This window comes from Pseudomonas sp. BNK-30 (assembly GCF_047456185.1).
Lineage (GTDB): Bacteria > Pseudomonadota > Gammaproteobacteria > Pseudomonadales > Pseudomonadaceae > Aquipseudomonas > Aquipseudomonas putida_E.
This window is the reverse complement of the sequence record NZ_CP179904.1, coordinates 3,005,531-3,232,792: the sequence shown is the minus strand read 5'-3', so window position 1 is coordinate 3,232,792 and position 227,262 is coordinate 3,005,531. Positions and strand designations below refer to the sequence as shown.

Sequence of the window (227,262 nt, the reverse complement as noted above, 5' to 3'; positions counted from 1 at the left end):
GGCGCACGCTTTTCCGTCGCCATAGGGATTGTGGGCAAAGCTCATGTCACGGTAGGTCACTTCGTCGCTCAGCAGCTGTGCCAGATGCTCGGTGATCGAGGCCACATCGGTACCGACCAGCTTGACGGTGCCGGCCGCAACGGCCTCAGGGCGCTCGGTGGTGTCACGCATGACCAGCACCGGTTTGCCTAGGGCAGGGGCTTCTTCCTGGATGCCACCGGAATCGGTGAGGATCAGGTAGGAGCGGCTCATCAAGTACACGAACGGCAGGTAGTCCAACGGTTCGATCAAGTGGATGTTGACGACGTCGGCCAGAAGGCGGTTGACCGGTTCGCGCACGTTCGGGTTCAGGTGCACGGGGTAGACGATGTCCACGTCGGGAAACTCGCGTGCGGTCTGAACCAGGGCCTGGCAAATGCGCTCGAAGCCATCGCCGAAGTTCTCGCGGCGGTGGCCGGTGACCAGCACCATGCGGCGCTCGTTAGCGAGGAAGTCGAACTGCTGTTCGAACGAACGCTTGAGTGCTGGGCTCTCCAGCTTGCGTACCACTTCCAGCAACGCGTCGATCACGGTGTTGCCGGTGATGTAGATCTGCGCGGCATTGGTGCCTTCCTTCAGCAGGTTGTCACTGGAGGTCGAGGTGGGCGCGAAGTGTAGCGCGGCGAGGGTGCCGGTCAGGCGGCGGTTGCCTTCTTCAGGCCACGGCGAATAGAGATTGTTGGTGCGCAGCCCGGCTTCGACGTGGGCGATAGGAATCTGCTGATAGTAGGCCGCCAGGCTGGTCGCCAAGGTAGTCGCCGTGTCGCCATGTACAAGCACCACGTCCGGTTTGAACTCTGCCAGCACGGGCTTGAGTCCCTGTAGGATCGCCGTGGTGACATCGGTAAGGTCCTGCCCGGGCTTCATGATGTTCAGGTCGTAGTCCGGTGTGATTTCGAACAGGTCAAGCACCTGGTCGAGCATCTGGCGGTGCTGTCCCGTCACGCACACGCGGGACTCGAAGCGGTTGTCCTGGGCAAGGTTGAGGGCCAGCGGCGCCATCTTGATGGCTTCTGGGCGGGTGCCAAACACGGTTAGGGTCTTGAGCGACACGGGAACGTCTTCTATGCGATGAGTTAAGGCAGATGCGGCAGTTGCAGCGGGATAAAGGTTCAGGTGTGGCGAGGGGCCACCTTGCGCTGCGGCCATGCTAGAACCAGTCGATCAACCGACCGCTCCAGTGGTGGGGTGTAAAAAAATTCATTTGCCTCGGATCCTTCCTACAAAGCGGGTCTCCTAAGGCTAGTAAATTTATCATTTGGTCATGATAAAGACACCACTGATGGCACGTTTATTTCCACCCAAAACCCATCTGGCAAGCTTGTATCATTTTATTGGATCGTTTTTTGGATATTTTAATCGATATTATCGATTTTTTATGTGATCCAGGCATCATGCCAAAGTCGTCACTGGTGAGGCTGGATACGACGAACGGGCGCAGTACCGGACAGTCGAAGCGTGTAGGAAATGCAACATCACTTTGTCTGAATGAAATCTTATTTAGCACCGATTTCAGATGAAATCGTCAGCCTCCCCGTTGTGTTTCACGATGCTTTGTAGAAACGCGCGGTTGGCTATGGGTTGAGGGTAAGGGGAGGCTACGAGCCGCCTGTTCGATCCAGTTACGTTTAACAGGCACGATGTGAGCATATGGGCACTAGGATTTGTTGCGCAGCTAAAGGAAAGCTGCCTTTTTATTGCAACCCAAGGAGTGCTAAATATGCGCAATATCGTTCTGTCCTACCTGGTGCTTTCTCTATTCGGGGCCCTGCCGCTCACCCTCAACGCTGCCCCGGCGTCGGCCACTCCGCCAGCGGCGATCAGTGCTTCAAAGGCCGACGATCTTCAGGGTCCCTCTGGCAAGATCGATTTAAACAACGCCGATGCCCTCGCTCTGCAAAAGCTTAACGGCATCGGCAAAGCCAAGGCCGAGGCGATCGTCGCCTACCGTGAGGCCAACGGCCCATTCGAGTCGGTGGATGAGTTGCTGGAAATCAAGGGCATCGGCAATGCTCTGCTTGAGCGCAACCGGGACAAGCTGGTCGTGGAGTAGGCTTGAATGGCAACCGGTTGGTATTGCGCCAACCGGTTTCAGTTCAGCAGTGTGGGTTCAGCGATCTTGCGCATCCTTAGCGTCCGCCTCGGCATTTCGCTCGTGCACTTTCCTCAATTGTTCCTCGGTCAGTGGCAGTTTCTTCGCCGTATCGCGCAGCATCATCAGTCCGCCGACGATCGAGCCGAGGGCTATGATGAGGATCAGCCAAGCATACCAAGGCATCGTCGTTCTCCTGTGAACATTGTGGGCTTCGCTTATATGATTTTTTGAGCGATCAGCTTCACCATTCGTTCAATTATAGGTCCCGTGCTTGCCCGGGCCAATTCTCATGACCTGGGGCCCCCAAAGCCTGGGCCACTTCGTTTACAATGCGCGCCATTTATGAATTACCAAGAGACCCCGACCATGTCCGCCTGCCAGACGCCCCTGATCGTCGCCCTGGATTTCCCCACCCGTGACGCCGCCCTGAAGCTGGCTGACCAGCTCGACCCCGCATTGTGCCGGGTGAAGGTTGGCAAGGAGCTGTTCACCAGCAGCGCTTCGGGCATTGTCGAAACCCTCTGCGCGAAAGGTTTCGAGGTGTTCCTCGACCTTAAATTCCATGACATCCCCAACACCACCGCCATGGCTGTGAAGGCTGCGGCCGAAATGGGTGTTTGGATGGTCAACGTGCACTGCTCCGGTGGTCTGCGCATGATGTCGGCCTGCCGCGAAGTGCTGGCCAAGCGCAGCGGCCCCCAGCCATTGCTGATTGGCGTGACCGTGCTGACCAGCATGGAGCGTGAGGACCTGGCCGGTATCGGCCTGGATGTAGACCCGCAAGAGCAGGTGCTGCGCCTGGCTGCGTTGGCCGAGAAGGCTGGTATGGACGGTTTGGTGTGCTCGGCCTTGGAAGCGCCGGCGTTGAAAGCCGCGCACCCATCGTTGCAACTGGTGACGCCTGGCATTCGCCCAGCCGGCAGTGCTCAGGATGACCAGCGCCGCATTCTTACCCCTCGTCAAGCGTTGGACGCAGGCTCAGATTACTTGGTGATCGGGCGTCCGATCAGCCAGGCGGCAGATCCTGCGGCAGCGTTAGCTGCTGTCGTCTCCGAAATTCGTGGTTAAGCTGGGAGCGCGAACTGCACTTTAGCTTTTGCGTCTAGTTGCGCGATTCTGGCCTTTGGGATCGTGTAAGAAAAGGAAGACCTATCCACATGAGTAAGCTAGATGTCGATTGATACTTCAATAGAGGCACCGGTAAAGCGTTGTGGAACTCTGATCGATAAATACGTACTGCCAGTAGGCTGGTTCATCATCTTGACGGGGATGTTCTGGGCTTGGGATCGTACTGTCTACCACAAGCTTTTCTATATTTTTCTAGCGGCTCCTACGCTTGTGATGTTGATCAAGCACCGGGATTTGCTGAAGCCTTTGGTTTCCAATCCACTGTTCTTGGCCTTCTTGGCTTTCAGTGTCTATACGCTTTTGAGTATCGCTTGGTCGGACACCGATAACTCCACCAGCAGCTTGCTCAAACGTCCGCTATACATCGCCATGTTGCTGATGGCGGCCGGTATCATCTGTCTACGTTCTCCCGGGCAGCTTGAGCAATGGACTCGCCTTTCGGCTTTGCTCGTTGCGATGGCCGCAGCGCTGTCATTGGTATTTTTTATATATAACAACCCCGCATTCTCGGGTAGACGTTTTGCAGGCTATGGGGCGCTGTACAACCCATTGCTCACCGCGCACGTATTCGGAGCATTCGCAGCTTTCTGGTTGGCGACATGGTTTCAAGCGCGCAGCGCATTCAGCCCCGTACCGGTAATCTGTTTGGCGATTTTGTGCGCTGCGATCCTAGCAACCGGTTCACGCACGCCATTGATTGGCCTATTGGGTGCATTGGGCTGGCTGGTGGTTGTCGGTGATCGTCGGCGGGCATGGCTGGCTGCGGGAGCGTTGGTCCTTGCATTGATAGGTGTAGCGCTGCTTTATCCTGAAGCGATTACTCAGCGTGGCGTGTCATGGCGACCCGCGATATGGATGGACGCGCTACGACAAATCAGTGAGCATCCTTGGCTTGGGCACGGTTTTGATTCGCCTATGACGGTGATAATTCCAGGCCGCGCCGGTACCCTTGCCGACCCTCATAACATCGAGCTGGGAGTTCTATATGCCGGCGGAATAGTTGGTTTGGCCTTGTGGTTGATACTCTACGGTCTGGCGTTCTATTTCAGTTGGGTCTATCGCAAGCACCCCGCTGTCACTATTGCGGCAACCTGGTTGATTTTCGGCTTTTGTTCGGGCCTGACCGAAGGAAGTGCCTTCATGTCACGCCCGAAGGAGCATTGGTTCCTGATCTGGATCCCAATGGCCTTGGTCTACGGTCAATCACTGATTCACTGGAAGCGCAGCCTGCCTGCCTAAGAGCAGACCATCCGCCAAATACCGCGCAAGGTTTTTCTGTTCCAATACTTGAGCGGGATTTCCGAAAGGATTTCCCGGCTCAATGCCTTGTCACGGTTGGCGTACTTCAGCACCATGGAATTACGGAATTTCATGCACACCTGCTCGTACTGCGGGTGGTCGCTGAACACGGCAAAGGTGCGCAGTACGTTATCCACCATGAAACGGCCATTCTTAAAAGTGTTGGTCGGGTGGTCACGGTACTGTGCTAACACTTCGCCCAGCACGTCAATGTAGTAGCCCGCGCGGGCTATTGCGAGCTCAATGTATACGTCTTCCAGGCGGATATCAGCATTGAAGCCTCCCACTTCCTCCAAAGCTTCGCGGCGCAACATCAGCGTGGCTGCCATTGGGCCCGGCTTGCGGTCCAGAAACAGATCGTCGAAGTCGAGGCGGCGGAAGGGCAGATTGCGCTTGCGCTGTTCGCGCGCGCCCATCACCTTGCCATCCTGATCGATGGTTTCGATGTTGGCCGAGCAGATGCCCACTTCAGGCTTGCCGTTCATGTACGCCACCTGGGTGGCGATACGGTGGGGCAGCATGATGTCGTCTGAACCGAAAGGCACGATCAAGTTCCCTTGGGCGCGTGCAATCGCGTCATTGAGGGTGCGCGCCAAGCCCTGGTTGGGTTGGAAGTGCAGGTCGAAGCCGTGCTGCTCTTGCAGACGCTTCAGTACTACTGGGCTGTCGTCCTTTGATCCATCGTCAATCACCAAAAGTTCAATGTTGCTGTAGGTCTGGTTGAGGACGCTGTTGATGCTGGCCTCAATGTAGCGCGCGTGGTTGTAGGACGCGATGATCACTGTCACCAACGGTGTGTCAGTAACGCCGTGACTCTCAGAGCACATGTGAACCCCTAGCTTTGATCCGTTTCGTTTTTAGCCTATACCGAGGCTGCCCGCAGGGTTTTCCAAAATGATGGCAATTCAGTGTCTTATGCAGGTATAGACCATTCTAAAGGAAGGGTCTCCTTTGGGATACGGTGGGCATGTTGCGGGCTTATTCGGTGGGTGTTTCTGGCGAAGGATTCAGACGTTTCCTACGACGCATAGGTGGTGATGCCCAGCCTGAGGAAATACCCTACACGTTCTGTCGACACGCGTCTGATTGTTCCTGAATCCGCTGCCCATTAGCCTCTCTGGGTCGCTGTCGGTTCAGCGATCGGGTGTGGAAACCCGCCTAAAGCATTTCGGGTTTGTCGTGTAATGGCGGCTGTACCCGGAAGGCCTCGTGCCTACCGAGTTTTCCTGAATGCACTCGGGTTTCCACTCCGTGTACAGCTGCCACCCTTCCTGTGGAAACGGAAGAGGCAGGCTCAAGCGTTCAGGAGTTGCTTATGAAAAAGATCGTCCCGGATCCACCCCATAATTTCGACCTTCCCTCCGACAAGACCCTCTCCAGCGCCATCAGCGAGCGCATCGTGCCGATCGATCACGTGGTCATGAACGTCACCCATTACCTGATGCTGGCCTATAACCACTGCCACATGGCCCTCTACGCGATCGAGGATGAAGCCACCCGTGAGTTGATGGTAAACGGGCTTCGGGCCATGCAGATTGCCTGGGGGCAGTCGGATGCGCTGTCGCTGGCCTTGGAACGTACTAACGGCCTGCATTGAGGGGAATACGGCAATGACTACAGACGCTACCCATGTCACAGCAGGTGTGACCACGTTTTTTCAGGGTGAGCACCAGAGCCATCCCTTGTTCCGCATCGAGCCGGGTATACCTTGCCAGGACGCCCGCGAGCAGGCTTCGGAGTTGATGGGGTATGTGCGCGAGCTGACCATCGTTGGGCTGATGGATGAGAAGCCGATGATGATCTGGGCTTCGCATTACCTGAGCGCGATGGCCAAGGCGCTGATGGATGATGCTGAGTTGGGGATGAAAGGCTGAGGCTGCCTGTCACAGAATCTTCGGGCACTCGGTTTCCGTCACGCGGCAACACCCAAGGCAAGCCGCAAAAAGCCAACAAAAAGGGCCGGTACGCGCGCGTCCCAGCCCTTTCAAATCACTCAGCGACTCAACCAATAACCAGCGGCGGGAACGATTTCACCAGGTCATCCAGCGCCTTGATCTGCGCCAAGAACGGCTCCAGCTTGTCCAGCGGCAGGGCGCTTGGGCCGTCGCACTTGGCCTGGTCCGGGTTCGGGTGGGCTTCCAGGAACAGGCCAGCCAGGCCAACGCCCATACCGGCACGGGCCAGGTCAACCACCTGCTCACGGCGGCCACCAGAAGCAGCACCCGAAGGGTCACGGTTCTGCAGGGCGTGGGTCACGTCGAAAATGATCGGCAGGTCATCGCAGGTGCGCTTCATCACACCAAAGCCCAGCATGTCCACAACCAGGTTGTCGTAGCCCATGCAGGTGCCGCGGTCGCACAGGATCAACTGGTCGTTACCCGCTTCCTTGAACTTCTGCACGATGTTCTGCATCTGCGAAGGGCTCAGGAACTGAGGCTTCTTGATGTTCACCGGTTTGCCAGTCTTGGCCAGCGCCACCACCAGGTCGGTCTGGCGGGCCAGGAAGGCAGGCAGCTGCAGCACGTCGACCACTTCGGCCACTGGCGCGCACTGGTAGATCTCGTGCACGTCGGTGATGATCGGTACGCCGAACTCGGCCTTGACCTTCTCGAAGATGCGCAGGCCTTCTTCCATGCCCGGGCCACGGTAGGAGTGGATCGAGGAACGGTTGGCTTTGTCGAAGCTGGCCTTGAACACGTAAGGAATGCCCAGCTTCTCGGTTACCCGCACGTATTCGGCGCAGGCGGTAAGGGCCAGGTCCTCGGACTCAAGGACGTTGATGCCGCCGAACAGCACGAACGGGGCGGCATTGGAACATTCGATGTTCTGGGTGATCTTGATCATTTTCTACTCTATGAAGTCTGGGGTAGCCATGGCGCTCTACCAACGACTTTCGAGTACACCGCTGGTGAAGATTTCGCGGCGCTCCAGGCGCCCGATTTCCTCATGTTTGGCAAGCGCGTACACCCGGTTGAAGGCGGCGCGTTGCACATCAGGGAAGTACTCGGCCAGTGCGTATTCTACCGCAGCATCATAGTCCGCTTCGGTTATATAGCGGTAAATTTCTCGGTAGTAGAAAAAGCCGAACTGAAAGCCCAAGGTTTCGCTCGGGTAGGCCGTGGGCCCGGAGAAGCTGTTCTCCAGGTCGATGGCCTGCGCTTGTCCTTCTTCCGGGAGCATGACGTTGGCCGCCCACAGGTCCATGTGCGTGACGCCTTGGCAGTGCAGGGCATGCAGCAGTTCGAACGCTGCCGCGATCACCCCGTGCACGGCCTCTGGCTTTTTGCGCACCTTTGCCAGCCCGTCCTCGTGCCCGCTCAGTAATTCTGTGATGAGGAAAAAGTCCTGCATCAGGCCCAACCGGGAGCGGCTGTAGCCGTAGCCGACCAGCTTGGGCACCCGCGCACCCCGCCGGGCTGCTTCGCGGGTGTTGATCAGTTCTTCGAGGGACCAGTCGTACATGCCGTTGCGCTTGGGCCGGCCACGCTGCATGCGCAGCTTCTTTTTCAGCGAATCGAGCTTTTCACGTTTGGTGAACAGCAGGCTTCGGGAGCATTCAAGAGGGGCGCTGACCCGTTTGGCACTGGCGCTCTGCTCGATCAGTCGTTCGAAGGCTTGCCGGGTATGCTGGGCAATAGGGGCTTGAAGGTGCAAGGTGGTGTCGCGATGGCGCAGAGTGTGGGGGTATTCGTTTTGCCAGATCTGTGAATCGCCAACCACACCTTCATTCCTTGTAGTATCAAATAGCCATGAATAATGGATCCAATACTACAGTTTTTTCACATTTTTCGTACAGGTTCTTAACGATACTTAACATTGAAATGTGCTAAGGGGCCGCGTGAGCGGCCCCTGTATTTCAAACCTTCAACACCAGCTTGCCGAAGTTTTCCCCGCTGAACAGCTTGAGCAGGGTTTCTGGGAACGTCTCCAGCCCCTCCACTACATCCTCCTTGCTCTTGACCTTGCCACTGGCCAGCCAGCCGGCGATTTCCTGCGCGGCCTTGCCGTACTCCTTGGCGTGGTCCATCACCACGAACCCTTCCATGCGCGCACGGTTCACCAGCAGCGCCAGGTAGTTGGCCGGGCCTTTGACTGCTTCCTTGTTGTTGTACTGGCTGATCGCGCCGCAGATGACGATGCGGGCCTTGAAGTTGATGCGGGTGAGCACAGCGTCGAGGATCTCGCCACCGACGTTGTCGAAGTACACGTCAACGCCCTTGGGGCATTCGCGCTTCAGGCCGGCAAGTACGTCCTCGGCTTTGTAGTCGATGACGCCATCGAACCCCAGTTCATCCTTGAGGTACTGGCATTTCTGCGCGCCGCCGGCAATGCCGACGACGCGGCAGCCTTTGATCTTGGCAATCTGGCCGACGATGCTGCCCACGGCGCCGGCAGCACCGGAGATGACCACGGTGTCACCTTCTTTTGGCTGGCCGACATCGAGCAGGGCGAAGTAGGCGGTCATGCCGGTCATGCCCAGGGCTGAGAGGTAGCGGGGCAGGGGGGCAAGGTTGGGGTCGATCTTGTGCAGGCCCTGGGGTTCGCCGGTGAAGTAGTCCTGCACGCCGAGGGCGCCGCTGACATGGTCGCCGGGTTTGAAGTCGGGGTGGTTGGAGGCCACCACTTCGCCTACGCCCAGCGCGCGCATTACCTGGCCGAGTGCCACGGGCGGGATGTACGACTTGCCTTCATTCATCCAGCCGCGCATGGCCGGGTCCAGCGACAGGTACAGGTTGCGTACCTGGATCTGGCCTTCGGCGGGGGCATCGGCAGGCACTGTCTCGAAGGTGAAGTCGTCGCGGCGTACGGCGCCGGTCGGGCGTTTGGCCAGCAGGAAGCGGCGGTTGGTCTGGGTCATGGCGGGGTCCTTGTGGGCAGGAGCAGAAGGGTCAATTTAACGTGGTGATGACAACAGGTCTGCAAAATCACTGGTAGGCATGATAGCCCAACCGCTGGCTTGATGATGCTGCACAGTGGGTTGGCAGGCTGACTAGACTCTGAGCGCAGAAGCCAAAGGCTGCTGCAACCATTTGTGGGAGCCGCGCTTGCGGGCGATGGGCTGTGGAGTAGCCCCTTGTTTCGGGCGTTGAGAAATGCCTGCAGGCCTGGGCGAGCGCTGCGCGCTCGATCGCCGGCAAGCGCGGCTCCCACATTAAAAAATTGCGCTTTGTTGCACCCATGATTGGAGCATTCGATGAGCATGACCTTTTCCGGCCAGGTAGCACTGGTCACTGGCGGTGCGGCGGGTATCGGCCGGGCAACGGCTCTGGCGTTTGCCCGTGAGGGGCTCAAGGTGGTGGTGGCCGACCTTGATCCGGTCGGTGGTGAGGGCACCGTGGCGTTGATCAACGAGGCCGGTGGCCAGGCGCTGTTCGTGGCCTGTGACGTGACCCGTGACGCTGATGTGCGCCGGCTGCATGAGCAGGTCATTCAGGCCTACGGTCGCCTGGACTATGCCTACAACAATGCCGGTATCGAAATCGAGCAGGGCCGCCTGGCCGAGGGCAGCGAGGCAGAGTTCGACGCCATCATGGGCGTCAACGTCAAAGGGGTGTGGCTGTGCATGAAGTACCAGCTGCCGCTGTTGTTGGCCCAGGGCGGCGGGGCAATCGTCAATACTGCCTCGGTGGCAGGCTTGGGCGCGGCGCCTAAGATGAGCATCTACAGCGCGTCCAAGCACGCGGTGATTGGCCTGACCAAATCGGCGGCCATCGAATATGCCAAGAAGCGCATCCGGGTGAATGCGGTGTGCCCGGCGGTGATCGATACCGACATGTTCCGCCGCGCCTACGAGGCCGACCCGCGCAAGGCCGAGTTCGCCGCCGCAATGCACCCGGTCGGGCGCATCGGCAAGGTCGAGGAAGTCGCCAGTGCGGTGCTGTACCTGTGCAGTGATGGGGCAGCGTTCACTACCGGGCATAGCCTGACGGTGGATGGTGGGGCTACGGCTATCTGACCTGCATTTGGCGCATCGATGTCGCTCATGGGCAGGGTTCCCGTGCTCTGGCCTTTCTTTCACATGCAGGGCGACCTTCAGCAAGCTGATTACGACACGATCATAGCTATTTGACACTATTGCGCACTCAAGCCCTTGTGAGTTCAGCGCAATCGTTGCCACGCTTGGCCTTTGCAAACTCTGAGAGCAAGGGGGCGGGGTATGGAGGCTAGCAGGCAGGGTTTTCTGGCCAACCTGGGCATGGCCCGCAAGCTGGGCCTGGGCTTTGCCCTGGTATTGCTGCTGACCCTGGCGGTGGCAGCCATCGGCATTGCCGCGCTGTACAGCGTCGGTCAGCATTTCGGTGGCCTGCGCCAGCTGGGCCAGTTCAATACCGACCTGCTCAAACTGCGCCAGCACGAACAGGCCTTTGCCCTGCGCTCCGATATCAAGGAGGCCGAGGCCCTGCGCAGCGGCCTGCACAACCTCAGCGAACGCGCCCGTAGCCTGCCGGCACTGGCGGCGGCCGAAGCGGACCTGGCGGCGTATGGCCAGGCCTTCGAAGCCTTTGTCGAAGCGGTGCAGGCCAAGGAGCTGGCGCTGGACATGGCCAGTTGGTCGGTCTCCAGCGTGGCCAACAACCTGGATGTACTGCAGGCCGGCCTGGCCGATGACGGCACCTACACGCTCAAGCAGTCACAAGGCCAGCAAGGCGGGGCGTTTTTGGAGCAGGCTGCGCAGGTGAGCCAGGTATCCCGCTTGATGCTGCAGGCCATGGACGAGGCGCGCGTGCGCCTGGACCAGAGCCGCAAAGGCGAGGAGGGCGCAGCCGCAGGCCGCATCGCCCAGACAGTTGAGGCGGCAGGGCTGGTCGAGCAGCTCAAGGCGGGGGTCGGCGATGCGGGCTACCAGAGCGTGCTGGGCGAGGTGCAGGGGCATATCACCAGCTTCTCCGACAAACTCAACGAATACACCGACCTGCTCGGCAAAGAGCACGGTATCAAGGCGCAACTGCAGGCGCGTGCCGAGCAGGCCACGCAGCGGGTCGATCAGGCCTATGCGGCGGACGAGCAAGCGATGCAGGCTGAGCTGACGCGCAATGCCGTGGCCATCGCCCTGGCTACCGGCCTGGCGCTGCTGGTGGGCGTGCTGGCGGGGTGGTTGATCACGCGGGCGGTGGTCGGCCCGCTCAAACGGGTGATTGGCCGTGCCCAGCGTATCGCTGCCGGGGAGTTGAGCCTGGACGCGGAAGCTGCGCGCAACGATGAGGTGGGCCAGTTGATGCAGGCCATGCAGCAGATGGCTGCCGGGCTGTCGGGCATCGTCAGCGGCCTGCAGCAGGGCATCGAGCAGCTGGCTGGCAGTGCCCAGGCGCTGTCAGCGGTAACCGAGCAGACCAACCGCGAAGTGGGCAGCCAGAAGGAGGAGACCGAGCAGGTGGCGACCGCCATGCAGCAGATGACCGCCACCGTGCACGATGTGGCGCGCAATGCCGAAGAGGCGGCACTGGCGGCCCAGGCCGCTGACGAGAAGGTCGATTCGGGCCAGGTGGTGGTGCGCCAGAGCATGCAGCGTATCGAGCAACTGGCGGCGGCGGCGGATGCGGCCAGCGCCGGTATCGACAGCCTGAGCGCCGAGATCCACACCATTGGCGATGTGCTGGAAGTGATCAAGAGCGTTGCCGAGCAGACCAACCTGCTGGCGCTCAATGCCGCCATCGAAGCGGCGCGGGCGGGTGAGCAGGGGCGTGGTTTTGCCGTGGTGGCCGATGAGGTGCGGGCGCTGGCCCGGCGTACCCGCCAGTCTACCGAGGAGATCGAGCGGTTGGTTGCCAGCCTGCGCGGCAATGCCCAGCAGTCGGTGGCGCAGATCCGTGGCAGTACCGACCTGGTGCGCCTGGCAGTGGCCGATGCGCTGCAAACCGAAAGTGCCCTGGGCAGTATTGCGGCGGCGGTGTCGTTGATTCAGCAGATGAACCAGCAGATTGCCGCGGCGGCAGAGCAGCAGAGTTCGGTGGCTGAAGAGATCAGCCGCAGTGTCACGCAGATTCGGGGCAGTGCCGATCAGGCGGCGTTGGCAATGCAGGGTAATGCGCAGTCAAGTATCGAGCTGGCGCAGTTGGGCAGTGACCTTAAGGGGATGGTGGGGCATTTCCGTTTGTGAACGTCTGTACCGGCCCCATCGCCGGCAAGCCGGCTCCCACAGGAACCCCACTGATTTCAAGGCATGTGGTGTAACTGTAGGAGCCGGCTTGCCGGCGATGGGGCCGGTACGGCACCCCTTCGGTCAGGCCCTGCGCGGGTTGAGAATCAACAGGGTCACCACCCCCGCCACAATCCCCCAGAATGCAGACCCGATTGAAAACAGGGTCAGCCCCGACGCCGTCACCATGAAGGTAATCAGCGCTGCCTCCCGCTCGCGCGCCTCGCTCATGGCCACCGTCAGGCCATTCATGATCGAGCCGAACAGCGCCAATGCCGCAATGGACAACACCAGCTCCTTGGGCAACGCAGCGAACAACGCCGCCAGCGTGGCGCCGAACACCCCGGCAATGCCGTAGAAAATCCCGCACCACACCGCCGCTGTATAGCGCTTGCTTGGGTCTTCATGGGCATGCGGCCCGGTGCAGATCGCTGCGCTGATGGCCGCCAGGTTGACGCCGTGCGAGCCGAACGGGGCCAGCAGCAGTGAGGCAAAGCCGGTGGTTGAGATCAATGGCGAAGCCGGTACCTGATAACCGTCGGCGCGCAACACGGCAACGCCCGGCATGTTTTGCGAGGTCATGGCCACCACGAACAGTGGAATGCCGATGCTGATGGTCGCGGCCAGCGAGAAGCTGGGCGTAGTCCACACCGGTGTGGCCACTTCCAGCCTGAAGCTGCTGAAGTCCAGCAAACCCAGTGCGCCGGACAGCGCCGTGCCCACCAGTAACGCTGCCAGCACGCAGTAGCGCGGCGACAGGCGTTTGACCAGCAGGTAACTGAAGAACATGCCCAGCACCAGCAGCGTGCGGTGCTGCGCTGCGACGAAGATTTCGCTGCCGATCTTGAACAGGATGCCAGCCAGCAATGCCGAGGCCAGTGATGCCGGGATGCGTTTGACCAGGCGTTCGAAGCTGCCGGTCAGGCCGCAGATGAGCACCAGCACGGCACAGGTGATGTAGGCACCGATCGCTTCGCCGTAGCTGACCCCGCCCAGGCTGGTGATCAACAGCGCAGCCCCGGGCGTCGACCAGGCCACGGTGATCGGCGTGCGGTAGCGCAGCGACAGGCCGATGCTGCAGACCGCCATGCCGATGGACAGGGCCCAGATCCACGACGAGATCTGCGCCGTGGAAAGGCCCGCAGCCTGGCCAGCCTGGAACATCAGCACCAGCGAGCTGGTGTAGCCGGTGAGCATGGCGATGAAACCGGCGACGACGGCCGACGTTGAGCTGTCTGCCAGGGGCCGCAGGCGTGCGGAGGTGGCATCGGTCATGGGGTAAGTCCTTGTCCATGTGTAAGCAGTTTTTTCAGACTAACGCGCGTCGGGTTGATCCTTGCCATACAGCGGGCATTGCTTTTAGCCGTACAGTCGCCAACTATTGGGCACGAATGCGCAACTGCATGGGAGGGAGGGGCGATGTACAAAGTCTATGGCGACTACCAGTCGGGCAACTGTTACAAGGTCAAGCTGATGCTCAGCCTGCTGGACCGCCCTTATGAATGGCATCCGGTGGATATCCTCAAGGGGGGGACCGAAACGCCGGAATTTCTGGCGATGAACCCCAATGGCAAGGTGCCGGTGCTAAAGCTTGAGGACGGCACCTGCCTGTGGGAGTCCAACGCCATTCTCAATTTCCTGGCCGATGGCAGCGAATACCTGCCCAGCGAGCCGCGTTTGCGTACCCAGGTGCTGCAGTGGCAGTTCTTCGAGCAGTACAGCCATGAGCCGTACATCGCCGTGGCGCGGTTCATCCAGTTTTACCTGGGTTTGCCTGACGAGCGCGTGGACGAATACCGCAAGCTGCACAAGGGCGGCTACAAGGCATTGAGGGTGATGGAGCGGCAGTTGCAGATGACGCCGTACCTGGTGGGCGAGCAATATTCGATTGCCGATGTGGCGTTGTATGCCTACACCCATGTGGCGCATCAGGGTGGGTTCGACCTGGCCGAGTACCCGGGTGTGCGAGCCTGGCTGGCCCGGGTGGCCGCGCATCCTCGGCATGTGCCGATGGTGGGCTGAGCAGGCCTCACAGGTTCCGTATGAGCGGCCTTGTGTCGCGAAAGGGCTGCGAAGCGGCCCCAGGATATCGGTGGCGCCGCTGATATCCTGGGGCCGCTTCGCAGCCCTTCGCGACACAAGGCCGCTCCTACAGGCGTGAACAGCGACCTTGAGGGCTTCCAGTGCCATCACCCCCCGCTTTGTTCAGCGCGGCCACTTGCACCTTGCTGCGGGTAGGAGCGGCCTCGTGTCGCGAAAGGGCTGCGCAGCAGCCCCAGGATATCTGTGGCGCCGCTGATATCCTGGGGCCGCTTCGCAGCCCTTCGCGACACGAGGCCGCTCCTACAGGCGTGAACAGCGACCTTGAGGGCTTCCAGTGCCATCACCCCCCGCTTTGTTCAGCGCGGCCACTTGCACCTTGCTGCGGGTAGGAGCGGCCTCGTGTCGCGAAAGGGCTGCGCAGCAGCCCCAGGATATCGGTGGCGCCGCTGATATCCTGGGGCCGCTTTGCGGCCCTTCGCGACACAAGGCCGCTCCTACAGGCGTGAACAGCGACCTTGAGCGCTTCCAGTGTCATCACCCCCCGCTTTGTTCAGCGCGGCCACTTGCACCTTGCTGCGGGTAGGAGCGGCCTCGTGTCGCGAAAGGGCTGCGCAGCAGCCCCAGGATATCGGTGGCGCCGCTGATATCCTGGGGCCGCTTTGCGGCCCTTCGCGACACAAGGCCGCTCCTACAGGCGTGAACAGCGACCTTGAGCGCTTCCAGTGTCATCACCACCTGGCTTTGTTCAGCGCGGCCACTTGCACCTTGCTGCGGGTAGGAGCGGCCTCGTGTCGCGAAAGGGCTGCGCAGCAGCCCCAGGATATCGGTTGCGCCGCTGATATCCTGGGGCCGCTTTGCGGCCCTTCGCGACACAAGGCCGCTCCTACAGGCGTGAACAGCGACCTTGAGCGCTTCCAGTGTCATCACCACCTGGCTTTGTTCAGCGCGGCCACTTGCACCTTGCTGCGGGTAGGAGCGGCCTCGTGTCGCGAAAGGGCTGCGCAGCAGACCCAGGATATCTGTGGCGCCGCTGATATCCTGGGGCCGCTTTGCGGCCCTTCGCGACACAAGGCCGCTCCTACAGGCGTGAACAGCGACCTTGAGGGCTTCCAGTGTCATCACCACCTGGCTTTGTTCGGCGCGGCCATTTGCACCTTGCAGCGGGTAGGAGCGGCCTTGTGTCGCGAAAGGGCTGCGCAGCAGCCCCAGGATATCGGTGGCGCCGCTGATATCCTGGGGCCGCTTTGCGGCCCTTCGCGACACAAGGCCGCTCCTACAGGCGTGAATAGCGACCTTGAGCGCTTCCAGTGTCATCACCACCTGGCTTTGTTCAGCGCGGCCACTTGCACCTTGCTGGGGGTAGGAGCGGCCTTGTGTCGCGAAAGGGCTGCGCAGCAGCCCCAGGATATCGGTTGCGCCGCTGATCTCCTGGGGCCGCTTTGCGGCCCTTCGCGACACAAGGCCGCTCCTACAAAGAACCGCCTCAGATACTCGCGAAGCGTTTGTCCAGGTAGGCAATGATTGCCTTGGACTCATACATCCAGGTCACGTTGCCTTGCTCTTCGATGCGCAAGCACGGCACTTTCACCCGGCCGCCACCTTCGAGCAGCGCCTGGCGGTGCTCTGGGTCGTTCTTGGCGTCGCGCAATGCCACTGGCACGTTGAGGCGGTGCAGGGTGCGGCGGGTTTTCACGCAGAACGGGCACGCATGGAACTGGTACAGCGCAAGGCCCTTGGCCTGCTGCTCGACATGCGCCTGGGCCGCGGCATCGCGCTTGCGCTTGGCCGGGCGGCTGATCAGGTCGCCGATCACGATGAGCTGGCCGAGGCCGACCCGCAAGGCTTTGACGATCATCTGCAACTCCTGAAAATAAAAAGCCGACCCTCAGGGCCGGCTCGGGTCACGCGCCGATCATTTGATCAGGCCGAGGAACTCCATGCGCGTGGCCGGGTTGTCGCGGAATTCACCGAGCATCACCGAGGTGAGCATGGTCGAGTTCTGCTTCTCCACACCGCGCATCATCATGCACATGTGCTTGGCTTCGATAACCACCGCCACACCCGCAGCGCCGGTCACCTGTTGCACGGCCTCGGCGATCTGGCGGCTGAGGTTTTCCTGGATCTGCAGGCGGCGGGCGAACATGTCGACGATCCGCGCGACCTTGGACAGGCCCAGTACCTTGCCCTTGGGCAGGTAGGCCACGTGCGCCTTGCCGATGAACGGCAGCATGTGGTGTTCGCACATCGAATACAGCTCGATGTCCCGGACCAGCACCATTTCGCTGTTGTCGGAGGTGAACAGCGCGCCGTTGGTCACTTCTTCCAGCGTCTGCTCGTAACCGCGGCAAAGGTATTTCATGGCCTTTGCAGCCCGCTTGGGCGTGTCGAGCAGGCCCTCACGGGAGACGTCCTCGCCGATCTGGCTGAGGATCTCGGTGTAGTTCTGTTCCAGGGACATGTATCTACCTGTGGGAAAAAATCGCAAAAACGAAGGTTACGGCGGCAAAGCCTGCGCTGCAAGCGCGGCGTTACTCGTCGCGGCCTTCCATCATGGTTCGTTTGAGCATTACGTACACGGCACCGGTACCGCCGTGGCGGGCCTGGCAGGAGGCGAAACCGAGCACCTGCGGGTGCTGGCGCAGCCAGGTGTTGACGTGGCTCTTGATCATTGGCCGCTTGCCATCCAGGCGTGCGGCCTTGCCGTGGGTCACGCGCACGCAGCGTACTTCCAGCTTGGTGGCCTCGGCAATGAAGGCCCACAGGGTTTCGCGGGCCTTCTCGACAGTCATGCCGTGCAGGTCGAGGCTGCCCTCGAAGGCGATCTGGCCGAGCTTGAGCTTGCGCAGCTGGGTTTCCTGCACGCCGTCGCGGCGCCACATCAACTCGTCTTCGGCACCCACGTCGATGACGAACTGGTCGGACAGGCCGTCGATCACCAACGTCTGGTCACTGCGCACGGTCGCCGCCTGGCGCAGGCCGGCCAGCTGCTTGCGGTCAGCCTTGGGTTTGCCGACCTCGGCACGGTCGTGCTTGATCGGCTTGACGCCGCGCACCTCGGCGCTGAACAGGGAAAAATCGTCGTCTTGCATGGTGCCTCCACGTGGGCGGCGTAGTTTACGCGATCAACCCTGTGGCGTCAGCAATGGCCCTGCCGCCGGCAGGGCCAAGGGGCTTCAGCACAGCCTTCAGTCGTGCTTTTTCATCAGGTGCGGCGACATGTTCAGCTCCCGACCGCGGCGCAGGCGAATGCGGCTGCGCCGCCAGAAGCGCACGCCCAGGTACAGGAGCACCAGCCCGACCACGCTCAGGGTAATCGAAAGCGGGCGGTTGGCATTGAGCTCGGCAAAGGCCGGGTAATTACCGAGCAGCCCGGCGACGCCGGCCATGGCCAGCAGCACACCGAACGTGGCCAGCAGCGCCGACAGGCCGGCGGCCAGGCGGGCGCCCCAGTTGCGTGGCTCGCGCTGGCGCAGGCGTTTGGCGTCGAAACTGCCTTTGAGCTTCATTCCGATTTCCTCTGTGGGCATCAGAAATTCGACCGGCAACCGGCCCCCGGGTTCCGCCCGGCTGCCGGGCGGTGGTCAGCTCGCCAGGCTCAGATCAGGCTGGCGGTGGGGGCGACGCAGGCGAAGTTGTCGGCCATTACGGCCATTTCGCACTCGTGAATCTGCGCAGCGGGAATCACGCGGTCTTTCAAGGCCAGGTCGCGGGTCGCCGAAGCGTCTTGCACCAGGGTGCAACGATAACCATAGTCCTTGGCCCGGCGCACGGTGGTGCTGACGCTGGAATGGCTCATGAAACCGCAGACGATCAGGTCCAGGTGCCCCAGCTCCTGCAGGGTTTCGTGCAGCTTGGTGTTCTTGAACGCGTTGGGCATGCGTTTTTCGATGATTATTTCACCGTCGTGTGGCTCCAGCCCCGGGATGAATTCACCGGCAGGGCCTTGTGGGTCGAAGCGACCGCCGACGGTACCGAGGTGGCGGACGTGGATGATCGGACGGCCGGCCTTGCGGGCGGCGTCGAGCAACCTGGCGATGTTGGCCACGGCCTCGTCCATGCCCGACAGCGCGAGCGGACCGCTGAGGTACTCTTTTTGCGCATCGATGACGATCAGGCTGGCTTGGCTCAGCTTGGCCGGCGGGTAATCGCGGCCAGTGAGGCGGAACATCGTGGTTGGAACGGACATCAAGGGCTCCTTGGAAGGGCTTTTGTATACCTATTCTCCCTTGCCTTGGCGCCAATGGGAATGGTTGACATCGAAACCGGCGCAGTTACTGGCCTGTGGCTACCCGCTGGGCGATCCGCAGGAACATTTGTGCGGTGCGGGCTGTTAGACTTTTGTCCAGATCTGAATAGGAGTACCCCGTGATCACATCTCGTCTGCGCACCTTGCGCGACCACATCCGCTGGGCGGTCAGCCGCTTCCATGAGCACGAGCTGTTTTTCGGCCACGGTGCCGACAACGCTTGGGATGAAGCCCGCCTGCTGGTGCTGGGCGCCGTGCACCTGCCGTGGGAAATCGCCGACAGCTACCTGGATTGCCAGCTCGAGGACGACGAGCGTGTACGCCTGCAGCACCTGCTCAAGCGCCGTATCGAAGACCGTGTACCCACTGCCTACCTGCTGGGTGAGGCGTGGTTCTGCGGCATGTCGTTCATCGTTGACGAGCGTGTGCTGGTACCGCGTTCGCCGATCGGCGAGCTGATCGAAAAACGCTTCGAGCCGTGGCTGGCCAACGAGCCTGCGCGCATTCTCGACCTGTGCACGGGCTCCGGTTGCATCGGTATCGTGGCGGCCGAGGTGTTCCCCGAGGCCGAGGTGGTATTGGCCGACCTGTCCTTCGAAGCGCTTGAAGTGGCCAACCAGAACATCGAGCGCCATGGCCTGGACGAGCGTGTGTACACGGTGCAGGGCGACGGTTTCGCGGGCCTGCCGGGGCAGCGCTTCGACCTGATCCTGTCCAACCCGCCGTATGTCGATGCCGAGGACTTCGGCGACATGCCGGCCGAGTATCACCATGAGCCGGAGATGGGCCTGGCCTGCGGCAACGATGGCCTGGACCTGGTGCGGCGCATGCTGGCCGAGGCAGCCGAGCACCTGACCGAGAAGGGCCTGCTGATTGTCGAGGTGGGCAATAGCCAGGTGCATGTCGAGGCGCTGTACCCGGAGGTCGACTTCGCCTGGCTGGACTTCGAGCGCGGTGGGCATGGGGTGTTCATGCTGACGGCTGAGCAGTGCCGGCAACATCAGGAGCTGTTCAAGGCCCGCGTTTGATCGGGGCTTGATGGGGTGGGGCATGCCTTGCGTTGCACGGTCTCAAAGCCGCTGTAGCACCCATGGCATGCGCCCACTTGCTCTAGCGGGTGGCAATCCAGATCAACAACCCAGCCTGGAACACCGCAAACGCCACCAGGCAGGTAATGGTAAAGCGCAGCCCGCTGTCCTCGCGCTGGTACTTGGCCACCCGCTCATCGCGCTCGCGCAGTTGCGCCTCCTTCTCCAGAAGGTTCTGCTCGGCCTGCTGCAGCATCCCGGCCGCCTCTAGCATAGCCACCCGCTGCACCTTCTCACTGTTCCAGCCGCCCTTGAGCTGGCCCACCGTGGCTTCGACCGTGCGGCCTTTGAGGTGCTGCCCGTCGGCGTACTCCACCTCGATGCCGGTCGCGCTCAGGAAGCGGTCGCGGCGCAGGCGCGTGTCTTCGTTCAGGGCATCCTTGTTCGGCAGCGCCATGCCTTCGATGTGGTAGTGCGACCACCTGCGCTGCAGCCACTGCACGGCCTGGGCCAGCATGAAACGCCCCAGGCCGCGGTTCAGTGGCTCCAGCTGCAGGCCGCTGTCGCTGCCGATGCTCACCCGCCGCTCAAGGTGGTCAACCCGCACATCCAACTGGTTCTGCTCTTTGCGCACCTTCTGCCCGGGCAGGCGGATTTCCATGCGCAGCAGGCTGTGCGCCTTGTCGTGGCGCTCGGCATGGCCGAATTCGACGAAACGCAGCGGCCGCGCGCCGCTGTTGCGGGCGGTGGGCAGCGGCGCCAGGCGCAGCAACTCAAAGTGTTCTACTGCCAGGTCAGCCCAGGGCAGCGCTGGGCTGTCCGGGGCTTGCGGCTCTTCGGCCGGCTCTACGGCGGCGGGGGCGTCGGTCATCAGGGCGTTCTCACATACAAGCCAATACCGAGCTTATCGGCCGTATCGCCCAGGACCTGAGGCCATTGTGCGGCGATCTCCTCAGGCTGAGGGCAATTGATGAATGAACGTCACCACCCGCTCACCCAGCTCACGGGCCAGCGGCAGTTCAGGGTTCAGGTAGCTGTCGCGCTGCTCGCTCATGGCCTTGGGGCTGATGCGCAGCATGTGGTTCATGCCGTCGATCAGTACCAGTTGGGCATCGGGTTTGGCCGCCTTCAGGCGCTGGGCATCGGCCACATCCACCTGCACGTCGTTGCGGCCCTGGATGATCAGCGCAGGCATCGGCAGGCGGGCGAAGGCCTTGGCCGGGTCCTGACGGAACAGTGAGATCAGGTAGGGCTGCACGCTGGGGCGGAAGACCTGGCGCAGGGGGGCGGGGACATCCAGGCTGGTCTGCCCGGCCTGCAGGCGGTCGAGCAGGGCGCTGCTGCGGGCCAGTTGCGCGGGCGGCATGCGTTGCGCCAGTTGTTCGCGCAGCACATCGGCGATGGGCCGGCCGCTGCCGGCGAGGGTGATGACGGCGCTGGCGCCGGCCTGCTCGGCGGCCAGGCTGGCAATCAGTGCCCCTTCGCTGTGGCCGACCAGTATCAGCGGGCCGAAGCGCGGGTCGGCCTTGAGCTTGCGGCTCCAGGCCACCACGTCGGCGACGTAGCGCTCGACACTGAGGTCGCGCTCATCGGGTGTGGCCGGCAGGCTGGCGGCCACGCCGCGCTTGTCGTAGCGCACGCTGGCAATGCGCTCATTGGCCAGCAGCAGCGCCAGGCGTTTGAGGTTGTCGATACGCCCCGAGGCCGGGTTGTTGCCATCGCGGTCGGTAGGGCCGGAGCCGGCGATGATCAACACCACAGGGGGCGGGGTGGCCTGTTGCGGCAACAGCAGGCTGCCATGCAGCACACCCTGGCCGGTGTCCAGGTCGATAGGGCGTTGCAGGACGGTGGGTGAGGCTGCCTGGGCAAGGCCGGTGCACAGCAGGAGGAAGAAAGCGACGAAGCGCGGCATCAGGCGGTACTACATGGGGAGATGAGCGTTTGACCCAATGTTCATGGGAAGGTTCTGCAGCCCCCCGGAGCGGGCAAGCATTCCTTGTGAAATTTTCCGTATACTGCTCCCCTCGTTCACTTCAGGCAGACTCGCGGAGCGTCCATGTCCGGCAATACCTACGGCAAGCTGTTCACTGTCACCACCGCTGGCGAAAGCCATGGCCCGGCGTTGGTCGCCATTGTCGATGGCTGCCCTCCGGGCCTGGAAATCTCCCTCGCCGACCTGCAGCACGACCTCGACCGGCGCAAGCCCGGCACCAGCCGGCACACCACCCAGCGCCAGGAACCGGACGAGGTGGAAATCCTCTCCGGTGTGTTCGAAGGCCGTACCACCGGCTGCTCGATCGGCCTGCTGATCCGCAACACCGACCAGAAGTCCAAGGACTACTCGGCGATCAAGGACCTGTTCCGCCCGGCCCACGCCGACTACACCTACCACCACAAGTACGGCATCCGCGACTACCGCGGCGGTGGCCGCAGCTCGGCCCGCGAAACCGCCATGCGCGTGGCGGCCGGCGCCATCGCCAAGAAGTACCTGGCCACCCAGGGCATCCAGGTGCGCGGCTACATGAGCCAGCTGGGGCCGATCGAAATCCCCTTCAAAACCTGGGATTCGGTGCAGGACAACGCCTTCTTCAGCCCCGACCCGGCCAAGGTGCCGGAGCTGGAGGCCTACATGGACCAGCTGCGCCGCGACCAGGACTCGGTCGGGGCGAAGATCACCGTGGTGGCCGAGGGCGTGATGCCAGGGTTGGGTGAGCCGATCTTCGACCGCCTGGACGCGGAACTGGCCCATGCGCTGATGAGCATCAACGCGGTCAAGGGCGTTGAAATCGGTGCGGGTTTCGCCAGCATCGCCCAGCGCGGTACCGAGCACCGCGACGAGCTGACCCCCGAAGGCTTCCTCAGCAATAACGCGGGCGGGATCCTGGGCGGTATCAGCTCTGGCCAGCCGATCGTCGCCCACCTGGCGCTCAAGCCGACCTCCAGCATCACCGTGCCGGGCCGCTCCATCGACGTGGACGGCAACCCGGTCGACGTCATCACCAAGGGCCGTCATGACCCGTGCGTTGGCATTCGCGCCACGCCGATCGCTGAAGCGATGATGGCTATCGTGCTGATGGATCACCTGTTGCGTCACCGGGCGCAGAATGCCGAGGTGAAGGTCGCAACGCCGGTTCTGGGCCAGCTCTGATTCGCAAGTACCGGCCCTATCGCCGGCAAGCCGGCTCCTACACTGCACCTGTGGAGCCGGTTCAAGCCGGCGCCCATGCTGCCCGTGTGGGAGCCGGCTTGCCGGCGATAGGGCCGGTACTGGCAATACCCCATTCTGGCTGAGCCCTGATGAACCCAATCCCCTACTGGCGCCTGTCCAGCTTCTACCTTTTCTACTTCGCTCTGCTGGGTTCGACAGCCCCGTTCCTGGCCCTTTACTTCGACCACCTCGGCTTCCCCCCGGCGCGTATTGGCGAGCTGGTGGCCATCCCCATGCTGATGCGCTGCATCGCCCCCAACCTGTGGGGCTGGCTGGGTGACCGCAGCGGCCAGCGGCTGCTGATCGTGCGCCTCGGCGCGCTGTGTACCCTGGCCACCTTTTCGCTGATCTTCTTCGGCAAGAGCTACGCCTGGCTGGCGCTGGTAATGGCCCTGCACGCGTTCTTCTGGCATGCGGTACTGCCGCAGTTCGAGGTCATCACCCTGGCCCACCTGCACGGGCAGACGGCGCGCTACAGCCAGGTGCGCCTGTGGGGCTCGATCGGTTTCATCCTCACCGTGGTCGGCCTTGGGCGGTTGTTCGAATGGCTGAGCCTGGATATCTACCCGGTCGCCCTGGTGACCATCATGGCGGGCATCGTCGCGGCCAGCCTGTGGGTGCCCAATGCCCAGCCGGTGGAGCAGGGCGAGCGGCGCGACGCGGGCGGCTTCCTGCGCCAGTTGCGGGCGCCCGGGGTGGTTGCCTTCTACCTGTGCGTGGCCTTGATGCAGCTCAGCCACGGGCCTTACTACACCTTCCTCACGTTGCACCTGGAGCACCTGGGCTACAGCCGCGGCGCCATCGGCCTGCTGTGGGCGCTGGGGGTGGTGGCCGAAGTGCTGATCTTCATGGCCATGAGCCGCATCTTCACGCGCTTCAGCGTGCAGCAGGTGCTGCTGGCCAGCTTCCTGCTGGCCGCCCTGCGCTGGCTGCTGCTGGGCAACCTGGCGGGCGAGCCGGGCGTGCTGATCTTCGCCCAGGTGCTGCACGCCGCCACGTTCGGCTGCTTCCATGCTGCCTCCATCGCGTTCGTCCAGGCCAGTTTCGGCGCCCGTCAGCAAGGCCAGGGCCAGGCATTGTATGCGGCGCTGTCGGGCACCGGCGGTGCGCTGGGGGCGTTGTATTCGGGCTACAGCTGGAAGCTGCTGGGCCCCACCTTCACCTTTGGTATGGCCAGCGCCGCAGCGCTCGCGGCAGCCGTTATCATTGCCACTCGTTTGAAATCGACCAGGACCTGCCGCTGATGAGCATCCTCTGTGTATTCCACCCGTCCAGCCCGGCCTTGCCGAACAAGGTACTGACCCACCACGACGACATCGCCGCAACGCTGGCAGAGCAGGGCGTGCGTTTTGACCACGCTGCGCTGGCGCTGCGCATACGGCCAGGCAGCAGCCAGGATGAGGTCATGAGCGCCTGCCGCGAACACCTTGACCGGTTGATGACTGCCCAAGGCTGCGCAGCGTTCAGTGTGCTCAACCGCGACGGTGCCGACCCGGCACAAGTCGACCTGCGTGATGAGCATGTGCATGACGTTGATGAAGTGTTTGCCGTGGTCACAGGTCGCGCCCAGGTCGGGCTTCGCCTGGGTGACTATGTGTATGCGCTGGTGTGTGAAAAAGGCGACCAGCTGGTGATCCCGGCAGGGTGCCGGCGCTGGGTGGAGCTGGGGGACAACCCGTTCTGCCTGGCGCTGCGACTCTATGCCAGTGAGCAGGGTATGCAGCCGCGCTTTACCGGGGACGATACGGCGCGTGCGTACGCTGGGATCGACGAGTTCTAGTGTCCGCTCCGGCCCCTCGCGGGCAAGCCTGAGCCTACAGGTACCCCGCCATCCCTAAGGGCAATGCAGTACCTGTGGGCGCAGGTTTACCCGCGAAGCGGCCGGTGCAGACAAAACTCAACGGTAGGTCGGCAGCGCGAATCGTTGCTGGCTCTGCAGCATCGAGATCACCGGCAGTTCACTGGCTTGCTCGGCCAGGTCGCGGCGAATGGCGCTGATCGCCCAGGACAGCTGTTCGGCGCTGTGCAGTTGCCCGTAGGTCAGCACACGGCGGGTAACCCTGCCATCGGTGGCACGCAGCGTCAGCAGGATGCCGCCATCGGGGCGAGGCTGGGTGGTGACCTGGTAGGCCGAGAACACCGAGACGAACTTTTCCTGAATGAGGTCCATATCAACTCCTGACTGATTTGGTGGGCAGACGTGAGTTGATAGGTGCAGTGAACGTGCCAAAACTTGATTCTGATAAAAATCCTTTAATTTCAAGGCCTTGAGGTTGCTTCGGGGAGGGTGGTGCCGTGCAGGCTGCATGGTCGTGCATTTTGCACAGTGCATTTTGCACGAGCCGGCCGGTGGCTATCGGCGCTATAGATTCTGAACCTTTGACCTGCCGGGCTTGCCTGACAAACACTTGGGCAATCTTTTCTGCCAGGAGGTTCCAGATGTCTGAACAACAAGCACCCGCCGCCATGACCGATGATGAGACCGCGGCATTTGCCGAGCAGGTCTTCGAGTGCGCCCGCCAGGGGGATGCCAAGATGCTCGAGCGTCTTTTGGCCAGTGGCTTGCCAGCCAATCTGCGCAACCACAAAGGCGACACGCTGCTGATGCTGGCCAGCTACCACGGCCACCATGATGCGGTCCGCGTATTGCTGAGCCAGGGGGCTGACCCGCTGGTTGCCAACGACAACGGCCAACTGCCGATCGCCGGTGCGGCGTTCAAGGGTGACCTGGCGATGATCCGGCTGTTGCTGGAAAACGGCGTGCCGGTCGACGCTGCTGCGCAGGACGGGCGTACTGCACTGATGCTGGCGGCGATGTTCAACCGTGTAGAGATTCTCGACTACCTGCTGGCCCAAGGCGCCGACCCGGCGCGCCAGGATGCGCGCGGCGCCACCGCGCTGATGGCGGCGCACACCATGGGCGCAGCCGATACCGCAGCGCGCCTGCAGGCGCTGGCCGGCTAACTGCCTGGGGGCATTTGCGGCTATCCTTGGCGACTTTTCACCCGTCGCAGGCCCCCTTCATGAAAAACCAGTTGCTCGAATTCATCAGCCTCATCGGCGCCGGCTGCATGCGCGATGAAGACATCGAGCGCATCGCCGACGAGGCCGCGCAGGCCTACGCCGACCCCGCCGCCTTCCTCGCCGCCAACCCGGACATCAACTACGACGACAGCTTCCCGATCCCGCTGGGCGAGTGGGTGGTGCTTGGCAGCCTGCCGGACACCGTGGTGTTCCAGGCCGACAGCTATCAGGAGTTGTTCCAGCACATCAGCGATTCGTTCGACAAGAGCGTGCCGTTCACCCTCAAGCCCAAGCAGCTGGCGCGTACCGAGCCGTTGACGGCGCTCAACCGCATCCAGGTGCAGATGGACGCGCTGAACAAAGAGGCCGGTGGTTATGTGCTGCTCAACTTCAGCCAGTTGCTCGATGATGAGTTGCAAGTGGTGATGGTTGGCAAAAACGACCTGGCGCGTGTGCTGGAGCTGGGTGTTGAACTGGGTATCAAGGTAGAGCCGGCCTTAGAGGCGCTCAAGGTGGCCGTTCACAGCTGAATCGCCTGTAGGAGCGGCCTTGTGTCGCGAAGGGCCGCAAAGCGGCCCCAAGATTCAGCAGCGCAACACAAATTGCTGGGTCTGCTGCGCAGCCCTTTCGCGACACGAGGCCGCTCCTACCTGCAGCAAGGTGCAGCTGGCCGCATTGAACAAAGCCAGGTGGTAATGGCACTGAAAGCGCTCAAGGCAGCTCACACGCCTGTAGGAGCGGCCTTGTGTCGCGAAGGGCCGAAAAGCGGCCCCAAGATTCAGCAGCGCAACACAAATTGCTGGGTCTGCTGCGCAGCCCTTTCGCGACACGAGGCCGCTCCTACCTGCAGCAAGGTGCAGATGGCCGCATTGAACAAAGCCAGGTGGTAATGGCACTGAAAGCGCTCAAGGCAGCTCACACGCCCGTAGGAGCGGCCTTGTGTCGCGAAAGGGCCGCAAAGCGGCCCCAAGATTCAGCAGCGCAACACAAATTGCTGGGTCTGCTGCGCAGCCCCTTCGCGACACGAGGCCGCTCCTACAACAGCGGCGTCGGTAAGTCGTTTCAACCCAGTGCCGTATCCAGAAACATCATCACCGCAAACCCGCCCATCACCCCCAGCGTCGCTGCCGTCTGGTGCCCATTGCGGTGGGTTTCGGGTATCACCTCGTGGGACACCACGAACAGCATCGCCCCCGCCGCCAGCCCCATGCTGATGGGGTAGGCGAGGGCGAAACCAGTGGAAATCCCCAACCCGATCACCGCGCCCAACGGCTCCATCAGGCCCGAGCCAATCGCCACCAGCGCGGCCTTGAAGTTGGACAACCCGGTTGCGCGCAAGGCCAGTGCCACGGCCAGGCCCTCGGGGATGTCCTGAATGGCGATGGCGCTGGTCAGCGGCAGGCCGACATTCATGTCGCCATTGGCAAAGCTCACGCCAATAGCCATGCCCTCGGGCAGGTTGTGCAGGGTGATCGCCAGCACGAACAGCCATACCCGGCTGATGCGCTCGGCCTCAGGGCCGCAGGGGCCGGTGCTTTCGTGTTCGTGCGGGGTGAAGCGGTCAAGCCCGAGCATCAGCAGCACACCCAGGCCCATGCCCAGCACCACAGTAAAAGCGGCGGCCGGGCCGTTGCCGGTAATTTCGCGGGCAGCCTCAAGGCCGGGCAATATCAATGAAAACGAACTGGCGGCCAGCATCATGCCGGCCGCAAAGCCCAGCATCACATCCTGGCTGCGGGCACTGACATCGCGCAGCACAACGGCCAGTACCGCGCCCAAGGCCGTGGCGCCGAAACCGGACAGCCCGCCGAGCAGCGCCAGGTGCAGGCTGTCGGCATGCTCGCCGTTGACGGCGTTCCAGAAACTCGCCGCCAGCAGCACGATGACCGCCAGCAAGCTCACGCCCAGCCCCGCGCTGAGCCACGGGGTATTGACTGCCTGCTGGCGCCAGGCACTCAACAACGAGGGCGAGGCGGGGGTTTGAGTCTGGGCTGGGGGCATGCGAACCTCGGATCTGTGAATGCTTGCAGTCTACCCAGTGACCAGCAGGGCAGGCCAAGGATTCCCTTCTATCGACCTGATAGCTGATTATGCTCAGCCACACTGACTGTCAACGGGGGTTTTGCCATGGGTTCGACGTTCAACGGGCTGGTTGGCCTGATCATTCTGGCGCTGGATATCTGGGCAATCCTCAATGTGATCAAGAGTGGCCGGGAGGTGGGGGTCAAGGTGCTGTGGATACTGCTGATCGCCCTGCTGCCGGTGATCGGCCTGGTGATCTGGGCCGTTGCCGGTCCCAGGGGCAATGTGCGGCTTGGATAGGGGCATTTTGCTGGCGCAGACAAAACCAGCAACAGCCCCGTGACAAAATTTTCACATTGGTTTAAACAGAATCCGCACCCGCACAATGCTGCGTTGGTCTAGCGCCGGCGCCATCCCGCAAACACGCAATCCTAGGACCTTCCCATTCATGGCTAACACGGATGCCTTGAAGCAACAGGGCGCGCGAGCCTTCTCGCCGACCTTGAAATCGCACTTGGCCTATACGCTGCTCAGTGCCCTGGTGATCATGCTGATGCTCAGCCTGGTGCGCCTCGCGCTGCTGGTCTACAACAGTGACATGATCGGCGACACCCCTTATTCCACCGTTGCCGAAGGCTTGTTCAACGGTTTGCGCTTCGACCTGCGCGTGGTGGTGTACCTGAGCATCCCGTTGCTGCTGGCAACGCTGAGCCCATGGGCCATGGCCCGGCGCGGCCTGTTCCGCTTCTGGCTGACCATCACCGCGAGCGTGGTGATGTTCCTCGGCCTGATGGAGCTGGACTTCTACCGCGAGTTCCACCAGCGCCTCAACGGCCTGGTCTTCCAGTACATCAAGGAAGACCCGAAGACCGTGATGAGCATGCTCTGGTACGGCTTCCCGGTGGTCCGCTACCTGCTGGCCTGGCTGTTCGGCACCTGGCTGCTGAGCCTGCTGTTCAAGGGCATCGACCGCCTGACCCGTGGTGTAGGTGGCAATGGCGTTACCGTGCAGCGCAGTGTTGCGCCGTGGTATCACCGCCTGGCCGTGTTCATGGTGATCCTGCTGGTGGCTGTGGTTGCCGCCCGTGGCACCCTGCGCCAGGGCCCGCCCATGCGCTGGGGCGATGCCTTCACCACTGATTCCAACTTCGTCAACCAGCTGGGCCTCAACGGTACCCTGACACTGATCGACGCTGCCAAGAGCCGTTTCGGCGAGGACCGTGCCAACATCTGGAAGCCGGTGCTGGAGCAGAACCTGGCCACGCAGACCGTGCGTGAACATCTCCTGACCCCTTACGACACGCTGGTCGATGCCGATGAGGCCGCCGTGCGCCGTGACTTCGTGCCGCCGGCCGAAGGTACCTTGCCGGTCAAGAACGTCGTTGTGATCCTCATGGAGAGCTTCGCGGGCCATTCGGTAGGCGCCCTGGGCAGCCCGAACAACATCACCCCGTACTTCGACAAGCTGGCCAAGGAGGGGCTGTTGTTCGACCGCTTCTTCTCCAACGGTACCCATACCCACCAGGGCATGTTCGCTACCATGGCCTGCTTCCCGAACCTGCCGGGCTTCGAATACCTGATGCAGACCCCGGAAGGCGGCCACAAGCTGTCGGGCTTGCCGGCGCTGTTGAGCGCCCGTGACTACGACGACGTGTACGTCTACAACGGTGATTTCGCCTGGGACAACCAGTCCGGTTTCTTCGGCAACCAGGGCATGACCACCTTCATCGGCCGCAACGACTTCGTCGACCCGGTGTTCTCCGACCCAACCTGGGGCGTTTCCGACCAGGACATGTTCGACCGTGGCAACGAGGAGCTGGCCAAGCACGATGGCAAGAAGCCGATCTACGCGCTGCTGCAGACGCTGTCCAACCACACCCCGTATGCCTTGCCCAAGGACCTGCCGGTCGAGAAGGTCACAGGCCAGGGCCGCCTGGACGAGCACCTGACCGCCATGCGCTACTCCGACTGGGCGCTGGGCCAGTTCTTCGAGAAGGCGCGCAAGGAGCCGTACTTCAAGGACACCCTGTTCGTCATCGTTGGCGACCATGGTTTTGGCAACCACCAGCAGGTCACCGAACTGGACCTGGGCCGCTTCAACGTGCCGCTGCTGCTGATCGCGCCGGGCATCCAGGAGAAGTTCGGTGCGCTCAACCACACCGTGGGCACCCAGGTCGACATCGTGCCGACCATCATGGGCCGCCTGGGTGGCCAGGCACGGCACCAGTGCTGGGGCCGCGACCTGCTCAACCTGCCTGAGGGCGACCAGGGCATCGGTATGATCAAGCCGTCGGGCAGCGAGCAGATCGTTGGCCTGGTGCAGGGTGACCGCATCCTCATCGAGTCCAAGGACATGACCCCGCGCCTGTACCGCTACCAGCTGGGCAGCGAGTTCAAGGCCGAGCTGATCGAAAGCCCCGACCAGCCGCAAATGCTCAAGCAGCTCGAAGCGTATATCCAGACCGCGACCAAGAGCCTGCTCGACAACACGGCCGGTGTGGTGCACGGTACACCGAAGTAACTGGCAAACAGGGCCGCTTTGCGGCCCATCGCCGGCAAGCCGGCTCCCACAAGATGGCGCCGGCCTGCGGTCACCAGTGGCTGCAACTGACTGAACAAATCGCCCGGCCCACGGTCAAGCATTAACAGGCATCACCCCCGGTGTTCTCTGCTTGAGAGGGCTATTCAATGAAAGAGTGGGAAGTCATCTTTGCCGACCAGAAAGGCGAGCCAACCACGCTGCTGATGCACGGTGAACTGTGCCCCAGCGAGGAAGAGGCGGCCAAGGCCATTCGTTCGCATCTTTTCCCGGTCATGGATGAGCTGGACCTCAACGACTTCCAGGACCGTGCCCTATCCCCCACGGCACGTTGGCTCAAGGAGCAGAACGGCGTAGTCATCACCCGTATCCAGGAATCTTCCTGACCCGCACGGTTGGCGTGGTGCCGCGCAAGGCACTACGCTAGTGGGAGGTGTTGGCCTGTTCTGCGGGGCTGCACCTGTCAATTCGCGTCTTGCATCAGCTCGAACTGCACGGCAATGCCGGCAGGTGCGTAGTGCACGGAAAGTCTATCCATTGCTTTATTCAGGAGGACGATTCATGAGCAGCCAGAACGACGATATCAGCAGCAATGTCCTGCGTCAGATGAAAGCTGGCGGTTTCGACTTCACCCGTATCCACCCCATCGAGTTCTACGCGGTATTTCCAGATGAAGCCGGCGCGCGACGCGCGGCCGGGCAGTTTCGCGGTGAGTCTCTCAATGCTCAGGTGCGAGAACGGGATGATGGTGTGTGGCACCTGGAACTGAGCAAGATCATGTATGCCACCTATGGTGGTATCGGGGACTTCGAAGAGGCCTTCGAGCAGGTCGTGTCACCCTATGGCGGCGAGGTAGAGGGGTGGGGCGTCAAGCAGGAACGGCCGACAGCCTGAACCCCCCTGGGGTTGCCTTGCAGCCCGATCCAATCGCCGGCCACCCGGCGATTGGCCTTCAAGGCCTACGCTTGGCCATATGCCCCAGGTAAGCCAGCAAGGCATCCAGTTCTTCTTCACTCAAAACACTTTCGGCAAACCCCGGCATGCGCGCCTGTGGCCACTGCCTCAGGCTTTGCGGGTCACGAATGTACTGGCGCAGGAACCCCGGCTGGAAATACTCGGTCGGGTTGTGCGGCATGTTCAGGTCCGGGCCGAACTGGGCATCCCCCGCACCGTTGAGCCGGTGACAGGCCAGGCAGTTCTGCTGGAACAGGGCAAAGCCCTGGCGCACCGGGCCTTCGGCCGGCAGCTTCGGGTCAGGGAGCAGCGCCGGGAAGCGTTGTTCCACCGCCGCCAGGCGGCGGATCGTGGCAATCTGGAACGGCCATTGCTCGGGGCGGATGCCGCTTGCCTGGGGGGCGGTCCACACCAGGTAGAACGGCCCGGCGCTTGGCTTGCCGTTGCCCAGTGCCGGCCACGGTGCGGCGGGGTCCTCGATGGCCAGCCAGGCGCGCGCCGGGCCCTCCTGCAGCAACGGCGCAGCCGGCATTTCGGCAGCGAAACCGTCCAGCGCCACGGCCTGCAGGTGGTCATCTGCCTTTATGCCTTGTAACAGCGTGGCCAAGGGCACCGCGCGGTAACGCATGGGCCGTTTATAGGACACGTCCTGCTCGATGTTTATTTCGCGTGCTTGCGGCATGCGCAGCAAATCGGCGCTGTCCAGAGTGCGCGACGAGCCGTCGAGTTCCAGGTGCAGTTGGGCCGCCGAAAGGGGCAGGCTCAGAAGAAGGGCTAGCAGGGCAAAACCTAGGCGCATGAGCATTCTCCGACCGTCATGGCCGGCAGGTTACCTGTGCGTTGCCCCTTGAGGCCACTGCCATCGTCATCCGAACAAACGTGTCAGGTTCGGCAAGATCAACAGCAACGTCGTGGCGAATAAAATGAGCCCAGCTTGGCGAAGTTTCGATTGTCTGAACATGGCGGACCGCCTTCTTGTTGTTATTCCTGAATACCCGTTGGCTTCCCTGTCGCACTTCGGGTCGATCACCGCAGCGTGCCTGCACGCCCTACCACTTACCTCTTTGTATCGATATACAACCAACAGTAGGGTGAACGTCATCCATGTTTAAGAACCCTTTGTTCTATTAAAGCTGAGAATCGGTGGCTTGATGATATGAGGCAAAAAGCCAGCCATCTGGCACGCTCTGGCTAGACAGTGGCGCAACACCCAGCGCCTACTCGACAAAATGTGACCGTTCGTCAGTGCAGCCTACTTGCTTGTACGTGCCTTTCACGGCAGTCTCTACAGCTGATTCCCACCCACGTCGTTCAGGACTATCCCTATGTCGTTACGCATCTGCATCCTTGAGACCGATGTCCTGCGACCGGAGTTGACCGCGCAGTACCAGGGCTACGGCAGGATGTTCGAGCAGCTCTTCTCGCGGCAGCCGATCGCCGCCGAATTTCGTGTGTACAACGTGATGAACGGCGATTACCCCGCCGACGACGAACGTTTCGATGCCTACCTTGTGACAGGCAGCAAGGCGGACTCGTTCGGTGCCGATCCATGGATCCAGACCCTCAAGGCGTATTTGCTCAAGCTATACCAGCGCGGCGAAAAGCTGCTGGGTGTGTGCTTCGGCCATCAGTTGCTGGCGTTGACCCTGGGTGGCAAGGCCGAGCGGGCCGACAAGGGGTGGGGCGTGGGTATCCATCGCTACTCGCTGGCGGCGCATGCGCCGTGGATGGACCCTGAGGTTTCCGAGCTGACCCTGCTGATCAGCCACCAGGACCAGGTGACCGAGCTGCCTGAAGGCGCCACGGTGATCGCGTCGAGTGATTTCTGCCCGAATGCGGCGTATCACATTCGCGATCAGGTGCTGTGCTTCCAGGGGCATCCGGAGTTTGTCCACGACTATTCGCGGGCCTTGCTCGATGCGCGTCAGGAATACCTTGGGGACGAGGTTTACCACAAGGCGGTGGCGAGCCTTGCCACTGAACACCAGGGCGACCTGGTCGGCGAGTGGATGATGCGCTTCATCCAGCAGCCAGCCAAAGCCAGCGACAGCGCTGCCTGAACCACAGGGGCTGCAAAAGCAGCCCCGACACGCTAAAGCCAGCCGGAGCGCTTGAAACTGGCGAACAGGCCGGTGCATCCCAGCCCGATCACCGCCAGTACCCCGAAATATCCGTAATGCCAGCCAAGCTCCGGCATGTTCTGGAAGTTCATCCCGTAGATCCCGGCAATCGCCGTGGGGAAAGCCAGAATCGCCGCCCACGCTGCGAACTTGCGCTGCACGATGCTTTGCCGCCGTGACTCCAGCAGCATGCCAATCTCGATGGTCTGGCTGGCGATGTCGCGGATCCCGACCAAGTCTTCCATCTGCCGCGTCACGTGGATCTGCACGTCGCGAAAGTAGGGGCGCATGTTCTTGTCGATGAACGGGAAACTCAGGCGCTGCAGCTCCTCGCTTATCTCCACCATCGGTGCCACATAGCGGCGCAGGCGCAGTATGTCGCGGCGCAGGCTGTGCAGGCGGCGAATGTCGTCTTCGAGCAACGAGCCGGTAAGCACGCTTTGCTCCAGCTCTTCGATCTCGCCATGGATGGCTTCGCTGACCGGTTGGTAGTTTTCGGTGACGAAGTCCAGCAGTGCGTAAAGCACGAAATCTTCGCCGTGCTCCAACAGCAAGGGGCGCGCCTCGCAGCGTTGGCGCACCAGGGCATAGGATTTGGAGTGGCCATTGCGGCAGGTAATGATGTAGCCGTTGCCGGCGAAGATGTGGGTTTCGATGAACTCCAGCTTGCCCTCATGGCGCACGGGCGAATAGGTGACGATGAACAGCGCGTCGCCGAAGGTCTCGAGCTTGGGCCGGCTGTGTTTCTCCAGTGCGTCTTCAATGGCCAGCTCGTGCAGGTTGAACTGGCACTGCAGGTTGGCCAGTTCTTCGGCATTGGGCTCTTCCAGGCCGATCCAGACGAAATGCCCAGGCTTGCGCGCCCACTCGCTGCCCTCGTCGATGCTGATGTTGGTGACTTTTCTGCCGGCGCTGTATACCGCCGATGCCACGACTCGACCCATGGTTATCCACTTGTCCGGTTGCACACGGGTTACAGCTTGGGCCGTATGGGCCTTGAGGGCAACCTAGCGTTTGGCCAGCTCGCCTTCCATGTGGTCGATGCACTGCTGCATCTGCCCGCGGCACTGCTCGATCAACGTTGGAATGTCTTGCTGGGTCAACCCTTCAGTGTTGATCGGCGGCAGTGAGCGCACGATCACTGTGCGGCGTCGCCAGCTGTTCAGGCCCAGGCGCCGCGCATAGCGGCTTACGCACACCGGCACGATTGGCACGCCCGCTTCGAGGGCCATGTGGAAGGCGCCTTTCTTGAACGCCAGCAATTGGTCTTCGGGGTTGCGCGTGCCTTCCGGGAAAATCCAGATCGAGGTGTCGTCACGCAGGATGCGCGTGGTCACCTGCATGGCCTTGCGGGCCTGGTAAGCGTTCTTGCGGTCAACCAGTACATTGCCGCCCAGCCAGAACAACTGCCCGAACAGCGGGATCCAGCCGAGGCTTTTCTTGCCGATGGCGACCGTGCGCCGGGGCACCACGTGGCCGAGGATGAACAGGTCGAAGTTGGACTGGTGGTTGGCAATGATCACGCAGCCGGGTGGCTGGTCCCACAGCGGGCCGACTTCGGCCTTGACCTTGATGCGCAGCAGCCAGGTGGCCGGCAGGCTGTAAAGGCGGGCGAAGATGCGGCTGTTGTCGCGGTTGAAGGGGCGCAGCAGGCCGATCAGCAGGCCTAAAACCCCGACCAGCAGGAAGTGCAGCGCCAGCAGGAGCATGCGAAGGCAGTAAAGCATGGTACGACTCACACCAGACAGTCGCGGTGCAGTGTACGGCTGTGCACTGGGTTGGGCAAACCTTGGGTTCGCCGTAATGGCCCTCCGGGCGGCGTACCGGCCAGAGGGCCTGCAGGGTCAACCGATCGGGTTCTGGTCCAGCGCGATTGCCTCATCCAGGGCATCGAGCAGGCCCTTGCGCACCTTCAGCTTGGTGTTCTTGTGCGCCAGCATGTTCAGCTTCTTCAATTCACGCGCAGCGGCCAGCGCGGTGTCGAGCAGCTGCTCGGCCGGCACCACCTTGTCGAGGAAGCCCGCTTGCATCGCGCCATGTGGGTCGAAGATTTCGGCATTGTTCACCGAGCGCTGGAATGCTGCGCGGCTCAGGCGGTCGCGGGCCAGCTCGATGCCGGCGTGGTGCATGGTCATGCCGATCTGCACTTCGTTCAGGCAGATCTTGTAAGGCCCCTCGACACCGATGCGGTAGTCGGCGGACAACAACAGGAAGGCGCCCTTGGCCACGGCGTTGCCGGGGCAGGCGACAATCACCGGGAACGGGTGAGAGAGCAGGCGCCGGGCCAGGGTGGAGCCGGCGGTGACCAGGCTGATGGCTTCCTTGGGGCCTGCGGTCATCACTTTAAGGTCATAGCCGCCGGACAGGATGCCCGGCTGGCCGGTGATGATGACCACGGCGCGGTCTTCCTTGGCGCGGTCCAGGGCGGCGTTGAAGGCAGTGATGACATCCGGCGAGATGGCGTTGACCTTGCCGTTGTTCAGGGTCAGGGTGGCGATGCCGTCTTCGGCGTGGTAGGTAATCAGCTCGCTCATGACAGAGTCCTTTAGGTGGCGTGGCGATGACGTTACCCAGCGCCGCGGGCCAGGTAAAGCAGCAAGGCTGACCAGCCAGTCAGCGACTGGCCCTCATGCCTTGCGCAATCAGGGCAGGGCGGCCGGGTGCGGTAAAAGCGCTGGCGAGATTGGCGGCTTTGCCTTGGCAGCCTCGGCTTTTCGGTGGTTTGGCTTAAATGCATGAAAAAACTGAAAAAAATGCTTGCCAAAGAAAAGGTCTTCTACTAAATTAGCGCGCCTCGACAGGCTGAATGGCTTGAAGAGAAACGGTGAAGTGTCCGAGTGGTCGAAGGAGCACGCCTGGAAAGTGTGTATACGAGAAATCGTATCAAGGGTTCAAATCCCTTCTTCACCGCCACATTCTACGAAGAGCCCCCAAGCTGAAAGGTTTGGGGGCTTTTTGTTTTTTACGGGCGCTTGGTGGGCGTGGCCTGTAATTGATCGACTACCTGAGCCCAGTCAAAAGGCAGAAGGTCGGCATATACAAGCCCTGCGTTACGGATCGCTTGTGCAAATGCGCGCTGTGTTGCGGCAGTCGCCAAGCTCATATGCGCATCCACGCCAACGTCAGATACCGTTCGCGCTACTTCCTCCATCTCTTCTGCGCGTCTGAAGCCATGTTCGGCGACCCGGCTGATGAGATAGTGCGCAAGTGTTCCGTCCCAGCCTGAGCCAGGAAAGCTTTCATGCAGTGAAGCGAGTACGAAATCCTCGGCGCCATATTGCCGCGCAGTGGCCATGCATTCTGTTGTCAACGCTTCAAGCCCTTTGATCATTATGCTGCGGCACATCTTGATGGAAGACGCCACACCAATGGTGTTTGCTACGGTTTGAACCTTCAAGCCGAGCCCCTTTAGCGCAGTTTCGAGTTCAAGTGCCCGAGGGCCGCCCAATAGCATGGGAGTTTTCAAGCGCTGTGGCGGCAGCGGTGCCATGACTGCCGCATCGACATAGTCCACACCATGGTGCGTTGCGGCTTGGTGCGCTGCTTTTTTTGTTGCTGGCGCCACAGAATTCAGATCCATGAAAACTTGCCCGGACCTGAGCTGTGGCATGAGGTGCAGGGCGACCTCAAGGGCGGCACCGGCGGTCACTGCAGACATGACCAGGTCGGCGCCGTCACTGGCATCGATAGCCGAAGCACAAAGCCTGACGCCACACGCCTGTGCCTTGGTCAACAGGGCGCCGCGACACGCTTCATCTTGCTGAAGCTTGTCATATACCTGCACATGGACACCCTGGCGGGCGATATCTTGGGCGAGTATCGCACCGGCCTCGCCAAAACCAATCAGCCCCAGCGTTTTGATGTACATCACGGGCTCCTCGTAATCGGTTGCCTGAAAAACGGCAACGTTCTGTTCGCAACGTTTCAGGAGAGAAAGAGGCTGTTTACTTGAATGCAAGCGAGTAGTTGAGGATCAAGCGGTTCTCGTCGATGCCACGGTTGATATCGCTTCGGTAAAGGGCGTTACGCCAGCGAATCGAAAGGCCTTTGAAGTGTGGAATCTCGTAGGTCACATCCACGTCGCGCTCCCACTCGCCGCCGCCGCCTCGCTTGTCCAGATGTGCCCCCTGGATGTAGCTGGTATAAAAGCTCAGCCCGTGCACACCCAGGTGACTGAAGTCATAGCCGTAGCGCAACTGCCAACTGCGCTCACCTGCTTCTGCGAAGTCGTGGTATTGAACGTAGTTGGGCAAATACGGGTTATTGATGTAGGGGAAGCCAGTGTCACCTTCCATATGCTGATAGGTGGCAAGCATGCTGTGGCCATTGTCGAGTGTGTAACTGACCAGGGCGGTGTAAGCCTCGTTGTCAACACGACCGGCCTTGGCATTGCCTGCTTCATGGCTGAAGAAAGCCCGCAGGTCCAACTCGAGCCACCCACGGCCAAGCTTTCGGCGCTGGGTCGCGCCGAGAAAGTGCTGCGCGTAAACGTCCTCGAGGCCACCGTGGTAGTAACTGAACGTCAGTGTTGGGTCGGGTTTGTAGCTCGCGCCAGCGTACCGGAAGTGATCACCCACGCCGGCGGTTGAGTAACGGCCGTTTTTTGCCGCCAGCATGATGTGTTGTTGGTCGGTGGAGTCGGGGCTGGTTGTGCGGTTGAATTGGGCCAGGTTGACGGTCAGCCCGTCAATTTCGCTGGAACTGATCTGCGTCCCTTGGAAGGACTGCGGGAAAAGCCGGCTACCATTGAATTGCAAAACCGGTACCTTGGGGAGCGCGATGCCGTAGCGCAGTTCAGTCCTCGATACTTTGACTTTCGCTGCTAAACCGCCCTTGGAGTACTCTTCAACCGCCTCTCCCGATGCAGTAGTTGGCAGAAGCCCGCTTCCCGTCCGATCTGCACTGGAGTCGAGACGGACGCCGAGATAGCCCAATGCATCCAGGCCAACGCCGATATCTCCTTGGGTAAATCCAGATTCATAGTTGAGCAGAAATCCCTGAGCCCATTCTTCCCGCTTTGATACACCCGTACCGTCGCGAAAGTCTGCGTTGTAATAGAAATTGCGGATATCCAGGCGTACCTTGCTGTCTTCGATAAAGCTGGCGGCCAGCAGGGGTGTGACACACGTCATCCCCGCCAGCGTTACGGCGTAGCGCAGTTTGGAATTCATTATTGTTTTCTCCAGGGCGCAGCAATCCACGGCCCTGTCGGCAGGGCCGTGGAGGTCAAGCAGTGGGGATCAGTGTTTGGTGGGGTGCAGTTGCTGGTTCAGCTTGCCGCGATCCAGTTCTTTTTCCCAGGCGGATACCACCAGTGCTGCGACACCATTCCCGACGAGGTTGGTCATCGCCAAGCCAGTGCCCATAAAGCGGTGGATGCCCAGGATCAGCACCATTCCCGCAACGGGCACAACGGGCACGACGAGCAAGGTACTGGTCAACATCACGAACGCAGCCCCCGAAACCCCGCTGGCACCTTTTGAACTCAGCATGGCAACAATGATCAAGGTCAGTTGCTGCCCCCACGTAAGTTCAATGTCGAGCGCTTGAGCAATGAACAGAACAGCCATGGTCAAATAGATGTTGGTGCCGTCCAGGTTGAAGGAATAGCCGGTGGGTATCACCAGGCCGACGACCGATTTCGAACAACCGAGTCGTTCCATCTTCTCCATGATTTGGGGGAGCACAACTTCAGATGAGCTGGTGCCCAGTACAATCAGTAGTTCATCCTTGATATACGAGACGAACCGCAGGATGCTGAACCCGCAAAGCCTTGCAACGAAGCCCAACACCAGCACGATGAAGAATATGCAAAGCACGTAGAAGCTTGCGATCAATTTGAGCAGCGGCAGCAGCGATGCGGCGCCATATGTGCCAACGGTAAACGCGATTGCACCAAAGGCGCCGACTGCTGAAAACTTGGCGATGATATGGACAATACCGAAGAACACGCCCGAAACGCCTTCGATCATGGTGTACACCGGCTTACCTTTATCCCCCATCGCGGACAAGGCACAGCCAAAAAGTACTGAAATCAGCAGAATGCACAGGATGTTGCCATCTGCCAGCGCTGAGACGAACGTATTCGGGATGATACTCATCAGGAATTCGACGATACCCAGGTGCTGCGCTTTCTCAGCAAAACCTGTCACTGCAGAGGCATCCAGTGAATCAGGGTTTACGTGAAACCCGGCGCCTGGGTTGAACAGGTGGCCGCCGAGTAACCCTATGACCAGCGAGACGGTGGAAATTATCTCGAAGTAAAGCAGTGCCTTGCCTCCCACACGACCGACCTTTTTCAGGTCTTGCATGCCCGCGATGCCGGTCACTACGGTACAGAACACCACAGGGCCGATGATCATCTTGATAAGCTTGATGAACGCATCACCCAATGGTTTTAGTGAGGCGGCGAAATCTGGCCAGAAATGTCCGACGAGCCCACCCAAGACAATCCCCAGCAAAACCTGGAAATACATCGCTTTATAGAAGGGCTGTCGTGTGCGGGCCGCGGGCTTCAGTTGCGCGGCAGGGTGCGTCGCTTCGGTCGAAGTGTTCATATCGATTCCACTACCTGATTGTTTTTGGAGTTGGTGTGGTCGAGCGCTGAAATCAGCGTCCGTAAAGCTTCAGGGGGTTGTCGATCAGTAGCTTCTGACGTGTCGCTGGGTCCGGGCAGAAGCGGTACATCAGATCGACAAGCCCCCCGTCATTGGGCATGTCCTTGCTGATGTTTGGATGAGGCCAGTCAGTACCCCAGAGCACACGCTCCGGCGCCGTCTCGATAAGCGACATGGCGAAGGGGATAGCATCATCAAAGGGTTTGCGCCCCGCTGAGACCCTTTCGGCGCCACAGACCTTCACCCATGCCAGCGGATTGTCCATCAGCTCAAGCAACGTCCGAAACGGCGCTTGATCGAGGCCGTCCTGAGCCTTGATGCGGCCCATGTGGTCTATTACGAACGGCACCTGGATACGTGCCAAGCGATCGGCATAGGTGACGATGTCCTGAGCATCCAGGTGAAGTACCACATGCCAGCCCAAGGGTTGGATACGTTCCAGTGCCTGGTCGAAAATGGCAAGGTCGGGCGCACCGCCCAGGTGAGCGACGAAATTGAACCGTACTCCCCGAACCCCGCAGGCGTCCATCCGCGCCAACGCCTCGTCAGTCTCGCTGCCGTCGATGATTGCTACGCCTCGATAGCGCCCGGCACTGCGGCCAATTGCATCTAGCATCGCGCGGTTGTCTGAGCCGTGGCAGCTGGCCTGAACAATAACGCCGCGTTCGAAGCCAAGGTGGTCATGAAGTTCGACAAGCTGCGCGAATGCGGCGTCTGGTGGGGTGTAGCTGCGGTCTTCGGCGTAGGGGAATTGCGCCGCTGGCCCAAATACATGGCAGTGAGCATCCCACGAACCAACAGGCAGGGCCTCAACAGGCTTGGTGGGGAATAGGTCGGGTGGCAGGCAGCTTTTCATGGCACGTCTCTATTGGCTGTCGTGGGTAAGTTCTCAGCCATCTTGACGCTCAAGGAGCCATGCAACAATCGACAAGCCCCACTAGCAGTTATGTGGTTTTTGCATGGCTTGATCGCGCATTTGATGTTTGACCACGGCCAAGGTCATCGAAGCCAGGCGTGTCAATGGTCTCTGATTGGTTGTGGCGACGAACAGGTGGGTATTGATAGTGGGCTCGACGATTGGGGCCGCTTGCAAGCCTGGGGGCACATAGGAGCCACTGAGTGCCATTCGTGACAGAACGGCAAAGCCGGCGCCCGCGGCGACCAGGTCTATCAAAGAGGGAATGCCGTCTATTTCCATGTGTACGTTGAGTTCTACATGATGCCGTGCAGCTTCCGATTCGAGCAGCCGCCTGAGGGAGTGCGGCTGGCTGGGTATGATCAGTGGGTAGTCACCGAGGGTGGCTAGCGGCACCTCTGGCGCGAGGCTTGCCCCGGCAGCACCAATCAACCAAAGGGGTTCGGATTGAAGGGGCTCAAAATGGAGTTGCGCGTTTTGCGCGGGGTTGTACAGCAGCGCAAAATCCAGGCGGCCCAACAGCAGCCACTCCCTCATGGAGTGGGACAAGCCTTCCTTGATGCCCAGCGAGCACCCGGGAAACGCCTTTTGAAACGCTGTGACAATACCAACGGTATGGCGCCGCGCAATACTAGGGGGGAGGCCGATCACCACCTTGCCAGTCAATGAGTCACGCTGTTCTTGCAAATCCTCGCGGGCGACTTGTACTTGACGCAAGATGCCCTGGCCATGCTCGAAAAGCCGGGTGCCAGCAGGGGTAAGGGTGACGCCTCTACCGTTGCGCAGTAACAGGTGTTGCCCAAGCTCCAGCTCCAACTGGCGCACTTGACGGCTTACGACCGACTGGGACAGGTTCAGTGTCGCCGCCGCCCTGGTGAAGCCACCAAATTCAGCGACGCGTACAAAGCACTCCAGTTGCTTGAGATCCACCCGATACGCCCCCGCATCCAAAACATTATTCTGTTGGATTCATCTTGATTTGCGAAGGGCGAATCTGTTGATCACAGCCATGGGCGGGTGAGTAATGCGTGCTCACCAAGCGGAAGATCCCGCTTTCTGACATACGCCGCCAACGGTGTCTAGAAACTCACCGAAGCCGACACCCGTGCCGTCCGCGGCGCGCCCTGGAACAGGTAGTTGTCCCCCAGGTAATCCCCCACATCCCGCCAGTAGCGTTTGTCGAACACGTTATCCACGGTCAGGCGCAGCACCGTGTCATAGCCGCCGATACGCGTGCGATAGCGGCTACCCACGTCAAACACGGTATAGCCGCCCACCTGCACATTCCCCGCCTGGCTCGCATACTTGCTGGCGCTGTAACGTGCCCCGCCCAGCAGGGCCAGGCCCGGCACCGGCAGGCTGTAGTCGGCTTGCAGGGCTGCGCGCAGGCGCGGCACGTTGATCGCCTGATGGTCTTCGTAGGCATCGGTACCGCTGTTCTTCACGCGCGCGCGAATCGCTGCGGCGCTGGCCTGGATTTGCAGGTTCGAGGTCACCCAGCCGCTGGCGCCCAGTTCCAGGCCGATGTTCTTCTGCTGGCCCTGCTGCACGTAGGTGAAGGTGGCGTCGCCTTCAGGGCGGGCGTATTGATAGGCCTGGCGGATCTGGAACAGCGCGGCGCTGAAACTCATGCCCTGCCAGTCGCGTTTGATGCCCAGCTCAAGCTGATGCGACAGGGTAGGGGCGAGGATTTCTGCCGCGTTGCTGGCGTACCATGGCGCGGTACCCCCTGCGGACAGGCCCTTGGAGTAGCTGGCATACACGGTGGTGTCCTGGCGCGGCTTGTAGATCAGCGCGGCATTGGGCAGCAACTGGTATTGCCGGGTATGGCGCCCGGCCAGGCCGGTTTCGTCCCAGGTCTTTTCGTCCAGGCGTACTTCGCGGGCGCCGAGCACGGCCTGCCACTGCTCGCTGAAGGTGATGCGGTCGTTGACGAACAGGCCGTACTGGCGGCTGTCCAGGCGCCGCTCGCTGGCACCGACCGGCAGGTCGGAGGGCGCTACGGCGGGTGCGCCGGTGTAGATGTTGCCGCTACCGACCAGTTGGTTGTAGTAGGGGCGCTGATCCAGCGTGCGGCGTTGTGCGCTGGCACCCACCGTCAGCTCATGGCTCACGCCGAGCACGTCGAAGTGGCCGTCGAGCATCGCTTGCGCTTCATCGGTGCGGCGGGTGTCGTCAGGGCTGCGGAAGTCGTAGATGTCGTAGTCGCCCTCTGGGCTGAAGTGCGACTGCCAGCCGCCTTCGCTGCCCCAGGCGAACGAGCTGTAGTCATCGATCACCACTTTGCTGCGCGAGGCGCTGAGGGTGCCGCTCCAGGTATCGTTGAAGCGGTACTGGAAACGCCCGCCCAGGTTCAGTGAATCGGTCTGTACCGGCTTGGCCCAGTGCTGGTAGGCCAGGCGGTCATCCGGGTCGATGCCGTGCGGTACTTCGCTGCCGCCAAGCAGTTGATAGCCCGGTACCGAGCGCTGTTCGCGGTGCTGGTACTCGGCATCGAGCTGCAAGGTGGCATCGGGGTTTATCTGCCAGTCGAACGCCAGCGAGGCAAAGTCGCGCTTGCCATCGGCATGGTCGACGTACGAGCGGATATCTTCGTGGGCGAGGTTGGCGCGCAGGCCGAACTGCCGCTCACTGCCAAACCAGCCGCCCAGGTCGGTGGCCAGGTAGCGCTCGCCTTGTTCGTTGGTCGATACCGTTACGCTGCGCACATCCTCGGCGCGCTTGGTCACGTAATTGATCAGCCCGCCAGGCGCCGACACGCCACTGTGCAGGCCCGACAGGCCCTTGAGCAGTTCGACTTGCTGCTTGTTCTCCAGCGCCACGTTCTGCTCGCCGGCGATGGTCTGGCCATTGATGCGGTAGCTGCTGGCGGCATTGAGTTCGAAGCCGCGCACGTTGAAGTTTTCGTAATAGCCGATCGGGGCGTAGCTTTCGCCGACCGAGGCATCGCTTTGCAGCACTTCGCTGAGCTTGCGTACCTGGCGGTCTTCGATCAGTTGCTGGTTGAAAACACTGACTGATGCCGGGGTATCGAGCAGGGGGGCTGCCTGAAACCCGCCTGCCGCGGCTTCGGTTACCTGATAGCCGTCGTTGCCGTAGGTGTCGGAAACCTGCACCGGGGCGAGGGTGACACTGTCTTGAGCCAAACCGTGGGGGCTGTGCAGGGCCAGGCCCAGGCTGAGCAGGCTCAGGGGCAGGCGGGGGTGTGGCAGGGGCATGCTGGGGTCCTTGAGCGGTGAGCACACGCGGGCCCATTCGCGGGTAAGCCCGCGAATGGGCCCGTGCAGTCAAAAAACGCTCATGTTATCAGGCGCGTATCACCCCGTACGCCTGAAGTTGTTCATTCCCCTGCAGGCGGGTGCCGATGCTGGCGCCAGCTGTCGTCGATCTTGGACCAGGTCTTGCCATCGGTACTGGCCATCAGCTTGCGGCCGTCCTTGAACGTCGCAAGGAAGGTGGCTTCTTCCTCCTTGCCGCCGAGCCATAGCCCGGCCAGCAAGCCCACCGGGCCGGCCACCAGGGCGCCGGCCATGCCCCAGCCGAGCGCGGTACCCAGGCTGCGATTGGATTCCAGGCTGGCCAGGCGCAGGTCGCTGATGCGGGCAAGGGAAATCCGCTCGCCAGGCGAGGGGCTGCGCGGGGTCTTGAGTGTGAGCGATCCATTGCGATACTCGCCTTCACCTTGCAAGAAATCGCCGGATTGCACCGTGAGCCTTGTCATTGAGTCGTCCTGTCAGTAAAGGGGCTTTGATCAATCCCTACTGAAGCGCTGGCGCGACGGGCAAGTCAACGAGCAGGCGACGGAGGGTTGCGGTGTCATGCCGCACAGGCCTTCACGGCGCGCTTGCGCTTATGCTCGGCCCAACCCCACACCAGCAGCGCCAGCGCCCCTATCAACAGGCCGGCCGTCACGATGCCCATCCAGCCCTGGTACTGGAACAACTGTGTGCCCAGCAAGGAGCCTAGTGCCCCGCCGATGAAATAACAGGTGATGTAACCGGCATTGAGGCGGGTACGGGCTTCGGGCCGCAAGGCGATGACCGCATTCTGGTTGCTCACGTGCACCAGTTGCACGGCCAGGTCCAGCACCAGCACCCCGAGCAGCAAGGCCGGCAGGGAGCTTTCGGCGAAACCTAGCGGTACCCACGACAGCAACAGCGCAACAAGGCCCACTGTGGTGCCCAGCGAGCCTCTGCCGCGGTCAGCCAGGCGGCCGGCCCAGTTGGCCGAAAGTGCACCTGCCGCGCCGGCAAGGCCGAACAGGCCGATAACCGCGTCGGAGTAGTGGTAGGGCTCACGCGCCAGCAGAAACGCCAGCGGTGTCCAGAACAGCCCGAACAGGCTGAACGCCAGCAACCCCAGCAGCGAGCGCAGGCGCAGCACTGGCTCCTCGATGAACAGGCGGAATACAGAGCCGATCAGTGCGGGGTATTTCAGCCCGGCATGGCTGTGGTGCTGTGGCAGGCTGCGGTACAGGGCAAAGGCGGTGACAGCCATCAGCACCGCGGCCAACACATAGATGCTGCGCCAGCCACCCAGCTCGGCCATGAAGCCGGCAGCGGTGCGCGCCAGCAGTATGCCCAGCAGCAAGCCGCTCATCAGCGTACCCACCGCGCGCCCGCGCTGATGCGGCTCGCTCAGGGTGGCGGCCATGGGCACGAGGATCTGCGCCACCACCGAGAACAGCCCGGTGAGCGCGGTCCCCAGGATCAGCCAAGGCAAGCTGGGGGCGCAGGCGCTGATCACCAGGCCCAAGGTGGAAATGACCGACATGATCACGATCAGGCGGCGCTGCTCGAACAGGTCGCCCAAAGGCGCCAGCAGCAGAAGGCCCGCGCCGTAGCTGAGTTGCGCGGCGATGACGATGCTGCCGGCGCTGGCGGTGCTCAGGCCGAACTGTTCGGCGATGCTGTGCAGCAGTGGCTGCGCGTAGTAGTTGCTGGCCACGGCCAGGCCGGTGGCGGTGGCCATCAGCAGGATCAGGGCGCGGCTCAAGGTTGGGGTGTTCATCAATATCTCGGTGCGGGCAAGGTCAGTGGCGTTCAGTATCTGGGCGGCTCAGGCTGGACGCCAGCGTGCAAACATTTCGATCAGGCTGCAAAGCCGCCGTCGGCGGTAAGGCTCGCTCCGGTGATGTAACCCGCCTCCGGCCCCGCCAGGTACGCCACGAAGCTGGCAATTTCATCTACCTGCCCATAGCGCCCGATTGCCATCAAGGGGATCAGGCTTTCGGCAAACTCACCGCTGGCCGGGTTCATGTCGGTATCCACCGGCCCTGGCTGCACGTTGTTCACGGTGATGCCCTGTGGCCCCAAATCGCGTGCCATGCCTTTGGTAAGGCCGACCAATGCCGACTTGCTCATGGCATACGGTGCGCCGCCAGCAAACGGCATGCGCTCGGCATTGGTGCTGCCGATGTTGATGATGCGCCCGCCCTGGCCCATGTAGCGGGCGGCGGCCTGGCTGGCGACGAACACGCTGCGCACGTTGATGGCCAAGGTGCGGTCGAAGTCTGCCAGGTCGAATTCGGTTAGCGGCGCCACGGCCAGTACGCCTGCATTGTTGACCAGGATATCGAGGCGGCCGAAGGCTTTTACGGTGTCGTCCACTGCCAGTTGCACCGCGGCGGCGTCGGCGCTGTCTGCGCGCAGGGCCAATGCCTGGCCGCCGGCGGCTATGACCTGTGCCACCAGGTCGTTGGCCGGGCCTTCGGAGTTTGCGTAGGTGAAGGCAACCTGGGCGCCATCACGGGCCAGGCGGCGGACGATGGCGGCACCGATGCCGCGTGAACCGCCCTGGACCAGGGCCACTTTGCCTTCGAGGGTAAGTTGCTGGGACATGCTGATCTCCTGCTGCAAGCAAGGCCGAATGCCTTGGATGGGCGTAGTATCGACCGATGATTACCTGCTGATAAGATGGCAATCACTATTGGCAGAGTAAACCTTTGGTTGGTAATCATGGCCATGGAGTCGTTCAACGCCCTTGAATGTTTTATCCGCAGCGCCGAAGTGGGCAGCTTCGCCGAAGCGGCCCGCCGTTTGAGCATTACCCCTGCGGCGGTGGGCAAGCATGTCGCCCAGCTTGAAGCGCGCCTGGGTGTGCGGCTGTTCCAGCGTAGTACCCGCAAGCTGACCTTGACCGAAGCCGGGCAGCGTTTTTTAGGCGAAGTCAGTGACAGCTTTCGTACCATCCAGTACGCCGTGGCCAACCTGGCCAGCGCCGAAGGCCAGCCGGCCGGGCTGTTGCGGGTGAGCATGGGGACGGTATTCGGCAGGCTGTACGTATTGCCGCTGCTGGGTGAATTCTTGCGGCGCTACCCGGCGATCACCCCGGACTGGCATTTCGACAACCGTCAGGTAGACCTGATCGGCCAAGGTTTCGATGCGGCGATTGGCGGCGGGTTCGAGCTACCGCTGGGGGTGGTGGCGCGCCGGCTGACCCCTGCGCATCGGGTGTTGGTGGCAGCTCCTGGGTACTTGAGCCAGCACCCGGTCATTGAAGACCCGCAGGTGCTGGGCCACCATGCCGGCATCTTGATTCGCTCACCGCAGACCGGCCGTGTGCGGTCGTGGCCGTTGACCAGCCGTTGGCAGGCGCAGCAGCCACTGCTATTGCGCCAGGCGATGACCATGAGCGACTCCGATGCAGCGTGCGCCGTAGCCCAGCAGGGGCTAGGCATTGCATTGGTCAGCCTGCCGTTTGCCGTGCCTTACCTGCAGGCGGGCCAACTGCAAAGGGTGTTGCCGGACTGGTATGTGGATGATGGGCATATCAGCCTGTATTACGCCGAGCACAAGCTTCTGCCGGGCAAGACCCGGGCGTTCATCGAGTTCGTGCAGGAGCAGTTCGCTCATGGCGGGTTGGCGCGCAAATTCGATGCGCTTGCCGGTTAGTCGGTCGCTGGCAGGGCCGGCCTCATCGCCGGCAAGCCGGCTCCCACTGGTTTGCGCTGAGCTTGAGAGCAGCGGGGTACCTGTGGGAGATTCTATGGTTATCAGCAAGCCATTTTCGCGCCTTTGGTGACCTATTCGTCCTGATTTTTCATCAGGGCGAATGCCGCTCGTGCGAACTTTCTAGCCAGGATTACCTTTGCGGGGCTTTCCTTTGAGTCTTGCATCGGATTTACCGGCCCTATCGCCGGCAAGCCGGCTCCCACAGGGAACGCGCAGTTCTTGAGGTCTGCACTGTACTTGTGAGCCGGCTTGCCGGCGATGGGGCCGGTTCAGGCAACCTCGATAATGAAGAACAGCTGGGCCCCAAGGCTAACCTCATCATCGACCTTTTTACCGATCAGTTGCTGGCCTAGCGGTGAGCGCGGGGTAATGACCGTCACCAGTGCGTTTCCCTCGCCAATCTTCAACCCGGCCGCTTCCGGCCCCAGGAACACCTGCCGCTGAGCCCCCGCTTCATCTTCCAGAATCACCAGGCTGCCGATCTGTATCCCCCGCACGGGGTCATAGTGGCGCAGCACCAGTTGCTGGTAGATCAGCAGTGCCTGGCGAATCTCGGCCGTGCGCCGTGCCTGGCCGGTGGCCAGGTACGAGGCCTCCAGGCCAAGGGTGTCGTACTTGTTTTCGGCGATGTTTTCTTCGGCGGTGGCGGTTTCGTAGGCGGTTTGCGCGGCGCGGCGCAATACTTCCATGTCGGTTTCCAGGGCTTCAACGATACGCGTGAGCAGGGCGGCCTTGTTCATGATCAGTAACAGAACTCCAGCACGTTGGCCTGGCTCTTTTCGGTCGGCGCAGTGCGGTTCTGCGACAGCCAGAACTGGCACTTGGGGCTGTTGAGGTTGCGTGGGTTGCCTTGCGCGGCCTCGGCCGCCTGCTGCAGCTCCTGCTTGTGCAGGATGGCCTTGTAGCGCTCGAACATCTCGTTTTGCGCATCAACCGGTTGCGCCGGCGGGGCCGCGGGCCGGGCAAGGGCGGGGGCGACGGCCTGGGCCACCGGCTGTACCTGCTCGGGCCACAGGTGTACGGCCAGCCACAGGCTCAGCGCGATGGCCACGGCACCGAGCCACAGGCCCAATGCCACACAAAGGGTCAGTTGCACAGGCTTGAGGGTTATTTGCAGTTCACGGTGGCGGGGCATGGTGGCCTCCTGGCAGGCGTTTTGAGGGCCATTGTCGCATGGCATCAGGCGGTTTTTCAGCGTTGGTGCTTTTGTCGGCGACAATTTAACCGCAGAATTCGTGATTTTGCGCAGGGCGAGGGCAGGGCACATGAACGTCACCTGGGACATTTTCTGCAGTGTCGTGGACAACTACGGTGATATCGGCGTGACCTGGCGCCTGGCCCGGCAGCTGGTGGCCGAGCACGGGCTGGCGGTGCGGCTGTGGGTGGACGACCTGGAGGCTTTCGTGCCCCTGTGCCCAGGCGCCGACGCCGGCGCCGCGCGGCAATGGCAGCAGGGCGTCGAAGTGCGCGCCTGGCCTGGCCAGTGGCAGCCGGTCGAGCCCGCCGATGTGGTGATTGGTGCCTTTGCCTGCCAGTTGCCCGCACAGTACGTCGAAGCGATGCGTGCCCGTTCCACGCCGATCCTTTGGCTCAACCTCGACTACCTCAGTGCCGAAGACTGGGTGGAGGGCTGCCACGGCTTGCCGTCGCCGCAGCCCAATGGCCTGCGCAAGGTGTTTTTCTTCCCGGGCTTTACCGAGAAGACTGGCGGGTTGCTGCGCGAGGCTTCGTTGCTGGCGCAGCGGCAGGCTTTCGAGCAATCTGCACAGGCGCGAGCCGCCTTCCTGCAAGGGCTGGGTGTAGACGTGCAGGCCGAGGCGCAACTGGTCTCGCTGTTCGCCTATGAAAACCCGCAACTGGGCAGCTGGCTCGATGCATTGGCCACCGACACCTGCGCCACCCATCTGCTGGTGCCGCAAGGCCGTATTCTCCCGGACCTGGCCAATTGGCTGGGCGAGCCGGGGCTCAAGGTCGGCGACGTGTTCCAGCGGGGGGCGCTGAGGGTGCAGATCTTGCCGTTCGTCAGCCAGGACGACTATGACCGCCTGCTGTGGAGCTGCGATTTCAATGCCGTGCGCGGCGAAGACTCGTTCGTGCGTGCGCAGTGGGCCGGCCGGCCGATGCTCTGGCACATCTACGTGCAAGAGGAAAACGCCCACTGGGAAAAGCTCGACGCGTTCCTGCACCTTTATCGACAGGGCCTGTCGGACGCTGCCGGCGAGGCAATGGTGGCATTGTGGCGCGCCTGGAACATGAACCACGATATGCACCAAGCCTGGCGAGGGGCCCGTAAACACTGGCCGGAACTGCAGCGGCATGCCCGTGAGTGGGCGGCGCGCCAAGCCGCTCGGCCGGACCTCGCCAAGGCGCTGGTACAGTTTTACCGAAATTGGCTATGATATGCGGCCTCGATTTTTATAAATCCATCCAGATTCGGATACTTCGTAATGAAAACTGGTAAAGAACTGAAACCCGGTACCGTACTGCGGATCGACAACGACCCGTGGCTGGTTCAGAAAGCCGAGTTCACCAAATCGGGTCGCAACAGCGCGATCATGAAGACCAAGCTGAAAAACCTGCTGACCGGCTACAAGACCGAAACCGTTTACGGTGCGGACGACAAGCTGGACGACGTGATCCTGGATCGCAAAGAAGCGACCCTGTCGTTCATCAGCGGTGACTCGTACACCTTCATGGACACCACCGACTACACCATGTACGAACTGAACGCCGAAGACATCGACGCCGTTCTGCCGTACATCGAAGAAGGCATGGAAGACATCTGCGAAGCCGTCTTCTTCGAAGGCCGTCTGGTATCGGTCGAGCTGCCGACCACCATCAGCCGTCAGGTTGTCTACACCGAGAACGCTGCGCGTGGCGACACCTCGGGCAAGGTCATGAAGCCTGCCAAGCTGAAGAACGGTACCGAGATCCAGGTTGCCGACTTCATCCAGATCGACGAGTGGATCGACATCGACACTCGCGACAACAGCTTCAAGGGCCGTTCCAAGAAGTAATTCTTCTTGTGATGTGCACAAAAAACCCGGCCTCGGCCGGGTTTTTTTGTGCCTGTGTTCAGACCGTTACATGCAGCCTTACATCCACATTGCCGCGGGTAGCGTTGGAATAAGGGCACACCTGGTGCGCCTTCTCCACCAGCCCTTCGGCTTCGGCCTGGGCAAGGCCCGGCAGGTTGATGTGCAGGTCGATATCCAGGCCGAAGCCACCGGGGATCTGGCCAATGCCCACCTTGGCGGTGATCGAAGCGTCGCCAGGCAGTTGCTTTTTCTCCTGGCCGGCGACGAATTTCAGTGCGCCGATGAAGCAGGCCGAATAGCCAGCCGCGAACATCTGCTCAGGGTTGGTGCCGTCACCGCCCGCGCCGCCCAGCTCCTTGGGGGTGCTCAGCTTGACTTCCAGCTTGCCGTCGCTGGAGCGGGATTTACCGTCGCGACCGCCAGTGGAGGTGGCTTCTGCGATGTACAGCGGAGTGACCTTGTGCATATTGAGCCTCGCTAGTGTGCTGTGCGCCCCGTGTGTGCCGGGTGCATCGGGTGGGTACGGGGTTTAAATTAGCGCGCAATTAGTTAGTGCGCAAGATAAATCTTCACCGCTCGTCCGAACGGGCATTGCACAGCATAGCCGTCAGAGGTTCTTTTGCAGGCTGTCGCGCAACTCCAGCAGGTCTGCCTGTAGTTGTTGCAGGCGCTCCAGGCTGCGGCCGCTGGCCTTGAGAATGCACTGTGGCACCTCTTTGGCCTGCTGCTGAAGGGCGCGCCCCTTGTCGGTCAGTTGCACCAGCACCACCCGTTCATCCTCACGGCTACGGGTTCGCTTGAGCAGGCCTTCGCTTTCCAGCCGCTTGAGCAAGGGAGTGAGGGAGCCTGGGTCGGTGAGCAGGTGCTGGCTGATCTCGCCCACGGTCAGGCCGTCCTGTTCCCACAGTACGAGCATGGCCAGGTACTGCGGGTAGGTAAGGCCCAATGCCTGAAGCAGGGGCTTGTAGACCTTGGTCATCAGCAACGAGGTGGAGTGCAGGGCAAAGCAGACCTGGTTGTCCAGCAGCAGCTCGTCGCAAGAAGCTTGGGTGTCGGCGTTCATGCAGGTCCTTGAATGTGATCAATGGAGAAATCTAGCACGCTGAAGGTTTGCGCGCTCATTGCCATCGCAGCTCACTTCGCAGTGCCATGTCCCAAGGAGGGATCGGGCTGAAGCGGCTCTTGAGGAATTCGAGCAGCAAGCGGCTGCGAGAGTTCGTTTCATGTGCCAGGCGTAGCGCATAAATACCGCTGGTCTCTGCAGCGGGCAGGCCGTTGTCGCAAAAAAGTGGTACCAGTTCGCCACGCAGCAGGTAGTCGCTGATCAGCCAGGTAGGCAGGTGCGCAACGCCCAGGCCGGCAAGCGCGCCGAACAGCAGGGTTTCAGCATTGTTGGCGGCCATGCGCATCCGCGAGGGCCGGTACAGCCGTGATTGCCCATCGACGTTGAAGCGCCAGGCGAACGGCGGTGCCAGGCCGTCCCAGTCCAGCCCGTCGTGATCGGGCAGTTCGCTGGGGCAGGCGGGTATGCCGCGGCTGGCCAGGTAGGCGGGGCTGGCGCAAGCGACGCGGACCATGTAGGCCAGCGGTGTGGCGACCAGGCGGGTATCGGCCAGAGGGCCCGCACGCAGCACCAGGTCGACCTCGCCCAGGTGGCTGCCGTGCAGGTCGACGAAGCTGTCGATCAGCCGCAGGTGCACATCAAGGCCTGGGTAGGCCACCAGGAAGTCGGCAATGGCCGGGGCCAGGTGGCGGCGGCCGAAGGCGGCAGGGGCGTCGATACGGATCAAGCCCTCCGGAGCACTGCTCAGTGATACGGCCTCGGCGCGGGCCAGGCGCAGTTCCTCGATGATGCGCCGGGCGCGCTCGGCGAAGGCGTTGCCTGCAGGCGTGGCACGCACCGCATGGGTGCTGCGGGTGAACAGGCGGCTGCCCACGGCGCTCTCGAGGCTGTCGATGCGCCGGGCGACGGCGGAGGGGGTGAGTGGATGGCGCCGGGCGGCAGCGGAAAAACTGCCAGTCTCCAGCACATCGAGGAACAGGCTCAGTTGGTCGGTCAGGGTGTCAGGGCTCATGGCTGCCTTGCTTTTGCATTAAACGCACAGCCATTGTGCGTTGCTGTGCGTTTCCCCGCCAGAGGGTAATCGTTAGCATGCTCGCATTGTTAACGCAGGCGGATGAGGCCCTGATGATCGAGTGGTTGTTGTATATCATGCTGGGCGCAGCCTTGGGCACCATGGGTGGGTTGTTCGGCATTGGCGGCGGGTTGATCGCCATCCCGGCGCTGGGTGTGCTGTTCGGGCTCGATCAGCAATTGGCCCAAGGCACGGCCTTGGTGATGGTGGTGCCGAACGTGCTGCTGGCGCTGTGGCGTTATCACCAGCGCAACCGCATCGAGTTGCGCCATGCCTTGCCGTTGTCGGTGTGCAGCTTGGTGTTCGCCTGGTTGGGCTCGATCTGGGCAGTGGGTGTCGATGCGCAGGCCATGCGCCTGGGCTTCGTCGGCTTTCTGGTGGCGCTGGCCCTGTGGAACGTGGCGCGTCTGTTTATCAAGGCAGCTCCGGCAAGCCCGGAGCTGCGCCATCCCTGGCCCTGGCTGGGAGTGTTGGGCTGCTTCAGTGGAACCATGGGCGGTTTGTTCGGGGTGGGCGGCGCGGTGGTGGCCACGCCGATCCTGACCAGCGTGTTCGGCGCCACGCAGGTGGTGGCGCAAGGGCTGTCGCTGGCGCTGGCGGCGCCGAGCACCATGGTGACCTTGCTGACCTATGGCGTGCACCACAGTGTCGACTGGGGTGTGGGGATACCGTTGGCGGTAGGCGGCCTGCTGAGTATCAGCTGGGGAGTGCGGCTGGCCCATGCGCTGCCGGAAAAGGTGCTGCGCGGCATGTTTTGTGTGTTTTTGGTGGTGTGCGCGGTGATGCTGGGCTTTGAGCTTTAGGGTGTGGCGTATGGCACAGCCATTACTGGAAGCCTTCGATGATGTAGTCAGCCATGCAATCGGTGATCGGTGACTGGCTTTGTGCATTGCGCAGCAGCATCACATTGGCCACCGGCAGCTCTGGCAAGCCGTCCTGCTCGCCCAGGATGCGGATATTGCCGCCAATCAGGCTCTGCAACTGCGCCGTCACTGCCAGCCCCGCCGTGACGATGGCGAAGATCGCCGCCAGGCTCGGGCTGGTGTAGGCGATGCGGTAGTCGATGCCTTGGGCCTCCAGGGCATTGCAGGTCCAGGCGCGGCAGAAGCAGTCGGTGTTGAACAGTGCGAGCGGCATGGGCCGTTGCTCCTGTGGGCAAAAGCTTTCGGCGGCGGCCCACACCAGGCGTTCCTGGCGCAGCAACTGGCCAACCTCGTTGCCGGGCTCGCGGGTGACGATGGTCAGGTCCAGGTCCTGGCGCAGCATCAGGTGTTTCGACGAATCACAGTGCACCTCCACCTGCACCAGCGGGTAGGCCTGGGCGAAACTCGACAGGATGGTCGGCAAGAACCGCATGGCGTAGTCGTCCGGTGTGCCGATGCGCACCAGGCCGACCATGTGCGGCATGCGCAAGGTGTTGAACACTTCGCCATGCAGCTTGAGGATGCGCCGTGCGTAGCCCAGCAGTACCTGGCCCTCGGCGGTCAGGCGCACCTGGCGGCCGTCGCGCTCGAACAGTTGGCGCTGCAGGACGTCTTCCTCCAGGCGTTTCATCTGCATGCTGACGGCCGACTGGGTGCGGTTGACCACTTCGCCGGCGCGGGTGAAGCCACCTTGCTCGGCAATGGCGACAAAGGTGCGCAGCACGTCGGCATCGAGGCTTTGGTAGTGGGACATTGCATCAATCTCCTAGATGCATGGCATAAGAAACATTCGTTGGATTGATCTTAAGGCCGGCGCGAGACTGAAGCCATCAACACGGAGGGCTTCACGATGAAAGGTCATGTCAGCAGCATTCAGCACCCAGCCTTTTCCCTTAGCCACCTGTGGCATGCGGCCTTGCAGCGCCCGGCTCGCTGGTTGGAGCTGTACCGCCAGCGTCGGGACCTGGCCAGTCTCAGCGATGCGACGTTGCAGGATCTGGGGTTGAGCCGGGCAGATATCCAGCAGGAGGCAGAGCGGCCATTCTGGGATGATCCGCTGCGTAAATGAGGGGGGCCGTGATGCGCCGCGGGGGCGGCGCTCGGTCTTGAGAACGCTGAAGGGCTGCGACAGGCAGTTACCTCAACGCCGCACCTGCTTGAGCGTTTCGGCAATCAAAAACGCCAGCTCCAGCGACTGGTCGGCGTTCATGCGGGGGTCGCAGTGAGTATGGTAGCGATCCGACAGCCCATCTTCGGTGATCGGCCGTGCGCCACCGATGCACTCGGTAACGTTCTGCCCGGTCATCTCGATGTGAATGCCGCCCGCATGGCTGCCTTCGGCCTGGTGCACCTGGAAGAACTGCTTCACCTCATCGAGAATCTGCGCGAAGTCACGGGTCTTGTAGCCGCTGCTGGCCTTGATGGTATTGCCGTGCATCGGGTCCGAGCTCCACAGCACCTTGCGCCCCTCGCGCTCGACGGTGCGGATCAGCCCTGGCAGGTGCTCACCGACCTTGCCGGCGCCCATGCGCACGATGAGGTTGAGGCGCCCGGGGTCGTTGGCCGGGTTGAGCGTATCGATCAGGCGGATCAGCTCTTCAGGGTTCATGCTCGGGCCGACCTTGACCCCGATCGGGTTGTGCACCCCGCGCAGGAACTCCACATGTGCGCCATCGAGCTGGCGGGTGCGGTCGCCGATCCACAGCATGTGTGCCGAGCAGTCGTAGTAGTCGCCGGTCAGGCTGTCCTGGCGCACGAAGGCTTCTTCGTAGTTCAGCAGCAGTGCCTCGTGGGCGGTGAAAAAGCTGGTTTCGCGCAATTGCGGGGCGCTGTCCAGGCCGCAGGCGCGCATGAAGGCCAGGGTCTCGTCGATGCGGTTGGCCAACTGGTGGTATTTGTCGGCCAGCGCCGAATTGGCGATGAAGTCCAGGTTCCACTTGTGCACCTGGTGCAGGTCGGCGAAACCGCCCTGGGCGAAGGCGCGCAGCAGGTTGAGGCTGGCGGTGGCCTGGTGGTAGGCCTGCAGCAGGCGGTCCGGGTCCGGTACGCGGCTTTTTTCGTCGAAGCCGATCCCGTTGACGATGTCGCCGCGGTAGGCCGGCAACGTGACGTTGCCGATGGTTTCGTCACCCGATGAGCGTGGCTTGGCGAACTGGCCGGCCATGCGCCCGACCTTGACTACCGGGCAGCCGGCGGCGAAGGTCATGACGATGGCCATCTGCAGCAACACCTTGAAGGTGTCGCGGATCTTCGCCGCCGAGAACTCGGCGAAGCTTTCGGCGCAGTCGCCGCCCTGCAGCAGGAAGGCGCGGCCTTCGGTGACCTCGGCGAACTGCCGGCGCAGCTCGCGCGCTTCCCCGGCGAACACCAGCGGCGGGTAGCTGGCCAAGGTCTGCTCGACCTTGAGCAGATGCGCGGCATCGGGGTAGGTCGGTTGCTGCTGGATCGGCAGGGCACGCCAGCTGTCAGGGCTCCACGGTTGGTTCATCACAGGCTCGGTCTTGTCGGTTATAGGCTGTCTGCCATGGTAACAGTTGGCGCTGAGCTTGTTGCATCGGGGACGTTGGCGGACAATGCGCGTTTTTGCGCGGGCGGGTGGCAGGTTCATGGCGACGGAGCGGGAAGAACGGCTGTTGGCTCGGGTCGAGGATGCCTTTGGGGTCATCAGCGTGTATGAAGTGGATGATTACCGCTTCCTCGAATTTGGCGATGCCATCGAGCAGAGCTGCGTGTTCACGGCCGACCCCAGCTGGCTGGAGTACGACTATACCCGCGCCATGCTGGTCGGTGCGCTGTGCCACGAACAGCCTGAAAGCGCACTGTTTCTTGGCTTGGGCGCCGGCACCCTGACCCAGGCCTGCATGAAGTTCCTGGCGCTGGAAGACATCGAGGCTATCGAGCTGCGCCCGGATGTACCGCGCCTGGCCATGGAGTACCTGGGCCTGGACGACGACCCGCGCCTGTATGTGCGGGTTGGCGATGCCCTTGAGCTGCTGCCCACGGCGGAGAAAACCGACCTGTTGTTCGTCGACCTGTATACCGACCACGGCCCGGGTGTCGGGCATCTGGCCTGGACCTTTCTGGAAAATTGCCAGAAGCAGCTCAACCCCGGTGGCTGGCTGGTGATCAACCAGTGGGCCGGTGATGACGGCAGGCCGCTGGGCGCGGCGCTGTTGCGCGGGTTGTACCACCGGCATTACTGGGAGCTGCCGGTGAAGGAGGGCAATGTGATCCTGCTGGTGCCGGCGGACCTGGAGCAAACGCTGGACCTGGGTGGGCTCAAGTGCAGGGCTGAAGCCTTGGCGCCACAGCTGGGGTACAGCCTGGAGGGGTTGATCAAGGAAATCCGCCCCGCAACGTGAAGGCCTGGCGCGGTCCCCCCCGTAGGAGCGGCCTTGTGTCGCGAAAGGGTGCGAAGCGCCCTCGGGATTTTAGCGTCGCCGCATACATTGCCGGGGCCGCTTTGCGGCCCTTTCGCGACGCAAGGCCGCTCCTACCGGGGCCGCTTTGCGGCCCTTTCGCGACGCAAGGCCGCTCCTACCGGGGCCGTGCCAGGCTTTGAGAGATAATCGTTTCAGCTATCGGCCATTGATGGCCTCGTACTGGCCCCATGCCCGTGAAAATTTTCCACACTTCCCTCTATTAATTCGGGTATAGTACGCGCCGGTCTTTTAGCGGGCCTCAAAATCAGGTGGTGCAAATCCTCCGAGTCCAGCTTCGGCTGCACGTCCGCTAGGCGGACCTTCCCAAGTTTTTCTTTTTCAATCGTTTTCGCAAATCCCCGCCGCCAGAGCTGCCTGGGTGACCATTTGGTCTTTCAAGGCATGTGCAGCTTTGGAGCATGGGTCTTTGCGGATGCACATAGAGGCAGACCCATGACCCAGGAAACCGGCGGATTCGCCGCTCTCGATCTCAATCCGAATATCGTTGCTGCTGTTCTGGCCACCGGCTACGAAGAGCCTTCGGCTATTCAGCATCAATCGATCCCGATCATCCTCGCCGGTCACGACATGATCGGCCAGGCGCAGACTGGCACCGGCAAGACCGCTGCCTTCGCCCTGCCGATCCTCAACAAGATCGACGTGAGCAAGCGCGAACCGCAAGCCCTGATCCTGGCGCCAACCCGTGAGTTGGCGCTGCAAGTAGCCACCGCTTTCGAAACCTACGCCAAGCAGATGCCGGGCGTTAACGTGGTGGCTGTATACGGTGGTGCCCCGATGGGCCCACAGCTGCGTGCCATTCGCAACGGCGCGCAAATCGTCGTGGCCACCCCGGGCCGTCTGTGCGACCACCTGCGTCGCGACGAGAAAGTCCTGTCCACCGTGCAGTACCTGGTGCTGGACGAAGCCGACGAAATGCTGAAGCTGGGCTTCATGGATGACCTCGAAGTGATCTTCGATGCCATCCCGGCCAGCCGTCAGACCGTACTGTTCTCCGCTACCCTGCCGTCGTCGATCCGCTCGATCGCCGAACGTCACCTGCGTGAACCCAAGCACGTCAAGATCCAGAGCAAGACCCAGACCGTCACCGCGATCGACCAGGCTCACCTGATGGTGCACGCCGACCAGAAGATCCCGGCTGTTCTGCGTTTGCTGGAAGTGGAAGAGTTCGACGCGCTGATCGCCTTCGTGCGTACCAAGCAAGCCACCCTGGACCTGGCCGCCGCCCTGGAAGCCAAAGGCTACAAGGCTGCTGCGCTGAACGGCGACATCGCCCAGAACCAGCGTGAGCGCGTCATCGACTCGCTCAAGGATGGCCGCCTGGACATCGTCGTCGCCACTGACGTCGCTGCCCGTGGTCTGGACGTACCGCGCATCACCCACGTGTTCAACGTGGACATGCCGTACGACCCGGAGTCCTACGTGCACCGTATCGGCCGTACCGGCCGTGCCGGTCGCGAAGGCCGTGCACTGCTGCTGGTCACCCCGCGTGAGCGCCGCATGCTGCAGGTCATCGAGCGCGTTACCGGGCAGAAGGTTGCCGAAGCGCGCCTGCCGAACGCTCAGGCCGTGCTGGATGCGCGCATCAAGAAGCTGACCTCGAGCCTGGCGCCGCTGGTGGCCGAAGCAGAAGCCACCCACGGTGAACTGTTCGACCGCCTGACCGACGCCCTGGGTTGCAGCCCGCGTGCCCTGTCTGCAGCACTGCTGCGCAAGGCCACCAATGGCCAGGCGCTGGACCTGGCAGCGGTAGAGCGCGAGCAGCCGCTGGTACCAAGCTTCGCACCGCGCGGTGAGCGCCCGGAGCGTGGTGACCGTGCCGAGCGTAGCGACCGTGGTGAGCGCGAGCGTCGTGCGCCACTGCCGCTGGCCGAAGGCCGCGTGCGTTGCCGTACCGCGCTGGGTGCCCGTGATGGTATCGCCGCCAAGAACCTGCTGGGTGCGATCCTCAACGAAGGTGGCCTGGCCCGTGATGCGATCGGTCGCATCCAGGTGCGTGACAGCTTCAGCCTGGTCGAGCTGCCGGAAGACGGCCTCGAGCGCCTGCTGACCAAGCTCAAGGACACCCGCGTGGCTGGCAAGCAGCTGAAGCTGCGTCGCTACCGCGAAGATTGATCCTGGTGTAATGAAAAAATCCCCGGCTTAGGTCGGGGATTTTTTTTGCCTGCAGTTTTTGGGGCTGCCATGCAGCCCTTCGCGACGCAAGGCCGCTCCTACGGGCGATTCTTCAGTCGAAGCGATAGATGTCCATACCCAGCGCCCCCAGGGTAAACCCTTGGTGCACGATGCCAAATCTGCCCCCGGCCCCAAGGGCAAAGAACAACGGCAAGAAATGCTCATCACTGGGATGGTTACGCAGCGCAAACGGCGCTTGTTGCTTGAAGTCCAGCAGCGCGGCCTGGTCGTCCTCGCTCAGCTTCTCCACCACCCAGTCACGAAACGCCAGTGCCCAGGGCTCGATCACGTCCGGCCCGGCATGCCAGTCCAGCTCGCCCAGGTTATGGGTGATGCTCCCGGACCCTACCAGCAGCACACCCTCGCTGCGCAGCCCGGCCAATGCCTGGCCGACCTTGATTTGCAGCGCCGGCCCCATGTGGCTCGGTAGCGACACCTGAATCAGCGCAATGTTTGCGTCGGGATACATCAACGACATCGGCACCCAGGCCCCATGGTCGAATGGCCGCTGGGCATCCAGGCGAGCCGGCAGGCCGGCGGCGTTCAGCCGCTCGCTGACGTTCGCGGCCAGTTGCGCATGGCCAGGCGCAGGGTACTGGACGGCATACAGCGCTGCAGGAAAGCCGTAGAAGTCATGCCAGGTTTCTGGGTGCGGGTTGCCGGTAACCCGCAGCTCTTGGCTTTCCCAGTGCGCCGAAACCACCACGACCGCCTTCGGGCGTGGCAGGCCATTGGCCAGCCGGGCCAGTGCCGGTCCGCTGGCGCCGGGTTGCAGGGCGAGCATGGGGGAGCCGTGGGAAATGAACAGGCTGGGCAGCATGGTAGGGTCCTGAGGGGTAAGATGCAGTCATCTTCGATCAGTCACCGATCGATATCCAATATAAGATTTTTGCGCAACCGATCTAAAAACCAGGAGGAACTATGGAGCCGGCGTTCTGGCATCGAAAGTGGGCCGATAACCAGATCGGTTTTCACCAGGCTCAAGCCAACCCCTATCTGCAACGCTATTGGCCGGGGCTCGGCCTGGCTGCCGGTAGCCGGGTGCTGGTGCCGCTGTGTGGCAAGAGCCTGGACCTGGCCTGGCTGGCGGGGCAGGGCTATCGCGTGCGGGGTATCGAACTGTCGCGCCGGGCGGTGGAGGATTTTTTCCAGGAGCAGGGGCTGCAGGCGCAGGTCCGGCAACAGGGGGCGTTCGAGGTCTGGTGCAGTGGTGAGGTGGAGCTGTGGTGTGGCGATTTCTTCGCCTTGCGCGCCGAGGATGTGGCCGATTGCGTGGGGCTGTATGACCGGGCTGCCTTGATTGCCCTGCCACCGCAAATGCGTGAGCGTTACATGGGCTTGCTTTCGCGAATGCTGCCTGGGGGTAGTGGGCTTCTGGTGACTTTGGACTACGAGCAGAAACTGTTGGAGGGGCCGCCGTTTTCGGTCGCCGACGAGGAAGTGCGGCGTGGTTTTGCCGGGTGGCAGGTGGAGGAGGTGGAGACGCGAGACGTGATAGGGGAAAGCCCTAAGTTCTTGCAGGCGGGGGTCAAACGCCTGATGGAGCGGGTGTATCGCGTACGGTTCTGATGTGGGTTTGCCGGTGCCGGCCCTATCGCCGGCAAGCCGGCCCACAGATACCCCCGCAGTTCTGAGGATTTGTGGCTTACATGTGCGGGCCGGCTGCATGAGAAAGGGCGACCGAAGTCGCCCTTGCTTGTTGGCAGAGAATCAGCCGCGGCGGCGCAGCGCCTCGATGCGCTCTTCCAGCGGCGGGTGGCTCATCAGCAGGCCGGCCAGGCCGTGCTTGAGGCCGCCATTGATGCCGAAAGCCTTCATGGTGTCGGGCATGTGCACCGGCAGGCCTTGCTCGACGCGCAGGCGCTGCAGGGCGCCGATCATCGCGGCGGTGCCGGCCAGTTGCGCTCCGGCTTCGTCGGCGCGGTATTCGCGGCGGCGCGAGAACCACATGACGATCATGCTGGCGAGGATGCCCAGGACCAGCTCGGCGACGATGGTCGCCACGTAGTAGGCAATACCCTGGCCTTCTTCGTTCTTGAAGATCACCTTGTCGACGAAGTTGCCGATGATGCGGGCGAAGAACATCACGAAGGTGTTCACCACGCCCTGCACCAGCGCCAGGGTGACCATGTCACCGTTGGCCACGTGGCCGATCTCGTGGGCCAGCACGGCGCGCACTTCATCAGGCGAGAAGCGCTCCAGCAGGCCCTGGGACACAGCTACCAAAGCGTCGTTGCGGTTCCAGCCGGTGGCGAAGGCGTTGGCCTCGTAGGCCGGGAAGATACCCACTTCGGGCATCTTGATGCCGGCTTCGCGGGACAGCTCTTCGACCGTCTGCAGCAGCCACTGCTCGTGGCGGGTACGCGGCTGGGAGATGATCTGGGTGCCGGTGCTCATCTTCGCCATCCACTTGGAGATGAACAGCGAAACGAGGGAGCCGGCGAAGCCGAACACGGCGCAGAAGACCAGCAGGCTGCTGAGGTTGAGGTCAACCCCGTTGGCGGCCATGAACCCGTCGAAGCCGAACAGGCTCAGGGTAATGCTTGCAACCAGCACCACCGCAAGGTTGGTGGCTACAAACAACAGAATGCGCATCATGGTTGTTACGTTCTCCTGACGGATGAGTGTGTTGCGTATGCGGGGTATATAAGGGGCCGGACGCGCTGATTCAATCGGGGGACTATTTCAAACTGTGTACGGCGGAGTATGGCAGAGGATCTGGCGGGGGCTGTGAGCTAGAGCGTTGCAGGATGTAAGAAAGGTTATGTGGGGTTGTAGGGGGCTGCTTTGCAGCCCAATCGCCGGCAAGCCCCCCACAGGTACACCACAGTTCTGAGGACCTGTGCTGTTTTTGTGGGAGCCGGCTTGCCGGCGATGAGGCCGGTACTTACTGCGAATACGTGCGCAGGAAGTTGCCAATCCGGCCAATCGCCGCTTCCAGGTCATCCACCCGCGGCAAGGTCACCACGCGGAAGTGGTCCGGCCACGGCCAGTTGAACGCCGTGCCCTGGACGATCAGCAGTTTTTCCGACAGCAGCAGGTCCAGCGCGAACTTCTCGTCGTTGAGGATCGGGCAGACTTTAGGGTCGATCCGCGGGAAGGCATACAGCGCACCCATCGGCTTGACGCAGCTCACCCCAGGGATGTCATTGAGCAGCTCATAGGTGCGGTTGCGCTGCTCCAGCAGCCGGCCTGGGGGCAGCACCAGGTCATTGATGCTCTGATAGCCGCCCAGCGCAGTCTGGATGGCGTGCTGGGCCGGCACGTTGGCGCACAGGCGCATGTTGGCCAGCATGTCGATGCCTTCGATGTAGCTCTGGGCGTGGTGCTTGGGCCCGGAGATGATCAGCCAGCCGGAGCGGAAGCCCGCCACCCGGTACGACTTGGACAGGCCGTTGAAGGTCAGGCACAGCAGGTCCGGGGCCAGCGACGCGGTGCTGATGTGCACGGCCTCGTCATAGAGGATCTTGTCGTAGATCTCGTCGGAGAACACCACCAGGTTGTGCTGGCGTGCCAGCTCCAGCATGCCCAGCAGCAACGCTTTGGAGTAGACGGCGCCGGTCGGGTTGTTCGGGTTGATGATGACCAGGGCCTTGGTGTTCGGGGTGATCTTGGCCTTGATGTCTTCAAGGTCAGGGAACCAGTCGGCCTGCTCGTCGCACAGGTAATGCACCGGCTTGCCGCCTGCCAGGCTCACCGCGGCGGTCCACAGCGGGTAGTCGGGGGCCGGGATCAGCACTTCGTCGCCGTTGTTGAGCAGTGCCTGCATCGACATGACGATCAGCTCGGACACACCATTGCCCAGGTAGATGTCCTCGATGGTGACGCCTTCGATTTCCTTCTGCTGGCAGTACTGCATCACCGCCTTGCGCGCGCTGAACAGGCCTTTGGAGTCGCTGTAGCCTTGGGCGGTGGGCAGGTTGCGGATCACATCCTGGAGGATTTCGTCCGGCGCTTCGAAGCCAAACGGCGCCGGGTTGCCGATGTTCAGCTTGAGGATGCGGTGGCCTTCCTCTTCCAGGCGTTTGGCGTGCTTGAGCACCGGGCCGCGAATGTCGTAGCAGACATTGGCGAGCTTGTTCGATTTGCTGAACTGCATGATGTGATCCCGATTGAGAATACGCGGTGCGCCGCCGTCGAAAGGTTTGAAAGGGCGGGGCGCGGGTGCCAGACTTGAGGCCTTGCACACGAAGCCAACTAATATACGTGCCACCCGCGCTACGGAAAAGACGGCGCGAGGTGAAATTCAGCCTGCCGAGGTCCCTACATGCAAAAGATCGACAAAACCCTTGAACAATGGCGTGCGATGCTCGACCCGGAGCAGTACCAGGTGTGCCGCCTCAAAGGTACCGAGCGGCCGTTTACCGGCAAGTACAACAGCGAAAAGCGTGCGGGTACCTACCATTGCATCTGCTGCGACCTGCCGCTGTTCGATTCGAACACGAAATTCGACTCTGGCTGTGGCTGGCCGAGTTTTTACGCGCCGATCGAAGGCAGCGCGATGATCGAGACGCGCGACACCTCCCACGGCATGATCCGCACCGAGGTGACCTGCGCGCAATGTGACGCCCACCTGGGCCATGTGTTCCCCGACGGCCCGCCACCGACCGGCCTGCGTTACTGCATCAACTCGGTGTGCCTGGACTTCAAACCGCGTGACGGAGCCTGACCATGGCTGAATCGATGCTGGACATCCCCTGCGTGACCTTGGCCGGTGAGCGCAAGGTGCTGGGCGACTTTGCAGGCAAGGCGCTGCTGGTGGTCAATACCGCCAGCCAGTGCGGCTTCACCCCGCAGTACAAGGGGCTGGAGCACCTGTGGCAGCTTTACCGCGAGCGTGGCCTGGTGGTGCTGGGTTTCCCGTGCAACCAGTTCGGCAAGCAGGAGCCGGGGGAGGCGCGGGAGATCGCGCAGTTCTGCGAGCGTAATTTCGGCGTCAGTTTCCCGCTGTTTCGCAAGGTGGAGGTCAACGGCCCTGGGGCCCACCCGCTGTTCGTCGAGCTCAAACAGCGTGCCCCGGGCCTGCTCGGGTCGCAGAAGATCAAGTGGAACTTCACCAAGTTTCTGCTCGACCCGGCCAGCGGCAAGGTCACGCGTTACGCGCCAACCACCAAGCCGCAGGCACTGGAGGCCGATATCGAGCGCATGCTCAGCCGCTGAGCGGCACCCAGTGGTCGATCAGCGCCAGTAGTTCTTCACGCCGGAACGGCTTGGCCAGGTAGTCGTTCATGCCCGCCGCCCGGCAGCGCTCGCGCTCTTCGGGCATGGCGTTGGCGGTCAGGGCAACGATCGGCAGTGCTGGCCAGCGGCCGCTCTGGCGGATGCGTCGGCTGGCCTCGTAGCCGTCCATCACCGGCATGTTGCAGTCCATCAACACCAGGTCGAAGTCTTCCTGCTCGAGCCATTCCAGCGCCTCGACGCCCTGGGTGGCCACTTGCACCAGGCAGCCGAGCTTGGCCAGCATGCCCTTGGCCACCAGTTGGTTCACCGGGTTGTCCTCCACCAGCAGAATGCGCGCCCGGCCGTCGGTGGCGGTGAGTGCGGGGATGGCCAGCGGGTGTTCGGGTGCATGGCCCTGCAGGGTGCGGCGCAGTGTCTGATACAAGGCATTGCGTGCCAATGGGCGGGCCAGCTGATGCAACGGGGCCAGTTGCGCTGCCTGTTCTGGCGACAGGAAATTGCCGTAGGCCGTCACCAGCAGGATCGGTGCTGTCAGCGCAGGGCGCAGCTGGAACAAGTGGTCCAGGTCGTCGGTGATCAACAGGTCGATGGTCCCACCCGCCAGTGCCAGGGCACTGTCATGCCTTGAGTAGCTCAGGCCCCAGCGCGGCAGCACGTCCTGCAGCAGTTCGCCAAGGCCGCTGGCGGCGTTGCTCAGCGCCACCACGCGGCCCTCCAGGGGCGCAGGTGCAATGGCCTCGGTGTGGGTGGTCAGCGGTAATTCGGCGCTGAAGCAGCTGCCCAAACCTGGTTCGGAGCGGATGTGCAGGTGGCCCTGCATGGCTTTGCACAGGTTGCGGGTCAGTGCCAGGCCCAGGCCCGTGCCGCCGTATTGGCGGGTAATGCCGGCGCCGGCCTGTGTGAACGGCTGGAAGATGCGTGCCTGTGCATCTTCGGCAATGCCGATGCCGGTGTCGCGCACTGCCAGGCGCACGCCGCCGACGATGGTGGTCAGGCACACGTCGACGCGGCCGAACCGGGTGAACTTGAGGGCATTGGACAGCAAATTGCTCACTACCTGGCGTACCCGGGTCGGGTCGCCCAGTACCGAACTTGGAAAGTCACTGGCGATCAGGCAAGTCAGCTCGACGCTTTGCGCGGCGTTCTGCGATAACAGGTTGGCGGTGTCCTCCACCATCGCGCCCAGGTCGAAGGGGATGCGTTCGAGTTCAAGCTGCCCGGCATCGAACTTGGACAGGTCGAGAATATCGTTAAGCAGTTCCACCAGCACCTTGCCCGAGTCGTGGGCAATCGACAGCTGCTGGCGCTGCTCACTCTCCAGCGGGCTGTCCAGGGCCAGGGCGATCATGCCGAGCATGCCGTTGAGCGGGGTGCGAATTTCATGGCTCATGTTGGCCAGGAACGCCGCTCGGGCCTGGGCCATGTCCAGGGCGCGCTGACGGGCTTGCTCCAGCTCCTGGTTGGACTGGCTGAGGCGGCTGTTGCTGGCCTTGAGCTCTTCGGTGCGGGCCGAAACGATGTCTTCCAGCTCGTTGAGGTACTGGGTCAGGCGGTTTTCGGCGGTGCGCCGTTGCTGGATTTCTGTAGCCATGCTGACCAGTTGCTGGTTGGCGACCTTTACCAGCACGCCGATTTCATCGAGTTCGTGGCCGGGAGGGCAATCAAGGCGGGTTTGCCCGGGGTGGCGGGGGTCGCGGCCGCTGAGTGCGCCGATCACTTTCACCAAGGGTTTGGTCAGCATCATGTAGAACAGTGCCAGGAGGATGCCGGTGAGCACCAGGCTGCGGGCAAAGCCGTTGAGCAGCGTGACCCCGGCGCGGTCCAGGAAGCGGCTGCCGAAGGCGAAGGTGTCGACGTCCAGGTACAGCGTGCCGAGGTACTCTTCGGGCATATGGGTAAGGAACAGGCGCTCCTGGAACTGGCGCTGTTCGCCGAACAGAAAATCGCTCAACGGCCGGTAGCTGTCCTGCAGCCGGACGCGTTGTACATCGGCCAGTACGGTTTCGTTGTTGTCGATCAAGCGCGCGCGGAACACGGCCGGTGACTGCAGCAGGCCCCGGGTCAGTTCCAGGGCCAGTTCCGAGTCGATGTTATAGGCGATGCGCGAGGCCGGGTTGTGGCTGATTTGCAGCAATGCTTGCACTTCACGGTTGATGGATGCGTCTTCGCTGGCATAATCGATGCCGATCTGGATGAGACTGAGCAATGTTCCCAGGATGAAGCCGACCAGGACTGTCAACCGGGCTTGCTTGTATGACAGGCGATTGGTGAACTTGATATCCATGAGCCCCGAGCCGGTTTCACGTCCCTTGCGCTGCGCAAGCATAGCCGATCAGCCACGGCTGCTGGTGGGCCTGTCGCACATTCAGCTTCAAATCTCACCTGTCTTGCTAGGAGTCGTCATGGACGCCCGCTTGAATGCTTTTCTGGAACGCGCAGAGTCCGTGCTGGCGCGCCTTGAGCCGCTGTTGCCGGCACCGCGTGCGGACATCGACTGGAACACTACGCTGGCCGCCCGCTGGCAGCGCGATGGCCGTACCGGCTATTTGATGCCGCTGCAAGTGAGCCTGGACATCCGGCTGACCGACCTGATCGGCGTCGACAAGCAACGTGACCAGCTGGGCCGCAATACCCATCAGTTCATCAATGGCCTGCCGGCCAACCATGCGCTGCTGTGGGGATCGCGTGGTACGGGCAAATCGTCGCTGGTGCGCGCGCTGCTGGCCGAGCACGCCGCAGCCGGCCTGCGCCTGATCGAGATCGAGCGTGACCATCTGGCTGATTTGCCGCGTGTGGTCGAGCAACTGCAGAAGCTGCCGCAACGTTTTGTCCTGTTCTGCGACGACCTGTCGTTCGAAGCCGGGGAGGGCGACTACCGGGTGCTCAAGAGCGTGCTCGACGGCTCGCTGGAGCAGGCGCCGGACAACGTGTTGTTGTACGCCACCTCCAACCGCCGCCACCTGGTGCCGGAAAAAGAGAGTGACAACGAAAACTGGAAGCGCGTCGACGGCGAACTGCACCCCAGCGAGGCGGTGGAAGACAAGATCGCCTTGTCCGACCGTTTTGGCCTGTGGCTGTCGTTTTACCCCTTCACCCAGGAGCATTTCCTCGATGTGGTCGAGCACTGGATAGGCCAGCTGGCGCGCTCTGCCGGCCTGGCCTGGCAGCGTGACGAAGCACTCGACATCCTCGCCGTGCGCTGGGCCACCGGCCGCGGCAACCGTAATGGCCGTTGTGCCTACCAGTTCGCCCGTTATTGGGTGGGGCTGCAATTGTTGGAGCAGAAATAAATGATCGACCTCAATGCCAGTGGCGCCGGCCTCGACGGCTATGACCTGCTGGCTGCGCAAGTGCAGGCGCTGTTCGCCGACGAGCGTGACTTCATCGCCAATGCCGCGCAGTTTTCGGCGTTTTTGTACAACCAGGTGGACGACCTGAACTGGGCCGGGTTCTACCTCAACCGTAATGAAGAGCTGGTGCTGGGCCCGTTCCAGGGCCAGGTGGCTTGTGTGCGCATTCCGTTCAGCCGCGGCGTGTGCGGTGCGGCGGCGGCCACTCGGCAGACCCAGCGGGTGGAAGACGTGCACGCCTTCCCGGGGCATATTGCCTGTGACAGCGCATCCAATAGTGAATTGGTGATTCCGCTGGTGAAGGAGGGCAGGCTGATTGGTGTGCTCGATTTGGACAGCCCGAAGCTGGCGCGCTTCAGTGAGGCGGACCAGCGGGGGCTGGAGCGGTTGGCGGCGGTCTTCCTGGAGTTGACCGACTGCTAGCCTGCGTTATCAGGGCTGCTGCGCAGCCCCTCGCCGGCAAGCCGGCTCCTACATGGGCTGCGCAGCCCCTCGCCGGCAAGCCGGCTCCTACATGGGCTGCGCAGCCCCTCGCCGGCAAGCCGGCTCCTACAGGGGCTGCGCTGTATCTGTGGCTTGCCGGCGTTGTTCACATCAATCGTAGATGACCCGCTTTTTCCAGGTTTCTTCCTGGTCTGTCTTGAGCCCTTGGGTCAGTGCGTTTTCGTCATTCTCGGCCGGCTCCATCTGGTCCAGCACCTGGGCATTGGCCCGGGCCAGCAGTTTCTCCAGGTAGGTCAGCTGCTCTTCATACACCTTGGGTTCAGGCTGTTTGCGCAAATACTGCACACCGCGCTCGAACGCCAGGCGCGCCTGGCCTGGCTGCTCTTGCTGCAATGCCTGCTGGCCCAGGTTGTTGAAGAACTCGATGTGCAGCAGCACCAGCAGGTGGCGAATCTCCTTTACCCAATGCTTGCCCTCGGTCGTTTGCAGGACGTTCTCCTGGGTGGCCTTGACGATCTGCGTGTGTAAAGCCTCCAGCAAGAAGCGCACATCCTTGGCTTTGGCCTCGGTCAGGATCGGGGTGGGCGGGTTGTTCACCGGGATTCGCTCGCCTTGGGCAACCAGGCCTTCCAGTTCGGCGATGCGTGCTTTGAGTTCGGCATTGTTCTTGTCCAGCGCCAGTTGCCGCTGATCGAGGTTGAGCTCCAGGCGCGTGAGCAACAGCTTGAGCGCCGGGGTCATGAACTGGCCGGGGAAGGTCTCGGTGATTTCGCCACAGCGGCGTACGCGGTCGGCGAGTTCGATCTTCAGCCGCGCGCGCTCCAGTTTGTTGTTCTCGACCACGTTGTTGAGGTAGCCGATCACGATCAGCAACGCGATACCCGCAACGATGAGCAGTGTGATCAGAAGTGGTGTCACCGTTAACGCCTCATCAGGAAGTTTTACATTGAGAGTGTAGCGAACAGGCCAGCCAGGGCGCCACGTGACTCTGTGTCGGCTCGTCGCCGGATTTCTCCAGTGATGGCACTTTGCGTTCAGCCCGCCAGAAAATCAACGCCAATCCTTGGGCACGCCTTTCGAGCACCCTATATAGAGAGCGAAGTCATTGATTTAAATAAATTTCTAGAAAAGGGTTGACGACCTTTCAAGGCATCCATAGAATGCGCGCCACTTGCAGCGTAAAGCACAAAGCGAAACGCGGCAGGAAGTGAAAGCAGGCAGTAATGCTTGTAGCGTGTCCCCTTCGTCTAGTGGCCTAGGACACCGCCCTTTCACGGCGGTAACAGGGGTTCGAGTCCCCTAGGGGACGCCATTGCGGGAATAGCTCAGTTGGTAGAGCACGACCTTGCCAAGGTCGGGGTCGCGAGTTCGAGTCTCGTTTCCCGCTCCAGTTTCTCCTGCAGCGCCTCACGGCGGGGCAGGAAAAGAAAACCCAGGGTGAATCGTGAGGTTCAAATCTGGTGCACTGAAAAGTGTTGTGTGTCCCCTTCGTCTAGTGGCCTAGGACACCGCCCTTTCACGGCGGTAACAGGGGTTCGAGTCCCCTAGGGGACGCCATTTGCGGGAATAGCTCAGTTGGTAGAGCACGACCTTGCCAAGGTCGGGGTCGCGAGTTCGAGTCTCGTTTCCCGCTCCAGTTTAAATACTGTGGCGTCTATGCGGTGCAGTGGTGGTGAAGGTCGTCAAGACGCTTCGCGCCGACAGCGGTAAAGCTTCACAATGCGGGAATAGCTCAGTTGGTAGAGCACGACCTTGCCAAGGTCGGGGTCGCGAGTTCGAGTCTCGTTTCCCGCTCCAAATGTAAGACGAAAAAAGGGACCTCTGGTCCCTTTTTTTGCGTCTGGATTTTTTGCCATGGACGGCGTGAGTACGCCGATGCCCCTGGAGCAGGGGCGATGCCGTGCTCAGCGGTAAGTGATGGTGAAATTCAAGGCGCCTTCGGCCACACCAGGTTTAACCGTTGGGGCGGTCTGAACGTAGCGTGCCTGAAAGTCCAGGCGGGTCAGGCCGACGTCAAGCTCTTTGACCAATTGGTCGGCCTCCAAGGGCATCGGTGAGCCGTCGCCGCGTAGAATCTGGATACCGATGCCTGCAGCATCCGAGGTGGTGGTCAGGCTGAACAGACCTTGGTCGGGGTCAATGGCGCTGGATCCTCGGACACCGTCGAGTTGCAGGTAGATATCTGCGCGTTTGGCGCCCGGCGTACTGTTGTCCTGGCAATCGTTGAGGGTGATATGGAAGGGGGTGGCCGGCGTGTGCGTGCCGACGCCCTTGAAGTCATCTACCTTGTGATCGCCCAGCAGGACAGGGTCGGCACTGACCGCATCGGCTTTGAGGGTGCACTGTGCGCGATTGACCGTCGCTGTTAGCCGATAATCCAGCACCTTGCCCAGGTCGTGGACAAAGCCATGGAACATCTCTCCACTGACCCGCTGCGGGCCTGGGTCAATATCTCCGGTCTTGATGAACAGCGCTTGGCCGTTGACCGCGCTCAGTTGCGCTGCGAACACAGTATCTTGGGTCATGGCCCCGGAGTAGGGAATGGCAGTGCCGTCGTCCGGTGTGAAGCTGTTGCTACTAGCGCCATTGTACGGGATGCCCATATCGATGTAGACACCCACGCCCGGGATGTTGGTTTGCAGCACATGGCCATCGACGTTTTTGCCGTCGACCGGTGGCAGGCTGCCGCTGAACAACGGTGCAGTGTTGAGAAGCCTGGCGGTCACCGGGGTGACGGGATTATAGAAGCATTGCAGCGTAGTGCCCTGTTCATTGCGGGCGAACAGGTTGGCTTTGCCGATGAGTGCTCCGACCGGGGCGTCGCGCGGGACCCAGAACGTGCCCAGGTCTTTTTGAAAGGTCAGGTAGGTGGGGCCGCCAGCGGCAAATGCGCAGCTGCCGTGGGCGCTGGTGGAAGCCAGGCTGAGCGCCAGGTTGCACAGGATCAAAGCGAGTGGGCGCAGGTGGCTGCGGCAAGATGAGGTCATGAGGTGTGTCCCTGTGGGGCGTTGGCGGAAGCCGGGTCGGTGTCGTCAGCTGAGTGCGGTAGGCAATCGATCGTTTGCATGCGATAGCCGTCGCTGACCGGCATCGCGCGTGCATCCAGCGTCACATGGCATTTCTGGATTTCGATGTCGCCCCAGTGCACCTGCAATTGCTGCTGGCCGGGTTCGGTGGTGGCCAGCAGTGTTTGTCCGGCTTGGCCGACCACACCCAGTGCCTGGCCCTGGGTATCGCTGACCTGAGCGCCGAACGGCAGCGGCCGGCCGTCGGGCTGCTGCAGGGTAAGGACCATGCGCACCACTTTGCGTGCATCGAAACGGGCTTTGATCACTGCGCCCCGGCGCGGCACCACTTGTTGGCTGGCATTGTCGATGACCACTTCGGGTGATAGCTGGTCGGTGTCCAGCACCAGTGAATTGATCCGGTAGGGGTTCAGGTGTGAGACCAGCAGATAGCCCTGCTCATCGGTGCGTGCCGAGGACGCATTCTGCACACCGACGTTGGCGACGTTGGGAACATGGACCAGGGCAGGGTTCTCGCCCAGGTAGCTGCCCAAGGCGATGCCGTCGGCATGTACCAGCAGCGCACCGCTGGCGTTCAGCGACAGGCTGCGTTGGTCGTTTGCTTCGCTGTAACCCACGCCAAAGCTGCCTTGGCTGCCTTGATACGCGAGCGCCACAGCGCCGCTCTGGCGGTTGTTCTGGTCGCTGGCGAGCGAAGCATGGTAGCTGAGACGATCATCCAGCAGGCCGCCCTGCAGGCTCGCCCGCTCGCTGTGCTTGCCGTCGGAATGTTGCAGGCTGAACGAGGCGGTGTGCGGGCGGCGGCCGAAATCAAGCGGCAGGCTCAGGCTTACCCCGAACAAGCGGCTGTTGGTATTGCGCGCGCTAAGCGATTGAGAGGCGAACAGGTTGATCGCCAGTTTGTCCACGCGTGTGTTGTACTGCAGCTGGTACTGGCGGCGCTGATAGTCGCTGCGCCAGTAGTCTTCCTGGGACAGCGTCAGGCTCAGTGAGCTGCTGCGCCCAAGGTTCTGGTACATCGAGGCTTCGACCCGGCTGCGCCGGCTGCCTGCAAACTGAGCATCGGCATAGCGCTGCTGAACGGACTCGTCAAAGTCGCGATAGCCCTCGGTGGAATAGCGGTAGCCTGCAAAGCGCAAGCTGGTGCGGGTCTGGAAGCTCTTGCCATAGCGCAGGCTATAACTTTGCCCCTGGACGCGGCCAAGCGTGCTTCCCAAGTCTGTATTGGCTTGGGTGGCATCCAGTGACAGCGCGCCCAGCTCGCCAAAGTCACGGGCCATGCCCAGTGCTGTGGCGCGGTAATGGTCGCTGGCGAGCACGCCGCCGTAGAGGGTGGTGTTCCAGGCGCCGCCGCGGGCCAGCGTGCCCTGCCAGAAGCGCGGGTTGTCGAGGTGCTTCGCGCCATTGTAGTTGCCGGCTGTGGCGGTGTAGTGCCAGACGCCTTCACGCAACAGGCTGCCCAGCGATGAATAGGGCTGGATGAAACGGCTGACCTGGCCATCGCTTTCCGTGACCACGACTTCCAGCTCACCGTTGCCGGAGCCGACACTCAGGTCATCGATTTCATAGGGCCCGGGCGCGACGTAGGTCGAGTAGATTGCAAACCCGCTGCGCAGCACTTCGACCTTGGCCCGGCTCTGTGCGACACCGCGGATTACCGGAGCGTATTGGCGCATGGTGTCGGACAGCATGCCCTGGTCCGAGGCCAGGCGTGCACCGGAGAAGGCAAAGGTGCGAAATACCTCGCCGCTGGTAAAAGTCTCACCCAGCGTGAGGTTGGCATACAGGCCGGGCAGGTCGCGCTGTGCGTAGGTGTCGGTGCGTGTCCAGCGGCGCAGGCCTTCTTCATTCTCGCGCAAGGCCTGCTGGCTGCGTAGGCGCCAGGGCCCCAGGTTGAGCCCGCTGCTCAGGTAAAGGTCCTGGCTGCTGGAGTTGCGCCCGTCGCGTCTGGTGCTGTGCTGGGCAGACGCCTGGTAGTTGACGAAGGCAGCATTGATCCCAGTATCCCAACGCTCCTGCGGCACGTTGCCCGAGCGGTCCTGGCGCAGGGCGATCTGTGGAATGGACAGCGACAAGCGCAGTTGCGACGGGTCGAAATCGACGCTCGCTTGCGGGATCAGCGCAGGCAGGTCGACACAGCGATCGTCGTCGGGCAGGGGCGTTTCCAGTGCCTGTTCACGCAGGTTCAGAGTGCGCAACAGTTCGCTGGTCAGGCAGGCTTGCAGGCCTGTACCTTGGGTGGCCTCATGGAATTCGATCTCGCGTTCTTCGACGGGCGTGAGGTTGACCAGCAGTGCCACGCGATAGCGCCCTGCTGTCAGCGGCGTCTGGGCCGCCAGTGTCTGCAGCGCGAGCGCACCGGCTTCTGCCGCCTGGCCAGGGGGTTGGCGCATGAAGCCTGCCTGGAACTGTGCAGGAAGGTCGGCGGCAAGAGAGGGGGCGCTCAGCACCAGGGTCAGGCAACCGCCCATCAATGGCGGTTGCAGGGCGAAGCGCAGGCGCGACGGCAGAGGCCTGCGCCGGTCAAATTGGAGCATGGGAGGGTCCTGAACTGCGCTACCGATCAATGCCTGGGCGCGGTCGGTGAGCGATGTGTGGTGCGTGGGTTGAGCAGCGGCGTACCGGCCGCATCAGGGCCTGGGTACAGCGTGTTCGAGGGCGCTAGGTTAGGCTGGCGCGGGGAGGTGGGATGTAGGAAAGGTCTTTGCTTTGCGGTGGAGTCGTCCACGTAATGCAATGAACTCCCGCCGCAATGCGCAGCGGGAGTTCATATCAGTTAACGCTTTTGTTAACTCTATTCGATCCTCCACTCCGTGCCGTTATTTCTCCAGGCTATTTTTTGACCTAGACCTACTAAGGTAAGGTCAGCCGGAATCGGTCTCCATGGACTGGGCGGCACTGATTCGAGAACGGTATTGGAACCGCCACCCTTTTGAGAGTTGTTCGACTGCGGATTCCTGCGAGAGCTTGGAGGGGTATGTGGGGGCGACTGATGGTTTTCATTGGCCTGCGGACCCGGCCCTTCAAAGTTGTCTGGCGAACTTGACGAATTGCGGTGCTGGGGCCCCTGGCTGGACTGCTGGGGCCCCTGGCGGGACATGGGCGGTGGATTTCGCGGCGACTGCTGCGAATTTGTGTTCTTGGGGGGTTGGAAGTCGTCGACATTCTTGAAGAAGGCCTTTTTCGCCGCCTGATAACCGGCCATCGCCTTCGCGGATTGGGCGGCCCTGGCTGTGCGCAGTGCAGCGCGGACGCTATTGATCCCCACACCCCCGACGAAGCCGCCCAGAAAGCTGAGCCCATAGGCGATGTAGCCCAAGTTGGCATTATCGTCGTTGGTCGCCGTCAAGTAGGCTTGAATGCCTAGCGCCGCTGCGTTGGCAGCTACTCCGCCTATTCCTGCAATATAACCGAGGGTGATACCGATGCTCGCCGGTGCCGTCCAAGGCATCGTGATTACTGATACGCCCAGCATCAAAGCGGCGATGCCCACCCCCAACCATGCGCTCCACGGCGTCTTCGGCTTCTCGGGCGGGTCGACATACGAGGGGGGATCGCGATGCGGCGAAACGCCCTCAGAGCGGTGCCCGGTTGGGTCGCGCCAGTTGACTGGGTTGCCCAGGGCATACAGGTAGGGGTTGACTCCCGACTCTTCGGGGCTAAACGAGTCCGGGCTGTGGAAACGCATCAGCGCGGGGTTGTAGGCGCGATAGCCGCTGCCTAACAGGTACCAGCCAAGTACCTCCTCGCGGGCTTCGCCATTGAATGCCAGGAGGCTGCGCATGCCGTTGTCTTCAGGCCGTTCGCCGTAGGCGCTATAGTCTGCATGGCGGGTGCCGTCAGCATCGCATTCGCCGATGACGCTGCCGGGCAGGTCGCTTAGCAGCAGTTGCGTGGCGGCGGGATCTGTAGGGTAGCGCTGTACCCCCAAGGGTTGGTTTGCGCCATACAGGTACTGTGTGAGCACACCGTCTTGCGAGGTGCACTGCAGTTGTTGGCCCAGGAAGCGGCGGGCGTCCTGCCGGGTGCCACGGTGCAGCGAGCCCACCAGCACATTATGGCCATCGTACTGGTATTCGACCAGAGGCGTCAGCCCGTCGGCATCCAGCACTCGTTGCAGGCGGCCGAGGGCGTCGTACTCCAGCTTGCGTCCTTGCTCGTCATTGAGCATGTTGCCGAGTTCGTCGTAGTCGAAGGCTTGCTCTTCGGGGTAATCCTCAAGCAGCCGATGCTTGACTCCTGACAGTTTGAAACTGCCATCGGAGGCATAAGTAAAGTCAGCCCTGTCGGTGTTGCCATCGGCAAATACGGTTTGGCAGCGGGTGAGGTTGTCCAGCTCATCGAAGCGGAACAGCTGGCTGCTGATCGGCCGCCCCTTGGCATTGCACGGCAGTGCCTCCCCTTCACAGTAGTGCGCGACCAGGCGGTCGAGCTCATCGTATTCGAAGGTTTCCTTACGTACCTCTTTACCACCGCGTTCCAGGGTGCGGTTTTGCAGCATGTCGTTGTCCAGCCAGGTCAGGGTGATGACCTGTATTTCACTGCCGGTTGCGCTCAGGGTTCGTTTTACCTCGCGTCCCAGCGAGTCATAGTCCTGCGTGCACTGCACATGGCGCTCGGCATTGGCGCTGTCGCGGGTGGTGGTACAGGCGAGCAAACCTTGGCTATTGTATTCGAACGCCGCTTGCAGGGTGCCCTGCTCGATGCTGGTGACCCGGCCCAATGCGTCATGGCCATAGATGCTGTCGTGGACATCGGAGTGCTCGAGGGCCCTGATTTGGCCTTGCAGCGAGTAGCGGTAGTCGCTGTGATGCTTGAGCTGGCCGGCGACCTTCCAGGATTCTGCTGCCAGGTAGCCCTGATCGGAATACTGGTATTCGCGGCTCCCATTGCTGTTGCCAGCAGTGGAAATGTCTGCGCTCAGCGGTTCGTATGCAAAATTGGCTTGCAGAGTGCTGTTGGTCAGTACCTGCTCATCCATTTCGATACTGGCGTTCACGTGAGTGGGTTGCGCGGTCAACTGCGGTAAGTACTGATAGCCGATCACCCGCTTGCGCATGCCCTTGGCGGTGCTCTGGAGGGTGTAGGCGGTGCGTTTTTCCACCAGCTGGGTTGTGCCGTGGTAGGTGTATTCTTCTACCCGCGGGCCTACTTTGAGTTTGGCCAAGCGATCCAGGCCGTCGAACGCTCGCTCGCAAACCGTCTGGCTGTCGCTGGCGCCCGCCTTGCGCACCTGCAGCGAGGTGGTCAGCTCGCCGGTGCTCTGCGGGGCAAAATGACGGATCAGTGCGGTGCCGTCCGGGCGCACGGTCTCCGCCATACGCCCCCAAACGTCGTAGACGTATTCGGTGACGCGTCGTGCTGCCTGGGTGCTGCTCTCAGTGAAACTGAACGTGTCTTTGATACAGCGGCCAAGCCCGTCATACACGAAGTCCGTGCGGCCCGCCTGAATGGCTGGCTGGTCGCCCCGCTCGAGCTGGCGATACTCGAAGACCGGTTTATTGAAGGCATTGAGTTGGCTGACTTGTAGCTGTTGCTTGACCCCCGGTGCATCCGGGCTCTCGCGCCAGCGAGTGACAAGATCGCCACCGTCACCGAAAGGAGTTGCGTGCGTCACCTCCTTGATGCCATCTGGGCGAAGCACCTCGCTGCGCGCGCCCCAGCCGTCGTAACCATAGCTGTAGTTGCGGGTCACATCTGGCGCTAGCGCCTGAGTACCGACGATGTCAGGCGGGTAGTCGTAGAAGGTTTCGCCGATCAGGCGGCCCACCGAGTCATAGCGCTGTTGTGACACAGTGTACTGGAGGCGCTGTTGCGGGTTGCCCGGGGCACTGACCTCACGCTCTTCCCTGATCTGCCGGTTCTGGCCGTCGTAGACGATGCGCGTGAGCACTCCTTTGGCATCGATGACTTCTTCGCAGGTGCGTGTGCGGCCGTCTTCGCTCAGACGCGGATAGGCAAAGCGGCGGGTCGCCTTGTATGCCGGTTCGTCTGGCGCTGTGGTGTGCTCCACGACGCGATTGAGCACATCGTATTGATAGCGGTTGACCACGCCCAGGGTGTCTTGCTCTTCGACCAGTTGGCCACTGAGGATCGACTGTGCCGAACGAGTGGTGGCCTCCAGGGTGCCGCACGGCGCACTGTAGGTCTCCCGGGTCTGCATCCAGGTAGGTTGCCCTGCAGGGTCATTGATCAACTCATAGCGCCAGCGGCGGCCCGCCGAAACACCATTCATGCTGAACTGATGCTGATCGATTCGGCCGTGCAGAAGTGGCTTTTCAGGCATGTTCAAGTAAGTACGATGATTGCTGTGCAACAGCGTCTCATGTTCCTCGCCCTGCTCGGGGGTGACCGCGAAGGTGTCTTCCTGCTCGAGCGCGAGCCAGCCATCAGGCAGCGCGTTGTAAGTGCTCTGGCGCAGGCCGGGCAGCTGCACATAGCGGTAACGATTACGTTTGATCGGGGCTGCTGGCAGCGTGTCATCATCAACCGGGGCCGGGTAGACAGTCTCGCACTTGAGGTTACGCACGAAACCTTCCGGGTCTGCCGGGCAGCCGTCGCTTTGCTCCTTGGGATAGTACTCGCGCACGGTGCGCATGCCATTGGCCTGAATTTCTTCAACCAGATTGCCGCTGGCGTCATAGCGGGTTAGCTGGGTTTCATCGCGACGGTCTTGCGAGTTGCCTTCCAGGGTGAAGGTCTTGGTGACCTTGTGCGGCAACTGGAAATAATTCGGCTGGTCTGCGAATTGCCGATTGGCCAGTTCGTGATAGGTGGTGCTGACGGTTTCGATGCAGCCTTGCTGGGTGGTGACCTGTTCGGTCATCAGATGGAAACGGTTGAAACTGCGCTTGACGGTGCGCAGTACCTGGCCATCAAGGTAGTGGCTTGCCGTGGATTCGTAGCTGAAGCCGGCCTGTGTCGATTTGTAGAGGTTGTCTTCGCCGCCTTCGGTCCAGGTGACGCCCGCGCCGTTGCCCAGAAAGTTGTTGCTGCTGAAGGTGTAGGTGTTTTTCATGTGGGTTGTTTCATCCAGCGGATCGGGCTGGAGAACATGTTCGGCGGCATAGGGCAGTGTTTGTGCAACCCCGGGAAGCGCGTGGCCGTCTTCCTTGTAAGTCACTGTCTCGACACCACCTACCGGGTTGCTCAAGCGGGTCAGGTAGTACGACCCGCCGATGGCTCGATAGCTGAACTCCCATCTGGCCTGATCGGCACCGGGCAAAGTCATACTGATCAGTTGGTCGCCTTGCAGGCCCAGGCTGAACCGGGCTCGGGCGTCAGTCTCTGGTTGCAGGTCCAGCAATACCTGGTCGTTGCGGCCGTAGTCGATGTTCAGCAGGGTGCGCTGGCTGTCGTCTCGAATCGTCGCCAGGCAAGGCTGGCCATTGACCGGGGTGTAAAGCAGGTCGATACCATGCCCCGAAGGCGCCAGCACTCGAACCGGCAGGGCCACTTCAAAGTTGGGGGCCTGTGGCTCAAGGATCTCGGTGAGCCCAGACTTGTGCGCGATGCGAAAGCGTTTTTTTTCCCCCTCGCTGATATTGCGGAACTGGAAGCTTTCCAGCTTGCGCTCCGTGATAACGGCGGTTTCTCCCGGGCCATTGTCGGCGACATGGAAGCTCTCGCCGGTGTGCAAGTCAAGCATGCCGTTGGGCACGCTGAACCTGGTCAGTTTCAAGCTCCAGCCGATGCCAAAGCCGGTGTTGCGTTCGTTCAGGGGGTTGAAACCCAGTTGCAGGGGCAGGTTGGGGCCGCACAGCGCGTTGGCGTTGAGCTCCGGCAAATCGATACCGAGCGTATATTGGCCGGTGCGTGGATCGACGCTGCCTTGAACGAAACTCATGAAGTTGAACGCATTGGAATGCAAAGACATACCGTGTTCCTCGTGAAACCACTCAGCTCAGCGGGTGGGGGGGGTAGGTGAAGTTACAACGACCACTTTGCCGAGGGTGTCGCGCTTGACTGTACCCGTGCTTTTGCCCTCTACGACGATACCCAAACCCTCTTTGATAAAGTCGTTGGCAATATAGGTGTTGAAGAAATAATCAACATCCTGATTGTTCAAGCGTGCCGTATGGTGCGTGGTTTTCAAGCGCAAACTCCATTCGGGTTCACCCGCCTTCATATTTCTGGAATACAAGGTGATCAGTGATGCAGACGGTATGTCGTCCATTTGAATTTTGCGCGGTGTGCCAAGTCGAGTGTCGCCGCTTGTCAGGTCAAGTGTGAAGGTGCCGCCCTTGGTAATTACAGGGATGTTGAGTGCCCGGGAATCCTGGTCGGGATCGGTAACGATAATGACCCCTGATTGAAGCGGAGTATTTTCATGTGTCATGACAGAAACCTCATTGGTTAAGCGCTTCACTCATCTGGGTGTGAGTCGCCAATGTCAGCGCAGGTTCGCGCGCAGGGCCTGTAAAGCCTGATCAAAGGCTAGGAGAGTTGGCCTTAAGGCGCACCTAGTAGTTTTGCCAGTTGTCCGGCTTATTCAGGGCGGTTTATAACTGAGTTCAGATCAGTCGCAGGCGGTACACGGTGGGCAGGGGGTAACGCCTTCATTATTTATCAACCGTCAACGGCGTTATTCAGCCATTACCACGGTTGGGTATCCACCGTCTTTAATCCGAGGTCGTTAAACATGAGTGCGCAGCACAGAGCATTGCTCGAGGAACCAGAAGTTCCTGATTTGAATGAATATGATGAAGTTGATCTGACGGCATTGGGTGGCCGGAACCTGATGACCTACATTAAATATACCGGTATGCAAGATGGAGACTTTGTTCGGCCCCGTTGGGTGGGTGCCAGCCCGTCCGGCGAGGCGTTTGATGATGTTACAGCGCAGCTTCAAGTTGGCCCGGAGGATGTGGCCAATGGGCTTGAGGTCACTATCCGCAACGACAGGCTCCGTGCCGCCGAAGGGGGTTGGGCGTTCTACTCTTATCAGGTCAACGATGGGCAGGAGTCCCTGCGTAAGTTCTGTTACGTAGGGCTGCGCGCACGGACCGAACCGGAAACCCTTTCGGTGCTGCATGCCTTGCCGTCACATGGCTTGACACTTCAGCCAGGTGCCTTGCCCGCCGGTGGGGCAATTACGATGCTGGTTGCACCGTATCAGGCCATGCAGGTAGATGACACGATCACGCTGCAACTGGTGGGGTATGACGAGGACGGAGTGGAGGATAGCGTTTGGTCGCGTACGCTGACCGTGACAAAAGACCATTTCGACAAGATTCCATTGTCTGCCGATGTGCCCAAAAACTGGTTCGGTTTCTTGGAAAAAGGCTACATGGAAGGCTTCTACCGCATTGACCTGGTGGACGGTGGTAGTGTCGATTCGCCTCTGCAGCGCTGGGAAATCGACTCGAAGGCAACGTTGCCCGACCTGCTCGCTGCCCCGCGCATCGAGGGCCACAGCGAAGGTGACCCTCTGGACCCGACACAGTTTCGCAATGGTTTGGCCATTGCGGTGCCGGCGTATCCAGGTATGCAGGTGTCTGACCATGTTGTCCTGCATTGGCGCAGCCCGGCGGGTGATTTGGTCCAGGCGGCGCGGGTCGATCCCAGCAGCCTGGCTGCCGGCTCGCTTTTTTTTCGAGTGCCCGTCGAGAATGTGATGCAAAACGCCGGTAGCAGTGTGCGATTGAGTTACCTGTATGGACGTAAGGGAGGCAACTTGAGCTCGAGTGAGCTTCAGGTGACTGTGGCATTGATACGGTCGCTGCCTGCCGCCGATGTAAGGGGTGCCATTCCAGAAGGCCCGGCTGATGCTGGCCGCATCCCCGGCCTTGAAGCCAAGGACGGGGTTTACGTCGTAGTGCCTGCAGACACGCTGGCCCCAGGGGAGCTTGCCGAGGTGCACTGGATGGGCCAGTCAGCGCTAGGCCAGTACATAGCCAAGGAGCCGGTCAGCCCGGCCAACCCGCTTCGCTTCTTCATTCCCCAAGACTATGTGCCAGCCAATTTTGGGCGCGGCGAAAAGGACGAGTCCAGGCGCTTTCAGGTGTTTTACCGGCTGATCGGTGCTACCGGCCAAGTCGACTCGGCGCCCTACAACCTTCGGATTACGCCGGTGCCCAGCACCAGCTACCCACAGATTACCTGCACGCAGGCCGATGCAGGTGGGCTCTCTCTGGCGAAGGTACCGGCAGCGGGGGCCGACCTGGCGTTGGGCACTTGGCTGTTCGGTAAGCAGGGCCAATTGCTGACAGTTGTGGTCAGTGGCGTGACCGCGACGGGCGAGGTCGAAGAGGTGATTCTGGACAGCGCTCCTGTCACTGCCGAGCAAGCCGAGAACGGCGTAAGGGCGAAGTTGCCCAAGGCATTTCTGGAAGGGTTGACAATGGGCGAAAGTTTTACCATTTCGCCACGGCTCAGCTTTGACGGCGGCGTTTATTTCACGCCGTTTAGAAGTATCACACTGACGTTGAACCGCTAGAAACAACTGACCGACCGCCCTGTGGCCAACGCATTGCTACTGCGCCATTAAGGGCGTCTGCGGATACCCAACAACGTGCGTCGTACCTGTTTTCTTTAGGCATTTACATGGCCTGAGGACAGGTGTCGCTCGCCTGTTAATGAAGACTCGATTGTCTGGAGATACATTAAATGGCCAAGCCCACACTCGAAGAGTATTTGTCTTACCTGAGCGTCGAACCCCGCACGAAAGGGTGGGGCGCCTTGCTGGTTTATGACCGGTTTAAAACCAACATGCTGTTGGCGCAAGAACATATCGAACGGTTTGATGGCAGTCACTGGTTGAAACCGATCAGCCTGCGGGTGGAAACGGAGGGCGGCAGCTGGACGGATATTTCTGAGTTGACGCTGGACAAGCCCAGCCTGTCGTTCGTCAATTCCAGCATCAGTAGTTCGGCTGCCCGTTTAAGCATGCACGTGTCGGGGGGCAAGTTCAAACAACTGCGCAGAACGCCCGGCAGTGGTCAAACAGAACTGGTAGGGCTTTCGCGGCTCGATCCGTTGAGCGCCCCGGCTGTACGCATGAACATCAACCTCAATCAAAGTAATAACGGTACGATCACGGATGAAGGGCGAGTGACCTTGGACCTCTCCCAGGGTTCGGCTTACACCTTCGAAGTGTCGAGTTGGAAAGACTTGAACGAAAAGGTCGGCAGCGCCATTCAGCGCGCCTTCGCAGCGCTACCGGCCGAGGAGCGGGTGTGGGAGCTGAACACTCTCAAGCCTGTCGAGGGCGAACTCAAACCCACGTCTTTTGCGGTGCGTACCCATTCGTTGGCCAAGGCTGGGCAATCGATCGTCAGCAGTGATCCGGCTGAGCTGGACGAGGGCGCAGTGGTGGTCGGCGTCGCGTTCAATGGTGCACGGGGGGGCGACTTCCCAACCCGGGACGAGGACATGCCGTACTTGTTGCCGGAGTCGGGTTCCTCGGATCCGTTCACGATGAACCTGCTGGTGGGCAACGATGTCTGGAGCAAACAGGTGCTTGCCCAGATGTTCAAGAAAGTCCCGGGTTATGAAAACGAGCAACCGGAGTATGAGTCGCAGGCAGGTTTCATCACCCAGCTGACTTGGCCGGGGCTCACCGTTACAAGCCCCGAGCAGACACACCGTTTTTCAACGCCTCCTTTGTATGAAGGGTTGGACGGTGCAATTACCGCCAGGCGCATCGATGGCTTCAAAGCATGGCGGTTTGATTTGCTGAGGACCTCGGTGAACATGACGCTTGCTTCAAAGGGCGGCGTTATTGTGCTGGAGTGGAAAGGCCAATGGCCGCCGTCTGAAGATGGCCACCCGGTTCTGGAGTCTGACGAATTTGTCTGGAGAGCCAATGGGGGCAATGGCAGTCTGGCAGTCAAATATCCGGTGGTGATTGACTATACGTGTCGGCAAAACTTTGCACTTGAACTCGAGACCGCTGGCGAGCACAAAGGCCGTGTCAAAGTGGTGAAAAAAGAACAACAGATCGATGTTGCTCTGGCTCAATACGACGGTCGGCAATTCGTGTGGTTGGAAGAAGTATTCAAAACAGCCCAAGACCTTTTCAAAACTTCTTTCAAAAACGCGTTCGATCAGGTGGTTACGGCGGTTGCGTCGGCAGGCGCGTCTATCGATGTGCTGCGGTTGAACGGTTTGCTGTTCCGTAGCGAACAAATCGCTGAGCCTCGGAACCTGCAGGTACCTGGCGACCTGTCATTGCTGGGTACTTTGGCACCGAAGCTCACCGCATTCGCCGTCGAACCGCTGGAAGCCACGCTTTCTGCGGGCACCACACAGACCTTTAGGCTGGCGCCACTTCCTGGTGCAGCTGTGGCCTGGAGCCTCGATCACCTGCCAGGTGAGTCAGGGGACAAGGGCACCATTGCCAACGGTGTTTACACCGCGCCGGCAAGCGACGCGATCACGGGGACGTCCAAGCGGGTCATCGTTACCGCAACGGCCGGTGATCAGGTCAGCCGGGCGTTGGTGACCGTCGTGCCGCAGGGCGTTTCGGTTTTCCCCTTCATGCTCAGCGGCCAATTCTCTGACCAGTCGCCTGCCAAACCATCCCGTTACGTTGTGGTCGGCGGCAGCCTGGGCGCTCCGTTGAGCTGGGCGATGAAGCCGGGCTCCAAAGGCACCCTGCGGTTACCGGGCGCTGAAGATTCGGACCTGGACATTCCGGTGGACAAGGAAACGCGTATCTACGTCGCCCCAACCAGACAGCCGGGGGCTTCCGGTACAGTCGATTTTCTGATGCAGCTGGACACGGTCACCGTGAGCTCGGGGGCACACACAGAGGCCATGGATGTGGTTATTCCGTGGACAACCACCACTGCCGAGATAAGGGTCACTGCGCAAACGGACAATACCCTCAAACTGGCCTTGTGGGTACAAAGTTGGGACGAGGGCGATGTGGAGATACCGCCTGCGGACACGCAGTGGTTTCTGGTCAAGGGCGAGGGCGATCTGTCAACGACAGGGATCTACACGCCGGGTGCGGAAGGTGACTACATCATCGTTGCCGCGTTTGACAAGACTTCCACGCGGCTCCCTCTATGGGACTACGCAGTGCTGCCCATGCCCTACGAGCAGACCCACATCGAACTGGTCGAACATGTCCAGGTGCACAGCACTCAAAGGAGGAGCTGATCATGGCTGCCAACTCCAAACAAAACCTGCTCGATGAACTGGAAAAAGGGAGTGTGTTGCATGGCTGGGGCGCAATCCTGGCCATCGGGCGTGAGCGCTTCAATCAGTTGCTCCAGACACAATTTGTCGATGCTTTCGCGACGCAGGATTTTACCTTGCCGATCAGCGGCGAGTACTTCATGGAGAATCGTACCGAGAAGGTCGTGTTCGACAACCTCATGCTCGGCCCCCCGCAACTGTCGTTCAAGCATGCCAGCGGTAGAACGGCGCACGTCACCGTCAGCATGGAGTTGATCGCCGGTACCTGCCATGCGATCGCTCAGCATTCCGGGGTGCCAGCCTGGCTGCGTCGAAGTCATGTATTGATGCAGGGCATGGGTTACCAGTTGCAGATGCAGGCGGTGTTGAGGGTGATTCCCATACCCTTTTCCAGCCAGAGCCAGTTGATCCTGGACCTGAGCACTGTCACCGAGCCTACCTGTAATCTGGCCTCGTCCGAGATCGCCAGCCGTGCGATGGGAGACTTCATCAAGCAGCAACTTGATCAGCAACGCACTGAGTGGGTACTGCCTGTGCTGACACTCGACTTGCTGGGTTATGACGCGACGGCGATAGAGAGCTTCGATGTCGTGACCCAGAAAGCACCTGAGGGCGGCGGCAGTGGCGCCTCACCCGAAGACGATGGTGCAGTGCTGCTGTTGATGCAACTGCGCGGCAGTGCTGCCCGGGGGGACGTTCCTTCTGCGCTGCCCTACCTGTTGCCCGCGCTGGATGACGGGGGCGGCAACTACAACGCTGCCTTGCTGGTAGACCGCATGCGGGCGTCACTGTTGAGCCGGCGTGCCGAAAACACGCTGGCGCGGATAATGCTGGTGCAGGCTTATCAGGTGAGCATGGCCGAAGAGCATGTTGCGCATGATGCAATTCTGTTCGGTGACATCGGGGCCACTGCGCAAAGCGCAGACCTGCAACCTGCCCTGAGCAGTGTCGCGGCCTCGCGCCAGGTCAATTACCAACTCAAGGGAACACCCGCCGGTGCATGGTCGGCGCGCAACCTGCTTCATCCGCGAGCCTGCGGTGAGGTCGTCGAAGGCCGCTATACCGCCTCAGCGCTGAACGAGTTCGTCAGCCATCAACAAGTGGTGGTGGTCACTGCACACGTTGCCGGCGAAACGGGCAACAAGACCAGTACGGCCTTGGTGGTCGAGTCCAGCGACCCCTTGGCCATATCACCCAGGGTGGTGCTTTGGGGCGAGGGAGACGCTGCGATCAAGCTGAATGCGTCCCAGAGTGAAGGGGTGCAATGGTCGCTCGAGGGGGGGAGCATGGCATCTTGCGGCCCGACCCTGCCGACCCGCGCATCGCCCACTTTGTGCCCAAGGACCAGGCGGGGGCGGCCCAGGTCGTGCTGCAGCGTATCAAGGTCAGCTGCGGCGCCGAGAGTGGTTATGCCACTGTGGTGATACTCAACCGTGCCCCAGTGCTGAAGGTTGAACCGTTTCATGTGAGCACGATGCCACCGAGCGGGATGCAGACGTTCACTTTGGCCGACTACCCCGCTGACCGGTGGGTACTGTTCGGTGCCGGCGAGATCGACTCGGCCACCGGCGCGTACACGGCGCCTGAAAGCGACGCGGGCGAAGTCAGCGTGGTCGCCGGTATCGCTGGCATACATTCCGGTTTTGCCGTTATCGAGCACCAGCCTAACAGGCCACAACAAGTGGCCAGCCTGCGGGCGCGCTGGAAGACGCTCAACAGGTTCGAAATTTCGCTCAACAACGCCAACCGCAACCGGGTGCTGGCCAATGGGCTGCAGCAGGTCGGTATCGACATTCTGATCGAAACCAACTCGTTCGAGGGCGATGAGGGTGTGGTCTGGGACCCAGTGAGTGATCTGGAACTCTCGACGCTGGTGATCCTGCATGAGGATGGCACTGAAGTCGATTATCTGAGTCCCGGGTGCGAAGGGCTTGACCCGGACGAAACCGGTTCCCCGAGGAAATGGGCGGTCAGCAAGGTTCGCAATCGCTTCGACTACTTGCCCACCGGCAGCACCCCGGCTGCGCAGGTGCCATTGCGCACGCCCGCTGATGCCAGGCGCACGGTGACTGTCTATGTACATTGCCTGGAGGCGGAAGTCAGTAAGTTCAAGGCCAAGTTCCAGGACCATTCCAATGGCTGGCACTACTCGCAGGAAAAGGACGAAACCAAGGGGGTCGTGCAACTTGAAGGGGTGCGTGTACCGGCACCGAGCATCAGCAACTACTCGATGGTGGCAAAACGTGTGGCCAGCCGAATGGGTTCGGATCACGGCCAGCCGCTGGATACCTTCAACTATTGGCACTACACCACCGATTACTGGGTGATCAGCGCCAGGGACGTGCAGTTTGCCAGCGCTCGTTTCGATCACGCCTCGATGATCAGGTGGGAAAGCGAACTGCTCAAGGAGTCGTATTGCACGTACACCGGCTTCGCCTTCAAGCCACGCCGTTACCCGGGTGCGGTACCTGCGTCTACGGGCATCGAGTATCAGGCTGAGTTGCAGTTGTTGGCGAAAGAGTCCTTGGTGAATTTCAAGGAACTGGATTACGGCTTCAAGGGGCAGGAAGACGTCGCCGAAGGCAGCCTGCTGTTAAGCCTGGATCGGGCGCCCAACCTGAACTACTGGTACGACACAGGCGGCAAGAAATACCGTGAAGTGCTGGACAAGCCATTGTTGTTCACCCTGATCGACAACTTTGGCATTGCGCACCGGCTCAAGGCCACTTTTGGCGGCGGAGCCGATGGCCGAAACACACTGACGCTTGAACTTCAGTAAGTGTTTGTCGCCCCTTGGCGGGGCGACTTTTTTCCGCTATCAGAACGAGTGTGTTCCTATGACGACGCAATCCCTTATTCATTCCAACGCTTTCAATTTTCTCAGCTTCGTGCAGGGGAGTGTCGACCCGCGAACCGGGTTGTATTCACTACTGATAGAGCTGCCCGAGTTGCCTGCCAACCACCTCAGCGGCCCCACGCTGCCACTGCGCCTGGGCTACAACCCGCTGAACAGCCAGGACACCGGATTCGGTGTCGGCTGGAGCCTTAACCTCAGCCAGTTTGTCGTCAGTAGCGGCATGCTCAGCTTGCATACGGGTGAGAGTTTCAAGGTGGCAGACAATGGCCCTGGCGAAAAGGCCGTGATACCTGAACGCAAGATCGACAGTTTTCATTTCGACAACGTCAGCGAGGGAGGGAACAAGTGTTTTCGGATCGCCCACAAGTCCGGCTTGATCGAGCTGCTTGAGCCGCAGGCACCCACATTTGCGGTGGCTTTGCCTGTACGCGTGCTGGCAGCGAGCGGGCACGGCATCAATCTGACCTACCAGGTGGTAAACGGCGAGCCGTGCCTGGCATCCATTACCGATGACACCCAGGTCAACGGTCGCCCGCGCACCTTGCTCAAGATCGATTACAGTAGCCATTCACGGGTGCTGATCGACCTGAACCCTGATTCCGAAGCGTTCGCACGCTACACCCTGGAGCGCACGGGTGATGAGCTGGTCAAGATTGTTTTGCCAACTGCGGACCAGGCACGCTGGGCATTCACTTATCGCCGGGTGGGCGAGTTGCGCTGCCTGACTGATCTGCACACTCCCGTCGGTGCACGCGAAGTCATTGAGTACAAGGATGACGGCCATGCCTTGCCCGGCGGCCAAGGGCGAACGGTGCCGTACGTGCAGCGGCATGTCCTGAGCCCGGGCGGGGGGCAGCCGGATATCGAAACGCGGTATGCCTTCAGTAGCAACAACTTCCTTGGTAATGGCACGGGGGTGGCCTGGGAGGACAACGGGCTGGACAACCTGTACAAGTTCACCGGTTCCAGCTTTGTCTACAGTTCGACTGCGAGTCAGTATCAGGACGGCACCGCGCTGCGTATGACTGAGCGCACATTCAATCGCTTTCACTTGCTGACCTCGCAGGTCACCACCCAGCAAGGCTGCATCGAAACCGTCACAACGACCTATCACGAACGAAGTGACACTGGGTTCGCAGACCAGCCGAACAACTTCCAGTTGCCAAACACGGTGACCTCTGCCTGGTCGTTACAAGGCAACTCCAGGGATCGCCGTACTGAAGTGTCCGCCACGCAATACGACAGTCACGGCAACCTCACCCTGGAGGTGCAGGCCAATGGTGTACAGACACGCTATAGCTATTACCCGGCCGAGGCCAGCGAGGGTTGTCCGAGCGACCCGGAAGGTTTCGTGCGCACCCTTAAATCACAGGTGCTGGTGCCCGCAGCCGACGGTGAGGGGAGGGCAGAGGCGCTGAGCCGAAATTTCACCTATATCGCCTTGGGCGCACTCGATGCTCAGGCCAAGGGCCAGCTTTTGCCAGACAGCGAAACCCAGGTGCGTGTGATTGACGGCACCATCCTCTGCCATACCGGGATTGAGTACGCCGAGGCGCTGGCCGATCCGCTGCTGCATGGCCGGCGCCTGAGCGAGGTGCGGAGCATGGGCGGCAAGCCTACCCGTACCGACTACCGCTATGCCCTACGGGTGGTGAATCAGCACCCGGTAGTGGAGACACAAGCTACGGTGACCGGCTTCGACGGGGCGCAAAAGGTCAATACGCTGCAGTACTCGGAGCTGATCGGCGAGCCCCTGCTCAACTATGATGAAAACCAAGTGCAGATTGCCTACGAGTACGACCAGCTCAGGCGTGTAGTGCTGGAAACGGTGGCTCCGAACATGGAGGAGTTCAAAGCCGCGCGCGCATACAGCTACCAGTTGTCCTCCACGGGAAATCAGGCTGTGCAGGTCATGAAAGATGTCAAAGGGGTTACCACCTGGAGCTACGTAGACGGCCTCAATCGTGTGGTTCGCCAGTTGCGCCAGGACCCTGACTTCGCGCAGACAATGGCCGCCCAGGAGGCGCCACGGTTGAGCTACAGCGCTGCCTACGATGCCTTGGGCAATCTGCTTGAAGAAACCGAATATGAATGGCTGGCGCTGGACGATCTGCCGCTGCGCACCCGCTTCGAATACGACGCCTGGGGGCAGCGCAGCTGTGAAATCGGCCCCGACGGCGTGCGCACCCATGAGCAGATCGACCCGATCGGTACGCCAGAATCGAAAGGGCCGATCCTCACCCAGTGGCGCGAGTCGGCGGACGGCCTGTTGCGCACTGGCAAGACCGTCACCTGGCAGAATCTTTTCGAAAAGCCGGTACGGGTCGAACGTTTGCGCCTGGATGGTACGCGCGAGAGCTTGCACCAGTACTTTTATGACGGCCTTGGGCGCACGGCGCGAGAAATCGACGGCCGCGCCGCCCAGACTGCTTTCGCCTTTGATGAGTTCGACCGCTTGCACACGCATACCCTGGCCGATGGCTCGCAGGTGGTGCGTGAGTATGCTGGTCACAGCGATGAAGACTTGCCGGTGCTGATCAAGGTGCTGCACCCCGATGGCGCTACCCAGAGCGTGCTGGGTGAGCAGGTGTTCGACGGCCTGGGTCGCATGGTCGAATCAATTACCGGCGGTCGCCGGCGCGTGCTGCAGTATGCCGATGGCATGCGTCAGCCTGAATCGGTCATCACACCCAGTGGCCAGAAAATCCGTTACCAATATCTGCCTCAGTTGGGTGAAGAGCCTTTGCAACGGACGGTGATTGACTCGGGGGTCGAGGCTCAATACCAGTATGACAAGCAGAATGCGCGGTTGCTGTACTGCAAGGAGCAGGGCGAGGAGCTTTCGCGTACTTATTTCAGTACCGGCCAGGTACGGTCGGAGACGCGAGTTCAGCAGGGGGCTCGCTACGAGATGGCCTATGTACACAGCCTGGGCGGACGCCTGTTGAGTTACACCGATGTACTCGGGCAGGTTCAGTCTTATACCTACAATTCGCTGGGCCAACTCGAACAAACCAGCCTGGGTACGCTGACCAGTACGTTCACCTATGACTCGCTGGGGCGTAACAGGTCGATCATGACCCAGGCGCGTGATGCCGATGGCAGCGTTCGCAGTTTGCAGACCACCCTTGAGTACGATGAGTTTGAGCGTGAAACGTCGCGCCGCTTTGATTTTGACGATGCGCAACAAGTGCTGGCGCAGGCTTATGATGCGCTCGATGCGATCGTGAGCAAGACGCTCACCGAGGACGGGCGAGTGCTGCGAGAGGAGGCTTACACCTACGACGAGCGTGGCAGATTGACCGATTACATGTGTGAGGGCGAAGACGCATACCTGCCGGTCGACCCCTACGGCAAGAAAATCCAGGCCCAGCGCTTCGATTTCGATGCCTTGGACAATATCTCCCGAGTGCGCACGCGTTTTGACGGTGGCACCCTCGATGCCCGCTATCAGTTCGACAATGAACTGGATCCTGCACAGCTGACTGGTTTCGAAATTCGCGGGCTTGAGGATTCGCCGCTTATTGTCGCGCTCGAGTATGACCTGGACGGCAACCTGGTGCTTGACGAGCAAGGGCGCACGCTTGCGTACGATGCGCTGGGGCGTTTGCAAAGCGTCAACGGGGCGGCCGGTACAGCCAGCGCGAACTATGCGTATGACCCGCTGGATCGCCTGGCGATGCAGGAAACCCTTTGAGCGGTGCGCACGGTGTAACCGGTGTTTCTGGGCTTTGGCGATGCGGTTAGGCGCATATCCGGAGTGATCTGGTGCCCTTGAGATCGAGCGCCGCCCGCGCGGCGCTCGATCTTGTTGATAACTCGATAATTACTCGGCGGTTTAAAAGGCTGATGCAAGAAGTCAACTGTCAGTTCTGCCAGTTGTTCGTGTTGAACAGGGGCCTTTAAATAACGGTATGCAACTCGCTTAGTTTCGGCGTCCTTAACCCTCCAGCGCGACAGGATAAACGTAATGAGCACGTATGAAAAAAGGACCATGACGGCCGAGCAAACCCGCCAGGCCGTGCGTCAGCAGCGGGCGCAGGCTTCTGTGTCCACTGCATTGGAAGCCCCGTTGATCGACCCGAGCCTATTGGCCGATCCCGCTGATAACACGCTGAAAAGCCAAGTGTTGCTCAGCGCTGATGGGGAACTGACAGTCAGCATCCCGGCATGGGACACGTTTGCGCCGCCCGGCTTCGGCGTTTACGACACTTTATATATTTATCATTTAAGTGAGAACGGGGGGCGGGAAGAACTAATCAATAGGGAACTTGACGAAAGTAATAGAGACGAGTTCCCCCTGCCGTATACCGTGCCCAGGGAAAGAGTTGAGGCGTGGGGTGAAGGTACACAGACATTCACTTATGAGGTTTTACCTTACAGTGGGGGCACGAGGCTTCAGGGCGGAAGGCTCGCGCTGATCTTTGACCGCATTGCGCCCAACCGAGGTAACGTCCCGCCCGCTTTTGCGCCGATTGCAGATGTCACCGACGCCAACGTGGCAGATGTTGAGCTGACGTTGGGTTCGTACCCTGATCATGCCGCCGGCGACAAGGTTGCCGTCTACTGGTTGAAGGATGTACCCGAGGACCTCACCGCGGTATTACCTGCCGTGACTGTAGATGTCGGAACGTTACCACAGCAATTGAAGGTGCCCCGAACTGCCATCGAAGCCGCAGGCGATGGTGGCCTTTACGCCCTCTATCTGCTGGTTGACAAGGCCGGCAACATCAGCCGAATCGCCCCTCCTACCGCGGTGGGTGTTGCGCTTGGGCCATTGCCTTCGGGTTTGAAGGCTCCTGAAGTGCCGCTGGCTGGCGATGGAGTGATCGACCAGGAGGATGTGTTCACGGGTGTGTCGGTGCATATCCCGGCATTCGAGCACTTCAAGCCCACAGATGAGTTACAGGTGACCTGGGGCTCCCTCGAACTGGGTTGGCAGCCGATTGGCAACGCGCCATCTTTCCCACTGGCAATCAACCTGTTGCCGCTGCAAGTGTGGGGCGAGTATGCGGCCGCAGGCAGCGGGGCGATGTCGACACCTGTCAGCTATGCACTGCGACGGGGGGCGGTGCCAGCGGGCACCGAGCGGACGGCTGTGGACGTTAACCTTGAACGTATCGGGCCGGTCGATCCAGGCCCAGACCCAACCTGGCCAGACCCGGTCAACCCGAAGTTGGACAACGTCACGGTCAAAGGTGAGGTTTCGGGCAAAAACAATGAACTGACGCCCGACGATCAGTTCAAGCCTGCGACCCTGACGTTCGTGCTCGATAGCACCTTTATCGAGGGCGATAAAATTACCTTCCATTGGGGTGGAACCCATATCACTGAAGCGGATCATGAGGTGCTGGACACCGATCCCGGTGAGCAAGTCACGGCAACGATCCCTTGGGCTTACATCGAAGCCCACAAAAACGGCGTAGTGCCGGTGCATTACAGGATCACTCGGGACGGTGTTCCCAATGCCTCAGTGTCGCCATCGACCGATGTAACCGTAACGGCCATTGTCTTGGTCCCGGACGCCCCTGAGTTTCTTGGTGGCAATACCGAGGCTCCCGTGGGCTGGCTGACCTGCCGATCATTGTATGACCCGGATGACGATAGCGGTGCCGCAGCGGCCATTCGTGTTCAGGTGCCGGACCTCGCGGCATACGGTTTAGTGACGGGTGCCAAAGTTACGATGCATTGGACGGCAGTGCATGGCTTTACCGGTGAAACGCCAATACCGGACATTGACAAGGTCGAGGAAATTACCCTGACAGCGGAAAGTTTGAATGGGTTTGTATGGCGTGTGGAGCCCTATGACACACACATACTGCCCATACCTAACTTCAATGCTGCCCTTAAAGACGGGCGCGCCCGTGTTTGGTACACCTTCGAACTGGACGGTACGACGTACACGTCCGGTACTGAGGAACGCATCATTTCAATGCATCAACTGGGAGCAGCTTGCCCACTCAAACCGTAAGCAGGCAACGCATGAAGATGGCGTCAGCCATCTTCATCTCCCGTCAGATGTCTTTTGCTCAATTGACGAATATTCCTACAGAGGTTTCGGGTAGTGCCACGTAACTTGTACGAAATTTACCCCCTAATCCGTGGGTGATTTCAGTTAATACGACGGAGACCTTTGATTCAATGGCGACTGTGCTTAAAGAACGCTCGTACCCTTCAATGCAGGCGGTGCTCATGTTACCTGTACTCTTGCTGGCTAGCCCGGTTACCGAGGCGTTGACCGTCGTGGAGGGCAAGCGAGCGATCGACGCCACCACGCCGGTCGACAGCTATCAGCTCAACCCTGGCGCCTGGCTTGAGGCGGTCGATGCATCGACCCTGCAGTTGGATATCGGTAGCGGTGCGCAGTTGCAGATGCAACGCAGTAACGTGGATGCGCAAGGCGCTGATGGCATCGCCCTGCGTGGTGGGGCGAGGGTGACCATAGCGGACAACTCGCGTGTGGTCAGTGACCGCTATGGCCTGCGTTTGGAGTCTGACGGCACTGCGGGGGCTTCGGCCACGATCAGCGACAGTCATGTTGAAGGTGCCCGCGGCGGCGCATTGGTGTCATCAGCTGCCACCTTGAGCCTGCAACGCAGCGAGTTGATCGGTACCGGGACCGCTGCGGCAGCGAACATGTTTGGCGGTGCGACACTGACGGCTCAAGACAGCCGCTTGGTAGGTGCGCAAGCTGGGGTGCGTATCTTCTCCGATGCTGCTTTGCCGGGTACAGCCACGCTGAACCTGGTGGGCTCTGATGTGCAAGGGCTGGACGGCTCGGCCATCATTGTCGGCAATCCGTTGCTCGGCCCTGCCAATGGGGTAATAAACGTGGCAGGCGGCTCCACGTTGCGCGGTAGCAACGGTACCCTGCTGGAAGTGGTGGGCCGGTCGACGGCGAGCATGACTGTCGACAACAGCCAACTTGTGGGAGATGTACGCGTCGAAGCCGGCTCCAGTGCCTCGTTGACGCTGGACAACCAGGCCAGCCTGACAGGCCGCCTGGAGAATGTGTCCGGCCTGTCCATTAACGACCAAGCGCGTTGGAACATGGTCGAAGATAGCCAGGTCGGCAGCCTGGCTCTCAATGGCGGCAGTATCAGGTTCGGTGAACCCGACCAGTATCAACGTTTGGCCTTGGGGACTCTGGCAGGCAGCGGAACGTTCATCATGGACAGTGACTTCAGTACTGGCCAGACCGACTTCCTTGATATCACCGGAACTGCCACCGGTAGCCATAGCTTGCTGGTGGGCAGCAGCGGCGCTGATCCCTCGGTTGAAAACCAGCTGCATCTGGTGCACGCCGCGGCGGGTGATGCGCAGTTTTCATTACTCAACGGGCCAGTCGACCTGGGGGCTTTTTCCTATGACCTGGTGCAGCGAGGCAACGACTGGTTCCTCGATGGCTCGCGCAAGGTCATCAGCCCTGGCACTGCTTCTGTGCTGGCTCTGTTCAACACGGCGCCGACTGTGTGGTACGGCGAGCTGACGACGTTGCGTAGCCGCATGGGCGAGTTACGCCTGGATGAGGCAAGTGCCGGTGGCTGGGTTAGAGCCTATGGCAACAAATTCAACGTGTCCGATGCATCGGGTAGCCCTTACCGGCAAGTTCAGCAGGGTTTCTCGTTGGGTGCCGATGCGCCGCTTCCGGTAGGCGATGGCCAATGGTTGATCGGGGTGATGGCGGGCCACAGCGGTTCTGATCTGGACTTGGTCCGGGGCGCCTCGGCAGAGGTCAAGAGCTACTACCTGGGGCTTTATGCAACCTGGCTCGATGCCCAGAGTGGGTACTACCTGGACGGTGTGGTGAAGCTAAACCGTTTTGACAACTCATCAAAAATCGCCTTGAGCGATGGCACGCGGACCAAGGGCGACTACGACAACCTTGGCGTGGGGGCATCCGTGGAGTTTGGTCGGCACCTGGAGCTGGGGGCTGGTTACTTCATCGAGCCCTACACGCAATGGTCGGTGGTCAATATCCAGGGCAAGGACTACCAGCTGGACAATGGCTTGCAAGCCCAAGGTGATGATACCCGTTCGCTGCTCGGCAAGGCCGGTGCCACCGTTGGGCGGACCTTCGAACTGGGCGAGGGGCGATTGCTGCAGCCGTATCTGCGCGCAGCCTATGCGCATGAGTTCGTTCAGAACAATCAGGTGAAGGTCAACAATAATCGATTCGACAACGATCTGTCGGGTTCGCGAGGCGAGCTTGGGCTAGGGGTTGCCGCGACCCTTAATGATCGCTTGCAGCTGCATGCAGACTTTGATTATGCCAATGGTGAAAAGATTGAGCAGCCTTGGGGGGCTAACGTCGGGCTGCGTTACAGCTGGTAGGTCGGTCGCAACAGGGAAGGTTCAGCCTTCCCGTTTTTGTGCACGGTAACAAACGTAAGGGGAAGCATGATGCAACGATCAGCGAGAGGCCTGCCCACCGATACGCTCCTCGAACCGCCTGTTTCGCCAGATGTTCTGCCCAATATCCCAGGAGGGCAGGACAACTTGCTGCCCGTATCGGCGCTTGCACGTCCATTGCGGATTGAAGTGCCTATGTGGGACTACTCGAACCCTTCACCCGACTACCCGGAAAAGCTTTTCCTGTATTGGGGCGCGCAGTTGGTCGAGGAGAAAACCTGGTTCGACACCATACCGCCGCAAGACCTGTACGCCGATGTCCCGGTAGCGCTATTGGCTCACGGCCAGGTGCTTGTGACCTACCGCGTCCATGGTTACAACGGAAGTCAGGTGGTGTCTGAGCCGCTGACACTGACGATCGACAAGATCGCGCCGTTGCTGGGGGGCGAGGACGGTGCCTTGATTGTTGAGGAGCAGGTCCTGGACGAGGGCGTTACGGTGAGCTACCTGGAGTCTCATGGTGATCGTTTGTTGGCCACTGTGCCGGGGTACGACAGCCCGGCAGTGGGCGATATGCTGACGTATTACTGGGACCGAGCGCCCTTTGCCAACGAGCAGGTTGCCGAGCTTGAGGTGACAGATCAGAACGTCGGGCAGCCGTTGGTACTCGAATTTCCCGGAGACATGATTCGCGAGCGTGAGGATGGTGCGCGTTATATCCATTATCGGGTACGTGATCGCGCGGGTAATGTCAGTGCACGATCGCAGCCCGTCACACTGGCGGTAACGGCCACGCCGGTGCCCAGGAGCTTGAGCCCGGTGCTGATCGCCCAGGCTGAGGGTTCAGGGCCACAACTGACGCTTGCGCTTGACGACTTTGACGCTCCCTTGTTGATCGAGGTTCCGGCCGAGGTGATGGTGTATCCCGGTGAAACGATCACTGTCGTGTGGGGGGAGCCGGGAAGCGTGGGGCACTATTCAACCCGGACCCCGTACGAGGGGCGCGACCGGCACTTTGAAATTCCGGTGCAGAAGGTTTTGGCGCAAAGCAAGCGGACCCTGCCGGTCATCTACCAAGTCGATGGTGGTGACAGTGCTCTGGACTCTGATCCGGTCAGGTTGGAGGTGAGGGCGATGACGCAAAGGCTGCCTCAGGTAAACCTGGTGGGTGCCGACAGTACAGGCTTTCACTTGGCTTCTGCGCCTGCCCATGTACCGATCAAGCTGGACACGTGGCGGATGATCGCCGAAGGGCAGCGAGTCAGCATCCAGGTGACGGGCGTATTGCAAAGTGGCAATGAGGCGCCCGCCCATGATGCACTTGTCGCACATCCGGTATCGGCTACGCAAGCCAGGCAGGGGATTGGCATGGATAACGCTGTGACGGTGCCAAAAACCTATCTGGCAAGCCTCAGGCTCAATGAACGGTTTACTGTCAGCGTTCAGGTGAGTTTCGATGAGGGCGGCAACTGGGTCCGTTTCCCCTCCATCAACCTTACGTTGCGCGCCTGAGGGTATAGGTTGGCTCACTCTGGTTTCACCGGGCTGGAGCGTTCGGCTGTAATGCCGCTGTAGTCATTGATCGTGGTGAAGTTGACCTGAAGGCCCTGGGTTGTCGGTAACCGCTTCAGCGCATACGTCTGACGGCTCAATGGCAGGGCCATGTCGTGGGCCGTAATGGTTTCACTAAACCCAGCGCCGCTGATGACCAGTCGGTTGAAAGTGAAGTGGTAGGGCGAAGGGTTGTCGACAACCAGGTGCGGTTTGCCGTCTATCAGTTGTACCGACCATGCCAGGTCCTTGAGCCGGTCTTGCGGGCGGTCTTTCAGATGGCTGGGGCGATAGAACAGCTTGATGCGCGTACGCAGGGCAATGTTCAGAATATTTTGCCGGGTATCGGCCGTCGCCTGCGGAATTTCCTGCAAGTTGAAATAGAACAGCGACTCACGGTCTTGCGGCAGGTCATTGGGTAGTGCGTTGATCTGCACTGTCTGCTCATTGCCGGGGTCCAGACGGAACAGCCCAGGCGAGGTTATGAGGGGGACAGCAGTGGTTGCATCGTCGGCTTCGGTATTGACCCAAGCCTGAGCGGCGAACGACGTTTTCGAAGGGTTTGCGACAATCACTGAGGCGCTGCGTTTGGCGCTCTCATGGACGATACGGGTATGGCTGATGGTAAGTGCCGCATAGGCAATTGGCGTGTTGGCGCCGAGCAGCAGCAGGCAACTGCACACAACAGCCAGGGGGTGACGGAAAAACAGCATGGCGTTGGACCGGGTGTAGTTGGAATCGACTCCAGGTGCAGGCACCTGGAGTGCGTGTCAAGGCAGGTTCACCACGAAAGAAACTTCCGCCTCGGCCAAGCCTTCGCTAACGGTGGCGGCAAAGGATTCATACGCCGCGTAGAACATCAAGTCTGTCGGGCGGGTTTCATACAGGTCGTATTCTTTGGATTCGGCATTGGGGTTGATCTTGGTGCGAGCCTGGTCCTTGATCACAAGACCCAGGCCCGTGGCGCCGCCGCCGCGAATACCGTAGAGGTTTGTGCCCACTACACCGTGCAATGGAGTAAAGGTGATCTTGGTTTTTGCGCCGGGTGCGATGGTGCAAGTAGCGCTAGGCGTTACGCGCAACGCAAATGCCACGTCTGGGGTAACGGTGCCGCTGGCGCTGAAGTACTTGGTGGTGAAGTTGCCGAGCGATACACGAGGGATAACGCTTCCGCCGGGGTTGACCACTTCGATCGGGCAGGTGCCGCCGCCATAGACCGTACCGTAGAAGTTGATCTGGCCGGTTTCGGGGGCTGCGAATACGTTGCTGCTGGCCATTCCCAAGGCAAGCATGAGTAAAGTCTTTTTCATTGGCAGTTCCTTGAATCCTGTTCGTATGTGGGGCAGTCCCGGAATGCTCCCAGACGGCTAAGCGCCTGTTGGGGGGAGCGGCGAACAGGTTAAAGGGGGGGGGATAAGCGGGATGTAGGAATAATTAGCAAGCCTGCATGGATTGCGGGATGGCAGCCGCCGCAAGGCGCGGCGCGTCGGCCTGTCGCGCCCCCCCCTGATGCGGCAGGGCGTATCGCTTAGTGCGCTGATCGTCGATTCGACAGGCTGAGCATTTCTTTGTGTTGATGCCAATCGAATGTTTCGCCCTGTTGTTCGGCTTCGTAGCGCATTTCTTCCAGCTGTTGATACAACTCGAGTTCTTCATCCGGCATGAAGTGCAGGCAATCGCCGCCAAAGAACCAGAGCAGGTCACGGGGTACCAGGTGGGCAATCTGCGGATAGCGCTGGATGACCTGGCAGATCAGATCCTGGCCCAGGTACTGGCTTTGCAGCGGATCGGTTGGCAGATGGGTAAGCAGCTCGTCGAAGCGTTCCAGGAACAGCACGTGGCTTTCTTCGGGAACCTGCTCGCTTTCTCCGAGCGCCACCAGAATGGTACGCAGGTGGTGCAGCAATTGCAGGTGGTGTGCCAGGTAGGATTGGGCCATGAACGTAACTCGATTGCGTAGACAGTGCTGAATCATACGCTCCCGGCCACTTCGTGTCGCGACCGAGCGCACACAGGCTATCTCCTGGCTGGAGGCTGGTTCGGCTCAAACCAGCTTCTGCAAGCGAGTGCACTGTCAACTGCAATTACTGCCAGTTGCCGCTGTACGTTCGGGATGTTCACATGAACCCATTGAAACAGGAGATATTGCAATGGCTGATGGTATACCCGACAGCGCGCAACCCCCGACCCGCGGCGATACGCTGAATACTGTTTTGGTCGACCCGCTCACACTGGTGGTCGGTGTCTTGAGTCGCCAGATCGTCAATGCGTCATGGGTTGACTACGCCCGGCGTAATTCGCGCCGCGTGAGTGAGCAGGTGCAGTACGACCGGATGGTCGAGGGCGCTATATGGCGCGTGGGCACCCTGAGCTTGGGTGCACCATGCGTTACCTACAACGAACAGCACATCACGATAACGAACACCATCGTAAAAGATTCACAGTTTGCTTTGCGCGCGGTGTTGGGGCGTGTTGGGCGACGAGTTCATGAAATGCTGGAAACATTACCGGCTTCGAGAACGGCATTCACAGTCAAGGTGCCACTTGCCAACGGCTACCTGCGTTACAAGTTGCTAGAGGGGTCGTTCCTTCGGCTGCAGTGGTCCGGTGAGGCACTGTTCGAACATACGGACGGTGACTTTAGTTGGGCAGCGCTTACCGAGCACTATAAAGAAACGGCGCGTGTCAACCTGTATGGAGTGTTGCCGCCTATCAGCCCGTTACTGCACGATGTGAAAGGCTCTTTCAAGCTTCGAGAAGCGTCATTGGACCTGACGTTGTCCAGTGGGTCGAGTGAACTTGCGCTGGGGGGGACCAACTCGCTGAGTGCCCCGGAAACGGCGGGGGATGCGGGCGTATTGTCTTTTTTGAGCGTTCTCTTTCCCGAGGTTTTACTGGGGTTGCCTCCGGTTGACAACGCTTGGCTCGCCGGTTTTTGCACACCGCCAGGATCGCTGCGTTTTACCGCCGGGCAATTGATTCCGGAGTTGCTACTGTATTGGGCAATGTACGACGCTAACAGCGTGGCTGACCAATACCGCCATCAGGCACACGTCGAACAACCGCTCGCCATTACCCCACGGCTTCGATTGGTTGGAGTCAGTGATGAGAAACAGGCATTGACGTTGGCGCCAGCCGCGGCAAATGTGCAATGGGCGTTCGAGGGTGCAGCATCAGGGCGCCTGATGAGCGAGAGGGATGAGATGTTTTATTATCCAGCCAGTGCACCTACGCCAGCATTCGCGCTTGACTCCAACAACAAGACCAAACGTGAGGTGGCACTACAATCTGGCCCGCGTACGCTTATCAGTGCAGATGTGATCAAGGCCACGGCAGGTAGTGAAACAGCCATATCCACCTTCGTTACGTTGCACACCATAGAATCCCACTACCTGAAAGCAGAACTGGTAAACAACAAAGTCAGGCTGCTGCTTTTTTATGACAGTTGGGAAGGTGAGGTGGAGGTGCGAGCCGCTGACACTCGATGGACTGTCATTAGTGGCAACGGCACAGTGTCCGCAACGGGTGTTTTTACGCCACATCCGACGGCGCCTTCACCGTTCACGGTGCTATTGGCTGAAGATACTCAAGACCAAGCCCGGTTTCATTATTGGGCCTCGATTGTAATACCCGTGCCAACACTGACTGCCGCCCGCTTCGTTGAGCTGACCAACGGTTGAATGTGGAGTATCGAAGAGCAACCCGAGGCCGGCGGCAGGCCCCGGGCGCTGACATTGACGTTAGCGAATATGCCCTTCAGCGCGCGTAAGCTGCGCTTTTTCAAAGGCATCCACATCGATGACCTGGCGGCGAGCGTGCTGCGCATCGAGCAAACGCTGGCCTTCATGCGGCTGCAGTACGCCAGCATCCACAGCCGCATCGATGGGCGACTCCCCGGGTGCTGGTCGTACGGTACCGTCCTTCACTGACTGGTGCAGCGTTCGTTGCAGTGGCGCGACCTCATCGAGCAGGTCGCTGGCGCGTTGCAACGCAGCCACAGGGTCGCCTTCGGCCTGGGGCCGGAAGCACCCTGCCAGCAATTCTTCCAGCGCTGGGTCGCCTTTGCTTCTGCCAATCAGTTCGGCCACCTGCGCATCCAGTTCGTCGCTCGGCCCGGTATGCCTGCGACCGAACGGGAATACCAGCACCCGCAGGGCGCAGCCGACGAAGCGGTTGGGGAAGTTGTCCAACAGCCGGTCCAGGGCGTTTTCAGCCTGGCCAAGGCTTTCTTCCATGGCCCAGCGCAGCAGGGGGCGCATGTGCTCGGGCGAGCCAAGGTCATGGTAGCGCTTGAGTGCAGCCGAAGACAGGTACAGGTAGCTGAGCACATCGCCGAGCCTTGCACTGAGGCGTTCGCGGCGCTTGAGTGCGCCACCGAGCAGCATCATCGACAGGTCAGCCAGCAAGGCAAAGGCCGCAGCCTGGCGGTTCAGGCTGCGAAAATATCCCTGGCTCAGGGCGTCGCCTGGCACCTTCTCCAGATGACCCAGCCCCAACCCGTGCACCAGTGTGCTCGCCGCGTTACCTGCGGCGAACATGATGTGCTTCATCAGCAGTTCGTCGAACTCCTTCAGGGCCTGGCCGTGGTCCTCGCGGCCTGCCAGGGCCATTTCCTCGAGCACGAACGGGTGACAGCGGATGGCACCCTGCCCAAAGATCATCAGGTTGCGCGAGAGAATGTTCGCGCCTTCGACCGTGATGAAAATCGGCGCCCCTTGCCAGTTGCGCCCCAGGTAGTTGTTCGGGCCCATGATGATGCCCTTGCCGCCATGCACGTCCATGGCGTGCTGAATGCATTCGCGGCCCCGTTCGGTCAGGTGGTACTTGAGGATCGCCGACAGCACCGAAGGCTTTTCGCCCAGGTCCACGGCCTTGGCGGTCAGCAGGCGGGCGCTGTCCATCAGCCAGGCGTTGCCGCCGATGCGCGCCAATGATTCCTGGATGCCTTCGAAAGCCGCCAGTGGCACGTTGAACTGCTCGCGGATGTTGGCGTACTGGCCGGTGACCAGGCTGGTGTATTTGGCAGCACCTGTGCCCACAGCAGGGAGGGAGATGGAGCGGCCCACCGACAGGCAGTTCATCAGCATCATCCAGCCCTTGCCAAGCATGGCCTGGCCGCCGATGAGAAATTCAAGCGGGATGAACACGTCCTTGCCGCTGTTGGGGCCGTTCATGAAGGCCGCGCCCAGTGGCAGGTGGCGTTTGCCGATTTCCACACCGGGGGTGTCGGTGGGTATCAGCGCCAGGCTGATGCCCAGCTCTTCTTCTTCGCCCAGCAGGTGATCCGGGTCGTAGGCCTTGAAGGCCAGGCCGAGCAGGGTGGCGACCGGGCCGAGGGTGATGTAGCGCTTTTCCCAGTTCAGGCGCAGGCCGATGACCTCCTCACCTTGCCATTGGCCTTTGCAGATGACACCGGTATCCGGCATTGCGCCTGCATCGGAGCCGGCCAGGGGGCCAGTGAGCGCGAAGCACGGAATGTCGTCGCCCCGGGCCAGGCGTGGCAGGTAGTGGTTGCGTTGCTCGTCGGTGCCGTAGTGCAGCAACAGCTCAGCCGGGCCGAGGGAATTGGGTACCATCACCGTGGAGGCTAGGTCACCACTGCGCGTGGCGAGCTTCATGGCGACCTGAGAATGAGCGTAAGCGGAGAAACCTTTGCCGCCGTATTCCTTGGGAATGATCAGGGCAAAGAAACCCTGCGATTTGATATGGGCCCAAGCCTCGGGCGGCAGGTCGAGATCCTGACCGATTTGCCAGTCGCTGACCATCGCGCACAGCGCCTCGGTCGGGCCATCGATGAAGGCCTGTTCTTCTTCGGTAAGTGTTGGCGCAGGGTAGTCGAGCAGCGTGCGCCAGTCGGGGCGGCCGCTGAACAACTCGCCGTCCCACCATACGGTGCCGGCGTCGATGGCTTCGCGTTCGGTCTGCGACATGGGCGGCAGGGTGCGCTGGAACCACTTGAACACAGGGCCGGTGAATACCTTGCGCCTCCACTCGGGTAGTAACAGCAGGGCAGCCTTGGCGGCCAGAACCAGCCAGATCAACGCCAGCAGCCAGCCGGGCGCCGAGCTGAAGATGCCCATCAGCAAGGTATAGCCGGCAACGATGGCGAGTATCTGCAGCGGTGGCAGACGCCGGTGGGTGAGGTACGCCGTGCCGATCACCAGGACCAGCAACCACAACAGCAACATAATCCTTCCTCCTTGGAACCAGGGGCTTGGGCCGTCTCACAGAGCTTAGACGCAACACAGTGAACGGCAGTATCAGAACAGTGACAGGGTGTGGCTGTGGGAGTTTCAGCTCATTGTTCGTCTATATCGACCCACTCGCCGATGCAGGCGACAGAGGCCTGGAGTAGACTCACCCCTTCGCATTCATAAGGACGTCGTCATGCTGAAGATCTGGGGTCGCAAGAATTCGAGCAATGTGCGCAAGGCGCTGTGGATCGCCCACGAGCTGGGCCTGGATTTCGAATCCATCGACGCCGGCGGCGCCTTCGGGGTCGTCAACGAGCCGCACTACCGCACCCGCAACCCCAATGGCCTGGTGCCCATGCTCGAAGACGGCGACCTTACCCTGTGGGAGTCCAACACCATCGTGCGCTACCTGTGCGCCGAGTACGGCGCAGAGCAGGGCTGGTACCTGAAAGACCCGCGCCAGCGCGCCTTGGCGGACAAGTGGATGGACTGGACCACCTCGTCCTTTGCAGGGGCGTTCCGCCCGTTGTTCTGGGGCCTGCTGCGCACCCCCGAAGACCAGCGCGACTGGGTCGCGATCAATGCCGCGCACAAACAGTGCGCGCAGTTGCTGTCGATCGCCGATGAAACCCTGGCGCACCAACCGTACCTTTCCGGTGACCAGATCGGCATGGGCGACATCCCACTGGGGAGCTTCGTGTACGCCTGGTTCGAAATGCCCATCGAGCGCCCGGCCATGCCCCACCTGCAAGCCTGGTACGAGCGGCTGAAGCAACGCCCGGCCTACCAGGCGGCGGTGATGACGGCACTGACCTGAACCTGCTTCGATAGTCACTATCAATACACATGACTGTACTTGTGCGGCCAGGCCTTGCACCATGGCCGCACTCACTGCGCCAGTGACTTGCCCTGGCGTGTCCTGACCTTTTCACTCGGTACGTGACCCGCTATGAGTTCTGCCCTGTCCATCCGACAGCTGACCAAAACCTACGGCAACGGCTTCCAGGCCCTCAAAGGCATCGATCTGGACGTCGCCGAAGGTGACTTCTTCGCCCTGCTGGGCCCCAATGGCGCCGGCAAATCCACCACCATCGGCATCCTCTCGACCCTGGTCAACAAGACCAGCGGCACGGTGAACGTGTTTGGCCATGACCTGGATCGCGAACCCTCGGCGCTCAAGCGCTGCCTGGGCGTGGTGCCCCAGGAGTTCAACTTCAACCAGTTCGAGAAAACCTTCGACATCGTCGTGACCCAGGCCGGCTATTACGGCATCCCGCCGAAACTGGCCAAGGAGCGCGCCGAGCAATACCTGACCCAGCTGGGGCTGTGGGACAAGCGTGACGTGCAGTCGCGTTCGTTGTCCGGTGGCATGAAGCGCCGCTTGATGATCGCCCGGGCGTTGATCCACGAACCGCGCCTGCTGATCCTCGATGAGCCGACAGCGGGGGTGGACATCGAGCTGCGCCGTTCGATGTGGAGCTTTCTCACCGAGCTCAACCAGAAGGGCATCACCATCATCCTGACCACGCATTACCTGGAGGAGGCCGAGCAGTTGTGCCGCAACATCGGCATCATCGACCACGGCACGATTGTCGAGAACACCAGCATGCGCAAGCTGCTGGGCAAGCTGCATGTCGAGACCTTCGTCCTCGACCTCAGGCAGGACCTGGCCCAGGCGCCCACGCTGCAGGGCTACCCATGCCGCCTGCTGACACCCCACACCCTTGAGGTGCAAGTGGACAAGGACATCGGCATTACCGCGCTGTTCGGCCAGTTGGCCCTGCAGAACATCGAAGTGCAGAGCCTGCGCAACAAAACCAACCGTCTCGAGGAGCTGTTCGTGTCCCTGGTTGAAAAGAACCTGTCGAAGGTGGCCGTATGAGTGTGGAACTGCGCACCAACTGGGTCGCCCTGAACACCATCGTCTACCGCGAAGTGCGGCGCTTCCTGCGTATCTGGCCGCAGACCTTGCTGCCGCCGGCCATCACCATGGTCCTGTACTTCGTCATCTTCGGTAACCTGATCGGCCGGCAGATCGGCGACATGGGCGGCTTCACCTACATGGAGTACATCGTTCCCGGGCTGATCATGATGTCGGTGATCACCAACTCCTACGGCAACGTGGTGTCGAGCTTTTTCGGCAGCAAGTTCCAGCGCTCGATCGAAGAGTTGATGGTGTCGCCGGTATCGCCACACATCATTCTGGTCGGCTACGTGCTGGGCGGGGTGCTGCGAGGCCTGGCAGTGGGGGTGATCGTGACCATCCTGTCGCTGTTCTTCACCCACCTGCAGGTCCATCACCTGGGCGTGACGGTGGTCGTGGTGTTGCTGACGGCGACCATTTTTTCGCTGCTTGGCTTCGTCAACGCCGTGTTTGCACGCAACTTTGACGATATCTCGATCATCCCGACGTTCGTGCTGACGCCGCTGACCTACCTGGGTGGGGTGTTCTATTCGATCAACCTGCTGCCGCCGTTCTGGCAGACCGTGTCGCTGGCCAACCCGGTGCTGCACATGGTCAACTCGTTCCGCTACGGCATCCTAGGGGTGTCGGATATCAGCATTGGTACGGCGATCACCTTCATGCTGGTCGCCACCGCAGTGCTCTACGCGCTGTGCGTCCGCCTGCTGGTCAGTGGCCGCGGCATGCGCGCCTGAGACCCTGTGCTTGCGCCGGCGCCATTGCCGGCCAATCCACCAGCGCCAGTACAGAAGGGTGGTGAACCAGGCGATGATGCCCAGCACCACACCGCACACTACCGAGCCCAGCAGGAACGGCTGCCAGAGCGTTGCCAGCTGGCCGGTGATCCATTCGAAGGTAAGGTCTTCGGGCAGGCTGCGCGGCGGCGTGCCCAGCAACCAGGCGCCGGTCATGTAGGTGACGAAGAACACGGGCGGCATGGTCAGCGGGTTGGTCAGCCACACCAGGCTGACGGCGATCGGCAGGTTGCCACGCACCGGTATCGCCAGCGCTGCCGCCAGCAGCATCTGCATGGGGACGGGAATCAACGCCGCGAACAGGCCCACACCCATGGCCCGGGCCACCGAGTGGCGGTTCAGGTGCCAGAGATTCGGGTCGTGCAGCAACTTGCCGAAAAAGCGTAAGGACTTGTGTTCCCGAATGCTGGTCGGGTCCGGCATGTAGCGTTTGAAAAGGCGGCGCGGCATGTAGGCTCCCCGAGCGGTCATCGGGGAAGTATGCCTTGATTCCATCTCAGCCTCGTTCAGAGTTTGTGACAATTGTTGAGCGAGCCTTGGCGTCATTTCGTCTATGCCTGAGGGGTAACTGCGTTTCTGGAGCTCTAACTCATGCGCACAGGGATGTTTGCGCTGGCGCTCGGGCTGTTGTGCCTGGGCGTTCTCCCCGAGTTGCCATCGGTCGGGTGGCTGTGGCTGCTGTTCGGCGGCGGCCTGGTTTGCCTGGGCACACGGCTGTGGCCGCTGGGCTGCTGCGTGCTGGGTATGTGCTGGGCTTGCTGGTCGGCGCAGCAGGCACTGGATGATCGCCTGGCCCCAGGCCTGGATGGCCGAACGCTGTGGCTGGAGGGCAGGGTGGTCGGCTTGCCGGCCCATACGCTGAGTGGTGTGCGCTTTGAGTTGGAGCAACCTCGCTCGCGCCGCGCTGCGTTGCCCCAGCGCCTGCAATTGCACTGGTTTGATGGCCCGCCGGTGCGGGCTGGCGAGCGCTGGCGCCTGGCCGCTACCTTGCAGCGCCCGGCCGGGCTGCTCAACCCGCATGGTCCGGACCGGGAGGCGCAGTTGTTGGCCAGGCGTATCGGCGCCACTGGCACGGTCAAGGCGGGCCATGTGCTGGACGCCGCGCAGCCGGGTTGGCGTGACGCACTGCGCCAGCGCTTGTTGAGCGTCGCCGCGCATGGCCGGGAAGCGGCCCTTGTCGCGTTGGTGCTCGGCGATGGCGCCGGCCTGGCCCGCGAGGACTGGCAAGCGCTGCAGGCCACGGGCACGGTACACCTGTTGGTGATTTCGGGTCAGCACATCGGCCTGGTCGCCGGCCTGCTCTACGCCTTGGTCGCGGGCCTGGCGCGCTGGGGCCTGTGGCCTCGGGCGCTACCCTGGTTGCCGTGTGCGTGTGGCCTGGCACTGGGTGCGGCGCTGGCCTATGGCTGGCTGGCCGGTGCGGGGGTGCCGGTGCAGCGCGCCTGCCTGATGCTGGCGGTGGTTCTGCTCTGGCGCCTGCGCTTTCGCCATCTTGGGGCGCTGTTCCCTTTGCTGCTGGCCCTCATCGGGGTGCTGGTCGCCGAGCCGCTGGCGCCGCTGCTGCCAGGGTTCTGGCTGTCGTTTGCGGCGGTGGCGACCCTGGTCTACTGCTTCAGCTCACGTCTGGGCCGCTGGCGGCCCTGGCAAGGATGGACCCGCGCCCAGTGGGTGATCGCCATCGGCTTGCTGCCGGTACTGATCGCCACCGGTTTGCCAGTCAGCCTGAGTGCGCCACTGGCCAACTTGCTGGCAGTGCCCTGGGTCAGCCTTGCGGTATTGCCCTTGGCGCTGCTTGGAACGTTGCTGCTGCCCTTGGCAGGGGTTGGTGAAGGCCTGTTGTGGTTGGCGGGTGGGCTGCTGGATGTCTTGTTCCGGTTGCTGGCTTGGGTGGCGGACTGGCGCCCGGCGTGGATACCGCCTGCTTTGCCGGTCTGGGCCTGGCTGATGGTCTGTTTGGGGGCGTTGCTGGTGCTGCTGCCGTCCGGTGTGCCCCTGCGCAGCCTGGGCGGGGCGATGCTGCTGGCGTTGTGGGTGCCCAGGGAGGCTGTGCCGCAGGGGCAGGTGGAGGTCTGGCAGCTGGATGTCGGGCAGGGCTTGGCGGTACTGCTGCGCACGCAAAACCATAGCCTGCTTTACGACGCCGGCCCGGCGCGGGGCGATAGTGATCTGGGTGAGCGGGTGGTGTTGCCGACCCTGCACAAGTTGGGCGTAAAGCGCCTGGACATCATGCTGATCAGCCATGCCCATGCCGACCATGCAGGTGGCGCGCCGGCTGTCTACCGTGGGTTGCCGGTGTTGCGTGTGCTGGGCGGCGAAGTGTTGGAGGACCTTGCACTGCAGCCTTGTGCCAGTGATGAGCAGTGGGAATGGGATGGCGTGCGCTTTTCGCTGTGGCATTGGGCCCAAGGGCAGAGCAGCAACGACCGCTCTTGCGTGTTGCTGGTCGAGGCGCAGGGGGAGCGGCTGCTGTTGGCAGGCGATATGGAGGCGGGCGCCGAGCGCGCGTGGTTGGCGGCCCACGCGACGCCACGTATCGATTGGTTGCAATCACCGCACCATGGCAGCCGCAGTTCCTCGACAGAGGCATTCATCCGCGCTACGGCGCCGCGCGGCGTGCTGATTTCACGGGGGCGCAACAACGGTTTTGGGCATCCGCATGTGCAGGTGGTCGAGCGCTATCGGCGGCATGGGATGGCCATTCACGATACGGCGGTGGAGGGGGCGTTGCGGTTGCTGCTGGGCAACCATGGCGAAGTGGAAGGGGTGCGGGCGCAAAAGCGCTTTTGGCGGGGCAGCGCGCCGTGATGGTTGATGAGCCTGCCCTGGGTATAGCCACACAATTCCCTGACCTTCGGCAGATGAGCCCCCCGCGCGCCTATGTTAGAGTGGCGGCCTTTTTCCGAGGGGGCGTTTACTGTGTGGGAATTGGTCAAGTCCGGTGGTTGGATGATGCTGCCGATCATTCTGAGCTCCATCGCTGCCATGGCTATCGTCGTCGAGCGCCTGTGGACCCTGCGCGCCAGCCGCGTTACCCCGCCGCACCTGCTGGGCCAGGTGTGGATGTGGATCAAGGACAAGCAGCTCACCAGTGACAAGCTCAAGGCCCTGCGCGCCGATTCGCCGCTGGGTGAAATCCTCGCTGCGGGCCTGGCCAACTCGCGCCATGGCCGTGAAATCATGAAAGAGTGCATCGAGGAGTCTGCCTCGCGGGTCATTCATGAACTGGAGCGCTACATCAGCACCCTCGGTACCATCGCCGCGATGGCCCCGCTGCTCGGCCTGCTGGGTACCGTGCTGGGCATGATCGATATCTTCAGCGCCTTCATGGGGTCGCAGATGACCGCCAATGCGGCGGTGCTGGCCAGTGGTATCTCCAAGGCCCTTGTCACTACGGCAGCCGGCCTGATGGTCGGCATCCCGGCAGTGTTCTTCCACCGCTTCCTGTTGCGCCGCATCGACGAACTGGTGGTGGGCATGGAGCAGGAGGCGATCAAGCTGGTGGAGGTCATCCAGGGCGACCGCGAAGTCGAAGTGGCCGGAGGCAAGGCGTGAAGTTCCGGCGCAATCGCCAGCGGGAGAACGTCGACATCAACCTGGCGTCGTTGATCGACGTGGTGTTTGTCCTGCTGCTGTTCTTCGTGGTCACCACCACCTTTACCCGTGAGACCCAGCTGCGTGTGGAGCTGCCCGAGGCCGTCAGCGCCGAACAGCCCGTCGCAGACCCGGAAAAGCTGGTGGAGGTCACCATCAGTGCAGACGGCGTGTATTCGGTGAACAATCACCTGTTGCCCAAGAGCGACCTGGCGACCCTGACCGAGGCGATCCAGCGCGAATCGGGCGGTGACAACACGCTGCCGCTGGCCATCAGTGCCGACGGCAAGACCCCGCACCAGGCCGTGATCACTGCGATGGATGCCGCCGGCAAGCTCGGTTTCAGCCAGCTGCGCATGACCACCGTCGAGGCCGCCCAGGGGACACCTTGATGGCGCTCGCTGACCGTCTGCTAGCCGCCTGGTACGCCGGGCACCCGGCCCTTGCCCTGCTGCGCCCGCTCGAGGCGCTTTACCGGCGGGTAGTGACGCGCAAGCGCGCACGGTTTCTCAGTGGCGAAAGCGCCAGCTACCGCGCCCCGGTACCGGTCATCGTGGTGGGCAACATCACCATTGGTGGCACCGGCAAGACGCCGATGATCCTCTGGTTGATCGAGCATTGCCGGCGCCAAGGGCTGAAGGTGGGGGTGGTCAGCCGCGGCTACGGTGCAGAACCGCCTCGCTTGCCCTGGCGTGTCGAAGCCTCGCAGAGTGCCGAGCAGGCCGGCGATGAACCGTTGCTGATCGTTCAGCGCACGGGTGTGCCGCTGATGATCGACCCCGACCGCTCCCGCGCCGTGCAGGCATTGCTGGCCAGCGAGCCGTTGGACCTGATCCTGTGTGACGACGGTATGCAGCACTACCGCCTGGCACGCGACCTGGAACTGGTGCTGATCGACGCTGCGCGTGGCCTGGGCAATGGCCGCTGCTTGCCGGCCGGGCCCCTGCGCGAGCCTGCCGAGCGCCTGCAAGAGGCTGATGCGGTGCTGTTCAACGGCGCCAGCGCCGACCGCCCGGAGGGCTTCGCCTTTCGTCTGCAACCCAGTGCGCTGGTCAACCTGCGCAGTGGCGAGCGCCGCGCGCTCGACTTCTTCCCGGCGGGCCAGCGCCTGCATGCGGTAGCCGGTATCGGCAACCCGCAACGTTTCTTCAATACCCTGCTGGGGCTAAACTGGCAGCCGGTGCCGCATCCGTTCGCCGACCACGCCCAGTTCAGCGCTCAGAGCCTGGCTTTCAGCCCGCAGCTGCCGTTGGTGATGACCGAGAAGGATGCGGTGAAGTGCCGCGCCTTCGCTGCCGATGACTGGTGGTACCTGGCCGTGGAGGCCCTGCCTACGCCGGCCTTCTGCGACTGGTTCGACAGCCAGCTGCAACGCTTGCTGCCTGGGCATCGAACGCCCTGAGCCCGTTTTTCAATTTCCGGCCATCTGGCCTCAAGGACGCTTCCATGGACACCAAACTGCTCGACATCCTGGCCTGCCCGATCACCAAGGGCCCGCTCAAGCTCAGCGCTGACAAGACCGAGCTGATCAGCAAGGGCGCAGGCCTGGCCTATCCGATTCGCGATGGCATCCCGGTGATGCTGGAAAGCGAGGCGCGTACCCTGACCGACGACGAGCGTCTGGACAAATGAGCTTGAACTTCACCGTGGTCATTCCCGCCCGTCTGCGCTCGACGCGCCTGCCGGGCAAGCCGTTGCTGCTGATCGCCGGCAAGCCGATGGTTCAGCATGTCTGGGAGCAGGCGCGCAAGAGCGGTGCCGGCCGTGTGGTCATCGCCACCGACGACGCCGGTATCGTCGAGGCTTGTCAGGCCTTTGGCGCTGAAGTGCTGATGACCCGCGCCGACCATGAGTCGGGTACCGACCGCCTGGCTGAAGTGGCCGCGCAGCTTGGCCTGCCTGCCGACGCCATCGTGGTCAACGTCCAGGGTGACGAGCCGCTTATTCCGCCGGTGATCATCGATCAGGTCGCAGCCAACCTGGCGGCGCATCCGGAGGCAGGTATCGCGACCCTGGCCGAGCCGATCCACGACCCTGAAACCGTGTTCAACCCCAATGCGGTCAAGGTGGTCAGCGACAAGAACGGCCTGGCCTTGAGCTTCAGCCGTGCGCCGCTGCCGTGGGCGCGTGACGCTTTCGCCAAGGACCGCGATCAACTGCCGCAGGGCGTGCCCTACCGTCGCCATATCGGCATGTACGCCTACCGCGTCGGTTTCCTTCAGGACTTCGTCAGCTGGGGCCCGTGCTGGCTCGAGCAGACCGAGGCGCTTGAGCAGCTGCGTGCGCTGTGGCATGGCGTGCGTATTCACGTGGCGGACGCCATCGAGGCGCCAGCAGTGGGTGTCGATACTGCACAAGACCTCGAGCGCGTGCGGCGCTTGCTGGAGGCCTGATGCGCGTCCTGTTCGTTTGCCTGGGCAATATCTGCCGGTCGCCCACCGCCGAAGGTGTGCTGCGTCATCAGTTGCAGGCCGCAGGCCTGGCTGGGCAGGTTCACGTGGCCTCTGCCGGTACCGGTGACTGGCACGTGGGCAAGGGGCCTGACAGCCGCACCTGCAAGGCCGCCCTGGCGCGGGGCTATGACCTGTCGCGACAGCGTGCCCAGCAAGTCAAGGCTGAGCACTTTGCCGAGTACGACCTGATTCTGGCCATGGATGAAAGCAACCTGGGCCACCTGCGCGCCATGCGTCCGTACAATGCGACTGGCGAGCTGGACCTGTTCCTGCGCCGCTATGAGGCGGCTGTGGATGAAGTGCCGGACCCTTACTACGGCGGTGCAGAGGGCTTCGAGCAGGTGCTGGACCTGATCGAGGCGGCCTGCCGTGAGCTGGTTGTCGAAATCAAGGGGCGGTTATGACGGCGCACTGGCAGGAGCAGGTTTCGCTCAAGCCTTACAACACCTTCGGCATCGATGTTAAAGCCCGCTACTTCGCCCAGGTACATACCGACGATGAGGTGCGCGAGGCCCTGGCGCAAGCGCGCCAGCGAGGGCTTGCGGTGATGGTGATCGGCGGCGGCAGCAACGTGCTGCTGACCCGTGATGTCGACGCGCTGGTGCTGCACATGGCCAGCCGTGGCCGCCACGTCCTTGGCGATGACGCGGGGTGTGTGCTGGTGGAGGCCGAGGCGGGTGAGCCCTGGCATCCCTTCGTGCAATGGTCGTTGCAGCAAGGCCTTTGTGGCCTTGAAAACCTCAGCCTTATCCCGGGCACGGTGGGCGCGGCGCCAATGCAGAATGTGGGTGCCTATGGGGTGGAGATCAAGGATGTGTTCGCTGGCTTGACGGCACTGGACCGGCAGACGGGCGAGCTGCGTGACTTCGGGCTTGAGGAATGCGCCTTCGGTTACCGCGACAGCCTGTTCAAGCGTAACCCTGGGCGTTGGTTGATCCTGCGGGTGCGTTTTGCCCTGAGCCACCAGCTGCAGGCCCATCTGGATTACGGCCCGGTGCGTCAGCGTCTGGCCGAGCAGGGCGTGCAGGAGCCGACGGCGCAGGCGATCAGCGACGCTATTTGCAGCATTCGCCGCGAGAAGCTGCCCGATCCGGCCGAGTTGGGCAATGCCGGCAGCTTTTTCAAGAACCCGGTCGTTGCCGTCGAACAGGTGGCGCGCATCCGCGCTGAGTTTCCAGGTGTGGTGGCTTATCCCCAGGCTGACGGGCAGGTGAAGCTGGCCGCAGGCTGGTTGATCGAGCAGGCCGGCTGGAAGGGTTATCGGGATGGCGATGCCGGCGTACACCGCTTGCAGTCGCTGGTGCTGGTCAATTATGGCCAGGCGAGCGGGGCGCAGTTGCATGGCCTGGCGCAGCGCATCCAGGCGGATATCCTGGCGCGGTTCGGGGTTGAGCTGGAGATGGAGCCCAACCTGTACTGAGGCCGGTGCAGGCACGACAAACGGCCAAGAAAAAGCCCCGCCAGTTCACACTGGCGGGGCTTTTTCATTCAGCCGTGGCTATCAACCGTGATGAGGCTTGTGCTCGTCGGCGGTCTCCAGCGCTGGCGTGCCAGCAGCGGCCGCTTCCTGCGCAGCCTTGGCTGCCGCTTCGGCCTCACGCTTGCGACGACGCACTTCGCGTGGGTCGTTAGGGGCGCGGCCGTTAGGCAGCATGACGGTGGCCGCTTCGACCGCTGCCGGTGCTTCTACCGGGGCAGGCTCGGCGACTACAGGTGCTGCTTCAACTACGGTTGCTACAGGCTCGGCAGCCACTTCTGGCTGGGTTTCGACGACAGCAGAAGGCAGCTCGGCAGCCGGCGCTTGTTCAGCGGCGACCTGGGCTTTCTCTGCTTCACCTGCTTCGATGGCCGGTGCTTCGACAGGTGCCTCTACAGGCGCCTCGGCAACCACTACCGGCTCGACCGCAGGGGCCTGTTCGACTACCGGCTCAGGCGCAACTTCAACCACAGGCTCGGCACTGGCTTGGACCGCGGCGACCGGCTCGCTGAGCGGCTGCTCGACCACAGGTGCAATGGCGACTTCCTCGGCCTTGGCGACGGCTTCGACCTGCTCGGCCGGCTGAGCGACTTCGCTGTTGTCGGTGGTCGCGGCTTCGGCACTGGCGCGTTCAGCCTGCTGGTTGGCTTGCGCTTCGGCGCCAGCACTGATGTTGCTGCTGGCGACAGCGGCGGTGACGGCCAGGCCGGCAGCCAGTTCGGCACCCAGCTCGGTGGCCTGGTGCTGTTGCGGTTGCTCGTCGCTGCCTTCTTCCTCGCTGCCTTCGATCAGCTCGCCATTGGCGTTGCGCTGGCGCTCACGACGGTTGCTGCGGCGACGCTGGCCGCGGGAGCGGCGGCGCGGACGCTCGTCATCGGAACCTTCCTGCTCGTCCTGTTGCAGCTCCTCGTTCGGCAGTTGCTCATCGGCGAGCTCTGCAGCCTTCTCGGCAGCCTGCTCAGCTTCACGTGGCTGGCGCTCTTCGCGTGGCGGGCGAGGCTGACGTTCTTCGCGCGGTGCGCGTTCTTCGCGAGGTGCACGCTCTTCACGTGGAGCGCGTTCTTCGCGTGGGGCACGCTCTTCACGAGGCGCACGTTCTTCGCGAGGTGCGCGTTCTTCGCGAGGCGCACGTTCTTCGCGAGGCGCACGTTCTTCGCGTGGAGCACGCTCTTCACGTGGCTGGCGCTCTTCACGAGCGGCCGGTGCTGCATCCAGAGGCTCACGCAGTTCGCGGACGCGCTCTTCGCGGTTGCCGCGGCGGTCTTCGCGTGGCTGGCGAGGTGCGCGCTCTTCACGAGGTGCGCGCTCTTCACGAGGGGCACGTTCTTCACGAGGGGCGCGCTCTTCACGCGGCTGGCGCTCTTCACGCGGCGCACGCTCGGCGCGCTCTTCACGAGGTTTGCGCTCTTCGTCACGGCGGCCGTTGCGGTTGCGGCTCTGCTGGCGGCCGTTGCGACGCTCCTCGTTACGCTGAGTGCGCTCGGTGGCAGGCTTCTCGGCGGCGACCACCGGGGCGGCGGCAGGCTCTTCCTTGCCGGCGAACAGGCTGACCAGCGACTTCACCAGGCCTTTGAACAGGCTTGGCTCCGGTACGCTGGGTGCCGGGGCTGCCGGTGCGGCAGGCTGCTGTTCTTCGACAGCGCTCGGTACCGGAGCGTTGGCGCGGGCCGGTGCAGTCTTGACCGCTGCTTCCTGGCGCACCAGGGTGCGCGTGGCGGTCGGCTGCGGCGCTTCTTCGGTTTCGGTGGCGGCGATTTCGTAGCTGGACTGGTTGTTCAGCACTTCCGGGTTGTCGTCGCGCAGGCGCTGGACTTCGAAGTGCGGGGTTTCCAGGTGGTCGTTCGGCAGAATGATGATGCGGGCACGGGTGCGCAGTTCGATCTTGGTGATCGAGTTGCGCTTCTCGTTGAGCAGGAAGGCGGCCACCGGAATCGGTACCTGGGCGCGTACTTCGGCAGTACGGTCCTTCAGGGCTTCTTCTTCGATCAGGCGCAGGATGGCCAGGGACAGCGACTCGACATCACGGATGATGCCGGTGCCGGAGCAGCGCGGGCAGACGATGCCGCTGCTTTCGCCCAGCGACGGGCGCAGGCGCTGACGGGACATTTCCAGCAGGCCGAAGCGCGAGATGCGGCCGACCTGCACGCGGGCGCGGTCTGCCTCGAGGGCTTCGCGTACACGCTCTTCGACGGCGCGCTGGTTTTTCGCCGGCGTCATGTCGATGAAGTCGATGACGATCAGGCCGCCGATGTCACGCAGGCGCAGCTGGCGGGCGATTTCCTCGGCCGCTTCCAGGTTGGTCTGCAGGGCGGTTTCCTCGATGTCGCTGCCCTTGGTGGCGCGCGCCGAGTTGATGTCGATGGAAACCAGGGCCTCGGTCGGGTCGATCACGATCGAGCCGCCCGATGGCAGGTCGACGACGCGCTGGAAGGCGGTTTCGATCTGGCTTTCGATCTGGAAGCGGTTGAACAGCGGCACGCTGTCTTCGTACAGCTTGACCTTGCTGGAGTACTGCGGCATCACCTGGCGGATGAAGGTCAGGGCTTCTTCCTGGGCATCGATGCTGTCGATCAGCACTTCGCCGATGTCCTGGCGCAGGTAGTCGCGGATGGCGCGGATGATGACGTTGCTTTCCTGGTAGATCAGGAAGGGTGCAGCGCGATCCAGGGATGCTTCCTTGATGGCGGTCCACAGCTGCAGCAGGTAATCGAGGTCCCACTGCATTTCTTCGCTGCTGCGGCCAAGGCCAGCGGTGCGCACGATCAGGCCCATGTCGCCTGGCACGGTCAGGCCGTTGAGGGCTTCACGCAGTTCGTTGCGCTCTTCGCCTTCGATGCGGCGGGAGATGCCGCCAGCGCGTGGGTTGTTGGGCATCAGCACCAGGTAGCGACCTGCCAGACTGATGAAGGTGGTCAGGGCGGCGCCTTTGTTGCCGCGCTCTTCCTTCTCGACCTGGACGATGACTTCCTGGCCTTCGCTCAGGACATCCTTGATGTTGACGCGGCCTTCAGGGGCTTTCTTGAAGTACTCGCGGGAGATTTCCTTCAGCGGCAGGAAGCCGTGACGTTCGGAGCCGAAGTCGACGAAGGCGGCTTCGAGGCTGGGCTCGATCCGGGTGATCTTGCCTTTGTAGATGTTGGCCTTTTTCTGCTCACGCGCGCCGGACTCGATGTCCAGGTCGTAGAGACGTTGGCCGTCCACCAGGGCTACACGCAACTCTTCGGGTTGAGTTGCGTTAATCAGCATTCTTTTCATGTTGTACCGTCGGTTTCCGGGCTGCCGGAAACGGCGTTCGGCACACACGACTTCTCATGGTCGGTGCCAAGGTGCGCAAAGGGTGGCCGGGCCACCCCCGTGTCGAGCAACGTTCGGCACCAGCCGGTTTCCCAGCCTGCCGTTGTCGCGACGACGCGTCCTGTTTGCTGCGGTGCCAAGAGGCCCCTGCGGTATCTGCAGAGATATCCGAATCGATATCCGAATCAACCCAGCAGGCCTCGTGCACTCAGTCAGGAGGAGGAATCAACCGTCAGCCGTGGACGCCCATGGGGCATCTGTTCAGGACCTTATCCGCTCGCCGGCCATTCACTGGGCCGGTGGCCGGACGCGGTGCTACACGGTCCGAGGGCTGTGCATCTCCACCCTGCACGTATCCCTGATAATTCGGGTGCTGCCGCGCGCTGAATCCGCAACGGGTTGCATTTTTCGCCAGCGCAGTTTCCGCGCTGACGCCATTCATGTCCAAGGCAGGTATTTCCGAAGCATTCGCCGTGCGTTGCGTGCAAGCGTCGGGGCGGGCAGAGGTGCAGCGAAAAGAAGCGGGTAAGCAGGTGAAACACCGCACTTGTCGTTTTTTTTCGGTCTTCTCTACACAGCGCTGGTGGCGATTCCAGGCAATTCGGTAAACTGGCGAAAACCCCGTAGGACGGCCTCGCGTCCTGCAGAATTGCGTTGGTCAGGGACCGGCCAAGGGCCTGGTTCCGCTGGCCTGCCGCTTTTGGCGGCGTTCGCGACTATAGCAGTAATGATTAAGTGCTTCAATTCCATAAAAAATTGTTATGATCCCTTGATGACGACCAATACCCCTCCGACTTCCGGCGTTCAGCTGATCGAAGTCGCGCCGGAGCTTGCCGGCCAACGCATCGACAATTTCCTCATCACGGCGCTCAAGGGTGTACCCAGAACGCTGGTCTACCGCATCCTGCGCAAAGGCGAGGTTCGGGTCAACAAGGGCCGTGTCAAGCCTGAGTACAAGATCCAGGCGGGTGACATCGTCCGTGTGCCCCCTGTGCGCCTCCCCGAGCGTGACGAGCCGGCCCCGGTTGCCCAGGGGCTGCTGCAGCGCCTGGAAGCTGCCATCGTCTACGAGGACAAGGCGCTGATCGTGATGAACAAGCCGGCCGGTATCGCCGTGCATGGCGGCAGTGGCCTGAGCTTCGGTGTGATCGAGGCGCTGCGCCAGTTGCGCCCCGATGCCAAGGAGCTGGAGCTGGTGCACCGCCTGGACCGCGACACCTCGGGCCTGCTGATGATTGCCAAGAAGCGCAGCATGCTGCGCCACCTGCATGCCGCGCTGCGTGGCGATGGGGTCGACAAGCGCTACATGGCGCTGGTGCGTGGCCACTGGCCTACCTCGAAGAAGCAGGTCAATGCTCCGTTGCTCAAGAGCAACCTGCGTTCGGGCGAGCGTATGGTCGAGGTGAACGAGGAGGGCAAGGAGGCGCTCACCCTGTTCCGTGTGCTTCGCCGTTTCGGCGAGTTCGCCACCATTGTCGAGGCGCGCCCCATCACGGGGCGTACCCATCAGATTCGCGTACATACTCTGCACGCTGGCCACATGATCGCTGGTGACAGCAAGTACGGCGACGAGGATTTCAGCCGCGAAATTCGTGACTTGGGAGGCAAGCGCCTGTTCCTGCACGCCTATGCGCTCACGGTGCCGCTGCCTGATGGTGGTGAGCTCAAGCTCGAAGCGCCTGTGGACGAAGTCTGGGCGAAAACCGTGGAGCGTCTGGGGGCGTCCTGATTCATGAAAAAGTCTTACGAGTTGCTGATCTTCGACTGGGACGGCACCTTGGCCGACTCGATCGGGCGGATCGTCGAGGCGATGAATGCCGCCGCCGAGCGCGCCGGTGAGGCGCCAAGCCCGGAGGAGGCGGTCAAGGGCATCATCGGCCTGGCGCTTGGTGAAGCCATTTCAACCCTCTATCCGCACCTCGATCCTGTGCAGGTCGAAACCTTCCGTCAGCACTATGCCGACATCTATACGGCGCTTGATCAGCAGCCTTCTCCGTTGTTCGAGGGGGTGGTCGAGTCGCTGGATGCCTTCCGGGTCGAGGGTTATCGCCTGGCTGTGGCGACCGGCAAGGCGCGTCGTGGTCTGGATCGGGTGCTCAAGGCCAATGGCTGGGAGCGGTTTTTCGACATCACCCGCGCCGCTGATGAGACCCGTGGCAAGCCGCACCCGCTGATGCTCGAGGAGATTCTAGGGCATTGCGGTGTCGAACCTGGGCGGGCGCTGATGGTCGGAGATTCGGCATTCGATCTGCTGATGGCCAATAACGCCGGTATGCATTCTGCGGCCGTGGGCTATGGTGCCATGTCGCTGCAGGCGTTGGCCGAGTTCGGTCCGCAAGTGTGCATCGATCACTTTTCCCAGCTGCGCGAGTGGCTGGCAGGTTCTGCGCAAATCCAATTCCAAGGTAGGTGAGCATGGTTGACGAGTGGAAAGCACCCGGTTCCGAGACTGAAGAAGAGCGCCTGGCGCGCGAAGACCGTCAAGAGGATGAGCGTGTAGAGCGCAAAAGCTGGAAGCTGCTGGAGAAGACCCTGCTGGCCGGTGTCCAGGAGCAGCGCCGGGCGCGTCGCTGGGGGATCTTCTTCAAGCTGCTGACCTTCGTCTACCTCTTCGGCGTATTGGCCCTGTTCCTGCCTTGGACGGATATGGACAAGGCCGCTTCGCGCAGCACCAGCCATACCGCATTGGTGGAAGTGCGCGGGGTGATCGCCGATCAGGAAGCTGCCAGTGCCGACAATCTGGTCAAGAGCCTGCGCGAGGCGTTCAAGGATCCAAAGACCAAGGCCGTGGTCATGCGTATCAATAGCCCCGGAGGCAGCCCGGTGCAGGCAGGTTATGTCTATGACGAGATTCGCCGGCTGCGCGGTGAGTATCCGGACATCAAGCTGTACGCGGTAATCGCTGACCTGGGTGCGTCGGGTGCCTATTACATTGCCAGTGCGGCGGACGAGATCTATGCCGACAAGGCTAGCCTGGTGGGGTCCATTGGTGTGACGGCGGCCGGGTATGGCTTTGTGGGGTCGATGGAGAAGCTTGGTGTGGAACGGCGCACGTATACCGCCGGTGAGCACAAGGCCTTCCTGGATCCGTTCTCGCCGGAGAAGCCTGAAGAGCGGGCGTTCTGGCAGGGCGTGCTGAATACCACCCATCAGCAGTTCATTGCCATGGTCAAGCAGGGCAGGGGTGATCGCCTGAAAGACAAGGAGCACCCTGAGCTGTTCAGTGGCCTGGTGTGGTCGGGTGAGCAGGCCAAGGCGCTGGGGCTTGTCGATGGCCTGGGCAGTGCGAGCTATGTGGCGCGTGAGATCGTGGGGGAGAAGGAGCTGGTCGACTTCACGGTCGAGGAGTCACCGTTCGATCGCTTCTCCAAGCGCATTGGTGCCAGCGTGGCGGAGAAGTTGGCCATGTACATGGGCTTCCAGGGGCCTGCCTTGCGCTGAGTGCTTGCCTGGCCCCATCGCCGGCAATTGCTGCATAAGGCTTGCGGGTGATGGGGCGCAAGACCGCCTCTGGTGGTCTCAGGGCACTGTCACGCCTTCCGTGCTCAGCATATCCACCAGCCGGATCAACGGCAGCCCGATCAGGCTGGTGGCATCGCACCCGTGGGTGCTCTTGAACAAGCTCACACCCAGCCCCTCGGCCTTGAAGCTGCCTGCGCAATCGAGCGGCTGCTCGGCCGTCACGTAGCGCTCCACGCGCTCCCGGTCCAGTTCCCGCATCGTTACGGTAAACGGCACGCAATCGACCTGGCATTGCCCTGTGGCGGTGTTCAGCAGTGCCACCCCGGTCAGGAAGGTGACGTGCTGTCCGCTGGCCTCCAGCAATTGCTCGCAGGCGCGCTCGAAACTGTGCGGCTTGCCCAGGATCTGCTCGCCCAGTACCGCGACCTGGTCGGAGCCGATGATCAGGTGCTGCGGGTGGCTGCCGGCCAGTGCCTCGGCCTTCTGCCTGGCCAGGCGTCGCACCAGCTCTGTGGCGGGCTCGTCAGCGAGCCGCCGCTCGTCAAGGTCGGGGCTTGCCCAGGTGAAGGGCAGGCGCAGGCGCGCGAGCAGTTCGCGCCGGTAAGGGGAGCTGGAAGCCAGCAACAAAGGCAGCATGGTAGACTCCTGATCAGTTGATCCCGATTCTAACATGCAACATACCGCCGAATTTCCTTTGACAGGTGCAGGGGGCATCCCTAGAATGCTGCGCCTATGTTGAATGACCCGATTCCACCTCACGTTGACCCGCGCAAATTAGCCGATCGTGGCGTAACCCTTAACGGTTCGCTGCAACTCGCTGATTTGGAAAGACTCTGCGACCCGCTTTCCGACAATGTCGGTACGGTGCAGGCGAAGTTCGATTTTGAACGAGATGAACAGCACGTGGTGGTTATCCACAGCGAGCTGGATGTCGAAGTCAAAATGGTTTGCCAGCGTTGTCTTGAGCTGGTCACCCTGCCGATTCACAGCGAATGCACTTACGCTGTGGTGAAGGAGGGTGCGAATACCCAGTCGTTGCCGAAAGGCTATGACGTGCTGGAACTGGGCGAAGATCCTTTGGATCTGCAGGCCTTGATCGAGGAGGAGCTTCTGCTCGCCTTGCCCATCGTGCCTGCTCATCATCCGGAAGAATGCCAGCAGCCGGCGGGCGCAGACGAGCCCGAATCGAGCAAGGACGAGGTATCGCGGTCCAACCCGTTCAGTGTTTTGGCGCAGTTAAAGCGTGACCCAAACGTTTAGGAGTTAATCAATTATGGCTGTTCAGCAGAACAAAAAATCCCGCTCTGCCCGTGACATGCGCCGTTCGCACGACGCTCTGTCGGAAAACGCGCTGTCGGTAGAAAAGACCACCGGTGAAGTACACCTGCGTCACCACGTATCGCCAGAAGGCGTATACCGTGGTCGTAAAGTGATCGACAAGGGCGCTGACGAGTAATCCTTGTCTGCTCAGATCATCGCGATCGACGCAATGGGCGGGGACTTCGGTCCCCGCAGCATTGTCCAGGCTAGCATAGCCTGCCTTTCGGCTACCCCCTCGCTGCACCTGACCCTCGTCGGTCAACCATCCCTCCTAGAAGATCTTGTCAGTGGCCTTGCGGCTGCGGATCGTGCGCGCCTGCAGATTGTCGCTGCCAGTGAGGTGATCGGTATGGACGAGCGGCCATCCCAGGCGCTGCGCGGCAAGCCGGACTCGTCGATGCGCATCGCCCTTGAACTGGTGCGTGATGGCAAGGCCCAGGCCTGCGTCAGTGCCGGCAATACCGGCGCGCTGATGGCGTTGTCGCGCTTGGTGCTCAAGACGCTGCCGGGTATCGATCGGCCTGCCATGGTCGCGGCTATCCCGACTCAGGCGGGGTACTGCCAGTTGCTCGACCTGGGTGCCAATGTCGACTGCAGTGCCGAAAACCTCTACCAGTTCGCTGTAATGGGCTCGGTGGCCGCACAGGCCTTGGGTGTCCAGCGCCCGCGGGTGGCACTGTTGAATATCGGCACCGAGGACATCAAGGGCAATCAGCAGGTCAAGCTGGCTGCCACGCTGTTGCAGAACGCTCGCGGCCTCAATTATGTCGGCTTCGTCGAGGGTGATGGCCTTTATCGGGGGGAGGCGGACGTGGTGGTGTGCGACGGCTTTGTCGGCAATATCCTGCTCAAGTCCAGCGAGGGCCTGGCGACGATGATCGCTGCGCGTATCGAAAAACTGTTCAAGGGTGGCCCGCTGTCACGTGTTGCCGGGGCTGTCGCGATGCCGTTGCTCAAGCGTCTGCAGGCCGACCTAGCGCCGGCGCGGCACAATGGGGCAAGTTTTCTGGGGCTGCAGGGTATCGTCATCAAGAGCCATGGCTCGGCAGGCGTGCAGGGCTTTCAAAGCGCCATCCAGCGTGCGCTGATCGAGATCCAGGAAAACCTCCCGCAGCGCTTGCACGGGCGCCTTGAAGACCTGTTGCCTTAGGCATTTCGCCGATGAAGTGCTTAAATGTGACCGCTTGGTCCGCGTTTCCATCCAAGTTTTCAGTTTCCGCGTCTAGTCTTTGGCTCGGCGCACCCTATCCGACGACAAGATCATAAGGGCTTGTTCAATGTCTGCATCCCTCGCATTCGTCTTCCCCGGTCAAGGTTCCCAGTCGCTGGGCATGCTCAAAGAACTGGGCGCTGAAAAGCCGGTGATCGTTGAGACCTTCAAGGAAGCCTCCGAGGCTCTGGGTTACGACCTGTGGGAGCTGGTCCAGGAAGGCCCGGAAGAGCAACTCAATCAAACCGACAAGACCCAACCGGCCATCCTCACTGCCTCCATCGCTCTGTGGCGCCTGTGGCTGGAGGAGGGTGGCGCGCAGCCGGCCTTCGTGTCGGGCCACAGCCTGGGCGAGTACAGCGCTCTGGTCGCTGCTGGCAGCCTGTCGCTCAAAGACGCCGTCAAGCTGGTCAAGCGCCGTGGCGAACTGATGCAGGAAGCCGTGCCGGCCGGTCATGGCGCCATGGCCGCCATCCTCGGCCTGGGCGACGATGATGTGAAGGCCATTTGCGCCGAAGCGGCCGAAGATGAAGTGGTCAGCGCAGTCAACTTCAACTCGCCGGGCCAGGTGGTCATCGCCGGCAACGTCGCGGCGGTCAATCGTGCCATCGAGCTGTGCAAGGCCAAGGGCGCCAAGCGCGCCTTGCCGCTGCCGGTCAGCGTGCCGTCGCACTGCGCCCTGATGAAGCCGGCTGCCGATCGTTTCGCCGAGCACGTCAATGCCGTCGAATGGAAGGCGCCGCAGATTCCGGTAGTGCAGAACGTTACTGCCGCCGTCGCCGCCGACCTCGACACCCTCAAGCAGGATCTGCTGGCGCAGCTGTATCAGCCGGTTCGCTGGGTTGAATGCGTGCAGACCCTCGCCGCGAACGGCGCGGTCAACCTGGTCGAATGTGGCCCGGGCAAGGTGCTGGCCGGCCTGAACAAGCGTTGCGCCGACGGTGTGACCACCTACAACCTCAACACCCCCGACGCCGTCGCCGCCACCCGTGCGGCGCTGGCCTGAATTTGGAGAAGCTTGCATGAGCCTGCAAGGTAAAGTTGCACTGGTTACCGGCGCCAGCCGGGGTATCGGCCAGGCCATCGCCCTCGAGCTGGGCCGCCAGGGCGCTACCGTGATCGGTACCGCCACCTCGGCTTCCGGTGCCGAGCGCATCGCTGCCACCCTGAAAGAGCACGGTATCACCGGTACCGGCATGGAGCTGAACGTCACCAGCGCCGAGTCGGTGGAGGCGGTACTGGGTGCCATCGGCGAGCAGTTCGGTGCCCCGGCCATTCTGGTCAACAACGCTGGCATCACCCGCGACAACCTCATGCTGCGCATGAAGGACGACGAGTGGTTCGACGTGATCGACACCAACCTGAACAGCCTCTACCGTTTGTCCAAGGGCGTGCTGCGTGGCATGACCAAGGCGCGTTGGGGTCGTATCATCAGCATCGGCTCGGTCGTCGGTGCCATGGGTAACGCTGGCCAGGCCAACTATGCGGCCGCCAAGGCCGGCCTGGAAGGCTTCAGCCGCGCCCTGGCGCGTGAAGTCGGCTCGCGCGGCATCACCGTCAATTCGGTGACCCCAGGCTTCATCGATACCGACATGACCCGCGAATTGCCAGAAGCGCAGCGCGAAGCCCTGCAGACCCAGATTCCGCTGGGCCGCCTGGGTCAGGCCGAAGAAATCGCCAAGGTGGTTTCCTTCCTGGCATCCGACGGCGCAGCCTATGTCACCGGCGCTACCGTGCCGGTGAACGGCGGGATGTACATGTAACACTGCAACTCAATGTGACGGATTGCTTAAAAAAAGAGTCATACTCCCAGCCTAAAATCCGTTATAAAGCTGCAACCAGATTCCAGGCAGGGGGCAGGGTGACTGAAGCGAAGGTGCGTTCCGCTTGAAAAGCGAACGTCTTTCTATAAAATTGGTCACCGGCCAGCTGCCTGACATATATCCATTAGGAGTGAAAACTAGGTATGAGCACCATCGAAGAACGCGTCAAGAAAATCGTCGCCGAGCAACTGGGCGTCAAGGAAGAGGAAATCAAGAACGAATCTTCTTTCGTTGATGATCTGGGTGCCGACTCGCTTGACACCGTTGAGCTGGTGATGGCTCTGGAAGAGGAATTCGAGACCGAAATCCCTGACGAAGAAGCCGAGAAGATCACTACCGTTCAAGCTGCCATCGACTACGTCAACGCCCACCAGGCTTAAGACGCTGTAGTCGACGCTTCTTGTCGAGAAGAACCGCACTGCCTTTGCCGGCGTGCGGTTTTTTCTTTGCGAAGGTCCTGCAATGATCCGCGGGCTTCGAGAGCCTGTTGCCATTTCATTCCATTGCCTTGAATGCAATGGCAAGAGACTCTGTTATTAGAAAAGGAGAGTACTGTGTCGCGTAGACGCGTCGTGGTCACTGGTATGGGTATGCTGTCGCCACTGGGTACGGATGTACCGAGCACCTGGCAGGGCATTCTGGCTGGCCGCAGTGGCATCGGTCCGATCGAGCATACGGACCTTTCTGCCTACTCCACCCGTTTTGGCGGCTCGGTGAAGGGCTTTGAGGTCGAGCAGTACCTGTCGGCCAAGGAAGCTCGCAAGCTTGACTTGTTCATCCAGTACGGCCTGGCGGCCGGTTTCCAGGCGGTACGCAATGCCGGCCTGGAAGTCACCGACGCCAACCGCGAGCGCATTGGCGTGGCCATGGGCTCTGGGATCGGCGGCCTGACCAATATCGAAGAAACCAGCCGCACCTTGCACGATCAAGGCCCGCGCCGCATTTCGCCGTTCTTCGTGCCAGGCTCGATCATCAACATGATCTCCGGCTTCCTGTCGATCCATCTGGGGTTGCAGGGCCCCAATTATGCCATTGCCACTGCCTGCACCACTGGCACCCACTGCATCGGCATGGCTGCTCGCAACATCGCCTACGGTGAAGCCGACGTGATGATCGCCGGTGGCGCCGAAATGGCCGCTTGCGGCTTGGGCATGGGTGGCTTCGGTGCTTCTCGCGCACTGTCGACCCGCAACGATGAGCCGGCCCGTGCCAGCCGCCCGTGGGACAAGGGGCGTGACGGTTTTGTACTCTCCGACGGCGCCGGTGCGCTGGTGCTCGAAGAGCTGGAGCATGCCCAGGCCCGTGGTGCGACCATCTATGCCGAGCTGGTTGGTTTCGGCATGAGCGGCGACGCTTACCACATGACTTCGCCACCCGACAGTGGCGAAGGCGCTGCGCGCTGCATGGCCAACGCCTTGCGTGATGCTGGCATCCAGCCGGCTGAGGTCAGCTACATCAACGCCCACGGTACCTCGACTCCGGCTGGCGATATCGCTGAAGTCGCGGCGATCAAGCGCGTGTTTGGCGAGCACGCCTACAAGCTGGCTGTCAGCTCGACCAAGTCGATGACCGGTCACCTGCTGGGGGCTGCGGGCGCTGTAGAGGCGATCTTCAGCGTGCTGGCGATCAACAGCCAGATGGCACCGCCAACCATCAACCTCGATGAGCCGGACGAAGGCTGCGACCTCGACTTCGTGCCCCATCAGGCGCGCAGCATGCCGATCGACGTAGTGCTGTCCAACTCGTTCGGCTTTGGTGGCACCAACGGCTCGCTGGTGTTCCGCCGGTTCGCCGGCTGATGCACAGCTGGATCGACGGCCAGCCCGCGACTGCGGTCAACCTGCAGAACCGTGGCCTGGCCTACGGCGATGGTCTGTTCGAGACCATCGCCGTACGCAGTGGCCGCCCCAGCATGCTGGACGGTCACCTGGCGCGTCTGGCCCTGGGCTGCCAGCGCCTGGCAATCGATGCCGACCTGGCGTTGGTGCGCGATGAAATCCTGCGTTATGCCAGCCAGCTGGGTGACGGTGTCGCCAAGCTGATCCTCACCCGGGGCGACAGCCAGCGTGGCTATGCGCCGTTGGCAGGTGCCGCGCCGCGGCGCATCCTGCTGGGCAGCCCGCTGCCCGGCTACCCTGCCGAACATGCCGAACACGGTGTGCGTCTTTTCCCTTGCCAGACCCGGCTTGGGGAACAACCGTTGCTGGCAGGCCTCAAACACCTCAACCGCCTGGAGCAGGTGCTGGCCCGTGCCGAATGGCAGGACAGCGAACATGCCGAAGGCTTGATGTGTGATGGGCAAGGCAGGCTGGTCGAAGGTGTTTACAGCAATCTTTTCCTGGTGCGCGGCGGCGTGTTGCTTACTGCCGAGCTCAGCCGTTGCGGCGTGGCAGGGGTGATGCGCGGTGCGTTGCTGGAACAGGCGCAGGCACTGGCCATTCCGGTGCAGGTGCGTGACCTGCCGTTCGACGAGCTTGCGCTGGCCGATGAGGTATTCATCTGCAACAGCGTTTATGGGGTCTGGCCGGTGCGGGCTTTTGCTGCACTGAACTGGTCGCCGGGCCCGCTCACCCGTAAACTGCAGGCCTTTGCCCGTACGTTACTGGATACCTGAATTCGTGAGACGCAAAATCCTGCTGCTGCTGGAAATGGGCTTGATCCTGGCCGGCCTGGCATTGGGCTGGTCTGCCTGGAAGGTCAACTCGGTGCTGGAGCAGCCCTTGCGCGTGACGCAGGAGCAACTGCTCGACGTGCCCAGTGGCACCAACCCCAATCGCATGTTCTACCGCATGGAGGGCGAGGGGTTGCTCGATGACGCCTTCTGGTTGCGCCTGTACTGGCGCTTCAACATGGCCGGCACACCCCTGAAAACCGGCGAATATCGCATCACGCCGGGCATGACCGTCGAAGCGTTGTTCGACGCCTGGCGCCGTGCCGATGTGGTGCAGTACAACCTGACCCTGGTGGAGGGTTGGACGTTCCGCCAGGTGCGTTCGGCGATCGCCAGGCACGAGAAGATCAAGCACACCCTCGATGGCCTTACCGACTCCGAAGTCATGGACAAGCTTGGCCACACCGGCGTGTTTCCGGAGGGCCGGTTCTTCCCTGATACCTACCGTTTCGTGCGGGGCATGAGTGACGTCGAGCTGCTGCAGCAGGCCTATATGCGGCTGGACGAAGTGCTGGCCAAAGAGTGGGCCGAGCGCGCCACCGACCTGCCTTATCGTGACCCGTACCAGGCGTTGATCATGGCCTCGTTGGTGGAGAAGGAAACCGGCATCCCTCAGGAGCGCGGGCAGATTGCCGGGGTGTTCGTTCGTCGCCTGCGGCTGGGCATGATGCTGCAGACAGACCCTACGGTCATCTACGGCATGGGCGAACGCTACAACGGCAGAATCACCCGTGCCGACCTGCGTGAGCCAACGCCATACAACACCTATACCATCTCTGGCCTGCCGCCCACGCCGATCGCCATGGTCGGGCGAGAGGCGATCCACGCTGCGCTCCATCCAGCCGATGGCACCAGCCTGTACTTCGTCGCCCGGGGTGATGGCAGCCATGTGTTCTCCGATGACTTGGACGATCACAATTCTGCAGTGCGCGAGTATCAGCTCAAGCGCCGTGCAGACTACCGGTCAAGCCCCGCTCCCCAAGCGTCGCCAGAGTCTGGCGAACCCTCTGCCCAGGACCCGGCACCGGCCAGCGACCCCGCGCCGGCCGACGCGCCTGCGGCTGACGAACAACATTAAGGACTGCCTGTGAGCGGCTTGTTTATTACCCTGGAAGGCCCCGAAGGCGCGGGCAAAAGTACCAACCGTGATTACCTGGCGGCACGCCTGCGAGAGCAGGGGCTGGATGTGGTGCTCACCCGCGAGCCTGGCGGTACTCCGCTGGCTGAAAAGGTCCGCGAACTGCTGTTGGCACCGAGTGATGAAGTGATGTCTGCCGACACCGAGCTGTTGTTGGTGTTCGCCGCGCGCGCTCAGCATCTGGCGCAGGTGATCCGCCCGGCGCTGGAGCGTGGGGCCGTGGTGCTATGTGATCGTTTCACGGACGCTACCTACGCCTACCAAGGCGGTGGCCGCGGCCTTTCGGTAGAGCGGATCGCCGTGCTCGAGCAGTTTGTCCAAGGCGAGCTGCGCCCCGACCTGACGCTGGTTTTCGACCTGCCGGTGGAAGTAGGGTTGGCCCGTGCTGCTGCCCGTGGGCGGCTGGATCGTTTCGAGCAGGAGGGCCAGGCCTTCTTCGAGGCCGTGCGCCAGGCTTACCTGCAGCGCGCCCGGCGCGAGCCGCAGCGCTACGACCTGCTGGACGCGGCGCAGCCGCTGGAAGCCGTGCAGCGCGCCATTGACGCGCTGTTGCCGGGCATCCTGGAGCGTTGCCGTGGCTGAAGCCTACCCTTGGCAGCAGGCGCTGTGGCAGCAGTTGGCGGGCCGTGCGCAGCATGCCCACGCCTACCTGCTGCACGGGCCGCAGGGTATCGGCAAGCGCGCCTTGGCCGAGCGCCTGATGGCCCGCTTGTTGTGCCAGCAGCCACAGGGGCTTGATGCCTGCGGGCAGTGCAAGTCCTGCTTGCTGCTCAAGGCGGGCAGCCATCCGGACAACTTTGTGCTGGAGCCTGAAGAGGCTGACAAGCCGATCAAGGTCGATCAGGTGCGCGAACTGGTGTCCTTCGTCGTGCAGACGGCGCAGTTGGGCGGGCGCAAGGTCATCCTGATCGAGCCGGTCGAGGCGATGAACGTCAATGCGTCCAACGCCCTGCTCAAAAGCCTGGAAGAGCCTTCCGGCGACACCGTGCTGCTGCTGGTCAGCCACCAGCCCAGCCGCCTGTTGCCGACCATCAAGAGCCGCTGCCAGCAGGTCAGCTGCCCGCAGCCGAGCCTTGCCCAGAGCCAGGCCTGGCTGGCCACTGCGCTGGCCGGCAGTGACGAGGCCGAGCGTGACGAGCTGCTGACCCTCGCTGCCGGCTCGCCGTTGATGGCGGTGAACCTGCAGGCCCAAGGTGTGCGCGAGCAACGTGCGCTGGTGACCGATGGGGTGAAAAAGCTGCTCAAGCAACAGCAATCACCCAGTCAGCTGGCCGAGGCGTGGAGTGGTGTGCCCTTGTTGCTGCTGTTTGACTGGTTCTTCGACTGGTCGCACCTGATCCTGCGTTATCAATTGACCCAGGACGAGGAGGGGCTAGGCTTGGCCGATATGCGCAAGGTGGTGCAATACCTTGCGCAGAAGAGCCGGCAGGCCAAGGTGCTCGAGGTGCAGGCGTGGATCCTCGAGCAGCGCCAGAAGGTGCTGGGCAAGGCCAACCTCAACCGCGTGCTGCTGCTGGAAGCCTTGTTGGCCCATTGGGTGCAGTTGCCCGGCTCCCGCTGATTTTTCATTTTTTCATGTGTGACGTCTCCCATGCTCGTAGATTCTCATTGCCACCTCGACCGTCTTGACCTCAGTGCCCATCAGGGCTCCCTCGATGCCGCCCTGCAGGCGGCCCGCGAGCGCGGGGTCGGGCATTTTCTGTGTATCGGTGTCAGCGCCGAAAATGCCGGGGCAGTGAAGGCGCTGAGCGAGCAGTACGCCGATGTCGATTGCTCGGTGGGCGTGCACCCGCTTGACCTGGCCCCCGGCGAGACCCCAGCGCTGGAATGGCTCCTGCGCGAACTGGCGCACCCGCATGTCGTCGCGATCGGTGAAACCGGGTTGGACTACCACTACGAGCCGGAGGCGGCCGAGCTGCAGCAGGCGTCGTTCCGCCTGCACCTGGAGGCGTCGCGCCAGACCGGCAAGCCGGTGATCGTGCATACGCGAGCAGCCAAAGCCGACACCTTGGCGCTGCTGCGTGAGGCCAGCCTGCCGCAGGCTGGCGTGCTGCATTGCTTCACCGAGGACTGGGAGATGGCCAAGGCGGCCCTGGACCTGGGTTACTACATTTCGCTGTCCGGTATTGTCACCTTCCGCAATGCCGATGCCTTGCGCGAGGTGGCGCGACTGGTGCCGGTCGATCGCTTGCTGGTGGAGACCGACTCGCCGTACCTGGCTCCGATTCCTTACCGTGGCAAGCCGAACCTGCCGCAGTATGTGCGTGAGGTGGCCGAGTACGTGGCTTCCTTGCGCGGCGTCAGCTATGAGCAGTTGGCCGGGCAGACCACCGACAACTTCAAGCGGTTGTTCCCTTTGGCCCGGGTGGCCTGAGCCGGGCGCTGACTCTCAAGGGCGCTGCAAATCTGCCCGTGGCCCCAGCTGCGCCATTGAGGCAAAAAAAACCCGGGTTCTGGGGGAGGAATCCGGGTTAAGACCATTAGGAGTAAAACAAAGGTACGCGGTCCGTGAGCACCTTTATCGACGCGCCACTGGGGGGGATGCGCCGCGCCAACACTTCAAGTATTGGTCAGGTTTGGCGCAGTGCCAGTGCCAATTGTTCGTTTTTTAAACAGATTTGGAATACGCCCGGGCCCGCTTCCTTCCTCAGCGCATGGCCAGGCGCCGTACTTGCTGCACAGCTTCGTCGATAAGCCGCTCACTGGTATAGAAGTGCGGCGAAAAGCGCACACCTGGGCCTCGTAGGGCACAGATTGTCCGCTCTGCGGTCAGGCTGCGATGAATGTCTGCGCTGTTCTGGCCGCAAATACTGAATGTGACGATTCCACCCCGTCGCGCCGGGCTATCCGGGCTGTGCAACTGGACCCCGGAAATACCCGCCAGCCCTTGGTGCAACTGCTCGACACGTTGCTGCAATTGCCGGGCAACTTCGTCCATGCCGACTTCCTCGAGCAGCGACAGGCTGGCCTCCAGCGCGCAGGCGCCGAGCATGTTCGGGCTGCCGCATTCGAACCGCCGTGCGCTGCGGGCGGGCTGCCACTGGCGGCGTTCGAAGTCACCCATATTATCCAGCATGTGCCAGCCATAGGCGTTGAGCCTTAGCTGCGGGCGCAGCGCGGCCCTGCAGTAAAATACCCCCAGGCCTTCAGGGCCCAGCATCCATTTGTGCCCGTCAGCCATGGCGAAATCACACTCATAGCGCTGCACGTCGAAAGGCAGGGCGCCAATTTGCTGAATGGCATCGACGCAGAACAGTACCTTGCGTGCCCGGCACCCCTGGCCCAGGCGCGTCAGGTCCAGGCGCAGGCCGCTGCCGAACTGCACGGCGCTGACCGCCAGCAGGCGTGTGCGCCGGTTGCAGGCCGCCAGTAGCGAAGCCTCCGGATCGGCCCCGGCGAGGCTTGCCTGAACCACCTCGACGCCGCGATCGGTCAGCGCCTCCCAGACAACCCGGTTGGAGGGGAACTCCTCGTCGCTGATCACCACCTGGTCGCCGGGCTGCCAGTCCAGGCCGAAAGCTACCAGTGACAGCGCCTCGGAAGTGTTCTTGACCAGCGCGATATCGCCGCGTGAGGGTGCGTTGAGCAGGCGCGCGAGCCGCTCACGCAGGCGTCGCTCGGTGGCCAACCATGCCGGGTAGTCACTGGCGCCCAGGTTCACGTTTTCCCGCGCAAAGCGCGCCACGGCTTCGCTGGCCCTGCGTGGCCAGGGGGCGATGGCCGCATGGTTCAGGTAGCGCAGCCCCGGAGCCTGGTCAAACTCATCGTGAAACATAGACATGGTTGGATGATCCGTGCAATTTGCTGCAAGTTAGGCATAATAAACCGCTTCAATGTCATCCAGTCCTTCCCATGCAGAAAGAACCTCGTAAGGTCCGTGAGTTTCGCCGTCGCGAACAGGAAATCCTCGATACTGCGCTCAAGCTGTTTCTCGAACAGGGTGAAGACAGTGTCACCGTCGAGATGATCGCTGACGCTGTAGGTATCGGCAAAGGTACGATCTACAAGCACTTCAAGTCCAAGGCGGAGATCTACCTGCGCCTGATGCTCGACTACGAGCGTGACCTGAATGCGCTGTTGCATTCGGCCGATGTCGACCGCGACAAGGAGGCGCTGTCGCGCGCCTATTTCGAGTTCCGCATGCGCGACCCGCAGCGTTACCGGTTGTTCGATCGCCTGGAAGAAAAGGTGGTCAAGGGCAACCAGGTGCCGGAGATGGTCGAGGAGCTGCACAGCATCCGTGCCTCCAACTTCGACCGGCTGACCCAGCTGATCAAGGGCCGCATCAGCGAAGGCAAGCTCGAAGACGTGCCGCCATACTTCCATTACTGCGCCGCCTGGGCCTTGGTGCACGGTGCCGTGGCGCTCTACCACTCGCCATTCTGGAGCAATGTGCTCGAGGACCAGGAAGGTTTCTTCCAGTTCCTCATGGACATCGGCGTGCGCATGGGCAACAAGCGCAAGCGTGACCCGGAACCCGCGAACTGAAGCGCTCCGTCCCGGGCGGTTGAATCCGGTGTGGAACGGGGGCTTGCAAAAACCTGAATTTTGAGTCAGGTTTTGCCGGCCCCGTTTCATCCATGCCGGAGTCATTCATGATTGTCGATCGTCAAGGCAGGCGTTTTCGCAACCTGCGCGTCAGCCTGACGGCTGCCTGCAACTATGCCTGCAGCTACTGCGTGCCCAACGGCAAACGCCTGGTTGCGGCGCAGGATGAGCTGTCCGCCGAGGCGCTGGCCCGCGGGGTGGCCTATCTGATCGAGGCAGCCGGTATAGAGCGCCTGCGTATTACCGGCGGTGAGCCACTGGTCAGCCCCAGGCTGGATGCTTTTTTGGCTGCAGTGGCCAAGCTCGAGCTCCAGGACATCACCCTGACTACCAATGGTCAGTTGCTCGGGCGCAAGTTGCCGCAGTTGCAGGCGGCCGGCATCCGTCGTCTGAATGTGTCCCTCGATACGCTCGACCCCCAGGCATTTCGGCGCATCGCCCGTGGTGGCGACCTGGCCAGCGTTCTCGCGGGCATGCAGCAGGCCAGTGCCAGGGGCATGCAGATCAAGGTCAACATGGTACCCATGCGTGGGCAGAACCTGGACCAGGTTGTACCCATGCTCGACTACTGCCTGGCCCGAGGTTTCGAACTGCGTTTCATCGAACTGATGCGCATGGGCCATCTGGCCCGTGATCACAACGCATTCCTGCAGCAGTTCGTGGGGCTCGACCAACTGCTGGATCTGATTGGCCACGCGCATGCTTTTGAGAGGGCCGATGCGCCGCTGGATGCCACTGCGCTGCGTTACCAGGTGCCGGGCAGGGGCCATTTCGGCGTGATCGCCAACGAGAGCGTACCGTTCTGTCGGAGCTGCTCGCGCCTGCGCCTGTCATCTACCGGCTGGCTGCACGGGTGCCTGTCGTCGAGCAACCGTCACTTTGTCGGCGATCTGCTGGAGCAGCCCCGTCATCAGGCGCTCCCAGCCCTGCAGCGGTTGCTGGTCAAGGCGTTGGCCGACAAACAGGCGCTGGCGTTTTCCGGTGACGTGATGGTGATGAAGGTGATTGGCGGCTGATCTGGCGCAAAAGCTGCATCCGCCGGCTATTCGCCGGTTTTTCGTCGCCGGTCACTGGAGGAAAGATGCGTAGCCTGGTCTTGCTGCTGGCGCTTATGGCGCTGGGCGGCTGCATGAATGTCAGCGATATGGGCGAGGGCGTCCGTTACCACATGAGCGATGCCGGCCTGCTGGATCACAGCGACACACGCCGCACGCTGTCGATTCGCCTGCAGCCCGATTCGTTCATCTTCATCGGCCAGGGCGCCTTCATGCCGCCAAGCAAAGGGCCAGTACCGAAGCAGAACGTGGTTGCCGAGGAGGCCTTCAAGAGCTTCGTCGAGTATTTCCCGCTGGTACGGCGCGCCCAGGGCCCGCTGGGCCTCGAAGAGGCCATCGCCGAGGCCCGCTCGGTCGGCGCCGACTATGTGCTGTATACCCGTTTTGCCCGCACCGACGACCGTATCGGCAATGGCGATGAGTGGTATGACGAGCAGGCTGTCGACCGCCTGGGCTGGGACACCGGTGTGGTGCAGATGATGCTGATCGAAACCAGTACCCGCTACCTCATCGACACTGCGCGAATCAAAAGCCGTGGCGGTTTGTTGACGTTCCACGACAATGCTCCGCAGGATTTGCTCGCAGCGCCGATGCGCGAGTACGCTCGTAGCCTTCTGGGCATGAGTGAGTGAGGGCAGGGTGATGACAGATTCCGGCAAGGCCAATGATCTTCTGGCGCAGTTACCCAAGCACAAGGGCCTGCCGCCGGTGCATCTGTGGAATCCGGACTTCTGTGGCGATATCGATATGCGTATTGCCCGTGATGGTACCTGGTACTACCTGGGTACGCCGATCGGGCGCAAGCCGATGGTGCGCTTGTTTTCTACCATCATCCGCCGGGATGGCGACGACTACTTCCTGGTCACGCCGGTAGAGAAAGTGGGTATTCGGGTCGACGATGCGCCGTTCGTTGCCGTTGCGCTGGATGTGCGGGGCACGGGCGAGCAGCAGGTGCTGAGTTTTACCAGCAACGTCGAGGATCAGGTAGAGGCCGGGCCGCGCAATCCGCTGCGGGTAGAGGTTGACCCTGTCACTCAGGAGCCTTCGCCTTATGTGCTGATGCGCAACAATCTAGAGGCGTTGATCCATCGCAATGTGTTCTACCAGTTGGTCGAGCTGGCGGTGCCTCGTGAGATCGATGGCGAGCAATGGCTGGGCGTCTGGAGCCATGGGCAGTTCTATCCCATCGGGCGCAACTGCTGAATACCTCGGCGTAGCAATAAAAAAACCTCCAGTGCTTGCGCATCTGGAGGTTTTTGGTATTTGGCTCCGCGACCTGGACTCGAACCAGGGACCCAATGATTAACAGTCATTTGCTCTACCGACTGAGCTATCGCGGAATCTGCGCATATCTTACCGATTGCCAGGGGCAAGTCAACCCGCCCCCTGCGAATCAGCCAGCCAAATCAAGCAGTTACAGCACTTCTACGATGGCCTTGGTGACCACGTGGATGTTGCTCTGGTTGAGTGCGGCCACGGCGATACGGCCTGTGTCCAGTGCATAGATGCCGAACTCGTTCTTCAGGCGTGCCACTTGCTCTACCGTCAGGCCCGAATAGGAGAACATGCCCGCTTGGCGGCCAACGAAGCTGAAGTCGCGCTTGGCGCCGTATTCGGCCAGCAGTTCGACCATCTGCTTGCGCATGCCGTGGATGCGCTGGCGCATTTCACCCAGCTCGGCTTCCCACATCTGGCGCAGTTCGGCGCTGTTGAGTACGGTGGCAACGATGGTTGCGCCGTGGGTCGGCGGGTTGGAGTAGGTGGTGCGGATCACGCGCTTGACCTGCGACAGCACGCGGGTGCTTTCGTCTTTGTTGCCGGTCACGATCGACAGTGCGCCAACGCGCTCGCCGTACAGCGAGAACGACTTGGAGAACGAACTGGAAACGAAGAAGTCCAGGCCCGACTCGGCGAACAGGCGCACGGCGAAGGCGTCTTCGCCGATGCCCTCGCCAAAGCCCTGGTAGGCCATGTCGAGGAACGGTACGTGGCCCTTGGCCTTGACCACTTCCAGAACGTTTTTCCAGTCGTCCAGGCCCAGGTCGACGCCTGTCGGGTTGTGGCAGCAGGCGTGCAGGACAATGATCGAGCCAGGCGGCAGGTTGTTCAGGTCTTCGAGCATGCCGGCGCGGTTGACGTCGTTGCTCGGGGCGTCGTAGTAGCGGTAGTTCTGTACCGGGAAGCCGGCCGTTTCAAACAGGGCGCGGTGGTTTTCCCAGCTCGGGTCGCTGATGGCGACCACGGCATTGGGCGACAGGCGCTTGAGGAAGTCGGCGCCGATCTTCAGTGCACCGGTACCGCCAACGGCCTGCACGGTAACCACGCGGCCAGCGGCCAGCAGTGGCGACTCGGCGCCGAAGATCAGTTTCTGCACGGCCTGGTCGTAGGTGGCGATGCCGTCGATCGGCAGGTAGCCACGCGAAGCGTGCTGGGCGGCACGCTGGGTTTCGGCTTCGATCACGGCGCGCAGCAGCGGAATGCGGCCTTCCTCATTGCAGTACACGCCCACACCCAGGTTGACCTTGTCGGTACGGGGATCGGCGTTGAATGCTTCGTTGAGGCCCAGAATGGGGTCGCGGGGTGCCAGCTCGACAGCGGAAAACAGGCTCATTGTTACCTTGGCTCTGAATGGAGAGTGATAGGGCGTACACGCTCCAGCCGAATGCACTGAAGCGGTGCACAAACGGGGAGTCAGTATAGTGATACCGACCGGTCACTGCGACAGTGTGGCGCAGCTTTTCCGGCTATTTGCGCAAATTTTTTTCAACCATTGGTCGAATTGCCCGGTCCACCGCAGTGAGCGTTCACACCGCCGCCTTGAATGCGGCCCCAGGCGGGCGCATTTGGGTATAGACTACTGGCTAAATTTACAGTTGCTGCGTTACCGCGAGGTCCGACATGTCCGAGTTCCAGCTCGTCACCCGTTTTCAGCCGGCCGGCGACCAGCCCGAGGCTATCCGCCAGATGGTAGAGGGCATCGAGGCAGGCCTGTCGCACCAGACCCTGCTCGGTGTGACCGGCTCGGGCAAGACCTTCAGCGTTGCCAACGTCATTGCGCAGGTGCAGCGCCCGACCTTGGTGCTGGCGCCCAACAAGACGCTCGCCGCGCAGTTGTATGGCGAGTTCAAGGCGTTCTTCCCGAACAACGCCGTCGAGTATTTCGTTTCCTATTACGACTATTATCAGCCCGAAGCCTACGTGCCTTCCTCGGACACCTTCATCGAGAAGGACGCTTCGATCAACGATCATATCGAGCAGATGCGGCTGTCTGCGACCAAGGCGCTGCTGGAGCGTCGCGATGCGATCATCGTCACCACGGTTTCGTGCATCTACGGCCTGGGCAGCCCCGAGACCTACCTGAAGATGGTCCTGCACGTCGACCGCGGCGACAAGCTTGACCAGCGTGCACTGTTGCGCCGCCTGGCCGATCTGCAGTACACGCGCAACGAGATGGACTTTGCCCGTGCCACCTTCCGGGTACGCGGCGACGTCATCGATATCTTCCCGGCTGAATCGGACCTCGAAGCCATCCGCATCGAGCTGTTCGACGACGAGGTGGAGAACATCGCTGCGTTCGACCCGCTCACCGGGGAAGTCTTCCGTAAGTTGCCGCGTTTCACCTTCTACCCCAAGAGCCATTACGTTACCCCGCGGGAAACCCTGCTGGAGGCGGTGGAAGGGATCAAGGATGAACTCAAGGACCGCCTCGAGTACCTGCACAAGGCCAACAAACTGGTCGAAGCCCAGCGCCTGGAGCAGCGTACCCGGTTCGACCTGGAGATGATTCTCGAACTGGGTTACTGCAACGGCATCGAGAACTACTCGCGCTACCTGTCCGGGCGCCCGGCCGGTGCACCGCCGCCCACCCTCTACGACTACCTGCCGGACGATGCGCTGCTGGTGATCGACGAATCCCACGTCAGCGTTCCGCAGGTCGGGGCGATGTACAAGGGCGACCGCTCGCGCAAGGAAACGCTGGTCGAGTACGGCTTTCGCCTGCCATCGGCGCTGGACAACCGGCCGATGCGCTTCGATGAGTGGGAGTCGGTCAGCCCGCAGACCATCTTTGTCTCGGCAACGCCCGGGCCTTACGAAGCCGAGCACGCCGGGCGGGTGGTCGAGCAGGTGGTGCGCCCGACCGGGTTGGTCGACCCGCAGGTCGAGGTGCGTCCGGCGCTGACCCAGGTCGACGACCTGCTGTCGGAAATCCACAAGCGCGTGGCGCTGGGCGAGCGGGTGCTGGCCACCACGTTGACCAAGCGCATGGCTGAGGATCTCTCCGACTACCTGGCCGATCACGATGTGCGGGTGCGCTACCTGCACTCGGACATCGATACCGTGGAACGGGTCGAAATCATCCGTGACCTGCGCCTGGGCACTTTTGATGTATTGGTGGGCATCAACCTGCTGCGCGAGGGCCTGGACATGCCCGAGGTGTCACTGGTGGCGATCCTGGACGCCGACAAGGAAGGGTTCCTGCGCTCCGAGCGCTCGCTCATCCAGACCATCGGGCGTGCCGCGCGCAACCTCAATGGCCGCGCGATTCTCTATGCCGATCAGATAACCGGCTCCATGCAGCGTGCTATCGATGAAACCGAGCGCCGCCGCGAGAAGCAGATCGCTTTCAACCAGGCCAATGGCATCGTGCCCAAGGGCGTGGTCAAGGACATCACCGATATCATGGAAGGCGCCACCGTGCCGGGGTCGCGTAGCAAGAAGCGCAAGGGCATGGCCAAGGCCGCCGAGGAGAGCGCCCGTTACGAGGCCGAACTGCGCACGCCGGGCGAGATCACCAAGCGCATCAAGCAACTGGAAGAGAAAATGATGCAGTTTGCCCGCGACCTGGAATTCGAGGCGGCGGCGCAGTTGCGCGACGAGATTACCAAGCTGCGCGAGCGGTTGATTACCAGTTGAAGCCTGGTTCGGTCCTTGGGGAGCGGCATGATGTTTGGCGGTCTCCAGGCGTCCGATAGCCCAATAACCCACCTCCCGCGCTGGAGCGCGGTGCCCGCACCCTGCTAACATCGTGCCTTTGTTTCATCTTTCGTTCGAGACCCTCCATGACCACCGTACGCACGCGTATCGCGCCATCGCCCACGGGCGACCCCCATGTCGGCACCGCCTACATCGCCCTGTTCAACTACTGCTTCGCCAAGCAGCATGGCGGTGAGTTCATCCTGCGCATCGAGGACACCGACCAGTTGCGCTCGACCCGCGAGTCGGAGCAGCAGATCTTCGACGCCCTGCGCTGGCTTGGCATCGAATGGAACGAAGGCCCGGATGTGGGCGGCCCGCACGGCCCGTACCGGCAGAGCGAGCGCGGCGAGATCTACGCCCAGTACGCCAAGCAACTGGTCGATGCCGGCCATGCGTTCTACTGCTTCTGCACCGCCGAAGAGCTGGAGCAGATGCGCGCCGAGCAGATGGCCCGTGGCGAAACCCCGCGCTACGATGGCCGCGCGTTGCTGCTGAGCGACGAGCAAGTGCAGCGCCGCCTGGCCGCTGGCGAGCCCCATGTGATCCGCATGAAGGTACCGAGCGAAGGTATCTGCGTGGTTCCGGACATGCTCCGTGGCGATGTCGAGATCCCATGGGACCGCATGGACATGCAGGTGCTGATGAAGAACGACGGCCTGCCGACCTACTTCCTGGCCAACGTGGTCGACGACCACCTGATGGGCATCACCCACGTACTGCGCGGTGAAGAGTGGCTGCCATCGGCACCCAAGCTGATCAAGCTGTACGAATACTTCGGTTGGGAGCAGCCCAAGCTGTGCTACATGCCGCTGCTGCGCAACCCGGACAAGAGCAAGCTCTCCAAGCGCAAGAACCCGACCTCGGTGACCTTCTACGAGCGCATGGGCTTCATGCCTGAGGCCATGCTCAACTACCTCGGCCGCATGGGCTGGTCGATGCCGGACGAGCGCGAGAAGTTCTCCCTGGCCGAAATGGTCGAGCACTTCGACCTGTCGCGTATCTCTCTGGGCGGCCCGATCTTCGACATCGAGAAGCTGTCGTGGCTCAACGGCCAGTGGCTGCGCGAACTGCCGGTGGAAGAATTCGCCGCGCGCGTGCAGAAGTGGGCGTTCAACAGCGACTACATGATGAAAATCGCCCCGCACGTGCAGGGGCGGGTCGAAACCTTCAGCCAGGTTGCTCCGCTGGGTGGTTTCTTCTTCGAGGGCGCGCTCAAGCTCGACGCCAAACTGTTCGAAAGCAAGAAACTCTCCGCCGACCAGGTGCGCCAGGTGATGCAGTTGATCCTGTGGAAACTGGAAAGCCTTCGCCAGTGGGAAAAAGAGCGTATCACCGGCTGCATCCAGGCAGTGGTCGAAGCGCTGGAGCTGAAGCTGCGTGACGCCATGCCGCTGATGTTCGCCGCCATCACCGGCCAGGCCAGCTCGGTGTCGGTGCTCGATGCCATGGAGATCCTCGGCCCTGACCTTACCCGCTATCGCCTGCGCCAAGCCCTGGACCTGCTCGGTGGTGTGTCGAAGAAAGAAAACAAAGAGTGGGAAAAGCTGCTGGCCAACATCGCTTGATGCGGCTTTGACGCGGGGCCATTGCCAGCGGGCTATGCCGCTGGCAATGGTTCAAGTGCTCAAAAGCAGAGTGCGCAAATCAGGGCAGGGTGGTAAGTGGTTGTTATCTGTGAAAAAACTTTTGGATATTTTCAAAATTTCGTTTGACAGCCCTGCAATCCGAACTTAATATGCGCCCCGTCCACAGCGATGAACGAAACGAAGCGCCAGGCACCCAGCCGGTGATTCAGTTCAAAGCGACATTGTGGGGCTATAGCTCAGCTGGGAGAGCGCCTGCATGGCATGCAGGAGGTCAGCGGTTCGATCCCGCTTAGCTCCACCAAATTCCGCTTAACAGCTTCGGCTGATAAGCAAGACCGGGTCCAGCAACCGGGTCTTGAAGGTAAGAAGGTTCGTCCCCTTCGTCTAGTGGCCTAGGACACCGCCCTTTCACGGCGGTAACAGGGGTTCGAGTCCCCTAGGGGACGCCAGTTTTGCACAAGCGATGTTCAATGCGTCGCTGGGCCGAGAGGCTAGAAATCCGGGGCTATAGCTCAGCTGGGAGAGCGCCTGCATGGCATGCAGGAGGTCAGCGGTTCGATCCCGCTTAGCTCCACCAATTTAGCCAGGGTTCGCAGCAGCGAATCTTCGCGAAGGTTACGTCCCCTTCGTCTAGTGGCCTAGGACACCGCCCTTTCACGGCGGTAACAGGGGTTCGAGTCCCCTAGGGGACGCCACTTTACCCGCGTTTTGCGGGACTTAAAGAGGCTCATTCGCATATTGGATGAGCCTTTTGTTTTCGGGGCTATAGCTCAGCTGGGAGAGCGCCTGCATGGCATGCAGGAGGTCAGCGGTTCGATCCCGCTTAGCTCCACCAATTTAGCCAGGGTTCGCAGCAGCGGATCTTCGCGAAGGTTATGTCCCCTTCGTCTAGTGGCCTAGGACACCGCCCTTTCACGGCGGTAACAGGGGTTCGAGTCCCCTAGGGGACGCCATTTTTACCCGCGTTTTGCGGGACTTTAAAGGCTCATTCGATTATTGAATGGGCCTTTTGTTTTTTCCCTCCCTGAAAAATGTGCACCGACAGGCGGTGGTCGATTCTGCTTGCCAAAAAATATTATGAGAATAATATTTCGATCATCATATTCTGATCGTGAGCCGGCCATGAGCGACAAGAAGACCAAGACCCGCGAGCGGATCCTTGAGGCTGCGCGAAGCGCGTTGATCCAGCACGGCCCCGCCGAGCCAAGCGTCAGCCAGGTCATGGGTGCTGCAGGGCTTACTGTGGGAGGCTTCTATGCGCACTTCGACAGCAAGGACCAGCTCATGCTCGAGGCATTTCGCCAATTGCTCAGCGAGCGCAGGGCCCTGCTGGCTCACGTTGACCCGAGCCTGGACGGGGAAGGGCGGCGGGCGCTGGTGAGCGCGTTCTACCTGTCGCGCAAGCACCGCGATGCGCAGGTGCATGCCTGCCCGCTGCCCAATTCGATCGGCGAGATGCAGCGCCTGCCAGACGTGTTTCGCGAGGTACTGGCCGAGCACATCGAATTGATGACGGCGGCGATGGTTGACCGCCCTGAAGATGCCGACAAGGCCCTGGCTGATCTGGCCCTGATGATAGGCGGCCTGGCCCTGGCGCGTGCCTTGGGCACGGGCGAGCTTTCTGACCGCATCCTGCGTGCCGCCAAATCGGCGGTTATCTAAGCTTCTGACCCTGGAGCAAGGCGATGACTACCCTGAGCTGGATTCGCGGCGTGAATGGCACCCTGGGGCGTCTGGCCCCCGAGCATGTGGCCGGCAAGATGCGCCGGGCCTTCATGACCCCGCGCAACCTGCCGCCAAGGCAGTGGGAGTTGCCATTGCTGGCGAGCGCCGAGCGCATCACCCTGCGCTTCGGGCTGTCGGCATTGCGTTGGGGGCAAGGCCCGACCGTGTTGCTGATGCACGGCTGGGAAGGGCGTGCGACCCAGTTTGCCGCGTTGATCGAAACCCTGGTAAAGGCCGGGCATACCGTGGTCTCTCTGGAGGGGCCGGCCCATGGCTGTTCGCCTGGGCAGCAAGCGCACGTGGTGCTGTTTGCCCGTGCGCTGCTGGAGGCTGCCGCCGAACTGCCGCCGTTGCGTGCCGTGATAGGCCATTCCATGGGCGGTGCCAGTGTCTTGCTGGCACTGCAGATGGGGCTTCGGGCCGAGGCTGCGGTGAGTATTGCAGCGCCGGCCCAGCTGCTTGGTGTGCTGCGCGGCTTCGCCCGCCACCTTGGCCTGCCGGCGCGAGCCAGGGCCGCGTTCATCCGCAAGGTCGAACAGGACGTCGGCATGCAGATCAACCGCCTGGATGTCAGTGGTTACCAGTTGGAGCTGCCAGGGCTGGTCGTGCATGCCGCCGATGATGCCTTGGTGCCCGCCGGTGAGGCCGAGATCATCCACAAGGCCTGGTTCGACAGCCGCCTGCTGCGGCTGGAGGAGGGTGGCCACCAGCGCGTGCTCGCCGACCCGCGCGTGAGCGAGGCGGTGCTCGAATTACTGGCGCGTGTCAGTGCGCCCGCCCGGCAAAGCGCTTGAACATCCGATACACTCTGCCCGTTCACTGACATTGGGAGCGGGCATGAGTTGGGACCTGGCAACGCCATTCATCATCGACCTGCGCGTCGGCAGCGAGGACATCGACGGCCTCGGGCACGCCAATAACGCGGTCTACGTCACGTGGCTGGAGCGTTGCGCCTGGCGCCACTCCCAGCGCCTGGGGCTGGACCTGGCCGAATACCGGCGCCTGGACCGGGCCATGGCGGTGGTGCGCCATGAAATCGACTACCTCGCTGCAGCCTACGAAGATGACGAGTTGCAACTGGCAACCTGGATCATCGATTGGGATCAGCGCCTGCGCATGTCCCGGCGCTTCCAGCTCAAGCGCCCGCGTGACGGTGTGACGCTGCTGCGCGCGCAGACCACCTTTGCCTGCATCGAGTTGTCCAGTGGCAAACCCAGGCGCATGCCGGCGGAGTTCATCGACGGGTACGGTCCTGCGCTGATCGGCGCCTGAATACCCGGCATTTTTTGGTAGACTGCCGGCTTTTCCCGCCGAGACCTCGAAATGCAAATTGCCCTGGCCCCTATGGAGGGGCTGGTCGACAACATCCTGCGCGACGTTCTGACCCGAGTGGGCGGCATCGATTGGTGCGTCACCGAGTTCATCCGCGTGTGCGACCGCCTGTTGCCTGCTTCTTCCTTCGACAAGCTCGCACCTGAACTGCGTCAGGGCGCGCGCACGGCTGCCGGTGTACCCATGCGTGTGCAGTTGCTGGGCTCGGACCCCGTCTGCCTGGCCGAAAACGCTGCGCTGGCCTGTGAGCTGGGGGCGCCGGTGATTGACCTTAATTTCGGTTGCCCGGCCAAGACCGTGAACAAGTCACGCGGCGGCGCAGTGCTGCTCAAGGAGCCCGAACTGCTGCACGCCATCGTGCGTGAAGTGCGGCGCGCAGTGCCGGCGCACATCCCGGTCACCTCCAAGATGCGCCTTGGCTTCGATACCCCGGACGGTGCGCTCGATTGTGCGACCGCGCTGGCTGAGGGCGGCTCGGCGCACCTGGTGGTACATGCACGCACCAAAGTCGAGGGCTATAAGCCGCCAGCGCACTGGGAGTGGGTGGCGCGGGTGCAGGATGTGGTGAAGGTGCCGGTGTTCGCCAACGGTGAGATCTGGACCGTGGACGACTGGCGGCGTTGCCGCGAGGTGAGCGGCGCCGAGGACATCATGCTCGGGCGGGGGCTGGTGTCGCGGCCGGACCTGGCCTTGCAGATTGCGGCTGCGCGGGACGGGCGTGAGTACCAGCCGATGAGTTGGGAGGCGTTGTTGCCTTTGCTGCGCGAGTTCTGGCGCCAGGCCCAGGCCAAGCTGTCGCCGCGCTACGCACCGGGGCGGATGAAGCAGTGGTTGGCGATGCTGACGCGTAGCTACCCCGAGGCGGTGCTGCTGTTTGCCGAGCTGCGCAGGGAAGATGATTGCCAGCGGATCAGCCGGTTACTGGGCGTTGAAGTGCAGGCATTCGAGGAATGTGTCGCGTGATCAGTTCTGCCTGGGGCCGGTAAAGCCACCGCAAAATTTTTTGTTTTTGCCCCTTGAAAGCCATCTCCTGAGCCCTATTTATTCAGTACGCGATGCCGAAGCCGGGTCGCGTAGTGACTTTACTTGCTGAATCTCAGGAGTTTATGACCATGACTACCGCTTTCTCTCTTGCACCTCTGTTCCGCCATTCCGTTGGCTTCGACCGTTTCAACGACCTGTTCGAGTCTGCGGCACGTAACGAGGCGGGTAGCAGCTACCCTCCCTACAACGTTGAAAAGCATGGCGATGACCACTATCGCATCGTCGTTGCCGCAGCCGGTTTCCAGGAGCAGGACCTCGACCTTCAGGTCGAGAAAGGCGTCCTGACCGTGATCGGCGGCAAACGCGAAAACGGCGCCGCAGAAGTGACTTACCTGCACCAGGGCATCGCCCAGCGCGCGTTCAAGCTGTCGTTCCGCCTGGCGGACCATATCGAGGTCAAATCGGCAGGCCTCGCCAATGGGCTGCTCAGCATTGACTTGCTGCGCATTGTGCCGGAAGAAGCCAAGGCCAAGCGCATCCCGATCAATGGTGACAAACCAGCACTCAACTGAGGCTGGCGGCGTTATCAGGGCTGCTACGCAGCCCATCGCCGGCAAGCCGGCTCCTACCCTGTGGGAGCCGGCTTTCCTGCATTGGGCCGCCTGGCGGCCCCAAATCCTTTTTTCCTTGCTCAGAAATCGGCGGGGGCCTCCAGCAGCATCTGCCGGAACTCCGGTAGCGGCAGCGGCCGGCTGTGCAGGTAACCCTGGTACAGGTGGCACCCCAGCCGCTCCAGAAATTCCAGTTGCTCTGTCAGCTCCACGCCTTCGGCGATCACCGCCAGGTCAAGGCTGCGCGCCATGGCGACGATGGCGCGGACAATCTCGGCGTCGTTGGAGTCTTGCGGGGCGTCGCGCACGAAGGTCTGGTCGATCTTCAGCGCGTCCACCGGCAAGCGCTTGAGGTAGGTCAGCGAGGAATAGCCCGTACCGAAATCATCCATGGCGAAGCTCACCCCATAGCGTTTGAGCTCGCGCATCTTGCTGATGGTGTCTTCCAGGTTCTGGATCACGATGCCCTCGGTGATTTCCAGCTTGAGCATGTGCCGCGGCAGACGGTAGTCGTCCAGGCTGCGCAGCACCCGTTGGACGAAGTCGTTCTGGCGGAACTGCCGGGGGCTGATGTTCACGCACAGGCTGAAATCATCGGCATCGATCAACCCGTCTGCGAGCATGCGCGAACAAGCGTCGCAGGCTTCGTCGAGTATCCAGCTGCCAACTTCCAGGATCAGGCCGCTTTCCTCCAGCACCTGGATGAACTGAGCCGGCGGTTGCTGGCCCAATTGCGGGTGATGCCAGCGCAACAGTACCTCGGCCCCGACAATGCGGTTGTCGCGGGCATCCACCTGGGGCTGAAAGTGCAAGGCCAGCTCGCCCCGTGCCAGGGCCAGGCGCAGGTCGCTTTCCATGCGCAGGCGCTCGCTGGCGGCCTTCTGCATGGTGGTATGGAACAGCTGGGTGGTGTTGCGCCCTGAGTCCTTGGCGCGGTACAGGGCGATATCGGCGCGTTTGAGCAGGTCGGCGGGGGTGGTGCCGTGGTCGGGGATCAGTGCCACGCCAATGCTTGGGGTTACCTGCAGACGCTGGCCGTCCAGCGACATGGGTTCGGCCAGCAGTTCGCGCAGGGTATCGGCCAGCTCCCGAACCTTGTTCTCCACCGCTTCGCGGCTGCCTTCCAGGCCACTGAGCAGTACCACGAATTCATCACCACCCAGGCGTGCCACCGTGTCTTCCAGGCGCACACTGGCTTCCAGGCGGGCGGTGATGATCTTCAGCACCGTGTCGCCCACCGGGTGGCCGAGGGAGTCGTTGATGTGCTTGAAATGGTCGAGGTCGAGGAACAGCAGGGCGCCGCGCAGGTTGTGCCGGCGCAGCAGGGCGATCTGTTGGCTCAGGCGGTCCATCAGCAAGGCGCGGTTGGGCAGGTTGGTCAGCGGGTCGTGGTAGGCCAGGTGGCGGATCTGTGCCTGGGCATTCTTCAACTGGCTGACATCGCGTGCGGTGAGTAACAGGCAATCGGCCTCGTTGAGGCTGATCGGCTCAACCGATACTTCTACAGTGAGAATGTCGCCACGCTTGTTGCGCCCGAGCATCTCCCGGTGGTGTACCCGGCCACGCTCCTTCAGCTCCACCAGCAACGCGTTGCGCTGCTTGTCGTCGGCCCAGATACCCAGCTCATAGACGCTGCGGCCGATCACTTCGGCGGTGCTGTAGCCGGTCAGCCGGCAGAAGCCATCGTTGACTTCCACATAGCGACCGCTGTGGCGCTCGGTGATGGTGATGGCGTCCGGGCTGGAGTGAAATGCCTTGGCGAACTTCTCTTCACTGGACTTGAGCGCCGCTTCGGCCCGTTGCTGCTGGGTTATATCGCGCAGGGTCGTGACGCTGCAGGGCTGGTTGTCGACGCTGACCAGCCGGCTGGAAATCACACAGGTCAGTGGTGAGCCGTTGCGGTGGTTGACCACCACGGCGACATTGCTCAGGGCCTGTTCGCGGATAACCCGTTCGATGCGGTGGGCGCGTTCGATCGACTCGGCCCACAGGCCGATCTGTTCGGCGGTGCGGCCGATCACCTGTTCGGCGCTCCAGCCAAAGGTTTGGGTGAAGGCCGGGTTGATCTCGATGAACTGGCCAGTGTCCTGGCGGGTTACGCAGATCGGGTCGGGGCTGACCTGGAAAAGGCTGGCGAACTTCTCTTCCGAGGCGCTAAGGCGCAGTTCGCGCTCGACCTGCTCGGTGATGTCCAGAAGGGTGCCAGCCATGCGCAACGGGTTGCCGTGCTCGTCGCGGTACAGGCGAGCGCGGCTTTCGATGTAGCGTGAAGCGCCGTTTTCCAGTTGCACCCGGTAGGTTATCTGGTAGTTGCCTTCTGGGCCTTCACGCAGGCTGCGGTAAGCCTGGCGCATGCCATCGCGTTCGTCCTGGGGCACGCCTTCGAAAAATGCGTCGAACGATTCGTGAAAGGGTATCGGGTCCAGCCCGTGCAATTGTGCGGCACGGGCCGAGCCATAGAGCATGCCGCTGGGTATGTGCCAGTCCCAGGTGCCCAGTTGCGCCGAGTCCAGGGCCAGGTCAAGGCGTTCCTGGCTATCCTTGAGCGCTTGCTCGGCGCGTTTGCGCTCGGACGTGTCGACGAAGGTGCTGAGCAGGAACGTCACCCCTTCCAGTTCGATGCCCTGGGCGCACAGGATGCCGTCGTGGATCTTGCCGCTGCTGGCGCGCAACTGCACTTCCAAGATGGCCGGGCCGCCGCTGGCACGGGTCGCATCCAGTACCAGGTGGCGCTGCTCCGGGGTTGCCCAGAGGCCCAGCTCCAGGGTGGTCTTGCCGATCACTTGGTCACCGGGCCAGCCGAACATGTCTTCGAAATGCTGGTTGACTTCAAAAATCATGCCGTCGTGGTGGCGGGTGAGCAGAATTGCGTTGGGGCTCAGGTGGAACAGGGTGGCAAAGCGTTTCTCCGAGTTGATCAGGGCGGTTTCCCGCTCGCGCTGGCGGGTTATCTCGCGGATTACCCCGATCATCTGAGGCCGGCCCTGGCGATCATGGGTCAGGCTGCCGTTGATTTCCAGCCAGTGCAGGCTGCCATCCGGCCAGCGGATGCGGTGGCGCATGGCTTTCTCGGCCGGTTCACCGTTGACCACTGCCTGGAACAGTTGGCGTGTGCGGGCGCGATCTTCTTCCGGCAACAGGTCCAGGTAGTCGATGTCGTTGGGCAAGGGGCGCTGCGGATCGAAACCGAACAGTGCCTGGGTGCCGCGCGACCAGCTGACCCTGCCACTGTCGATGTCCCACAGCCAGGCGCCCAGGCGGGCACCATTGAGCGCAGCCAGCAATTGCGGAGCGTTCTGCCAGGCCAGTTCCGACTCCTGGGGGTCGGCCGCAGGGATGCGCGGCAGGCGCGGAAAGCGGTTTGCTGATTTGGGCATGGATACCAGACCTTTGGCGTTTGACGCGTCCCTGGGTTGGAAGTGCAGGCCTGACGACCGGTCAGGCGGCCCCTGCGTGACTGTCGAGCAGGGCCATGAAGGCCCTGGCGGCGTTCGATAGCGTTCGCTCGGTATGCAATATGTAGCCTAGCTGGCGTGACAGCTGTATGCCGGGTAAAGCGATGGGTGCAACCTGATCGTCGAGCATGGTGCGCGGGAGCACGCTCCAGGCCAGGCCGATCGAGACCATCATCTTGATGGTTTCCAGGTAGTTGGTGCTCATGGCGATGTTCGGGGCCAGGCCCTGGCTTTCGAACAGGCGCTGGACGATGTGGTGGGTGAAGGTATTGCCGCCGGGGAATACCGCCGGATGGCGGGCAACGTCAGCCAGGCTGACCTGGGTATTGCTGGCCAGCGGGTGCTCGGGGGCGGCGACGAAGTCCAGTGCGTCGTCCCAGACGGGGATGGCCTTGATCAGGTGATGGGGCTCTGGCGCCAGGGTGATGACCGCTATCTCGGCGCGCCCGTGCAGAACCTCGTCATAGGCCGCTTCTGAATCGAGGAACTGGATATCCAGCGCAACGGCCGGGTGCTGGCGGGTGAATGCCCGCAGCAGCGGGGGCAGGCGGTGCAGGCCAATGTGATGGCTGGTGGCGAGGGTCAGGCGACCACTCACCTGCCCGGTCAGGTTGGTCAGCGCACGTCGGGTATCATCGAGGACGTTGAGGATCTGATAGGCGCGTGGCAGCAGGGCGCGGCCGGCTTCGGTCAAGGTCACCTCGCGGCCCAGGCGATCGAACAGGCGTACGTCCAGCTGTTGCTCCAGCCCGGCAATGCGCTTGCTGATGGCCGGTTGAGTCAGGTGCAGGCGTTCGCCGGCCCCGGAGAAGCTGCCGGTCTCGGCAATGGCAATGAAGGCGCTGAGGTTGGCCAGGTCCATTGTTCGAATTCCTGATGGTTATGCAAAGCATGAAAATTATGAATTTGAGTTATTCAATCTATCGCCATAGCATCGTCCGTACAAGCCAAGGGGTCTTTGGCATAGAAAGACGCTGATGAGGAACAGTCTGATGGCTGGCAAAACGCTCTACGACAAACTCTGGGAAGCCCATGAGGTCAAGCGCCGTGATGACGGCTCGTCCTTGATCTACATCGACCGCCATATCATTCACGAAGTGACCTCGCCCCAGGCCTTTGAAGGCCTGCGCCTGGCCAACCGCAAGCCGTGGCGCATCGATGCCAACATCGCCACCCCGGACCACAACGTGCCGACCACCCCGGAACGCAAGGGCGGGATCGAGGCCATCGTCGACCAGGTGTCGCGCCTGCAGGTGCAGACCCTCGATGAGAACTGTGACGAATACGGCATCGTCGAATTCAAGATGAATGACGTGCGCCAGGGCATCGTCCATGTCATCAGCCCCGAGCAGGGCGCCACCTTGCCCGGCATGACCGTGGTCTGTGGCGACTCGCACACTTCCACCCACGGCGCCTTCGGGGCCTTGGCCCATGGTATCGGCACCTCCGAGGTCGAGCATGTGCTCGCCACCCAGTGCCTGGTCGCCAAAAAGATGAAGAACATGCTGGTGCGCGTCGAGGGCACATTGCCTGCCGGCGTGACGGCCAAGGACATCGTGCTTGCCGTGATCGGCAAGATCGGTACCGCCGGTGGCAACGGCCACGCCATGGAATTTGCTGGCAGCGCCATCCGCGCCCTGTCCATGGAAGGCCGCATGACCATTTGCAACATGTCGATCGAGGCCGGTGCACGGGTTGGCCTGGTTGCGACCGATGCCACCACCATTGCCTACGTCGAAGGCCGCCCTTATGCGCCCAAAGGCGAGCAGTGGGAGCGTGCGGTCGAGGCGTGGAAAGACCTGGTATCCGATGACGATGCGGTATTCGACACCGTGGTCGAGCTCGATGCAGCGCAAATCAAGCCGCAGGTCAGCTGGGGCACGTCGCCCGAGATGGTCCTGGCCGTCGACCAGCGTGTGCCGGACCCTGCCGCCGAAGCCGATCTGGTCAAGCGTGGCTCGATCGAGCGCGCCCTCAAGTACATGGGCCTGAGCGCCAACCAGGCGATCACCGATATCCAACTGGACCGCGTGTTCATTGGCTCCTGCACCAACTCGCGGATCGAAGACCTGCGCGCCGCAGCCGAAATCGCCAAAGGCCGCAAGGTCGCTGCCACCGTCAAGCAGGCCATCGTCGTGCCGGGTTCGGGCCTGGTCAAGGCCCAGGCCGAGCGTGAAGGCCTGGACAAGATCTTCCTCGAGGCTGGTTTCGAATGGCGTGAGCCAGGCTGCTCGATGTGCCTGGCGATGAACCCGGACCGCCTGGAAAGCGGCGAGCATTGCGCGTCCACGTCCAACCGCAACTTCGAAGGCCGTCAGGGCGCCGGTGGCCGTACCCATCTGGTCAGCCCGGCCATGGCTGCCGCTGCGGCGGTGACTGGTCACTTCATCGATGTTCGCGAGTTGATCCAAGGGAGCGCAGCATGAAAGCCTTTACCCAGCACACCGGCCTCGTCGCGCCGTTGGACCGTGCCAACGTCGACACCGATCAGATCATTCCCAAGCAGTTCCTCAAGTCGATCAAGCGTACCGGCTTCGGCCCCAACCTGTTCGACGAGTGGCGTTACCTGGACGTCGGCCAGCCTTACCAGGACAACAGCAAGCGCCCGCTGAACAAAGAGTTCGTGCTCAACCACGAGCGCTACCAGGGTGCCAGTGTGTTGCTGGCGCGCGAGAACTTCGGCTGCGGTTCGAGCCGTGAGCACGCCCCTTGGGCGCTGGACGAATACGGCTTCCGCAGCGTGATCGCGCCGAGCTTCGCCGACATCTTCTTCAACAACAGCTTCAAGAACGGCTTGTTGCCGATCATTCTGAGCGATGAGGAAGTCGACGAGCTGTTCAAGCAGGTCGAAGCCAACCCTGGCTACCAGTTGACCATCGACCTGCAGGCACAGGCGGTGACCCGTCCGGACGGCAAGGTGCTGCACTTTGAGATCGACGCGTTCCGCAAGCACTGCCTGCTCAATGGCCTGGACGATATCGGCCTGACCTTGCAGGACGGCGAGGCGATCAAGGCGTTTGAAGGCAAACACCGCACCGCACAGCCTTGGCTGTTCCGTGATGCCTGAATGATGTAATCGGGTTTGCTGGCCTCATCGCCGGCGAGCCGGCTCCCACAGCCACTGCACAGGTTTCTGGGCCTGTGGGGGCGGTGTGGGAGCCGGCTTGCCGGCGATAGCGGCCGTAGAGACAACCCAAAATCAAAAGGAATGCGCCCATGACCAGCACCACCCACACCGATGTGGTCCAACGCCAGTTCGGCGAACAGGCCAGTGCCTACCTCAGCAGCGCCGTGCACGCCCAGGGCAGTGAATTCGCCCTGCTGCAAGCCGAGCTGGCGGGGCAGGGTGCGGCTCGCGTGCTGGACCTGGGCTGTGGTGCCGGTCATGTCAGCTTCCACGTAGCGCCTCTGGTGGCAGAGGTGGTCGCCTACGACCTGTCGCAGTCGATGCTTGACGTGGTTGCCAGCGCCGCCGCCGAGCGCGGCCTGGGCAATATCACCACCGAGCGTGGTGCCGCTGAACGCCTGCCGTTCGCCGATGCCTCGTTCGATTACGTCTTCAGCCGCTACTCGGCGCACCACTGGAGCGACCTGGGTGTGGCGTTGCGCGAAGTGCGTCGGGTGTTGAAGCCGGGCGGGGTGGCAGCCTTCATTGACGTGATGTCGCCGGGCAGCCCGTTGCTCGATACCTATTTGCAAACGGTTGAAGTGCTGCGCGACACCAGCCACGTACGCGATTATTCTGCCGCCCAGTGGCAGCGCCAGGTCAGCGAAGCTGGCCTGCATGCCCGCAGCCACACCCGTCAGCGCCTGCGCCTGGAGTGGGCCTCGTGGGTCGAGCGCATGCGCACGCCCGAGCCGCTGCGCGTGGCCATACGCCAGTTGCAGCAAGCCATGGGCGAGGAAGTGCGGCAGTATTACCAGATTGAGGCAGACGGCTCGTTCAGCACCGACGTGATCGTGGTGTGGGCAGAGCGCTGAGTTTTTTACGGTGCGGCCGGGCTGGCCGCACCGCTTGAATGGATAGAGGAAAGCATGAGCAAGCAGATTCTGATTCTCCCAGGTGATGGCATTGGTCCGGAAATCATGGCCGAGGCGGTCAAGGTGCTGGAGCTGGCCAACGACAAGTTCCAGCTCGGCTTGAGCCTCGAGCACGACGTGATCGGCGGTGCTGCCATCGACAAGCACGGCGTGCCGCTGGCCGACGAGACCCTGGAACGTGCGCGCCAGGCCGATGCTGTTCTGTTGGGCGCTGTGGGCGGGCCGAAGTGGGACAAGATCGAGCGGGACATCCGCCCTGAGCGCGGCCTGCTGAAAATCCGCTCGCAGCTGGGCCTGTTCGCTAACCTGCGCCCGGCCATCCTCTACCCGCAACTGGCCGATGCCTCGTCGCTCAAGCCGGAAATCGTCTCGGGCCTGGACATCCTCATCGTCCGTGAGCTGACCGGCGGCATCTACTTCGGTGCCCCGCGTGGCCAGCGTGAACTCGAAGGCGGCGAGCGTCAGGCCTACGACACCCTCCCGTACAGCGAGAGCGAAGTGCGCCGTATCGCCCGCGTCGGCTTCGACATGGCCCGGGTGCGTGGCAAGAAGCTGTGCTCGGTGGACAAGGCCAACGTCCTGGCCTCCAGCCAACTGTGGCGTGAAGTGGTCGAGGACGTGGCCAAGGACTACCCGGACGTAGAACTGAGCCACATGTATGTCGACAACGCCGCCATGCAACTGGTGCGCGCGCCCAAGCAGTTCGACGTGATGGTGACCGACAACATGTTCGGTGACATCCTGTCGGATGAAGCTTCCATGCTGACCGGTTCGATCGGCATGCTGCCTTCGGCGTCGCTCGATGCCAACAACAAGGGCATGTACGAGCCTTGCCACGGCTCGGCGCCGGACATCGCGGGCCAAGGCATTGCCAACCCGCTGGCGACCATTCTGTCGGTGTCGATGATGCTGCGTTACAGCTTCAACCAGCAGGCCGCAGCCGAGGCCATCGAGCAGGCGGTAAGCCAGGTCCTGGACCAGGGCCTGCGTACCGGTGACATCTGGTCGGCCGGTTGCAGCAAGGTAGGTACGCAGGAAATGGGCGACGCAGTAGTCGCAGCGCTGCGGAATCTGTAATCTCTCTGGCCCGCCACCGTTTTTGGTCGGTGGCGGCCCACTTTTAGCAAAGGTGTAGTTGCGATGAAACGTGTAGGTCTGATCGGTTGGCGCGGCATGGTCGGTTCCGTGCTCATGCAGCGGATGCTGGAGGAGCAGGATTTCGACCTTATCGAGCCGGTGTTCTTCACTACCTCCAATGTCGGTGGCCAGGGCCCGAACGTGGGCAAGGATATTGCTCCGCTCAAGGACGCTTATTCGATTGAAGAACTCAAGACCCTCGACGTGATCCTGACCTGTCAGGGCGGCGACTACACCAACGAGGTCTTCCCCAAGCTGCGTGAAGCCGGCTGGCAGGGGTACTGGATCGATGCTGCCTCGTCGCTGCGCATGCAGGACGATGCGGTGATCGTGCTCGACCCGGTCAACCGCAAGGTGATCGACCAGCAGCTCGATGCCGGCACCAAGAACTACATCGGCGGCAACTGCACCGTCAGCCTGATGCTGATGGGCCTTGGCGGCCTGTTCGAAGCGGGCCTGGTCGAGTGGATGAGCGCCATGACCTACCAGGCGGCGTCCGGTGCCGGTGCGCAGAACATGCGTGAGCTGATCAAGCAGATGGGTGCTACCCATGCGGCAGTTGCCGATGACCTGGCCAACCCGGCCAGCGCCATCCTCGACATCGACCGCAAGGTGGCCGAGGCCATGCGCAGCGAGGCCTACCCGGCCGAGAACTTCGGCGTGCCCCTGGCGGGCAGCCTGATCCCATGGATCGACAAGGAGCTGCCGAACGGCCAAAGCCGTGAAGAGTGGAAGGCCCAGGCCGAAACCAACAAGATCCTCGGCCGCTTCAAGAGCCCGATCCCGGTCGATGGCATCTGCGTGCGCATCGGCGCCATGCGCTGCCATAGCCAGGCACTGACCATCAAGCTGAACAAGGACGTGCCGCTGGCCGATATCGAAGGCATGATCAGCCAGCACAACCCGTGGGTGAAGCTGGTGCCGAACCAGCGCGAGATCAGCATGCAGGAGCTGACCCCGACCAACGTCACCGGTACCCTGAACATTCCGGTGGGCCGTTTGCGCAAGCTGAACATGGGCTCGCAGTATCTGGGCGCGTTCACCGTCGGCGATCAGCTGCTGTGGGGTGCTGCCGAGCCGCTGCGCCGCATGCTGCGGATTCTGCTCGAGCGTTGATCGTTCTGCGTTGAACAGAAAACCCGCGCTGGTGACAGCGCGGGTTTTTTTATGGTGCGCGCCCCACAGGGCCAGCACAGACAAAACGGTACAATCCGAGTAAAGTGCCGCCCCCCGCCGTTACAGCAAAAGGATCCTCTCCATGACCCAACCCTTGGACATCGCCGTCGTCGGCGCCACCGGTAGCGTCGGTGAAACCTTGGTACAGATTCTCGAAGAATTGCACTTCCCGGTCGGCACGCTGCACCTGCTGGCCAGCATGGAGTCGGCGGGCAGCAGCGTGATGTTCGCCGGCAAGAAGGTCAAAGTGCGTGAAGTCGACAGTTTCGACTTCACCCAGGTCAAACTGGCCTTCTTCGCCGCCAGCCCGGCCGTCAGCCGTAGCTTTGCCAGCAAGGCCCGTGAGGCCGGCTGCACGGTCATTGACCTGTCTGGCGGCCTGGATGACGCCCTGGCGGTCGTGCCTGAGGCCAACGCCGAGCGCATCGCCGGCCTGGCGTTGCCGGCGTGCATCGCCAGCCCCAGTGCTGCAGCCGTGGCCTTGGCCGTCGCGCTGGCGCCACTGAAGGGGCTGTTGGAGATCGAGCGTGTGCAGGTCATGGCCGCGCTCGCGGTGTCTGCCCAGGGCCGGGAGGCTGTCAACGAACTGGCCCGGCAGACCGCCGAGTTGCTCAACGCCCGCCCGCTGGAGCCGCGTTTCTTCGATCGCCAGGTGGCGTTCAACCTGCTGGCCCAGGTCGGTGCGGCAGACGAACAGGGCCACACCGCGCTCGAACGCCGCCTGGTTGATGAGCTGCCGGTGCTGTTGGGGCAGCCGGAACTGAAGATTTCCGTGACCTGCGTTCAAGTCCCGGTGTTTTTTGGCGATAGCTTCAGTGTGGCGGTACAGAGCCGTAATCCGGTGGATCTTGTTGCGGTCAATGCCGCGCTGGAGGGTGCCGACAGTGTCGAGCTGGTCGAGCGGGATGATTATCCGACCCCGGTAGGGGACGCAGTAGGGCAAGACGTGGTCTATGTTGGTCGTGTACGCCATGGTGTTGACGAAGACCAGCAGCTCAACCTGTGGCTGACCACCGACAACCTGCGCAAGGGCGCTGCGCTCAACGCCGTGCAGGTGGCGCAATTGTTGATTAAACACATAGCGTAAAAGATACTGGCGAGCACTTTTGTCCCGCACCGCATGCGGTTTCGGGACGATTCATACAAGGGATGAGGTCATGCTTCGAATTCGCAAACTGGTTCTGGCCATGGCGGCAGCGTCGGCGCTGTCATCTGGCATGGCGAACGCCCTGGGGTTGGGTGAGCTGACGCTCAAGTCGGCGCAGAACCAGCCGCTGGACGCCGAGATCGAATTGCTCGATGTGCGCGACCTCACCGCTGCCGAAGTGGCACCAAGCCTGGCGCCGCCGGAAGAGTTCAGCAAGGCCGGGGTGGAGTATCCGGGCTACCTTGAGGACCTGAGCTTTACCCCGGTGATCAACCCCAATGGCAAGAGCGTGCTGCGGGTAACCTCCAGTCAGCCGCTGCCGGGCTCGGTGGTCAAGTTTCTGGTCCAGGTGATGTGGCCCCAGGGCCGCCTGCTGCGTGACTACAGTGTGCTGCTCGACCAGGCCAAGGCCCAGGGCGAGCAGCCTGCCGCGGCCAATGTCACCCCGGCGACCAGCAGCGCCGGCAGCTACACCACCAAACGCCGCGATACCCTCTGGCAGATTGCTGCGCGCAATACCCAAAGCGGTGGCTCGGTGCAGCAGACCATGATCGCCATTCAGGCGCTGAACCCGGATGCCTTTATCGGCAACAATATCAACCAGTTGAAGGTTGGCCAGGTGTTGCGCCTGCCCGATCGTCAGCAGGTCCAGAGCATCCCCCAGGCCGAGGCCAATCGCGAAGTGGCCGAACAGTACGCCGCCTGGCGTGAGGGCCGGCGCCTCGGCCCCCGCGCCAGGCAGTTGGACGCCACCCGTCGCGGCGCTGCCGATGCGGCGCCGGAACGTATCGCCCAGGGCGACAACCTGCGCCTGGTCAGCCCAGGCAACCAGCCTGGCGCTGGCGATGCCAAGGCGCTCAACGACAAGCTGGCCGTGGCCCAGGAGAGCCTGGACACCAGCCGTCGTGACAATGAAGAACTCAAGAGCCGGATGAGCGACCTGCAAAGCCAGCTGGACAAGCTGCAGCGCCTGATTCAGCTCAAGAACGACCAGCTGGCACGCCTGGAGGCACAGGGTGCTGCCGGGGAGCCGGCATCGGCCGCCGCCTTGCCTGGTGAATCGGCCCCGGCGCAGCCTGCAGGCAACGCCCAGGTACCGCCCGCCGAGCCCGTCGTGGCACCGGCGCCGGCTGCCGTCGACACCGCGCCTGGCTCTGCCCCGGCTGGCGAGGATGCCCCAGCCGCCCAGCAGCCGGGCGCGCTGGATGAGATGCTGGGGAATCCGTTGGTGCTGGGCCTGATCGCAGGTTCCGCATTCCTCGTGCTGCTGTTGCTGCTGTTGCTGCTGGCGCGCCGACGCAAAGCCCAGCAGGAGGCCGAAAAGCACCTGCGTATGGCGCGGGCACTGGCCGAGGAGGGCGAGCGTAACCCCGACCTCGACCTGCCTTCGAGCAGCTTCGATGAGCTGGAAGTGTCGGCGCCTGGCGTAACCCTGTCGCCGGCGGTGGTAGCGGCTTCGGCTGCTGCAGCCGTTGCGGCGGAAAAACCCGTAGCCCCAGCCCCCGTTGCCGCGCCATCACCGGCACAGGACCCGAATGCCGAGCTGTTGGCTGAGGTCGAGCAGAGCCTGGCCAGCGGCCGTCTGAACCATGCGGCCGACCTGTTGGAGACGGCCGTCGCTGCGCAACCGGAGCATGATGGCCTGCGGTTGAAGCTGATGGAGGTTTATGCGCGCCAGGGTGACCACAGCGCATTCGTGGAGCAGGAGCGCAAGCTGCCGGGCAGCGAAGAAAATATCGCGCAGGTCAGTCAGCTCAAGGAGCATTACCCGGCCATGCTCGGCATCGCCGCAGCGGGGCTGGGGGCTGCGGCGCTGGCTGCCGAGCTGGATGAGCAGTATGTGCAGGATCTGTTGCAGGATGAGCCGCAGCCGCCTGCAGAGGTCGATGCCGAGCCTGAGCCTGACGCTGTTGCTGAGCCTGAGCCTGAGCCTGAGCCTGAGCCTGAACCGCAAGCCGAGGCCGAGGCCGATGCTCAAGCGCCTGCCCTTGATGACAATGGTCTGGACAGTGCCTTCGACCTTGACCTGGGTGACGATCTGCCCCTGAACGACCTTGAACCGCCGATGCTCGATGAAGCGGCGTTGACGGATCTGCAGGTAAATGACGAGCCGCTCGCCGCCGCTGATCCTGCCGTGCAGGAAGCAGATGCCGATGCCGACTTCGAAGCCTTGCTGGCGCAGGCTCAGGCCGAACCGCAGAGCGTCGATGATCTGGCGGACTTCGACCTGGACATGGGTGAGCCGAGCGTTGCCGAACCGGTCGAGGAAGAGCCGGTCGACGTTGCTGCCGAACTGGCCGCTTTCGATTCCATCCCTGAGTTCGACCCGATTTCCGAGCTGGAGCTGCCGGAAGACTTCGACCTGTCGCTGTCGCTGGATGACCAGTCACCGGCTGCCAAGAGCTTTGCTTCGGAGCTGAGCGACGTCAACGCCGAACTGGACAAGCTCTCGCAGAATCTCGAGTCGCCGTCGCTGGCGCCGCACTTCACCGCTGCAGATGCTGCCCAGGAGCCGGAACCTTTGGACGACCTGGACTTCGATTTCTTCTCCGGCAGCGACGAAGTGGCCACCAAGCTCGATCTGGCACGTGCCTATATCGACATGGGCGACCATCAGGGTGCGCGTGACATCCTCGATGAAGTGGTCAAGGATGGCGACGACACCCAGCGTCAGGAAGCCGAAGACATGCTGTCCCGGCTGGTCTGAAGGCCTCACCTGCAGCGTAAAACCAACGGCAGCCCAACAAGGCTGCCGTTGTCGTTATAATCCCCGGCACTTCGTATTGCCCCACAGGTTTCACGCTCTTGGACATCATCGACACCGCTGCCACCGAATCGGCCGCCGAAGGCTTCACCCGCATTGCCCTGGGCGTGGAATACAAGGGTTCGCGCTACCGCGGCTGGCAACGCCAGGCCAGCGGTGTGCCCAGTGTCCAGCAGGCACTGGAGCAAGCCCTGTCGAAAGTGGCCAACGAGCCCATCACGGTGGTCTGCGCCGGGCGTACCGACGCCGGTGTGCATGGGTGTGGGCAGATCGTGCATTTCGATACCCGCGCCAATCGCGACGAACGCGCCTGGACCCTGGGCAGCAACTTCAACCTGCCCCATGACATCAGTGTGGTCTGGTCGCGGCCGATGCCTGCGGATTTCCATGCGCGCTTCAAGGCCACCGCCCGGCGCTATCGTTATGTCATCTACAACGACCCGATCCGCCCGGCACACTTGGCCGAGGAAGTGACCTGGAATCACCGGCCGCTTGATGTAGAACGCATGGCCGATGCTGCGCAGTTCCTGCTGGGTACCCACGACTTCAGTGCCTTTCGCGCCAGCCAGTGCCAGGCCAAGTCGCCGATCAAGCATATCCATCACCTGCGGGTCACCCGTCACGGGCAGATGATCGTGCTGGATGTGCGGGCCACCGCTTTCCTGCACCATATGGTGCGCAACATTGCCGGCGTGCTGATGACCATTGGTGCAGGTGAGCGCCCTGCGGGCTGGGCCCGTGAAGTGCTGGAAGGGCGCAACCGGCGCGAAGGCGGTGTGACGGCCCATCCGTACGGCCTGTACCTGGTGCAGGTAGAGTACCCGGAGGAATTCCAGCTGCCACAGCGTTACATTGGCCCACACTTTCTGACCGGCTACGAGGCGTTGGCCGACTGACGGGCGAAAACGCTTTTGCTACCATCGGGCCTTTCAGTGTTTTCTCAGGGTTTGCAGTCCATGAGCAATGTTCGCAGCAAGATCTGCGGGATTACCCGCATAGAAGACGCGCTGGCCGCCGCCGAGGCGGGGGCCGATGCCATCGGCTTCGTTTTCTATGCCAAAAGCCCGCGCGCCGTCGACGTGCGCCAGGCGCGGGCGATCATGGCCGAGTTGCCACCCTTCGTGACTACGGTCGGCCTGTTCGTCAACGCCTCGCGCTGCGAACTCAACGAGATCCTCGAGGCTGTGCCGCTGGACCTGCTACAGTTCCACGGCGACGAAACCCCGGCTGACTGCGAAGGCTACCACCGCCCCTGGATCAAGGCGCTGCGAGTGCGCCCGGGTGACGACCTGGAGGCTGCCTGCCGGCACTATGCCGGTGCGCGTGGCATCCTGCTCGACACCTATGTTGCCGGCGTACCCGGTGGTACTGGCGAGGCGTTCGACTGGTCGCTGGTGCCTTCACGGCTGAGCAAGCCGATCATTCTCGCCGGAGGCTTGTCGGCCGGCAATGTCGGCCAGGCCATCGCCCAGGTACGGCCGTATGCGGTGGATGTCAGTGGTGGTGTGGAGCAGGCCAAGGGCATAAAGGACGCGGCGAAGATCGAAGCGTTCATGCGCGCGGTGAAACAGGCGTGATGCCAGATGTGACGGCTGGCTGCGCGCCATCGTCCATAGCTATCGCAGCCCTGCGGGGCGGCTGCCGGCATGCCGGTTGGCCAAAGAATACGTTGAAGACGGTGCGGTACGCAGGCAGCCCCTGTGGCCGGCTCGTCATCGTTTGACAGAAGAATTTGAGCTCAAAGGGCAGGGCATGGCCGGCCAGACTGGTCCCCGCCCGCCAATACTGGAGAAATAAAGCATGAGCAACTGGTTAGTCGACAAACTGATCCCTTCGATCATGCGTTCCGAGGTGAAGAAGAGCTCGGTGCCAGAAGGCCTGTGGCACAAGTGCCCAGCCTGTGAGGCCGTGCTGTATCGTCCGGAGCTGGAAAAGACCCTGGATGTCTGCCCCAAGTGCAACCACCACATGCGTATTGGCGCACGCCAGCGCATCGACATCTTCCTCGATGCTGAAGGCCGCGCCGAGCTGGGTGCCGAGCTGGAGCCGGTCGACCGCCTGAAATTCCGCGATGGCAAAAAGTACAAGGACCGCCTGGTCGGTGCCCAGAAGCAGACCGGCGAGAAGGACGCCCTGATCTCCATGAGCGGTACCCTGATGGGCATGCCGATCGTGGTCAGTGCCTTCGAATTTTCCTTCATGGGTGGTTCCATGGGCGCCGTCGTCGGTGAGCGTTTTGTCCGCGCCGCCAACCATGCCCTGGAAAACCGCTGCCCGATGATCTGCTTCTCGGCCTCCGGTGGTGCGCGCATGCAGGAAGCGCTGATCTCGCTGATGCAGATGGCCAAGACCTCGGCCGTGCTGGCCCGCCTGCGCGAAGAGGGTATTCCGTTCATCTCCGTATTGACCGATCCGGTCTACGGCGGTGTTTCCGCCAGTCTGGCGATGCTCGGCGATGTCATTGTCGGTGAGCCGAAGGCGCTGATCGGCTTTGCCGGCCCGCGCGTGATCGAGCAGACCGTGCGCGAAAAGCTGCCTGAGGGCTTCCAGCGTAGCGAGTTCCTGCTGGAGCACGGCGCCATCGACCTGATCATCTCGCGTGGCGAGCTGCGTCCACGCCTGGCGCGTCTGCTGGCGCAGATGACCGGCCAGGAAACTCCCGAGCAGGCACGCGAGGCCGCTGCGGTCGCCTGATGAAAGACAGAACCCTGGGCGAATGGCTCGCCTACCTCGAGCAGTTGCACCCCTCGGCCATCGACATGGGGCTGGAGCGTTCGCAAAAGGTGCTTGCACGATTGGCCCTGGGCAAGCTGGCGCCCCGTGTGGTGACCGTCACCGGCACCAACGGCAAAGGCTCGACCTGTGCCTTCGTGGCGTCGATGCTGCGTGCCCAGGGGCTCAAGGTTGGCGTGTACAGCTCGCCACACCTGTTGCGTTACAACGAACGGGTGCTGATCGATGGCCAGGAGGCCAGTGATGAGCGCCTGTGCGAAGCCTTTGCGGCCGTCGAGGCGGCGCGAGGCGAGATTTCCCTTACCTATTTCGAGATGGGCACCCTGGCGGCATTCTGGCTGTTCTACCAGTCCGGGCTGGATGCCGTGGTGCTTGAAGTAGGCCTGGGTGGTCGTCTGGATACCGTGAACGTCGTCGATGCCGACCTGGCCCTGGTGACCAGTATCGGCGTCGACCATGTCGATTACCTGGGCGATACCCGCGAGTTGGTAGCCTTCGAGAAGGCTGGCATCTTCCGCCCGGGCAAGCCGGCATTGTGCGGTGACCTGGATCCCCCTCGGCCATTGTTGGACAAGGCGCGTGAACTGGCGGCGCCGTTGTTCCTGCGGGGGCGTGACTTCGATCTGACCAGTGCCGATAGTACCTGGCACTGGCGCGGGACAGCAGCAGATGGCGCGGTGGTGGAGCTGTCAGGCCTGCCGCTGCTCGACCTGCCGATGGAGAACGCCACCCTGGCCCTGCAGGCTTATTTGCTGATGGGGCTGCCTTGGGATGCCGGGCAAATTCGTCAGGCGCTGCTCGATACCCGTATCACCGGGCGGCTGGACCGTCGCACGTTCAGTTGGCAAGGCAAGCGCGTGGAGCTGTTGCTGGATGTGGGGCATAACCCCCATGCAGCAGAATACCTGGCGCGTCGCCTGTCAGCGCGACCGCTCAAGGGCCGGCGCCTGGCAGTCTTCGGCCTGCTGGCGGACAAGGACCTGGCAGGCGTCCTGGCGCCGTTGCAGGGCCTGGTCGACGACTGGGCGGTGGCGCCTTTGCAGTCACCGCGCAGCCGTCCGGCCGCCGAACTCGTCGGCGCCTTGACGAACCTCGGCGCGTCGGTGAAGTCTTATTCCAGCGTCGGCGCCGCTCTTGATGGGCAATGCGCTCAGGCGACGGCGGATGACCAGATCCTGCTGTTCGGTTCGTTTTTCTGTGTTGCCGAGGCCCTGGAATGGCTGGGGCAGCAGGCCCTGGAGGGGTGAGTAGATGGCAGTGCTGGATAAAGGGATGAAACAGCGCATGGTGGGTGCGTTGGTGCTGGTGGCGCTGGCGGTGATTTTCTTGCCGATGCTGTTCACCCGCGAGGACGAAATGCGCCAGGTGCGCGTCGAGGCCCCGCAGGCTCCAGCGATGCCGAGCTTGCCTGAAGTCAAGGTAGAGCCGGTTGCAGTGCCCGAGCCGCAACCGCTGCCGCAAGAGCCGCAGCAGGCACCTGTGGTGGTCAATGAGTCCTCGGCCCCGGTGGCCACGCCGAGCCAGCCGATCACGCCTTCGCCGCAAACCCAGGCTCAAGTTCAGCCCAAGCCGCAGGCGCCTGCTCCGGCATCCAAGGCCCAGGTGCAGCCGGCCGCTACGCCTGCGCCAGCAGCAAGCGCTACCGCACCGTCGAAAATCGACGTCAACGGCTTGCCGGTGAGCTGGTCGATCCAGCTGGCCAGCCTGTCCAATCGCGCCGGAGCCGAGAACCTGCAGAAAACCCTGCGCAGCCAGGGTTACAATGCCTACATTCGTTCGGCCGGTGGCATGAATCGGGTGTATGTGGGTCCGCTGATCGAGCGTGCCGAGGCTGAGCGCCTGCGTGATGCAATCAATCGGCAGCAGAAGCTGAAGGGCTTTGTGATCCGTTTCCAGCCAGAACGCGGTTGATTTCAGGGGGCTGCCCTGCAGCCCATCTGCGGGCTGGCCAATCGGCCTGACATTCCGCTTACTCCCGGCCCTTTGCTCTGGTAAAATGCGCCGCCTCAAACGTCTGCAGGCAGCACCGTGGCATTTACCTGGGTTGATTGGGCGATCATCGCGATCATCGCCGTTTCCACACTGATCAGTCTCAAGCGCGGCTTCGTCAAGGAAGCCTTGTCCCTGCTCATCTGGATCATTGCCGGTGCAGTCGCCTGGATGTTCGGTGGGTCGCTCTCGGTGTATCTTGAAAGCTACATCCAGACCCCATCGATGCGCATCATCGCTGGCTGCGCCATTCTTTTCGTCGCCACCCTGCTGGTGGGCGCGATGGTCAATTTCCTGGTCGGTGAGCTGATCCGCGTGACCGGGCTGTCCGGTACCGATCGTTTTCTCGGCATGGCCTTCGGCGCGGCGCGCGGAGCCTTGCTGGTGGTGGTCGCCATCGGCCTGCTCAGCCTGGGGCCGGTGCAGCAGGATACCTGGTGGCAGGAATCTCGCCTGATACCACAGTTTCTATTGGTCGCTGACTGGTCGAAGAACCTGATCCTGGGTTTCACCAGCCAGTGGATGTCCAGTGGGGTGATCAGCACTCCGGCTGATCTCCCGTTCAAGGAACAGTTGCTCGGGCCTGCAAAGCCTTGAGCGCTATTCACTCAAGTTTCATCAAAGTAGGGGTTGCGTCGCATGTGTGGCATCGTCGGTATCGTCGGTAAGTCGAACGTCAATCAGGCGCTGTATGACGCGCTTACGGTCCTCCAGCACCGCGGCCAGGACGCTGCAGGTATCGTGACCAGCCACGACGGCCGGTTGTTCCTGCGCAAGGATAATGGCCTGGTGCGCGATGTCTTCCAGCAGCGCCACATGCAGCGCCTGGTAGGCCATATGGGTATCGGCCACGTCCGTTACCCGACTGCGGGCAGTTCGACCTCGGCCGAAGCCCAGCCGTTCTATGTCAACTCGCCGTACGGCATCACCCTGGCGCACAACGGCAACCTGACCAACGTCGAGCAGTTGGCCAAGGAGATCTACGAGTCCGACCTGCGCCACGTCAACACCAACTCCGACTCGGAAGTGCTGCTGAACGTGTTCGCCCATGAGCTGGCGGTGCGTGGCAAGCTGCAGCCCACCGAAGAAGACGTGTTCGCCGCCGTTTCCCACGTGCACAGCCGCTGCGTCGGCGGTTACGCCGTGGTGGCGATGGTCACCGGCTATGGCATTGTCGGCTTCCGTGACCCCAACGGCATTCGCCCGGTGGTGTTCGGCCAGCGTCATACCGACGAAGGCGTTGAATACATGATCGCCTCGGAAAGCGTTGCCCTGGACGTGCTCGGCTTCACCCTGATCCGCGACCTGGCGCCCGGCGAAGCGGTGTACATCACCGAAGAAGGCCAGCTGTACACCAAGCAGTGCGCTCAAAGCCCGAAACTGCAACCGTGCATCTTCGAGCACGTCTACCTGGCCCGTCCGGACTCGATCATGGATGGCGTTTCGGTATACAAGGCGCGCTTGCGCATGGGCGAGAAGCTGGCCGAGAAGATCCAGCGCGAGCGCCCGGACCACGACATCGATGTGGTCATCCCGATCCCTGACACCAGCCGCACCGCCGCCCTGGAGCTGGCCAACCACCTGGGCGTCAAGTTCCGCGAAGGCTTCGTGAAAAACCGCTACATTGGCCGTACCTTCATCATGCCCGGCCAGGCTGCACGCAAGAAATCGGTGCGCCAGAAGCTCAACGCCATCGAGCTGGAATTCCGCGGCAAGAACGTGATGCTGGTCGACGACTCGATCGTACGCGGCACCACCTGCAAGCAGATCATCCAGATGGCCCGCGAAGCCGGCGCGAAAAACGTCTACTTCTGTTCCGCGGCCCCTGCAGTGCGTTACCCCAACGTCTACGGCATCGACATGCCGAGCGCTCACGAACTGATCGCCCACAACCGCACCACCGATCAGGTGGCCGAGTTGATCGGCGCCGACTGGCTGGTCTACCAGGACCTGCCGGACCTGATCGAATCGGTCGGTGGCGGCAAGATCAAGATCGAGCACTTCGATTGCGCGGTGTTCAACGGTGAGTACGTCACCGGCGACATCGACGAGGCCTACCTCGACCGCATCGAGCAGGCTCGCAATGACCTGGCCAAGGTGAAGAACCAGGCGGTCAGCGCGATCATCGACCTCTACAACAACTGATTTGGAGAGCGACGGCATGACGGATCAATGGGATGCCGGGCGACTGGACAGTGACCTCGAGGGTGTCGGCTTCGACACCCTGGCGGTGCGTGCCGGTCAGAACCGTACACCGGAGGCGGAGCACAGCGAAGCGCTGTTCCTGACCTCCAGCTATGTCTTCCGCACGGCCGCCGATGCGGCCGCGCGCTTTGCCGGTGAAACCCCGGGCAACGTCTACTCGCGCTACACCAACCCGACCGTGCGTGCCTTCGAGGAGCGCCTGGCGGCAATGGAAGGTGCCGAGCAGGCCGTGGCCACCTCTACCGGCATGGCGGCGATCCTCGCCGTGGTGATGTCGTTGTGCAGCGCCGGCGACCATGTGCTGGTGTCGCAGAGCGTGTTCGGCTCGACGATCAGCCTGTTCGAGAAGTACTTCAAGCGTTTCGGCGTACAAGTGGATTACGTGCCGCTGGTCGATCTGGCGGGTTGGGACAAGGCCATCAAGGCCAATACCAAGCTGCTGATCCTCGAGTCGCCTTCCAACCCGTTGGCCGAACTGGTGGACATTGCCGCGCTGGCCGAGATTGCCCATGCCCGTGGTGCCATGCTGGTGGTGGACAACTGCTTCAGCACCCCGGCGCTGCAGCAGCCGCTCAAGCTTGGCGCTGACATCGTGTTCCATTCCGCTACCAAGTTCATCGACGGCCAGGGCCGTTGCATGGGCGGCGTTGTGGCCGGGCGCAGCGAGCAGATGAAAGAAGTGGTGGGCTTTTTGCGCACCGCCGGCCCGACCCTCAGCCCGTTCAACGCCTGGATCTTCACCAAAGGCCTGGAAACCCTCAAGCTGCGCATGCGTGCGCACTGCCAGAGCGCTCAGCAACTGGCCGAGTGGCTGGAGCAGCAGGAGGGTATCGAGAAGGTGCATTACGCCGGCTTGCCAAGCCATCCGCAGCACGAACTGGCCAAGCGCCAGATGAGCGGCTTTGGTGCGGTGGTGAGTTTCGAGGTAAAGGGTGGCAAGGAAGGCGCCTGGCGCTTCATCGATGCCACGCGGGTGATCTCGATCACCACCAACCTGGGTGACAGCAAGACCACTATCGCGCACCCGGCCACCACCTCCCACGGCCGCCTGACGCCGCAGGAGCGTGAGGCTGCGGGTATTCGCGACAGCCTGATCCGCGTTGCCGTCGGCCTGGAAGACGTGGCTGACCTGCAAGCCGACCTTGCGCGTGGGCTGGCAGCGCTGTGATCGACTGGAAGGGCGGCGGGCCGGGCCATAACGGCCGGGTAGCCCTGGTAACCGGTGCCGCACGCGGCATCGGCCTGGGCATTGCTGCCTGGTTGATCTGCGAGGGTTGGCAGGTGGTGCTGAGCGACCTGGACCGCCCTCGCGGCGCCAAGGTTGCCAAGGCCCTGGGTGAAAACGCCTGGTTCATCACCATGGACGTAGCCGACGAAGCCCAGGTCAGTGCCGGGGTTTCCGAGGTGTTGGGGCAGTTCGGGCGGCTGGACGCGCTGGTGTGCAACGCGGCCATCGCCAACCCGCACAACCAGACCCTGGAGAGCCTGAGCCTGGCGCAATGGAACCGTGTGCTGGCGGTCAACCTCAGCGGCCCGATGCTGTTGGCCAAGCACTGTGCGCCTTACTTGCGAGCGCACAATGGTGCGATCGTCAATCTGGCCTCGACCCGTGCCCGGCAGTCCGAGCCGGATACCGAGGCCTATGCAGCAAGCAAGGGCGGCCTGGTGGCGTTGACCCATGCCCTGGCCATGAGCCTGGGCCCGGAGATCCGCGTCAATGCCGTGAGCCCGGGCTGGATCGATACGCGCGACCCTGCGCAACGCCGTGCCGAGCCGTTGAGCGATGCCGACCATGCCCAGCATCCGACGGGCAGGGTAGGGACGGTGGAAGACGTGGCGGCCATGGTTGCTTGGCTGTTGTCGCGCCAGGCAGCTTTCGTCACTGGCCAGGAGTTCGTGGTCGATGGCGGCATGACGCGCAAGATGATCTATAGCTGAGCTGCAAGCTGCAAGCTGCAAGAGGGGGCCGTGAGGTCCCTTCGTCATTTGCCGGGCTTGGAAATCGGGCCAGCACCACCTGGCTTTTTCTTGCGGCTTGCAGCTTGAAGCTTGCAACTGCTCTCCCACCCTTTTCAAAAAAAAATCAACGGGGCTATTGACTTAGCATCGGCACCTGCGTAAATTTCGCGGCCTCAGCGAAGCAAACGCAACAAGCAACATCGCGAGGGTGATTAGCTCAGCCGGGAGAGCATCTGCCTTACAAGCAGAGGGTCGGCGGTTCGATCCCGTCATCACCCACCACTTCCTGAGCGTTCCTGGTGCACGATGCTTCGAAAGAGGCAGATGGCCAGAGAGGAACAAGGCCTGATAAGCCACTATGCGCAGCGGTAGTTCAGTCGGTTAGAATACCGGCCTGTCACGCCGGGGGTCGCGGGTTCGAGTCCCGTCCGCTGCGCCATTCTTCAGTAACAGATGGGTGCTTTGCACCGGTCTGAAGCCAAAAGGCAACATTGCCTCAGGCTGATCCCAGTTTCAATCAGGCGCAAGCCTGAACGATACGCAGCGGTAGTTCAGTCGGTTAGAATACCGGCCTGTCACGCCGGGGGTCGCGGGTTCGAGTCCCGTCCGCTGCGCCATCTTCGTTTCGAAGCCCCTTGAACGCTTCGAAGCAGCAAAAAGAGCGATCTTCGTGTCGCTTTTTTTGTGTCTGCCCTGAGGCTTTGTTCGCCGCAAGGGTAGATCACAGTTTCAACCGGGCGAAAGCCCGAGCGATACGCAGCGGTAGTTCAGTCGGTTAGAATACCGGCCTGTCACGCCGGGGGTCGCGGGTTCGAGTCCCGTCCGCTGCGCCATCTTCGCCTCGAAGCCCTTGAACGCTTCGAAGCAAAACGAGAAAGCGACCTTAGGGTCGCTTTTTTCGTTTACGCGCCTGCAAAGTCAACATTTACACGATGCTGACAGACTCTTCACCGTCGAACGGTTTCAGTGCAAGGGTGCTGTGATGCACAATAGGCACCTCTCGACTTACCCGGAATTCGCAATGACCAGATCATCCGTCTTTGGTGCGCTCGGGCTGGCCCTGGTGCTGGCGGGCGTGACCGGTTGCTCCTCGAAAAAAACCGCTATCTATGAGCATGAGAACTTCGATGACTCGGGCACCTTCTCGCGCAGTTTCCCGGTCAGTGAAGCCGGCTCGTGCGAGGCTGCCCGGCGTGCGCTGCTGAGCCAGGGTTACATCATCACCAGCAGCGGCGCCAACCAGATTGCCGGTAACAAAAGCTTCCAGCAGAACAGCGAGAACCACCTGCAGATCAGCTTCAGCGTGACCTGCGCGCCCGACAGCAGTGACGAACAGCGTTCGACCATGTTCGCCAACGCGTTGCAGGACCGCTACGCCCTCAAGAAGTCCAATACGTCCGCCAGCCTCGGCGTGGGTGTGCTGGGTTCTGTTTCGATGCCGATCGGCTCCAGTGACGATTCGATGGTCAAGGTCGCCAGCGAGACCGTGACCGCGCCGCAGTTCTACGAGCGTTACTTTGCTCTGGTGGAAAGCTACTTGCCCAAGCCCAAGCCGAAGAAGGTCAGCAAGGCCAAGGTTGAAGCGCCTGTGCCCAAGGCCGAGAACACAGCGCCTGCCTTGGGGTTGCCTGAGCAAGTTTCGCCAGCACCTGTGAGCGCTCCTTTGGCAGAGGCAGCACCTGCTCCTGCGCCTGCGCCAGCAACACCGGCGCCAGCAGAACCAGCACCTGCAGCTGAGGCGGTGGCCCCGGCGAGCGAGGCCCCAGCAGCGCCGGTGGTTGATGACAGCCAGGGTTCGCAACCGGTCGCACCGCCGGCGGCGCCTGCGCCGATTCAGGTGCAGCAGGATGCACAGCCTGCCGCGGCTGAAGCACCCTCACTCTGAATGATCTTCCCTGAACAGGCGTCGACACGGCCAATCATTCGCTGTTACAGATCACCAGACGATAACTTTCTGAACACCTGCTACGTTTACCACTCATAGGCTTGTCATCATTTCTTCATCCAGCCTGCTTAGGTTGGAAGGCATGACCAACGAAGATAAAAGAGTGAAGAGGGCGCAGGGTAATGGATGAATATCAGGAAGAGCTGCTCGAGTACCAAGCCTACGAGCTGGACACCCCGGAACCGGCCGACGACGCCACCGAGCTTTGACCGACCTGCCGCTGACTGCGGCGGAACCCCCCCGGTGTGAGGCCCGTCCAGCGCTTGAATGCGCGCTGGAAGGCCTCAGCCGATGCAAAACCCAACAGGTAGGCAATCTCGCCGAAGCTCAATTCCGTATCGCGGATATAGGCCTCGGCAAGGTCGCGTCGGCTATCGTTGAGCAAGTCGCGAAAGCGCGTGCCTTCCTCTGCCAGTTTGCGCCGCAAGGTCCAGGCGGGTAGTTGCAGGCGCAGTGCCACTTCTTCCAGGCCGGGCTCACGGCCACCGTTGAGCAGGGGGCCGAGCAGGTGGGTGATGCGCTCGCCCAGGCTGCGTACGCGGGTGCGCTGCAGCATGTGCGTTTCACACAGTTGCAGCAGGTGCTGCCAGGTGCTCGGACAATGCTGGGGGTTGGCCAGCTCCAGCGTGGCCCGGCCCAGGCGCAGTCGGTTGCCACTGGCGCCAAACTGCACGGCGGTGCTGCACAACGGCTGGTACTGGGCGGCGTAGCCGGGTGCTTCGAATTCGATCTCCAGGCGCTCGGCCTGTATGGGCGTGTCGGTCAGGGCTGCAAGCTGGGCGAGCCAGCCAGTCAGCAGCGAGTCAACCACGAAACGGTTGTAGGCGTTGTAGGGGCTGATTGAATAAAAGCGCAGCCATGCCCCTTGGGCGTCTTCCTGAAAACTCGAATGCCCGCGGTAGTTGGCGGCATACAGCGGCTCGAAACGCAGCAGTGTACGGGCGGCTTCGCCCAACGTAGGCGCCTGCGCGGCTGTGACGCCCGCCAGGCCGGCCTGGGCCAGCCGGCTCAGGCGTCCCATGTGCAGGCCCAGGGCAGGCTCCCCGCACAGCGCGATCGCAGCATGCCCCAGGTGCATGTAACGGGGGATAGACAGCCGTGCGCCGGCTTCGGCCAAGCGTGTTTCATCCAGCCCGTAACGGCGCAGCAGCGGCTGAGGATCGTGACCGAGGCCCTGGATGGCCTCAGCAAGTGGCTGGACGAAACCTACCGAGAGGTCGCCCAGGCGAACGCGGGGGCGGGACATACCCCTACAGCCACACGTTCAGCAGGCGTGCGCCCTGGCTGGGTGGGCCTGTAAGCAATTCGCCGCTCTGATGGGCGAAGCCTTGACCGTCGCTGCCCTGGTCCCAGAACTGCCCCCGCATGAATACACTCATGCTGCTGACCCCTTGGCCGGCAGCCTCGGTCAGGCGTTGCCAGGCGGTCTTCTCGCTCACTTCACCGCGCTGCAGGGCAAGCTCGGCCGCCGCATCCTGGTGCCGGTTGCCACGCCATGGCGCTTGCCAGCTGTCTTTGCCGCTCAGGAAAACCGGGTTGGCGATCAGTTGTACCTGCTGGTTCTCCAGCTGCTGGTGATTCTCCGGGTACCAGCTATCGCTGCCGATCAGCACGCCAAGACGCCCGGCCGGGGTTTGCACGACTTGTAGGGGGTGTCTGCGGCCATCATGGATGTAACGCCGTACCTGGCTGTCCGGGAATTGCTGGCGTTGTGGCTGGCCCAGCGGTGAACCATCGCTGGCGAACACCAGGCTGCTGTTGAACAACGGGCCGCCGCCGGCATGCAGCACGCCTTTTTCCACATAGGGGTCAGGCAGCACGATCGAGCCGGCCACCAAGGTCACGCCAAACTCCCTGGCCAGGCTGCCGAACAGCTGTTGGTAGTCGCGTGCCATCTGCTGAGCCTTCATGCGCAAGTGCGCGTCGGCCCGGCGGTCATCACCGCTGGCCCGCACTATCGCCAGGCCATAGCGCAGCGGGTTGCTCAACTCCAGCCATTGCTCTGCCTCGCGGCTGCGGGTGACCTGGTACAGCTCGTTCTTTTCGCCGCGGGCCCACAGCCAGGTGCCAATGTGCTCCGGCAGCACCACCACCGTGCGCGGGCTTATCAGGCCCTGGGCACGGGCTTGTTGCAGGTAGGCCGAGAGCTTGCGGTGCAGGCGTTGCAGGTTTTGATAGTCGCTTGGGTAAAGCAGGGGCTCGACGCCCAGCAGGTTGCCCTGCTCGCCGGGCACGCCGTGGTTCAACGCCAGTTCGATGCGCAGGTCGGAGAGGTAGTGGCCTTCCGGGCGCTGTTGGGTCCAGAAGCCATAGCCGCACAGGGCGGCGATCATTACCAGCGCCAAGGCGCTTGCCAATAGTTTTCGCATGCCTTTGATTTCGTTGATACTCGCAATGACGAGGCGGTGAACCAAGAAGTCGCTGAGCATTGTGTCACAGTCGTCTTGAGCGTGCCTCGCGCAGCCGTTGATTTCAACTGGATCTGGCAGGTGCAATTTTGTCGATGATCTGCTTTGCCAGGGCGTGGTAGAGGGAAACCGGCGAAATGCAACCCGAGATGCCGGCAGCCATCAATGTCACTGCTAGCATCGGGATGGCCAGGTCCGGACTATGCGTGAGCTCCAGAACGATGACCGATGCAGTCAACGGTGAACGCGTTACGCCTGCCAGGTAGGCGCCCATTCCCAGCAATGCGCACGCCTGTGGGTCAACATTGGGGATCAGGCTCAACAGCGGCTGGAATGCCGCGCCGATGCTCAGCGAAGGCGAAAACAGGCCGCCCGGTATGCCGGAGAGGTAAGAGACGACATTGGCCAGAAACTTCCAGAGAAGGAAGCTGGCATCGGTGATCGGTCGGCCTTCGAGCAAGGCACGGGTCTCTTCGTAGCCGGTGCCGAACACATGGTTGCCAGAAACCAGCCCGAGCACTGCCAGCACCAGCCCGCAGATCGCCGCGAACCGCACCGGATAGCGCCCGCGTAGTGTGCACAGACGGCCAAGCACGCCCTGATCGGTAGGCAGCACCAGCCTGGCGTAACACCCACCCAGCACTCCCCCCAACAGCGCGCATGCAGGCACCACGCTCCAGCCCCAGCCTACGGGCATCCGCCCGCTTATTTCGCCAAAGTAGGCGTTGTGCCCCATCAGCCCCAGCGTGACCACGCCGCCAATCAGCACCGCCGTCAGCACCAGGCCGCTGAAGCGTTGTTCAAACGTGCGGCTCAGCTCTTCAATGGCAAAGACGACACCGGCCAGCGGGGTGTTGAACGCTGCGGCTATGCCGGCTGCGCCGCCTGCGAGGATCAGGCCGGCAATCGCGCGGCGCCCGTGCAGGCCCAATCGCCGGCCGAAGGTGTAGAGCACGGCAGCGCCGATGTGAACCGTCGGCCCCTCTCGCCCGACCGAACCCCCTACCAGCAGGGCGCCCAACGTCAGGCTCATGCGCGCGGCGGCAACGGGAAGCGAAAGCAGTCGGGCGCGTAGGCGCCGGGATGGCATTTCCAGGGCAGCGATGACTTGAGGGATGCCGCTGCCTTTGGCGTTTTCAAACCAGCGCTGTGTCAAATAGGCCAGAAGGGCGAACCCGAGGGGCGTGATGAGCAGAGGTGACCAGGGCATCCATTCCAGCAGACTTTCGAACGAAGCGAATGCTGCTTCGGCCAGCCAGGCGAACGCCAGTGCGACAAGCCCCACCAGCAGCGCCCCGATCCAGAACGCCAGGCGCTGGCGCCATTCTTGCCAGCGTGAACGGCCGAGAGGGAAGGAAGGCAGGCGGGTACGGTCGGGCATCGTCTACGCAGTGTCGGAGGGTAAAGCCACGAGTATGACGTTTATTACCGGGGTGGCAAACCCGACAGAGGTGGTATTCAGGCAGGGCGGGCGGGTGCCTGGCGCCTTCGCCCAGTACCGTCCCGCCAGGCTGGCTCGGCATGCGCATCGATTTGAGATTTTTTTCCTCGGGCGTTACGGTTCATGGCTGTTCTAGTGCACAGGCTCGGCAAACGGAGATCTTCCTGGCTGCTAATCTGGGCAGATGTCGTGGTGCCGGGGCACCCTGTGCTCATCGTTTTACAAGGAGAACTGCCGTAATGACAGCAGCCGACAAACCCAGGAGCACGCTCAATCCACCCGTCTTTTACACCAGCGCGATACTCATTTTTCTGCTGGTCTTGTACGCCACGGCATTCCAGGAGCATGCCCAGGCCCTGTTCGAACAAGTCCAGCAATGGATCATCACCAACGCCAGCTGGTTCTACATTCTCACCGTAGCGCTGGTGTTGATCAGCGTGGTGTTTCTGGCCGTCAGCCGCTACGGCGACATCAAGCTGGGGCCTGATCACAGCGAGCCTGATTACCGAAAGAGCAGCTGGTTCGCCATGCTGTTTTCGGCAGGCATGGGCATCGGCCTGATGTTCTTTGGCGTGGCCGAGCCGGTGATGCATTTCACCACACCGCCTGTGGGCGACCCTGGCACAGTCGCCGCGGCTCGCGAAGCCATGAAGATCACATTCTTCCATTGGGGCCTGCATGCCTGGGCGATCTATGCCATCGTCGCGCTCATTCTGGCCTATTTCAGTTTCCGCAATGGCTTGCCACTGACTTTGCGCTCGGCGCTCTATCCGCTGATCGGTGAACGGATATACGGGCCTATCGGGCACGCTGTGGATGTCTTCGCCATCCTCGGCACGGTGTTCGGTGTGGCGACCTCGCTGGGTTATGGGGTACTGCAGATCAACAGCGGTTTCCACCATGTGTTCGGTCTGCCGGTAAACGCCACGGTCCAGGTCATTCTCATCACCGCCACCTGCGCGTTGGCGACGTTGTCGGTGGCCAGCGGGCTGGACAAGGGTATTCGCATCCTTTCCGAGCTCAACCTGAGCCTGGCTGTAATCCTGATGCTGTTCGTGCTGTTGCTGGGGCCCACCGTGTTTCTGCTGCAGGCCTACGTGCAGAATACCGGTGCCTACCTTTCCGACATCGTCAACAAGACCTTCAACCTCTACGCCTATGAGCCCACTGACTGGATCGGTGGCTGGACCCTGCTGTACTGGGGCTGGTGGCTGTCCTGGTCGCCCTTTGTAGGCCTGTTCATCGCACGCATTTCCCGAGGGCGGACCATTCGTGAGTTCGTCTGCGGTGTACTGTTCGTACCCGCAGGCTTCACCTTGCTCTGGATGACGGTGTTCGGTGACTCAGCGATACACATGATCCTCAACGAGGGTGTCAAGGACCTGGCCGCTGTGGTCGATCAGGACAGTTCCCTGGCCCTGTTCGCCTTTCTCGAGCACTTCCCGTTCTCCAGTGTCATTTCGTTGATAGCGGTGCTCATGGTGGTGGTGTTCTTCGTCACCTCGGCGGACTCCGGCGCGCTAGTGGTCGATATGCTGGCCTCGTCCGGGCAAGGCCATTCGCCTTTGTGGCAACGCATCTTCTGGTCGGTCAGCATAGGCGCGGTCGCCATTGCGCTGCTGCTGGCCAACGGCCTCAAGGCACTGCAGACCGCGACCATTGCCAGTGCCTTGCCCTTCGCCGCCATTTTGCTGATCGCGATCTGGGGCCTGTTCAGGGCACTCAGCCTCGATGCCACCCGCCGCGGGCTGCGCAACCAGGCATTGCCCGGCCCCCGGCATACGCGCCATCCCCACGGCGGGTGGCAGCGGCGACTGCGCAATATCGCCATGATGCCGCGGCGGGCCCATGTGTCCCGCTTCATAGCCGAAGTGGTGAAGCCTGCCTGTGAAGAAGTCGCCCTGGAATTGCGCAAGCAGGGCTATGAAGTTGCGGTGAACGAGCGCGAAGATGGGCGCGTGATGCTTGAGCTCTCCCATGCTGGAGAAGGGCGCTTCCTGTATGAGGTACGCCCGCGCGCATTCAACACGCCCAGTTTCGTCATGCAGGATACCGACGAGGGTTCCGATACCCGCAAATACTTCCGTGCTGAAGTCCATCTGCGCGAAGGGGGCCAGGATTACGACATCATGGGATGGAGCCGGGACGATGTGATCGGCGACATTCTCGATCAGTACGAGCGCCACCTGCACTACCTGCACGTCGTCAGCTGATCAGCACTTGCACTGCCCTGTCAGCGCGTTCAGGGCAGTGCTTTGCGCTGATCTGCGGCATCACCCGGTTCGCATGCCCAGAAATCCACGGCAGCAATGGTGTGGGTCGGTGGTCCCAGCCAGTGGGAAAGGGGCTGGCAACGGCCCTTGACGCACAATTGATAGTCGCCGGCCTCCGGCGTGCGTCCGGCATGCAGAGGTTGCAGGGGGGGCAGATGACGATGGTAGTGCCATGCCCCATCACGCAGGCGCGCGTCGTCCGGGATCTCCATGCCGGCACCGCTGCCTCGCACCCGAGCCTCCTGCAGCACGAGGCCTGCGGGTGTCACCTGATAATCCTCCTCCCAGCGGACCTTCTCCACACTGTGCTGCCAGGCCAGGGTAACCTCCTGCAACGGCAGGCTTGCCCAGACCACACCGGCAAGCCCGATGCAAAGGCTGGTCATGCAGGTTGCCGGGGTAATGGCCGGCTCCGCCAGTAATGCCAGCCCATGACGGCAATGCCTAGGGCGAAGCCGACCTCGTCGCTGATCGGCAAGGCAAGAATCAGCGATATACCTGCCAGGAACGCCAACAGCCGCTCCCACCATGGCATGGGCATGCGCCAGTGGCCGGTGGCTGCGCATCCCCAGAGCGCCACGGCGAACATGGCCTTGATCAGCATGTACAACGTCGCGCCGAGGCTGTCGCCTTGCATCATCAGCGCCGGGTCATACACTGCCATGAACGGTACGACGAAACCGGCCAATGCAATGCGTACAGCCCAGAAGCTGATCAACAGCCCTTTCTCCTTGGCAATGGGGGCGGCCGCAAAGCAGGCTAATGCTACCGGCGGCGTCAGGTCGGCAAGGATGCCGAAATAAAACACGAACATGTGCGAAACGATCAGCGGCACGCCAAGCTCCAGCAAGGCCGGAGCAGCGATGGAACTGGTGATGATGTAATTGGGAATGGTCGGGATACCCATGCCCAGTACCAGGCAGGTCAACATGGTCAGAAGCAGTGACAGGAACAGGTTTTCGCGGCCCAGGTCGAGAATGTAGCCGGCGAAGGTCGTGGCCAGGCCGGTTAGCGAGGTCACACCGATGATCACCCCGACCAAGGCGCATGCAATACCGACCGGTACCGCATGGCGCGCACCTTCGGCCAGGGCCATGACGCAGGCACGAAGTGTGGCACGGCCACCCTGTATGAACGCGCAGGCGATGGCGAGCGAGGCAATCACCAGCAGGATGACACCGATGCCCATACGGAAGAATCCTGAACAGATGATCCCCAGCGCAACCCAAAAGGCCGCCCGCAGCCATGTCTGTCGCGCCCGCAGGATGATTGCCGAACCAAGAATGACGATGGCAGTCAGTGCCAGGCCGACCATTCCCGAATACAGCGGAGTGCGGCCGGAGAACAACAGGCCGACCAGCACTATCAGAGGGATCAGCAGGAACCAGCGTTGGCGCACTGCATCCCAGGCACTCGGGCATTGCTCGCGGGGTAGCCCATGCAGCTGGCTGCGCCGGGCTTCCAGGTGCACCATCCAGTAGACCGAGCCGAAATACAGCAAGGCCGGAATGAGCGCGGCCTTCGCCACTTCGGCATAGGGTACGTTGATGGTCTCGGCCATGATGAACGCCACCGCGCCCATGACCGGTGGCATCAACTGGCTGCCCATGCTTGCGGTCGCCTCCACGCCACCGGCAAATGCCGGCTTGTAGCCGAAGCGCTTCATCAGCGGGATGGTGAACTGCCCGGTGGTGACCACGTTCGCTACCCCTGAGCCGGTGATGGTCCCCATCAGCGCCGAGGAGAATACCGAGACTTTGGCCGGCCCCCCGCTGCGATGGCCGAACAGGCCCATGGCAAAGTCAGTGAACAGCCGGATCATGCCGGCCTGTTCAAGGAACGCGCCGAACAGGATGAACAGGTAGATGTAGGTCGCCGAAACATAGGTGGGCGTGCCATACAGCCCCTCGGTTCCGAAGGCCAGTTGGTTGACGATCTGATCGAGGCCGTAGCCGCGATGCGCAAGGTCACCGGGCAGGTGCTGGCCGAGCAGCCCGTAGGCCAGAAAAAGAGCGCAAATGATGGGCAGTGCGATGCCCATCACCCGGCGCGCTGCCTCGAACACCAGGCAGATCAGCAGCAGGCCGAACACCAGGTCACTTGTGGTCAGTTCCCCGGAGCGTTGAATCAGCTCCCCTTCGAAGTGCCACTGGTAGGCAGCGGTGGCCATGCCCGCCAGGCCCAGCAGCCAGCCAAGCGGTTGCCACGGCCTGCGATGACCAGTGAACGCGTAGCTCAGGTACACGACCAGCAGCAAGAACCCCACGTGTACTGCCCGCAGTACCTGACTGGAAATCAGCGGAAAAGCCGCCGTTGCGATCTGAAAGGTCGAAAATGCCAGGGCCACGGCAAAAAGCGTGGCAGGCCAACGGTCAGTACTGGCTTGCAGACCTTGCCCGGTATCACTCATGTGCCGCTCCCCCATGGGTCGAGTCAATAGTCAGGGGAGCAGGTTTTTCTCCTTGAAGTACCGTTCTGCGCCTGGATGCAGTGGAATGGGCAGGTTTCTCGCAGCATTCTGTGCCTGGATATCGTTCGCTGCCGAATGGGCGGTGACCAGGCGCGGCAGGTTTTCGAAGATCAGCCGGGTCATGTCGTAGGCCATGTCATCGCTGATATCGGCGCGTGTGACCAGGATGTTGGTGATGGCTGCGGTTGGCACGTCAGCATCCTGGCCATCGTATGTCTTGGCGGGAATGGTCGCGGGTTGATAGGCGCTGTTGCCGATTTTGCTCACGATGGCGGCTGGCACGGGTACGAACACTACCGGCAGGGTAGCGGCCAGGTCACGGATTGCCGCCTGACCTAGCCCGGAAGATTGCAGTGTGGCGTCCAGCTGACGGTTCTTGATCAGCTCTACGGATTCGGCATACGGCAGGTATTCGACCTTGCCCAGGTCCTGATAGCTAAGCCCTGCGGCCTTGAAGATGGCGCGGGCGTTGAGTTCGGTGCCGGACTTCGGCGCACCGACCGAGATACGTTTGCCTTTGAGGTCTTCCAGCGAGGTGATGCCCGACTCCTTGCTGGCGACGATCTGGATGTAGTTGGGGTAGGTGCCGGCGATGGCGCGCAGTTTCTTCAGGGGCGCCTTGAAGCCGGCTTCGGCATCTCCGTTCCAGGCATCCGCCACCGAATCTCCCAGCGCGAACGCCAGTTCGCCACGGCCGGCTTGCAGCAGATTGAGGTTTTCCACCGATGCCTTGGTGGCTTGCACTGAAGTCTTGCTGCCCTCGATGCCATGGCTGTAGATCTGTGATATCCCAACGCCGATAGGATAGTAGACGCCGCTGGTGCCACCTGTGAGGATGTTGATGAAGGTTGGCGCGGCCTGGGCTGTTGCGCAAGCTGCCAGTACGGTGCTGGCCAATGCCAGGCGAAGGGCTCGGTTCATGGGGATATTCTCCGCTTATTGTTCTAGTTCCCTGCGTCAGTAAACCTAGAACGAATTAACGGATCCTGCCCGGATTTATTGCTGCCCCCACGTGCTGCCCTGCAATCAGAACCTCCAGAAGGCAGGCGCGACGAGCACCAGCACGGTGAGAATCTCGAGGCGGCCTAACAGCATGCCGATGGTCAGTAGCCACTTCGCAGCGTCCGGTAGTGAGCTGAAGTTGCCGGCCGGCCCGATCACGCTGCCCAGCCCTGGCCCGACGTTGCACACAGCTGTCGCCGCGCCACTCAGGGCAGTGGTCCAGTCAAGCCCTATCAGGGTCAGCGCCAGGGCGATCACGGCAATGGTGACGGAAAAGAAGAAGGAGAACGTCAGCAATGAGCGCACGATTTCTTCATCAATGGGGTGGCCATTGTACTTCTTCGAGATCATCGCCCGCGGGTGAATCAGCTGTTTCAAACTGCTGACCAGCAGTGACGCGGCGACTTGAAAGCGGAATATTTTCAGTCCGCCGGCTGTGGAGCCCGAACATCCACCGACAAAAGTCAGGTAGAAGAACAACAGCATGGCGAAGCTGCCCCAGAGCGTGTAGTCCCCTACCGCAATGCCGGTGGTCGTAACGATCGACGTCACATTGACCGCCACGATGCGAAAAGCATCCCACCACGAAAAGTCGCTGTGCCAGCAGAGCCAGGTCCCTACCGTGACCCAGACAAGCAGGAGAAAGCCGAGAAAGCCACGCACCTGATGGTCCTTGAACAGGATGCGGCGGTGGCCACGCAAGGTCGCTACATACAGGGCGAAGGGCAGGCTTCCGAGGATCATGATCACTACCGCCACCCAATGCACAGCGGGCTGAGTCCAGTGGCCAAGCGATGCATCGGACGTCGAAAAGCCACCCGTGGAGATCAGCGACATCGAATGATTGATGGCGTCGAAAGGGGTCATGCCGGCGGCCCACAGGGCCAATGTACCGAGTGCTGTCAGCCCCAGGTAGATCACCAGGATCATTTTTGCCGCGACGTGTGAACGGGGCGTCACTTTGTCCGACCAGTCCGATGACTCGGTCTGGAACAGGCGCATGCCGCCCACGCGCAGCAACGGCAAGATCGCGACGGCCATGCCGATGAAGCCTATGCCTCCCAGCCAGTGCAACAGTGATCGCCAGATCAGCAGGCCGGGCGATGCGCTGTCCAGGCCGGTAAGTACCGTCGAGCCCGTGGTGGTGATGCCCGACATGGTTTCAAAGAATGCATCCGTGTAGCTGATATGCCGGATGAACACCATGGGCAGGGCTGCGAACGCGCAGACGATGACCCAGCTGGCTGTGGTCAGGAAGTACATGTCTCGCGCCCTTAACTGCGGCGCATCGGGTATGCCGCGAGCCACCAGAACCAGGCCTGCGCACAGGGCTATGAGGCTGGACCAGAGGAAGGCACCGAGGTCGTCGCTAAGGCCATACAGCAGCAGCGTGGCCATGGGGATGACCATGCTGACCGCCAGGGTAATCAGGAATACGCCGATGATGAAGGCGATGAAGCGCAAAGCGGGGAGAGGCATCGAGCAGGCTCACGGGGGCAATGACCGGCAGTATCGACTGCCATTGCAGGATGTCGAGTAAAAAAGGCGTAAAAGTCTGGGGCATCCTGCAGTTCGCCTGTGCAGGATGATCAGTAAGTTGTCAGTTTCGATCATTGAGCGCATTCAAACGGCTGTTTAATGTCGTTGGCAGATAAACGACGGGGCCCGCCGAGGCACCCGCATTCCGTGATCACGCCACATGGGGAACCGTTCCATGGCTGCCGACCGCTATCCGCACTTGCTGGCCCCGCTCGACCTGGGCTTCACCACCTTGGCTAACCGCACCCTGATGGGCTCGATGCACACCGGCCTTGAGGAGCGTCCCGGTGGCTTCGAACGCATGGCTGCGTATTTTGCAGAGCGTGCCCGTGGCGGCGTTGGGCTGATGGTCACTGGTGGTATCGCGCCCAACGATGAAGGGGGCGTGTATTCCGGTGCAGCCAAGTTGAGCACCGAGGAGGAGGCTGACAAGCACCGCATCGTCACCGAGGCCGTGCATGCCGCTGGCGGCAAGATTTGCCTGCAGATCCTGCATGCCGGGCGCTATGCCTACAGCCCCCGGCAGGTGGCGCCCAGTGCGATCCAGGCGCCGATCAACCCGTTCAAGCCTAAAGAGCTGGACGAGGCCGGGATCGAGAAGCAGATCGCCGATTTCGTCAATTGTGCCGTACTGGCACAGCGCGCCGGTTACGACGGCGTCGAAATCATGGGGTCGGAAGGCTACTTCATCAACCAGTTCCTTGCCGCCCACACCAACCACCGTACTGACCGCTGGGGCGGCAGCTATGAAAACCGCATGCGCCTGGCGGTCGAGATCGTCAGCCGGGTGCGCGAGGCCGTGGGGCCGAATTTCATCATCATCTTCCGCCTGTCGATGCTCGACCTGGTCGAGGGCGGCAGCACCTGGGACGAGATCGAGTTGCTGGCCAAAGCCGTCGAACGGGCTGGCGCGACCCTCATCAACACGGGGATCGGCTGGCACGAGGCGCGCATCCCGACCATCGCCACCAAGGTGCCGCGTGCCGCGTTCAGCAAAGTTACCGCCAAGCTGCGCGGGGCGGTGACCATTCCGTTGATCACCACCAACCGCATCAATACCCCCGAAGTGGCTGAAGCCGTACTGGCCGAGGGCGATGCCGACATGGTCTCTATGGCCAGGCCGTTCCTGGCCGACCCGGAGTTCGTCAACAAGGCGGCGCAGGGGCGCGGCGATGAAATCAATACCTGCATCGGCTGTAACCAGGCGTGCCTGGATCATACGTTCGGCGGCAAGCTGACCAGTTGCCTGGTCAACCCGCGGGCCTGCCACGAAACCGAACTCAATTACCTGCCGGTGCACACGGTCAAGCGCATTGCCGTGGTGGGTGCCGGCCCGGCCGGCCTGGCGGCTGCCACCGTGGCCGCAGAGCGCGGCCACGAGGTGACGCTGTTCGATGCAGCCAGCGAAATTGGCGGGCAGTTCAACGTGGCCAAGCGGGTGCCGGGCAAGGAGGAGTTCTTCGAGACCCTGCGCTATTTCGGCAACAAGTTGAAAAGCACGGGTGTCGACCTGCGGTTGAACACCCGGGTCGATGTGCCGGCCCTGCTGGAAGGCGCTTTCGACGAGATCATCCTGGCCACCGGCATCGCGCCGCGTACGCCAGCCATCCCAGGCGTCGAGCACGCCAAAGTGCTCAGCTACCTGGACGTACTGCTCCAGCGCAAGCCAGTGGGTGAGTCGGTTGCGGTGATCGGCGCTGGCGGCATCGGTTTTGACGTCAGCGAATACCTGGTGCATCAGGGCGTGGCCAGCAGCCAGGACCGGGAGGCGTTCTGGAAGGAGTGGGGCATCGACCGCGAGCTGCAGGCGCGAGGCGGCGTGGCGGGCATCAAGCCCGAGCCGCATGCACCGGCACGGCAGGTGTACCTGCTGCAGCGCAAGAAGGCCAAGGTGGGCGATGGCCTGGGCAAGACCACCGGCTGGATCCACCGCACGGGCCTGAAAAACAAGCAGGTACAGATGCTCAACGGCGTCGAGTACCTTAGGATCGACGATGCGGGCCTGCACATCCGCGTAGCTGAAGGTGAGCCGCAGGTACTGGCGGTGGACAACGTGGTCATCTGCGCCGGGCAGGAGCCGCTGCGGGAGCTGCACGAAGGGCTGCTGGCTGCGGGGCAGTCGGTGCACTTGATCGGCGGCGCGGATGTGGCGGCCGAGCTGGATGCCAAACGGGCGATCAACCAGGGCTCGCGTCTGGCTGCAGAGCTTTGAGATGGCCGGGGCCGCAAAGCGGCCCCAGGTTTTCACTGGTAGACTGACGGCCTCGCATCAGGCGCTGAAACATGTTTACCCGCTTTCATGACCTTCCCCAGGCACCTTTACAGCCCCTCGAGCTTGCTTGGCTGAAAAGTGCCAACGTTGAAGCCGCCATCCTGCGCCTGGACCTGATCGACCCCCTGATCAGCGGCAACAAATGGTTCAAGCTGCGCCACCACCTGCTGCACGCCCACGCCTCGGGCGCCGCCGGGTTGATCAGCCTCGGCGGCAATCACTCCAACCATCTCCATGCCCTGGCCGCCGCCGGCAAGCGCTTCGGCTTCGCCACCGTTGGTCTGTTGCGCGGCCATGCCCAGGACACCCCCACGGTGCGTGATCTGCAGGCGCTGGGGATGCAATTGCACTGGCTTGGTTACGCAGGCTACCGTGCCCGTCATGACCCCGGCTTCTGGGCACCTTGGCAAGCGCTGTATCCCGGCTGGCACTGCATCCCCGAAGGCGGTGGCGGGCAGGCTGGTGCCCAGGGGTGTGCATTGATCGTCGAGCAGGCCAAGGCCCAGTTGGGCACATTGGGTTGGCCGGACTATGACGCCTGGTGGCTGGCCGCTGGCACCGGGACCACGCTGGCTGGCCTGGTGCTGGCCGAGGCCGGCGCGCACAGGGTGCATGGCGCCCTGGCAGTGCCGCTGGACCATGGTGTACCCGAGACCATAAAGGCGCTGGCCGGTACGGCCGGGTACCAGTTGCACGAGGCCTGCCGAGAGGGTTTTGCCAGGCTCGATGATGAGCTGCAGGCTTTCATCGAACAGGCTGAGGCCAGCACGGGTGTCCCTTTAGAGGCGCTTTACACCGGCAAGGCACTGATGGCCCTGCGTGGGCAGGTCGAGGCCGGGCTGTTCAAGCCCAGCACTCGCCTGATCTTTTTGCACACCGGTGGCCTGCAGGGCCGACGCGGCTACTTGTAAGGCAGCATGCGCAGCAGCGTGTTGTCGCGCACTACATAGTGGTGATAAAGCCCGGCCAGCGCGTGCAGGCCGATCAGCCAGTACCCCCAACTGCCCACGCGTTCATGCCAGCCTTTGATGAACTTGGCCAGGTCCGGATCCGCAGCGATCAGGTGCGGCAACTCCAGGCCATAGAAGGGCACCGGTTTGTCGGCGGCACTGAGGATCAGCCAGCCGGCCAGCGGCAAGCCGATCATCAACAGGTACAGCGCCAGGTGCATCACGTGGGCAAGCCCGGTCTGCCAGGCGGGAGGCTTGGGCACAATGGGCGGCGCAGGGCGGAGCAGGCGCACGGCCAGGCGCAGCCAAACCAGCACGAACACCGTCAGGCCGAGCATGAAGTGCAGGTCCTTCATCAGGTTGCGCTCGGCGCTGTCCTTGGGGAACAGGCCACGCAACTCGATGCAGGCGTAGACAGCGGCCAGCAGCACCAGCATCAGCCAATGCAGGGCGATGGACAGGCGTGCGTAGTGGGGCGCGGGGCTGGATGAAACCATGGGTGGTCCTCGTCATCAGGTCGAAAGTGGCGCTCTTGGCGGCGCTCAGAGGTAACTGTAATCGTTGCTGCAATTAAATCATTGCGCTGGGTCGGTGAAAGGGTGTTTGCGGCCTGCGCCGCTTCGCGCGCAGGCCCGCAATACCCCGCGGCTTTCAATGCCGTGGTTTACCCGCGAATGGGCAAGTGCGGCCAGCTGTCGGCCACCAGAAACACGCGGTCCACCTCAAGCCATTCGCCTTCCGGGCCTGGCTCAAGCCTGACCAGCATCTGCGCCGGTGCTTGCGGGTCAAGCCCCTCAAGCCATTGAGCGAACTGCCGCGCGGTCCAGCCTTGATCTGCCTCGAACCTTGCCGGTGCCAGCCAGGCATGGCGGGGCAGGGGCTGCCAGCGTCCCACCTCGGCCATTGCCCAATCCCGCCGCCGCAACCACCGCCCGCGCAGGTGCAGCGGGTTGGCCCCCGCGGGCGATTCGGCGTGCCCAGGCCACGGATAGAACAGATACCCCGCCAGCCACAGGTGTGCCTGTACCTGGCCAATACCAAGCCCGGCCAGCGCCTCACGGCTCTGCGTGCCACCCGACATGGGCAATTGGTGCCCGGCCAGGTGCGCCAGTTTGGTACCCAGCCGGTCATGGCAACCCGGCCCTAGCCACTGCGCCGGGTCATGGCCTTGGCCGTCCGTTGGCCCCAGGTAAAGCTTTATGGCCAGCTCCAGATGGTGAGTACCGTCGGCGTCGCGCAGCACAATGTCCAACTCGCCCAACGTGCGCCCACCGGTGCGGATCGCCAGGTTGGCCGCCAGCAGCTTGACACCGGGCGCCTGGGCCAGGGCGAACTGCCACAGGCCTTCGTAGTACAGGCCCAGGCGCCGGCTGGTGCTGTTTGCCAGCCATTCACGCAGGGGCTGATCGTCGGCGTCCAGCGCCTGTAACCAGTCTTTCAGCCGCTGGGGATCCGCCGCCCAGGTGCTGCCTGCCAGCGGATGGCGCTGGGGGCAGGGCGGTGTGCTCAGCAGCGGTGGCGACAGCAGCGTCCAGGCCAGGTCGCGCACGGCGGCGCGGCGCAATTGGCGAGGCAGGTCGTGGAGTTCGGCGAAAGGCATCATGCTGCGAGCATAGCCGGTTTGCCGCTGCCCGGTCGTTTCGCCCATAATCGCGGCATAGTCACCCGCCGCAGAGCCTTGCAGGAGCCCCATGGAGCAATTTCGCAATATCGGTATCATCGGCCGCCTTGGCAGCTCGCAGGTGCTCGACACCATTCGCCGACTGAAAAAATTCCTCCTCGAGCGCCACCTGCACGTGATCCTCGAGGACACCATTGCCGAAGTGCTGCCTGGCCACGGCCTGCAGACCTCCACGCGCAAGCTGCTGGGCGAAGTATGCGACCTGGTCATCGTTGTCGGCGGTGACGGCAGCCTGCTCGGCGCCGCGCGTGCTTTGGCCCGGCACAACATTCCGGTGCTGGGGATCAACCGCGGCAACCTGGGCTTTCTCACCGATATCCGTCCGGACGAGCTGGAAGAAAAGGTCGCCGCAGTGCTCGACGGCCACTACCTGGTGGAAAACCGCTTCCTGCTTCAGGCCGAGGTGCGCCGCCACCACGAGGCCATCGGCCAGGGCGATGCGCTCAACGATGTGGTCCTGCACCCGGGCAAGTCGACGCGAATGATCGAGTTCGAGATCTACATCGACGGCCAGTTCGTCTGCAGCCAGAAGGCCGACGGCCTGATCGTCGCCACCCCCACCGGCTCGACCGCCTACGCGCTGTCGGCCGGCGGCCCGATCATGCACCCCAAGCTCGACGCCATTGTCATTGTGCCCATGTACCCGCACACCCTGTCGGGCCGCCCGATCGTGGTCGACGGCAACAGCGAGCTGAAGATCGTGGTGTCCAAGGACCTGCAGATCTACCCGCAGGTATCCTGTGACGGTCAGAACCACTTCACCTGCGCCCCCGGCGATACCATCACCGTGAGCAAGAAGCCGCAGAAACTGCGCCTGATCCACCCGCTGGGCCACAATTACTACGAGGTTTGCCGCACCAAGCTCGGTTGGGGCAGCCGCCTGGGGGGCAGGGACGACTGATGTTCGATCCGGCGCGAAGTTTCGACATCATCGGTGACGTGCATGGCTGTGCGCTGACCCTCGAACGCCTGCTCGACACCCTCGGCTACAAGCGTGTCGGTGGTGTCTGGTGCCACCCGCGGCGTCAGGCGCTGTTCCTCGGCGACATCGTCGACCGCGGCCCGCGTATCCGCGAGGCGCTGCACATCGTCCACGACATGGTCGAGGCCGGCCAGGCCTTCTGTATCATGGGCAACCACGAATACAACGCCCTGGGCTGGGTAACCCCGGCGCTGCCCGGCAGCGGCAAGGCCTACGTGCGCGAGCACACGCCGCGCCATGCCCGCCTGATCGACGAGACCCTGACCCAGTTCGCCCACCACCCCGGTGACTGGCACGATTTTCTGCAGTGGTTCTACGACATGCCGCTGTTCGTCGACGCCGGGCGGTTCCGCCTGGTGCATGCCTGCTGGGACCCGCGGCTGATCGACCCGCTGCGCCAGCAATACCCCGACGGGCGCATCGACGAACACTTCATCCAGGCCTCGGCCGTGCCCGGCAGCTTCGCCTCCACGGTCTGCAACCGCCTGTTGCGCGGCACCGACATGCGCCTGCCGGACGGCCTGACGTTGACCGGCGGCGATGGCCTGACCCGCGCCTTCTTCCGTACCAAGTTCTGGGAAGAAGACCCGAAGACCTATGGCGACATCGTCTTCCAGCCTGACGCGCTGCCCGATGAGGTGGCCCGCACGCCGCTCAGCCACACCGAGAAAAATGCCTTGCTACGCTATGCCGAAGAGGAGCCGCTGCTGTTCGTCGGCCATTACTGGCGCAGCGGCCGCCCGGCGCCGATCCGCCCCAACCTGGCCTGCCTGGACTACAGTGCGGTGCTGTACGGCAAGCTGGCGGCCTATCGGCTGGATGATGAAACCCGGATCGACCCGCACAAGTTCGTCTGGGTCGACGTCGATCGACCGCAGGCCAATCAATGAATATCGTCGAAGTGATGCGCCTGCCGCTGTCGGTCGACCTCAGCGGCTTCGTGCACCTGCTGCAACGCCTGCAGGTGCCGCACCGGGTCAGCGAAGAAGGCGAAGCCCAGGTCCTCTGGGCACCGGAAACCATGGCTGCGGATGTCCTTGAGCTGTACCAGCGCTACCCAGACGGCAACGCTGATGTCGAGCTTGCGCAGGCCCCTGCGCAAGGCGACTTGCCGGCGAAAGGGCCGACACTGGCCGAGCAGGCGAAAGCCTGCAAGGTCACCGCTGCCGTCCTGTTCCTGTGCCTGATCGTCGCCGGCCTTACCCGCCTGGGCGACAACCTCACCACCATCAGCTGGTTCACCTTCCTCGACTACCGCGTCCAGGGTGAATACCTGCACTTCACGCCGCTGGCCCAGGGCCTTGCCGAAGGCCAATGGTGGCGCCTGGTGTCGCCGATGCTGCTGCACTTCGGCGTACTGCACCTGGCCATGAACGGCATGTGGTACTGGGAACTGGGCAAGCGCATCGAACTGCGCCAGGGCCCTTGGTTGCTGGCTGGCCTGACCTTGCTGTTCAGCCTGGTGTCCAACCTGGCCCAGCACTACACCAGTGGCCCGAGCCTGTTCGGCGGCCTGTCCGGGGTGCTGTACGGCTTGCTCGGCCATGTCTGGCTGTACCAGTGGCTGGCGCCCAACCCACACTTCAGCCTGCCCAAGGGCGTGCTGGTGATGATGCTCATCTGGCTGGTCATCTGCCTGACCGGTGTGGTCGGCCAACTCGGTTTTGGCCAGATCGCCAACGCCGCGCACGTCGGCGGGCTGCTCATCGGATGCCTGACGGGCCTCTTGGGTGGTGCGCTGGCGCGGCGTAAACTGTCCGCTTGATTTAGGAGACGCTATGTCCACGTTCGCGCAAATGATCGAAAACATCACGCCGCAGATCTACGAAAGCCTGAAAACGGCCGTGGAAATCGGCAAATGGTCCGATGGCCGCAAGCTCACCCCCGAGCAGAAGGAGCTGTCGCTGCAGGCGGTGATCGCCTGGGAGATGAAGAACCTGCCAGAAGAGCAGCGTACCGGTTACATGGGGCCCCAGGAGTGCGCGTCGAAGTCTGCGCCGATCCCTAACATTCTGTTCAAGTCGGACTCGGTACATTGATCGAACTCGCTCGTGGCTCTTTGAGCAAGATGGCGGTAAGCCTGGAAGCACCCGTGGTGCAGTACAGCTTTCGCCTGGATGACACGCAGGTGCCGGTCAACCCGCTGATCGGCCAGACCCTGCGCCTGCAATACCTCGGCGCCATTCACTGCAGCCATTGCGGCAAACGCACCAAGACCAGTTTCAGCCAGGGTTACTGCTACCCGTGCATGACCAAGCTGGCCCAGTGCGACGTGTGCATCATGGCGCCGGAACGCTGCCACTACGACGCCGGCACCTGCCGCGAGCCGTCCTGGGGCGAGCAGTTCTGCATGACCGACCACGTGGTCTACCTGGCCAACTCGTCCGGGGTCAAGGTTGGCATCACCCGCGCTACGCAGTTGCCCACCCGCTGGCTTGACCAGGGTGCGAGCCAGGCGTTGCCGATCATGCGCGTGGCGACCCGCCAGCAATCGGGCCTGGTCGAAGACGTATTGCGCAGCCAGGTGCCGGACCGCACCAATTGGCGCGCGCTGCTCAAGGGCGACGCCGAGGTGCTCGACCTGGTGGCCATTCGCGAGCAGATCTTCGATGCCTGCGCCGATGGCCTGCGCGATCTGCAGGCACGCTTCGGCCTGCAGGCGATCCAGCCGCTGCCCGATGCCGAAGTGGTGCAGATGAAATACCCGGTCCAGGCCTACCCGAAAAAGATCGTCAGCTTCAACCTCGACAAGGACCCGGTGGTGGAAGGCACGCTGCTGGGCATCAAGGGGCAGTACCTGATCTTCGACACCGGCGTGATCAATATTCGCAAGTACACGGCCTACCAGTTGGCCGTGCTCCAGTAAAAAGGACCTGCACATGCGTACCGAACAACCGCAAGTGATCTACCTCAAGGACTACCAGGCGCCCGAGTACCTGATCGACGAGACGCACCTGACCTTCGAGCTGTTCGAGGACCACACGCTGGTCCATGCGCAACTGGTCATGCGCCGCAATCCGGCACGCGGTGCCGGCCTGCCGCCACTGGTGCTCGACGGCCAGCAGCTCGAGCTGCTGCGCGCCTCGCTGGACGATCAGCAACTGCAGGCGAGCGACTACCAGCTCGAAGCCGACAGCCTCACGCTGCACCCCAAGGCCGAGCGTTTCACCCTCGACACCAGCGTGAAGATCCACCCCGAGAGCAACACAGCGCTGGAAGGCCTGTACAAGTCCGGCAAGATGTTCTGCACCCAGTGCGAGGCCGAGGGTTTCCGCAAGATCACTTACTACCTCGACCGCCCGGACGTGATGAGCACCTTCACCACCACGGTGATCGCCGAGCAGCATCGCTACCCGGTGCTGCTGTCCAACGGCAACCCGATCGGCAGCGGGCCGGCTGAAGATGGCCGCCATTGGGCGACCTGGGAAGACCCGTTCATGAAGCCGGCCTACCTGTTCGCGCTGGTGGCCGGTGACCTGTGGTGCGTCGAGGACACGTTCGTGCGCCAGTCCGGCCGCGACGTGACCCTGCGCATCTATGTCGAACCCGAGAACATCGACAAGTGCGACCACGCCATGGTCAGCCTGAAGAAGTCCATGCGCTGGGACGAGGAAGTCTATGGCCGTGAGTACGACCTGGACATCTTCATGATCGTCGCGGTCAACGACTTCAACATGGGCGCCATGGAAAACAAGGGCCTGAACATCTTCAACTCCAGCTGCGTGCTGGCCCGCGCCGAAACCGCCACCGATGCTGCCCACCAGCGTGTCGAAGGCGTGGTCGCCCACGAGTATTTCCACAACTGGTCGGGCAACCGCGTGACCTGCCGCGACTGGTTCCAGTTGTCGCTCAAGGAAGGTTTCACGGTGTTCCGCGACGCCGAATTCAGCGCCGACATGAACTCGCGCACGGTCAAGCGCATCGAGGACGTCGCCTACCTGCGAACCCACCAGTTTGCCGAAGATGCAGGGCCCATGGCCCACCCGGTGCGCCCGGACAGTTTCATCGAGATTTCCAACTTCTACACCCTGACCGTGTACGAGAAGGGCGCCGAAGTGGTGCGCATGGTCCGTACCCTGCTGGGCGCCGAGGGTTTCCGCAAGGGCAGCGACCTGTACTTCGAACGCCATGATGGCCAGGCGGTGACCACCGATGACTTCATCAAAGCCATGGAAGACGCCAACGGCGTCGACCTCACCCAGTTCAAGCGCTGGTACAGCCAGGCCGGCACGCCGCGCCTGGATGTCAGCGAGGTCTACGACGCCACAGCACAAACCTACAGCCTGACCTTCCGCCAGAGCTGCCCGCAGACGCCGGACAAGGCCGAGAAACTGCCGTTCGTGATCCCGGTGGAGCTGGGCCTGCTGGATGCCGAGGGCAACGACCTGCCACTGCGCCTGGCCGGTGAGGCCGCCGCTGTTGGTACTGGCCGCGTACTGTCGGTGACCGAGGCCGAGCAGACGTTCACTTTCGAAGGTATCCAGGCCAAGCCGCTGCCATCGCTGCTGCGCGGCTTCAGTGCGCCGGTGAAGCTGAGCTTCCCGTACGACCGTGACCAGCTGATGTTCCTGATGCAGCACGACAGCGATGGCTTCAACCGCTGGGAAGCGGGTCAGCAACTGTCGGTACAGGTACTGCAGGAGTTGATCGGCCAGCATCAGCGTGGTGAAGCACTGAAACTCGATCAGCGCTTGATCACTGCCCTGGGCACTGTTCTGGCCAACGAGTCGCTGGACGCCGCGATGGTTGCCGAGATGCTGTCGCTGCCGGGCGAAGCCTACCTGACCGAGATCAGCCAGGTGGCTGATGTCGACGCCATCCACACGGCACGCGAATTCGCCCGCCGGCAGATCGCCGAGCAGTTGTTCGATGGCCTGTGGGCGCGCTATCAGGCGCACCGCGAGGTTTCGCGCAACACCGCCTACGTCGCCGCAGCCGAGCACTTCGCCCGTCGCAGCCTGCAGAACATTGCTCTGTCGTACCTGATGCTCAGCGGTAAACCGCAGGTGCTGGCAGCGACCCTTGAGCAATTCGACAACTGCGACAACATGACTGAACGGCTGACGGCGCTGGCCGTGCTGGTCAATTCGCCGTTCGAGGCCGAGCGTGCCAAGGCCCTGGAAACGTTCGCCGAGCACTTCAAGGACAACCCGCTGGTCATGGATCAGTGGTTTAGTGTGCAGGCAGCCAGTGCCTTGCCGGGCGGGCTGGCGCGGGTCAAGGCGCTGATGCAGCACCCGGCGTTCACCCTGAAAAACCCGAACAAGGTGCGTGCGCTGGTCGGTGCGTTTGCCGGACAGAACCTGGTCAACTTCCATGCGGCCGATGGCTCGGGTTATCGCTTCCTGGCGGACCTTGTGATCGAACTGAATGCGCTGAACCCGCAGATCGCTTCGCGTCAACTGGCACCGCTGACCCGCTGGCGCAAGTATGACGACGCGCGCCAGGCGCTGATGAAGGGCGAGCTGGAGCGGATTCTCGCTTCCGGGGCGCTGTCCAGCGATGTGTATGAAGTGGTGAGCAAAAGCCTGGCATAAAGTCTGGGATCTCCCACAGGTAATGCACAAGCCTTCAGGGCGGTGCAGTACCTGTGGGAGTCGGCTTGCCGGCGATTGGGCTGTGCAACAGCCCCTTGTTTCTGGTTAACAAAACATAACGTCCCGCTCGTTGTATTCCCGCAAACATCCCCGCTACGATGGCCCGACGCTATTGCAGGCCTCTACCACAAGGTTTTCGCAGTACCTGCAAGGCACAGACCCACCAAGAACAACAAACAGGGGACGGTCATGAGGGAGCGGGTAATGACGCAGGCCAGGCGCGGTGCCTGGCCGTTGGCGGCCGGCGCAATGCTGGCGCTGGCACTGGGGATGTGGGCGGGCAGCACGCAAGCCGCCGCTGCCCAGGAGTATTCCACCGAATCGGCAAAGGCCAGCCAGAGCCTGCTGATCGATGCCGCTCATGCTGGCAAGCGCCTGGTGGTAGTGGGCGATCGCGGCCACATTCTGTTCTCCGATGACCAGGGCAAGACCTGGACCCAGGCCCGGGTGCCTACCCGGCAATTGCTCACCGCAGTGTTCTTCGTCGACGACAAGCGTGGCTGGGCAGTCGGGCACGATGCGCAGATCCTCGCCAGCAACGATGGCGGTGCGACCTGGAGCAAGCAGTTCGAAGACCTTGCCCGTGAAGCCCCGTTGCTCGATGTCACTTTCCTCGATGCCCAGCACGGCTTTGCCGTGGGCGCTTACGGCGCACTGCTGGAAACCCGCGATGGCGGCCAGCACTGGCAGGACGTCGCCGAGCGCCTGGACAACCCCGACCAGATGCACCTCAACGGTATTGCCCAGATCAGGGATGCCGGCCTGTTCATCGTCGGCGAGCAGGGCAGCATGTTTCGCTCCAGCGACAGCGGCCAGAGCTGGAGCAAGCTCGACGGCCCCTACGAGGGCTCGCTGTTCGGCGTGATCGGCACCGCCCAGCCGCAGACGCTGTTGGCCTATGGCCTGCGCGGCAACCTGTTCCGCTCTACGGACTTTGGCGACAGCTGGCAGCCGATCGAACTCAAGGCCGCGCGCGGCAACCTCGAATTCGGCCTGGCAAGCGCTACGCTTCTGGATGATGGCAGCCTGATACTGGTCGGCAATGGCGGCAGCGTGCTGCGCAGCATTGATGACGGGCAGAGCTTCACTGTCTACAACCGCGCTGACCGCATTGCCCTGGCCGGTGTCAGTGGCCTGGCCAATGGCGGCTTGCTGCTGGTAGGGCAGGGCGGTTTACATCTGGCCACCGGCGAAGGTGCCGACCAGGCAGCCGAGGAGCCTCGCCCATGACCAGCCGAGAGAGCATCATGCAGCCCCACCACCAAGACAAACCCACGCTGCTGGAACGGCTGATCTTCAACAACCGCCCGGTGGTCATCGCCCTGTGCGTGCTGGTGAGCATCTTCCTGTTCTGGCAGGCCGCGCAGATTCGCCCCTCGACCAGTTTCGAGAAGATGATTCCGCTCGAGCATCCGTTCATCGAGCAGATGATGGAGCACCGCAACGACCTGGCCAACCTCGGCAACACCGTGCGCATTTCGGTCGAGGCGGTCAACGGCGACATTTTCGACAAGAATTACATGGAGACCCTGCGCCAGATCCATGATGAGGTGTTCTACATCCCCGGCGTCGACCGCGCGGGCCTCAAGTCGTTGTGGAGCCCCAGCGTGCGCTGGAGTGAAGTCACCGAGGAGGGGTTCTCCGGCGGCGAGGTAATCCCCAATACCTACAACGGTTCGCAAGACAGCCTCGACTCACTGCGCGACAACGTGCTCAAGTCCGGCCAGGTCGGGCGCCTGGTGGGCAACAACTTCAAGTCCAGCATCGTCGATGTACCCTTGCTGGAAAGCTACCCCGATCCGCAGGACCCCGGGAAGCAGGTCAAGCTGGACTACCAGCAGTTCTCGCACCTGCTCGAGGAGAAAATTCGCGACAAGTTCCAGGCGCAGAACCCCAATGTGAAGGTGCACATCGTCGGCTTCGCCAAAAAGGTCGGTGATCTGATCGACGGCCTGGTGATGGTGGCGATGTTCTTTGGGGTGGCGTTGGTCATCACCTGGGTCCTGCTCTACTGGTTCACCTGGTGCATCCGCAGCACCATCGCCGTGCTGATCACCACCCTGGTGGCAGTGGTCTGGCAATTGGGCCTGATGCATGTGGTGGGCTTTGGCCTGGACCCTTACTCGATGCTGGTGCCGTTCCTGATCTTTGCCATCGGCATTTCCCATGGGGTGCAGAAGATCAACGGCATCGCCCTGCAGTCCAGTGATGCCGAGAATGCCCTGACCGCTGCCCGGCGCACCTTCCGTCAGCTGTTCCTGCCCGGGATGATCGCGATTCTCGCCGATGCGGTGGGCTTCATTACCCTGCTGATCATCGACATCGGCGTGATCCGCGAGCTGGCCATCGGTGCGTCGATCGGTGTGGCGGTGATCGTCTTCACCAACCTGATCCTGCTGCCGGTAGCCATCTCCTACATCGGCATCAGCAAAAAGGCCATCGAGCGCAGCAAGAAGGACGCCACCCGGGAGCATCCGTTCTGGCGCCTGCTGTCGAACTTCGCCAGCGCCAAGGTGGCACCGGTGTCCATCGCCCTGGCCCTGGTCGCCTTCGCTGGTGGCCTGTGGTACAGCCAGAACCTGAAGATCGGCGACCTCGACCAGGGCGCGCCGGAGCTGCGCCCGGACTCGCGCTACAACCAGGACAACAACTTCATCATCAGCAACTACTCGACCAGCTCCGACGTGCTGGTGGTGATGGTCAAGACGCCGGCGGAGAGCTGCTCGATCCACTCGACCATGGCACCGATCGACGAGCTGATGTGGACCATGGAGAACACCCCCGGCGTGCAGTCGGCGATTTCCCTGGTGACGGTGTCCAAGCAGGTGATCAAGGGCATGAACGAGGGCAGCCTGAAATGGGAAACCCTGTCGCGCAACCCGGACATCCTCAACAACTCCATCGCCCGTGCCGACGGCCTGTACAACGCCGACTGCTCGCTGGCGCCGGTGCTGGTGTTCCTCAACGACCACAAGGCCGAAACCCTGGAACGTGTCACCAGCGCTGCCAAGGCGTTTGCCGAAAGCCATGACAAGGACGGCTTGCAGTTCCTGCTGGCGGCGGGCAACGCCGGGATCGAGGCTGCGACCAACGAGGTGATCAAGTCGGCCGAGCTGACCATCCTGATCCTGGTGTACATCTGCGTGGCGGTGATGTGCCTGATCACCTTCCGCTCCTTTGCTGCCACCCTGTGCATCGTGCTGCCGCTGGTGCTGACCTCGGTACTGGGCAATGCGCTGATGGCCTTCATGGGGATCGGGGTGAAGGTCGCCACCTTGCCGGTGGTGGCGTTGGGCGTGGGTATCGGCGTCGATTACGGCATCTACATCTACAGCCGCCTGGAGAGCTTCCTGCGTGCCGGCCTGCCGCTGCAGGAAGCTTATTACCAGACCCTGCGTTCGACCGGCAAGGCGGTACTGTTCACCGGCCTGTGCCTGGCCATCGGCGTGTGCACCTGGATCTTCTCGGCCATCAAGTTCCAGGCCGACATGGGCCTGATGCTGACCTTCATGCTGCTGTGGAACATGTTCGGTGCGCTGTGGCTGCTGCCGGCACTGGCGCGGTTCCTGATCAAGCCCGAGAAGATGGCAGGCAAGCAGGGCGGTTCGATCTTCGCCCATTGAATGGTGGAGGGCCGCTTTGCGGCCCAATCGCCGGTTTGTCGTGGCGACGAACTGCGGCGACTGGGCTGCAAAGCGGCGCGAAGGCTATACTGTCGCCTCTTTTTCAGCTGGTACCTTCATGTCTCCCCTCGCCACCGCCCTCGCATCCTGCGACATGCTACTGATCGATGGCCTGCACGCCTTCGACTTCAACCTTGATGAAACAGGCCTGACGGTCGAATGCATGGACGGCCGCCAACACCGGCGTTGGGCCTTCACTGCCGAACAGGTCGCCGCTGCCATCGGCGCCGGTGACGAGTGGCAACTGCACGATGCCCAGGGCGAGCATCGTCTAGTCTGTATGAGTGCCTTTCGCGCCCCGGATGAAGACGACGATGAACCCGACCTGGACGAGCCTGCTGGCCGCTAGCCTCATGAGCCTGACTTTGAATGCCCAGGCCGTCACGCTGCTGGTGGGCAGTTATACCGATGGTGCGAGCCAAGGTATCTACCGTTACCAGTTCGACAGCAAGACTGGCCTCATCGGCCCTGCGCCGCAGCAGGTGGTCAAGAGCGTCAGCCCTTCCTGGCTGGTGCTTTCGGCGGATCAGCGGCAACTGTTCGCGGTCAACGAGGCGCCAAAGGGCCACGCCAGCAGTTTCAGCGTGAGCAGCAAGGGTGAGATCAAGCCGCTGAACCAGGTTGCCACCCGTGGCGACGAACCGACGCATGCCAGCCTCAGCCGCGACCAGCGTTACTTGTTCGTTGCCAACTACGCCGTTGCTCCAGACCCGGGCGGCAGCCTGGTGGTGATACCGGTGGCCAAAGACGGCAAACTCAAGGATGTGGTGCAGCAGGCCGGACACGAGCCCAGTGGGGTGAACCCCGAGCGCCAGGCCGGTGCCCATGTGCATTCAGTGGTGCTGTCGCCGGACGGTAGTCACCTGTATGCCAGTGACCTGGGGGCCGACAGGGTATTCATCTACCGCTACGACGGCGCCAGCACCGACCGCCCGCTAAGCCCGGCCATCCCCGCATCGGTCGACCTGCCAGCTGGCAGTGGCCCGCGTCACCTGTTGTTCGATGCCAAGGGGCGGCATGCCTATCTGACGCTGGAAATGAGCGCCGAAGTGGTCATGTTCGATGTCGAGGATGCTGCCCTGCGCGAACGCCAGCGCCTGCCGCTGACCGAGCAGCAGGACGCGGCGGCCAAGGCGGCAGGCGGCCTGCACCTCTCGGCGGACGGGCGCTTTCTGTATGTGAGCAACCGCGGCACGGCCAATGAGATCGTTGCATTCAGTGTGGGCGAGGATGATGGGCAGCTGGCCTTCCTGCAGCGTCGATCGGTGGAAGGCGACCACCCGCGGGAGTTTGCCCTGGACCCGAGTGACAACTTCCTGTTGGTGGCCAACCAGAAGAGCAACCAGATCGTGGTCATGCGCCGCGATCCGCGTACGGGCAAGCTGGGTGAGACGGTGCAGACCCTGGCGCAGGACGCACCTTCGGATTTGAAGTTCATCGAGTGACTATCGATCAGGGGCGCGCCATCACTGCGTTGAACAGGTCAGACGCCAACCATCCCTCCAGCCAGCTGCGCACACGCGGATAGTTCGCCTCGGCGAACCACTGCGGCTCGACCCCGGCAAACTGGCGCATCAGGGGCAGCAGTGCGGCGTCGACCAGGCTTGGATGGTGGGCCAGCAGGTAGGGCCGGCCCTCTAGCAGGTGTTCAAGCTCCGCCAGCCAGGCCTCGGCCTGCTGACGGTAATGTTCGCGTGTGTGCTCGGGATATCGCTCGGCATATTTGTACAGGTTGACCTGCGCCTTGAACTCGCTGTCGTTGCGGGCAATAAGCCGGTCAGCCTGTCCTGCGGCTGCAGGGTCAGCCTGCAGCCGCCAGTCCTGCGGGTCATTGCGCTCGAGCGCCCAGCGCATGATGTCCAGGCTTTCCTCCAGCACGCCTTCGCCGGTGTCGAGCACCGGCACCGTGCCCTTGGGTGACAAAGCCAGCAACTCGGCCGGCTTGTTCTTAATCGCCACTTCGCGGATGTGTACCTCGCACCCGGCATAGCGCAGTGCCAGGCGCGCACGCATGGCCCATGGGCAACGGCGAAACGAGTAAAGGATCACCCGCATACCTCGACATCACTCAGGCCGTTGCCCTGGCGACGCACCTGGATCTGCACTGGAATGCGTTCGTGCATCTCTTGCACATGGGAGATCACCGCCACCTTGCGGCCCTGTGCCTGAAGGCCGTCGAGGGCGTCCATGGCCAATTGCAGCGACTCGGGGTCGAGGCTGCCGAACCCCTCGTCGATGAACAGCGACTCGATACGCAGGGTGCTCGACGCCATTGACGCCAGGCCCAGGGCCAGGGCCAGCGAGACCAGGAAGGTTTCACCGCCAGACAAGGAGTGCACCGAGCGCAGTTCGTCGCCCATCTCGGTGTCCAGCACCAGCAGCCCCAGGGCGCTGCCGCCACGTTTCAGGCGGTAGCGCCGCGCCAGTTGGCGCAACTGGGCGTTGGCATGGTGCAGCAGCAGGTCAAGGTTGTAGCCCTGGGCGATCTTGCGGAACACATCGCCGGAGGCCGAGCCGATCAGCGCATTCAGGCGTGCCCAGCGCTGCCACTGCTCGCGGGCCTGTTCGATTTCGGCGGCCAGGGCCTGGTGCGCCTGCTGGCGGCGTTGGTCATCGGCCTGTTGCGCGCGCAGTTCGGCGCACTGTTGTTCCTGAACGTTGAGGTGCTGCTGGAGCTCGGCCAGGGTCTGCTCCAGGTCGTCAGCGGACAGCTCGCCCTGTGTCTGGGCGTTATGCTGCTCAAGCCGCTGTTCACGCTCCTGCAGCAGCACGCGAGCTTGTTCGATGGCTTTCTCTGCGTGCTGTAGCTGCTGGCGCAGGGCCCCAAGTTGCGCATCGTCGATGGCCAGCAGGCGATCGAGGCCACGGTCATCCAGCTCGGGGTGCTCGCTGCGCCACTGGGCGATCGCGCCCTGCAACTGCTGACACTCCTGCTCCAGTGCCTGCTGCCGTTGGGCGTTGGCATCAAGCTCGGCGGCCAGTTTCACGCCCTGGGTCCGCAGGTCCTGCAGGCGCTGCGCGGTGTCGGCATCGGCCGCACGGGCCTGCTCCAGTTGTGCCTCCAGGTGCTGTTGCCAGGCTTCTGCACTGGCATGTTGGCCTAGCAGTTCGGCGAGGTTGGCCTGCGCCTGCTGGCGCTGCTCGACAAGGCTGGCCAGTGTCTGCTGCAACTGCTGCTGCGCCTGCAGGCGTGTCTGCTGCTGGTCGCGCAGCTTGTCCAGCTGTACCTGGCGGGCTTGCTGTTCTTCCTGCTCGTCTTTGCGCTGCTCCAGCTGTTGCAAACGCTGGGCGATCTGCTGATCGAGGCCGAGGAAGGCATTGGCTGGGTCGTCGCTTAGGGCCTTCAGGACATCATCCGGCAGCACACTGGCCAGGTCATTCAGGCCTTGCTGCAACTGCTGTTCGTCGCTGGCCAGAGCCTGGTGTTGGTGGTCCAGGTGGCGCTGGGCCTGCTGTTGCGCTTCATGCGCCGCCTGCAATTGCTGGTTGAGGCGGGCAGCCTCTTTTTGCAAGGCGAGCAGGGCGCTCTGGCGTTTCTCGTCCTTGGCAATTTCATCGTCCAGGCGCTGCAGCTGGTTGGCCAGCCAGGCCGTGCGGGCTTTGTCGTCCTGGGGGGCGAGGGCAGGCCACAGGCTGTGAGCCTGCACCTGCGCAACCAATGGCTGCAATTGCTCGCTCAGTTGTACCTGTTGCTGCTGGTAGTCCTTGAGCTGGGCGTTGACCACGCCAAGCTGGGTGCGCAGTTCCACCAGCTTGCCATTGAGGGATTCGACCTGCTTCTGCGCCGCGTCCTCTTCGGCCTGGTCATGCCGGCCCAGGCTTTGCAGCAGCGCTTCAGGCTGGTGGAATGGGTGTTCGGCGCTGCCACACACCGGGCAGGGCTCGCCGTCGCGCAACTGGCCACGCAGCTCTTCGACGCTGGTGTTACGCGCCAGGCGCTGGCGCTCCAGCAGTTGGCGGGTGAGGGTGAGCGCCTGCTCGGCGGCCTCAAGCTCGGCCTTGGCTGCAGTCCCTTCGCCGATCAGTTGCTGGCGTTGTTGCATGGCCTGCTGCTGGCGCTCACGTATGGCCTCAAGTTGCTGGCGCAACTCCAGCTCGCGGCCATGCAGGCGCGACAGTGTTTCGACGGCACGCTGCTGTTTGCGATTGTCCTGGAGCATGCCGCCGAGCAGGTCGATCTGCTCGGCCAGCGCCTGTGGTTCGGCCTTGGCTTCGCGGAACAGCAGTTCGTAATGGTCGCGCTGCGCCTGCAACTGCACGTTGGCCTGGCTGGCCTGAGCCTGCAGGCCCGGCAGCTCTTCGCGGCCCTTGCTCAGCCGCCCGCCGATCAGCATCACTTGCTTGAGTTGGGGCAGGTAGGCCTGCCAGGCGTTTGCCAACCCGGCGAGGTGTTGGCTACCGGCCAGTGCCTCGTCGATCTGTGCCAGCTGTTGCAGGCTGCGTTGCTGATTTTCTTCCAGCTGCTGCAGTTGCTGCTGCCCTTCGGCGACGTGCTGGTCGGCCTGCTGGCTGGCCGTGCGTTGCGTTGTCAGCTCATTGTCCAGCCGTGCCAGGCTGTCCTGGCCGGCGAACGCCTGGCGCAGGCGCGGGGTGTTTTCGCTGTGCTGGGCCTGGCTGTCGGCGAGCGACTGGCGGGCCGCCAGCAGCGCCTGTTGCAGTTCGCCGGTGCGTGTCTGCAGCTCGCCTTGCTGCTGGTGTTGTGCTGCGATCTGCGCAGCCAAGGGCGCCAGTTGCGCGGTCAGTACTTGCTGGCGGTGGAACTGGTGGCGCTGCGGTGCCAGGCGCTCCAGGCGTTGCAGGTCGAGGCGTTGCTCGGCCAGGGCTTGCCAGCCTTGCTCGGCAGCCTGCAAGGCCGCGCTGGCTTCGCTGTGCTGGGCTTGCAGTTGGCGCTGTTCGTTGAGCCAGTTGCGCTGTTGCTCCAATTGGCGCTGCCGCGCCTGGTGGTTCTTGAATTGTTGCTGCGCCTGCTCCAGGCGCTCGTCGAGTTCGGCGCGGGCCTCTGCGACCATCGGTAGCAGGTGGCTGGCACGGTCTTTCAGTGCGTTGTGCGCTTCGCCGGTTTCCCGCGCCTTGGTGAAGGCGCGCTGGCCGAGGCGGGTGTAGATGGCGGTGTTGGTAAGCTTTTCCAGCAGCTCGCTGCGTTCTCTGTCGTCGGCCTTGAGGAAGGCACTGAACTCGCTTTGGGCCAGCATCACCGCGCGGGTGAACTGCTCGAAGTTCAGGCCCAGGCGGGCTTCGATCAGCTGCTTGTATTCGTTCTTGCCGCTGCCCAGCACCTGCTCGCTGTCAAGGTCGTAGAGGCTCTGGCGGCTGAGCTGCAGCTTGCCGTTGGCTTTGTCGCGGGCGCGGTTGGCCTCCCAGCGTGCGCGGTAGCGGTGGCCGTCGATGCCGATGAAATCGACCTCGGCAAAGCCGCTGCCGGTACCGCGGCGCAGCAGGTTGCGCGGGTCGGATGTGGGGATGTCGCCATCGGCGTCCGGCACCTTGGCTTCGCGGCCGATGGCGTTGAGCCGCGGCACGGTGCCGAACAGGGCCAGGCACAGGGCGTCGAGCAGGGTGCTCTTGCCGGCACCGGTCGGCCCGGTGATGGCGAACAGCCCGGCACTGGCCAGGGGTTCGGCGGTGAAGTCGATGTCGACCGGGCCGGCCAGGGATGCCAGGTTCTTCAGGCGGATGGCGAGAATCTTCATGGCTGTTCCTCTTCCAGCTGAACGTCCTGCAGCAACAGGGCGAAGTCGGCCAGGGCCTGTTCGTCGACGGGGTTGCCATAGGCCTGTTCCCAGGCGCGGCTGAACAGGTCCTGCGGGGTCATCTGCGACAGTTCGACGAACTCAAGATCGCTTTCTTCGTCGTTACCACGGCCAGCATATTCGGCGCCGATGCGGATCAGTCGCACCGCTTTGCCTTCCAATGCGCTTTCGATTTGCTGGCGCAGGTCGGGCTGCGGCTCGTCCAAGAGCACACGCACTTCGAGCCAGGGCTGGCGGTTGGGGTCTTCGAGCAGGTCGATCACCGGCAGCTCGGCAAGTTGCTCCAGCAGTTCGCCCAACGGCGCAGGGCCGATGCGCTGCAGGGCCACGGCGCGCGGCACCGGGCGCGCTTCGACGCTGACCAGTTCAGTGCCCTCGAGCTCGACTTCCAGCACCTGGTGCGGGTAATTGATTTCAGCGAACGACAATGGGATCGGCGAGCCGCTGTAGCGGATGCGGGTTTCGCGGTTGACCTTCTGCGGCTTGTGCAGGTGGCCCAGGGCAACGTAGCTGATGGCCTTGTCGAACAGTTTGGCCGGAAGGGCCTCGGCGTTACCGATGATCAGGCTGCGCTCGGAGTCTTCGGACACAGCACCGCCGGCCATGTGCGCGTGGCTGATGGCGACCAGCGCCTGGTCCTTCTTGCGTTTTTTCTGCGCGGCAGCGATCAGTTGCTGATGCACCTGGTTGATGCCCTGCAGGTAGTCGTCGCCCAACTGTGGGCCGGTGACCTCGGCCGGGCGCAGGAAGGGCAGGGCCAGGCACCAGGCGGCCACCTTGCCGCGGCCGTTGGTCAGTGGGATCAGCAGGCGTTCGGCATCCAGCTGGCCTTCGTCGAGCCAGTGCACACGGCCCAGCGCGTGGGTGCGCAGGCGGCGCATGAGCGCGGCGGGCAGCTCGATGCGTGAGCCGGAGTCATGGTTGCCGGCGATCATCACGATGTCCAGCTTCGGCTGTTGCTCGTGGGCCTGGACGATGAAGTCGTAAAGCCGCTCCTGGGCTTTGACCGGTGGGTTGACCGTGTCGAAGATATCACCGGCGATCAGCAGCGCGTCGGGCTGGCGCAAGCGCAGCTGGCCGAGTAGCCAGTCGAGGAAGCAGGCGTGTTCGAAGTCGCGTTCTTGGCCGTGCAGGCTTTGGCCCAGGTGCCAGTCGGAGGTGTGAAACAGACGCATGGATGACCTGTTGGATTGGGACATGAAGGCTTCGGCATCTGGCGTCATGACAGCGCCAAGGTAGCCCTCGAGGGAGGGCGGTATGGTAACTCAAGTGGCTTGGCGATTGTCTGAGCCGGGCAGTGTTCGATGCGTTGAAAGGGAGGGCAGTGCGCTACAGGGACATTCCATTATGCGAACGGGTCGACATAGTGGCCATTTGCTCGCTTGTTGCCGGCCATCGCCGATGATCTAATCTTCGCCCCGGCCGCGGCGCTTGCGATGCTGCTGGTGTGGGCTACCGGAACCAATTTGAAAAGGAATTTTTATGCAAAGCACGCCACAAATCCAGGCCGATTACGCCAACCTCAAGCCTAAATGGCAGGAGCGTTTCGCTTTCTTCGATCAGCATGGAGGGCCACGTGAAACGAGTTACAAAGCTGCTTTTCGCGCCTTGCCGTTTCGCAAGAAACTGTTGATCAACAACAATTTCCTCGGATTCTTCTTTGGCCCGATCTACTGGTTCGTCCTGGGCATGTGGAAGAAGAACCTGGTCATGCTGGCCATCATTATGGGCATCGGGCTGCTTGAAGGCGTTTACGAGGCTGCCACGGGTAATGCGGTGCCTCGGGCGCTGGACCAGGGCATCAGTGTGGCCTTTGCCGTGCTGTATGGCATGTTGACCAATTATGCCTATTACCTGAAACAGACCAAAGGGGAGCAGGGCTGGAACCCGTTTCAGGGGCATCGGTTCATCTGATCGCTGCCGGTGATCAGCGGGGGAAGGGTCAGGATTGCATCCGGGCTGAGAGGGGCCTGTCTTTAGTGCTGCGCCCCTCTCCCAATCACTTCGGATAAAGCGGCGGCAAGCTCCCCGGCTCACCCGAAGGCAACAACACCTGTTCCGCCGGTGGAATCGTGCCAATCGCCCGCCACAAATCCTCCCCCTGCCAATACTGCCCACTCTCGCTGTAAAGCGCCCCGTTCAACCCATCCAGCGCATCCGACAGCGGCACGAACCGCGCCGCCATCTCCGCCAAGGTCTCCGGCTGCTGCCGCGCCCAGGCGTCGAGTGCCTGGCGGGTGGCCTGTGGGTCGTTGGCCTGGCAGGCGCGCTTGAGGTCGTCCAGCAGGGTGCGTGGGCTTGGGCCGGTCTGCGCGGCGCGCAGTACCGCTGGTTGCGAGCGGGCGCGCCACCACAGGGTAAAACCGAGCGCCGTGGTGAGGGCGAAAATCACGGTGCAGAGTTGCCAAGGCCAGAGCAGATGGCTGGCGCTGCCGGCATCGCCTACCGGGGTGTCGGCGCTCAGGGCAGGGTTGTCCTGCACGTTCAGGTTACGCGCCGGCAGGCTGCTGTGCTCCAGATGGTCCTCGCGGGTATTCCACCAGGTGACTTCCAGCGCCGGCAGGGCAAGTTCGCCGCTGTGGGTGGGCACCAGTGCCTCGCGCTCCTCGCGGTTGGCGGTCATGCCGCGCTCGCTGATTTCGTTGCGCAGCAGCGGTTGGTCCGGGTAGCGGCGCAGCCCGGCGATTTCCGTGGCGGGCAATTGCGGCAACTGGGTGCTGGACAGCCCTTCGGCGCGCAGCGTGATGCTGCGGGTCAGCGAATCGCCTATCTGGGTTTGCTGCCTGCCTGGGTCGGGGTTCCAGTGCTCCTCCAGGGTCAGGCTGCGGGCTGGCAACCACGGTTCGGCCGCGGGCCAGGCGGCGGGGATCGGGCGTACGGTCAGGCGCAGCGGCAGCGACCTGACCTGTACCTGGCGAGCGGTGCGTGCAGTGCCCTCAGGCTGCTGAGCGTTATCGGCGGCGGTGGCGGTGAACGTGAGCGGCGCGATTTCCAGGGTGCCGCTGTGCTGCGGATAGAGTGCGTAGCGTGTCTCGATCACCCCGTGGCGTACGCCGTTGATGTCCTTCTCATAGGTGCGTGAGTCACCCAGCGGCTCGACCTTGGCGTTTTCCAGCTGCAGCGGGCTCAGGCTGCTGTCATCGTACAGCGACACCGAATGGTAGATGCGCAGGGTCAGCACGGCCTGGGCCTGGACATAGACCTCGTTGCTGTCCAGCGTGGCTTCGACGAATATCTGGGACGCAGTATCCGGGCGGCTGGCGTCGGCCTGCAGCACCTGCAGATCGATGGCCTGGCTGTGTGACTGGCCCAGTTGCAGCTCAGGAATACGCAGGCTGCCGCTACGCCTTGGCAGCAGGGTAATGATCCAGCGGGTGCTGGCGCGGGTCTCGCCGTCGAGGGTATGCAGGCTGTTCAACTGGCGCGTGCCGCGCACTTCGAAGTCGCCGTCCAGGGCGCGCAGGTCGGGCTTGCCGAACTGGGTCACATCCTGGCTTTCGAGGGTCAGTTCCAAAGTTTCGCCGGCGCCCAGGCGAGTGCGATCGACGCTGGCCTGCAGGGTCGGCTCGGCCTGGGCCAGAAGGGCCCAGAAGAGGCTGAAGAGAAAGACGCCGAGGCGACTCATCGTGGGGTTTCCTGATGCAATTGCTGTTCATACCAGAATTTGCGGCGTAGCAGCTGCGCCGGGTTGTCGGGGATTTCCCGCAGCCATTGTTCCAGGGCCTGGCGTTGCTCGGCGTCCAGGCTGGTGGAAACCGGCCGCTTGGGCGGCTGGGTGATGCTGTCATCGTCGCCACCCTGGTTTCCGGGAGTGGCCTGGCTGTTGTTGCTGTCTTGGCCGGGCTGTTCGGCGTTGGCCGGTTCATTGTTGCCGGGCGTGCCCTGCGCCGGGCTGCTGGCCGAGCTGCTGTTGCCCTCGGTCTCGCTGCCGGGCGTGCCTTGGGCATCGTCTTTGGCCGGTTGTTCCTCGGCCTGTGCTTCGCGTTGCTGCAACAGCTGCTGGATCAGTGCCTGGTTATCCAGCGCCGGCTTGAAATCGGGCTGGCGTTCGAGGGCTTGCTCATAGGCATCCAGGGCGGCTTCCAACTCGCCGCTGCGGGCCAGGGCATTGCCTCGATTGTAGTGGGCCGCTGTCGTATTGCCTTGGGCAAAGGCCTTGGCGGCCGCGGCGTAGTCGCCGGCCTGGTACAGCGCCATGCCGCGCCATTGCGGGTCCTGGAAGTGCCGGGCGGCGTCCGCCGGGCGGTTCTGTTCAAGCAGGCGCTGGCCCTGCTGGTCGGGGCGCAACCACAGGTCATTGAACTCCAAGGCCTGGCTTGGCTGCGGCAGGGCCAGCAGCAGCGGCAGGCAGAACAGCCAGCCGCGCCGACCCGCGCAGGCGGCCAGCAGTAACAGGGGGATCAACAGCCAGTAGCCTTGGTCGGCCCAGCTGTCGAGTTGCACGTTCTGGCCGTCATTGCGCAGGATGCGCGGGTTGTCGTACAGGCCCAGGCCACGCAGGTCGAGGTCGTCGATGCGGGCATGACGGTAGCGTCCGCCGGTGCTGTTGATAAACGCCCTGAGGCCGCCGCTGTCCAGGCGCGGTACCAGAATGGCACCTTGCTCGTCCTTGAGGAACTCGCCGTTGGCCTGGCGCACCGGAGCCCCGTCGCTGGTGCCGACTCCGAGCATCAACAGGCTCGGGCCCTGGCGGCCCAGGGCCTGGACGATGCCTTGGCGTTCCGGGCCGCTCAATGCCGAACCGATCAGCAACAGGCGGCCTTGGCCCAGGCCGCTCTGCGCCAGCAGGGCCAGGCCTTTTTGCACGGCCAGGTCGGCGCGTTGGCCGGGCTGCGGCATGATCGAAGGGTCGATGGCCTCGAGCAGGTTGCGCGTGGTGCTCAGGTCGTCGGACAGCGGCACCAAGGTGTGTGCGCTGCCTGCGTAGACGATCAGGGCGGTCTGGCTGTCGCGGCGGTGTTCGAGCAGGTCCAGGACCTTGCGCCGAGCCTGCTGCAGCCGGTTGGGCGGGGTGTCCTCGGCAAGCATCTGCGGCGTCAGTTCGAGCAGGATCACTAGCGGGTCGGCCGGGCGTTGGCGGGATTCCTCCACGCGCTGCCAGCTCGGCCCGAGCAGCGCCAGAACGACCAGCAACCAGGCAAGGCCGAGGGCCACCCAGGGCAGTTTGCTGTTGCTGCCACTGCCGCCACCGAGCAGCACCGGGTGGAATGCCTTGGGCAGGATCATCTGCCAGCGCCCGGCGCGCTTGCGCCGGTGCCACAGCTTGAACAGCAGCCAGGCGAGCAGCGGCACTACCAGCAGCCACAGGGGGCGCAACCATTGCGGCCACAGATCGATCATCGCCGCTTCCTCAAGCGCAGCCGTTTAAGGCGCTCACGCCATTGCGGGTGGGGCTGCAGGAAGCGCGGTTTGCGCAGGCCCCGTTGCAGCAGGTTGTTTGGCCATTGCACCGCCACCACCAGCAGCACGCTGAGCAGTAAGGCCAGGGCCAATGGCCAGGCATACAGGGCCTTGGCCGTGCGCGCCTGGGTCGGCTGCTGGGCGACGGGTTCTAGCTGATCCAGGGTATCGCCGATGGCGTCCAGTTCGGCACCGTCGTGGGCGCGGAAGTACGCGCCGCGGGTCAGCTCGGCGATTTCCTTGAGCGAGGCTTCGTCCAGGTCCAGGCTTGGGTTGAGCCCGAGCAGGCCAGGTGTACCGCTGGCCTCGGGGTTGGCGCCGATGCCGATGGTGTAGATGCGCACGCCTTCCTGGGCGGCCAGGCGGGCGGCGGTCAATGGGTGGATCTGCCCGCCATTGTTGGCGCCGTCGGTAATCAGCACCAGCACGCGGCTTTGCGCAGGGCGCTGGCGCAGGCGTTTGACCGCAAGGCCAATGGCGTCACCGATGGCGGTGTTTTTGCCAGCTATGCCGATTTGCGCTTCGTCGAGGAAGGTACGCACAGTGCGCCGGTCAAAGGTCAGCGGTGCCTGCAGGTAGGCCTGGCTGCCAAACAGAATCAGGCCGACGCGGTCGCCTTCGCGGTCCTGCAGGAAGTCGCCCATCAATGCCTTGACCAGGTCGAGGCGGCTGACTTCGTCGTCCTTCCACTGCATGTCGGGGAAGTCCATGGAGCCGGACACATCCACTGCAACCATCAGGTCACGGCCACTGGCGGCCACCGGTAACGGGTCGCCCAGCCATTGCGGGCGGGCAGCGGCGAGCAACAGCAGCAGCCAGATCACCACGAACGGCGCCTGCTGGCGCCAGGTTGGCAGGTTCAGGCGCGCACGCCGGCCGGCCAGGCCTTCCAGCTCGTGGAGAAAGCCCACCTTGAGCACCGGCTCGCCGCTGTCAGCGGCGGGCAGCACCAGGCGCGCCAGCCACGGCAGCGGCAGCAGCACGAAGATCCACGGCCAGGCCAGTTCAAACATGTTTGCGAATCCAGGTTTCGACGGCCTGGCTGAGCCCGACGATGGCCTTGTCGTCGAGCTTGCACTCGGGCTTGTACGCGCCCTCGACCAATACCATCCAGCGGGTCAGGCCGGCGGCCGGGCAGCGGTTGTCGAGGAACGCCAGCCACTGGCGGCCGTTGAGCGTATGGCTGTTGGCCCCGGGGTAATGGTTGCGGCACAGGCGTTTGAGCAAGGCGTTGATCTGCTGCAACCAGGCCCCGGCCGGCGCGCCGTCGTAGGGGCGGGGTAGGCGGGCAAGTTCGGCCAGCGCCTCTAGGCGCACCGGGTCGAGCGGCTGTTCGGCACGCACCACCCGGCGCTTGCCCGGGCGCCAGCGCCGCAGCCGCCACAGGCCCCAGGCCAGCAGTGGCAGCAAGGCGAGCAGCAGCCACCAGCCTGGTGCCGGTGGCCACAGGCCAATCGCCGAGGGTGCGATCAGCGGCTGCAGCTGATCCAGCGGATTCATTTACTGCTCCCAGGGCGCTGGGCATTGAGGTATTCGCGCAACTGCTCGATCATTTCGCTTTGGGTGCTCAGTGGCATCAGCACCACGCGCAGCTTTTGCGCCATCAAGTCCCAGCGTTCGATACGCGCTTCGGCCTGCTGACGGTAGGCCTGGCGCAGGTTGGTGTCCAGCGTGTCTAGCTCCAGCTGCGCACCGCGCTGGGAAAAACGCAGCAGGCCAGCAGCAGGCAAGGCGTGGTCGAGCGGGTCGGAGACCGGTATCAGCAGCAGGTCGCAATGGCGCGAGAGCATCGCCAGGTGCTGTTCAGCCTGGGCGCTGAGCGAGCGCTCGTCGCAAATGACGATGGCCAGGCTGCCTGGGCGCAGTACTTCACGTGCGCGGCGCAAAGCCAGGCCCAGGCTGTCAGCGTGGGGCGCGGCTTCGGTGTGCAGCGCCTGGTTGACCTTCGCCATACGGTTGAGCAACTGCAGCAGGCTTTGCTTGCTGCGCCGCGGCTTGATTTCGTGGTGCTCATCATCGCCGAACACCAACCCGCCGATACGGTCGTTGTGGCCCAGCGCAGCCCAACCGAACAGCGCCGCAGCCTGGGCCGCGAGCACTGACTTGAACATCAGCCCCGAGCCGAAGAACAGGCGTTGGCTTTGCTCGACGAGGATGAAGATCGGCCGCTCGCGTTCTTCATGGAACAGCTTGGTATGCGGCTCTTGGGTGCGTGCGGTGACCCGCCAGTCGATGTTGCGTACGTCGTCACCGGCCTGGTAGACGCGCACCTGGTCGAAGTCCACGCCGCGCCCGCGCAGCTTGGAGTGGTGCAGGCCGACCAGCGGGCTGCGCTGGCCAGGCCGTGAGAACAACTGGATCTCGCGCACCCGGTGGCGCATGTCGATCAGCTCGGCGAGGCCGATGCGGATGCCGGGTTCGGCCTGCTGAGCGGTGGGCATGGGCTCAGGCAACGGCGACGACGTCAAGGATGCGCTGGACCACGCGGTCCTGGTCGACCCCTGCCGCTTCGGCTTCGAAGGAGAGGATGATGCGGTGGCGCAGCACGTCGAACAGCACGGCCTGGATATCCTCGGGGCTGACGAAGTCGCGCCCGGCCAGCCAGGCATGCGCCCGCGCACAACGATCCAGAGCGATGGAACCGCGCGGGCTGGCGCCGTAGGCGATCCAGTCGGCCAGCTCGGTATCGAACTTGGCCGGTGTGCGCGTTGCCATGACCAGTTGCACGAGGTATTCCTCCACCGCGTCGGCCATGTACAGGCCAAGGATTTCCTTGCGTGCGGCAAAGATGGCCTGCTGGCTGACCCGCCGTTCAGGCTTGACTTCGCCACCCAGCGCTTCACCGCGGGCCTGGGCCAGAATGCGTCGCTCCACCGCCGCATCGGGGAAGCCGATCTTCACGTGCATCAGGAAACGGTCGAGCTGGGCCTCCGGCAGCGGGTAGGTTCCTTCCTGCTCGATCGGGTTTTGCGTGGCCATGACCAGAAACAGCGGCGACAGGTCATAGGTACTGCGCCCGACACTGACCTGGCGTTCGGCCATCGCCTCGAGCAACGCCGACTGCACCTTGGCCGGTGCCCGGTTGATTTCGTCAGCCAGCACCAGGTTGTGGAAGATCGGCCCCTGCTGGAACACGAAGCTGCCGGTTTCCGGGCGGTAGATTTCTGTGCCGGTAATGTCGGCCGGGAGCAGATCAGGGGTGAACTGGATGCGATGGAACTGCGCTTCGACACCTTCGGCCAGCTCTTTGATGGCCTTGGTCTTGGCCAGGCCCGGGGCGCCCTCGACCAGCATGTGGCCGTCGGCCAGCAGCACGATCAACAGCCGCTCGACCAGTTTTTCCTGGCCTAGGATCTGGGAGGAAAGAAAGGTGCGTAGCGCGATCAGCGCTTCACGGTGTTCCATCGGCGGCGGTTCCTGGGATTGGGCCAGGGCGGGCGCGGAGCGCGACGGACCTGGCAGGGGTGGATACTTTAATCTATCCGGGGGGTGGCGACCAATTACGCCCCGGTTTTTTATGCGCATTGAAGCGGTGGAATATCCGCGTGCGTTTCAGGTGTTCTCCGATTCCCGGTGGCGGTGATCTGTCGCTTGCTTGTGCTCTTCGAATCATGAAGGAGCATGATGATGAGCAAGCAGTACGGTATACCTGCCCCGGTCACCCTGCGGGTGGGCGTTTTTTTCGATGGCACTGGCAACAATCAGGGCAACGCTGCACCCTTGGCTTCCACCGGCCGCGCTTGCGCAGGGGGTAGTTACGCCAATGCCCGCAGTAACATTGCCCTGCTGCACGCGCTTTATCCCTCCGGGCCTGTGCAAGGTCAGGTTCATTTCAGCGTTTATGTGGAAGGTATCGGTACAACACACGGTGCGCCTGACTCGTCCTTCGCCCAGGCGACGGGGCGTGGAAGCGCGGGGGTGGCGGCCCGGGTAGATCAGGCGCTGGTGGAGGTTGGCAGGCAGCTGCGCGATTATCGGGCTGAGCATCCGCAGGTTGTACCCAAGTGCATCGAATTCGACCTGTTCGGTTTCAGTCGAGGTGCTGCGGCGGCCAGGCATCTGGCCAATCGGCTGGGCAAGGAGGAGGCGGGCTTGCCGGCTGAGCTGCACGGGCCCCGGGCGATCAATTTCATTGGTCTGTTCGATACGGTGGCGGCAATCGTTGCACCTTTGCAAGGCAGCTTCGACCCTGCCAGCGATCAATACGGCGGTTTGCGTCTCGGGCTGGACACACTTGTCGCCCGGCAGGTGGTGCAACTGGTGGCCGGCGATGAGCAGCGCCACAACTTCCCGCTGGTGCGCAGCGACAACGACATAGTCGTGCCGGGTGTGCACTCGAATATCGGTGGCGGTTATCGTGAGCACATGCGTGAGCAGGTTCTTTTGTGCAAACCGCAGTCGAGCCGGGTCGCGCGGACGACGCCGGCCGAATGCACAAGCGCCCATGCGGCGGTCAATGGGCTGCTGACCTCGACTTTTGCCGGCCTGGTCGATCCGCGGCCAACGCTGCTCAGCTGGGAGGTGCCGATCGAAGGCAGCCGAGCCAGGCGTGATGACCCGGAAAAGCAGGTGTATGCCGCTGTGTACCGAGAACGTGAAGTCAGTGGCCACCTGTCACGTGTCTACCTCAGCATCATGCGTGAACTGGCCGTGCGCGGTGGCGTACCGTTCGCTCCCTTGGGCAGTGACGATGCGCATCACCTGCCGGCAGAGTTGCTGCCTGTCAGCCGCAAACTGCATGAGTTTGCCCTCGGGCAATGTGCGCAACTGCGCCTGACGCCCCAGGAACGAGCGTTGCTGCAGGCAAAGTATGTGCACACATCGGCGCACTGGAACGCAGTGAAAGGGCTGGATAACAGTGCGCTGGACGCGTTTTACATCGACCGGCCGGGCAAGGCGGGCAGGGTGCTGCACAAGAACCCGGTTGGCTGATGCGGGTGCCGGCCTGCCCACCATTATCGATGTGCAGGCCGGCCCGGGTCAGTTTTTCGAACTGGAGTGCTTGCGGCCTTGGTCACACAAGGCAAACACCACCACCAGCACACCGGAAACCGCCAGGATCAAAGCCACGCCGTCGGTGGAGTGGGTCGCCGAGTTCGCCACCAAGGCAAGGCCGCCCAGGGGCGCCAGGCCGCCGGCCACTGCAGTGCCAATCTCGCGCCCGGTGCCGAAACCGGAAGAGCGCGTCTGGGTCGGGAACTGCCGGCTAAGGAACGAGCCCTGGGGGGCGAACATCATTGGCGCGAGGAGGCCGGTGCCGATGGCAATGGCCACATAGATCAGTGTTGGCTCACCGCTGCTCAGCAACTGCAAGAATGGATAAGCAAACAGCGCCGACAGCACGCCGCCGAGCATCAACACGGTCTTGCTGCTCCAGCGGTCGCACAGCCAGCCGAAGAACGGTACGGCAAAGATCGCCACCAGGCTGGCGATGGTCACCGACAGGGAGGTGACATGTGCCTCGACACCTTTGAACTGAGTCAGGTATGCCAGCGAGAACGTCTTGAATATGTAGCTCAGAGCGTTGTAGCCGATGGCCACGAAAAACACCACGGCCAAGCCTTTGAGATCGTTCCTGAACAGCAGTTTCAGCGGTGACTCCTGCGGTTTGGCATCGGCCTTGTCGAGTTCTTTGAAGTCCGGTGTCTCAGGAATGCTCTTACGCACCCAAAGGCCGATCGCCACCAGGGCGATGCTGGCGATGAACGGAATGCGCCAGCCACCGGCGAGGAGAAACTCGTTGCCGTTCATGGTCAGCAGGTAAACGGTCAGCGACGACAGCAGCAAGCCCAGGTTGAGCCCCAGTGCTGGCCAAGCGCCCTGGCTGCCGCGCTTGCCTTCGCTGGCATGTTCGTAGGAGGTGACGGCCGCCCCGGACAGCTCTGCACCGGCGCCCAGGCCCTGGATGATGCGGATCACTACCAGCAGAATCGGTGCCCAGATACCGATCGAGGCGTAGCTGGGGATCAGACCGATCAGCGCGGTGCACACACCCATCATGCAGAACGTGATAACCAGTACATGCTTGCGGCCGAAGCGGTCGCCCAGGTAGCCAAACAGAACCCCGCCGAATGGGCGCGCGACAAAACCGATGGCAAACGTGGAGAACGCCAGCAGTGAAGCCACTGCCGGGTTGCTGGCATCGAAGAAAATCTTCGAGAACACGATCGCCGCCATGGTCGCGTAGAGGTAGAAGTCATACCACTCCAGCATCGAACCGAAGATGGTTGCCGCCGCCACCTTGCGCAGGCGCTTGCGTTTCTGTGCTGGTGTCTCGCTCGCGGCCGGGGCCGCCTCGTGTACCGACATCTGATGTTCCTTATTGTCTTTGTAGTTGGGGTGTGCAGCAGGGTTCAGCTGGCCTTGAGGATCTTTTCAGCGATCATCTGGCCGATGGGGATCGCCGAGGTGGCAGCCGGTGACGGTGCATTGCAGACATGCACCATGCGCGGGGTCTCGGCGAACAGAAAATCGTGGACCAAGGTGCCGTCGCGCATCACGGCCTGGGCACGGATGCCTGCCTCGAAGGGCAGCAGGTCGCCGGCCTGCAGCGACGGGCAGTACTTGCGGCACTGCTCCAGGTAGCCGTGCTTGAACAGCGAGTTCTTCATCTCGGTGGTGCCGGAGCCGAGGTTGTTCCAGATCGTTTTCCAGAACCCAGGGAAGCGCACGTACTCGGCCACATCGCGCCAGTTCACCGCGAACTTGCGGTAGTTTTCCCGGCCAAAACCCAGCACGGCGTTGGGGCCGACGGTGACACTGCCGTCGATCATGCGCGTCAGGTGTACACCGAGGAACGGTAGCTGTGGGTCAGGAATCGGGTAGATAAGGTGGTTGACGATCTGGTTCTTGCTGGCTGGCAGGCGATAGTACTCACCGCGGAATGGGATTATCTGGTGGTCGATCTTTACCCCGGCCAGGCGCGCCAGGCGGTCGGATTGCAGGCCGGCGCAGGCGACCAGCTGGCGGGCATGCCAGGTCTGGCTGTGATCGCACACTTCGACATGATCGCCAAACTCGCGGATGGCCTGCACGGTGGTGGCCAGGCGCACTTCGCCGCCGGCCTGCTCGATGACCTTGGCCATGGCATCGCACACCTGCTTGTAGTCGACGATGCCGGTGGCATCGACGAACAGCGCACCAAGGCCTGCGATATTGGGTTCGCGGCGCCTGAGTTCACTGGCGTCCAACCGCTCGACCTTCAGCCCGTTGAGCTGTGAACGCTCGTACAGCGCCTGCATGCGCTGCATTTCCAGCGGGTTGGACGCCACCAGCAGTTTGCCGCAGACATCGAAGGCAATGCCGTGCTCGCGGCAAAAATCCTTGGTCGCCAGGGCTCCACGCTTGCACAACTCGGCCTTGAGGCTACCCGGGGCATAGTAAATGCCCGCATGGATCACCCCACTGTTGTGGCCCGTCTGGTGGCGGCCGAGGCTGGACTCCTTTTCCAGTATCAGCAATGACGCCCCGGGGCGTTGTTGGAGCAGGGCCATCGCGGTGGCCAGGCCGACGATGCCGCCGCCGATGATGCAGTAGTCGTATGTCATGCAGGGGTACCTTGGGATTCTTGTCGGTGGATCTGCTTATCAGGTTGTCAGACTAATGGATGCGTAAAAAAAGAGCTTGCCGGGTCGCAGCAAGCTCTGGGTATCAGTCGAGTGCAGGTAGTTCTATTTTCAGGCGTTTGGCAGAGGCGCGCAGATGCGCTTCGGCACACGCCGCAGCCCTTTGGCGGTCACCGTCGGCGATGGCCTGATAAAGCGCTTGGTGTTCGCGATTGGCTTCGGCCGAGCCGCCCACCGAATGGGCTGCGGAGTTTTCCCAGGCGGTGCGCCGTGCATTGGCCAACTGGCCGCCGAGAAAGTCATGGAAGGCCACGAAGTAATCGTTCTTGCTGGCTTCGGCGATGGCCCTGTGGAAGGCCACATCAGCTGCCGAGGCAGTGGCGAAGTCGCTGCGTTTGTCGAGCATCTCCTGCAGGGCCTGGGCCATGTTCGCCAGATCGTGTTCGTCACGTCGGCGCGCGGCGATGGCCGCTGCCTGGGTTTCGATCCACAGGCGCATTTCGAACATCTGCACCAGGTCGGGTTTGCGACCGGTACTGCCGGGGAAGCGGAACACCGTGCCCCCGGGGGTTTTCGAGATATAGGAGCCAAGCCCGCGGCGGGCGATCAGCACGCCATCGGCCTTGAGCTGCGCTACCGCTTCGCGCACTACCGAGCGGCTGACGTTCAGTTGTTCAGCCAGTTGCTGTTCAGTGGGCAGGCGCGCTTCGGCGGCCAGGCGACCGGAATCGATTTCTGCACGGATGGCGCTGACAACCCGTTCGACCAGAGTGTCGGGGCGCTGGAGTTCTAGCATGGAAGCGATTGCCTAGTGGTCAGGTTGTCAGACAATGCCTGTAGCGGGTATGGGATGTCAATCGTTTCGATCAGGTGTGCGTTGCCAGGCATGGCCCTCGCACCGGTGAGCCGTCTCGCGCAGAGAAGCCACCGCTCCGCGGTTGGACGGCCGCGTCAGGCAGGCTTTCAGAGCTCGCTGACGAAGGTCCCTGTCCCCTCCAGAATGTTGCGCAAGGTCAGTTCGACCTCTTCCAGGTCAGTCCCTGCCGATGTCAGCACGATCTCCAGCGTTTCGTCACCCTTCAACGCATCTCGATCCCCGGCCGCCACTTCGATCAGCAGGCGCTTTGCGCTCAGGGTCACCTTCAGGCCATCGAGCGTCGACGGTTCATCGTCCAGGGTCAGGTCCACGGTGTCCTCATCCGGGTAGCGGGTGAGCAGGAACATCTGCCCCTTGTCGCTGTGGCAGCACAAGGTCGCCATGTTGTCTTCCTCGTCATCGCAAGGGGTGGCGAACAGCAGGGCGGTGTTGATTTGCATGAAGGCGGCTCGGGTCAATGGAAACGAAAGTGAATTCTGACAGCCTTGGGGGCATCGATAAACGTAAAGTTTCCCCCCTTGACCGAAATTGTCGCAGCGCTGCAAGCGGTAATGACCGATCAGTCGTTAAGCTTCCGCGAGCCCTGAACATTACCGTCCGGCTTGCCACGGGTTGGCTATCGTTGATCCGTGATCGTCGGATGTACGCGACGCTTCAATTATTACAAAGCCCAAGCGGAGTACCACAGATGGCGTTCTTCACCGCAGCCAGCAAAGCCGACTTCCAGCATCAACTGCAAGCGGCCCTGGCGCAGCACATCAGCGAGCAGTCACTGCCACAAGTGGCGCTGTTCGCCGAACAGTTCTTCGGCATCATTTCCATGGACGAGCTCACCCAGCGCAGGCTGTCGGACCTGGCCGGCTGTACCCTTTCCGCCTGGCGCATCATCGAGCGCTTCGACCCCGCGCATCCGCAGGTGCGGGTGTACAACCCCGATTACGAGCGCAATGGCTGGCAGTCGACCCACACCGTGGTCGAGGTGCTGCACGATGACCTGCCGTTCTTGGTGGATTCGGTACGTACCGAGCTCAACCGCCGCGGCTATAGCATTCACACGCTGCAGACCACGGTGCTGAGCGTGCGTCGTGACGCCAAGGGCAATCTGCTCGAACTGTTGCCCAAGGGTACCCAGGGCGAGGGTGTGTGCCATGAATCGCTGATGTACCTGGAGATCGACCGCTGCGCCAACGCTGCCGAATTGACGGTGCTCACCCGCGAAATCGAGCAGGTGCTGGCCGAGGTGCGGGTGGCGGTGGCCGATTTCGAGCCGATGAAAGCCAAGCTGCAGGAAGTCATGGCGCAGGTGGAGCAAACCGCGTTTGCGCCAGCGCACCACGAAAAGGGTGAGGTCAAGGCGTTCCTCGAGTGGCTGCTGGACAACCACTTCACCTTCCTCGGTTATGAAGAATTCACCGTGCAGGCCGACAGCGCCGGCGGCCAGATGGTCTACGACGAGCAGTCGTTCCTGGGCTTGCCGCGCCGCTTGCGTGTGGGCCTGACGCCTGAAGAGCTGCGTATCGAAGACTACGCGGTGGCTTACCTTGCAGAGCCGCTGCTGTTGTCGTTCGCCAAGGCTGCACTGCCCAGCCGGGTCCACCGCCCGGCCTACCCGGATTACGTCTCGATCCGCCAGCTGGACGCCGATGGCAAGGTGCTCAAGGAACACCGCTTCATGGGCCTTTACACCTCGTCGGTGTACGGCGAGAGCGTGCACGCCATTCCATACATCCGGGTCAAGGTCGCCGAGGTCGAGCGCCGCTCCGGCTTCGACGCCAAGGCACACCTGGGCAAGGAACTGGCCCAGGTACTCGAAGTGCTGCCACGCGACGATCTGTTCCAGACCCCGGTCGACGAGCTGTTCAGCACGGTGATGTCGATCGTGCAGATCCAGGAGCGCAACAAGATCCGTGTGTTCCTGCGCAAGGACCCGTACGGGCGCTTCTGCTACTGCCTGGCCTACGTGCCACGGGAAATCTACTCCACCGAAGTGCGGCAGAAGATCCAGCAGGTGCTGATGGAGCGCCTGAAGGCCAGCGACTGCGAGTTCTGGACGTTCTTCTCCGAATCGGTGCTGGCACGCGTGCAGCTGATTTTGCGCGTCGATCCGAAGAACCGTATCGCCATCGACCCGCAGCAACTGGAAAACGAAGTGATCCAGGCCTGCCGCTCGTGGCATGACGACTACGCCGCGCTGGTGGTGGAGAACTTCGGTGAAGCCCAGGGCACCAATATTCTCGCCGATTTCCCCAAAGGTTTCCCGGCCGGCTACCGTGAGCGCTTTGCCGCCCATTCTGCGGTGGTCGACCTGCAACATGTGCTGGCCCTGTCCGAAAGCAAGCCGCTGGCGATGAGCTTCTACCAGCCGCTGACGCGTCTGGGCGAACGCTTGCTGCACTGCAAGCTGTACCACGCGGACACGCCATTGGCGTTGTCGGACGTGCTGCCGATCCTGGAAAACCTTGGCCTGCGTGTGCTGGGCGAGTTCCCCTATCGCTTGCGCCACGCCAGTGGTCGTGAATACTGGATCCACGATTTCGCCTTCACTTACAGCGAAGGCTTGAGCCTGGACATCCAGCAACTCAACGACGTGCTCCAGGACGCGTTCATCCATATCGTCCAGGGCGATGCCGAGAATGACGCGTTCAACCGCCTGGTGCTCACCGCCGGCCTGCCATGGCGCGACGTGGCGCTGCTGCGCGCCTATGCCCGCTACCTCAAGCAGATCCGCCTGGGCTTCGACCTTGGCTACATCGCCAGCACGCTGAACAACCACACCGACATCGCCCGTGAGCTGACCCGGTTGTTCAAGACCCGCTTCTACCTGGCGCGCAAGCTCACTGCCGATGACCTGGACGACAAGCAGCAACGCCTGGAACAAGCCATCCTCAGCGCCCTGGACGATGTCCAAGTGCTCAACGAGGACCGCATCCTGCGCCGCTACCTGGACCTGATCAAGGCCACCCTGCGCACCAACTTCTACCAGCCTGATGCCAACGGCCAGAGCAAGTCGTACTTCAGCTTCAAGTTCAACCCCAAGCTGATCCCCGAGCTGCCCAAACCGGTACCCAAGTTCGAGATCTTCGTCTATTCGCCAAGGGTCGAGGGTGTGCACCTGCGCTTCGGCAATGTGGCACGCGGTGGCCTGCGCTGGTCGGACCGTGAAGAGGACTTCCGTACCGAGGTGCTTGGGCTGGTCAAAGCCCAGCAGGTGAAGAACTCGGTGATCGTGCCCGTCGGTGCCAAGGGCGGCTTCCTGCCACGGCGTTTGCCGCTGGGCGGCACGCGTGACGAAATCGCCGCCGAAGGCGTGGCCTGCTACCGCATATTCATCTCGGGCCTGCTCGACATTACCGACAACCTCAAGGACGGCGGCGTGGTGCCACCGGCCAACGTGGTGCGTCACGATGACGATGACCCGTACCTGGTGGTGGCGGCCGACAAGGGCACCGCGACCTTCTCCGACATCGCCAACGGCATCGCCATCGATTACGGCTTCTGGCTGGGCGATGCCTTCGCCTCGGGTGGCTCTGCCGGCTACGACCACAAGAAGATGGGCATTACCGCCCGTGGTGCCTGGGTGGGCGTGCAGCGCCACTTCCGCGAGCGCGGCATCAATGTGCAGCAGGACCCGATCACCGTCATCGGCGTCGGTGACATGGCCGGTGACGTGTTCGGCAACGGCCTGCTGATGTCCGACAAGCTGCAACTGGTAGCGGCGTTCAACCACCTGCACATCTTCATCGACCCGAACCCGGACCCGGCCAGCAGCTTCGCCGAGCGCCAGCGGCTGTTCGACTTGCCGCGTTCGGCCTGGAGCGATTACGACACCAGCATCATGTCCGAAGGCGGCGGGATCTTCCCGCGCAGTGCCAAGAGCATCGCCATCACGCCGCAAATGAAGGAACGCTTCGCCATCGAGGCCGACCGGCTGACACCGACCGAGCTGCTGCATGCATTGCTCAAGGCACCGGTAGACCTGCTGTGGAACGGGGGCATCGGTACCTACGTCAAGGCCAGCAGCGAAAGCCACGCCGATGTCGGCGACAAGGCCAATGACGCGTTGCGGGTCAACGGCAACGAACTGCGCTGCAAGGTGGTGGGCGAGGGCGGCAACCTCGGCATGACCCAGCTCGGCCGTGTCGAGTTCGGCCTCAACGGCGGTGCCACCAATACCGACTTCATCGACAACGCCGGTGGGGTGGACTGCTCCGACCACGAGGTCAACATCAAGATCCTGCTCAACGAAGTGGTGCAGGGTGGCGACATGACCGAGAAGCAGCGCAACCAGCTGCTTGGCAGCATGACCGATGAAGTGGGCGGGCTGGTGCTTGGCAACAACTACAAGCAGACCCAGGCGCTTTCGTTGGCGGCGCGTCGCGCCCGCGAGCGGATCGCCGAGTACAAGCGCCTGATGGCCGACCTCGAGAGCCGTGGCAAGCTGGACCGTGCCATCGAGTTCCTGCCGACCGAGGAGCAGTTGGCCGATCGCCTGGCGGCCGGCCAGGGCCTGACCCGTGCCGAGCTGTCAGTGCTGATTTCCTACAGCAAGATCGACCTCAAGGAGCAGTTGCTCAAGTCGCTGGTGCCGGACGATGACTACCTGACCCGCGACATGGAAACCGCCTTCCCGCCGTCGCTGGTCAGCAAGTTCGGCGAAGCCATGCGCCGCCACCGCCTCAAGCGCGAGATCGTCAGTACCCAGATCGCCAACGACCTGGTCAACAACATGGGCATCACCTTCGTCCAGCGGCTGAAAGAGTCGACCGGCATGAGCCCGGCCAATGTTGCCGGGGCCTATGTGATCGTGCGTGACATCTTCCATCTGCCGCACTGGTTCCGCCAGATAGAGGCGTTGGACTACCAGGTGCCGGCGGAAATCCAGCTGACCCTGATGGACGAGCTGATGCGTCTGGGGCGCCGCGCGACCCGCTGGTTCCTGCGCAGCCGGCGCAACGAGCAGGATGCCGGGCGCGACACCGCGCACTTCGGGCCGAAAATCGCCCAGTTGGGGCTCAAGCTCGACGAACTGCTGGAGGGCCCGACCCGCGAACGCTGGATGGTCCGCTATCAGAGCTTCGTCGATGCCGGCGTGCCGGAGTTGCTCGCACGCATGGTGGCAGGCACCAGCCACCTGTACACGTTGCTGCCGATCATCGAGGCGGCAGACGTGACCGGGCATGAGCCGGCCCAGGTGGCCAAGGCGTTCTTCGCCGTGGGCAGTGCGCTGGACTTGACCTGGTACTTGCAGGAAATCAGCAACCTGCCGGTGGAGAACAACTGGCAGGCCCTGGCCCGCGAGGCGTTCCGCGACGATATCGACCTGCAGCAACGGGCCATCACCATCTCGGTGCTGCAGATGGTCGATGCCCCGCAAGACATGGATGCCCGCGTGGCGCTGTGGGCCGAGCAACATCGGGTAATGGTCGAGCGCTGGCGTGCCATGCTCGACGACCTGCGCAATGCGACGGGTACCGACTATGCGATGTACGCGGTGGCCAACCGCGAGCTGGTCGACCTGGCGATGAGCGGGCAGGCGGTGGCGGTGCCGTCCTGATCGGACAGCTGAAATGAAAAAGCCCCGGCAGTGATGCCGGGGCTTTTTCATGCTGGCGCCCGCCTTACGGATGATCGGCCCCCAGGTAGGAGCAGCCTTGTGTCGCGAAAGGGTCGCGTAGCGGCCCCGGCAATATCAGCCTGATGCATGAATTGCGGGGGCGCTGCGCACCCCTTTCGCGACACAAGGCCGCTCCTACGGGGCCGCGTGTTATTTGAACCGCCGCTCCACGCCTTTTTCCACCAGGATTTTTGCCGATATCTCCTCCACCGAAAAATGCGTGGAGTTGATGTTGGGGATGTTCTCCCGCCGGAACAGGCTCTCGACCTCGCGTACCTCGAACTCGCACTGGGCAAAACTCGAATACCGGCTGTTGGGCTTGCGCTCGTGGCGGATGGCGGTCAGGCGGTCGGGGTCGATGGTCAGGCCGAACAGCTTGTTGTGATGCTTCTTGAGCACCGCCGGCAGCTGCAGGCGCTCCATGTCGTCTTCGGTGAGCGGGTAGTTGGCCGCGCGAATGCCGAACTGCATCGCCATGTACAGGCAGGTCGGGGTCTTGCCGCAACGCGATACGCCGACCAGGATCAGGTCGGCCTTGTCGTAATAATGGGTGCGCGCGCCGTCGTCGTTGTCGAGCGCGAAATTCACCGCCTCGATGCGCTCCATGTAGTTGGAATTACCGCCAATGGAGTGGGACTTGCCGACGGAATACGACGAATGGGCAGTCAATTCCTGCTCGAGCGGGGATAAAAACGTCGAAAAGATGTCGATCATGAAGCCGTTCGACGTCGCCAGGATCTCGCGGATGTCCTGATTGACGATGGTGTCGAAGATGATCGGGCGCATGCCGTCGCGCTCGGCGGCGGCATTGATTTGCTGCACCATCGTGCGCGCCTTGTCCGGCGTGTCGATGTACGGACGGGTGAATTTGTTGAATGGAATGCTATCGAATTGCGCGAGCAGGCTTTGGCCCAGGGTTTCGGCAGTGATGCCGGTGCCATCGGAGATGAAGAACGCGGTTCGTTTCATTTGCGATCTGGGCCTTAAGCTGATGACGTTTCTTGGATATGATAAGTTCGGTTTGCCGAATGCGGCTGTCGGCATTCTCACTTATTTTCCAGGTACAGGCCACAAGCGTCCGGCCCAGTCAAAAGGCAGGCGGGCGCCCTTGAGCTTTTCCAATACAGTTAGTGGAGAGATCACCTTGGTAGAGTACGTAGTTTCCCTCGATAAGCTCGGCGTCCATGATGTGGAGCATGTGGGGGGCAAGAACGCATCCCTGGGCGAGATGATCAGTAACCTCGCCGGTGCCGGCGTGTCGGTGCCGGGCGGCTTTGCCACTACGGCTCAGGCGTACCGTGATTTTCTCGAGCAAAGCGGGCTGAACGACCGCATTCACGCCGCGCTCGACGCGCTGGATGTCGATGACATCAATGCCCTGACCAAGACCGGCGCGCAGATTCGCCAGTGGGTCATGGAGGCCGAGTTCCCGGCTCGACTGGATTCGGAAATCCGTACGGCCTTCGCCGAGATGGCCGCTGGCAACGACAACATGGCCGTCGCCGTGCGTTCCTCGGCCACCGCTGAAGACCTGCCGGATGCCTCTTTTGCCGGCCAGCAGGAAACCTTCCTCAACATCCGTGGCGTCGATAACGTGATCCGCGCGGCCAAGGAAGTGTTCGCCTCGCTGTTCAACGACCGCGCCATCGCCTACCGCGTGCACCAGGGCTTCGACCACAAGCTGGTGGCCCTGTCGGCCGGCGTGCAGCGCATGGTCCGCTCTGAAACCGGCACCGCCGGTGTCATGTTCACCCTCGACACCGAGTCGGGTTTCCGCGATGTGGTATTCATTACCGGCGCCTACGGCCTGGGCGAAACCGTGGTGCAGGGTGCGGTCAACCCTGACGAGTTCTACGTACACAAAAACACCCTGCAGGCCGGCCGCCCGGCCATCCTGCGCCGCAACCTGGGCAGCAAGGCGATCAAGATGATCTACGGCGACGAGGCCAAGGCCGGTCGCTCGGTCAAGACCGTCGAAGTCGACCGTGCCGAACGTGCGCGCTTCTGCCTGACCGACGCCGAGGTCAGCGAGCTGGCCAAGCAGGCCATGATCATCGAGCAGCACTACCAGCGCCCGATGGACATCGAATGGGCCAAGGACGGTGACGACGGCAAGCTCTACATCGTGCAGGCCCGCCCTGAAACCGTGAAAAGCCGCGCCAGCGCCAATGTCATGGAGCGTTACCTGCTCAAGGAGAAGGGCACCGTACTGGTTGAAGGCCGTGCGATCGGCCAGCGCATCGGCGCGGGCAAGGTCCGCGTGATCAAGGACGTGTCCGAGATGGACAAGGTGCAGCCGGGCGACGTGCTGGTCTCCGACATGACAGACCCGGACTGGGAGCCGGTGATGAAGCGCGCCAGCGCCATCGTCACCAACCGCGGTGGGCGTACCTGCCACGCGGCGATCATCGCCCGCGAGCTGGGTATTCCGGCAGTGGTAGGTTGTGGCAACGCCACCCAGCTGCTCAAGGATGGCCAGGGCGTGACCGTGTCCTGCGCCGAAGGCGATACCGGCTTCATTTTTGAAGGTGAACTGGGCTTTGACGTCAAGCAGAACTCGGTCGATGCCATGCCCGACCTGCCGTTCAAGATCATGATGAACGTCGGCAACCCGGACCGCGCCTTCGATTTCGCCCAGTTGCCCAACGCCGGTGTCGGCCTGGCGCGCCTTGAGTTCATCATCAACCGCATGATCGGCGTGCACCCCAAGGCGCTGCTGAACTACGCCGGCCTGCCGCCGGAGCTCAAAGAAAGCGTCGACAAGCGCATCGCCGGTTACAACGACCCGGTCGGCTTCTATGTCGAGAAGCTGGTCGAGGGCATCAGCACCCTGGCGGCGGCCTTCTACCCGAAAAAGGTCATCGTGCGCCTGTCGGACTTCAAGTCCAACGAGTACGCCAACCTGATCGGCGGCAAACTGTACGAGCCGGAAGAAGAAAACCCGATGCTGGGCTTCCGCGGTGCTTCGCGCTATATCAGCGAGTCGTTCCGTGACTGCTTCGAGCTCGAATGCCGTGCACTGAAGCGCGTGCGTAACGAGATGGGCCTGACCAACGTCGAGATCATGGTGCCGTTCGTGCGCACCTTGGGCGAAGCCAGCCAGGTGGTCGACCTGCTGGCCGAAAACGGCCTGGCCCGTGGCGACAATGGCCTGCGCGTGATCATGATGTGCGAGCTGCCGTCCAACGCCATCCTGGCTGAAGAATTCCTCGAGTACTTCGACGGCTTCTCCATCGGTTCCAACGACCTCACCCAGCTGACCCTGGGCCTGGATCGCGACTCGGGTATCATCGCCCACCTGTTCGACGAGCGTAACCCGGCGGTGAAGAAGCTGTTGGCCAATGCCATCCAGGCGTGCAACAAGGCTGGCAAGTACATCGGTATTTGCGGCCAGGGCCCGTCGGACCACCCGGACCTCGCCAAGTGGCTGATGGAGCAAGGCATCGAAAGCGTGTCGCTGAACCCCGACTCGGTACTCGAGACCTGGTTCTTCCTGGCCGAGGGCCAGGGCGCGGTCTGATAGATGAAATGCGGGGGCGCGTCTGGCGTGCCCCCGCCTGGTTTTTTCCAGGGCGAGTTCCAGTGATGGATCCCGCCCTTTTTTGTGCATCAAGCAACCTTATGCAAAGCAGCAGTGTTCTATTCCCAGTGGCCTTGCTCAGTGCCGAGCGCCGCGGTGATCTCAGTGAAGACGTCTACCGGATCAAGGCCGGCAACAGCCCTGACCCCAGCGTCGAACTGGCCGTGACCCGCCTGGGGCTGGCCGACCAGGGTGGCGCCCAAGGCGTGCCGGTTATTCTCCTGCATGGCAGTTTCTCCAATCGGCGTTTCTGGTATTCGCCCAAGGGCATTGGCCTGGGGGCTTACCTGGCACGTGCGGGCTTCGATGTCTGGATCCCGGAAATGCGTGGCCACGGGTTGTCGCCGCGCAACCACAAGTGGCGGCACAACCGGGTCGCTGACTATGCCCGCTATGACTTGCCGCTGATCGCGGCCTTCGTTGAAGAACAGTCCGGTTCAGCCCCCCACTGGATAGGCCATTCGCTTGGCGGTACCACCTTGGCGGCAGCGCTTGGCGGTGGTTTTCTGCAGTCCGGGCAGGTCGCCAGTGCCGCGTTTTTCGGTACCCAGATCAGCCGGGTGTACTGGCCGTTGAAGGTGCCACCCCTGACCTGGGGCGCAAAGCTGCTGCTCAGGCGTTGGGGGCAGATTTCCGGCCCGCGCTTCAAGCGCGGGCCTGAGGACGAGCCGATAGGCCTGGCGCTGGAAAGCATGCGTTGGCATGGCCTGTTTGGCCGTTTTGGTGACGAGGACAGTGACTGGTGGGCGGGGCTTGCCGAGGTGGATGTGCCGGTGCTGGCAGTGGCTGGCGCGGGAGACTTCCAGGACCCGGTGTGGGCTTGTCGCAAGCTGTTCGATCAGTTGGGTGGCGAGCGCAAGCAGTTCCTCAGGCTGGGACGCGAGGAAGGCTTCGAGGCGTTCGGGCATGTCGACATGCTGGTGAGCAAGGCGGCGCAGGCGCAGGTGTGGCCATTGGTGCAACGCTGGTTGCGCCAGCCGTTGCTGCCGGTGCATGGGGCGACCGTGGTTGCGGAGCCAGTCACGGTCAGCTGATTTTCTGCTGGGTGTCGTGGCCCGCTTGGGCTACGACAGGCGAAATACAGATGACCGAGCAGTCCCGGATGACTGCGACTGCCTCCCCGGTGTAGCCTTGGCAGACACCCGCTTTCGTTGTGACTGACAGGAGCTTCCCATGCAGCATTACGTAACGCCCGACCTGTGCGACGCCTACCCGGACCTGGTCCAGGTGCTGGAACCGATGTTCAGCAACTTCGGTGGCCGCGATTCATTTGGTGGCCAGATCGTTACCATCAAGTGCTTCGAGGACAACTCGCGGGTCAAAGAGCAGGTTGAGCTCGACGGCAAGGGCAAGGTTCTGGTGGTCGATGGCGGTGGTTCGCTGCGCTGTGCATTGCTCGGTGACATGCTTGCCGAAAAGGCTGCCAAGAACGGCTGGGAAGGCCTGGTGATCTATGGCTGCGTGCGTGACGT

At 62.3% G+C, this 227,262-nt stretch carries 191 protein-coding genes, 17 tRNA genes and 2 pseudogenes (2 of these 210 only partly in view); 129 read left to right on the top strand and 81 right to left on the bottom strand.

The genetic code is table 11. The features are described from left to right. On the bottom strand, window positions 1-1,092 hold the 5' portion of the coding sequence (gene wecB / locus ACMGGN_RS15065) for a non-hydrolyzing UDP-N-acetylglucosamine 2-epimerase (protein ID WP_414156073.1). 51 nt of this gene lie to the left of the window's left edge; 1,092 of the gene's 1,143 nt are visible here — the first part of the coding sequence; its start codon is at window positions 1,090-1,092; its stop codon lies off the left edge, out of view. A gap of 667 nt (window positions 1,093-1,759) precedes the next feature. Between wecB and ACMGGN_RS15060 the strand changes: the two genes are divergently transcribed. Continuing rightward, on the top strand, window positions 1,760-2,092 hold the full coding sequence (locus ACMGGN_RS15060; protein WP_119688471.1) for a ComEA family DNA-binding protein: 333 nt from the start codon (window positions 1,760-1,762) through the stop codon (window positions 2,090-2,092). A gap of 57 nt (window positions 2,093-2,149) precedes the next feature. Here the strand turns inward: ACMGGN_RS15060 and ACMGGN_RS15055 are convergent, their stop codons facing one another. Then, window positions 2,150-2,317, bottom strand: a complete 168-nt coding sequence (locus tag ACMGGN_RS15055) for a DUF2897 family protein (protein WP_003252762.1) — start codon at window positions 2,315-2,317, stop codon at window positions 2,150-2,152. Window positions 2,318-2,500: 183 nt separating this feature from the next. Here ACMGGN_RS15055 and pyrF point away from each other — a divergent pair, with 183 nt between their 5' ends. Together pyrF and ACMGGN_RS15045 are read left to right on the top strand one after the other, a co-directional pair. Further along, window positions 2,501-3,202 carry an orotidine-5'-phosphate decarboxylase gene (gene pyrF, locus ACMGGN_RS15050; RefSeq protein ID WP_237861000.1) on the top strand — a complete coding sequence of 234 codons (702 nt, stop codon included), beginning with the start codon at window positions 2,501-2,503 and terminating at the stop codon, window positions 3,200-3,202. 102 nt (window positions 3,203-3,304) lie between these two features. Next, window positions 3,305-4,501, top strand: a complete 1,197-nt coding sequence (locus ACMGGN_RS15045) for an O-antigen ligase family protein (protein WP_119688472.1) — start codon at window positions 3,305-3,307, stop codon at window positions 4,499-4,501. Here ACMGGN_RS15045 and ACMGGN_RS15040 read toward each other — a convergent pair. Continuing rightward, window positions 4,498-5,388, bottom strand: coding sequence for a glycosyltransferase family 2 protein (locus tag ACMGGN_RS15040; protein ID WP_119688473.1), 891 nt, complete (start codon window positions 5,386-5,388; stop codon window positions 4,498-4,500). The two genes, ACMGGN_RS15045 and ACMGGN_RS15040, sit on opposite strands and share 4 nt — an antisense overlap. A gap of 488 nt (window positions 5,389-5,876) precedes the next feature. On the opposite strand from ACMGGN_RS15040, the gene ACMGGN_RS15035 reads away from it, so the two are divergent. Beyond that, the gene (locus ACMGGN_RS15035; protein ID WP_012313332.1) at window positions 5,877-6,158 is read left to right on the top strand and encodes a hypothetical protein; all 282 of its coding nucleotides are present in this window, start codon (window positions 5,877-5,879) and stop codon (window positions 6,156-6,158) included. Window positions 6,159-6,171: 13 nt separating this feature from the next. Beyond that, the gene (locus tag ACMGGN_RS15030) at window positions 6,172-6,435 is read left to right on the top strand and encodes a DUF3077 domain-containing protein (RefSeq protein WP_039603915.1); all 264 of its coding nucleotides are present in this window, start codon (window positions 6,172-6,174) and stop codon (window positions 6,433-6,435) included. A gap of 127 nt (window positions 6,436-6,562) precedes the next feature. Here the strand turns inward: ACMGGN_RS15030 and kdsA are convergent, their stop codons facing one another. The 3 genes from kdsA to ACMGGN_RS15015 all read right to left on the bottom strand — a co-directional run bounded on the left by kdsA (window position 6,563) and on the right by ACMGGN_RS15015 (window position 9,419). Continuing rightward, window positions 6,563-7,405 carry a 3-deoxy-8-phosphooctulonate synthase gene (gene kdsA / locus ACMGGN_RS15025; protein WP_012313334.1) on the bottom strand — a complete coding sequence of 281 codons (843 nt, stop codon included), beginning with the start codon at window positions 7,403-7,405 and terminating at the stop codon, window positions 6,563-6,565. 36 nt (window positions 7,406-7,441) lie between these two features. Next, the gene (locus ACMGGN_RS15020; RefSeq protein WP_414156072.1) at window positions 7,442-8,281 is read right to left on the bottom strand and encodes a lipopolysaccharide kinase InaA family protein; all 840 of its coding nucleotides are present in this window, start codon (window positions 8,279-8,281) and stop codon (window positions 7,442-7,444) included. Between the two features lie 136 nt (window positions 8,282-8,417). After that, window positions 8,418-9,419, bottom strand: a complete 1,002-nt coding sequence (locus tag ACMGGN_RS15015; protein WP_177010602.1) for an NADP-dependent oxidoreductase — start codon at window positions 9,417-9,419, stop codon at window positions 8,418-8,420. Between the two features lie 336 nt (window positions 9,420-9,755). Between ACMGGN_RS15015 and ACMGGN_RS15010 the strand changes: the two genes are divergently transcribed. From ACMGGN_RS15010 to ACMGGN_RS15000, 3 genes and pseudogenes are all read left to right on the top strand, one after another. After that, entirely contained in the window at window positions 9,756-10,517 is a 762-nt protein-coding gene (locus ACMGGN_RS15010) for an SDR family oxidoreductase (RefSeq protein WP_115272902.1), read from the top strand. Between the two features lie 201 nt (window positions 10,518-10,718). Beyond that, a pseudogene (locus ACMGGN_RS15005) lies at window positions 10,719-11,798 on the top strand (HAMP domain-containing protein); the annotation flags it as partial. Further along, window positions 11,778-12,659, top strand: coding sequence for a methyl-accepting chemotaxis protein (locus tag ACMGGN_RS15000; RefSeq protein WP_404601327.1), 882 nt, complete (start codon window positions 11,778-11,780; stop codon window positions 12,657-12,659). The pseudogene ACMGGN_RS15005 and the gene ACMGGN_RS15000, both read left to right, overlap by 21 nt. A gap of 123 nt (window positions 12,660-12,782) precedes the next feature. Here ACMGGN_RS15000 and ACMGGN_RS14995 read toward each other — a convergent pair whose 3' ends face one another. After that, window positions 12,783-13,973 carry a benzoate/H(+) symporter BenE family transporter gene (locus tag ACMGGN_RS14995; protein WP_046786624.1) on the bottom strand — a complete coding sequence of 397 codons (1,191 nt, stop codon included), beginning with the start codon at window positions 13,971-13,973 and terminating at the stop codon, window positions 12,783-12,785. Window positions 13,974-14,117: 144 nt separating this feature from the next. Here ACMGGN_RS14995 and ACMGGN_RS14990 point away from each other — a divergent pair, with 144 nt between their 5' ends. Beyond that, window positions 14,118-14,720, top strand: coding sequence for a glutathione S-transferase family protein (locus tag ACMGGN_RS14990; protein WP_046786623.1), 603 nt, complete (start codon window positions 14,118-14,120; stop codon window positions 14,718-14,720). A gap of 555 nt (window positions 14,721-15,275) precedes the next feature. On the opposite strand, the gene ACMGGN_RS14985 is transcribed toward ACMGGN_RS14990, so the two are convergent. The 6 genes from ACMGGN_RS14985 to ACMGGN_RS14960 all read right to left on the bottom strand — a co-directional run bounded on the left by ACMGGN_RS14985 (window position 15,276) and on the right by ACMGGN_RS14960 (window position 18,927). Next, on the bottom strand, window positions 15,276-16,199 hold the full coding sequence (locus ACMGGN_RS14985; RefSeq protein WP_414156071.1) for a hypothetical protein: 924 nt from the start codon (window positions 16,197-16,199) through the stop codon (window positions 15,276-15,278). Between the two features lie 25 nt (window positions 16,200-16,224). Further along, a complete protein-coding gene (locus ACMGGN_RS14980; RefSeq protein ID WP_115272898.1) occupies window positions 16,225-16,596 on the bottom strand; it encodes a glutaredoxin family protein in 372 nt (123 codons plus the stop codon). Between the two features lie 57 nt (window positions 16,597-16,653). Beyond that, on the bottom strand, window positions 16,654-17,199 hold the full coding sequence (gene folE, locus ACMGGN_RS14975; RefSeq protein WP_012313343.1) for a GTP cyclohydrolase I FolE: 546 nt from the start codon (window positions 17,197-17,199) through the stop codon (window positions 16,654-16,656). Window positions 17,200-17,269: 70 nt separating this feature from the next. Then, window positions 17,270-17,830: a Smr/MutS family protein gene (locus ACMGGN_RS14970; protein WP_046786622.1), complete on the bottom strand. Its 561-nt coding sequence runs from the start codon at window positions 17,828-17,830 to the stop codon at window positions 17,270-17,272. Between the two features lie 96 nt (window positions 17,831-17,926). Continuing rightward, window positions 17,927-18,247 (bottom strand): hypothetical protein, encoded by a 321-nt coding sequence (locus ACMGGN_RS14965; RefSeq protein WP_046786621.1) that lies wholly within the window; start codon window positions 18,245-18,247, stop codon window positions 17,927-17,929. Window positions 18,248-18,336: 89 nt separating this feature from the next. Continuing rightward, entirely contained in the window at window positions 18,337-18,927 is a 591-nt protein-coding gene (locus ACMGGN_RS14960) for a cysteine hydrolase family protein (protein ID WP_046786620.1), read from the bottom strand. A 179-nt stretch (window positions 18,928-19,106) separates the two neighbouring features. Here ACMGGN_RS14960 and prmB point away from each other — a divergent pair, with 179 nt between their 5' ends. After that, entirely contained in the window at window positions 19,107-20,015 is a 909-nt protein-coding gene (gene prmB / locus ACMGGN_RS14955) for a 50S ribosomal protein L3 N(5)-glutamine methyltransferase (protein WP_254467327.1), read from the top strand. An 82-nt stretch (window positions 20,016-20,097) separates the two neighbouring features. Here prmB and ACMGGN_RS14950 read toward each other — a convergent pair whose 3' ends face one another. After that, a complete protein-coding gene (locus ACMGGN_RS14950) occupies window positions 20,098-20,886 on the bottom strand; it encodes a hypothetical protein (protein WP_414156070.1) in 789 nt (262 codons plus the stop codon). 81 nt (window positions 20,887-20,967) lie between these two features. Beyond that, complete coding sequence (locus ACMGGN_RS14945; RefSeq protein ID WP_115272895.1) at window positions 20,968-21,930, bottom strand: alpha/beta hydrolase; 963 nt, start codon at window positions 21,928-21,930, stop codon at window positions 20,968-20,970. Window positions 21,931-22,071: 141 nt separating this feature from the next. Between ACMGGN_RS14945 and aroC the strand changes: the two genes are divergently transcribed. The 3 genes from aroC to ACMGGN_RS14930 all read left to right on the top strand — a co-directional run bounded on the left by aroC (window position 22,072) and on the right by ACMGGN_RS14930 (window position 25,003). Beyond that, window positions 22,072-23,163, top strand: a complete 1,092-nt coding sequence (gene aroC, locus ACMGGN_RS14940; RefSeq protein WP_046786616.1) for a chorismate synthase — start codon at window positions 22,072-22,074, stop codon at window positions 23,161-23,163. A 149-nt stretch (window positions 23,164-23,312) separates the two neighbouring features. Beyond that, window positions 23,313-24,467, top strand: a complete 1,155-nt coding sequence (locus ACMGGN_RS14935; protein WP_046786615.1) for an MFS transporter — start codon at window positions 23,313-23,315, stop codon at window positions 24,465-24,467. Further along, the gene (locus ACMGGN_RS14930) at window positions 24,467-25,003 is read left to right on the top strand and encodes an oxidase (RefSeq protein ID WP_251961921.1); all 537 of its coding nucleotides are present in this window, start codon (window positions 24,467-24,469) and stop codon (window positions 25,001-25,003) included. The genes ACMGGN_RS14935 and ACMGGN_RS14930 overlap by 1 nt, the downstream gene beginning before the upstream one ends. Before the next feature lie 117 nt (window positions 25,004-25,120). On the opposite strand, the gene ACMGGN_RS14925 is transcribed toward ACMGGN_RS14930, so the two are convergent. After that, window positions 25,121-25,393: a DUF3509 domain-containing protein gene (locus ACMGGN_RS14925; protein WP_012313353.1), complete on the bottom strand. Its 273-nt coding sequence runs from the start codon at window positions 25,391-25,393 to the stop codon at window positions 25,121-25,123. A 269-nt stretch (window positions 25,394-25,662) separates the two neighbouring features. Here ACMGGN_RS14925 and ACMGGN_RS14920 point away from each other — a divergent pair, with 269 nt between their 5' ends. Next, window positions 25,663-26,187 carry an ankyrin repeat domain-containing protein gene (locus tag ACMGGN_RS14920; RefSeq protein WP_414156069.1) on the top strand — a complete coding sequence of 175 codons (525 nt, stop codon included), beginning with the start codon at window positions 25,663-25,665 and terminating at the stop codon, window positions 26,185-26,187. 59 nt (window positions 26,188-26,246) lie between these two features. Beyond that, on the top strand, window positions 26,247-26,777 hold the full coding sequence (locus tag ACMGGN_RS14915; protein WP_414156068.1) for a hypothetical protein: 531 nt from the start codon (window positions 26,247-26,249) through the stop codon (window positions 26,775-26,777). Between the two features lie 532 nt (window positions 26,778-27,309). Here the strand turns inward: ACMGGN_RS14915 and ACMGGN_RS14910 are convergent. Further along, complete coding sequence (locus ACMGGN_RS14910; protein ID WP_119688487.1) at window positions 27,310-28,248, bottom strand: ZIP family metal transporter; 939 nt, start codon at window positions 28,246-28,248, stop codon at window positions 27,310-27,312. A 126-nt stretch (window positions 28,249-28,374) separates the two neighbouring features. Here ACMGGN_RS14910 and ACMGGN_RS14905 point away from each other — a divergent pair, with 126 nt between their 5' ends. The 4 genes from ACMGGN_RS14905 to ACMGGN_RS14890 all read left to right on the top strand — a co-directional run bounded on the left by ACMGGN_RS14905 (window position 28,375) and on the right by ACMGGN_RS14890 (window position 31,702). Next, window positions 28,375-28,569, top strand: a complete 195-nt coding sequence (locus ACMGGN_RS14905; protein WP_414156067.1) for a PLDc N-terminal domain-containing protein — start codon at window positions 28,375-28,377, stop codon at window positions 28,567-28,569. Window positions 28,570-28,717: 148 nt separating this feature from the next. Continuing rightward, window positions 28,718-30,790, top strand: coding sequence for an LTA synthase family protein (locus tag ACMGGN_RS14900; protein WP_115272888.1), 2,073 nt, complete (start codon window positions 28,718-28,720; stop codon window positions 30,788-30,790). Window positions 30,791-30,957: 167 nt separating this feature from the next. After that, entirely contained in the window at window positions 30,958-31,194 is a 237-nt protein-coding gene (locus ACMGGN_RS14895; protein ID WP_115272887.1) for a hypothetical protein, read from the top strand. A 175-nt stretch (window positions 31,195-31,369) separates the two neighbouring features. After that, window positions 31,370-31,702: a ribonuclease E inhibitor RraB gene (locus tag ACMGGN_RS14890; protein WP_115272886.1), complete on the top strand. Its 333-nt coding sequence runs from the start codon at window positions 31,370-31,372 to the stop codon at window positions 31,700-31,702. Between the two features lie 58 nt (window positions 31,703-31,760). On the opposite strand, the gene ACMGGN_RS14885 is transcribed toward ACMGGN_RS14890, so the two are convergent. Further along, window positions 31,761-32,561 carry a c-type cytochrome gene (locus ACMGGN_RS14885; RefSeq protein ID WP_115275442.1) on the bottom strand — a complete coding sequence of 267 codons (801 nt, stop codon included), beginning with the start codon at window positions 32,559-32,561 and terminating at the stop codon, window positions 31,761-31,763. Between the two features lie 526 nt (window positions 32,562-33,087). On the opposite strand from ACMGGN_RS14885, the gene ACMGGN_RS14880 reads away from it, so the two are divergent. Then, window positions 33,088-33,822, top strand: coding sequence for an amidotransferase (locus tag ACMGGN_RS14880; protein WP_251961920.1), 735 nt, complete (start codon window positions 33,088-33,090; stop codon window positions 33,820-33,822). Between the two features lie 32 nt (window positions 33,823-33,854). On the opposite strand, the gene ACMGGN_RS14875 is transcribed toward ACMGGN_RS14880, so the two are convergent. From ACMGGN_RS14875 to ACMGGN_RS14865, 3 genes are all read right to left on the bottom strand, one after another. Next, a complete protein-coding gene (locus tag ACMGGN_RS14875) occupies window positions 33,855-34,826 on the bottom strand; it encodes a magnesium and cobalt transport protein CorA (protein ID WP_012313364.1) in 972 nt (323 codons plus the stop codon). A gap of 63 nt (window positions 34,827-34,889) precedes the next feature. After that, complete coding sequence (locus tag ACMGGN_RS14870; RefSeq protein WP_119688489.1) at window positions 34,890-35,609, bottom strand: lysophospholipid acyltransferase family protein; 720 nt, start codon at window positions 35,607-35,609, stop codon at window positions 34,890-34,892. Window positions 35,610-35,726: 117 nt separating this feature from the next. Beyond that, window positions 35,727-36,416: a crotonase/enoyl-CoA hydratase family protein gene (locus ACMGGN_RS14865; RefSeq protein ID WP_046786608.1), complete on the bottom strand. Its 690-nt coding sequence runs from the start codon at window positions 36,414-36,416 to the stop codon at window positions 35,727-35,729. Window positions 36,417-36,705: 289 nt separating this feature from the next. Between ACMGGN_RS14865 and ACMGGN_RS14860 the strand changes: the two genes are divergently transcribed. After that, window positions 36,706-36,795: transfer RNA gene (locus ACMGGN_RS14860), tRNA-Ser, on the top strand. A 49-nt stretch (window positions 36,796-36,844) separates the two neighbouring features. Here ACMGGN_RS14860 and ACMGGN_RS14855 read toward each other — a convergent pair. From ACMGGN_RS14855 to ACMGGN_RS14815, 9 genes are all read right to left on the bottom strand, one after another. Beyond that, window positions 36,845-37,750: a DUF1932 domain-containing protein gene (locus ACMGGN_RS14855; protein WP_115272884.1), complete on the bottom strand. Its 906-nt coding sequence runs from the start codon at window positions 37,748-37,750 to the stop codon at window positions 36,845-36,847. A gap of 76 nt (window positions 37,751-37,826) precedes the next feature. After that, complete coding sequence (locus ACMGGN_RS14850) at window positions 37,827-39,053, bottom strand: OprD family porin (RefSeq protein WP_115272883.1); 1,227 nt, start codon at window positions 39,051-39,053, stop codon at window positions 37,827-37,829. Between the two features lie 69 nt (window positions 39,054-39,122). Continuing rightward, window positions 39,123-40,439, bottom strand: a complete 1,317-nt coding sequence (locus ACMGGN_RS14845) for a dicarboxylate/amino acid:cation symporter (RefSeq protein ID WP_012313369.1) — start codon at window positions 40,437-40,439, stop codon at window positions 39,123-39,125. Between the two features lie 52 nt (window positions 40,440-40,491). Then, on the bottom strand, window positions 40,492-41,355 hold the full coding sequence (locus ACMGGN_RS14840; RefSeq protein WP_119688490.1) for an amidohydrolase family protein: 864 nt from the start codon (window positions 41,353-41,355) through the stop codon (window positions 40,492-40,494). Between the two features lie 81 nt (window positions 41,356-41,436). Beyond that, window positions 41,437-42,345, bottom strand: coding sequence for a LysR family transcriptional regulator (locus ACMGGN_RS14835; protein WP_237861045.1), 909 nt, complete (start codon window positions 42,343-42,345; stop codon window positions 41,437-41,439). A gap of 149 nt (window positions 42,346-42,494) precedes the next feature. Beyond that, window positions 42,495-44,633: a TonB-dependent siderophore receptor gene (locus tag ACMGGN_RS14830; RefSeq protein ID WP_414156066.1), complete on the bottom strand. Its 2,139-nt coding sequence runs from the start codon at window positions 44,631-44,633 to the stop codon at window positions 42,495-42,497. A 122-nt stretch (window positions 44,634-44,755) separates the two neighbouring features. After that, the gene (locus ACMGGN_RS14825) at window positions 44,756-45,136 is read right to left on the bottom strand and encodes a hypothetical protein (protein WP_414156065.1); all 381 of its coding nucleotides are present in this window, start codon (window positions 45,134-45,136) and stop codon (window positions 44,756-44,758) included. Between the two features lie 95 nt (window positions 45,137-45,231). Continuing rightward, the gene (locus ACMGGN_RS14820) at window positions 45,232-46,425 is read right to left on the bottom strand and encodes an MFS transporter (RefSeq protein ID WP_046786605.1); all 1,194 of its coding nucleotides are present in this window, start codon (window positions 46,423-46,425) and stop codon (window positions 45,232-45,234) included. Window positions 46,426-46,505: 80 nt separating this feature from the next. Continuing rightward, on the bottom strand, window positions 46,506-47,255 hold the full coding sequence (locus ACMGGN_RS14815) for a 3-oxoacyl-ACP reductase family protein (RefSeq protein WP_119688492.1): 750 nt from the start codon (window positions 47,253-47,255) through the stop codon (window positions 46,506-46,508). Window positions 47,256-47,372: 117 nt separating this feature from the next. Between ACMGGN_RS14815 and ACMGGN_RS14810 the strand changes: the two genes are divergently transcribed. Continuing rightward, window positions 47,373-48,308 carry a LysR family transcriptional regulator gene (locus ACMGGN_RS14810; protein ID WP_115275582.1) on the top strand — a complete coding sequence of 312 codons (936 nt, stop codon included), beginning with the start codon at window positions 47,373-47,375 and terminating at the stop codon, window positions 48,306-48,308. Between the two features lie 329 nt (window positions 48,309-48,637). On the opposite strand, the gene ACMGGN_RS14805 is transcribed toward ACMGGN_RS14810, so the two are convergent. Then, complete coding sequence (locus ACMGGN_RS14805) at window positions 48,638-49,108, bottom strand: GreA/GreB family elongation factor (protein WP_204920365.1); 471 nt, start codon at window positions 49,106-49,108, stop codon at window positions 48,638-48,640. A 2-nt stretch (window positions 49,109-49,110) separates the two neighbouring features. Beyond that, a complete protein-coding gene (locus tag ACMGGN_RS14800) occupies window positions 49,111-49,503 on the bottom strand; it encodes a hypothetical protein (protein WP_115275584.1) in 393 nt (130 codons plus the stop codon). 130 nt (window positions 49,504-49,633) lie between these two features. Between ACMGGN_RS14800 and earP the strand changes: the two genes are divergently transcribed. Together earP and efp are read left to right on the top strand one after the other, a co-directional pair. After that, a complete protein-coding gene (earP, locus tag ACMGGN_RS14795; RefSeq protein ID WP_414156064.1) occupies window positions 49,634-50,767 on the top strand; it encodes an elongation factor P maturation arginine rhamnosyltransferase EarP in 1,134 nt (377 codons plus the stop codon). 48 nt (window positions 50,768-50,815) lie between these two features. Next, window positions 50,816-51,385 carry an elongation factor P gene (efp, locus tag ACMGGN_RS14790; RefSeq protein ID WP_012271109.1) on the top strand — a complete coding sequence of 190 codons (570 nt, stop codon included), beginning with the start codon at window positions 50,816-50,818 and terminating at the stop codon, window positions 51,383-51,385. A gap of 58 nt (window positions 51,386-51,443) precedes the next feature. Here efp and ACMGGN_RS14785 read toward each other — a convergent pair whose 3' ends face one another. The 3 genes from ACMGGN_RS14785 to ACMGGN_RS14775 all read right to left on the bottom strand — a co-directional run bounded on the left by ACMGGN_RS14785 (window position 51,444) and on the right by ACMGGN_RS14775 (window position 53,481). Then, entirely contained in the window at window positions 51,444-51,872 is a 429-nt protein-coding gene (locus ACMGGN_RS14785; RefSeq protein WP_039605055.1) for an organic hydroperoxide resistance protein, read from the bottom strand. A gap of 141 nt (window positions 51,873-52,013) precedes the next feature. Then, window positions 52,014-52,469, bottom strand: coding sequence for a MarR family winged helix-turn-helix transcriptional regulator (locus tag ACMGGN_RS14780; protein ID WP_012313381.1), 456 nt, complete (start codon window positions 52,467-52,469; stop codon window positions 52,014-52,016). A gap of 55 nt (window positions 52,470-52,524) precedes the next feature. Beyond that, window positions 52,525-53,481 carry a LysR family transcriptional regulator gene (locus ACMGGN_RS14775; protein ID WP_251961914.1) on the bottom strand — a complete coding sequence of 319 codons (957 nt, stop codon included), beginning with the start codon at window positions 53,479-53,481 and terminating at the stop codon, window positions 52,525-52,527. Window positions 53,482-53,594: 113 nt separating this feature from the next. Here ACMGGN_RS14775 and ACMGGN_RS14770 point away from each other — a divergent pair, with 113 nt between their 5' ends. Next, window positions 53,595-54,344, top strand: a complete 750-nt coding sequence (locus ACMGGN_RS14770; RefSeq protein ID WP_414156838.1) for a sulfite exporter TauE/SafE family protein — start codon at window positions 53,595-53,597, stop codon at window positions 54,342-54,344. 22 nt (window positions 54,345-54,366) lie between these two features. Here the strand turns inward: ACMGGN_RS14770 and ACMGGN_RS14765 are convergent, their stop codons facing one another. Continuing rightward, complete coding sequence (locus ACMGGN_RS14765) at window positions 54,367-55,218, bottom strand: LysR substrate-binding domain-containing protein (protein WP_012313384.1); 852 nt, start codon at window positions 55,216-55,218, stop codon at window positions 54,367-54,369. 96 nt (window positions 55,219-55,314) lie between these two features. Here ACMGGN_RS14765 and ACMGGN_RS14760 point away from each other — a divergent pair, with 96 nt between their 5' ends. Then, window positions 55,315-55,533, top strand: coding sequence for a DUF1127 domain-containing protein (locus tag ACMGGN_RS14760; protein ID WP_251961913.1), 219 nt, complete (start codon window positions 55,315-55,317; stop codon window positions 55,531-55,533). Window positions 55,534-55,605: 72 nt separating this feature from the next. Here the strand turns inward: ACMGGN_RS14760 and ACMGGN_RS14755 are convergent, their stop codons facing one another. Then, complete coding sequence (locus ACMGGN_RS14755; RefSeq protein WP_039603334.1) at window positions 55,606-56,952, bottom strand: class II 3-deoxy-7-phosphoheptulonate synthase; 1,347 nt, start codon at window positions 56,950-56,952, stop codon at window positions 55,606-55,608. A gap of 118 nt (window positions 56,953-57,070) precedes the next feature. Here ACMGGN_RS14755 and ACMGGN_RS14750 point away from each other — a divergent pair, with 118 nt between their 5' ends. Together ACMGGN_RS14750 and ACMGGN_RS14745 are read left to right on the top strand one after the other, a co-directional pair. Then, window positions 57,071-57,826: a spermidine synthase gene (locus tag ACMGGN_RS14750; protein ID WP_251961912.1), complete on the top strand. Its 756-nt coding sequence runs from the start codon at window positions 57,071-57,073 to the stop codon at window positions 57,824-57,826. A 479-nt stretch (window positions 57,827-58,305) separates the two neighbouring features. Further along, window positions 58,306-60,019: pseudogene (locus ACMGGN_RS14745) on the top strand (DEAD/DEAH box helicase). Between the two features lie 112 nt (window positions 60,020-60,131). On the opposite strand, the gene ACMGGN_RS14740 reads toward ACMGGN_RS14745, so the two are convergent. Further along, on the bottom strand, window positions 60,132-60,899 hold the full coding sequence (locus tag ACMGGN_RS14740; RefSeq protein WP_115275590.1) for a DODA-type extradiol aromatic ring-opening family dioxygenase: 768 nt from the start codon (window positions 60,897-60,899) through the stop codon (window positions 60,132-60,134). Between the two features lie 101 nt (window positions 60,900-61,000). On the opposite strand from ACMGGN_RS14740, the gene ACMGGN_RS14735 reads away from it, so the two are divergent. Then, window positions 61,001-61,648, top strand: a complete 648-nt coding sequence (locus ACMGGN_RS14735; RefSeq protein ID WP_196914205.1) for a thiopurine S-methyltransferase — start codon at window positions 61,001-61,003, stop codon at window positions 61,646-61,648. Between the two features lie 141 nt (window positions 61,649-61,789). On the opposite strand, the gene htpX is transcribed toward ACMGGN_RS14735, so the two are convergent. Together htpX and ACMGGN_RS14725 are read right to left on the bottom strand one after the other, a co-directional pair. Beyond that, window positions 61,790-62,677: a protease HtpX gene (htpX, locus tag ACMGGN_RS14730; protein ID WP_115275592.1), complete on the bottom strand. Its 888-nt coding sequence runs from the start codon at window positions 62,675-62,677 to the stop codon at window positions 61,790-61,792. 289 nt (window positions 62,678-62,966) lie between these two features. Then, window positions 62,967-64,178: a pyridoxal phosphate-dependent aminotransferase gene (locus tag ACMGGN_RS14725; RefSeq protein WP_060508805.1), complete on the bottom strand. Its 1,212-nt coding sequence runs from the start codon at window positions 64,176-64,178 to the stop codon at window positions 62,967-62,969. A gap of 168 nt (window positions 64,179-64,346) precedes the next feature. Between ACMGGN_RS14725 and msrB the strand changes: the two genes are divergently transcribed. Continuing rightward, entirely contained in the window at window positions 64,347-64,748 is a 402-nt protein-coding gene (gene msrB / locus ACMGGN_RS14720) for a peptide-methionine (R)-S-oxide reductase MsrB (RefSeq protein WP_414156063.1), read from the top strand. 2 nt (window positions 64,749-64,750) lie between these two features. Continuing rightward, window positions 64,751-65,239 (top strand): glutathione peroxidase, encoded by a 489-nt coding sequence (locus ACMGGN_RS14715; RefSeq protein WP_414156062.1) that lies wholly within the window; start codon window positions 64,751-64,753, stop codon window positions 65,237-65,239. Here ACMGGN_RS14715 and ACMGGN_RS14710 read toward each other — a convergent pair. Further along, window positions 65,229-67,586 (bottom strand): response regulator, encoded by a 2,358-nt coding sequence (locus tag ACMGGN_RS14710; RefSeq protein ID WP_237859625.1) that lies wholly within the window; start codon window positions 67,584-67,586, stop codon window positions 65,229-65,231. The genes ACMGGN_RS14715 and ACMGGN_RS14710 overlap by 11 nt on opposite strands. A gap of 76 nt (window positions 67,587-67,662) precedes the next feature. Here ACMGGN_RS14710 and ACMGGN_RS14705 point away from each other — a divergent pair, with 76 nt between their 5' ends. Both ACMGGN_RS14705 and ACMGGN_RS14700 read left to right on the top strand, forming a co-directional pair. After that, entirely contained in the window at window positions 67,663-68,550 is an 888-nt protein-coding gene (locus tag ACMGGN_RS14705; protein WP_046786587.1) for an ATP-binding protein, read from the top strand. Beyond that, window positions 68,551-69,033 carry a GAF domain-containing protein gene (locus ACMGGN_RS14700; protein ID WP_046786586.1) on the top strand — a complete coding sequence of 161 codons (483 nt, stop codon included), beginning with the start codon at window positions 68,551-68,553 and terminating at the stop codon, window positions 69,031-69,033. It begins immediately after the preceding gene. Window positions 69,034-69,204: 171 nt separating this feature from the next. Here ACMGGN_RS14700 and ACMGGN_RS14695 read toward each other — a convergent pair whose 3' ends face one another. Beyond that, window positions 69,205-69,972, bottom strand: coding sequence for a hypothetical protein (locus ACMGGN_RS14695; RefSeq protein WP_414156061.1), 768 nt, complete (start codon window positions 69,970-69,972; stop codon window positions 69,205-69,207). Between the two features lie 318 nt (window positions 69,973-70,290). On the opposite strand from ACMGGN_RS14695, the gene ACMGGN_RS14690 reads away from it, so the two are divergent. From ACMGGN_RS14690 to ACMGGN_RS14670, 5 genes are all read left to right on the top strand, one after another. Further along, window positions 70,291-70,366, top strand: a tRNA-Glu gene (locus ACMGGN_RS14690). 2 nt (window positions 70,367-70,368) lie between these two features. Then, window positions 70,369-70,444, top strand: a tRNA-Gly gene (locus tag ACMGGN_RS14685). Between the two features lie 91 nt (window positions 70,445-70,535). Then, a tRNA-Glu gene (locus ACMGGN_RS14680) sits at window positions 70,536-70,611 on the top strand. 3 nt (window positions 70,612-70,614) lie between these two features. Then, window positions 70,615-70,690 (top strand) — tRNA-Gly (locus ACMGGN_RS14675). An 85-nt stretch (window positions 70,691-70,775) separates the two neighbouring features. Further along, window positions 70,776-70,851, top strand: a tRNA-Gly gene (locus ACMGGN_RS14670). Window positions 70,852-70,958: 107 nt separating this feature from the next. Here the strand turns inward: ACMGGN_RS14670 and ACMGGN_RS14665 are convergent. From ACMGGN_RS14665 to ACMGGN_RS14650, 4 genes are all read right to left on the bottom strand, one after another. Then, window positions 70,959-72,041 (bottom strand): fimbrial protein, encoded by a 1,083-nt coding sequence (locus ACMGGN_RS14665; protein ID WP_414156060.1) that lies wholly within the window; start codon window positions 72,039-72,041, stop codon window positions 70,959-70,961. Next, window positions 72,038-74,617 carry a fimbria/pilus outer membrane usher protein gene (locus ACMGGN_RS14660; RefSeq protein ID WP_414156059.1) on the bottom strand — a complete coding sequence of 860 codons (2,580 nt, stop codon included), beginning with the start codon at window positions 74,615-74,617 and terminating at the stop codon, window positions 72,038-72,040. The genes ACMGGN_RS14665 and ACMGGN_RS14660 overlap by 4 nt, the downstream gene beginning before the upstream one ends. Before the next feature lie 257 nt (window positions 74,618-74,874). Further along, window positions 74,875-79,956 (bottom strand): RHS repeat-associated core domain-containing protein, encoded by a 5,082-nt coding sequence (locus tag ACMGGN_RS14655; RefSeq protein WP_414156058.1) that lies wholly within the window; start codon window positions 79,954-79,956, stop codon window positions 74,875-74,877. Window positions 79,957-79,983: 27 nt separating this feature from the next. Continuing rightward, window positions 79,984-80,418: a hypothetical protein gene (locus tag ACMGGN_RS14650; RefSeq protein ID WP_115275599.1), complete on the bottom strand. Its 435-nt coding sequence runs from the start codon at window positions 80,416-80,418 to the stop codon at window positions 79,984-79,986. Window positions 80,419-80,721: 303 nt separating this feature from the next. Here ACMGGN_RS14650 and ACMGGN_RS14645 point away from each other — a divergent pair, with 303 nt between their 5' ends. The 7 genes from ACMGGN_RS14645 to ACMGGN_RS14615 all read left to right on the top strand — a co-directional run bounded on the left by ACMGGN_RS14645 (window position 80,722) and on the right by ACMGGN_RS14615 (window position 97,947). Next, window positions 80,722-82,518: a hypothetical protein gene (locus tag ACMGGN_RS14645; protein WP_414156057.1), complete on the top strand. Its 1,797-nt coding sequence runs from the start codon at window positions 80,722-80,724 to the stop codon at window positions 82,516-82,518. A 170-nt stretch (window positions 82,519-82,688) separates the two neighbouring features. Continuing rightward, the gene (locus ACMGGN_RS14640; RefSeq protein ID WP_414156056.1) at window positions 82,689-85,187 is read left to right on the top strand and encodes a hypothetical protein; all 2,499 of its coding nucleotides are present in this window, start codon (window positions 82,689-82,691) and stop codon (window positions 85,185-85,187) included. A 1,333-nt stretch (window positions 85,188-86,520) separates the two neighbouring features. Next, the gene (locus ACMGGN_RS14635; protein WP_414156055.1) at window positions 86,521-88,005 is read left to right on the top strand and encodes a hypothetical protein; all 1,485 of its coding nucleotides are present in this window, start codon (window positions 86,521-86,523) and stop codon (window positions 88,003-88,005) included. Between the two features lie 58 nt (window positions 88,006-88,063). After that, the gene (locus tag ACMGGN_RS14630; protein ID WP_115275603.1) at window positions 88,064-91,780 is read left to right on the top strand and encodes an RHS repeat domain-containing protein; all 3,717 of its coding nucleotides are present in this window, start codon (window positions 88,064-88,066) and stop codon (window positions 91,778-91,780) included. Window positions 91,781-92,053: 273 nt separating this feature from the next. Further along, window positions 92,054-94,054: a hypothetical protein gene (locus ACMGGN_RS14625; RefSeq protein ID WP_115275604.1), complete on the top strand. Its 2,001-nt coding sequence runs from the start codon at window positions 92,054-92,056 to the stop codon at window positions 94,052-94,054. Window positions 94,055-94,224: 170 nt separating this feature from the next. Further along, window positions 94,225-96,417 (top strand): autotransporter outer membrane beta-barrel domain-containing protein, encoded by a 2,193-nt coding sequence (locus tag ACMGGN_RS14620; protein WP_119688510.1) that lies wholly within the window; start codon window positions 94,225-94,227, stop codon window positions 96,415-96,417. A gap of 66 nt (window positions 96,418-96,483) precedes the next feature. Then, entirely contained in the window at window positions 96,484-97,947 is a 1,464-nt protein-coding gene (locus ACMGGN_RS14615) for a hypothetical protein (RefSeq protein ID WP_196997696.1), read from the top strand. Window positions 97,948-97,961: 14 nt separating this feature from the next. Here ACMGGN_RS14615 and ACMGGN_RS14610 read toward each other — a convergent pair whose 3' ends face one another. From ACMGGN_RS14610 to ACMGGN_RS14600, 3 genes are all read right to left on the bottom strand, one after another. Then, window positions 97,962-98,699, bottom strand: coding sequence for a molecular chaperone (locus ACMGGN_RS14610; protein WP_414156837.1), 738 nt, complete (start codon window positions 98,697-98,699; stop codon window positions 97,962-97,964). A 57-nt stretch (window positions 98,700-98,756) separates the two neighbouring features. Then, window positions 98,757-99,296, bottom strand: coding sequence for a fimbrial protein (locus tag ACMGGN_RS14605; RefSeq protein WP_115275608.1), 540 nt, complete (start codon window positions 99,294-99,296; stop codon window positions 98,757-98,759). Between the two features lie 218 nt (window positions 99,297-99,514). Beyond that, entirely contained in the window at window positions 99,515-99,925 is a 411-nt protein-coding gene (locus ACMGGN_RS14600; RefSeq protein ID WP_115275609.1) for a PA2817 family protein, read from the bottom strand. 211 nt (window positions 99,926-100,136) lie between these two features. Here ACMGGN_RS14600 and ACMGGN_RS14595 point away from each other — a divergent pair, with 211 nt between their 5' ends. Then, a complete protein-coding gene (locus ACMGGN_RS14595; RefSeq protein WP_119688511.1) occupies window positions 100,137-101,666 on the top strand; it encodes a hypothetical protein in 1,530 nt (509 codons plus the stop codon). A gap of 60 nt (window positions 101,667-101,726) precedes the next feature. On the opposite strand, the gene ACMGGN_RS14590 is transcribed toward ACMGGN_RS14595, so the two are convergent. Further along, window positions 101,727-104,174: an acyl-CoA dehydrogenase gene (locus tag ACMGGN_RS14590; protein ID WP_115275611.1), complete on the bottom strand. Its 2,448-nt coding sequence runs from the start codon at window positions 104,172-104,174 to the stop codon at window positions 101,727-101,729. A gap of 199 nt (window positions 104,175-104,373) precedes the next feature. On the opposite strand from ACMGGN_RS14590, the gene ACMGGN_RS14585 reads away from it, so the two are divergent. From ACMGGN_RS14585 to ACMGGN_RS14575, 3 genes are all read left to right on the top strand, one after another. Beyond that, window positions 104,374-104,997 (top strand): glutathione S-transferase, encoded by a 624-nt coding sequence (locus tag ACMGGN_RS14585; protein WP_046786572.1) that lies wholly within the window; start codon window positions 104,374-104,376, stop codon window positions 104,995-104,997. 132 nt (window positions 104,998-105,129) lie between these two features. Continuing rightward, entirely contained in the window at window positions 105,130-106,062 is a 933-nt protein-coding gene (locus ACMGGN_RS14580; RefSeq protein WP_039601023.1) for an ABC transporter ATP-binding protein, read from the top strand. Next, window positions 106,059-106,838, top strand: coding sequence for an ABC transporter permease (locus ACMGGN_RS14575; protein ID WP_012313417.1), 780 nt, complete (start codon window positions 106,059-106,061; stop codon window positions 106,836-106,838). The genes ACMGGN_RS14580 and ACMGGN_RS14575 overlap by 4 nt, the downstream gene beginning before the upstream one ends. Here ACMGGN_RS14575 and ACMGGN_RS14570 read toward each other — a convergent pair. Beyond that, complete coding sequence (locus ACMGGN_RS14570) at window positions 106,722-107,348, bottom strand: DUF2062 domain-containing protein (RefSeq protein WP_119688512.1); 627 nt, start codon at window positions 107,346-107,348, stop codon at window positions 106,722-106,724. The two genes, ACMGGN_RS14575 and ACMGGN_RS14570, sit on opposite strands and share 117 nt — an antisense overlap. Window positions 107,349-107,489: 141 nt before the next feature. On the opposite strand from ACMGGN_RS14570, the gene ACMGGN_RS14565 reads away from it, so the two are divergent. From ACMGGN_RS14565 to murB, 8 genes are all read left to right on the top strand, one after another. Beyond that, complete coding sequence (locus tag ACMGGN_RS14565) at window positions 107,490-109,703, top strand: DNA internalization-related competence protein ComEC/Rec2 (RefSeq protein WP_414156054.1); 2,214 nt, start codon at window positions 107,490-107,492, stop codon at window positions 109,701-109,703. A 111-nt stretch (window positions 109,704-109,814) separates the two neighbouring features. Next, window positions 109,815-110,450, top strand: a complete 636-nt coding sequence (locus ACMGGN_RS14560) for a MotA/TolQ/ExbB proton channel family protein (protein WP_039601022.1) — start codon at window positions 109,815-109,817, stop codon at window positions 110,448-110,450. Further along, window positions 110,447-110,881, top strand: coding sequence for an ExbD/TolR family protein (locus tag ACMGGN_RS14555; protein ID WP_012313421.1), 435 nt, complete (start codon window positions 110,447-110,449; stop codon window positions 110,879-110,881). Before ACMGGN_RS14560 ends, ACMGGN_RS14555 begins: the two co-directional genes overlap by 4 nt. After that, window positions 110,881-111,891 carry a tetraacyldisaccharide 4'-kinase gene (lpxK, locus tag ACMGGN_RS14550; protein ID WP_204920455.1) on the top strand — a complete coding sequence of 337 codons (1,011 nt, stop codon included), beginning with the start codon at window positions 110,881-110,883 and terminating at the stop codon, window positions 111,889-111,891. Before ACMGGN_RS14555 ends, lpxK begins: the two co-directional genes overlap by 1 nt. 44 nt (window positions 111,892-111,935) lie before the next feature. After that, window positions 111,936-112,121: a Trm112 family protein gene (locus ACMGGN_RS14545; protein WP_003247142.1), complete on the top strand. Its 186-nt coding sequence runs from the start codon at window positions 111,936-111,938 to the stop codon at window positions 112,119-112,121. Then, a complete protein-coding gene (gene kdsB, locus ACMGGN_RS14540; RefSeq protein ID WP_046786568.1) occupies window positions 112,118-112,882 on the top strand; it encodes a 3-deoxy-manno-octulosonate cytidylyltransferase in 765 nt (254 codons plus the stop codon). Before ACMGGN_RS14545 ends, kdsB begins: the two co-directional genes overlap by 4 nt. Then, window positions 112,882-113,346, top strand: a complete 465-nt coding sequence (locus tag ACMGGN_RS14535) for a low molecular weight protein-tyrosine-phosphatase (RefSeq protein ID WP_115275614.1) — start codon at window positions 112,882-112,884, stop codon at window positions 113,344-113,346. The genes kdsB and ACMGGN_RS14535 overlap by 1 nt, the downstream gene beginning before the upstream one ends. Continuing rightward, window positions 113,343-114,362 (top strand): UDP-N-acetylmuramate dehydrogenase, encoded by a 1,020-nt coding sequence (murB, locus tag ACMGGN_RS14530; protein WP_174141824.1) that lies wholly within the window; start codon window positions 113,343-113,345, stop codon window positions 114,360-114,362. Before ACMGGN_RS14535 ends, murB begins: the two co-directional genes overlap by 4 nt. 81 nt (window positions 114,363-114,443) lie before the next feature. On the opposite strand, the gene rne is transcribed toward murB, so the two are convergent. Beyond that, complete coding sequence (rne, locus tag ACMGGN_RS14525) at window positions 114,444-117,674, bottom strand: ribonuclease E (protein WP_414156053.1); 3,231 nt, start codon at window positions 117,672-117,674, stop codon at window positions 114,444-114,446. Between the two features lie 811 nt (window positions 117,675-118,485). Between rne and rluC the strand changes: the two genes are divergently transcribed. From rluC to ACMGGN_RS14510, 3 genes are read left to right on the top strand one after another with little or no spacing between them, the layout of a single operon-like run. After that, window positions 118,486-119,442, top strand: a complete 957-nt coding sequence (gene rluC / locus ACMGGN_RS14520; protein ID WP_115275617.1) for a 23S rRNA pseudouridine(955/2504/2580) synthase RluC — start codon at window positions 118,486-118,488, stop codon at window positions 119,440-119,442. A 3-nt stretch (window positions 119,443-119,445) separates the two neighbouring features. Then, complete coding sequence (locus ACMGGN_RS14515) at window positions 119,446-120,126, top strand: HAD family hydrolase (RefSeq protein ID WP_115275618.1); 681 nt, start codon at window positions 119,446-119,448, stop codon at window positions 120,124-120,126. 2 nt (window positions 120,127-120,128) lie between these two features. Continuing rightward, a complete protein-coding gene (locus tag ACMGGN_RS14510) occupies window positions 120,129-121,154 on the top strand; it encodes a S49 family peptidase (protein ID WP_046786562.1) in 1,026 nt (341 codons plus the stop codon). A 78-nt stretch (window positions 121,155-121,232) separates the two neighbouring features. On the opposite strand, the gene ACMGGN_RS14505 is transcribed toward ACMGGN_RS14510, so the two are convergent. Beyond that, window positions 121,233-121,811, bottom strand: a complete 579-nt coding sequence (locus ACMGGN_RS14505) for a Maf family protein (protein ID WP_115275619.1) — start codon at window positions 121,809-121,811, stop codon at window positions 121,233-121,235. A 96-nt stretch (window positions 121,812-121,907) separates the two neighbouring features. Here ACMGGN_RS14505 and ACMGGN_RS14500 point away from each other — a divergent pair, with 96 nt between their 5' ends. The 12 genes from ACMGGN_RS14500 (at window position 121,908) to ACMGGN_RS14445 (ending at window position 131,711) form a co-directional block, all read left to right on the top strand. Continuing rightward, on the top strand, window positions 121,908-122,435 hold the full coding sequence (locus tag ACMGGN_RS14500) for a YceD family protein (RefSeq protein ID WP_012313431.1): 528 nt from the start codon (window positions 121,908-121,910) through the stop codon (window positions 122,433-122,435). Between the two features lie 13 nt (window positions 122,436-122,448). Then, window positions 122,449-122,631 (top strand): 50S ribosomal protein L32, encoded by a 183-nt coding sequence (gene rpmF, locus ACMGGN_RS14495; RefSeq protein WP_010223221.1) that lies wholly within the window; start codon window positions 122,449-122,451, stop codon window positions 122,629-122,631. A 3-nt stretch (window positions 122,632-122,634) separates the two neighbouring features. Beyond that, on the top strand, window positions 122,635-123,645 hold the full coding sequence (gene plsX / locus ACMGGN_RS14490) for a phosphate acyltransferase PlsX (protein WP_080952128.1): 1,011 nt from the start codon (window positions 122,635-122,637) through the stop codon (window positions 123,643-123,645). Window positions 123,646-123,772: 127 nt separating this feature from the next. Next, a complete protein-coding gene (gene fabD, locus ACMGGN_RS14485; RefSeq protein WP_046786559.1) occupies window positions 123,773-124,711 on the top strand; it encodes an ACP S-malonyltransferase in 939 nt (312 codons plus the stop codon). Window positions 124,712-124,727: 16 nt separating this feature from the next. After that, entirely contained in the window at window positions 124,728-125,468 is a 741-nt protein-coding gene (gene fabG / locus ACMGGN_RS14480) for a 3-oxoacyl-ACP reductase FabG (RefSeq protein WP_008096412.1), read from the top strand. 203 nt (window positions 125,469-125,671) lie between these two features. Then, the gene (gene acpP / locus ACMGGN_RS14475) at window positions 125,672-125,908 is read left to right on the top strand and encodes an acyl carrier protein (protein ID WP_039603098.1); all 237 of its coding nucleotides are present in this window, start codon (window positions 125,672-125,674) and stop codon (window positions 125,906-125,908) included. Window positions 125,909-126,082: 174 nt separating this feature from the next. Beyond that, complete coding sequence (gene fabF / locus ACMGGN_RS14470) at window positions 126,083-127,327, top strand: beta-ketoacyl-ACP synthase II (RefSeq protein ID WP_046786557.1); 1,245 nt, start codon at window positions 126,083-126,085, stop codon at window positions 127,325-127,327. Next, entirely contained in the window at window positions 127,327-128,142 is an 816-nt protein-coding gene (pabC, locus tag ACMGGN_RS14465; RefSeq protein ID WP_174141822.1) for an aminodeoxychorismate lyase, read from the top strand. Before fabF ends, pabC begins: the two co-directional genes overlap by 1 nt. Window positions 128,143-128,146: 4 nt before the next feature. Next, entirely contained in the window at window positions 128,147-129,277 is a 1,131-nt protein-coding gene (gene mltG / locus ACMGGN_RS14460; protein WP_046786555.1) for an endolytic transglycosylase MltG, read from the top strand. A gap of 9 nt (window positions 129,278-129,286) precedes the next feature. Next, entirely contained in the window at window positions 129,287-129,919 is a 633-nt protein-coding gene (gene tmk, locus ACMGGN_RS14455) for a dTMP kinase (RefSeq protein ID WP_414156052.1), read from the top strand. Next, window positions 129,912-130,898, top strand: a complete 987-nt coding sequence (locus ACMGGN_RS14450; protein ID WP_046786553.1) for a DNA polymerase III subunit delta' — start codon at window positions 129,912-129,914, stop codon at window positions 130,896-130,898. The genes tmk and ACMGGN_RS14450 overlap by 8 nt, the downstream gene beginning before the upstream one ends. Before the next feature lie 30 nt (window positions 130,899-130,928). Further along, window positions 130,929-131,711, top strand: a complete 783-nt coding sequence (locus ACMGGN_RS14445) for a TatD family hydrolase (RefSeq protein WP_414156051.1) — start codon at window positions 130,929-130,931, stop codon at window positions 131,709-131,711. A 273-nt stretch (window positions 131,712-131,984) separates the two neighbouring features. On the opposite strand, the gene ACMGGN_RS14440 is transcribed toward ACMGGN_RS14445, so the two are convergent. Next, window positions 131,985-133,118: an aminotransferase class V-fold PLP-dependent enzyme gene (locus ACMGGN_RS14440; protein ID WP_204920472.1), complete on the bottom strand. Its 1,134-nt coding sequence runs from the start codon at window positions 133,116-133,118 to the stop codon at window positions 131,985-131,987. A gap of 71 nt (window positions 133,119-133,189) precedes the next feature. On the opposite strand from ACMGGN_RS14440, the gene ACMGGN_RS14435 reads away from it, so the two are divergent. From ACMGGN_RS14435 to ACMGGN_RS14420, 4 genes are all read left to right on the top strand, one after another. Continuing rightward, the gene (locus ACMGGN_RS14435) at window positions 133,190-133,825 is read left to right on the top strand and encodes a TetR/AcrR family transcriptional regulator (RefSeq protein WP_046786550.1); all 636 of its coding nucleotides are present in this window, start codon (window positions 133,190-133,192) and stop codon (window positions 133,823-133,825) included. 107 nt (window positions 133,826-133,932) lie between these two features. After that, window positions 133,933-134,901, top strand: a complete 969-nt coding sequence (locus tag ACMGGN_RS14430; protein ID WP_237859604.1) for a GTP 3',8-cyclase MoaA — start codon at window positions 133,933-133,935, stop codon at window positions 134,899-134,901. Window positions 134,902-134,966: 65 nt separating this feature from the next. Next, window positions 134,967-135,572, top strand: a complete 606-nt coding sequence (locus ACMGGN_RS14425) for a DUF4823 domain-containing protein (protein WP_012313444.1) — start codon at window positions 134,967-134,969, stop codon at window positions 135,570-135,572. Window positions 135,573-135,582: 10 nt separating this feature from the next. Next, window positions 135,583-136,143 carry a DUF1285 domain-containing protein gene (locus ACMGGN_RS14420; protein ID WP_046786547.1) on the top strand — a complete coding sequence of 187 codons (561 nt, stop codon included), beginning with the start codon at window positions 135,583-135,585 and terminating at the stop codon, window positions 136,141-136,143. A 61-nt stretch (window positions 136,144-136,204) separates the two neighbouring features. Here ACMGGN_RS14420 and ACMGGN_RS14415 read toward each other — a convergent pair. Both ACMGGN_RS14415 and ACMGGN_RS14410 read right to left on the bottom strand, forming a co-directional pair. Continuing rightward, window positions 136,205-136,280 (bottom strand) — tRNA-Asn (locus ACMGGN_RS14415). Window positions 136,281-136,354: 74 nt separating this feature from the next. Beyond that, window positions 136,355-137,551 (bottom strand): amino acid aminotransferase, encoded by a 1,197-nt coding sequence (locus ACMGGN_RS14410; RefSeq protein WP_204920476.1) that lies wholly within the window; start codon window positions 137,549-137,551, stop codon window positions 136,355-136,357. Window positions 137,552-137,838: 287 nt separating this feature from the next. Here ACMGGN_RS14410 and uvrB point away from each other — a divergent pair, with 287 nt between their 5' ends. The 13 genes from uvrB (at window position 137,839) to ACMGGN_RS14345 (ending at window position 146,116) form a co-directional block, all read left to right on the top strand. After that, window positions 137,839-139,854 (top strand): excinuclease ABC subunit UvrB, encoded by a 2,016-nt coding sequence (gene uvrB / locus ACMGGN_RS14405; protein WP_125924769.1) that lies wholly within the window; start codon window positions 137,839-137,841, stop codon window positions 139,852-139,854. Between the two features lie 146 nt (window positions 139,855-140,000). Then, window positions 140,001-141,482, top strand: coding sequence for a glutamate--tRNA ligase (gltX, locus tag ACMGGN_RS14400; RefSeq protein WP_119688524.1), 1,482 nt, complete (start codon window positions 140,001-140,003; stop codon window positions 141,480-141,482). 246 nt (window positions 141,483-141,728) lie between these two features. Next, window positions 141,729-141,804 (top strand) — tRNA-Ala (locus tag ACMGGN_RS14395). Between the two features lie 72 nt (window positions 141,805-141,876). Continuing rightward, window positions 141,877-141,952 (top strand) — tRNA-Glu (locus ACMGGN_RS14390). 52 nt (window positions 141,953-142,004) lie between these two features. Beyond that, a tRNA-Ala gene (locus tag ACMGGN_RS14385) sits at window positions 142,005-142,080 on the top strand. Between the two features lie 42 nt (window positions 142,081-142,122). Continuing rightward, a tRNA-Glu gene (locus ACMGGN_RS14380) sits at window positions 142,123-142,198 on the top strand. A gap of 64 nt (window positions 142,199-142,262) precedes the next feature. Next, a tRNA-Ala gene (locus tag ACMGGN_RS14375) sits at window positions 142,263-142,338 on the top strand. A 42-nt stretch (window positions 142,339-142,380) separates the two neighbouring features. Beyond that, window positions 142,381-142,456, top strand: a tRNA-Glu gene (locus tag ACMGGN_RS14370). 169 nt (window positions 142,457-142,625) lie between these two features. Further along, window positions 142,626-143,165, top strand: a complete 540-nt coding sequence (locus ACMGGN_RS14365; RefSeq protein ID WP_115275628.1) for a TetR/AcrR family transcriptional regulator — start codon at window positions 142,626-142,628, stop codon at window positions 143,163-143,165. Window positions 143,166-143,188: 23 nt separating this feature from the next. Further along, window positions 143,189-144,022: an alpha/beta fold hydrolase gene (locus ACMGGN_RS14360; protein WP_119688525.1), complete on the top strand. Its 834-nt coding sequence runs from the start codon at window positions 143,189-143,191 to the stop codon at window positions 144,020-144,022. A gap of 43 nt (window positions 144,023-144,065) precedes the next feature. Beyond that, on the top strand, window positions 144,066-144,500 hold the full coding sequence (locus ACMGGN_RS14355) for an acyl-CoA thioesterase (RefSeq protein ID WP_046786542.1): 435 nt from the start codon (window positions 144,066-144,068) through the stop codon (window positions 144,498-144,500). A gap of 51 nt (window positions 144,501-144,551) precedes the next feature. Then, window positions 144,552-145,523, top strand: a complete 972-nt coding sequence (locus ACMGGN_RS14350) for a tRNA dihydrouridine synthase (protein WP_046786541.1) — start codon at window positions 144,552-144,554, stop codon at window positions 145,521-145,523. Window positions 145,524-145,672: 149 nt separating this feature from the next. Next, complete coding sequence (locus ACMGGN_RS14345; RefSeq protein WP_012313453.1) at window positions 145,673-146,116, top strand: Hsp20 family protein; 444 nt, start codon at window positions 145,673-145,675, stop codon at window positions 146,114-146,116. A 119-nt stretch (window positions 146,117-146,235) separates the two neighbouring features. Here the strand turns inward: ACMGGN_RS14345 and ACMGGN_RS14340 are convergent, their stop codons facing one another. Next, the gene (locus ACMGGN_RS14340; protein WP_115275631.1) at window positions 146,236-149,532 is read right to left on the bottom strand and encodes a PAS domain S-box protein; all 3,297 of its coding nucleotides are present in this window, start codon (window positions 149,530-149,532) and stop codon (window positions 146,236-146,238) included. Between the two features lie 61 nt (window positions 149,533-149,593). Continuing rightward, entirely contained in the window at window positions 149,594-150,472 is an 879-nt protein-coding gene (locus ACMGGN_RS14335; RefSeq protein ID WP_012313455.1) for a LysR family transcriptional regulator, read from the bottom strand. Window positions 150,473-150,602: 130 nt separating this feature from the next. Between ACMGGN_RS14335 and leuC the strand changes: the two genes are divergently transcribed. The 21 genes from leuC to ACMGGN_RS14230 all read left to right on the top strand — a co-directional run bounded on the left by leuC (window position 150,603) and on the right by ACMGGN_RS14230 (window position 170,646). Next, the gene (gene leuC / locus ACMGGN_RS14330) at window positions 150,603-152,036 is read left to right on the top strand and encodes a 3-isopropylmalate dehydratase large subunit (RefSeq protein ID WP_046786538.1); all 1,434 of its coding nucleotides are present in this window, start codon (window positions 150,603-150,605) and stop codon (window positions 152,034-152,036) included. After that, the gene (gene leuD, locus ACMGGN_RS14325; protein WP_046786537.1) at window positions 152,033-152,677 is read left to right on the top strand and encodes a 3-isopropylmalate dehydratase small subunit; all 645 of its coding nucleotides are present in this window, start codon (window positions 152,033-152,035) and stop codon (window positions 152,675-152,677) included. The genes leuC and leuD overlap by 4 nt, the downstream gene beginning before the upstream one ends. 149 nt (window positions 152,678-152,826) lie before the next feature. Then, entirely contained in the window at window positions 152,827-153,591 is a 765-nt protein-coding gene (locus tag ACMGGN_RS14320) for a methyltransferase domain-containing protein (RefSeq protein WP_414156050.1), read from the top strand. 54 nt (window positions 153,592-153,645) lie between these two features. Further along, on the top strand, window positions 153,646-154,728 hold the full coding sequence (leuB, locus tag ACMGGN_RS14315) for a 3-isopropylmalate dehydrogenase (protein ID WP_237859599.1): 1,083 nt from the start codon (window positions 153,646-153,648) through the stop codon (window positions 154,726-154,728). A 63-nt stretch (window positions 154,729-154,791) separates the two neighbouring features. Then, complete coding sequence (gene asd, locus ACMGGN_RS14310; RefSeq protein WP_046786534.1) at window positions 154,792-155,904, top strand: aspartate-semialdehyde dehydrogenase; 1,113 nt, start codon at window positions 154,792-154,794, stop codon at window positions 155,902-155,904. 142 nt (window positions 155,905-156,046) lie between these two features. Continuing rightward, window positions 156,047-157,051: an aspartate-semialdehyde dehydrogenase gene (locus ACMGGN_RS14305; RefSeq protein ID WP_115275635.1), complete on the top strand. Its 1,005-nt coding sequence runs from the start codon at window positions 156,047-156,049 to the stop codon at window positions 157,049-157,051. A gap of 70 nt (window positions 157,052-157,121) precedes the next feature. Beyond that, entirely contained in the window at window positions 157,122-159,818 is a 2,697-nt protein-coding gene (locus ACMGGN_RS14300; RefSeq protein ID WP_414156049.1) for a FimV/HubP family polar landmark protein, read from the top strand. A 98-nt stretch (window positions 159,819-159,916) separates the two neighbouring features. Further along, entirely contained in the window at window positions 159,917-160,771 is an 855-nt protein-coding gene (gene truA / locus ACMGGN_RS14295) for a tRNA pseudouridine(38-40) synthase TruA (RefSeq protein ID WP_046786531.1), read from the top strand. A gap of 60 nt (window positions 160,772-160,831) precedes the next feature. After that, window positions 160,832-161,452 carry a phosphoribosylanthranilate isomerase gene (locus ACMGGN_RS14290; RefSeq protein WP_012313464.1) on the top strand — a complete coding sequence of 207 codons (621 nt, stop codon included), beginning with the start codon at window positions 160,832-160,834 and terminating at the stop codon, window positions 161,450-161,452. Window positions 161,453-161,675: 223 nt separating this feature from the next. Continuing rightward, on the top strand, window positions 161,676-162,569 hold the full coding sequence (accD, locus tag ACMGGN_RS14285) for an acetyl-CoA carboxylase, carboxyltransferase subunit beta (protein ID WP_012313465.1): 894 nt from the start codon (window positions 161,676-161,678) through the stop codon (window positions 162,567-162,569). Then, a complete protein-coding gene (gene folC / locus ACMGGN_RS14280; RefSeq protein ID WP_174141812.1) occupies window positions 162,569-163,855 on the top strand; it encodes a bifunctional tetrahydrofolate synthase/dihydrofolate synthase in 1,287 nt (428 codons plus the stop codon). The genes accD and folC overlap by 1 nt, the downstream gene beginning before the upstream one ends. 4 nt (window positions 163,856-163,859) lie before the next feature. Next, the gene (locus ACMGGN_RS14275; RefSeq protein WP_115275640.1) at window positions 163,860-164,519 is read left to right on the top strand and encodes an SPOR domain-containing protein; all 660 of its coding nucleotides are present in this window, start codon (window positions 163,860-163,862) and stop codon (window positions 164,517-164,519) included. Between the two features lie 117 nt (window positions 164,520-164,636). Further along, window positions 164,637-165,194, top strand: a complete 558-nt coding sequence (locus ACMGGN_RS14270) for a CvpA family protein (protein WP_012313468.1) — start codon at window positions 164,637-164,639, stop codon at window positions 165,192-165,194. A gap of 42 nt (window positions 165,195-165,236) precedes the next feature. Continuing rightward, window positions 165,237-166,742: an amidophosphoribosyltransferase gene (gene purF, locus ACMGGN_RS14265; RefSeq protein WP_046786528.1), complete on the top strand. Its 1,506-nt coding sequence runs from the start codon at window positions 165,237-165,239 to the stop codon at window positions 166,740-166,742. Window positions 166,743-166,758: 16 nt separating this feature from the next. Then, window positions 166,759-167,970, top strand: a complete 1,212-nt coding sequence (locus ACMGGN_RS14260) for an O-succinylhomoserine sulfhydrylase (protein ID WP_039603172.1) — start codon at window positions 166,759-166,761, stop codon at window positions 167,968-167,970. Further along, on the top strand, window positions 167,967-168,740 hold the full coding sequence (locus tag ACMGGN_RS14255) for an SDR family oxidoreductase (RefSeq protein ID WP_046786527.1): 774 nt from the start codon (window positions 167,967-167,969) through the stop codon (window positions 168,738-168,740). Before ACMGGN_RS14260 ends, ACMGGN_RS14255 begins: the two co-directional genes overlap by 4 nt. Before the next feature lie 227 nt (window positions 168,741-168,967). Then, window positions 168,968-169,043, top strand: a tRNA-Val gene (locus ACMGGN_RS14250). 80 nt (window positions 169,044-169,123) lie between these two features. Beyond that, a tRNA-Asp gene (locus ACMGGN_RS14245) sits at window positions 169,124-169,200 on the top strand. A gap of 101 nt (window positions 169,201-169,301) precedes the next feature. After that, window positions 169,302-169,378 (top strand) — tRNA-Asp (locus tag ACMGGN_RS14240). 139 nt (window positions 169,379-169,517) lie between these two features. Further along, window positions 169,518-169,594, top strand: a tRNA-Asp gene (locus ACMGGN_RS14235). Between the two features lie 188 nt (window positions 169,595-169,782). Continuing rightward, window positions 169,783-170,646 (top strand): DUF2242 domain-containing protein, encoded by an 864-nt coding sequence (locus tag ACMGGN_RS14230; protein ID WP_346640348.1) that lies wholly within the window; start codon window positions 169,783-169,785, stop codon window positions 170,644-170,646. Window positions 170,647-170,866: 220 nt separating this feature from the next. Here the strand turns inward: ACMGGN_RS14230 and ACMGGN_RS14225 are convergent, their stop codons facing one another. From ACMGGN_RS14225 to ACMGGN_RS14215, 3 genes are all read right to left on the bottom strand, one after another. Continuing rightward, the gene (locus ACMGGN_RS14225) at window positions 170,867-171,952 is read right to left on the bottom strand and encodes an AraC family transcriptional regulator (protein WP_414156048.1); all 1,086 of its coding nucleotides are present in this window, start codon (window positions 171,950-171,952) and stop codon (window positions 170,867-170,869) included. A 4-nt stretch (window positions 171,953-171,956) separates the two neighbouring features. Next, window positions 171,957-173,075 (bottom strand): nitrilase-related carbon-nitrogen hydrolase, encoded by a 1,119-nt coding sequence (locus ACMGGN_RS14220; RefSeq protein ID WP_346640350.1) that lies wholly within the window; start codon window positions 173,073-173,075, stop codon window positions 171,957-171,959. 103 nt (window positions 173,076-173,178) lie between these two features. Continuing rightward, entirely contained in the window at window positions 173,179-174,495 is a 1,317-nt protein-coding gene (locus ACMGGN_RS14215) for a chloride channel protein (RefSeq protein ID WP_346640351.1), read from the bottom strand. Window positions 174,496-174,794: 299 nt separating this feature from the next. Here ACMGGN_RS14215 and ACMGGN_RS14210 point away from each other — a divergent pair, with 299 nt between their 5' ends. Beyond that, the gene (locus ACMGGN_RS14210; RefSeq protein ID WP_125924857.1) at window positions 174,795-176,768 is read left to right on the top strand and encodes a BCCT family transporter; all 1,974 of its coding nucleotides are present in this window, start codon (window positions 174,795-174,797) and stop codon (window positions 176,766-176,768) included. Between the two features lie 29 nt (window positions 176,769-176,797). Here ACMGGN_RS14210 and ACMGGN_RS14205 read toward each other — a convergent pair whose 3' ends face one another. The 4 genes from ACMGGN_RS14205 to ACMGGN_RS14190 all read right to left on the bottom strand — a co-directional run bounded on the left by ACMGGN_RS14205 (window position 176,798) and on the right by ACMGGN_RS14190 (window position 181,779). Then, complete coding sequence (locus tag ACMGGN_RS14205; RefSeq protein ID WP_046786522.1) at window positions 176,798-177,214, bottom strand: DUF1850 domain-containing protein; 417 nt, start codon at window positions 177,212-177,214, stop codon at window positions 176,798-176,800. Further along, window positions 177,211-179,238, bottom strand: coding sequence for a TRAP transporter permease (locus ACMGGN_RS14200; protein ID WP_414156047.1), 2,028 nt, complete (start codon window positions 179,236-179,238; stop codon window positions 177,211-177,213). Before ACMGGN_RS14200 ends, ACMGGN_RS14205 begins: the two co-directional genes overlap by 4 nt. A gap of 30 nt (window positions 179,239-179,268) precedes the next feature. Then, entirely contained in the window at window positions 179,269-180,219 is a 951-nt protein-coding gene (locus ACMGGN_RS14195; protein WP_115275645.1) for a TAXI family TRAP transporter solute-binding subunit, read from the bottom strand. Window positions 180,220-180,324: 105 nt separating this feature from the next. After that, complete coding sequence (locus ACMGGN_RS14190) at window positions 180,325-181,779, bottom strand: TrkH family potassium uptake protein (protein WP_125924855.1); 1,455 nt, start codon at window positions 181,777-181,779, stop codon at window positions 180,325-180,327. 235 nt (window positions 181,780-182,014) lie between these two features. On the opposite strand from ACMGGN_RS14190, the gene ACMGGN_RS14185 reads away from it, so the two are divergent. Together ACMGGN_RS14185 and ACMGGN_RS14180 are read left to right on the top strand one after the other, a co-directional pair. Beyond that, window positions 182,015-184,051 (top strand): NADPH-dependent 2,4-dienoyl-CoA reductase, encoded by a 2,037-nt coding sequence (locus tag ACMGGN_RS14185; RefSeq protein ID WP_119688543.1) that lies wholly within the window; start codon window positions 182,015-182,017, stop codon window positions 184,049-184,051. A gap of 71 nt (window positions 184,052-184,122) precedes the next feature. Continuing rightward, window positions 184,123-185,022, top strand: a complete 900-nt coding sequence (locus ACMGGN_RS14180; RefSeq protein ID WP_119688544.1) for a 1-aminocyclopropane-1-carboxylate deaminase/D-cysteine desulfhydrase — start codon at window positions 184,123-184,125, stop codon at window positions 185,020-185,022. Here the strand turns inward: ACMGGN_RS14180 and ACMGGN_RS14175 are convergent. Then, on the bottom strand, window positions 185,013-185,558 hold the full coding sequence (locus ACMGGN_RS14175; RefSeq protein ID WP_119688545.1) for a cytochrome b: 546 nt from the start codon (window positions 185,556-185,558) through the stop codon (window positions 185,013-185,015). The genes ACMGGN_RS14180 and ACMGGN_RS14175 overlap by 10 nt on opposite strands. A 167-nt stretch (window positions 185,559-185,725) precedes the next feature. Further along, the gene (locus tag ACMGGN_RS14170) at window positions 185,726-186,754 is read right to left on the bottom strand and encodes a DUF1853 family protein (protein WP_414156046.1); all 1,029 of its coding nucleotides are present in this window, start codon (window positions 186,752-186,754) and stop codon (window positions 185,726-185,728) included. On the opposite strand from ACMGGN_RS14170, the gene ACMGGN_RS14165 reads away from it, so the two are divergent. The 10 genes from ACMGGN_RS14165 (at window position 186,753) to ACMGGN_RS14120 (ending at window position 198,449) form a co-directional block, all read left to right on the top strand. Next, window positions 186,753-187,643, top strand: coding sequence for an NAD(+) kinase (locus ACMGGN_RS14165; protein WP_012313480.1), 891 nt, complete (start codon window positions 186,753-186,755; stop codon window positions 187,641-187,643). The genes ACMGGN_RS14170 and ACMGGN_RS14165 overlap by 2 nt on opposite strands. Next, window positions 187,643-188,614 (top strand): metallophosphoesterase, encoded by a 972-nt coding sequence (locus ACMGGN_RS14160; protein ID WP_046786515.1) that lies wholly within the window; start codon window positions 187,643-187,645, stop codon window positions 188,612-188,614. Before ACMGGN_RS14165 ends, ACMGGN_RS14160 begins: the two co-directional genes overlap by 1 nt. Next, window positions 188,611-189,489, top strand: coding sequence for a rhomboid family intramembrane serine protease (locus ACMGGN_RS14155; RefSeq protein ID WP_174141808.1), 879 nt, complete (start codon window positions 188,611-188,613; stop codon window positions 189,487-189,489). The genes ACMGGN_RS14160 and ACMGGN_RS14155 overlap by 4 nt, the downstream gene beginning before the upstream one ends. A 13-nt stretch (window positions 189,490-189,502) precedes the next feature. Continuing rightward, window positions 189,503-189,763, top strand: coding sequence for a YeaC family protein (locus ACMGGN_RS14150; RefSeq protein ID WP_237859585.1), 261 nt, complete (start codon window positions 189,503-189,505; stop codon window positions 189,761-189,763). Further along, on the top strand, window positions 189,760-190,590 hold the full coding sequence (locus ACMGGN_RS14145; RefSeq protein ID WP_042111277.1) for a DUF2797 domain-containing protein: 831 nt from the start codon (window positions 189,760-189,762) through the stop codon (window positions 190,588-190,590). The genes ACMGGN_RS14150 and ACMGGN_RS14145 overlap by 4 nt, the downstream gene beginning before the upstream one ends. 13 nt (window positions 190,591-190,603) lie before the next feature. Next, window positions 190,604-193,261, top strand: a complete 2,658-nt coding sequence (gene pepN / locus ACMGGN_RS14140; RefSeq protein WP_115275651.1) for an aminopeptidase N — start codon at window positions 190,604-190,606, stop codon at window positions 193,259-193,261. A gap of 249 nt (window positions 193,262-193,510) precedes the next feature. After that, entirely contained in the window at window positions 193,511-194,551 is a 1,041-nt protein-coding gene (locus tag ACMGGN_RS14135; RefSeq protein WP_115275652.1) for a WD40/YVTN/BNR-like repeat-containing protein, read from the top strand. After that, on the top strand, window positions 194,548-196,944 hold the full coding sequence (locus tag ACMGGN_RS14130) for an efflux RND transporter permease subunit (protein WP_371316851.1): 2,397 nt from the start codon (window positions 194,548-194,550) through the stop codon (window positions 196,942-196,944). Before ACMGGN_RS14135 ends, ACMGGN_RS14130 begins: the two co-directional genes overlap by 4 nt. A 118-nt stretch (window positions 196,945-197,062) precedes the next feature. Further along, the gene (locus ACMGGN_RS14125) at window positions 197,063-197,353 is read left to right on the top strand and encodes a DUF5629 family protein (RefSeq protein WP_115275578.1); all 291 of its coding nucleotides are present in this window, start codon (window positions 197,063-197,065) and stop codon (window positions 197,351-197,353) included. Further along, window positions 197,319-198,449, top strand: a complete 1,131-nt coding sequence (locus ACMGGN_RS14120) for a lactonase family protein (protein ID WP_174141803.1) — start codon at window positions 197,319-197,321, stop codon at window positions 198,447-198,449. The genes ACMGGN_RS14125 and ACMGGN_RS14120 overlap by 35 nt, the downstream gene beginning before the upstream one ends. 7 nt (window positions 198,450-198,456) lie before the next feature. Here ACMGGN_RS14120 and ACMGGN_RS14115 read toward each other — a convergent pair whose 3' ends face one another. The 3 genes from ACMGGN_RS14115 to ACMGGN_RS14105 are packed head-to-tail and all read right to left on the bottom strand — an operon-like array spanning window position 198,457 to window position 203,929. Then, on the bottom strand, window positions 198,457-199,053 hold the full coding sequence (locus ACMGGN_RS14115; RefSeq protein ID WP_115275577.1) for a glutathione S-transferase: 597 nt from the start codon (window positions 199,051-199,053) through the stop codon (window positions 198,457-198,459). After that, entirely contained in the window at window positions 199,050-202,694 is a 3,645-nt protein-coding gene (locus ACMGGN_RS14110) for an AAA family ATPase (RefSeq protein WP_281868472.1), read from the bottom strand. The genes ACMGGN_RS14115 and ACMGGN_RS14110 overlap by 4 nt, the downstream gene beginning before the upstream one ends. Next, window positions 202,691-203,929 (bottom strand): exonuclease SbcCD subunit D C-terminal domain-containing protein, encoded by a 1,239-nt coding sequence (locus ACMGGN_RS14105; protein ID WP_115275439.1) that lies wholly within the window; start codon window positions 203,927-203,929, stop codon window positions 202,691-202,693. Before ACMGGN_RS14105 ends, ACMGGN_RS14110 begins: the two co-directional genes overlap by 4 nt. A 307-nt stretch (window positions 203,930-204,236) precedes the next feature. On the opposite strand from ACMGGN_RS14105, the gene ACMGGN_RS14100 reads away from it, so the two are divergent. Further along, the gene (locus ACMGGN_RS14100) at window positions 204,237-204,668 is read left to right on the top strand and encodes a DUF2628 domain-containing protein (protein ID WP_046786507.1); all 432 of its coding nucleotides are present in this window, start codon (window positions 204,237-204,239) and stop codon (window positions 204,666-204,668) included. Window positions 204,669-204,753: 85 nt separating this feature from the next. Here ACMGGN_RS14100 and ACMGGN_RS14095 read toward each other — a convergent pair whose 3' ends face one another. Genes ACMGGN_RS14095 through ACMGGN_RS14070 form a run of 6 tightly spaced genes read right to left on the bottom strand, consistent with a single transcriptional unit; the run spans window position 204,754 to window position 211,559 of the window. Further along, window positions 204,754-206,379, bottom strand: a complete 1,626-nt coding sequence (locus tag ACMGGN_RS14095; RefSeq protein WP_119688549.1) for a BatD family protein — start codon at window positions 206,377-206,379, stop codon at window positions 204,754-204,756. Continuing rightward, window positions 206,376-208,094: a vWA domain-containing protein gene (locus ACMGGN_RS14090; RefSeq protein ID WP_119688550.1), complete on the bottom strand. Its 1,719-nt coding sequence runs from the start codon at window positions 208,092-208,094 to the stop codon at window positions 206,376-206,378. Before ACMGGN_RS14090 ends, ACMGGN_RS14095 begins: the two co-directional genes overlap by 4 nt. Next, a complete protein-coding gene (locus ACMGGN_RS14085; RefSeq protein ID WP_115275435.1) occupies window positions 208,091-209,167 on the bottom strand; it encodes a vWA domain-containing protein in 1,077 nt (358 codons plus the stop codon). Before ACMGGN_RS14085 ends, ACMGGN_RS14090 begins: the two co-directional genes overlap by 4 nt. Continuing rightward, on the bottom strand, window positions 209,160-209,654 hold the full coding sequence (locus tag ACMGGN_RS14080; protein WP_046786503.1) for a DUF4381 domain-containing protein: 495 nt from the start codon (window positions 209,652-209,654) through the stop codon (window positions 209,160-209,162). The genes ACMGGN_RS14085 and ACMGGN_RS14080 overlap by 8 nt, the downstream gene beginning before the upstream one ends. Beyond that, window positions 209,651-210,595 (bottom strand): DUF58 domain-containing protein, encoded by a 945-nt coding sequence (locus tag ACMGGN_RS14075; protein ID WP_125924845.1) that lies wholly within the window; start codon window positions 210,593-210,595, stop codon window positions 209,651-209,653. Before ACMGGN_RS14075 ends, ACMGGN_RS14080 begins: the two co-directional genes overlap by 4 nt. 4 nt (window positions 210,596-210,599) lie before the next feature. Continuing rightward, window positions 210,600-211,559, bottom strand: a complete 960-nt coding sequence (locus ACMGGN_RS14070) for an AAA family ATPase (protein ID WP_039601915.1) — start codon at window positions 211,557-211,559, stop codon at window positions 210,600-210,602. A 219-nt stretch (window positions 211,560-211,778) separates the two neighbouring features. Here ACMGGN_RS14070 and ACMGGN_RS14065 point away from each other — a divergent pair, with 219 nt between their 5' ends. Next, window positions 211,779-213,086, top strand: a complete 1,308-nt coding sequence (locus ACMGGN_RS14065) for a T6SS phospholipase effector Tle1-like catalytic domain-containing protein (RefSeq protein WP_174141797.1) — start codon at window positions 211,779-211,781, stop codon at window positions 213,084-213,086. Between the two features lie 48 nt (window positions 213,087-213,134). Here the strand turns inward: ACMGGN_RS14065 and ACMGGN_RS14060 are convergent, their stop codons facing one another. From ACMGGN_RS14060 to ACMGGN_RS14045, 4 genes are all read right to left on the bottom strand, one after another. Further along, window positions 213,135-214,463 (bottom strand): MFS transporter, encoded by a 1,329-nt coding sequence (locus tag ACMGGN_RS14060; RefSeq protein WP_012313502.1) that lies wholly within the window; start codon window positions 214,461-214,463, stop codon window positions 213,135-213,137. Window positions 214,464-214,507: 44 nt separating this feature from the next. After that, window positions 214,508-215,701 (bottom strand): L-2-hydroxyglutarate oxidase, encoded by a 1,194-nt coding sequence (gene lhgO, locus ACMGGN_RS14055; RefSeq protein WP_115275431.1) that lies wholly within the window; start codon window positions 215,699-215,701, stop codon window positions 214,508-214,510. A 103-nt stretch (window positions 215,702-215,804) separates the two neighbouring features. Next, window positions 215,805-216,515, bottom strand: coding sequence for a FadR/GntR family transcriptional regulator (locus ACMGGN_RS14050; RefSeq protein ID WP_012313504.1), 711 nt, complete (start codon window positions 216,513-216,515; stop codon window positions 215,805-215,807). 167 nt (window positions 216,516-216,682) lie between these two features. Then, window positions 216,683-217,036, bottom strand: coding sequence for a hypothetical protein (locus tag ACMGGN_RS14045; RefSeq protein WP_012313505.1), 354 nt, complete (start codon window positions 217,034-217,036; stop codon window positions 216,683-216,685). Between the two features lie 248 nt (window positions 217,037-217,284). On the opposite strand from ACMGGN_RS14045, the gene ACMGGN_RS14040 reads away from it, so the two are divergent. Continuing rightward, window positions 217,285-222,150, top strand: a complete 4,866-nt coding sequence (locus ACMGGN_RS14040; protein WP_046786499.1) for an NAD-glutamate dehydrogenase — start codon at window positions 217,285-217,287, stop codon at window positions 222,148-222,150. A 210-nt stretch (window positions 222,151-222,360) separates the two neighbouring features. Here the strand turns inward: ACMGGN_RS14040 and ACMGGN_RS14035 are convergent, their stop codons facing one another. Further along, the gene (locus tag ACMGGN_RS14035; protein ID WP_012313507.1) at window positions 222,361-223,179 is read right to left on the bottom strand and encodes a pyruvate, water dikinase regulatory protein; all 819 of its coding nucleotides are present in this window, start codon (window positions 223,177-223,179) and stop codon (window positions 222,361-222,363) included. A gap of 175 nt (window positions 223,180-223,354) precedes the next feature. Between ACMGGN_RS14035 and ppsA the strand changes: the two genes are divergently transcribed. The 3 genes from ppsA to rraA form a co-directional block, all read left to right on the top strand. Then, entirely contained in the window at window positions 223,355-225,730 is a 2,376-nt protein-coding gene (ppsA, locus tag ACMGGN_RS14030) for a phosphoenolpyruvate synthase (protein WP_012313508.1), read from the top strand. 101 nt (window positions 225,731-225,831) lie between these two features. After that, a complete protein-coding gene (locus ACMGGN_RS14025) occupies window positions 225,832-226,824 on the top strand; it encodes an alpha/beta fold hydrolase (protein WP_196997735.1) in 993 nt (330 codons plus the stop codon). A 139-nt stretch (window positions 226,825-226,963) separates the two neighbouring features. Further along, window positions 226,964-227,262 carry the 5' portion of a ribonuclease E activity regulator RraA gene (rraA, locus tag ACMGGN_RS14020; protein ID WP_012313510.1) on the top strand. The gene runs 193 nt beyond the window's last position, so the window shows 299 of its 492 coding nt (coding positions 1-299); its start codon is at window positions 226,964-226,966; its stop codon lies off the right edge, out of view.

Bases quoted from the DNA above. Each gene is read 5' to 3' on its own strand.
- ACMGGN_RS14905 (WP_414156067.1), top strand. From the start codon at position 28,375: ATGGGTTCGACGTTCAACGGGCTGGTTGGCCTGATCATTCTGGCGCTG.
- ACMGGN_RS14885 (WP_115275442.1), bottom strand. From the start codon at position 32,561: ATGCGCCTAGGTTTTGCCCTGCTAGCCCTTCTTCTGAGCCTGCCCCTT.
- ACMGGN_RS14845 (WP_012313369.1), bottom strand. From the start codon at position 40,439: ATGAACACTTCGACCGAAGCGACGCACCCTGCCGCGCAACTGAAGCCC.
- ACMGGN_RS14650 (WP_115275599.1), bottom strand. From the start codon at position 80,418: ATGACACATGAAAATACTCCGCTTCAATCAGGGGTCATTATCGTTACC.
- ACMGGN_RS14660 (WP_414156059.1), bottom strand. From the start codon at position 74,617: ATGCTCCAATTTGACCGGCGCAGGCCTCTGCCGTCGCGCCTGCGCTTC.
- ACMGGN_RS14830 (WP_414156066.1), bottom strand. From the start codon at position 44,633: ATGCCCCTGCCACACCCCCGCCTGCCCCTGAGCCTGCTCAGCCTGGGC.
- asd (WP_046786534.1), top strand. From the start codon at position 154,792: ATGAAACGTGTAGGTCTGATCGGTTGGCGCGGCATGGTCGGTTCCGTG.
- ACMGGN_RS14870 (WP_119688489.1), bottom strand. From the start codon at position 35,609: ATGCTTTACTGCCTTCGCATGCTCCTGCTGGCGCTGCACTTCCTGCTG.
- ACMGGN_RS14785 (WP_039605055.1), bottom strand. From the start codon at position 51,872: ATGCACAAGGTCACTCCGCTGTACATCGCAGAAGCCACCTCCACTGGC.
- ACMGGN_RS14340 (WP_115275631.1), bottom strand. From the start codon at position 149,532: ATGCCCAAATCAGCAAACCGCTTTCCGCGCCTGCCGCGCATCCCTGCG.
- ACMGGN_RS14165 (WP_012313480.1), top strand. From the start codon at position 186,753: ATGGAGCAATTTCGCAATATCGGTATCATCGGCCGCCTTGGCAGCTCG.
- ACMGGN_RS14205 (WP_046786522.1), bottom strand. From the start codon at position 177,214: ATGACCAGCCTTTGCATCGGGCTTGCCGGTGTGGTCTGGGCAAGCCTG.
- ACMGGN_RS14925 (WP_012313353.1), bottom strand. From the start codon at position 25,393: ATGGACCTCATTCAGGAAAAGTTCGTCTCGGTGTTCTCGGCCTACCAG.
- ACMGGN_RS14290 (WP_012313464.1), top strand. From the start codon at position 160,832: ATGAGCAATGTTCGCAGCAAGATCTGCGGGATTACCCGCATAGAAGAC.
- ACMGGN_RS15045 (WP_119688472.1), top strand. From the start codon at position 3,305: ATGTCGATTGATACTTCAATAGAGGCACCGGTAAAGCGTTGTGGAACT.
- ACMGGN_RS14580 (WP_039601023.1), top strand. From the start codon at position 105,130: ATGAGTTCTGCCCTGTCCATCCGACAGCTGACCAAAACCTACGGCAAC.
- ACMGGN_RS14090 (WP_119688550.1), bottom strand. From the start codon at position 208,094: ATGATCGATCTGTGGCCGCAATGGTTGCGCCCCCTGTGGCTGCTGGTA.
- ACMGGN_RS14430 (WP_237859604.1), top strand. From the start codon at position 133,933: ATGATTGTCGATCGTCAAGGCAGGCGTTTTCGCAACCTGCGCGTCAGC.
- ACMGGN_RS14820 (WP_046786605.1), bottom strand. From the start codon at position 46,425: ATGAACACCCCAACCTTGAGCCGCGCCCTGATCCTGCTGATGGCCACC.
- ACMGGN_RS14910 (WP_119688487.1), bottom strand. From the start codon at position 28,248: ATGCCCCCAGCCCAGACTCAAACCCCCGCCTCGCCCTCGTTGTTGAGT.
- folE (WP_012313343.1), bottom strand. From the start codon at position 17,199: ATGTCCCTGGAACAGAACTACACCGAGATCCTCAGCCAGATCGGCGAG.
- ACMGGN_RS14565 (WP_414156054.1), top strand. From the start codon at position 107,490: ATGCGCACAGGGATGTTTGCGCTGGCGCTCGGGCTGTTGTGCCTGGGC.
- ACMGGN_RS14085 (WP_115275435.1), bottom strand. From the start codon at position 209,167: ATGTTTGAACTGGCCTGGCCGTGGATCTTCGTGCTGCTGCCGCTGCCG.
- lhgO (WP_115275431.1), bottom strand. From the start codon at position 215,701: ATGACATACGACTACTGCATCATCGGCGGCGGCATCGTCGGCCTGGCC.
- ACMGGN_RS14215 (WP_346640351.1), bottom strand. From the start codon at position 174,495: ATGCCCGACCGTACCCGCCTGCCTTCCTTCCCTCTCGGCCGTTCACGC.
- ACMGGN_RS14855 (WP_115272884.1), bottom strand. From the start codon at position 37,750: ATGTACATCAAAACGCTGGGGCTGATTGGTTTTGGCGAGGCCGGTGCG.
- ACMGGN_RS14770 (WP_414156838.1), top strand. From the start codon at position 53,595: ATGATCGAGTGGTTGTTGTATATCATGCTGGGCGCAGCCTTGGGCACC.
- purF (WP_046786528.1), top strand. From the start codon at position 165,237: ATGTGTGGCATCGTCGGTATCGTCGGTAAGTCGAACGTCAATCAGGCG.
- ACMGGN_RS14155 (WP_174141808.1), top strand. From the start codon at position 188,611: ATGAATATCGTCGAAGTGATGCGCCTGCCGCTGTCGGTCGACCTCAGC.
- ACMGGN_RS14175 (WP_119688545.1), bottom strand. From the start codon at position 185,558: ATGGTTTCATCCAGCCCCGCGCCCCACTACGCACGCCTGTCCATCGCC.
- ACMGGN_RS14825 (WP_414156065.1), bottom strand. From the start codon at position 45,136: ATGACAAGGCTCACGGTGCAATCCGGCGATTTCTTGCAAGGTGAAGGC.
- ACMGGN_RS14050 (WP_012313504.1), bottom strand. From the start codon at position 216,515: ATGCTAGAACTCCAGCGCCCCGACACTCTGGTCGAACGGGTTGTCAGC.
- ACMGGN_RS14960 (WP_046786620.1), bottom strand. From the start codon at position 18,927: ATGTCCGTTCCAACCACGATGTTCCGCCTCACTGGCCGCGATTACCCG.
- ACMGGN_RS14510 (WP_046786562.1), top strand. From the start codon at position 120,129: ATGGTTGACGAGTGGAAAGCACCCGGTTCCGAGACTGAAGAAGAGCGC.
- ACMGGN_RS14410 (WP_204920476.1), bottom strand. From the start codon at position 137,551: ATGAGCCTGTTTTCCGCTGTCGAGCTGGCACCCCGCGACCCCATTCTG.
- ACMGGN_RS14965 (WP_046786621.1), bottom strand. From the start codon at position 18,247: ATGAAGCTCAAAGGCAGTTTCGACGCCAAACGCCTGCGCCAGCGCGAG.
- ACMGGN_RS14220 (WP_346640350.1), bottom strand. From the start codon at position 173,075: ATGCGAAAACTATTGGCAAGCGCCTTGGCGCTGGTAATGATCGCCGCC.
- msrB (WP_414156063.1), top strand. From the start codon at position 64,347: ATGCAAAAGATCGACAAAACCCTTGAACAATGGCGTGCGATGCTCGAC.
- ACMGGN_RS14805 (WP_204920365.1), bottom strand. From the start codon at position 49,108: ATGAACAAGGCCGCCCTGCTCACGCGTATCGTTGAAGCCCTGGAAACC.
- ACMGGN_RS14435 (WP_046786550.1), top strand. From the start codon at position 133,190: ATGCAGAAAGAACCTCGTAAGGTCCGTGAGTTTCGCCGTCGCGAACAG.
- ACMGGN_RS14605 (WP_115275608.1), bottom strand. From the start codon at position 99,296: ATGAAAAAGACTTTACTCATGCTTGCCTTGGGAATGGCCAGCAGCAAC.
- ACMGGN_RS14355 (WP_046786542.1), top strand. From the start codon at position 144,066: ATGAGTTGGGACCTGGCAACGCCATTCATCATCGACCTGCGCGTCGGC.
- ACMGGN_RS14185 (WP_119688543.1), top strand. From the start codon at position 182,015: ATGGCTGCCGACCGCTATCCGCACTTGCTGGCCCCGCTCGACCTGGGC.
- ACMGGN_RS14995 (WP_046786624.1), bottom strand. From the start codon at position 13,973: ATGACCGATGCCACCTCCGCACGCCTGCGGCCCCTGGCAGACAGCTCA.
- ACMGGN_RS14865 (WP_046786608.1), bottom strand. From the start codon at position 36,416: ATGAGCGAGCTGATTACCTACCACGCCGAAGACGGCATCGCCACCCTG.
- ACMGGN_RS14335 (WP_012313455.1), bottom strand. From the start codon at position 150,472: ATGGACCTGGCCAACCTCAGCGCCTTCATTGCCATTGCCGAGACCGGC.
- ACMGGN_RS14350 (WP_046786541.1), top strand. From the start codon at position 144,552: ATGCAAATTGCCCTGGCCCCTATGGAGGGGCTGGTCGACAACATCCTG.
- ACMGGN_RS14765 (WP_012313384.1), bottom strand. From the start codon at position 55,218: ATGTCCCACTACCAAAGCCTCGATGCCGACGTGCTGCGCACCTTTGTC.
- ACMGGN_RS14180 (WP_119688544.1), top strand. From the start codon at position 184,123: ATGTTTACCCGCTTTCATGACCTTCCCCAGGCACCTTTACAGCCCCTC.
- ACMGGN_RS14700 (WP_046786586.1), top strand. From the start codon at position 68,551: ATGATCGACCTCAATGCCAGTGGCGCCGGCCTCGACGGCTATGACCTG.
- ACMGGN_RS14445 (WP_414156051.1), top strand. From the start codon at position 130,929: ATGCTCGTAGATTCTCATTGCCACCTCGACCGTCTTGACCTCAGTGCC.
- ACMGGN_RS15055 (WP_003252762.1), bottom strand. From the start codon at position 2,317: ATGCCTTGGTATGCTTGGCTGATCCTCATCATAGCCCTCGGCTCGATC.
- ACMGGN_RS14135 (WP_115275652.1), top strand. From the start codon at position 193,511: ATGAGGGAGCGGGTAATGACGCAGGCCAGGCGCGGTGCCTGGCCGTTG.
- ACMGGN_RS14710 (WP_237859625.1), bottom strand. From the start codon at position 67,586: ATGCTTGCGCAGCGCAAGGGACGTGAAACCGGCTCGGGGCTCATGGAT.
- gltX (WP_119688524.1), top strand. From the start codon at position 140,001: ATGACCACCGTACGCACGCGTATCGCGCCATCGCCCACGGGCGACCCC.
- ACMGGN_RS15015 (WP_177010602.1), bottom strand. From the start codon at position 9,419: ATGACCCAGACCAACCGCCGCTTCCTGCTGGCCAAACGCCCGACCGGC.
- ACMGGN_RS14875 (WP_012313364.1), bottom strand. From the start codon at position 34,826: ATGGGTCGAGTCGTGGCATCGGCGGTATACAGCGCCGGCAGAAAAGTC.
- ACMGGN_RS15035 (WP_012313332.1), top strand. From the start codon at position 5,877: ATGAAAAAGATCGTCCCGGATCCACCCCATAATTTCGACCTTCCCTCC.
- ACMGGN_RS14500 (WP_012313431.1), top strand. From the start codon at position 121,908: ATGTTGAATGACCCGATTCCACCTCACGTTGACCCGCGCAAATTAGCC.
- ACMGGN_RS14515 (WP_115275618.1), top strand. From the start codon at position 119,446: ATGAAAAAGTCTTACGAGTTGCTGATCTTCGACTGGGACGGCACCTTG.
- ACMGGN_RS14850 (WP_115272883.1), bottom strand. From the start codon at position 39,053: ATGAATTCCAAACTGCGCTACGCCGTAACGCTGGCGGGGATGACGTGT.
- ACMGGN_RS14095 (WP_119688549.1), bottom strand. From the start codon at position 206,379: ATGAGTCGCCTCGGCGTCTTTCTCTTCAGCCTCTTCTGGGCCCTTCTG.
- ACMGGN_RS14230 (WP_346640348.1), top strand. From the start codon at position 169,783: ATGACCAGATCATCCGTCTTTGGTGCGCTCGGGCTGGCCCTGGTGCTG.
- ACMGGN_RS14920 (WP_414156069.1), top strand. From the start codon at position 25,663: ATGTCTGAACAACAAGCACCCGCCGCCATGACCGATGATGAGACCGCG.
- uvrB (WP_125924769.1), top strand. From the start codon at position 137,839: ATGTCCGAGTTCCAGCTCGTCACCCGTTTTCAGCCGGCCGGCGACCAG.
- rluC (WP_115275617.1), top strand. From the start codon at position 118,486: ATGACGACCAATACCCCTCCGACTTCCGGCGTTCAGCTGATCGAAGTC.
- ACMGGN_RS14880 (WP_251961920.1), top strand. From the start codon at position 33,088: ATGTCGTTACGCATCTGCATCCTTGAGACCGATGTCCTGCGACCGGAG.
- ACMGGN_RS14935 (WP_046786615.1), top strand. From the start codon at position 23,313: ATGAACCCAATCCCCTACTGGCGCCTGTCCAGCTTCTACCTTTTCTAC.
- ACMGGN_RS14970 (WP_046786622.1), bottom strand. From the start codon at position 17,830: ATGCAAGACGACGATTTTTCCCTGTTCAGCGCCGAGGTGCGCGGCGTC.
- ACMGGN_RS14620 (WP_119688510.1), top strand. From the start codon at position 94,225: ATGGCGACTGTGCTTAAAGAACGCTCGTACCCTTCAATGCAGGCGGTG.
- ACMGGN_RS14365 (WP_115275628.1), top strand. From the start codon at position 142,626: ATGAGCGACAAGAAGACCAAGACCCGCGAGCGGATCCTTGAGGCTGCG.
- ACMGGN_RS14105 (WP_115275439.1), bottom strand. From the start codon at position 203,929: ATGCGTCTGTTTCACACCTCCGACTGGCACCTGGGCCAAAGCCTGCAC.
- ACMGGN_RS14980 (WP_115272898.1), bottom strand. From the start codon at position 16,596: ATGATCGTCAAAGCCTTGCGGGTCGGCCTCGGCCAGCTCATCGTGATC.
- ACMGGN_RS15000 (WP_404601327.1), top strand. From the start codon at position 11,778: ATGCAGGCCATGCAGCAGATGGCTGCCGGGCTGTCGGGCATCGTCAGC.
- ACMGGN_RS14505 (WP_115275619.1), bottom strand. From the start codon at position 121,811: ATGCTGCCTTTGTTGCTGGCTTCCAGCTCCCCTTACCGGCGCGAACTG.
- pyrF (WP_237861000.1), top strand. From the start codon at position 2,501: ATGTCCGCCTGCCAGACGCCCCTGATCGTCGCCCTGGATTTCCCCACC.
- ACMGGN_RS14585 (WP_046786572.1), top strand. From the start codon at position 104,374: ATGCTGAAGATCTGGGGTCGCAAGAATTCGAGCAATGTGCGCAAGGCG.
- ACMGGN_RS14840 (WP_119688490.1), bottom strand. From the start codon at position 41,355: ATGAAAAGCTGCCTGCCACCCGACCTATTCCCCACCAAGCCTGTTGAG.
- ACMGGN_RS14895 (WP_115272887.1), top strand. From the start codon at position 30,958: ATGAAAGAGTGGGAAGTCATCTTTGCCGACCAGAAAGGCGAGCCAACC.
- ACMGGN_RS14665 (WP_414156060.1), bottom strand. From the start codon at position 72,041: ATGACCTCATCTTGCCGCAGCCACCTGCGCCCACTCGCTTTGATCCTG.
- fabG (WP_008096412.1), top strand. From the start codon at position 124,728: ATGAGCCTGCAAGGTAAAGTTGCACTGGTTACCGGCGCCAGCCGGGGT.
- accD (WP_012313465.1), top strand. From the start codon at position 161,676: ATGAGCAACTGGTTAGTCGACAAACTGATCCCTTCGATCATGCGTTCC.
- ACMGGN_RS14260 (WP_039603172.1), top strand. From the start codon at position 166,759: ATGACGGATCAATGGGATGCCGGGCGACTGGACAGTGACCTCGAGGGT.
- ACMGGN_RS14640 (WP_414156056.1), top strand. From the start codon at position 82,689: ATGGCCAAGCCCACACTCGAAGAGTATTTGTCTTACCTGAGCGTCGAA.
- ACMGGN_RS15030 (WP_039603915.1), top strand. From the start codon at position 6,172: ATGACTACAGACGCTACCCATGTCACAGCAGGTGTGACCACGTTTTTT.
- rpmF (WP_010223221.1), top strand. From the start codon at position 122,449: ATGGCTGTTCAGCAGAACAAAAAATCCCGCTCTGCCCGTGACATGCGC.
- ACMGGN_RS14590 (WP_115275611.1), bottom strand. From the start codon at position 104,174: ATGTTGCTGTTGTGGTTGCTGGTCCTGGTGATCGGCACGGCGTACCTC.
- ACMGGN_RS14225 (WP_414156048.1), bottom strand. From the start codon at position 171,952: ATGTCCCGCCCCCGCGTTCGCCTGGGCGACCTCTCGGTAGGTTTCGTC.
- efp (WP_012271109.1), top strand. From the start codon at position 50,816: ATGAAAACTGGTAAAGAACTGAAACCCGGTACCGTACTGCGGATCGAC.
- rne (WP_414156053.1), bottom strand. From the start codon at position 117,674: ATGAAAAGAATGCTGATTAACGCAACTCAACCCGAAGAGTTGCGTGTA.
- ACMGGN_RS14545 (WP_003247142.1), top strand. From the start codon at position 111,936: ATGGACACCAAACTGCTCGACATCCTGGCCTGCCCGATCACCAAGGGC.
- ACMGGN_RS14420 (WP_046786547.1), top strand. From the start codon at position 135,583: ATGACAGATTCCGGCAAGGCCAATGATCTTCTGGCGCAGTTACCCAAG.
- lpxK (WP_204920455.1), top strand. From the start codon at position 110,881: ATGGCGCTCGCTGACCGTCTGCTAGCCGCCTGGTACGCCGGGCACCCG.
- ACMGGN_RS14780 (WP_012313381.1), bottom strand. From the start codon at position 52,469: ATGAACGCCGACACCCAAGCTTCTTGCGACGAGCTGCTGCTGGACAAC.
- ACMGGN_RS15040 (WP_119688473.1), bottom strand. From the start codon at position 5,388: ATGTGCTCTGAGAGTCACGGCGTTACTGACACACCGTTGGTGACAGTG.
- aroC (WP_046786616.1), top strand. From the start codon at position 22,072: ATGTCCGGCAATACCTACGGCAAGCTGTTCACTGTCACCACCGCTGGC.
- leuD (WP_046786537.1), top strand. From the start codon at position 152,033: ATGAAAGCCTTTACCCAGCACACCGGCCTCGTCGCGCCGTTGGACCGT.
- ACMGGN_RS14800 (WP_115275584.1), bottom strand. From the start codon at position 49,503: ATGCCCCGCCACCGTGAACTGCAAATAACCCTCAAGCCTGTGCAACTG.
- ACMGGN_RS14900 (WP_115272888.1), top strand. From the start codon at position 28,718: ATGGCTAACACGGATGCCTTGAAGCAACAGGGCGCGCGAGCCTTCTCG.
- ACMGGN_RS14070 (WP_039601915.1), bottom strand. From the start codon at position 211,559: ATGGAACACCGTGAAGCGCTGATCGCGCTACGCACCTTTCTTTCCTCC.
- ACMGGN_RS14440 (WP_204920472.1), bottom strand. From the start codon at position 133,118: ATGTCTATGTTTCACGATGAGTTTGACCAGGCTCCGGGGCTGCGCTAC.
- ACMGGN_RS14890 (WP_115272886.1), top strand. From the start codon at position 31,370: ATGAGCAGCCAGAACGACGATATCAGCAGCAATGTCCTGCGTCAGATG.
- ACMGGN_RS14930 (WP_251961921.1), top strand. From the start codon at position 24,467: ATGAGCATCCTCTGTGTATTCCACCCGTCCAGCCCGGCCTTGCCGAAC.
- ACMGGN_RS14600 (WP_115275609.1), bottom strand. From the start codon at position 99,925: ATGGCCCAATCCTACCTGGCACACCACCTGCAATTGCTGCACCACCTG.
- ACMGGN_RS14275 (WP_115275640.1), top strand. From the start codon at position 163,860: ATGGCAGTGCTGGATAAAGGGATGAAACAGCGCATGGTGGGTGCGTTG.
- ACMGGN_RS14170 (WP_414156046.1), bottom strand. From the start codon at position 186,754: ATGGGGCTCCTGCAAGGCTCTGCGGCGGGTGACTATGCCGCGATTATG.
- kdsB (WP_046786568.1), top strand. From the start codon at position 112,118: ATGAGCTTGAACTTCACCGTGGTCATTCCCGCCCGTCTGCGCTCGACG.
- ACMGGN_RS14100 (WP_046786507.1), top strand. From the start codon at position 204,237: ATGCAAAGCACGCCACAAATCCAGGCCGATTACGCCAACCTCAAGCCT.
- acpP (WP_039603098.1), top strand. From the start codon at position 125,672: ATGAGCACCATCGAAGAACGCGTCAAGAAAATCGTCGCCGAGCAACTG.
- ACMGGN_RS14575 (WP_012313417.1), top strand. From the start codon at position 106,059: ATGAGTGTGGAACTGCGCACCAACTGGGTCGCCCTGAACACCATCGTC.
- ACMGGN_RS14950 (WP_414156070.1), bottom strand. From the start codon at position 20,886: ATGACCGACGCCCCCGCCGCCGTAGAGCCGGCCGAAGAGCCGCAAGCC.
- leuC (WP_046786538.1), top strand. From the start codon at position 150,603: ATGGCTGGCAAAACGCTCTACGACAAACTCTGGGAAGCCCATGAGGTC.
- ACMGGN_RS14815 (WP_119688492.1), bottom strand. From the start codon at position 47,255: ATGTCCCAGCAACTTACCCTCGAAGGCAAAGTGGCCCTGGTCCAGGGC.
- ACMGGN_RS14990 (WP_046786623.1), top strand. From the start codon at position 14,118: ATGTACAAAGTCTATGGCGACTACCAGTCGGGCAACTGTTACAAGGTC.
- ACMGGN_RS14715 (WP_414156062.1), top strand. From the start codon at position 64,751: ATGGCTGAATCGATGCTGGACATCCCCTGCGTGACCTTGGCCGGTGAG.
- ACMGGN_RS14320 (WP_414156050.1), top strand. From the start codon at position 152,827: ATGACCAGCACCACCCACACCGATGTGGTCCAACGCCAGTTCGGCGAA.
- ACMGGN_RS14200 (WP_414156047.1), bottom strand. From the start codon at position 179,238: ATGAGTGATACCGGGCAAGGTCTGCAAGCCAGTACTGACCGTTGGCCT.
- ACMGGN_RS14915 (WP_414156068.1), top strand. From the start codon at position 26,247: ATGAAAAACCAGTTGCTCGAATTCATCAGCCTCATCGGCGCCGGCTGC.
- ACMGGN_RS14655 (WP_414156058.1), bottom strand. From the start codon at position 79,956: ATGTCTTTGCATTCCAATGCGTTCAACTTCATGAGTTTCGTTCAAGGC.
- ACMGGN_RS14075 (WP_125924845.1), bottom strand. From the start codon at position 210,595: ATGCCCACCGCTCAGCAGGCCGAACCCGGCATCCGCATCGGCCTCGCC.
- ACMGGN_RS14065 (WP_174141797.1), top strand. From the start codon at position 211,779: ATGATGAGCAAGCAGTACGGTATACCTGCCCCGGTCACCCTGCGGGTG.
- ACMGGN_RS14130 (WP_371316851.1), top strand. From the start codon at position 194,548: ATGACCAGCCGAGAGAGCATCATGCAGCCCCACCACCAAGACAAACCC.
- ACMGGN_RS14080 (WP_046786503.1), bottom strand. From the start codon at position 209,654: ATGAATCCGCTGGATCAGCTGCAGCCGCTGATCGCACCCTCGGCGATT.
- fabD (WP_046786559.1), top strand. From the start codon at position 123,773: ATGTCTGCATCCCTCGCATTCGTCTTCCCCGGTCAAGGTTCCCAGTCG.
- kdsA (WP_012313334.1), bottom strand. From the start codon at position 7,405: ATGATCAAGATCACCCAGAACATCGAATGTTCCAATGCCGCCCCGTTC.
- ACMGGN_RS14750 (WP_251961912.1), top strand. From the start codon at position 57,071: ATGGCGACGGAGCGGGAAGAACGGCTGTTGGCTCGGGTCGAGGATGCC.
- ACMGGN_RS14035 (WP_012313507.1), bottom strand. From the start codon at position 223,179: ATGAAACGAACCGCGTTCTTCATCTCCGATGGCACCGGCATCACTGCC.
- ACMGGN_RS14725 (WP_060508805.1), bottom strand. From the start codon at position 64,178: ATGCAGTTCAGCAAATCGAACAAGCTCGCCAATGTCTGCTACGACATT.
- ACMGGN_RS14045 (WP_012313505.1), bottom strand. From the start codon at position 217,036: ATGCAAATCAACACCGCCCTGCTGTTCGCCACCCCTTGCGATGACGAG.
- htpX (WP_115275592.1), bottom strand. From the start codon at position 62,677: ATGATGCGCATTCTGTTGTTTGTAGCCACCAACCTTGCGGTGGTGCTG.
- pepN (WP_115275651.1), top strand. From the start codon at position 190,604: ATGCGTACCGAACAACCGCAAGTGATCTACCTCAAGGACTACCAGGCG.
- ACMGGN_RS14645 (WP_414156057.1), top strand. From the start codon at position 80,722: ATGAGTGCGCAGCACAGAGCATTGCTCGAGGAACCAGAAGTTCCTGAT.
- pabC (WP_174141822.1), top strand. From the start codon at position 127,327: ATGCACAGCTGGATCGACGGCCAGCCCGCGACTGCGGTCAACCTGCAG.
- ACMGGN_RS14305 (WP_115275635.1), top strand. From the start codon at position 156,047: ATGACCCAACCCTTGGACATCGCCGTCGTCGGCGCCACCGGTAGCGTC.
- ACMGGN_RS14570 (WP_119688512.1), bottom strand. From the start codon at position 107,348: ATGCCGCGCCGCCTTTTCAAACGCTACATGCCGGACCCGACCAGCATT.
- ACMGGN_RS14125 (WP_115275578.1), top strand. From the start codon at position 197,063: ATGTCTCCCCTCGCCACCGCCCTCGCATCCTGCGACATGCTACTGATC.
- ACMGGN_RS15010 (WP_115272902.1), top strand. From the start codon at position 9,756: ATGAGCATGACCTTTTCCGGCCAGGTAGCACTGGTCACTGGCGGTGCG.
- earP (WP_414156064.1), top strand. From the start codon at position 49,634: ATGAACGTCACCTGGGACATTTTCTGCAGTGTCGTGGACAACTACGGT.
- ACMGGN_RS14810 (WP_115275582.1), top strand. From the start codon at position 47,373: ATGGCCATGGAGTCGTTCAACGCCCTTGAATGTTTTATCCGCAGCGCC.
- ACMGGN_RS14120 (WP_174141803.1), top strand. From the start codon at position 197,319: ATGAACCCGACCTGGACGAGCCTGCTGGCCGCTAGCCTCATGAGCCTG.
- ACMGGN_RS14300 (WP_414156049.1), top strand. From the start codon at position 157,122: ATGCTTCGAATTCGCAAACTGGTTCTGGCCATGGCGGCAGCGTCGGCG.
- ACMGGN_RS14595 (WP_119688511.1), top strand. From the start codon at position 100,137: ATGGCTGATGGTATACCCGACAGCGCGCAACCCCCGACCCGCGGCGAT.
- ACMGGN_RS14110 (WP_281868472.1), bottom strand. From the start codon at position 202,694: ATGAAGATTCTCGCCATCCGCCTGAAGAACCTGGCATCCCTGGCCGGC.
- ACMGGN_RS14425 (WP_012313444.1), top strand. From the start codon at position 134,967: ATGCGTAGCCTGGTCTTGCTGCTGGCGCTTATGGCGCTGGGCGGCTGC.
- ACMGGN_RS14150 (WP_237859585.1), top strand. From the start codon at position 189,503: ATGTCCACGTTCGCGCAAATGATCGAAAACATCACGCCGCAGATCTAC.
- ACMGGN_RS14705 (WP_046786587.1), top strand. From the start codon at position 67,663: ATGGACGCCCGCTTGAATGCTTTTCTGGAACGCGCAGAGTCCGTGCTG.
- ACMGGN_RS14360 (WP_119688525.1), top strand. From the start codon at position 143,189: ATGACTACCCTGAGCTGGATTCGCGGCGTGAATGGCACCCTGGGGCGT.
- ACMGGN_RS14735 (WP_196914205.1), top strand. From the start codon at position 61,001: ATGGAGCCGGCGTTCTGGCATCGAAAGTGGGCCGATAACCAGATCGGT.
- ACMGGN_RS14630 (WP_115275603.1), top strand. From the start codon at position 88,064: ATGACGACGCAATCCCTTATTCATTCCAACGCTTTCAATTTTCTCAGC.
- ACMGGN_RS14345 (WP_012313453.1), top strand. From the start codon at position 145,673: ATGACTACCGCTTTCTCTCTTGCACCTCTGTTCCGCCATTCCGTTGGC.
- ACMGGN_RS14610 (WP_414156837.1), bottom strand. From the start codon at position 98,699: ATGCTGTTTTTCCGTCACCCCCTGGCTGTTGTGTGCAGTTGCCTGCTG.
- ACMGGN_RS14760 (WP_251961913.1), top strand. From the start codon at position 55,315: ATGAAAGGTCATGTCAGCAGCATTCAGCACCCAGCCTTTTCCCTTAGC.
- ACMGGN_RS14740 (WP_115275590.1), bottom strand. From the start codon at position 60,899: ATGCTGCCCAGCCTGTTCATTTCCCACGGCTCCCCCATGCTCGCCCTG.
- ACMGGN_RS14625 (WP_115275604.1), top strand. From the start codon at position 92,054: ATGAGCACGTATGAAAAAAGGACCATGACGGCCGAGCAAACCCGCCAG.
- ACMGGN_RS14040 (WP_046786499.1), top strand. From the start codon at position 217,285: ATGGCGTTCTTCACCGCAGCCAGCAAAGCCGACTTCCAGCATCAACTG.
- ACMGGN_RS14615 (WP_196997696.1), top strand. From the start codon at position 96,484: ATGATGCAACGATCAGCGAGAGGCCTGCCCACCGATACGCTCCTCGAA.
- ACMGGN_RS14775 (WP_251961914.1), bottom strand. From the start codon at position 53,481: ATGAGCCCTGACACCCTGACCGACCAACTGAGCCTGTTCCTCGATGTG.
- ACMGGN_RS15060 (WP_119688471.1), top strand. From the start codon at position 1,760: ATGCGCAATATCGTTCTGTCCTACCTGGTGCTTTCTCTATTCGGGGCC.
- ACMGGN_RS14195 (WP_115275645.1), bottom strand. From the start codon at position 180,219: ATGAACCGAGCCCTTCGCCTGGCATTGGCCAGCACCGTACTGGCAGCT.
- ACMGGN_RS14060 (WP_012313502.1), bottom strand. From the start codon at position 214,463: ATGTCGGTACACGAGGCGGCCCCGGCCGCGAGCGAGACACCAGCACAG.
- leuB (WP_237859599.1), top strand. From the start codon at position 153,646: ATGAGCAAGCAGATTCTGATTCTCCCAGGTGATGGCATTGGTCCGGAA.
- ACMGGN_RS14210 (WP_125924857.1), top strand. From the start codon at position 174,795: ATGACAGCAGCCGACAAACCCAGGAGCACGCTCAATCCACCCGTCTTT.
- ACMGGN_RS14755 (WP_039603334.1), bottom strand. From the start codon at position 56,952: ATGAACCAACCGTGGAGCCCTGACAGCTGGCGTGCCCTGCCGATCCAG.
- ACMGGN_RS14190 (WP_125924855.1), bottom strand. From the start codon at position 181,779: ATGCCTCTCCCCGCTTTGCGCTTCATCGCCTTCATCATCGGCGTATTC.
- murB (WP_174141824.1), top strand. From the start codon at position 113,343: ATGACGGCGCACTGGCAGGAGCAGGTTTCGCTCAAGCCTTACAACACC.
- ACMGGN_RS14025 (WP_196997735.1), top strand. From the start codon at position 225,832: ATGCAAAGCAGCAGTGTTCTATTCCCAGTGGCCTTGCTCAGTGCCGAG.
- folC (WP_174141812.1), top strand. From the start codon at position 162,569: ATGAAAGACAGAACCCTGGGCGAATGGCTCGCCTACCTCGAGCAGTTG.
- ACMGGN_RS14535 (WP_115275614.1), top strand. From the start codon at position 112,882: ATGCGCGTCCTGTTCGTTTGCCTGGGCAATATCTGCCGGTCGCCCACC.
- ACMGGN_RS14160 (WP_046786515.1), top strand. From the start codon at position 187,643: ATGTTCGATCCGGCGCGAAGTTTCGACATCATCGGTGACGTGCATGGC.